The organism is Thermonema rossianum DSM 10300, assembly GCF_000426825.1.
Taxonomy (GTDB): Bacteria; Bacteroidota; Bacteroidia; order Cytophagales; family Thermonemataceae; genus Thermonema; species Thermonema rossianum.
This window is the reverse complement of record NZ_KE384579.1, coordinates 189,891-357,579: the sequence shown is the minus strand read 5'-3', so window position 1 is coordinate 357,579 and position 167,689 is coordinate 189,891. Positions and strand designations below refer to the sequence as shown.

The following is a 167,689-nucleotide window of genomic DNA, read 5'->3' as shown; positions in this document are numbered from 1 at the left end:
TGCTCCAATGGCTACGGTATTGGCATCCGGCATGCTCACAGAATAGCCTGAATTATCACCTGCCGCTTCGCCGTCTATGTCTGACCCTTTTTGTACAGGATTTTGGGAGAACACTACCCCATTTATACATAGCGCTATTAAACCTAAAAGTATTTTTTTCTTTTTCATGGTTATGCGTTTTAATAGTTTTTTTTCAACTGCAAAAAAAAAATATTTATTATTTTCAAAATTCTGGGATAAAATGCAAAATTCTGGGATAAAATACAAAATTTAGGGATGAAATGCAAAAAAAGAGATAAAAAAAGGCAGCCACAAAGGGCTGCCTTTTTTATTTATGAACATCCGGGCTTATTATTGCTTCATCACTTTGAAAATAGTTCTCTTATTATCCAACATCAACTCTAATAAATAAACCCCTGTTTCTCCTTTAACCTCTAAATCAATGCGATTGGCCTTTTGATAATTCTCTCTCATCACTTCTTGTCCTACTACATTTCTCAAAACTACACTTACATTTTTGTAAAATCCTCCCAAATCAATGGTTACTCTCCCTTGCGTTGGGTTGGGATAAACTTGTATTGTCGCGTTTGTTAACACATTTTCCATTTATCTTTGGTTAATGCTCTCAAAAATAGGTTTTATTTACAACAAAAAGCGTAAAAAAGTATATGCTATTTCTCTGTCTCACTTAGAAGTAACGGGATTTACTGTTACACCTGCACTTCATCCGGAAAGACAGATGAAAGGCTAAGCTAAAAAAAGACAGATGTTTGCCTCTTCTGCCTTTGCTGCTTGTGGCTTGGTGGGTTTGAGATTGAGATTTCTCACTCGCTTACGCCCGTTCGAAATGACAGGCTGCGCTTCATTCGGGATGGCAGACTGTGTTTGTGTAGTTGCTTCCTCTGATTTGTTATTGAGTGCATCTCCCTTGTTTTCGAGCACTTTCCCCTCTTGTCATTTCGAGCGCCCCTCTTTGTCATTTCAAGCGCAAGCGGGAAATCTCTGTTGCTGTTTGTGGCTTGGTGAGCTTGAGATTTCTCACCTCACTGCGTGAGGTTCGAAATGACAAGGCTATACTGCGCTCCGTTCGAAATGACAGATTACGCTTTGCTCCGTTTGGAATGCCAGGCTGCATGGAGTGAGCAAAAATAAGCACCACACTGTGCCGGCAGGCAGGATAGAGACACAAGGGGCGTGATAAAAAAAGCCCTTGTGGAAGTGCACAAGGGCTTAGAGGGCTTGTATTGTGGGCTGCTTACAGGTGAATCACCTCGCCATAGGCAGCGGCTACGGCTTCCATGATGGCTTCCGACATGGTGGGATGCGGATGCACCGATTTGATGATTTCGTGTCCGGTGGTCTCCAGATTGCGGGCAACCACCACTTCGGCTATCATTTCGGTAACGTTGGCACCAATCATGTGTGCCCCCAGCCATTCGCCGTATTTGGCATCGAAGATGACCTTCACAAAACCGTCTTTGGCACCGGCAGCACTGGCTTTGCCCGAAGCCGTATAGGGGAACTTGCCTACTTTGATTTCATAACCGGCTTCGCGTGCCTGCTGTTCGGTCATACCTACCGAGGCAATCTCGGGCTGGCAATAAGTACAGCCCGGAATGTTGCCGTAGTTGAGCGGATGCGGATTCAAGCCGGCAATTTTTTCCACGCATATGATGCCCTCGGCAGAAGCCACGTGTGCCAAAGCAGGACCGGGCGTCACATCGCCGATGGCATACACACCGGGCACATTGGTGCGGTAAAACTCATCTACGGCAATTTTGCCCTTTTCTACTTTCACGCCGGCTTCTTCCAAGCCTATGTTTTCGATGTTGGCAACCACGCCCACTGCCGACAGAAGCACGTCGCACTCAAGCACCTCTTCGCCGTTGGGCGTTTTTACGGTCACTTTGCAGCCTTTGCCTTTGGTATCGACGGCCGTTACTTCCGAAGAAGTGTAAATCTTAATACCTTTCTTCTTGTATATCTTTTCCAACTGCTTCGACACTTCCTCGTCTTCGTTGGGCACGATGCGCGGCAGGTATTCCACGATGGTTACTTCCGTGCCAATGGAATGATAGAAGTAGGCAAACTCCACGCCGATGGCGCCCGAGCCCATAATCACCATTTTCTTGGGCTGCTTTTCAAGCGTCATTGCCTTGCGGTAGCCAATGACCTTTTCGTTGTCTATCTTGATATGAGGCAGTTCACGGGCACGCCCGCCGGTGGCTATGATGACATGCTTGGCTTCATATACTTTCTTTTTCCCTTCCTTGTCGGTTACTTCCACCTTGCGGTCTTTGGTGAGCTTGCCCCATCCTTGAATCAGGTCGATTTTATTTTTTCTGAACAAGAACTGAATGCCCTTGCTCATGCCGTTGGCTACTTCACGGCTGCGCTTAATCATGGCTTCAAAGTCGTGCTTTGCCGAGCTTACTTTGATGCCATAGTCTTCGGCATGTTGAATGTATTCGAATACCTGGGCACTTTTAAGCAGCGCCTTGGTGGGAATACAACCCCAATTCAGGCAGATGCCTCCCAATTCGGCGGCTTCCACCACAGCTACTTTCATATTTAACTGAGCTGCACGGATGGCTGCTACATAACCACCGGGACCACTCCCTATTACAATCACGTCATAGTTTTGACTCATAGTCTTGATATTTTGGTTGAGTTTTGATACATTCACTAAGGCTTGGCACAAAAATAGTTGAAAAAGTGCAACAAAAAATATTTTTCACCATAAAATGCCATGCAAGAAGCGCTGCTACATCACATCTGGCATTATCGTTATTTTCGCACCCCCGGCTTGTTTTTGGTGGACGGCCGCCCTTTGATGATTGTACACCCCGGCACGCACAACACCCACCAAGGCGCTGATTTCAGCCAAGCGCAGCTGCAGATAGGCAACCAAAGCCTGCAAGGTGATGTAGAAATACACCTCCGCAGCTCTGACTGGTTTAAACATAAACACGACCGGCAGGCCCATTACCGGCAGGTAGTGCTTCATGTGGTGTGGCAGCACGACATGGACGCCCCCCATACCGAAGGCATCCCGGTGTTGGAGTTGCGCCATTATGTAAATCCGCAGGTGCTCAATACTTACCGGCAGCTGGTGCTGTCGCCCATTCACCGGCGCCCACTGTGTGCCCCGCAGTGGCAAGCAGTATTGCCGCTGCATAAGATAGACATGCTCGAAAAAGCCGTGATGCGACGCATGGAAGAAAAGGCACAACGCATACTGCAAGAGTATGAAAGCTGCACATTATGGGAAGAAACCGCCTACCGGGCGCTTGCCTATGCTTGGGGGCTTGCCCAAAATGCCACCGCCTTTTTGAAGCTTAGCCGTCAAACCCCACTTAAAGTACTGCGCAAACACCGAAACAACTCCATAGCCATAGAAGCCATGCTGTTTGGACAAAGTGGTTTGCTCCCCACGCCCCCACTCGATGATTACTGCCAACAACTGGCGCAAGAGTATGCTTTCTATAAGCATAAGTTCTCTTTGAAAGCGCTACCGGCAACAGAGTGGAAGTTCTTGCGCATGCGCCCCGGCAGCTTCCCTACCTTCCGGCTGGCACAATGGGCTGCTTTGCTTGTTCAACAAGATTTACTGCATAATCTGTTGCTTGAAAGCCCGGCGGAAACGCTTCAAAAAACATTTGCCTCGCTGCCGGTAAGCGACTATTGGCAATGGCGTTACCGCTTCGGAAAGAAAGGGGCACGCCCCACACCAAGCGGCATGGGCAAACAAATGATTTACACCCTGTTGATCAACGCCGTGGTGCCTTATCGTGTGGCTTATGGCTTGCATAGCGGCAAGAAATCGTATATTCAAAGCGCAATGGAATTGTTGCAGGCGCTGCCGCCCGAGCATAACCGCATCACCCGCCTGTGGGCAGGATTCGTAGAGCCTCAAAGTGCTTACGACTCGCAAGCGCTCATTGGGCAGTATAAGCAAGCCTGCTTAAAAAAAGAATGCCTTTCATGCGTCATTGGAAACCATTTGTTGCGCAAGAGCGCACGCTCTTCATCCTGAGTTGGGGCTGGCGTTATGCCGTAGCCATGGCAGTGATTGCCTACTACAAGCAGCTGCAAGAAGGCGATATTTTGGCCTACCTCCACGATTTACAAGTACTGCAAAGCGCCTTGCAAACGGGGCTTCTGCCATGGCAGGATTTACTGTCTTTTGCCCCCTTACCACAAGCCGTCAGTATTCAATTGTGGCTATACACCCAACCCCGGGCCTATGCCTTCGTATTATGTCTGCTGCCGCTGTGGTTACTCTCCGGGGGCATAGAGCCGCTGTTTGTGGCTGTGGTGGTGGGCATTGGCAATGTTTTGCTTTACCGTTGTTTTACAAGCATCAAATGCTATTACCCTCATTTGGCACTGCCTGCCTTTATTGCTTTGTTTTTGCTGCCTTCCATGGCCATATGGACAACACCGCCCTTAAAAGAAAGTCTTGTGATTCCGGCGATTTATTATGTCTATGCTTGCTTGCTACACTATTGCCATCGCAGGCGTTTGGCATTCGTTCACTTTTTGGGCACGGGCTTTGTGTTGTTTTTGCTTTGGAAAACAAAGTACTACTACTTTGCCACACTGGCCCCCTTGGTGGCGGCATGCTTCGTATTGTGCTGCCGCCGTTTGCCCAAAACGGCTCTGCTTATTCTTGCCGTGGTCATACCGGCCGTTTTTGTGTATCTGCTGCCTTTTATTCATCCCAACCTCTCGCTGCATGCTTTCATGGCAGCCCTGTGGCAAAACCATCGCGACATTGTGCGGTTGAGCAACCCGGCCAATGTGTACCCGCTGCCTTTCGACGGCCATCCCGGCTCGTTGATTCAAAGCGTGCTTCCGGCATTGTTCAATGCCTTGTTTCGCCCCTTCCCATGGGATGGTACGCTGTGGGCAGGACTCGTTTTGGGAACAGAATGTTTGTTGCCCGTCGCTGCCATGTTTTTTTTATTGAAAAAAAGAAAGCGCTTGTTTTCTGCCCTTCCTGCCTATTGGTGGCTCTTGCTGCTGTTTATTGCAGGCAATGCCGTGTTGTTGGGAATAGCAGCGCCCAATATTTCAGCCCTGAGTCGTTACAGGCTAATCTATTGGGCACTCTGGTGGTTGCTGTGCGCTTCGTTTATCATTCCGGGCAAAAAGGATTATAAATAAGGCTTTATGTTTTCAACATCAATAGCCAAATGAGAGCTATGATACACGCACTTGCCATCTTTAAATATCAACAGCTGCGGCGATTGGTGCTCCACTCCCGACAAGCGGGCAATGGCGTTGGACAAAGGGCGTTCTTCTATGACACGCACCAAATAAGGATGTAAAGCCTGCTGAAAGGTTTCGTTCCATGTGCGCTCCAGACGATTCAAGGCAGTGGCACTGATGGAACAGCGGGTGCTGTGTTTAAAGATAAGCACCGGCTTTTCGAATGATGTTTGTTCTATGGCATGCACCAAGGCTTCCTCATTGGGGAACTGTTGCCATGCCGGGCGAGTCTGCCCTTCTTTGTTTGCGCTTTCGCTGCCAAAGATTTTTTCAAAAAATCCCATGATTGTGCATTTAATAAAGGTTCAGGCTAAAAACAAAACCGTAGTGGTAAAGAGTTCGCTTTGCGAATGGTTTCCACCTGCCGCTTACCACTTCACCACCTTTTGTACAAGGGGGGGCAGGTCTTCAAAAATCACCTCTACAAAATAGACACCTTGCGGCCATGGCTGCATATCTATTGTTAGCGGCGTTGTGCTCCATGACTTACGGCTTGCCCACTCTCTGCCGGTTATATCATAGACGCGCAGCTGCTGTGCCGGACGTAGCAGCTCTATATACAGGCGCTCCATGGCAGGCACGGGAAAAACATGCGCCCAATGGGCACGCTCAACGCCCGTCGGTTGTTCGGTATATACAAACGCTTTAGGCGATGCATAAGGGGTTTCTACATTTGCCGCTGCATTCTTGGCTTTCACCCGAACGTAATACTGTGTTTCGGGCAACAAAGAGAAGGCAGTAAGCGACACGGTTGTGGGGTCATTAAGCGGATCGTTAGGTGCTGTAATAGCTTGTGGAGATTCAAAACCGGGCGTTTCGCTTATCTCTACCACATACTCCGTGGCGACATAATCACAGAGTGGAGTCGCCGTGTAAATATTGACTTCCGCTGCCGTTGCAGGGTTGACAATGTATACATCAAATGTGGGGGTCTCGAGCGGACATAAGGTCACCGGCTCATAGGTAATTTGATTGGAGGGGACGCTCGTCGTAAGCGTATTAAAGAAGTCTATATAAGGTGCAGGTCCTGTAACCGTATAATTGAACAACCCTGCAGGCAAAGGGAAAGTGGCTGTACCGCCGGCATCGGTGGGCATCGTTTCGGTTTCTATGATTACCTGCGCCCCACTGACCGGGTTTCCGGATACGCCATCATTTACAACAAAATCATAGCGTGCCAAAGGCTTTTGAAGATACACAAAGCCATCGGCTGCATTGACAGATGTGCGGTTGTCTATTCCGGAAAGGGTGGGATCAAAGTCAACCGTACTATAAAAGCCTCCGGCAAACACTACTTTATCGTTTTGTTGGGCAAGGGCTTTGCCTGTAATAAGTCCTCCTATGAAACCTCTTGCATATACCAAACGTAGCGTGCCACTGTCATTATAAAGTTTTGCAAGGAAGGTGCCATTCGTAAATGTTGACGGGTATTGAATATATCCAGGCGAAAAAGGGTCAAAAGAAACATTTCCCTGAAAATACCCTCTCAAATAAATCTCCCCTGAGGGCCCTAAAGCCACATTCGTAATTTCCTCATTATTACCGCCGTCTAAAAGGTAGTACAAAGGAGAGGGCAAATTTGCCAGTTTGCCCGTTGCAGGGTCTATATTAAATAAAATGCCGCCATCTTGCGTAGCAGAAACGGTATAGGTACCTGCCGGATCCGGATTTATATCTGCATTACCATTGATACGCCCGGCCACCCACAGTTTTCCCTGTGCATCAAAGGCAATGGCGTGTCCAAAGTTTCCCGCGGGGGTGGCACCAAAGCTGCCTGCCCAACTTACTGCTCCTGTGGCATCTATCTTGGCTACCCAAGCGTCCGGATTTCCCGGACCACCCACCGAAGACAGGTTGGTTCCCCCATTGGTTCCCCCAAAGTCAACGTTGGTCCCGTCAAAGAATCCTGTAGCATATACAGCCCCGCTCCCATCTACTGAGAGGTCTCTTAAACGAACATCACTACTGCTTGTCCCTCCTAACTCTTTTGCCCAAGAGAAAGACAAGTCTTGCCCTCCCTTTGCCACAAAACCGGCAGCTGAACCACTCGAGAACAAGTAGCTTCCTCCACTTTGCCAGTCAAAATCCACACTACTTCCTATAAACTCTCCCCCAATAAACAAATCCGTACCATACAACTCTATATCATTTACAAAGACTACATCTGAGGAAGATGTACCTTTCACATGCTTCACATCGTCAAACGAACCATCTGACTTCAACTTCAGTATGAACACGGCACGCCCAAACCCGGAAACATCAATAGTCACGGCATTAGCTGGCGGGTCAAAAGTAACTGCATTAAGGAAAGTACCTACCACAAATATACTTTCATCCGAAGCAATGGCCAGAGCTTTTGCTTCGTCGTTCCCTGTACCTCCTGAAATATACTCCCATATCAAACTGCCATCTACACCACTTAGCTTTTTCACAAAAATATCTGTATCTCCCGCACCAACTGTTTTCTTCCCCACCACGACCACATCACCTGCCGGCGTAAACGCTGCATCATATATGACTTCATCGCCGTTTGAGTTGGCAAATACCTGCAGCCATTCGCGCTCTTGTATTTGTGCTATAGCAATGGAAGTCATACCCAACCATAAGAGGGATACATGTATTATATTTTTCAACAGGTACTTCATAAAGCATTCAATTTATTAGTAACCGGGTAAATCAAATCATGGTTGCAGAAGCCTTAAGGCAAGGTACGGAAGCGTACCTCAGCACTTCGATACACAGAGTTGTCACTCATACGTACAAACAACGCCAAAGTGTATTCGGTAGCGGGCACTAATGCAGGTAAAGCATGAATGGCTTGCAAAGCCGTATAATCATCCTCCAGTGTAATAGGGTAGCTTACCCCTTGCGCAGATACCGGGTCTTCAAATGAGGCTGTGCTCCCTCCTGCGGGAGTAACCTCCAATCCAATGGCGGCAATATCTTTCCCATCGACCGGCGGACGTTCTACTACCGCAATGATATGGGCATTATTATCCGTAATATTGGAAACGGATTGAATGTATAAAGCCGGAGTTTTGTCGGGTTGGACCTCATAGGTTTGCACCTCAGCGACAAGCAGGCTACTGCCCCGGTCAACGGCAGCAGCATACTCAATACGCCCCCCCGGGGGCAATGCCACCCAGTGGCGATACTCGAAGCCGGCGCTCACCTCACCTACTTTTATGCTATCTACAATGGTGGTATCTTCCGAAAGGACTGTTCCCCCCGCATCCCATACAATGTAATAGAATCCGTAAGGGCGCCCCGCATCGTGTGCGCTCACATCTATAAACTGTGCCCTCAGGGCTACAGAGTCGGTTTCTTTTATCGGTTCGAGCGTTGTTATTTTGGTTAGCCGCTCGAAGGTATCGAAAAGCATGGGGTCACAAGAAAGCAAGCAGCCTGCTACAAAAAGTGCCCCCCAAAGACGAGATAGGCGTTTCATGGGCTGATATGTTTAAAGTCAGGACTTAAAATATCACGCTACAAAATCCATGCTTGATTAAACTACAATTTAATCAAAATTGAACCAAAGGCCAAAGCAAATAAAAAAAGCCGCGAGGTTTTTTCTTCCCTACGGCTTCACACTCTCTTCTATTGCTGCTTTAACTTACGGTAGCGCTCCGCATCCTCTGCCCTCAGTACTATGGTACGAGACAGTGAATCGTGCCAACCACGTGGATACTCAGACAGAAAACTAAGCGCATCAAAGGGTATCAAGCGTGCCAAAGTGCGCCCCAATGCCCTAAGGAAAGAGATGCGCCCGCCCGTGCGGGCATCTACCACCACTGTCCCCATCAGTTTTTTGCCTATGGTACGTTGAAAGAAATACTCGCTTAGCCATACGTAAATAAGACAGATGAGATGCACGAGCATGCTCCCCCCGCCGTGCCTTACAAAGTCATTTAATCCAAGCAATGGAGTGAGGAAAATGGCTAAAAAAAACGAAACCAAATAATCAATGATGCGTCCCAATAAACGGGCACGCCATGATGCAGGTTGCAGCGTAAGCAGATCGTTCGCAGTCTCTTGGTCAACAACGCTGACAGACTCGTGTGTGTGCTTTGTCGTCATGGCTATCATGCTTTTGCGTGAAACATAAAACTCAATCGCAATAAGCATAAACCGGGCATGCAAAAGGCTTTTTTACAAGCTTGTTGCCTGCTATCCAGGAATCTCATGCCACTTGTCATTTCAAACGGGCGAAGTGTAACTTGTCATTTCGAACCTCACGAAGTGAGGTGAGAAATCTCAATTTCATCACACCAAACCACAGAAAGCAAAAGAGATTTCCCGCTTACGCTCGAAATGACAAAGAGGAATTCTCGAAATGGCAAAAAGGAAGACGGAAAAACTAAAAGAAAGTGAAGCGAAAGACAACAAAAGCAAACAGGCAGTAAGGTGAATGGAAACAAAAAGCGAAATGAATAAAGCCCGTCCGGTCCGGAACGGGCTTGTGTTTCTACTCGCCACCATCCTGTGGCGCCGAGCGCTGTTCTTTGGGCTTGGACTCCGGCATGGGACGCGGTTTCGCCCATATTTTGTTCTCCTTGCGGTCGTAACGCAACTTAGGTGGTTTTTCGCGCTGCCAGTTGGGTAGCCCCTTGCGCTGCCAAGGCAACAACAGGCGCCCTTTGCGGGTGTAGCGCGGGTCGCGATAGCGGCTCAAACGTGCACTTTTGGGTGTACCGGTATAACGATCGGCATAGGACTTGGCACGCTTGCGCTTGACTTTGATGGTACCGCGGTAGCTGGCCATGGCCCGCCGGTTGCTTTGCCGGAAGCGCTCCAGCTTGCCGGACAGCTTGATAGTGCCTCGATAGGCAGCCATGCGGCGGTTGTTGCGCAGGCGGCTACGCTCAAAGGCATAGTTCCGTTTGATGGTACCCCGGTAGTTCGCTCTTGCCTTGCTTGATGCGGCGGCCCGTTGGCGTATTTTTTTCAACACACGATAAGGGATGCGCTGTGGGTATTTGGTGGTGAGGTCTTGTTCATCGCCTTCTTTGAGAATGACGCCCACCGGTCCACGGAATTGCGAAATCATGGCAGGAGGCGCCATGCGGTGCGGCTCCCGGTCGCCACGCCATTTGCTGCCCTTAAAAGGCCCATATTCTTGTTGCGTGCGTTTCTTGGGCTCTTTGTCTTTTTTCGACAACTTTTGAGCATGCAGCCCGGTGGCGGGCAAAAACAACAAGCAACAACAAACGTATAAAATGCTTAGCAATGACTTCATACTCTACTTTCTTCCTTGTGGACAGGGTGGGTCAACACAATCCTCCTCTTTGGTTTTCTTACTTTTTACTTTTTGCCGTTTTACATTCTTGTCTTTCTTATCGTAAAACAAGCTCGGATCTTTCTTAAAATCCTTATCCGTTTGCATTTGCCGGCTACGCTTGGCTTTCTTTTTTGACAGCTTTTTCTTTTTCACCAAGTTGGTAGCCGTGCTGCGCTTCACTCGTATGTAACCATTGGCAGTGGGGTCATAGTCGCCCTCAGCCACACTGACCGTCTCCACCTCACGATAGGTAGCGCACTGCAGGCGTTTGTTGCAGGCCATCAACAACAAGAGGCAGCAAAGACCTGCACATGCGCTCCATAAGTTTCGTATCAACCATTTCACAGGGACTGTCTTTTTTTTAGTAGGCAATCAGTTCTTGTATTTTTTCTTTCATACGGGAATAAGGCAGGAACTGTTGCTCTAAGGGTTTCACAAAGGGCACCGGTGTGTCGAGTGCTCCCACACGCATAACGGGGGCATCCAAAGACTCGAAACAGTGCTCGGTTATCCATGCTGCAATTTCTGCGCCAATTCCGCCGGTCAGGCAGTCTTCGTGGGCAACAAGCACCTTGCCGGTTTTGCGTACGGCAGCCGCCACCGCTTCTTTATCCCAAGGCAGCAGGGTACGCAAGTCAAGGATTTCGGCCGTGGCTCCTTCTATCTGCTGCATGATTTCCACCGCCCAGTGCACACACAAACCATAGGTAATAATGGTAATATCGTCGCCACTTTGCACGGTGCGCGCCTTGCCTATTTCCACGGTGTAGTAATCGTCGGGAATGTCTTCTGCCAACGAGCGGTAAAGATACTTATGCTCGAAGTACATGACGGGATTAGGGTCTTCGATGGCGGCATTCAGCAATCCTTTGGCATCATAAGGCGTTGAAGGATAAACGATTTTCAGGCCGGGGGTATGGAAAAACCATGCTTCGGTGGATTGCGAGTGGTAAGGACCTGCCTGCGTGTTGGCACCGGTAGGCATGCGCACCACCACGTCGGCGTTTTGTCCCCAGCGGTAGTGCAGTTTTGCCAGGTTGTTTACGATTTGGTTAAAGGCACAAGTAACAAAATCGCCAAATTGCATTTCCACCATGGCTTTGTAGCCCTTGATAGAAAGACCTAAGCCGGCGCCTACAATGGCCGACTCACAAAGGGGCGTATTGCGCACGCGTTCTTTGCCGAATTGCTCCACAAAACCTTCGGTGATTTTAAACACGCCCCCGTATTCGGCAATATCCTGCCCCATGAGCACGAGATTGGGATAACGCTCCATGCTTTGACGCAAGGCGTCGGAAATAGCATCTACAAAGCGGCGGCGGCTCTTGGCTTCGCTTCTTGGCTTTATTACTTCTTGTTGAAAAGGCGCATAAACATCTGCCAACTCACGCTCTACCGATGCTTCGGGGTAGGGTGCCGCATCGGCTTTTTTCCATGCGTCGTCTATTTCTTTCTTGATTGCTTTGCGGATAGCCTGCACTTCTTCTTGTGTGATGAGCTTTTCTTCGAGCAACCAAGCTTCATAGTTGAGCACGGGGTCGCGTTGCGCCCATGCTTCCATGAGCTCTTTGGGTACGTATTTGGTACCGGAAGCTTCTTCATGTCCCCGCATGCGGAAAGTCATGGCTTCTATGAGCACCGGGCGTGGGTTCTGGCGTATTTCTTCGGCATAGTGGCGTATGGTGCGGTACACTTCCAGTATATTGTTGCCTTCGATTTGCACGGCTTCCATACCGTAACCTATGCCGCGGTCGGCAAGGCGCTCGCAGCGGTATTGCTCGTTGACGGGCGTGGAAAGTCCATAGCCGTTGTTTTCAATGACGAAAATTACGGGCAGGTCCCACACGGCTGCCACATTGAGGGCTTCATGAAATTCGCCTTCGCTTGTAGCCCCTTCACCGGTAAAAGCAACCGTTACCTTGCCTTCCTTGCTCAATTTAGTTGCCAAAGCAATGCCATCTGCCACTGAGAGTTGCGGTCCCAGATGTGAAATCATGCCCACGATATGGTGCTCGATGCTTCCGAAGTGGAAAGAGCGGTCGCGCCCTTTGGTGAAGCCGCCCGCCTTGCCCTGAAACTGTTCAAACAAGCGTTGCAAAGGCACTTGACGGGTGGTAAATACGCCCAAATTGCGGTGCATGGGCAGTATGAACTCATCGTCGTGCAGCGCCGAAGCCACCCCCACGGCAATGGCTTCTTGCCCAATGCCCGAAAACCACTTTGACAATTTGCCCTGCCGCAGTAAAAGCAGCATTTTCTCCTCAATCATGCGGGGTTTCAGCAGGCGTTTGTACAACTCCACCAACAGCGGTTTATCGAAGCCTTCCTTTGAGTAATTCAATACGGGTGTTTGTATGTTTGCTTTTGCCATAAAACCGGTTTGTTGTTTGCTTTGAGGCTACAAAGCAACGGTAAATTTTGGAATTTTAGAATTTCATCGAGCGTTTTTTCGGCATTTGATTGCTGCCGGCCAATATCATCAACGCAGCAACACAATTTCCACACGGCGGTTTTCCGCTGCCTGCCATGGCTCTTTTTCTTCCTTCCACACGGGGTGTGCTTTGCCAAAGCCTTTGTACCGAATGCGTTCGGCTTGAATGCCTTTTTTCACAAGATAATCAAAAACGGCCTTGGCACGTTGCTCGCTTAGTTTAATTTGCTGCTCATCGTCGCCTTTCAGGTCGGTGTAGCCATACAACTCCGCAACCACCAACGGATCTTTTTTCATAAACTCCACATAACTGTCGAGTGCGGGCAGTGCCTGAGGCAACAATTTACTTGAATTGTAATCGAAATGCACGATGACTTGTGGCGGCACAATCACCTGCTTGCCATTAAACAAATGGGCAGTCTTCGATTCAGAGGGCACGAATTCTTGTTCCTGCGCCCGGAAGTCATCGAGTTTGGGCAGTTGGTCCAAGGGGATAGTAGCCACGCTGCGGCGTAGTTTTTGAGTATTCACTTGGTTCCACACCTCGAGCTGAAACTCGCGCCAGTCGTCTTTACGCAGTGGTTTGAAAGACACCAGGTAATAGCGGCGCAGCAGACGCGGCACGTTCCGGTACACCTCCTTCAGCTGTTCGTAGCGGTTCACGACGGGAAAAAACAAGCCATCCAGCAATTCGGCAAGGCGGGAAAGTGTAAAAAAGTTCACGCCCTCCCCAATCGGGAAAATCAGCAGCTTCACGCCTGCCTTCCCGGCATGAATAGCCAACTGCTTGAGGTCGAAAGCATGGGTGCGCCAATAAGCAAAAGAGCTGTTTTCGTAGCCGTCGGTTAAGAGTACGATGTATTTTTCGTACTTGTCTTTTCCGGGCATCTCTTCAAGCATCTTCACCGCTTCATCTATGGCTGCGTAAAGGGCGGTATTTCCGCCAAACTCTTTGAGTCCCGCAAAGCGGTAAGTACCGGCTATGGTGTCCCGGCTTTGCGTGATATGGGTCGTGCGTCGCAGACGATCGTCGAACTGCACAAAGCCAAGGTAGTCGGCATCCAGCTTGGCTTCTATAAAAGCCTTGATTGCCTGCTCTTGCACAATAATGGGCTGCCCATACATGGAACCGCTATAGTCGGCAACCGTTACGAACACTTTAGGGCGCAGCAGGTCTTCTTCTACTTCCTTTACCGACAGGATGCTGTACTCAGCCGGCTTGCCCTGCCATTCTTCTATTACCTTCTTGAAGTATTTTCCGGGCACGGCATCCAAACCGCTCACAAAGCGCCCTACGGAATCGGTTACTACTACTTTAAAAGAAATTTGTTCGGGATAGCGGCTTTTGTCGGTTTCTATAATTTGAAAATGCAGGCGGTGCTGCTTGGGCAGCTCTTCTATTTTCACCACACCACCGGTTGCCAATGGTTTTTGCACGCGCAACAGCGGGATTCCGGTAGCTTTTTTTTCTTCATCGTAAAAAACAAAATGATAAATGCCCGATTCGGTGGGAATGAAAGTATAGCGTCCTTTGGCGGGCATTTTAGGCTCTATGGCATTCCATCCGGGGTCAAAAAAGGCTGCCCGGACGTAGCCCTTCGACTGCCACTCAATGCGCACCACGTCGCCACTGAAGGCTTCTATGTTTGCCTTCTTTTCAACGGCCTGCCCATTGATCGATACCTTGAATGACCAAGCCTTGGTAGTGTCCTTGTAGGTCTGCACCACTTCGCCTTTGGCATACAGGTAATGGGCATACTGCATGGAAGGGATACGGGTTTCCAGCATGTAATAAATCACCTGGCGCTTCGAGGGGGTGTCGAGCGGAATGCTGCCCACCGCAGGCAAATGGCTTGCCAAGCGGGTAGTATCGTTGTGTGGCATGCCGGCACGCACATATCCATAGTTGAGCCGTTCGTTGACACGGTACAGGTTGACCTCCAAGCTGCTATCTACTTCCCAACGGGCAACATAAGGCCGGTTGAGCGAATCGAGCGGTGAATGTAAATACACGGGTTCTACGGAAAAAGAAGGTTCACGCAACACACGCACGAACACCGTACTCACCAGCTTATGATGAGGGTAGTCGTCGTTCCAGCACTCGAGGCGCAGTGCGTAAGCACCGGCCGGCAGTTTCAATTGGTTGCGGTAAGAGTTGGGCAGCTCGTTGGCAATCATCACGGAATCGCCCAAAAACAAGCGGCAGCGGCGAAAATAAGGCTGATACCATTGATAGCGCAATTCTTCGCCTTCTACCAATACTTGCTTTTCCACTTGCAAAGCTTGCTCGGTAGTGTCTATCAAACGCGGCTGAATACCGTAGCGCTTGAACACTTGTTTGCCGGCTCGCAATGCAATGTAGTACCCGTTTTTCCCATCGAAAAAAAGCTTTTTGGTGCCTTCGAGAGGCAAGTCTTCTATTTTCTGCCTGTTGGCATCTTCCAACCAGAGCTCTACTTTTTTCAGTTTTTCGCCCCGCGTAGTCCAGCTGATAATTTCTTCCGAAGGACGCACCAAGGCGCGGGGAGCTTCTACTCTCACGCCATAGCTCTGCGCCATGGCTTCTTCGCTACAAGTAATAAAAGCAAAAAATAGCAATAGTAGCAGAAAGGTATTTTTCATTTTGTTTCCATTTTAAGCTTTAAAAACAAGCGTTTATATAAAGTAAGCGGTCGTGAGGTGTAAATATACAAAAGGATTTTAATTGTAATAAAGTTTGGTTTTTTAATTTTTTTCACCAAACAAAGCCAAAACACTCCTCTACCGGAGGATGTTTTGATTGAAAAGCATTGCCAAGCGGGAATGTTCGTAAAACAAGCAGGCGTTTAGCCCATGGAAGCTTATTGCAGCGACTGCAAAAACGCCCAAAAAGCCTGTGTGTCGTAATTTGCCATTCCTTTTTTCCGGTAAACCACCTGTCCCGAAGGCGACAGCACAAAAGTGGCGGGGATGGCTTTTGAGTGCAACAAGGGTGGCTCGGGCGAAAGCGGGAAATAAGTAGCGGATGTTATGCCTTTCCGTGTGGCAAAGCGCAGCACCTTTTCACGCTCACCGGTGCCTTCCACATTGACCAGCAAAAGGCGGATATTGTCTTTGCCTTCTGCTTCGATGCGTGCCTGCAGATTGCGTAAACTTGGCAGCTCTGCCACACAGGGGGGGCACCAGGTAGCCCATAAGTTAATGACCACCACCTTGCCCCGCAGGTCTTGTATGTCGATGCGTTTGCCGTCAAGGTCTTCCAGTAGCCAATGCTCTTGCAAGCGGGGCGCCGAAGCTGCTGCTTGCGGACGGGCATTGAACAGTCCTGTCCATAAAAGCACCCGCTGCATGCTGCCCATCACTTCGGGGAACGCCCCGGTGAAGCGCAAAAGCAGAAAGACGAGCACAACAATCAGCCACAACGGAATTTTTTTGAAAATCTTTTTCATGCCCTTTTGTACGTTTTTTCGGCAAACTTCCTTCTGAACACCCACCCCAATGCCCGGCGTATCCACCCCTTGGGAAACAGATGGCGCAAACGTGCATACATCGCTACCCAGAAGCCCGGGACATGCTCGCTTTTGCCTTGCAACATAGCACGCACGGCGCTGCGCGCCACCTGCTGTGGCTCAAGTGAAAAGGCTGCCCCTAAGCGTCCCAGGCGTTCAATAGTCCGGCGCACGTCGGGGTTGGTAAGCACTCCGCCGGGGCAAACCACCGTGACCGATACGCCACTGCCCCGCAGCTCTTCGCGCAATGCCAAAGAGAAATGATAGACAAAAGCCTTGGAAGAGGAATAAAGTACTTTATAGGGCATTTGAAAATAAGCGGCCATGCTTGCCATGTTCAAAATGTAAGCGGGCGTATGGTCACGCAGCAAAGGCAGCAGCAAGCGCGTCAGGCGTGCCGTTGCCATCACATTCAAATGCAGCACCTTTTCGTAAAACTCATAACTGTAAGACTCATAGGGTCCGGTAAAGCCCATACTCGCATTGTTGATAAGATAACGCAAGCGCCACTGTTCCCGGTAACAGCGCTCTGCCACCGCTCTGATATCTTCCTCACGGGTAAGGTCAGCGGGCAAGGCTTGCACGTCTATGTGAGGATACTTGCGTTTCAGTTCGGCACAACTTTGTTCAAGATGCACATCGGGTAAGGCGACCAGCAGAAGCGATACGCCACGCGCTGCCAACTCATGGGCAATGGCAAGTCCTATTCCTTGGCTGGCACCTGTAATGAGAGCATAGCTTTTTTCCATTCTTGTTTCAATGCTTACCTTTGCCAAAGGTAAACAAAATTATCCGGTGAAACTGCACAGAAATCTCATCGAGGGCATCATAGAGGTGCTTCAAAAGGTATTTCAAGAGCATGCCTACAGCGACAAAGCTATAGAAAGTGTATTCAAGCAAAACAAGCGATGGGGCGCCCGCGACCGGGCTTTTGTAGCCGAACACAGCTACAATCTCATCAGGAATCACAAGCGTTTGCGCTACGCTTTGGGCATGCCCACCGAAGACGGCGCCCAAGAGCAACATACCGATGCCCTGCGTCGCCTGGCAGCAGGCTATTTTTTATTGCTTTTAAAAGAGTTGCCTTCGTGGGATTTGTTTACCGGCATTCCTGCTTATACTCAACTACAAGAGCGCTATGACCGCCCCCCTCACCCATCGATTGCCTACAGCGTTTCCGATTGGCTGTGGCAGTACGGCACCCGGCAAATGGGCGAAGGATGGCAGCGCGAACTGGCAGCCATGCATACTCAAGCCGATGTTTATTTGCGGGTCAATACGCTCAAAACCGACATACATGGCTTGCGGGAACGCCTGCTGCAGGAAGGCTTCGCCACTGAGCCCGTAGAAAAGGTGCCTTCGGCATTGAGGCTTACGGAGCGCGGCAATATATTCCGCACGAAAGCTTTTCAAGAAGGGCTTTTTGAGGTGCAAGATGCCGGCTCGCAGTTGATTGCGCCTTTTTTGGAAGTGAAAGCGGGCATGCGGGTCATTGATGCCTGCGCCGGTGCCGGCGGCAAAACACTTCACTTGGCTACGCTCATGCGCAACAAAGGGCACATCATTGCCATGGATGTGGAAGAGTGGAAGCTAAAAGAGCTGCGCAAGCGTGCCCGCCGCAATGAAGTGTTCAACATAGAAACACGCCTTATCGATAATCAAACCATCAAACGCCTGCGTGGCAGTGCCGACCGCCTGCTGCTGGACGTGCCCTGCACCGGCTCGGGGGTACTGCGGCGTAACCCGGATGCCAAATGGCGCATCACGCAAACATTTGCCGATGAGGTGAAAGCCAAACAACAAAAGATACTGGAACTGTATCCACAGATGCTCAAGACAGGCGGTAAGATGGTGTATGCTACCTGCAGTGTGTTTCCTGAGGAAAACCGCCGGCAAATAGAGCACTTTTTAGCGCTGAATCCGCATTTTGAACTGGAAGCCGAAGAGCTGCTCTTGCCTTCTTATCACGGCTGGGACGGATTTTATATGGCACGCCTGCGGAAAACAGCCCCATAGCAAGCCACTCCATCAACCGGTAACATTTTTCAAGATATCGGAAAGATGGCTTAACAGGGCTTTGTTTTCCTGCATTTTCTTCAACAAAACCATTTGCTGCTCCATATCTTGCGCCTTGGCTGCTTCTTTCATGGCATCGAGCAGCTTCTTTTCTTTCTTTTTCAAAAAACGGTGCTTCAAACGCAAAATGTTTTTGTAGGCGTTGTCGGTGAAAGTGTCTTCCGGTTTTTTTATAAATATTTCGTAGCGCTCCCACCCTTTCGAGGGCTCGCTCAAGGCAGTAAGCATATCTATGGCTGCCTGCTTGATTGTTTCTTGCGGGTGATGTAGAAAGTGGTCTAAGGTGAGCACTTCGCCTTGTTCCAAAGCAGCACAAAATTCGTCGAGCATGCTTTTGAAGGGCTCGTGTTCAATGTCTATGTCGGCGATTTCTTCGAGCACATATTCGGCAAAGAAGCGCTCGTCTTCGAGTTGCTCTTTGGCAAAAGACAGCAGCAGGAAAAGCAGGTCGCGCTCTTGTCGGTACTGCGCCGTATCGATAAGAGCAGAAGGAAGGGCTCCGGTAGCAGCGGGCTCTGCTGCTTCGGGCACTTGCTTGGCGGCTTCGCGCTGCAGGGGCAAGCCCCGTTTTTCGCGAAACAGAATGGTATTGACCTCATCGACTACCCACTCTTCTTCTATGTTCAGCTCCTGACTGAGCTGCCGTATGTACATACGCCTTTTGAGGCGGTCGCCAATGCGGGCGATGGAAGCAGCCAACTCGCGCACTGCTTTGGTTTTCGCCAAAGGGTCTTCGGTGCCGGGTGGCAGCAAATGGCGTGCTTTGAAATGCAGGAAGTCCTCTTCTTTTTGAGTGATGTAGTCCACAAAAGCAGCAGCGCCCACTTTCAGCAGGTAGCTGTCGGGGTCTTCGCCGGGGGGCATCAACACCAAACGCACATTTACGTTTTCTTCCAAGAGCAAGTCAATGCCCCGCAAAGCGGCTTTAATACCGGCTTCGTCACCATCGTACAAGATGGTGATGTTTTCGGTAAAGCGACGCAGCAAACGCACCTGCTCTGTGGTAAGCGAGGTGCCCGAGGTAGCCACTACATTTTCAATGCCTGCCTGATGCAGGCTCATCACGTCCATATAGCCTTCTACTATATAGCATTTGTCTTGCTGGCGTATGCTTTGCTTGGCAAGATGCAGCCCATAAAGCACCTTGCTTTTGTCATAAACCGGCGTATCGGACGAATTAATGTATTTGGCTGTTTTCTTGTCGGTGCTGAAGGTGCGTCCGGCAAAGGCAATTACCTTGCCGGAAAGGTCATGAATGGGGAACATCGCACGGTTGCGAAAGCGGTCATAAAGGTTTTGGTTTTTGTCGGAACGGTGCGTCAGGTCGGCCGCTTGCAGAATTGCCGCTTGATAGCCCGCTTTTAAGGCTGTTTGTGTAAAGGCATCCCAAGCATCGGGGGCGTAGCCCAATTCAAACTTGCGAATGGTGGCTTCGCGCAGCCCCCGCTGTTTAAAATAAGACAAGCCGACGGCCTGCCCTTCTTCTGTCTGCCAAAGGAAATGGCTGTAGGTCTGTTGCGCAAACCGCAGGGCAATCAGTATGCTTTCTTTATGGCGCCGCGCTTCTTCGGCAGCATCTATTTCTTCTTTGGTGGCTTTTTCTATCTCGGGCAGGGCTATTTTATAGCGTTCAGCCAAGCGTTTGACTGCTTCCACGAAGCTCAGCCCTTCTATTTCCATGACAAAAGAGATGGCATCGCCCCCTTTGCCACAGCCGAAGCACTTATAAATTTGTTTGGCAGGCGATACGGTAAAAGAAGGCGTTTTTTCGTGATGAAAAGGACACAAAGCCACGTAATCTTTGCCTTTTTTCTTGAGACTTAGATAGTCCTGTATGACTTCGACCACGTCGGCGGTTTCTTGTATCTGCTGTATGACGGCTTCGGGAATAGACATGCTGCCCTTTTGTTTGCGCTTTCTACAAAGATACGTCTGTTTTCGAAAACCAAACAGCCGGCGCGCGCTACCGGCTGCTGTTGCTTGTATCGTTCAATGTGGATGGTTACTCCAACCGCAACTTGCCATCTACATATTTAAGCGTGAAGGTCTGCTCCTTCGCCTCGCCTACACTAAATGGCATCGTAGTACGAAGCAAAGTATTTCTTGAAGAGCCCGGACCGTTTTTTTCATACAAAACAACGGACATCATATAATCTCCGGGCAGCAGGTCCATAGCCAGACTGCCTTTTTTGCCCTCTTTCTCGCTGTTGTAAATCCCACCTCCGCGAACAAACACTTCCAAATCATAGCCGGATATAATTGAAGGATGAATATTGATTTGCACATCCACTTTTTTCTTCCGGAGTGCTGCCCGGCTTACCTCTTCGATGACACGAACAATTTCATAAAATGGCTTTCTCCACTTATCTTTCAATACGTGCATCCCCGAATTGTCGAGAGTCGTATTTTTGCCGTTATGCTGAACGGATATGCTAATACCTCCACGATCGGTAACATTTTGTTCTTCGGATTCTATACGCTCAAAATCATTGTCTTGCAGGGTCTGCCAGATACGATTCAGCTGCTCCGGGCTTAATTTGAAGGGAGTGTGCCGTTCTATCTGATGGTCCTTTTCCTTGAAAAAACACGCTTCTGCCGAAAGAAAAAGGGTGGAATACACCGGCAACATGCCTTCGTCTTTGGTGAGTGTAATACTGAAATCCGGGGGTAAAGCAACATTCATGGAAGGGGAGCTGTTTTGGGGCACTTTTTCTTGCTCATGGGCATGCCCGTTATCTTGGCATGAAAGCAACACAGCAGCTGTAAGAATGAAACAAAAAGAAAGTGTATGTATCATCATTTTGTTGTTTCATAAAATACACTTAAATATCTCACAATCAACAAGCAACCTCAAAGGAAATAACGCTCAAAAACACCTCTGTTTCGACACATTTGCCCCTGTGCAAGGCAGGTGGTACAGCTCATGCATTCAACAACAAGCGGGAGCACAGCCCGTATGGGGACCCTGTGCCCGGAATACGGCCTCCGCCAAAAAGGAAAAGCCGGCACCTCGATACGGCACCGGCTGCACGGATTTTAATTACCGCTTCAAGTATTTAATTTACTCCACTACCAATTTACCTCCGGCATATTTCAGTGTAAAAGTTTGCGTTTCGCCCGGTTCCACCTTGAACTTAAGCATGGCATGAGCCACCGTTTTTCGCGCATAAGCAGGCTCGGTATTTTCCTGCAAGGTAGCCGAAAGGATGTGCTCGCCGGGCAACAGTTTCATTTCCAGCATTTCTTTTTTTCCCTCTTTTTCACTGTTGTAGTTCACGCCCCCTCGAACGAACACCCCCAACACATAAGGCGTAGTCGTGATGGAAGCATCTATGCGCAGCTTCACCGTCACCTTCTTTTCTTGCATGGCGGCGTCCGTCATCTCCTTAATCGTCGTTACAATCTCGTAGAATTGTTTGCGCCACTCCTCTTTCAAGATATAGCTTCCTACGTCGTAAAGCTTGGTTTTCTTGCCATTGTGCTGCACAAACACACTGACGCCGCCACGGTCGGCAATATTATGCTTTTCCGATTCGATGTGCTCGAAAGCGTTGTCCTGCAGCGTTTGCCAAAGGCGTTCCAGCTGTTCCGGGCTTAAGGTAAAGGATGTGCGGCGGTGCACCATGTACTCATATTCGTCGAAATAGCACTCTTTTGCAGAAATGAAGATGGTGGAATACACGGGCAACATGCCTTGGTTTTCGGTAAGTGTAATGCTGAAATCTTCCGGAACGGTGTTTTTCATATTCGGTTGGTTCAAGGCTTGACTCTGCCCTTTGGCGTGCCGGCTGCTTTGACACGACAATAAGGCTGCCAGCAAAAAGGTAAAACAAAAAGAAAGTGTGCGTATCATATCATTCTGATTTTAAGTAATAGCGAATCATTTATTCAGTTTTTCCATACGGTAAATGCCAGGAAAAGCCAGCCGGCCATGAAAAGCAATCCGCCCAAAGGCGCCACAGCCCCCCAGGTAGTCATGCCGGTGAAGCAGATGGCATACAGGGACCCACTAAACAAAAGAATGCCCAACGTAAAGCAAACAGCCACCCACTGCACGCGCCGCCATGGTAAATGGCGTTGTGCTACATATAACATGAATAATGCCAAAGCATGGTAGAACTGATAACGGACGGCTGTTTCATAGGTATCGAAACGGCCCGCCTGCAGCAGGCTTTCTTTCAGTGCATGAGCCCCAAAAGCTCCCAAGGCAACGGCAGTGCCTGCCAACAAAGCAGCCACTACCCCAATCCATTTTTTCATATCTTAGGCTTGTTTTTTGTATAGACCACAGCAATATATTAAAATTCGATTACTACTTCACAGCTTTTCGCTAAATTGAATGTTCTCTCGTAGATTGTAAGTGATGATGCATGTTTTTACACAAAAGATACGGTCTCGTGTCCTTTTATTATCTGCTGCCGGGCTATTGCTGTTGCTTTTGGCATGGCTGCTTTCTTTTGACACAGCCCATCGTTTTTTATCGCATGCAGGCATAGACAGCCAGATTCAAGAAAATGTGTTGCATGCTTTCGAAGAAGCGCAGGAAGAAGCAGACCGCGTGCGCCTGACCTTTCAGAACAACAACCAAGCGGCATTGGCGCAAATACTCGATGAGCAACCCTACCCTTTCTATGTTTTCAAAAACGGCTCACTCTTCTTTTGGTCAGATTTCAGCTTCGTGCCTCCGTATGAGCACCTCAAAGGCGCGTACCGTTACCGCCTGCTGAATTTGAGCCGTGGTCTTTTCCTTGCCTATCACGATGAGTTCTTAACCGGTGGCAAAGCCTACATAGAAACGTATGTGCTGATTCCCATTTACCGGCGCTACCCGGTGGAAAACAATTACCTGCAGTCGGGCTTCAATACCGCTATCATACCGGTAACACAACAGGAAGATATACGCATCAATCCGCCCTTAACCACCGACATAGTGGAAGTAAAAGCCCCCAACGGGCAGGTGGTGTTCAGTTACATGCTCATGCCCGATGCACGCAGAAGCTTGAATCAGGCGTTTGTGCAGCGTATTGTAATTGGCATTGCTTGCCTGGGCATGGTTTTGCTTGCCTGGGCAATATGGTTGAGCCGGTTTTATTGGATACAAAAGCAACTGTTCGAGTTCTTTTGGGCTGCCTTCTTTGTGTATTTGCTGCTCTGCCGCGGTGTGATGACCCACTATCGTTGGTTGAGCACCCTCACCCGGGCGGAGTTGTTCGATTCCAAACTCTACGCCTCTTCCATGCTGAGTCCGTCTCTGGGCGATTTGCTGGTGAATGCTTTGCTGCTCACCTGGCTGGTGTTTGCCTTGCGCGTGCATCTGCCTCATACCTTCTTTATCCACCGCCTGCACAAGGTCAACCGCATCTTTGGATTTGTATGGGCTACTTGTCTGGCGCTGCTGTCCTATGTGTCCATCGGATTGATTGTGTACTTTATCAGTACTCTGTACTTAGATGCCACCATATCACTGGACATAAGCACGCAAATCAACTTTTCTGCTGCACGCATTGTTGCCTTGTTTGTTTTCTTGCTTTTCTGTCTTGTTTATTTTCTGCTCACCAACTTATGCGTACGTCTCTTTCGTAAGCTGTTACGGCAGCACCCTCTATGGATGATGCTTTCGTTCAGCACCGCTACCTTATTTATTGTGATGCTGAGCTATCAAGCTCATTTTTATCATCCATGGATTGTTTTCATTCATGGTGTTTTCTTTTTGCTAAGCGCTTTTACCAAGCTGCCCAATTACTTGTTTCAGCTGCGCTACCGCACCACCCTCTACCTCTTTGCCGGCGCGGTGGTGTGTGCCTTCACAGGGGCTTACACCGTAGGCCTTTACAGCCAACAGCGCATATTGATAAACAAAGTGCGCTATGCCGAATCGTTGATGGCAGAACGGGATCTCTACACCGAGTTTCTGTTGAAAGAAGTACACGAGCAAATCAGAAAAGACTATAACATACAGGAGCATTTGCGCTCGCCTTTTCTTCCCAAGCAACTCATTAAGCAGCGAATACGGCGCATACATCTCAACAACCGGTTTGACAACTACCAAGTACGCATTCTGCTGTTTGATGCGCAAGGCAATTCACTTGATAAAAGCGATGCCGCCCACTTAGACACTTACCTGCACAAATACGCGAAAAAACAATTCCAAACCGAAGAGCCCTATTTGTATTTCATCAACGAACAGCAAGCCGTAGAGTATAAAATAAGTCCCAACCTGTTGCGCGCCTATATACTGAAAGTGCTCATCAAACATCAGGGCGTGCCGGTAGGCTATGTTTTGCTTGAGCTCAAGCAGAAAAAAGACCTGCCTTACAACGTTTATCCCGAGTTGATGGTCGATAGCCGTTTCCGGATGCCGTCGGAAGTGCAACATTACAGTTATTCGGTATGGCTGGGGCGGCGGCTGCTTTATAGCTACGGACAGTACAACTACGAAAAGGATTTCAATTCGCGCCTGCTCAACGAAGCTGCATTGTATCAAACAGGGATTGAAAGTAATGGTTTTCATCATGTAGCTGTTTTGGACAGGGCAAAGCGCACAAGCAACATACCGCCAAAGATAGTGGTCGTATCGTCGCCGGCTTACAAGCTTAGCCGCAGCTTTACCAACTTTTCTTTTCTGTTGTTGATATTGATTCTTTTTACCGGTGCCTTGTTCTTATTGCTTAGCAGGAACCGCCTGTCTTTCAACCGCCTGTCTTTCACTGCCAAAATACAGCTTTACCTTAATTTCGCCTTCTTTGTGCCGCTGCTTATCGTAAGTGCGTTCACCCTGAGTTTCATGAAGAACTCATACGAAGAAGACTTGCAGCGCTCTTTCTTGCAACAAGCCAATAATGCCATGTTGAGTTTGAGCGGCAGTCTGCAGCTGTTCGACAACGAAGACCTGCAGCTGGATGCGCTTCAGCAAGAGCTGGCCATCCTAAGCCGCTATGGGTAAGTAGATATCAACCTCTTTTCTGCCGAAGGCGACCTGATTGCCTCCAGCCAGCCCAATATTTTTGAAAACGGCTTGATTTCGACGCTCATCAACCCCAAGGCGCTGGTGGCCATACGCGACTTGCGATTTAAAAACATATTGCTGGAAGAACAAATCGGGAAGTTGCGCTATCAGTCGGTGTATGTGGCGGTGAAATCATTTGAAGACGGCAAGCTGCTGGGCATTTTAAGCATACCCTTCTTCGAAGCACAAGACGAGCAAGGCCAAAAACTCAGCGATTTGCTGGCTATCATCATCAATATTTTCACCATCACCTTCAGTGTGTTCTTGCTTTTGTCGCAAGTAGCCTCGCGCACCTTGACCGAACCCCTGCAGATGATTGCCCAAAAACTAAGAAAAACCACTTTCCAAGATTACAATGAACCGCTGGAGTGGGATTCAGATGATGAAATAGGGCTGCTGGTGAATGAATACAACCGTATGCTGCTCAATTTGGAAAGCAGTAAGAAAGCATTGGCACAGAGTGAAAAGGAATCGGCATGGCGCGAGATGGCCAAGCAGGTAGCCCATGAAATCAAAAACCCGCTGACCCCCATGAAACTCACCCTTCAACAACTCGAAAGACGCATGCAAAGTGACAACGTAAGCAAGGAAGACTTGCAACGCATGCTGCACCGCACCATTTCAAGCCTGGTACAACAAATAGATACACTCAGCGACATTGCCACCTCTTTCTCAACCTTTGCCAAGATGCCCTCGCCGCGCTTGGCACCTTTCGATATAGCCGATACCCTGCGCAACATTATAGAACTGCACCGCAGTCAAAATAAAACCGTTTTCTTTTTAACCAACATAGCGCCCGGCTCCTTCAAGGTCATGGGCGATGACCGGCTCACAGGGCGTATTTTAACCAACCTGATATTGAATGCCATTCAGGCGGTACCCGACGATCGCACCCCGCAAATCATGGTATCGCTTTACCGTACCGAAGAAAATATGATTCGCATAGAAGTGCGTGACAATGGCAGCGGTATCCCCGAACACATACAAAAGCGGATATTTACGCCCAGCTTCACCACCAAAGCCAGCGGCTCGGGCATTGGTCTGGCAGTAGCCAAGCGGGGAATCGAGCAAATGAATGGGCGCATATGGTTTGAAACCAAAGAAGGCGAAGGCACATGCTTTTTCATAGAATTGCCGCCACTCTCCTAAGCGGCTTATGCGTGCTTTTGGGCATCTTGTTCCCTGCTCACGCACAGGAACAGTGCCGGTGGATAGCCACGCACGACACCCTCCGGCTCGACAGCCTGCCTGTTCTGCCTCACAGCATACGTATTGCCTCACCTGCCGCCGGTGTCCCTTTTCGTTTCGATACACGCACCCAACAGCTGTATTTTCTTGCTACACCCGGCTTACCCGATTCGGTATTGGTGTGTTATCGTGTGGTGCTCCTACCCCTGCAAGACAGCTATGCCAAACGCAGCATGGCACTTATCGATTCAAGCAGTTTTTTCCGTCCGGTGGCCGGGCAAAATACTTTGCCTGCCAACAGCATGGCACTGCTTGGCAGCGACAGCCTGCACACTTCGGGCGTCATAGCCCGCGGCCTCAGTGTGGGCACCGGCAACACCGCACAGTTTAATTCTACGCTCAACCTGCAAATAGAAGGCAAACTAAGCGAGCAAGTGCAACTGCGTGCTTCCATCACCGACCGCCAACTGCCCTACGAGCCCGAAGGCAACACACAGCAGATACAGGACTTTGACAACATACTCATTGAGTTCATCCATCAAAACGGAAGCCTGCAGTTGGGCGACGTAGTACTTAGCGAAAACGATGATTATTTTTTGCGCTTCAGGCGGAACGTGCAAGGGGGCTACCTGCAAACCCACTATGCCGTAGGAAAACACAAAGCACAAAGCAAAGCCGGCTTTGCCATTGCCAAAGGCAAGTTTCATTCGGCGTTTATACAGCCTATCGAAGGCGTCTTGGGACCATACAGGCTGCGGGGGGGACAAAATGAGCGATTTATTCTGATATTGGCAGGCTCTGAAAAAGTCTATTTGGACGGCAAACTATTGGAAAGGGGCTTTGACCGCGACTACGTCATTGATTATAACCAAGCCGAAATCACCTTTAACCCGCATATTGTCATCACGCAGTTTAGCCGCATACGCGTCGATTACCAATATACTGACCGCACCTATAGCCGCTTGACCGGCTTTGTTCAACAGACGTGGGAAAGCCGGCGCAGCCATACCCGTTTGAGTTATTACATAGAAACCGACAACCCCAACCAACCGCTGTTGTTCAGCTTGCGCCCCGAAGACAAGCAACAATTGGCATTGGTGGGCGACCAAAGCGAACGCGCTTTTATTACGGCAGCCGATACCGTGAGTTTCTCTCCCGACTTGGTTTTATACAAAAAAATTGACACGCTGACCGCTTCCGGCTTGTATGAAGGTGTTTTTGTATATACGACCGAACCCGGTGCACCGGTTTATCAGGTGCGTTTTTCCGAAGTAGGTCCCAACAAAGGAAACTACGTGCTGAGTAGTTCCTTAGCCAACGGGCAAGTGTTTCAGTGGGTAGAGCCGCAAAACGGCATTCCACAAGGCAACTATGCCCCGGTTACGCCGGTGCGCCTGCCCGAAAAGCGTAGTATGTGGCATCTGCATCATAGCCGGCAACTAAGCTGGCGGCAGCGGATTACCATAGACCTTGCCCACTCACTCACAGACCGTAATCTCTACTCTCCTATTGACGACGGCGACAATGCAGGCTACGCCGGGCGCCTGCATTACCAAATAGAACACCCCACGCTCGACAGCCTTCGCCGGCGCGAAAGTGGTTTTATTTATGAGTACAACAGCCCTTCCTTTTCTTTTATCGACCGCTTTCGCCCCGTAGAGTTCAACCGCGATTGGTCGTTGCCCTACGACACCACCCGCCTCAACCAACAAAGCGAGCATATTGTAGGATGGTATAGCCATTTCGACGGGCACCATACCGGCTACCGGGCAGAAGTAAACTACCGCCGGCGCGATAAGCAACTGGAAGGATGGCAAAGCCGCATCCGCTGGAAAAGTGAGTTTGCCCGCTGGGTGTTCGAACAACAGTTTTTTGGCTTATATGCCCTGCTCTATGCTGACAGCCTGCAAAGCCAACGCCAAAGCCGTTGGTGGCGTAGTTACACACGCCTGCAGTATAAAGGGAAACATATACAACCTGCAGTCATTGCCGACCTCGACCACAACAAGATAATACAAAGCAGCAACGACAGCATCACCTTTTCAGCCATGCACTATCAGGCATTGAGCGGCATTTTGCAATCGCCCGACACGGCGCGTTTCCGCTGGCAGCTGATGCACACCTACCGGGAAGACTACCGCCCCAAGGAAGGCAGCATGCAGCTTTTTGCCTACGCAAACACCACCCAAGCCGACATAAACCGGCAAGGCGAGCAACAAAGCATAGAAGCGCGCCTTACATACCGTCATTTGCTTTATGCCGACAGCCTGCGTAATGAAGAGAACTGGGCAGCACGCCTGGCATGGGAAAGCCGCAGCCGCCGTAAACAGCTGCAACAGCGACTGATTTACCAACATGGCAGCGGGCGGGAACTCAAGCGCACTTTTGCCTTCATACAGGTGCCCGTAGGGCAAGGCACGCACACTTGGCGCGACGACAATGGCGACGGCGTAGCCCAACTCAATGAGTTTTACCTTGCCCTCAACCCCGACGAAAAAAATTACATTAAAGTATTCACACCCACCGATGAGTATGTGACTGCCTACAGCTCCGATTGGTACTATCGCTTGCAATGGCAGTTTCCGGGCAACGGTGCGTTCAAAGCCTTGTCGGGGCTTAGCAATTGGCAACTCAATCAGAAAGTCAACCGCAACGATGGGCTTGCCCGCTGGCTTCCTTTTTTCCGCCCCGCCGACGAAGCGCTGCTCTCACGCCGCGAACTGTTGCGCAATACGGTTTTTTGGAACCGCAGCCATCCGGTTTATGGCATTACCATCAATCAATGGCAAAGCAGCCAGCGGCAACTGCTCACACAGGGCTACGAGACCCGGCGCGAAGAGAACTACGAAATAAGTGTGCGGTGGCAGTGGCACAGCCAATGGCAATTGGTGGTGTCGGGGGCAATCAAAGACGTGGACAACCGCTCGGACGTGTTCCTCAATCGGAATTTTGCCTACCGGGTGCGGCGCACACAAGCAGAAAACACCTGGCAGCCCGGCAGGCGGTGGCGCCTGCGTCCAAGTTTGATTTACCAGCAGAAAGAAGGCAACGAAAACGTACAAGCCTGGTGGTATGAAGGCAGTATGGACATACAATGGTCCAACTACCCTCATTTCAATATACAAGGGCAGTTAAGCTTTATTCGCCTCACCTACACAGAAGGCGATTTGAACACGCCCTTGGCTTATGAATTGCTCGAGTCATTGGCGCCGGGAAACAACTGGCGCTGGCAATTGCAATGGCAGCAGAAGCTGAGCAGTGGCTTGCAGCTCACCTTTGGTTATCAAGGAAGAAAGCTGCCCGGCAGCCGTATCATTCATTTTGGCAATGTGCGGGCAGCTTTGCTGTTTTAGCCTTTTTGGTTTCAGGATGCTTTTGGCTGTTTGTCTTCACGTGTGGCGAAGGGGTCGTATTTTTTAGGTGCATAAAGAAAACCGAATGCTTCTGCCCCTTCTTTTTCCAAATATTTATGGTGTATTTTATGGGCGCGTATCATGCGTTGCAAATAACGGTTCTTTGCCATAAACTTAATCTTGATGCGCCGGTGCACAATGATATCGTGAAAGGCAATATAAAAGATGCCATAAGCCGTAATGCCTACACCAATGGCAGTGAGCCATGACCATTGCATGGCATAGCCGAAGTAAAAAGCAGCGATGGCCGGCACACTGAACAGTATGAAGAACAGGTCGTTTTTCTCCCAAAATCCTTGGTGTGGCTTATGGTGAGATTCATGCCAAGACCACAAGATGCCATGCATAATGTACTTGTGGGTAAACCAAGCCACACCTTCCATAAAGAAAAAGGTAGCAACAGCAATCAAAGCAAAGCTTAGGTATTCCATTTTTGACGGTCGATTTTTGTTTGTTTTTTAAATATAGCAGTTTAAAAAGATTCTATCTTCGCTTTTACTTCTTCCATCAGCCACATGGGCGTGGAAGTAGCACCGCAAATGCCTACGCGGTCGCCGGGCGCAAACCACTCAGGACGCACTTCACCGGGCTGCGATACGAAGTAAGTATGCGGATTTTGACTTTTGCATACTTCATACAACACTTTGCCATTCGATGATTTGGTACCTGCCACAAATACAATCTTATCAAAGCGGCGGGCAAATTCGCGCAACTCCTTGTCCCGGTTCGACACCTGCCGACAAATCGTATCGTTGGCGTTCACTTCATAGCCCATCTGCTCCAAAGCGGCTTTTATTTCGTAAAATTTATCCGTGCTTTTGGTTGTTTGGCTGTAAAGCGTAATATGCTTGGGCAGTGGTTTATCTTTCAACTCATCCAAAGACTGAAAAACGACGGCTTTGCCTTGGGTCTGCCCCAACAAGCCTACCACCTCGGCATGTCCGTGCTTGCCATAAATAAATATGTGTTCTCCCTTGTCAAAAGAATTTTTGATTCTGTGTTGCAACTTAAGCACTACCGGGCAAGAAGCATCTATCAGCTCAAGGTTGTTTTTAAGCGCTATTTCATAAGTAGAAGGCGGTTCGCCATGGGCACGTATCAATACTTTGGCATTGCGTATGCCTTTCAGCTCCTCGTGTGTGATGATAACCAAGCCTTTTTTCTGCAGGCGCTCCACCTCTGCGTCGTTGTGCACGATGTCGCCAAGGCAGTAGAGCAGCCCTTCTTCGTCTAAAATATCTTCTGCCATGGCTATGGCATACACCACACCAAAACAAAATCCCGACTCCTTGTCGATGGTTACTTGTACGTTTGGTATCATATATACGGGTGCATTGATAAAGTCATAAAATATAAACGCCGTACGCTCTGTTTTGTTTGCATAAAGCCGGGAATCTCTACCAAAAAGATAGTCAGTTTTTCAGGATATTACAAGCAAATAGCCGGTATTACTTTTGGGCATGAAAAAAGCACCGCCCTTCGCGAAGCGGTGCTTAACAAAAGAAGTATGAGACAGGCTATTACTTGTCAATTGCGTGCCCAAGCTTTGCCAAGCTTTCCTCGATGGCTGCTATTTTTGCCTCTGCATCTGCCAGCTTTTTACGCTCTTTTTCCACCACAGCTGCCGGTGCATTTTGTACAAAACGCTCGTTCGATAGTTTCTTTTCCACGCTCTGCTTGAAGCCACGATAATAGTCGAGCTCTTTGAGCAGGTCGGCTTTCAGCTGCTCCGTATCCACGCTTCCTTCTACCACCAGGAAGCACTCGTCTTCTTTCAAAACGAACGGAATGGCGTTTTGTCCTTCGGCAGGCTCTCCAAAGGCTATTTCCGCAAGGTTAGCCATCTTTTTCACTATCTCGGCATAGCGTTCGTACAGAGCTTGGCGGTTCGTCTTGATGAACAGAGGCAGGCTATCTTTGTTCGGTATTTGGCGCTCGGCACGCACATTGCGCACTTGTGCTATGAGCTCCATCATGCGCTCCATTTCTTCTATAAGCCCTGTGTCGGCTGCTGCCTGCACTTGCGGATAGGGTGCCTGGCAGATGGTTTCACCGTTCCGGCGCTCGCTCAAATGCTGCCACAACTCCTCCGTGATGAAAGGCATGAAAGGATGCAACAGGCGCAATATTTCATCGAAGAAAGCAGTTGTCTGCTCATAGGTAGGCGCATCGATGGGTTGCCCAAAGGCAGGCTTCACCATTTCGAGGTACCAAGAGCAGAAATCATCCCAAATGAACTTATACAGGGTCATGAGGGCTTCGGACAGGCGGTACTGTGCAAACTGCTCGTCCAGGGCTTGTTTCACGGTTTCGAGGCGTGCCCGCAGCCAGTCTGTAGCCAATCGGTTGCGTGCCGGCATGGCAGCGCCCGCCTCTACGGTCCAGCCCTTCACCAAACGGAAGGCATTCCATATTTTATTGGCAAAGTTGCGCCCTTGCTCACACAGTTTCTCGTCGAACAGCAGGTCATTGCCCGCAGGCGAAGAAAAGAGCATGCCCACGCGCACGCCGTCGGCACCATATTGAGCCATCAGCTCGAGTGGGTCGGGCGAGTTGCCCAAAGACTTCGACATTTTGCGCCCCAGCTTATCGCGCACAATGCCGGTAAGATACACATGCTCAAAAGGACGTTCGTCTAAGTATTCATAACCGGCAATGATCATACGAGCCACCCAGAAGAAAAGGATTTCGGGGGCGGTTACCAGCACTTTGGTAGGGTAAAAATAGTTCAGGTCCGCGTTCTTCTCTTTGTGTATTTTCCCTTTTTCTTTGTCGAAATACTCATCTTCAAAACCATCGAACACGGCAATGGGCCACAGCCATGACGACGCCCAGGTATCCAGCACGTCTTCATCTTGGCGCAGGTCGCTTGCTTGCAAGTGCGGGTTGCCGCTTTTTTCACGTGCCAGTGCCACCGCTTCTTCAATGGTTTCGGCTACCACGAAATCGTTTTCACCTTCACCGTAATAGTAAGCCGGGATGCGGTGTCCCCACCACAATTGGCGCGAAATGCACCAGTCACGCACGTTTTCCATCCAGTGGCGGTAAATGTTTTTGAACTTGGCAGGCACCAGCTGCACCTCGTCTTTTTCCACGGCTTCGAGTGCCCGTTTCGATATTTCCTTCATTTTGATGAACCACTGCAACGAAAGGCGCGGTTCTACCACTGCACCGGTGCGTTCCGAACGCCCTACCTTGTTCGTAATTTCTTCCACCTTCACCAACAAGCCTGCCTCTTCCAAGTCTTTGGCTATCATCTTACGCACTTCGAAGCGATCCTTGCCCACATATTTTTCCACGCCGCAAGCTTCGTTCAAGCTGCCATCTTCGTTAAGAATATCTATCACTTCCAATTGGTGGCGCAGTCCTATTTCATAGTCGTTGGGGTCATGTGCCGGCGTTACCTTCAAACAACCGGTACCAAAGGAAGTGTCCACATAGTCGTCGGCAATGATGGGGATGGGGCGGTTCACAAAGGGCACCAAGGCTTGCTTGCCCACCAAGGCGGCATAGCGCTCATCGTTGGGGTTGACGGCTATGGCGGTATCTGCCAAAATGGTCTCGGGGCGGGTTGTGGCAATCACCACATGTCCGGAACCGTCAGCCAAAGGATAGCGCACATGGTAGAGCTTCGATATTTCGCCTTCTTCTTTATAGATGACCTCTTCGTTTGAAAGTGCGGTTTTGGCTTCGGGGTCCCAGTTAATCATGCGCAAGCCGCGATAGATGTAGCCTTTTTTGTAGAGGTCCACAAACACACGGATGACCGCCTTGTAATACTTGTCATCCATGGTGAAGCGGGTGCGGTCCCAATCGCAAGAGGCGCCCAGCTTTTTCAGCTGCTCGAGGATGATGCCGCCATATTTTTCTTTCCACTCCCAAGCATATTTTAAAAACTCTTCACGGCTTAGTTCGTGCTTGCTGATGCCACGCTCGCGCAACATACGCACCACCTTGGCTTCGGTAGCAATGGATGCGTGGTCGGTACCGGGCACCCAACAGGCTTCTTTTCCCTGCATGCGTGCGCGCCGGATGAGCACATCCTGTATAGTGTTGTTGAGCATATGCCCCATATGCAACACACCGGTTACGTTGGGGGGCGGTATGACAATGCAGTAAGGTTCTTTTTCGGGATTGGGCTTGGCTGAAAACACTTTATTTTCAAGCCAGTACCGGTACCATTTGTCTTCTACTTCGGCCGGGTTATACTTCTTTGCTAATTCCATATGGCTGTATCATTTCTGCTTTTCGGGAAACAAGGAATCCTTTGGAAGCTTCAAAGTTATGAAAAATGCATGTTTTGACATGAGAAAAAAGCGAAGCAGATAGCAAGCAAGTTTACTCTTGCGGCAGGCGTTGCTTAAGTACTGCCAGCAGTTCGTACTCTTCCTGCTCAATCAAGGCTTCTTTCAGAGCCCGCAGGATAGTCTTCATCTGCATCCGCGGCGGCTCACCGGGGGCAAACTGAAAACGTGAATAGCGCAGAGGCTTGCCCTCCACGTCGGCCATCTCCACCACTATGCGCCCGTCTTCGAAAAGGTCGGCTTCTTCGAAGCGCACCCCCACGGCTTGCTCGTATTGTGCCACAAACTCGTCGGCACGGGTGGTTCCCACCCAGCGCAAGCCATTTACCAGCCCTTCGATGAGTGCGGGCAGAAAAGAATACTCTGCTTCTTCTGAAGTGGTATATACTTCCTGAAAAGCATCTACGACGCGGTGTTTGGGAATATTCAAGATGGCAACATAAACAGGCATAGGGATAGAACTTATGTTTTCAATGTTGATTGAGGATGCTCTCGCTTAGCAAGCGGTAAATGCGCTGCTTGTCCGGGTCGTGAGCCAAAAGACGCAAATGCTGCTCTATCAGCTCCACGTCGCCACGTGCCGCCGGTCCGGTTTGTGCTTGGCGTGCCCCTATTTGCATGGCTTTTTCGATGGTTTCGCCAACCAAAGGGCGCAGCATGTCAAAATCCAGGTCATATTGTTCGCACAAATCTTCTGCCAAAGCCAACAAGTGGTTGGTAAAATTACAGGCAAAAACAGCCGCCACATGCAAATAGCGCCGGCGTTCCGAGTTGACTTGATAGACACGAGTGCTCAACGCCCGCGCCAAGCGCAAAAGGCGGGCTTCCGTTTCAGGTGTGTTGCCCTCCACACAGATGGGCAGCCGGTGCCAGTCTAACGGTTTGGTTTTGGAAAAGGTTTGCAAAGGATAGAAAACACCATGCGGCACCTCCAACACACGCAACACTTCCAAGGGACGGCTGCCGGAGGTATGCACTACCATGAGGGGATGTTCCGGTAAAATCAGACGATCGACCACCACGGGCAGAGCGTCATCACTCACCGATAGCACAAAAAAGTTGGCAGCGGTCTCGGAAAAATCCAATGAATCTGTGGCTTCTGCCTCATACAGGCGCTCGCAAAGTGCTGCGGCATGGTGCAACCGCCGGCTGTAAACGGTAGTTACCAGATGCCCACACTGCTCCAAAGCGGGTGCCAAATGCCAAGCCACATTGCCGGCACCAATCATTGCAATCTTGTACATTGCTTTCTTCTGCTTATCTTGTTTGCGATTACAAGCAAAAAACAAAGATTTTCCATGATTCGCAAACTCATAATGCCCGGTGATGAACAACCACTTTGTTGGATAGACGTGCAGTCGCCCGGTGCCATCGAGTTCGAAGCGTTGCACCAAACTTATGATTTCAGCCTTGAACACATACAAGACTGCCTGGACCCGGAACACCTGCCCAAAGCCGAGCCCTTCGAGGAAGGGCATTTCGTTATTTTAAGAGCCTATCAACAAGATGCCCCTGCCGATGCCCATACGGTGCAAGACCTTAGTACCAAGATAGCCATTTACACCAAAGACCATTTGTTGATTACGATTCATCGCATGCCCCTGCCATTTATAGAAGAAATAGCCAAGCGCTTCGAACAGCGGCAAAAGGCATTTAGCACCCGGCAAATCATTGTGCATTTGATTCATGAGAGTTTGGAAAGTTACCGCCCCATAGTAGTAGAGCTCATCAAGCAGATAGACGAGTACGAAGCACGTTTGTTTCAAGAAGAAGAGCTGCAACCGCAAATGCAAAGGGCGTTGTACTTCCTAAAAAGGAAAGCAGGGGTTTTGCGCAATATCGTTTTTCTTATGCAAGAGGTATTGAGTGCCTTCCGCAGCGATAAAAAACACCAAAGCTTCTATTGGCAAGATACGCTCGATTTGGCGCAACACTTGCAAAACAGTTTCCGGCAAGCAGAAGAAGACGCCGGCAACCTGTTGAATTTTTATTTATCGTTGGCTGCCCACCAAACCAACGAGGTGATGCGCATACTCACTATTTTCTCGGTATTCTTTCTGCCCCTGACTTTCATCGTCGGGGTATATGGCATGAACTTCGAATACATGCCCGAGTTAAAGATGCATTATGGCTACTTTGGGGTATGGGGTGTCATGGTATTGCTTACGGTGGTCATCTATTTCATTTTCAAAAAGAAAAAATGGCTATAGGTTTTTTTAGCGCTGCTGCCGCACGTATTCCACAAATCCCCGTTGAATGCCCAACTCTTTGGCCACCTTCAACAAGGCGATGGCTTCTATTTCGGTTACGTAACCTTTCGCTTTGTTGGCATTCCATACCTGAATGACATATTCAAGGCGGCGGTCTTCGGACAGCTCGGCAAATACCTCTTTGATACGGGTGAGCGCAGCCTCAAAAACAGCCACCTCACTCTGATTGGTTTTTTGCAGAATATCATCTACAAAAGCATACACTTTCGCCAATTGGCTTTGGGCGTTCAGGGCAGCCGCATCGCTTTCAAGGCGTGCCCGCTCTTCGTCATCAAAACCATGATAGCGAAAGATGGCATACTCAAGCAGCAGCAGGGCTTCTTTTTCTTCTGGGGTCATAAAGACGGTCAGGTTATCAGCATACATACAAAAATAGTTTTTTTGGTGAAATCTCCTAAATCATACTTCAATTTCTTTCAGGGGAAAAAGCACAGGCGTTGAAGGCACTGCATCGGTTTCCCAAAAGGGTGCCATCAGTTGCAAGGCATATAAGCCATCGGGGAGCGCATCGGGCACGTAAATCAATTCGGTTACGGTAGCATGGCGCCGTATCGCCTGCGGGTACTGCCAAAAGGCTTTGTGTGCCAATAGCTTGCCGCCATCTTCTTCACGATCGAGCGAAGGCAAATCTACCAACAAATGCCGGATGCCTTGCCGGGCACACCATTCGGCAAGAGCAGGCTCCAGATAGGGCGGGTTGGTGTTGTTGTAGTTTTTGGTCATTTTTTCGGCTGTATTGGGCAGTGTGCGAATCACCAAAGCTTCAAAGTCAGTGAGTGGCAGTTTGTTTATTGATGCTTTTAATGCGCTCAAGGTAAGCACCCGGTCGCCGGATGCTTGTTTTTCGGGCTCGAGACTCACAAGCAATGCCACCCACCAGCCGGCTTGAAGGCAGCGGGCAATGGTAGCCTGCGGGTCATCGCATATATGTCCATAGCATTCGGTGTGTGTGCCATTGCCATGGGGTGTAAGGGTTACTTTTTGATAGTTGCAACTGCCTCCCTCTGCCACACTGCCCACAAAGTCGCCCACGCGTATGGTTTCGAAGCGTGGCGGCTCTGCCCAATAGCAGTTGGGGTTTTGACTGCCCGCACGCAATGGAATGCCAATGGGGGTTGCCTTGTCAAGCTCGAGGCAATAAGTTTTGCCTTGCCATTGTATGGTCATACTTTTAGGCATGCTTTTGTTGGTTTTGGTTTTAGTTTTGTTGCTCGTCAATAGCTCTTCATCTTTAGCAACAAAAAAAGCGCCAACAACAGGCGCTTTTTTCTTTTTTGTCTCCGCAAAGTGTTTTTAATCATCTGACGAAGCCGCCATAAACTGCAACACATAATAGAGCAGCATGGTAAGTGCACTCAAGGCAGCTACTACATAGGTGTAGGCAGCCCATTTAAGCGCATCACGCGCCATAGGGGCTTCGGCCGGACTCACCACGCCACGCGATTCTATCCAACGAATGGCACGGCGGCTTGCATCTATCTCCACAGGCAAGGTAACGAAGCTGAACAAAGTCATGACGCCATAGGCTGCAATGATGATAAGCAGCACTGTTTCGATAGGAATAAGCCGGAAGAACAGATAGCCCCCCACGAAACTCACCCACATAATAACATTGAGAATGGTGGCACTCACGTTTTGAACGGGCACCAAAGCAGAACGCAACTGCAGCATACTGTATGCTTCGGCATGCTGAATAGCGTGCCCGCATTCATGAGCTGCCACGGCGGCTGCGGCTGCCGAGCGCCCATAATACACATCTTCGCTCAGGTTGACGGTTTTGTCCATGGGGTTATAGTGGTCGGTCAATTGCCCGGGCACAGAGATAACTTCCACGTCATAGATACCGTGGTCGCGCAGCATCTGCCGTGCCACTTCTGCCCCGCTCATACCCGATGCCAAAGGAATGCGGCTATATTTGGCAAACTTGCTTCGCAAGCGCCATTGCACAATACCGCCTATAATCATCAAGGCAATAATCAGTACAAAATACATAGGCTACTTTTGTTTTTGACAGTGTAATTTTATGATTTTTTCGATAATCTTAGAAGTGGAAAAACCATCCAGGAAAGGAATCACTTCCACACGTCCGCCTTTGCTTTTTACAAAATCTGCACCAACGATGGTGTCCTCTGTATAATCGCCCCCCTTTACCAAAATGTCAGGACAAAGTGTCTGTATGAGCGCCAAAGGGGTGTCTTCTTCGAAAAACACCACCATATCCACTGCCTGCAAAGCAGCCAGCAAGCGTGCCCGCGCCTCTTGTGGCACAATAGGACGCGCCTCACCTTTCAAACGACGCACTGAAGCATCGGTATTCAACCCTATCACCAAGCGGTTGCCCAAAGAACGGGCTTGCTCCAAATAGGTTACATGTCCGGCATGCAAAATATCGAAGCAGCCGTTGGTAAACACCACTATTTCGCCGGCTTGCTTCCATTGCCTGCAAACGGCTTGTGCTTGTTGCCGGTCGTTAATGATTTTCGATACAGTATTCATTTTTTAACCGTTAAATAAAGACTATTCACTCTTTTTCAGTGCCTCATATAGAACTTCTGCCAGGTGCATGGCCTGCCGGCCGGTGCCGTCGGCTATTTGATGACGGCAGCTGGTGCCCGAGGCCAGCACTATGTCACCCGGGGCAGCCTGTCGTACAGCAGGAAAAAGCACCAACTCCCCTATTTTCATCGATAAGTCGTAATGCTCTTTTTCATAACCAAAAGAGCCTGCCATACCACAGCATCCCGAAGGTATAAAACGCACAGAAAGACCGGGAATCAACGATAGCGACTTGCGCGTATAGGTGAGCGAAGACAATGCTTTCTGGTGGCAGTGCCCATGCACCCATATTGTACGGTCCAGTGCCTTGAAAGCACTGTTTGAAATAGCCCCTGCTTCCATTTGCTGCGCCAAAAACTCATCGAGCAGCAGGGCTTTTTCTGCTACTGCCTTTGCTTTACTTTGCAAGGTGCCGGAAAGCAAATCGGGATATTCGTCACGAAAACTAAGAATGGCAGATGGTTCAACACCCAACAACACTGCCGGCTGCTCTATGAGCAAAGGGGCAAATATTTCCACGTTGCGTCGTGCATAGTTTTGTGCTTCTTTGAGCAAGCCTTTGGAAATATAGGCTCTGCCTGAAGGAAAGTGCTTTACCCGGCGCACTTCATAGCCCAATGCCAGCAGCAGTTCGGTCATGGCTATGCCGGCCGGCACATCGTGATAGTTGGTAAACTCATCTACAAAAAGATACACCACCGTGCGCTGCGAGGCAGTGGTTTGGCCCGCTGCCAAACGTTTGTTGAGATATTGCGCCCAAGTGCGGCGGTGCAGACGGGGCAAGCTACGCTGTGGTGCTATGCCCATCAGGCGTTTGACAAGCGCCCCACGCCCCAGCCTGTTGTAGAGCGATGGCAGCAAAGCAGCCCAACGCATGACTTTGTCTATGGAAGCAATCAGGCGGCTGCGCCATGGAATGCCTTTTTCGCAATAGTATTGATAAAGGAACTCCGCTTTCATCTTTGCCACATCCACATTCGAGGGGCATTCTGTCTTGCACCCTTTACACGAAAGGCAAAGGTCCATGACTTCGTGGATTTCATCATGTGCAAAGCGGTTGGACTTGGGCGAGTGGGTCAAAAACTCCCGTAAAATATTGGCTCGCGCCCGGGTGGTGTCTTTTTCGTCGAGTGTAGCCATATAGCTGGGACACATGGTGCCGCCCCGGTGGTGCGTACGCCGGCATTCGGCAGTACCATTGCACATTTCTGCCATACGCAGAATGCCCAGGCTACTATCGAAATTCAGCAGCGTGGGGATGTCAGGCGTGGGCTGCCCCGGCTCAAAACGCAAGGACGTGTTCATGGGGGGGGTGTCCACTATTTTGCCCGGGTTGAAAATATTCTGCGGGTCGAAGGCTTTTTTCACTTCTTTCAACCAGGCATATACCTGCTCGCCCAACATGAAGGGAATGAACTCGCCACGCAGGCGCCCATCGCCGTGTTCACCACTCAAAGAGCCGCGATAGCGCTTTACCAGTGCGGCAACTTCTTCCAAGATGGTCCGGAAAAGTGCATTTCCTTCTTTGGTTTTCAAATTGATGATGGGACGCAGATGCAATTCGCCATCACCGGCATGGGCGTAGTGTACCGAATACAAACCGTATTTTTTCAATATGTCGTTAAACTCGCGGATATAGTCGGGCAGGTCGCGCACATCTACAGCCGTGTCTTCTATGACGGGCACCGGCTTGGCATCGCCGGGCATGTTGGACAACAAGCCCAAGCCGGCTTTGCGCAGCGTCCACACTTTTTGAATATCATCGCCGGTCACGATAGGATGATGATAGCCGTAGCCCGCTTCTTTCAAATGGGCTACCAATTGTTTTGCCCGCTCGATGGCTTTGTGTTCGCTATGGTCCGAAATTTCCACCATTAGAATGGCAGCCGGGTCGCCTTTTACAAAGAAGCGGTTCTGCTGCTGTTCTATGTTGTTTTTTGTACACTCAAGCACATAGTGGTCCATCAGTTCCGAAGCGGTGGGCCGGTGCTCCAAAGCCAACAGATTGGCACGCAGCGATTCGTCAATACTTTCACAGTGAATACAAACCAGTGCTTTGTGAGGAGGCGGCAAAGGCTCCAGGTTCAATTCCAGCTCTGTCATGAGCATCAAGGTCCCTTCCGAGCCGGCAAGCAAGGTGCACAGGTTAAAAGGTGTGCCGTCTTCTTGGAAAGGGCGATGCCGCAACAGCAAATCCAAGGCATAGCCGGTATTGCGGCGCCGGATGCTGCTTTTGGGATATTGACGCTCGATTTCCCGCCGGTTTGCCGGTTCTATCAATATGTTGTAAAGCGTGCGGTATATCTGCCCTTCCGGGTCGCCGGCTTGCAGCTTGGCATAAAACGCCTCGTCTGACAAAGCATGGACATGACGGTAATGCCCATCGCCCATGAATCCTTTGACAGACAGCAGGTGGTCACGGGTGCTGCCATATACCAACGAATTGGCACCACACGAGTTGTTGCCCACCATGCCCCCAATCATTGCCCGGTTGGCGGTAGAAGTCTCCGGAGCAAAAAACAATCCATATTCTTTGAGCGCCATGTTCAAGTTATCGCGAATCACACCGGGTTGTACACGCACACGCCTGCGCGCCGGGTCTATATTCAGAATTTGCCGCATATGACGCGACACATCCACCACCACGCCATTGCCTACTACCTGCCCTGCCAATGAAGTGCCGGCGGTGCGCGGAATCAAAGCAAAACCATACTCAAGCGCTGCCCGCACCAACAGAGCCACTTCTTCTTCGTTGCGCGGGCAAGCCACCGCCGCCGGCAGCTCCCTGTAAGCCGAAGCGTCGGTTGCATATAACCGGCGCATGGTCTCATCAGTAAAAAAGCCGCCTTTTATCTCTGATTGTAAAGCACGAAAGACACTAAGAATTGAAGCACTCATGGGGCTGTAGCTTATGTTTTGTTCTTTACGGCAAGGTACATTTTTCTAATAAAAATGTAGTACTGCCTTTCAACAATCCTTTTAACTTTGCTTTCTTTACGAATGCCGCACCGGGCATCAAATATTGACGTCCTTCACTCTTACACAAAATCTTAGCATCTTTGTAAGATAAAAAGTGACTTTCCTGACACCATGCGCCATCTGCTTGTTTTTCGTTTTCTGCTTACCGGCTGTCTGTCATTGCTTGCCATATCTTGGGGGCATGCCCAAACGCTTTTCGTTCAACGCTCTGCGCAAGGGCTTTACGGCTACAGCCCCACGCCCGGCCATGATGGCTTTGTTATTCCGCCACGCTTTCAAAAAGCATTTCCTTTCATGCGCAGCGGCTATGCCAAAGTCATGGAAGCAGGCCGGTGGGGGCTTATCGACAGCAAGGGGAAGTTTGTGCTTCCGCCACAGTATGACTACATCGGCTGGGCAGACGACTACTACTGGATAGACTACCGGCGCCATGGCAATGTAGCCGACGGCTCTCTTCAGCAAGACAGCTACAATCAGCTCATAGGATTCGTGCAAAACGGGCTGTGGGGTTTGGTGCATATCCCTACGGGCAAAGTGGTGCTTCCGGCTCAATATGATGCCATTCGCTATCCACAAGCCGGCCTGCTGGCAATAGGCAAACGGCAAGGCAAAGACACCTTGTGGGGATTGCACACTTTAAAAAACAAGGTAGTGCTGCCCCTTCAATACCACTTCATGCAGAGTGTGGAAAGAGGCAAGTACTGGATTGTGGGCAAGCGTCAGGCAGGCGGGAAGTGGTTGTTTGGTGCTATTGACTTCAAGGGGAAAGTCATATGGGATATCGCCTTCCAAGGGCTGCGTTTTGAACAGGGCTTTTGGCTTGTGCGCCGTCAAAGCCGCTGGCAAGCCTATCAAGAGCAGACATTGACACCTCACTTTGGCGGACGTGCATGGGACGCCCTGCATATCGTAGATGCTGCCCACGCCATCGTGCAAGAAAGTGGGCGCTGGGGCGTATGCGATGCCCAAGGCCGGCTGCTGCTGCCACTTCAATACCGCGCCATTTATGCCATCCACGACAAACGCTACCGGGTGGCACCTTTCCCCGAATGGCAGTTCTATGATGAAAGGGGCGAACAACAGGCAGTGCTCCGCCTGGCAGACATCTTCCCGGTCGATGCTCAACTATTGGCATACAGCTTAGACGGCCGCAGTGGCTTTCTGTCGCCCGGCGGCAAGCTCCTGACACCGCCACAATACGAATACATTCAGCCGGTAGGCGACGGCCTTTGTCTTGTACGCGACAGCAGCGGCTGCTATGTGCTGAACCGGGCATTTGAGCGCATCACCCCTCCTGCTGACAGTGTGCGCACCGATCTGCCGGGCTTTTTCAGCGTTTACAAAGAAGGCCAATGGGCGCTTTACGATGCAAACAAAAAGCAACTTATTCCCTTTGGCGCCTATGAAGATATTCGCCCGTTTCACTTTGAGCGCTTTGCCGTGAAGCAAAAGGGGCAATGGGGCATCATGGACCGCCTGAGCCGCTGGGTGGTTGCGCCGCGCTTCGATAGCCTGCTTGCCTATGTTCCCCCTTACTGGATAGTGCAAGTAGAACAAAAGCAAGGGCTTTATTCCGAAGCTGCACAACAGTGGATGGTAGAGCCTGCTGCCGATTCCCTGCTACTGCTCAGCCGTTATGCCTGCTTAATCAAGCAAAACCATGACTGGCAGCTGCTGCGCTTGCCACAGGGTGAGCTGGGGGGGAAAGTTCATGAATGGAAGCAACTCAATCAAGACCTTTACCTTGTGCGCTATGGGGGACATGAAGGTGTTTTCAATCGATTGGGACAATGGATCATAGAACCACTTTACGACCGCATCCTCGGGCTTTCGCAAGACGGCATTTTTACTGTATATCATGAAGGAAAATATGGTCTGGTAAGCAACACAGGCGAATGGCTGCTGCCACTGCGTCCTTTTGGCGCCTTGGGACTGGCACAGCAAGGCTTGGTGCCGGTGCGCGAAGGCAGCAGCTGGGGTTTTGTGAGCACACGCGGCAACAAGCGCATCAGCACGCGCTATGGCGATGTAAAGCCCTTTTCAGAAGGGCTGGCTGCCGTGCAAATAGCCGGAAAGTGGGGCTTCATAGATACATGGGAAACACTACGCATACAGCCGCGCTATGCAGAAGCCGAAAGTTTTCAAGCAGGTACGGCCATTGTAAAATACCAAGACAAGTGGGGCGTTATCAATAAGGAAGGTAAAACCGTAGTGCCTTTCGAATATGACAGCATTGAGCGCCTGCCCGGCGGCTGGTGGTTGGTAAGCAAAGCAAATCAACAGGGCATTGTGGACCCCCAAGGTATTGAGCGCTTGCATACGGATTATGAGCAGGTTGTGCTGCTGAATGAACAAATAGTGGTGGTCAAACAGCAAGGGCACTGGGGCTTATTACGTATGGATGGCTTCATGCTGGCAGCGCCTGTATTTGACAGTTATAAACATGATACCGCCAGTGGCCTGTTGAGTTTCAAACGGGAACTGCCATGGCAAACTATAGACTTGACAGATTAAACGCATACGGTTCTCTACAAAAAATTGATTATTTTAGGCGAAGTTTATAGATTAAAAACGAAGGTACACATCAACGGTTTCTCATGAAAAAGTATGTTTTTTGGCTTTCTGCGTTGTTTGGTTTATGGGCACAGGCACTATGGGCTCAAATGCAAGCCCCGGAGGTTTATTGGGCAGACCAAGTGCTGGAGTATTCCTCTTATTACACACGCCTCGATGACCCCAAACAGTATGCCCCCGAACAGGTGCTGGGACCGCCCAACGGCTTTTTAAGCAACGGCAGTGGCGAAAGTCCGGTCATGTGGGCGCCCTCTACCCCCAACGCCAGTGAAGAGTTCATCAAAGTAGGGTTTTCCAAGCCGGTCAAAGGGGTGCGGCAGGTGGTAGTAGCCGAATGCAGCCGCCCGGGCGCTATCCGTGAAATATATTTCTACGATACCGACGACAACCCCTATTTGGTTTATCGAAACACCAACCTGGGACCATTACGCGAAAAAAGCCGCCTTTTCAGCGTAAGTGTTTCGCCCACCCCCTATGCGGTCAAAAGTGTAAAGGTCATTCTTTCACCGGTGAAGGTGCCCGGCTATAATTGCATCGACGCCATCGGCATTTCTACGGGTACTGCCCCCGTAAAACCACATATTCCCGTTGCCGACGACGTATTTGAATGGGAAGCCACCGCCGAAAAACTCAGCGAAACCATCAATAGCCCTTATATCGAAATAGCACCCAACATATCACCTGACGGCACAATACTCTATTTTACCCGCGAAAACCACCCGCAAAACATACCACTTGTCAATGAGCGGGGCGAAAAAGAATATCGCCAGGATATATGGTACAGCAAAATCAACCCGGACCTGTCGTTTAGCGAGCCGGTCAATTTGGGTCCTCCCATCAACAACCCATCACACAACTCCTCTTTTTCCATTTCTGCCGATGGCACCACCATGCTCATCAACAATGTGTATCTTCCCGACGGCAGCATGAAAAAAGGGGTGTCTATTGCCAAAAAAATTGACGGCAAGTGGACACAGCCCGAAGAGCTCATCATAGAAGGGTTTGAAAACAGCAGTCAGTTCTCGGAATACTGCCTTTCTGCCGACGGGCAAGTGTTGCTCATGGCCATCAAGATGGCAGACACCCATGGGGGCAAAGATTTATACGTATCTTTTAAGAAAGGCGAAAAACGCTTTTCCAAGCCCCGTAATTTAGGCCCGGTCATCAATACCGCCGCCAACGAAATGTCGCCTTTCCTTGCTGCCGATGGCAAAACCCTTTACTTTGCCAGCACCGGGCATCCCGGCTACGGCTCGTCGGATATATTCATGAGCCGCCGCCTCGATGACAGCTGGACCAACTGGACCCCTCCCAAAAACTTGGGACCGGCAGTCAACACCAAAGGCTGGGAAGCCTATTTTAGTATTTCAGCCTCCGGCGAATATGCTTATTTCGTATCCAACGAAGACATTTACCGCATACAAGTCAGTATAAAAAGCCGCCCAAAGGTAGTGATTATGCTCACCGGGCAGGTGCGCAATGAGCGTACCAAAGCCCCCATTGCTGCCGAAGTGAAAATAAGCTCCGATGACACCACCTTCACCATCGAAAGCGATGCACAGGGCATGTATCAAGCATCGCTGGAGCCACAGAAAAAATATGTAGTGCATGCAAGTGCCAAAGGGTTCTTTCCTGCCGAGGTGACCATTGACCTTTCAGACAAAAAAGAATACACAGAGGTGGTCAAAGATATTGAGCTGACACCCCTCGAAAAAGGCAATAAAATCCGTCTTGAAAACATATATTTTGCCCGGGGGCGTGCCGACCTGCTGCCCGAGTCCTACCCTACCTTGGATGCCCTGGCTGAAACCCTCAAAGAAAACCCCAACACAGTCATTCTGTTGGAAGGGCACACCGAGCCATATGGCAACAAAAAGTCGCTCATCAAACTTTCCGAAGACCGGGTAAAGGCTGTAGGCAGCTACCTGATTCGCAAGGGCATAGACCCCAAACGCATCAAATACAAAGCCTATGGCGGCACACGTCCCTTGACCATGAAAGATGACGAAGCAAGCCGTGCTTTGAACCGGCGGGTAGAGGTGAAAGTACTCAAATAAGAAGCCAAAGGCAGCCCTTCCCGGGCAGCCTTCTTTTTTTTATACACTCAAAGAAATACCTGCCGCTGCAAAATGTAACCTGTCATTTCGAACCAAACGCAGTGAGGTAAGAAATCTCAAAGCCCACCAAGCAAAAAGAAGTAAAAGAGATTTCTCGCTTGCGCTCGAAATGACAGGAGGGAAACCACCAAATGGCTGCGAGGGAAAAGCACAAATAAGCAAAGGGGGACGCTTGAAGCGCCAAAAGCAATCGAAATGAGAAAGACAAAATGAAAAAGCTTTCTCGATGGCATTACTCTACCACCGCTATCACCTTCAACTCTACCGCAATGGGTGTAGGCAGCGCCCCCACTTCCACGGTGGTGCGTGTGGGCTGTACTTCGCCGAAATACTCTTTGTACACTTGGTTGAAGGCGGCAAAGTCGCGCTTCATATTGGTAAGAAACACCGTCACATCCACAATGTCTTCCCAACGGGCACCTGCCTCTTCCAGCACAAGGCGAATATTTTCAAAAACGGCCTTTGCCTGTTCCACTATGTCGTAATCCACTATTTCGCCTTGTTCGTTGTAAATAGCCCCGGGGATTTCTTTCTGCCCCCGGCGGCGCGGTCCCATACCACACAAAAAAAGCAGGTTGCCTACCCGTTTGGCATGCGGGTAGGGACCAACCGGCTCGGCAGCCCGTTGGCTGTAGATGGTTTCTATTTGTGGTTTACTCATAGCGTATGCACACGTTTTTAGGTTCTGTAAAGAAACGCAGGGCATCGAAGCCCCCCTCGCGCCCCACGCCCGACGCCTTCATGCCGCCGAAGGGGGTGCGCAGGTCGCGCAGCATCCAACTATTCACCCACACGATGCCCGCTTCTATGGCTGCCGCCACGCGGTGGGCACGTGCCAGGTTTTGCGTCCAAACCGAAGCCGAAAGACCATAGGGTGTGGCATTGGCAAGATGAACGGCTTCTTCTTCAGTCTCGAAAGGGATGAGCGTAACCACCGGACCAAAGATTTCTTCCTGATTGGTGCGGCAATGGGCATCCAGCCCCTCAATGACAGTGGGTGCCATAAAATACCCATTGGCACAACGCCCCGCCGGCTGCAGGGCAACACCGCCGGTCAATACCGTGCCTCCCTCCTCTTTTGCCAAGTCAATATAAGACAGCACCTTTTGGCGGTGCGCTTCGGAAATCAAAGCGCCCAAGTCTGTGGCGGGGTCCAGCGGGTCGCCTATGCGCAAGCGCTGTGTTCTTTCTACAAAATCTTTTTTAAATCGCTCATACAAAGAGGCTTCAATCAGCACGCGCGAACCACACAAGCATATTTCGCCTTGGTTGCGGAAGGCTGCCCGCACGCTGGTCTCGAGTGCCTGCTCGTAGTCGGCATCAGCAAAAACGATGGTGGGGTTCTTGCCGCCCAACTCCAAAGACAACTTTTTGAAGCGAGGGGCTGCCAACTCTGCAATGCGTGCACCGGTGCGTGTGCCGCCGGTAAAAGAAACCGCCTTCACTTGTGGATGCAACACCATGGGTTCGCCTACCTCTGTCCCCACCCCATGCACGATATTCAGCACACCGGGCGGCAGGCCTGCCTCTTGGCACAACCCGGCCAAGAGGGTGGCAGTTACGGGCGTAAGTTCCGAAGGCTTGGCTACTACACAGTTGCCGGCTGCCAGCGCCGGTGCTATTTTCCAAGTGAACAAATACAGTGGCAGGTTCCAGGGGGAAATGCAGGCAACCACCCCTAAGGGTTGCCGCAACACATAATTGATAGCGTGTGTGTCGGTTTGGTAGCTTTCCGATGCCATCTGCATGATGGCAGTGGCAAAAAACTCGAAATTCAGGGCTGCCCGCGGAATATCTACCTGCTGTGCCAAAGACAGAGGCTTGCCCGTATCGCGGCTTTCTGCTTCTGCCCACATGGCCAAACGCGCTTCTATGCCTTCGGCTATACGCATCAGATAGTGGGCGCGTTGCCGCACCGGCATGGAAGCCCAAGCGGGAAAAGCAGCCCGGGCTGCCTGCACGGCCGCTTCTACATCGGCAGCAGTACCCGCCGCCACTTCGGCATATACCTGCCCGGTGGCCGGCTCCACCACGGACAGGAAGTCACCCGAGGCAGGCGGGCACCATTGCCCATTGATATAATGCATGAGGCGTTGCATAGTAAGCTTCGTTTGATGCTTTCGTAATCGACGACTTTAAGCAAAGCCCATCACCCGGCGCACCCGCTGCAGGGTTTTGTGTGCTATCTCCCTTGCTTTTTCTTCACCTTCACGCAAGATAGCGTCCAGCTCTTGGGGGTTACTCATATAATGATTGAACAGCTCCCGCTCTTTTTCAAACTTCTTTTCAATCAATTCATACAGTGCCTGCTTGGCATGCCCATAACCATAGCCTCCTTTCAGGTAGTTTTGGCGCATGGCTTCCACCTCTTCGGGGCTTGCCAGCAGACTGTACAGCTTAAACACATTGCAGGTGTCGGGGTTTTTGGGTTCTTCAAGGGGGGTGCTGTCGGTGACTATCGACATGATTTGCTTGCGCAGGGGCTTGCCACTCAAAAACACATCAATGGTGTTGCCGTAGGATTTACTCATCTTCTGCCCATCGGTGCCGGGCACGGTCATTACCTGCTCCTGAATGCGTGCTTCGGGCAACACAAACACTTCTTCGCCATAGTGGTGGTTGATGCGCTCGGCAATGTCGCGCGTGATTTCGAGGTGCTGTTGTTGGTCTTTACCTACCGGTACAATATTGGCATCGTAAAGCAAAATATCGGCAGCCATCAATACCGGATAGGTAAACAAGCCGGTGCTTACAAACTCCTCGCCCAGCTTTTCGGACTTGTCTTTAAACGAATGAGCCAGTTTCAAGCGCGAGTAAGGCATAAAGCAAGACAGGTACCAAGTAAGCTCGGTTACTTCGGGCACGCGCGACTGGCGATAAAAATAGTTTTTCTTGGTATCGAAGCCAAAAGCCAACCATGCGGCAGCCACGGCATTGGTGTTTTCTATGCGCTGAGCCGCATCCCGGATGGTGGTCAGCGAGTGAAGGTCCGCAATAAAAAAGAAAGATTCGGTGTCCGGGTTTTTCGACAACTCAATAGCCGGCAAAATGGCACCCAGGATATTGCCTAAATGGGGGCGCCCTGAACTTTGAATACCCGTCAATACGCGTGTCATAAGGTTTTTGAAGGTTTTATATTTGGCATTTAAACATACTGAAAATCAAAACACTACAAATAATCGGGGAAGCGATAGCCAAAGCGCTTTTCTATTTTCTTCCGGCTCATTTTTTTCACTTTCATGCGCATACGCACATCTTGTTTGGGGCGATCGTTGGCATCGGTTTCTACGGCAGCAATTTTATCGACCACTTCCATGCCGGCAATCACTTCCCCAAAGACGGTATAGTTTTGGTCCAGATGGGGAATGCCGCCTACCGTCTTATAGGTTTCTATCTGTTCGGGCGTAAATTGCACACCGGTACGCTTAGAAATGGCAGCAATTTGTTCGTCGGTCAGTTTTTTGCCCTGCACAATATAGAATTGACAACCGGAAGAAGCTTTTTCGGGGTTGTTGTCGCGGGCAGCCCCCACAGCCCCCCGCTTGTGATAGAGACGTGCATCAAATTCGGCATCGATACGATAGCCCACATCGCCATCGCCCAAAAGCTGTCCTGCTTTTGCATTGCGCGAGTCAGGGTCGCCCCCCTGAATCACGAAGTGCTCAATGACGCGGTGAAAAAGCAAGCCGTCATAAAATCCTTGTTTGGCGAGCTTCAAAAAGTTTTCCTTGTGTTTGGGCGTCAGATCATATAAAAGCAATACTATCTGCCCGTAGTCGGTATCGATGAAAACCAAAGGCTCTTTTCCTTTCTTGTGTGGCTTTTGTGATGCCTTGTCTTGCGCCCGGGCAGCTACTCCCGTAAACAGAAAAACAAGCATCAGGGCGAGAATGCCGTATGGTCTTTTCATAAAAACAGTTCATTTAAAAGGTTGAACAAAAGCGAAGCGGTGCAAAAGCTAATAAATTCCCGGGAATAATGCTTAGCGAGGCACTATCAAATGCAAGGCACGGGGCTCTATTTCCACATGCAAGCGGTTGCCTTCATACACATTTTCGCCATCGAGATGGCTCACTGCCGCCCGTTTCCGGTAAAATGTAACTTGTTTCACGCGCCGGTGCTCATAAAAACTAAAGGCAGGCAGTTTTTTAACAAACAAGGCACCACCTACAAGGGGCATTTTCCATTTGGGAAAAGGTTTCAGCAGGCACAAATCCAAATATCCGTCGTCGGCAGTTGCCTGCGGGGCAATATAGGCATTGTTCCCATACTGTGATATATTGGCTACCGTAGCCGAAAAAATGGAATAAGCATGCCGCCCTTCGCCCCAGTCTATTTCTACCTCTTCGGGGCGATAAGTGGCGAACACCTCCAAGGTGCTGCGCACATAGGTCATAAAACCACGGGCTTGGTAGGAAGCAAAGCGTTCAGACACCGCCGCATCGAAACCAATGCCGGTTGTGCATAAAAACACCTTGCCGTTGATGCGCCCCACATCCATGCAAATGGTTTTGCCCTGTTTCAACAATGCCAAGGCTTTTTTGGGGCGTAAAGGAATGCCAAAATGCCGGGCCAGGCCGTTGCCCGAACCGAAAGGCACCACCCCCAAAGGCACCGGTGTGCCCAACAATGCCTGTGCCACTTCATTGATGGTGCCATCGCCCCCGACGGCCACCACCGCCCGGCAAGGCTGCTCAATGGCCCGGCGGCTAAGCTCCGTAGCATCGCCCGGCGCCTGCGTATAGTGAATGTCTATCTGCCATGCTTCTTTCGAAAAGAAATCACGTATCCACCCGGCAAAGGCCTCTTTGTTTTTGCCCCCGGCAATTGGATTGACAATAAAAACCAAGCGTTGTGCGTTCATGAGAATATGCGAGTATCTGAAGCGTAAAAATACAATCCTTTCACAAACGGCAAGCATTATAAAAAGGTGGACATGCTATTTTCAAAGTGATTGCCGCAAAACATAAAACTCATTGTTTTCACAAACAATATTGTAAAAAAGTAGTTTTTATATTTAAGGACTTATGCTTATATTACTCAATGCTTCGCGCACTACACAGCCCACCTTTTGCCTTCCTTCATGTTCTTATCGTGTTTTATGTTTAACTTTCGCTGTTAAGATAAGCAGCAAATACACAAAAACAAACATGTGTTTATATGAATAAAAGTATGCAAAAAGAGAAGCGCTCCATTGGACTGTTTTTCTATTTACTTGACAAAATGTATAACCGGACCCTTGCTTACGAATTACATTTTGCCCCTGTCGATAGGCATTTTCATACGCTTTGGTTAATTCATGAACACCAAAACCAGATCAGTCAGCAACAGCTGGCCGACCTATTGAAGGTAGATAAAGCAGCCATGACCCGCATCGTGCGTGATTTGGAAAGAAAGGGCGTGATTATACGACGCGAAAACCCCCATGACGGGCGCTCCTACTGGCTAAGCCTTACACGTAAAGGCGAAAAGACTGTACAAGATGCACTGGAAGCCATCGACGAGCTTCATGCAGAAGTGTTCATGGGATTCAGCAAAGAAGAAGAAGAGCAATTTCTGCATATGCTCAAACGGATATACCAAAATTTAAGCATGCAGCCCAACAGTGACGTATTCTTAGAGTTTCTGGAAAAACAAGAACAAGAAAAAGAAAGCGCATAACTCCCCCGTTCAACCCCCTTCTCTTTTAAAAGCAGCCGGCAACATTCGTAGCGGCTGCGTTTTTATTTAGCAAGCGAAGGAAGTAAAACAAATGGTCTTCAACTAAGAAACTTTCCCATAAAAACCCTATCTTTGCAGCCGCTTTGTGTTTTCTTATTGCATAATCACCGTTCGCATGATTTTATTTGATTGATCACTTCCCCTTTCTCCCTTCTTCCCTCCCTCGCTTCTATTGATTGCTTTTAAACGCCTTTTCATTTTATCATTCATCCATTTTCTGATTTTATTTCATGAAAAAGTATCTTCACTCCTTACAGCTTCCACGAGAGACCAATTACAAGACAGAGGTACTCTCGGGCATTACCGTAGCATTGGCCTTGGTGCCGGAAGCCGTTGCATTTGCTTTTATTGCCGGCTTGTCGCCCCTTACCGGTTTATATGCCGCTTTTGTGATGGGGCTTATCACAGCTCTCTTTGGGGGGCGTCCCGGTATGATATCCGGTGCTACCGGGGCGGTAGCCGTTGTTATTGTGACTTTAGCCAAGAGTCATGGTGTAGAGTATGTATTGGCAACGGTTGTACTGGCCGGTATTTTGCAAATGGCAGCCGGCTTTTTCAAGCTGGGCAAGCTCATTCGTCTGGTACCGCACCCTGTCATTTTTGGCTTTGTCAACGGCTTGGCCATTATCATTTTCATGTCACAGTTGGACCAATTCAAAGATGCCAACGGGAATTGGCTGCACGGCCCCACCCTTTATGTGTTCTTGGGCCTGGTGCTTTTGACCATGCTGGTCATTTGGGGGCTTCCTAAAATAACGAAGGCAGTCCCTGCATCCCTAAGCGCCATTTTACTGGTTTTTGGTATCGTATCTGTTTTTAAGCTTGATACAAAAACAGTTGGCGACCTGGCATCCATCAAGGGAAGCTTCCCGCCCTTCCACCTGCCGGCCGTACCTCTTCGCTGGGAAACACTTTCCATTATTTTCCCTTATGCAGCCATTGTAGCAGCCGTTGGTTTAATAGAAAGTCTCTTGACGCTTAATATCGTAGATGAAGCCACCGACAGCCGGGGCAATGGCAACCGGGAAGCTGTTGCCCAGGGGGCTGCCAACGTGCTTTCCGGACTATTTTCGGGCATGGGTGGCTGTGCCATGATTGGCCAAAGCCTTATCAATATATCAAACGGGGCGCGTGCCCGCCTCTCAGGTATTGTTGCTGCCTTGATGCTGCTTGTTTTCATCATGTTTGGCTCTTCACTCATAGAACAGGTACCGATGGCGGCGCTCACCGGCTTGATGATCATGGTTGCCATTGGCACCTTTGAGTGGGCCAGTTTAAAGACATTTACCAAGTTTCCCCAGTCCGATATTCTTGTAATGGTATTGGTCACGATAGTTACGGTGGTGTTGCACAACCTGGCACTGGCAGTTATCATAGGCGTCATCATTGCAGCCCTGGTTTTTGCATGGGACAACGCCAAACGCATACGGGCAAGAAAGCGTATCGACGAGCAGGGCGTAAAACATTATGAAATCTACGGTCCTCTTTTTTTCGGTTCTGTCACTGCTTTCAATGAAAAGTTTGACGTACACAACGACCCCAACGAAGTCATCATCGACTTTGCCGAAAGCCGTGTTGCTGACATGTCTGCCATAGAAGCTTTAAACAAAGTGACGGAACGCTACCGGAAAGCCGGCAAAAAAGTGCATCTCAAACATCTGAGTCCGGACTGCCGCCGTTTGCTACAAAGGGCAGATGCGGTAATTGAAGTCAATGTAATGGAAGACCCAACCTACAAGGTCATGAGCGATGCCTAATGCCTTCCCAAAAAAGCAGCCCGGCAACGCACCGGGCTGTCTGCTTTTATAGGCAATAAAAGGTTTTCATTTTACAGAATCCACTTCACCAGCTTTTTCACCATATTCAACTTGCCTTCATAAGGCGCATAGCGCAAGGGTACATCCAGCCAAGTGGCATGTTTTACAATGCCTTTGTAATGAGTGAAGGCATCAAACCCATATTTGCCGTGATAGTTGCCCATGCCGCTGGGTCCAATGCCGCCAAACGGCAGATGATGGTTAGCCAGGTGCACTACCACATCATTTACACATCCGCCCCCAAAAGGCACCCGCTCAATCAAAAGCTGCTCGGTCTTTTTGTCATTGGTAAAAATATACATGGACAAGGGGTGCGGCATGCGCTGGAGGCGGTGCATCACCTCGTAAATATCGGTAAAGGTAAGCACCGGCAAAATAGGTCCGAACAATTCCTCTTCCATCAAAGAATCATCCCAATCTACTCCATCTACGATGGTGGGCGCAATATACAGCTGCGTGGCATCGAGCTGCCCGCCATGCACGACGCGCCCCTTGGTGCGCTCCAGCAGTTTCGACAGGCGCTCGAAATGGCGGCTGTTCACTATACGCGGGAAGTCGGGACTCAATTCAGGCTCTTCGCCGTAAAATTCTTTTATATACTTCACGGCATGGTGCAAAAACAACTCTTTTACTTCTTCATGCACCAGTACAAAGTCGGGCGCCACACAGGTTTGCCCGGCATTGACCATCTTGCCCCAGATGATGCGTTTGGCGGCTGTCTCTATGTTGGCGGAAGCATCTATAACCGCCGGGCTCTTGCCACCCAGCTCCAAGACAACCGGGGTAAGATGCTTGGCGGCTGCCTCCATCACTATCTTGCCTACGCGGGTGCTGCCCGTAAAAAATATTTTATCCCATGCTTGTTCAAGCAGCTTTTGGCTTACCTCCACGCCGCCTTCTACGGTAGCCATAAAGCGGGGGTCGAAATAGCGGTCGGTCAGTTGCTTGATGAGCGCCGAGGTATGTGGCGACAGCTCCGAAGGCTTCAATACCACACAGTTGCCCGCAGCAATGGCCGGTATGGCCGGTGCTATGGTTAAATGAAGCGGGTAATTCCAAGCGCCTATGATCAGACAAACGCCAAAAGGCTGCGGATAGACGTAGTCAGAAGAAGGGAAGTTCAACAAAGAAGAAGCCACTCGTTTGGGAGCAGCCCAATCATCTATGTGTTTCAGCACAAAGTCAATTTCAGAAACCAGTACTGCTATTTCGGTCACAAAAGTTTCGAACGGTGACTTTTGGAAGTCTTTTTTGAGGGCTTCATAAATAGCCGCTTCATTTTCTTGCAAGGCTTTTTTCAATTGCACCAGCTGTTTCTTACGGAAACTCAGGGGCAATGTCTGTCCACTGTAAAAAAACGCTCTTTGCTCTTGCAGCAGCTTGTCTATGGAGACCGCTTCGGGAGGTGTTTGTGACAGGGTGGAAGTCTTCATGGCTTTTTAAGTTGATTCTCAACGAATTTAACATTTTCCTGCAAATAATTGTTCTGCCTGCAGTCAATCAAACAGGATACTGCTCTACTTCGCCTCACTGCCCGGTTCTGCTATGTAAAAGAGGGTGCTGCAATTGTTGGGGTTAAGTACTTCGGCAGCTACACGGTTTATGTCGCCAAGGCTTACGGCACGAATACGCTCAAGCTCATGCTCTATGTTTGCTGCATCGCCCAACAGCTCAAAATAAGCCAAATGAAGCGCACGGTTCATCAACTCTACGTTACCCATAGCCCAATCGGTAGCGGCTTGGTTTTTTACTTTCTCCAGTTCCCGCGCTTGCACGCCTTCTTGCAGCAGCTGCTCCACCACTTGCTCTATGGCGCGGTTGGCAGCTTCTATGGAGACCCCTTCGTTCAGTTTGCCCTGAATCACCAATAAGCCGGGGTCCAAGTGCCCCATGATGTAAGCATATATTTCATGAAACAGGCGTTGTTCTTGTACCAGGGCTTTGTGCAAGCGCGACGACTCGCCGGCGCCCAATGCGTTGCTCAAAATGTCGGTGGCATAATAATCCGGATGGGTACGCCCTACCATATGATACGCCTTGTAAATAGCAGACAAGGGCACGGCAGCCTTCACTTCTTGAAAGCGGGCCTGAGTTTGAGGGGGCTCTTGAGGCAATTGTCTGTGGTATGGTTCGCCGGCAGGGATATCGCCATACCATTTTTCGACCAGCTGCCGTGCATGCGATGCCTTGATGTCGCCTGCAATTACCAGAATGGCCTGCTGCGGACGATAAAAACGGAAAAAGAAGTCCTTCACGTCGTCCATCGTTGCGCGCTCGATATGCGAAATATCTTTTCCTATGGTATTCCAGCGGTAAGGGTGCACCTTATATGCCAAGGGGCGCAGGTGCAGCCACACATCGCCATAGGGCTGATTCAAGTAGCGCTGTTTGAACTCTTCAATCACCACCTTTTTTTGCACATCCAGCACTTCTTGCTTAAAAGAAAGAGAAAGCATGCGGTCAGACTCAAGCCACAGGGCTGTTTCAATGTTGGCAGCCGGCAAAATATCGTAATAGTTGGTGAGGTCATTGCTGGTGAAAGCATTGGAGCTGCCTCCGGCTTTTTGCAGGGGTTCGTCAAAACTTTCGGCATGCGCAGAACCACCAAACATCAAATGTTCGAACAGATGAGCAAAGCCGGTTTTTTCGGGGTGCTCGTCGCGGGCGCCCACATCATATAAAGTATTGACCACCACCATGGGGGTTGTGTGGTCTTCGTGTACTATTACACGCAAACCATTCGGTAAAGTAAATTTCTCAAAGTGAATCATAGAGCCATTTCAATTTAGAATAAAGGAAGCACTGCCCAACTAAGAAAAAGCAGGAAATCTGTTTTTCAAAAGGTGAAATTAATCAATAAAGCGGGAATATCCCCACTGCCGCTGCCCGGGCAGCCCCCCTGTTGGCAAGGCTGCATCGGATTTAAAAAAACGAAAAATAACAATTGAACTCTTCAAAGATATTACATTATTTTGTTAAGAAAGTAAGGCATTCGTAACTTTGCCCGCCATGTCAAACCAAAAAGCAAACGCATGCCTTACGCAAAAATTACGGGATTGGGGTTCTATGTACCGGAAAATGTAGTGACCAATCATGACCTTACCCGGTATATGGACACCAGTGACGAATGGATTCGGGAACGTACCGGAATAGAGCAACGCCGTTTCTTTACCGAAGGCAAAGACACCACCGCCAAGATGGGGGCGCGCGCAGCCGCACAAGCCTTGGAACGTGCCGGCATCACTGCCGAAGAAATAGACTTCATCGTATTTGCTACCCTTAGCCCCGACTATTTCTTTCCCGGTGCGGGGGTTATTTTGCAACGCTTGCTGCCCTTCCGCCAAATAGGTGCCTTGGATGTGCGGGCACAGTGCTCCGGTTTTATTTATGCACTATCGGTAGCCGACCAGTACATACGCAGCGGCATGTATAAAAAAATTCTGGTCATAGGTGCAGAAATACAGTCCAATATTATGGAACTGAGCGACCGGGGGCGTGCCGTAGCCGTGCTTTTCGGCGATGGTGCCGGTGCCGCCGTGGTAGAAGCTACCGACGATCCGGCGCATCGCATCTTATCTACCCACCTGCACTCAGACGGCAACTTTGCCGAGGATCTGTTTTTGGAGCACCCGGGGGCTGTGCTAAAACAACGCCTCACCCCACAAATGATTGAAGAAGGCAAGCACCTGCCCTTCATGCGTGGTAATGCCGTATTCAAACATGCCGTTACCCGCTTTCCGGAGGTCATACTTGAAGCGCTCGAAGCCAACGGTTACACGCCCGCAGACCTTGACCTGCTGGTGCCTCACCAAGCCAACTTGCGCATTGCCCAGCATGTGCAAAAAACCTTGAATCTGCGCGATGACCAAGTGTTTAACAACATACAAAAGTATGGCAACACTACTGCCGCCTCCATTCCCATTGCCCTGACGGAAGCATGGGAAGCCGGCAAGGTAAAACCCGGACACTTGGTTTGCCTGGCTGCCTTTGGCAGCGGCTTCACTTGGGCTTCGGCACTCATTCGCTGGTAACAAAGGGAAACCCATACGCTCATGCATAAAAAAACGCTCATATTAGGCGCCACGCCCAATCTCTCCCGTTATGCCTATATTGCGGCAAGCATGCTGTCGCAATATGGGCACCCTTTTGTGCCGGTAGGCATCAAAAAAGGCGAAGTGTTTGGGCAGAAAATTCTCTCCAAAGCGGAAGCTGAAGCCATGCTCAAGCCCCGGGACATCCACACCATCACCCTTTATGTGAACCCGCTGCGCCAACAAGAATGGTATGATTTTTTACTGAACTTGCAACCCCAACGCATCATTTTCAACCCGGGCACCGAAAACCCTGCCTTGGCAGAGCGGGCACAGGCACAAGGCATTGAAACGGTCGAGGCCTGCACCCTGGTGATGTTGCGCACGGGGCAATATTAGCCTGCCTGCCTAAAAGGGCAAAGGTTGTTGTGCAGGCGAGGGGCGTTCTCTTTGCTTTTGCTCCAGCAAGTGTCGCTCCTCTTCCGGCAGCTTCAAAGTAAACTCTTGTAATACTTTTTTATTGTAGGCTTTCCAGCCACCCCGAAAATCACGGCTTGACACTGCAATGAAGTCCGCCATGCGCCGGGAATTCAACTCGCGCAACAAGAAGTCGTAATTGCCGGCATACTTGATGCAGTAGCCTGAATAAAAGGTAGTATCTTCGTTTTCCACTAATATAAAGCGGGGCACCTTGTTCATGGGCGAAAACAATATCTTCTTACCGAAGCTTGTATCCAACCCTTGGCTTCTGCCGAAAGCATACCACGCCACCGGGTTGGGCTTGCCATTGTCCCTTTTGTCCAGCCATTCCTTCACGCTCAATAAATAATCATATGCCAAGGGGTAGTCTCGCTTTAGCCGTTCCTCGGCAATGATTTGATGCTTCCCGTTGATTTTTTCATAAGGAAACAGAACAAATTCGCGCACCGGCTCGTGGGGATCTTTCAATTTCGATGCTTTAATAATGGGCTTAAGAATGGCTTTTTCCATTTTCACCTTTCCGCGGTAGTACGTATGGGCAATCACATAATCCGGCTCGCCCTCTATGGGTTCAACTTGGAAAATATAAGCTTTGTCGCATAAGGTGGTAATGCCCACATGAATATGGCAGATGTCGCCCAGGCGTACACCTTCGTTCATGCCGTGGGCCGCAGCCCGCACGCTCAACTGCCAAAAGGGCTTCCCTTTCAGCTCTTCACAGCTTACTTTTCGCTGTTCAAAAGAGCGGGCGGTCTTTGCCTGTTCAAAAATAAAATGGTCTTGCCGCTTCCTGCCAAAAATAGTAATGGCACTGTAAGTAGTGGCATTGTCAAATAGTTGTATGCTGCCGTAATTGGTGAGTTTGCGCAAAAGGCCGTATTCCAGAAAGTAGTTGCGCATGATACGGGCAGTTTCGCTGCTCAAAAAAGAGTTGGGCGTAATGAGTCCGCAAACGCCCCCGTCGGCCAACAGATGGTAACACAGTTCAAAGAAGGCTATGTAAATATCGGTTGAGCCGCTACGGCAAAAGGCATAGTGCTGTTGTATGAAACGGCGGTCTTCTTCGCGCAGGTGCTGAATGCGTATATAAGGCGGATTGCCCACAATAAAATCAAAAGGTTTGGCTTTCCGGTGCCGGCCTTCGCGTAATGCATCACATACTTTTATATTCCACCGTGGCTTCACGCCCAAAGGACGAACTAGCGCATCCAAGCGGGCAAGACAGTCTTGCACTGCCTGCGGGTCTATGTCCCAGCCGTGTACACATTCAAGGTTTTTTTCCAGCTGTTCCGCAGGCGAATAGCGGATGATGCGCTCAATGGCCACTTCCAAAAAGCGACCGTCACCACAGGCAGGGTCCAAGATGCTTTTTCCCAATATGTGGGGACCGTCATAGCCCGTTTCGTTCAAAATCTTCTCCACCACAAAACGCGGGGTATATACTTGCCCCAGCAGTTTTTGACGGTCATATGTTTTGTTTAAAGACGCCATTTAGTTTTACTATCAGGTGTTTAGTGTGCATGAACGCCGGTTTATTTTATCTTTATCTACAAAAAACAAAAATCATAAGAATATGAAAACGATTTCCCGCCTTTTGTTGCTGTTCATTTTGTTGAGCAGCTTTCAGAGTGCTTGCCAACATGATCCTCACAAGGAAAACCACACCTCCGACAAGCACAACGATGCCAATGCACACATGCACCAACGTCCGGTGGCCGAACTCATCCGCAACTTCGAATCACCGGAGCGGGATGCCTACCAGCAGCCCGGTAAGGTCATTGCCTATTTGGGCGACTTGCAGGGCAAAACCGTGATGGATTTGGGCGCAGGCAGTGGCTACTTCTCTGTGCGGCTGGCAAAGCAAGCCCAAAAGGTTATTGCTGCCGATGTCAACGATGAGTTTTTGAAGTACCTGAAAGAGCGAGTGGCAAAAGAAGGGCTGTCAAACGTAGAAGTGCGCAAGGTGCCATATGACGATTGCGGGCTAAAAGCACAAGAAGCTGACCTGCTCTTGGTGGTAAATACCTATCACCACATAGAAAACCGCCCGGAGTATTTTGCCAAAGCGGCACAAGGCATTAAGTCCAACGGGCGTCTCGTTATCATTGACTTTTTTAAAACAGAGCTTCCGGTAGGTCCCCCTGTGCCTCACAAACTGTCTATTGATGAAGTAGTGCAAGAGCTCAAACAAGCAGGCTATCACTCTATAAAGGTAGAAGTAAACCTGCTTCCTTACCAGTACATTATAGAGGCGACACCCCGCCGCCCATAAATTAAGTTTCCCCCATACGTATGTTTGCTTCCCCTTCCTGCGCTGCTTGCTTGGGCACAAGCGCCTATTTTTGTAATTTGCGGTGTTATTCTCAAATTAGCTGCAAATTATGACCTTAATAGCATCTATATCCGGAATTAGAGGAACCATTGGCGGCCGGCCTGTAGATAACCTGACCCCTCCTGACATTATTCGTTTTGTTTCGGCATACGGCAGCTTTCTTCGCGAAAGCAACCGGCACCCCAAAGTAGTAATTGGGCGCGATGCCCGCCTGTCGGGCGATATGTTGAGCCGGCTGGTAACCGGTACCTTGCAGGCCCTGGGCCTCGATGTCGTCGATTTGGGGCTGGCTACCACGCCCACCGTAGCCATGGCAGTACCTCACCTCAAAGCCCAAGGGGGAATCATCCTCACGGCCAGTCATAATCCCATTCAGTGGAACGCCCTTAAGTTGTTGAACGCAGAAGGCGAATTCATAGACGCAGCCACCGGCGAAGCCGTTCTTCAAAAAGCCAACAGCGGTGATTTTCATTATGCCGAAGTGCATCAATTGGGGAGCTACAGCACCTATGAGCAGGCTTTAGAGTACCACATAGAAGCCATCAAAGCACTTGATTTGGTGGACGTGGCGGCTATCCGCGCAGCCGGCTTCCGTGTCGTTGTTGATGCCGTGCATTCAGTGGGTGGCATTGCCGTGCCGCGCCTTCTGGAAGCCTTGGGTGTAAAAGAAATCAAAGTGTTGTATGGCGAACCTACCGGGCACTTCCCCCACAACCCGGAGCCGCTTCCCGAGCACTTGAGTGAATTGAGCCACACCCTTGCCAAAGGCAATTACGACATAGGCATTGCCGTTGACCCCGATGTGGACCGGTTGGCGCTCTTTTGCGAAGACGGCAGCCCCTTTGGTGAAGAATACACACTTGTGGCTGTTGCCGACTATGTGCTGCAGCACGAGCCCGGTCCGGCAGTATCGAACCTTTCTTCCACACAGGCATTAAAAGTTGTTTGCGCACGCAAACAGCTGCCCTATTATGCCTCGGCTGTGGGTGAGGTAAATGTTGTTGCCAAAATGAAGGAAACAGGTGCCACCATTGGCGGCGAAGGCAACGGCGGCGTCATCTATCCCAAACTGCATTACGGGCGTGACGCCCTGGTGGGCATAGCGCTGTTTTTGTCTTACTTGGCAAAATCAGGAAAAAAGGCATCTGCCTTGCGGGCACAATACCCCAATTTCTTCATGATAAAGAACAAAATAGAATTAAGTGAAGATTTGCATCCGGAATCTGTATTGCAGGCACTGCAAGAAAAGTATGCCCGCCAACCACACAGCACCATCGATGGGCTGAAAATACACTTCGACGATGCCTGGGTGCATCTGCGCCGTTCCAATACCGAGCCTATCATACGTATTTACGCGGAGGCACCCACACAAAGCATTGCGGAGAATCTTGTGGAAAAATTCATGGCAGACATCAAGGAACTCCGGCAAATCAGCAGAGAATAGGAAAACGAAAGAACTCCATGAAACGTATTTATTTAGATAACGCAGCCACCACCCCTGTTGCTCCCGAGGTAATAGATGCCATGTTGCCTTTTCTGCGGGACACCTTCGGCAACCCATCTTCCACCCATTGGCACGGGCGGCAAGCCCGGGCGGCCATCGAGCGTGTGCGCAAACAAATAGCCGGATACCTGGGCGCTTCGCCTGCCGAAATCATATTCACCTCCGGCGGCACCGAAGCCGATAACTGCGCCATCCGCAGTGCCGTGCGCACCCACGGTTTGCAGCACGTTATTACTTCTCCTACCGAACATCATGCCGTGCTGCATACCGTAGAAGACTTGGCAGCGCAAGGAGTAGTAAAAATGCATCTGCTGCAGGTAGACGAACAGGGGCGTATCTCGTTGCATGAGTTAAAACAACTCTTAGAGAAGCACCCCAAGGCACTGGTATCGCTCATGCATGGCAACAATGAAATAGGCACCCTGAACCCCATTGAAGAGATTGCCGACATATGCAAGCATTACGGCGCCTTTTATCATTGCGATACCGTGCAGACCATGGCACATTACCCCATCGATGTGTCTAAAATACCAATAGACTACCTTGCAGGCTCCGGCCACAAATTCCATGCGCCTAAGGGCATCGGTTTCATGTATATGCGCAAAAAATCTAAAGTGCACCCGCTCATTACCGGCGGTGCACAGGAGCGCAACATGCGCGGTGGAACGGAAAACGTAGCGGGCATTGTAGCCTTAGGCAAAGCCATGGAGCTGGCACAGGAGCACATGCAGGCACATGCCCGGCATATCCGAAGCGTCAAGCAGCACATGATAGAACTGCTGCGCGCCAAGATTCCGGGCGTCTCGTTCAATGGTACCAGCGCCGACATCGACAACAGCCTTTACACGGTATTGAGCATTTCGCTTCCCCCTTCCCCGCACAACGACATGTTGCTGTTTCATTTAGACCTGCAGGGCATCTCCGCTTCGGGCGGTAGTGCCTGCTCCAGCGGTGCAGTGAAGGGCTCTCATGTGCTGGCTGCCATCAAGCATCCCGCCGAACGTGGGGCTATCCGTTTCTCTTTCAGCCGGTACACCACCCGCGAAGAAGTAGAACATGCAGTGAACGTGTTGCAACTACTGCTCAGCACCGATAACCCCGTGGAGTTGGTGCGAAAAAACATGTAAATTCGTAGCCACAAGTACAAAAAAAGGGCCGTTCTCCGCGCGGGGAACAGCCCTTTTTTTATATCCTGAACCTTAGGCTCAACTTCTGCCCAACTGCTTCAAAGTGCGGAAGTGAGAGCTGACAGCACGCGCAAATGTAGGCGCTTCATGATAGGGCACCCCAAACTCTTGTGCACATTGCTTTACTATCTTTGCCAGGCGCGGATAGTGCACATGACTGATATTAGGGAACAAATGGTGTTCTACTTGATAATTCAAGCCACCGGAGAACCAGTTCCAAAAGCGGCTTCTCGTTGCAAAATTGGCAGTCGTGCGCAGCTGATGCACCATCCACTCTTCTTCTATCTGTCCTTCGGTAGGCATTGGCTTGTCGGTTTCTTCCACTACATGTGCCGATTGAAATATCAGTGCCAGCAACAGACCGGCTACGAAATGCATGGTCAAGTAACCAATCAACCATTGCCACCACGCCATATCCAGCACCCACAGGGGAAGTACCACCATGTAGCCATAGTAAAAGAGCTTAATCAAGATATTGTTCACCAGCTCTTTGGCAAAAGTGGTGCGCTGCCTGTGCAGCAAACCCATGCGATGGTAATTTACCAATTGGCGGAAGTCCTTATGCACAGTCCATGCCAAGGTCATCAAAGCATAGAAGAAAGGAGCATATAAATGTTGATAGCGATGAAACCAGCGTGTTTTTTCCGAAGGCGTAAACTTAAACAGCCCCCCTACTGATATATCCTCGTCTTTATGAGGAATATTGGTAAAGGTGTGGTGTAAAATATTGTGCTGAATGCGCCAATTGAGTGGACTCCCCCCAAAAAGAGCAAGTGTTGCCCCCGCCCACTTATTAAGGCGATTGCTTTTGGCAAAGGTTTGATGATTGGCATCATGCATCGTATTGAGACCGACAGCCGCCATGGAAATTCCCATGACTACGGTCAATAGCCATGCTGTCCACAAAGGCATATCCACGGTAAGAATCAAGAAATAGGGAACCAAATAGGCAGAAAGCCAGAGAATGGCTTTAAAATGCACAGGCCAGCTACCTTGCTTAGGCAGTTGGTTCTCCTGAAAGTACTGCTTCACCCGTTTGCGAAGCTCCGTACTGAATCCGTTGGCTTGGTTGCGTGCAAAAGCAACCGGAGTGAATTGACTCATAAAACAAATAATTGATGATGATAATTGAATAAATATAAATTGAAAATGGGGTAAAAATACTTGCAGATGATATTGGTCAATGGTGAAATGAAGATATAAATCGAAAATTGCAGTTGTGTATTATGCAAGGTACGAAAATTTGTCATTACCGCCAAAGCAAAAACTGAAATTTTGACAAAAAAACCTTTTGCTTAATGACAAGATAACACAGCCGTTCGCCTGTGCACACTTTTTGAAGTAGCATAAGGCAGATTGTATCTTAAACCAAACATGTTCAACTAAAAAAAAGGAGGAATTACTATGACTTCTGTAAGTAACAAACGACTCACCAAGTTGTTGAAAGAATTAATGCAAGTGCGTGAGGTCCCTTGTGTAACCATTACCATGCCCACGCACCGCACACACCCCGACAACGCTCAAGACCCTGTTTTGCTCAAAGACCTCATGAAGGAGGTGAAAGAGCGTCTTTTAAAAGAGATGGATAAAAAAGAAGCAGAAGCGCTTTACAATAAGCTGGAAGCCTTGGCAGCTCAAATTGACCATCAATACAACACTGAGGGCTTGGCTTTGTTTGTAAGCCCTTCGGTAAGCGAGTATCTACGACTGCCCGTAAGCCCGGAAGCCCGCACGGTGGTAGATGGCTCTTTTGAAATACGCGACATCCTGCGTGCGCTGCATAAAACCGATTACTATTATGCCATGGTGCTAAGCAAAACCAAAGTGCGCCTCTTTGCAGGTATAGGCACCCATTTGCAAGAAGTAACCGAAGGCGGTTTCCCGATGGAGCCCGAGTTTAATGAGAAGAAAATAATTGATAGCGGCAACGCACATGAAGTAGAAAACAAAATCAAGGAATTCTTCAATCGTGCCGATAAACTGTTCTGGGAAATCTACAAAGAAAACAAAAGCGGGCATTTGGTACTTTTCGGCGATGCCAAAAATATAGGTTATTACAAAGAAGTAGCCGATCATCCACAGCTTATTATTGGCAGCGTGGAAGGCAATTATGACGATGCCAAAGCTCATGAAATAGCTCCCAAAGCCCAAGCCATCGTAGAGCAGTTTTTAAAAGAGCGTCGTCAGGAAATGCTTGGCGAACTGGAAAAAGCCTTCAAAGACAAGTTAGCAGCTGCCGGCATCAATGAAGTGTATCGCACCGCTCAAGAAGGGCGCGGGCGCTTGCTGTTTGTGGAAGAAAATTACCAACAAGCTGCCAAAATAGAAAACAACCAACTGTTTTTCGATGTGGACCCCAAAGCACCGGGCGTTATCGACGACCTGGTAGATGACATAGTGGAAACAGTATTGCAGTTTGGCGGGCAAGTAATTTTTGTGCCGGACGGCACGCTGGACAAATATGACCGCATAGCCATGGTACTCAGATACTAAGCACTTACATATCCGGAAAGAGGCACCTGCAGGTGCCTCTTTTGGTTTAAAAAATTATCAAAACTGCTTGCACGATTAGCAAAATCATTATACCTTTGCCATCGCAAAAGGCCACCAAAGAAAGCTCGTGTGGTGGAATTGGTAGACACGCCATCTTGAGGGGGTGGTGCCCGTTAGGGCGTGGGGGTTCGAATCCCCCCGCGAGCACAAAATCAAATAGGCTTCCCTGTTGAAATGGGGAAGTCTATTTTTATTTTACATCAAACATATTTACCAGCTAATTCATATAATCCATGGGGCGTCCGTTGTTGTCTTGGGGCAAGCGGGCATGATAACGCATGCTTAGCAGCTCGCGGCGGGCACGGCTCAGCTCCTCCCGCATGCGGCAAATAATTTCAATACCTTCTTTATTGACGCCCAAATCTAAAGCCAAGCGCAACACCCGTTCCACATGCCCCAACATATCCTCTTCTACAAAATCGCCTTCTTCGGTATGTACCAATGGTATCAAGCCAAAATCAACCAACTCGTCCCACACAGAAGCGGGCACTTCATAATATTCTATAATGCGTTGAATATGAATACGTGCCATAGGTTTATGCTTTTTGTTTTCTTAACTCAGCCAATCGACGGAACAGCTCCTTTTCTTCCTCGCTCAACCCCTGCGGCAACCGAGCCTGTAAAGTCACATAAAGGTCGCCTTTCTGCTCCTCTTGCTTGTATTTGGGCAATCCTTTGCCCTTCAATCTAATTTTGGTGTTGTTTTGTGTTTCAGGTTTTATTTTAGCCCGCACACGCCCGTAAAGGGTATCTATTTCGGTTTCACCGCCCAGAATCAAGGTGTACAAATCCACTTCATGCGTCATGTGCAGGTCTTCGCCCTCTATGCGGAAACGAGGATCCGGTATAATATGGAAGGTAATGTAAAGGTCACCATTGGGACCTCCATTCACCCCTGCTCCGCCTTGTCCTTTAATACGGATGGTCTGCCCGTCTTTAATACCGGCAGGGACAGTAATGCGCAATTTCTTTCCGTTGAACTCTATGACGCGCTTGTGCGTGCTTAGTGTTTCGCTCAGCGGCAACGAAACCGTTGCCCGCACATCCTCGCCTTTCATAGACATGCGCGTGCGGCGGCGCCCACCGCCTCCCGTGAACATATCACCGAAAATGGTCTTAAAGAAGTCTGAAAAGTCGGAATATTCGCCAAAGTCCGAGTCTCCAAAATTGGTATAAGTGTAGTATCCGCCCTGTCCGCCATATTGCTGATTGAACTGGTCTGCATGCTTCCACTGTGCCCCAAATTGATCGTATTTTTTACGTTTTTCGGGGTCACTAAGCACTTCGTAAGCTTCATTGATTTGCTTAAACTTGGCTTCTGCCTCCAGATTGTCGGGGTTTACGTCCGGGTGGTACTTGCGCGCCAGTTTCCGGTACGCTTTTTTAATTTCGTCGGCTGATGCGTTTTTATCTACCCCCAACACTTTATAGTAATCGATAAATTCCATATCCTGTTCCTCCTTTTTGGTATTTTATTTTCAAGTAAACAAAAGGCAGCCAATAGTTAAAGAAAAGCCTGCCTTTTGTAAATAAACAACTTCAAAGATTATACCCGCTTACAAAAAGGCATAAAAACTGCCATTTTGTCTTTTTATTTTTTTATCAACAGCACAAAAGTGCCCTTTGCACCTTCTTAAAAAAAGAAAAGCGGCTTGCCCGAAGACAAGCCGCCATTTTATGGTTTGCAACTTTTTTATTTTCCTTCTGCCAGTTCTTCGAGAGGCTTGTCCACCTCTTCAATAAACTTGGCACGCAGGAACTCGCGGTTCAGACGCGCGATATTTTTCACTGAAATGCCTTTGGGGCACTCCGCTTCGCAAGCGCCGGTGTTGGTGCAGGCTCCGAAGCCTTCGGCATCCATTTGGGCTACCATTTTCGATACCCGGATGGCCCGCTCGGGGTCCCCTTGCGGCAGCAATGCCAAGTGAGATACTTTGGCAGCCACAAACAGCATAGCCGAGGCGTTCTTACAAGCTGCCACACAAGCACCACAACCGATGCAGGTAGCGGCGTCGAAAGCCTCGCTGGCTTTGTCTTTCGGAATAGGAATATTGTTGGCATCTTGTGCCGAGCCTGTGTTTACAGAAATGTAACCACCTGCTTGAATGATTCGGTCAAAAGCGCTGCGGTCCACCACCAGGTCTTTTACCACAGGGAAGGGCTTGGCACGCCAAGGCTCAATCACAATGGTATCGCCATCTTTGAAGCTACGCATGTGCAGCTGGCAGGTGGTGGTTTGCTCAGGCCCGTGCGGCTTACCGTTGATGAAGAGGCTACACATACCACATATACCCTCGCGGCAATCGTGGTCGAAAGCTACCGGGTCCTCGCCTTTATGAATCAAGCTTTCATTGAGCACATCCAGCATTTCGAGGAAAGACATATCGGGCGACACGTCGTCCACCTGATAGGTAACGAAACGCCCTTTATCGTTTGCATCTTTTTGACGCCATATTTTGAGAGTCAGTTTCATAGCTCTTGGGGGTTTGTTATTTGTAACTTCTTTGGGTTAGCTTCACGTTTTCGAACACCAGCGGTTCTTTGTGCAAGACGGGCTCGTTGCCGTCACCGGTATACTGCCATGCTGCCACGTAGGCATATTCTTCGTCGTTACGCAAGGCTTCGCCGTCAGGCGTTTGATATTCTTCACGGAAGTGACCGCCACAAGATTCATTGCGATGCAGGGCGTCGATAATCATAAGCTCTGCCAATTCGAAGAAGTCAGCCACGCGCAAGGCTTTTTCCAGGGTTTGGTTGAACTCTTCGTTCACGCCTACCATCTTGAGGTCAGACCAGAACTCTTCGCGCAGCTTCACTACCATTTCACGGGCTTTGGTCAAGCCTTCGGCATTACGCGACATGCCGCAGTAATCCCACATGATTTTGCCCAACTCGCGGTGGAACTCATCTACCGTGCGCTTACCGTTGATGCTCAACAGCTTCTTGATGCGGTTTTCCACCTCACGCTCGGCATCCTTGAAAGCAGGATGAGTAGTCGGCACTTTGTCGTAAGGCATGCGTGCCAAATAGTCGCCAATAGTGTAGGGCAAGATGAAGTAACCATCTGCCAAGCCTTGCATCAAAGCGCTGGCTCCCAATCGGTTGGCACCGTGGTCAGAGAAGTTACATTCACCTATGGCATACAAGCCGGGAATGGTGGTCATCAGGTTGTAATCTACCCACAAGCCGCCCATGGTGTAGTGCACGGCCGGGTAAATCTTCATGGGCACTTCGTAGGGGTTTTCCCCAGTAATGCGCATGTACATGTCGAAAAGGTTGCCGTACTTGGCTTCAATCACTGCTCTGCCGTCGCGCTTGATGGCATCGCGGAAGTCGAGGAATACAGCCAAACCCGTAGGACCAACACCACGCCCTTCATCGCACACATATTTGGCGTTGCGCGAAGCCACATCACGCGGTACCAAGTTACCAAACGAAGGATATTTGCGCTCGAGATAATAATCGCGGCGATCTTCGGGCAGATCGTTGGGATTCAGTTCACCCCGGCGAATTTTTTCGGCGTCTTCTACTGTTTTGGGCACCCATACCCGTCCGTCGTTACGCAACGATTCGGACATGAGGGTCAGTTTCGACTGGTAGTGCCCCGACACAGGAATACAGGTGGGGTGAATCTGAGTGAAGCAGGGGTTTGCAAACAAAGCCCCTTTCTTATAGGCACGCCATGCAGCCGAACCATTAGACCCCATGGCGTTGGTTGACAAATAGAAGACGTTGCCGTATCCACCGGTTGCCAGCACCACGGCATGTGCCGAGTGAGACTCTATCTTACCGGTAATCAGGTTACGGGCAACGATACCGCGGGCCTTTCCATCGACCAACACCACATCCAGCAGCTCGGTGCGGGGGAAGAGCTGCACCTTGCCGGCAGCTACCTGACGCATCAAGGCAGAATAGGCACCCAACAGCAGCTGTTGCCCGGTTTGCCCTTTGGCGTAGAAAGTACGGGACACCTGTGCACCACCAAATGAGCGGTTGGCAAGCAAGCCACCATATTCACGGGCGAAGGGCACACCTTGTGCCACGGCTTGGTCGATGATATTAACACTTACTTGCGCCAAGCGATACACGTTGGCTTCGCGGGAACGATAGTCACCCCCTTTGATGGTATCATAGAACAAACGGAAGATGCTGTCGCCGTCGCCTTGGTAATTCTTAGCGGCGTTGATACCCCCTTGTGCCGCAATACTGTGAGCACGGCGCGGGCTGTCTTGAAAACAGAATGCCTTTACATTGTAGCCCAGCTCTGCCAATGTGGCGGCAGCCGAAGCACCGGCAAGCCCGGTACCCACTACAATGATATCGTATTTACGTTTATTGGCAGGGTTTACCAGCTTAATGTTGAACTTGTGTTTTTCCCATTTTTCGGCTAAGGGTCCTTCGGGGATCTTAGCGTCCAGTTTTATATCAGTTGCTACAGTGCTCATAGTCTGCTTGTTTTAATCGTTTGGTTAGTATCTGAAATAGATGATAACAGGGATGATGGCATAGCCGATGGCTACGGCAATAGAGAAAGCAATACCCAGTCCTTTGATAAAACCGTTGTACTTACGGTGATGTAAACCGAAAGTACGGAAAGCGCTCATAAAACCGTGAGAGAGGTGATAGCCCAAAGCTACCATTGCCACCACGTAAACAATGACTATCCACTCTTGTTGGAAGGCTTCTTTCACTACAGTGAACAGATCCTTATACTGCACTCCGTCATATTCCACCATGGGTACCCCACCAAACTTCATTTTGAACCAGAAGTTGGCGAGATGCACTACCAGGAAGATGAAAATAATAGAGCCCAGAAAGCCCATATTGCGCGAAGCCCAAGTACTGCTGTTCTGCATGCGCGACACATGGTACTTCACCGGGCGCGCCTCGCTGTTGCGACGCGTCAAGATGATAGATGTAATCACGTGCAGAAGAATGAAGGTGAAGTTCAGAATGGAAACTGTTTGAATCAGAGGGTTGTGCCCCATGAAGTGTGCGTACTTGTTGAACTGCTCTCCGCCATCGTTCAAAAGCAGCTGCAGGTTACCCGACAGGTGCACAATGATGAAGAGAATCAAAAAAAAGCCGGTAAGCGCCATGATTACTTTGCGCCCCACCGAACTCGTGAGCGTTTCAGCTATCCAACTCATAGTTTTTTTTTTGTTTAGCTTTTTTAAAGTATAAATGAACCGTTTAGGAAAGTTGTTTTAATTGTTCGCTCCAAATTTACACTACTGCCCGATAGAAAGCAAAAGCATGGTTTTATTTTGAATGTATCTAAACAAACTCCTTTTTCGTTTCCGAATATGGCAACATATTGTAAATTTGTTTTGTTTTGGTTTTACCCTTCCATTGGGCAGCGTATTAACTATCGACTATGAAACAGCAGCATACCATCTTTCGCCATCTTCTTCTCACAGGGTTTGTATTGCTTGGGGCTTTGGGCACCTTGCATGCCACCCACCTGCGTGCGGGCCAAATCACTGCCTCACAACTGGACCCTAACTCACTTACCTACCGCATCACCCTGATTGTATATAGAGACACGCGCGGGGTACCCGCCGACCCCGAAGCCACTTTGGTAATACAACCCGGGGGGGTGTCGCTGACGGCCCCACTCTTGGATGAAGTGCAGGTGGCACCGCTCATCACCCGTGTACGCTACGTGTTTACTTATACCTTCCCCGGTGCAGGCACCTACCGCTTGGGTTACCGCGAGCAGTTCCGCAACGGCTGTACCGTCAATATGAGCAATGCCTTGGAAACCGATTTGTTTGTTGAGTCCGAACTGGTTATTCAACCATTTGTGGGGCTTAACAGCAGCCCCGTCTTGCTGGCTCCTCCGGTAGATCAGGCTGCCTTGGGACAAAAATTCCTGCACAACCCCGCAGCCTATGACCCCGACGGTGACAGCCTTTCATTCAAGCTGATTACTCCCAAAAAAGACTTTGATACAGAAGTTTCCAACTATGTTTCGTTGGACAACTACCTCAGCAGCATCTCCGAATCGGGCGGCACGCCTTTTTACGGCATAGACCCTGTAACCGGCACCGTCACATGGGATGCACCCGGCGGCCTTGCCAACGGCTCTTGTGTCAATATTGCCATTAAGGTTGAAGAATGGCGTAAGGTGGTCAACTCTCAAGGGCAGGTCAGCTATGTGTTTTTGGGCTATGTGGTGCGTGACATGCAAATTGTGGTCACCGAAACACAGAACCGCCGTCCGTTATTACAAGTCCCCGGGGATGCGTGCGTGGCTGCCACACAAGAAACCCTCAACGAGACCATCACAGCCACCGACCCCGACGGCCACAGTGTGCAAATCACGGCTACGGGACAGGTATTCGACAGCAACTTTCCCACGCCACAAGCCTCCTTCGATGGTAGCACCTTTCAGTGGGCACCTTCCTGCGACCATATCCGCGCACAACCCTATCAAATAGTGTTCAAAGCTCAAGACAACCCGCCCCCCAGCTTGGGCGACCCACTTGTGGACATCAAAGTATGGAACATAAAAGTGGTAGGTCCCAAGCCTGTGAACCTTCAAGCCAATGTGGACAATGCCAACGATGAAATTACCCTTACATGGGACCCCTATGTGTGTGCTGCTAAAGCACAAAAGCTCATTGTATGGCGTAAAGACGGTTGCTCTACGGGCAACCCCATGAACTGCGACACCGGTGCGCCCGATGGGCAAGGTTATGTGGCTATTGCCGAGCTGCCTCCTACCGCCACTTCTTACACCGATAAAAGCGTGAAGGTAGGACGCCGCTACAGCTACCGTATTTCTGCGGTCTTTCCGCCACCGGCCGGCGGTGAAAGCTATGCTTCCGATGAAGTGTGTGTAGCCTTAGCCATTGATGTACCTTTGTTTACCAAAGTAGATGTGCTCAATACAGATGCTACCAACGGCAGCATAGAAGTAAACTTCATTCAGCCGTTTCAGTTTCCCAATGGTACCCCTCCTGCTCCTTTTGGCTATGTGGTTTACCGGGGCGAGGGCTTGGATGGCAATACAGATACGCCGGTATTCAGCCTGTACAATGTCAATCCGGCTGACCGTAATATTATCTCTTTTACTGACAACGGGCTGAACACAGCCGAAAAAAGCTATCATTACCGCATTGCTTTTTTCGGCAACGCCACCGATGCAAACAGTGCCGTGTTCGTCGATTCATCGGATGTGGCTTCTACCGTGTGGCTTAGTTTAACCCCCAAAAGCAACTGTATCGACTTGCGCTGGGACTACAATACCCCATGGAGCAATGCCTTGCAAAACCATGATATTTTTCGCAGCCTGAACACAAGCGGTAGTTTTAGCCTGCTGGCGCAGTTTATGCCTAGCGTTACGGAATATGGCATTTATACCGATACCGATGCCGGACAAGACAACACGACCTATTTTTATTATGTGCTTACGCGCGGTTCTTATTACAACGACGATATCACCAATGAGTATCCCTCATTAAGTGTTCCCCTGCTGAATCGCTCGCAGGTAAACAACGGGCAACCCGACGACCAAATACCGCCCTGCCCGCCTGTGCTCACTATTCAAAACATAGATTGTGAAACCTTTGACTTTTCTGCCGGTCCTCCCTTCAGCAATCAACTGCAATGGACACTCGACAATGGCAACAACGGCGGCGGCACCTGTGGTGAAACCTTCAACGGCTGCGAATATGAGCCTTCCAATATTTCGGCTTTCCGCATTTACTATAAACCAACCATCGATGCCGATTATGGCACGCCCATAGCCGAGGTAAACGGCACACAGTTTACCTTCACCCATGGGGGGCTCAGCTCTCTGGCCGGCTGCTACGTGGTGACAGCCGTTGACCAATCAGGCAATGAAAGCGATTTCAGCAATGAAGTATGTATAGATAACTGTATTCAGTTTCAGCTGCCCAATGTATTCACGCCCAATGGCGACGGCATTAACGATGTGTTCACGCCCCTCGAGCCCCTGTTGTTTGTGGAAAGTATAGAATTTGAGGTGGTCAACCGCTGGGGAAAACGCGTTTTCTACTCTCCTTCCGACCCGGCTATCAACTGGGACGGCCGCTATAATCCGGATGGCAACAGCGACGGCGGCAATGAGCTGCCTTCCGGCGTGTATTACTACAGTGCCAAGGTGCGCTTCTTGCGCGTGGACCCCCAAAACTCTGAAAAAACCTATAGAGGATGGATTCACCTGCTCAGATAAAAGAACAACTGCGTATCTTATGGCAAGCGGACAAACGGCTGGTGCTTTTCGATGGCGTATGCAACTTTTGCAATAGCAGTGTCAATTTCATCATACGCCATGACAAAAAAAAGCGGTATTTGTTTGTGCCCTTGCAGGAAGCATTGGGCAAACAGCTGCTCAAGGCTTATCACCTGCCGGACGATTACCTGGATAGTTTGGTATTGCTAAGCAACGACAAGATATATTCCCACTCAACAGCTGCCTTGCGCATAGGCGAAGGACTGGGCGGCCGGTGGAAAGCACTGGGCATCTTGCGCCTGATTCCTGCACCCCTGCGCGATGTGGTTTACAAACTCATTGCACGCAACCGCTATAGATGGTTTGGCAAAAAAGACAGCTGTATGATTCCTTCCCCGGAAGTCAGGAAACGTTTCTTACTGCAAGAGAAAGACATTGAACAGTTTACAAATACCGTTTCTCATTAACGAAGAAGTTTTCATTTACCCACATAATGGCTTGCTGCTCCGTGTTGAATTTGCGGATGAATTTCAAGCCTTTTTCTTGCAGTCGCTTTTTGTTTTTGGAGATGAAAGCAATAAAAGTGGAGTTTTCTTCTTTGGTTCCTACGTAAATCATGATTCTGAAAATATTTTGATAGTCGACACTCCATAATATATACAAAAATCTTTCCACTTTTCCAAGAAATTAAAAGCAAAACAAGTATTCACAATGGATTTCATACCAAAAGCCATTCAAGAGTATGCAGAAAGGCATAGCTCTGCCGAGCCGGAAGTGCTCTATGACCTCAACCGGCAAACACACCTAAAAGTGCTTAAGCCACGTATGCTTTCAGGACACCTGCAAGGGCGCCTGTTAAGCCTGATTTCGCACATGATAAAACCTCAATTGATAGTAGAAATTGGCACTTACACCGGTTATTCGGCGCTGTGCCTTGCCGAAGGACTGGCAGAGAACGGCCGGCTCATCACCATTGATGTCAATGAGGAACTCAAAGGTTTTGCCGAATCTTTTTTTCAAAAAGCCGATATGCAAGACCGCATACAAATGCTTATCGGGCATGCCGCTGATATTATTCCCACACTGCCCGGCTCCATCGATTTGGCTTTTATAGATGCCGACAAAAAAAATTACCGTCTTTACTATGACCTTTTACTCCCCAAGATGCGTCCGGGTGGCTTCCTGCTTGCCGATAATGTGTTGTGGAGTGGCAAGGTGGTGGATGCCTCACAAGCCAAAGATCCGGCCACCCGCAGCATCATGGAGTTCAACGAATATGTAAGTCGCGATCCGCGTGTAGAGAAGGTACTTCTTCCTATACGGGACGGCATTTATCTCATACGCAAAAAATAGCCCTTGCCTCAAACGGCCGCTTGTAGCCAACGGAGCGTTTCGGCGATGGCTGTTTCCAAGGGCGTTACTTCATAGCCCAGCTCACGACGCGCTTTCTCTATGCTTACCCGCCAATCGTAGTGGTATTTCCGCACGAAAGGCGGGGTTATCAAGGGGGGGCGCCCCCAGGTATCGGCTTTCCACTGCTCAAAGCGTGCAATGCCCATCATCAAAGACAGAGGCAAGGGAAACATACGATAGCGCTTGCCTAACACTTCTGCCACCTTGTCGAAGAACTCACGGTAAGACACATTGTGCCCGCCCAATATGTAACGCTCGCCGATGCGCCCTTTTTCCATGGCAAGCAAATGCCCTTGCACCACGTCTTCCACATAAACATAATTGCCCGACTGATGCCCACTACCGGGATAAAAACGGAACTTGCCTTTGCTGTAAAGAGCAATCAACTTGGTGACGGCGTTGCTGTCGTTCAGTTGCCCCGGTCCAAAAACGCGCGTTGGGTTTACGATGACAATCTCCAAACCTTTATCCAAATAATGCTGTGCGATGCGCTCGGCTTCTGCTTTGGTACGCTCATATTCAGTAGATAACACCACAGGCTTTTGCGATTCATCCACGGCTTTGCCATCGGGCGACGGTCCCAACACACCTGCAGTGGAAGTAAACACCACACGCCGCACGCCACAGGCCAAAGCCGTTTGCAGCACACGCTCTGCCCCTTCCACATTCACACGATAAAAAGCCTGCGGGTCCTTATCCCATACTTTGGCATAAGCGGCCAAATGATACACTTCCTCGCAGCCATCCATGGCTTTTTGCAGGGCAGCGGGGGCATCCAAGTCGCCTTCAACAATGGAAACCTCCGGTGGCAACAACATACGTGCTTTTTTGGGATTCCGGCATAGCGCCCGCACTTCCATGCCTTGTTGCAACAGGCGGCGTGTCAGACGTTCGCCAATAAAACCGGTGGCTCCGGTAAGCATGATTTTTTTACTCATGGTCAATCAATAAAATTTAGCGCTTGATTTTTTTTTTTGCCTTTCAATTTAAAAAGATGGCAGAAAGTTCGTCATTTTTTTGCACCTGCCCTTGGTTACTCATTCAAAGAAGCCAATAAAAATGATACATAGTCTTGAAAATCAGCATCGCTGTATAGAAGCGGCGTACCATAACGGCAGATGTTTTTAACTCCTGCCGCATCGGCATACTTCTTTATTTCACGGGCATGAAACGGATGATGATACAAGGCACTTTGATTCGCCGGCGGTCCATTGGGCGTGCCCGTGCTGTAAATCCACAAGGGCGGGTCATCGGCAGACAAAAAAGCAAGCATGTCAACTTGTGTGCGATACAAAGCGGTTTCCGTTGATTGGTACTCTTCCCACGAGCCTACGCCATACACTTGAAAAAATTTGGAAGTCCCCAAAAGCATGGTCAAATCTGTCATAGAGAAATTAAAGTCGGCAAACACTTCATGTATCCAACGCCCTTCAATGTCATAACTTGCTTGGGTAGCATACAAAGCAGCGGCCTTTACACGGCTACTCTCGCGCAAAACAGGATCAGAATGGTTGACTTCTTGCAAATCGTCGTTTGTTGCCAGCCAAAGAGCAATGCCCCCACCTGCCGAGCTGCCACAAAGCACGAACTTTTCTTTGTCTAAGTTCAAAGCCCGGTGATGATAACGCATGAACTGCAGAGCACGCTTGGCATCATTTAAGCATTTGCGCACTCCTTCTTTTTCATTCGACTCGAGTAAACGGTAGTTGATGGTAGCCACGGCTACCCCCGCCCTCAAAAATGCACGTACATCTTCACGCAGCTCTTCACTTTCATAAATCCAGCTTTTATCGCCCGACGAAAACCCACCACCGTGTATATACACAACGCATGCCGTGGGGGCGTTGCTTTCGGGCAGAAAAATGTCGAAAGTAGTCAGCCGGTGCGTATCGTATGGAATATCTTCAGCAAAACAAGCTTCTATACCTTGCAGGTCCATGGGCGGCGCCACACACTGCAAATCAAGCGCCGGCAAAGGCGTTGTCCTCTTTTTTGCGCAAGCACACAACAAAAAAGCGAGACCCCAAGTGTAAAATGCAGGCTTGACAAGGGCTCTTGTTAAACTCATTTTTTCATTTATGATACAAAAAGAAAAGCATAAGGGCAACTTATGCCCTCAAAACGTTTTTCGCCAAACGACGCACTTTCACCGTTTAAGGCGCATGTCCGGCTGATAATACAAAGACAGATAAGAGTTACTCAATGCCAGCACCACATGTATGCCCCAGGCAATCCACAGGGTGTGTGTTTGCAACGTAAGGTAGCCCAAGAGCACGCCCAGGGGCATTGCCCCCACCGTTTCTTTGAGTCCTTTGGGAATATGAGCGATGGCATACAAAGAAGTGGTAAGCAAAATGGCCGTCCACATGGGCAATACTGCGGCAGCACTCATCAAGAAAAGCCCGCGAAACAGCCACTCATAAGCAAGCAGATAAGCAGCCCAGCTCATGGCATTATGCAACACGACCGCCCAACTCCACTCTTTGAGTCTGATTTGAGGGTACATAGCCAAATTATCGGGCTTGCGAGCATTGAAGTAATTGATGGGCAAAATAAGCAAGGCAGTGCCGCCAATCCACATGAAGTCATAGGCTGTCATGCCCGATTGAAAACCATAGTCCAGCGGGCTCTTGTTCAGAAACCACAAGCCTGCTGCCGGCAGCACCCCCAAACACAGCACGCCCATATAGCGCTGATACAACACCAAATAATAGGCATATGCCCTTTCGCCTCTTGCACGCCAGCGCTCAAGCACAGCAGGCGAAAAACTAAGGAAAAAATAAGCAATAAAACCCAAGGTCAAGACGGCTATAGCATAATCAAAAACAGGCATAAGTATTCATCTTTTAGACAGCTGCCAAAGTTACGAAGGCGGAACTTAGCCGGCAAACTTTTGTTTCCGGCAGGCTGTTTTGAATAAAAAAGCAAAAAAATGATGCCTTTCAACAAAAAACCGATTCTACTTTATTTTTTATCTTTGATTATAGGGGCTGCCTGCGGGCAAACCCCTGCACAAAAACAAAACACTTCAACTATGAGCCGGGAAAACACACATTTGGAAATAGCCACCTTTGGCGGTGGATGCTTTTGGTGTATAGAAGCTGTCTTTCAGCGCATCAAAGGTGTCGAAAAAGTGGTATCGGGCTATGCAGGCGGACACAAGCCCAACCCCACTTACAAGGAGGTATGCAGCGGCACTACCGGTCATGCCGAAGTGTGTCAGATATATTACGACCCCCGGCAGATTTCTTATCAGGAATTGCTGGAAGTGTTTTTCACAGCCCACGACCCCACCACACTTAACCGTCAAGGCGCTGACGTAGGCACTCAGTATCGATCCATTATTCTGTATCACAACGAAGAGCAAAAGAAAATAGCGGAGCATTTCATACAAAGGTTGGAAGAAAGCAAAATATTCAATGACCCAATCGTGACAGAGCTCAAACCTTTTACTACCTTTTATCCTGCAGAAGACTATCACCAAAACTACTACAACAACAATGCGGCACAACCTTATTGCACCTTTGTGGTAAAACCCAAAGTAGAAAAAATCAAAAAAATATTTTCCGAAAAAATCAAATACTAAAGCTACCCTATCCATTTGAAAACCAACAAAAAGAACATTTAAACCCCACCGGTTATGGCATCAGGAAAAGAAATTAAACGTGACCGCTTGATTCCTTCCAAACGGAAAAACAACACGCCGCCTGCAGGCGAACAAGCCGATTGCAGCTTATGGCAACTCATTGCAGAGAATTCGTTGGAAGGTATTCTTGTCTTCGACCAAGAAGGAAAGCTTGTTTTTAAAAATGCTACAATAGATGATTTTTTACAAGGGAAAAATATTAGCGCCGAACAATTCTTACAATTGCTGGGGGGCAATTACAGTTCCATCGCCGACTTCTACCAGAAATTTCAAGCCCCACTACGCACCGGTATGGAGTATGACCTGCACCTTGGCAACACACTTCACAGCGTAATCCTGCGCGGTTCCTATCTGGAAAGCCAAGGCAGCTATATTTTTCATATCCGTGATGCCCAAGAGCGCAAACAGCTTGAAGAAAGCTTATTGAAGCTGCGCGAAGATATGCGGGCAGCCTTCAAGGTTGCCAAAATGGCTACCTGGTTTTTCGATACGGAAAAACAAGAAATGCAGCTGAGCGACGGTGTTTTCGACATGCTGCGCACCGACGCACGCGAACAACAAGGATACCGGCTGCCCCTTCAACAGTGGCTGGATAAGTTCGTACACACAGACTACCACCAAGCCTTCCGGGAGCATATAGAGGATGCCATAGCCAAAAAATCAAAAAAGAAATCCAGCACCCTCACTTTCAAAGCCATACGGCAAGGGGGCGACAACATGTATCTGAGTTCTACGCTTTCCCCTTCTCAAACCAAGCAAGGCAAGGTAATACAACTGCGCGGCGTCTTTCAGGATGTTACGGCACGCGAGCGCATGAACAGTGCCCTGCGCGAAAAGAACAAAGAGCTGCAGCAACGCGAAGAGCAGTTGCAGCAAAACATAGAAGAACTCAAGACCACACAAGAAGTGCTGGCAAGCAAGCAGCTGGAACTGGAGAGGCAAAACGACTTGCTCAAGCAAAAGGAGGAAGTGCTCAAGAAAGCCCTTGCCAAAGCCAAAGAACAAGAGAAAGAGTTGGCACGTCAGCGTGCCCACTTCGAAGCCCTCTTTAACAGCACCGATGACTCTATTACACTATTAGACAGGGAGTACCGTGTAATTTTGATGAATGATGCAATAAAAAAACGCTACAGAGGAACCCCTTACGAAGGCATGCAAGAAGGCGCTTGTGTACTTGACTTCTTGGGCGAACATAAAGACGAATGGAAAAACTACTACGACCGTGCCCTGCAAGGCGAGCGCCTGCAGTTCATCATGGAAAGTATTGTAGAGGGGAACAAGCACTACCGTGAGTATCACATCAACCCCATTTACCAGGACAAAGAAATCATCGGTGTGTCTGTCTTTTCGCGCGATGTAACCGACCGCTTCCGCCAAGAGGCTGAAATCAAGCGGCTGCTGCAAGAAAGCCAGGAAAAAGCAGAACTACTACAAGCCCAAGAAGAAGAGCTGCGCCAAAACATAGAGGAACTTACGGCTGTGCGCGAGAAAGAGGCTGAGCTGTACAAAGAGCTGGAACGCTCGCAGTCCGAAATGCAATCACAGCTGAATGCCATCAACCAAAGCAATATTTTCGTTACTTTCGATTTGAATGGAAAAATCGTAGATGCCAACCCGCTGTTTCTTCGCATCACCGGCTATACCATAGAAGAGCTGCGCCACACCTCCTACTTCGATTTGATTCCCTTCGAGGAAGAGAAAAAAGCCTTTATGGAGCTGTGGCAGCAGGTAAAGTCGGGGCGTGCCATATCCAAAAAAGTAAAGCGGCAAGCTAAAAACGGCAAAGTTCTGTGGATTGATGCCAGCTATGCGCCTGTGTATGACGAAAAAGGCGAAATAGCCAAAATCATCAAAATAGGCAAGGACATCACCGGCTTCCAAGAAGCATTGCTTGCCACACAAAACTTCCTCACGGCCATCAGCCATGGCAATCTGAACGTCAACTTCGAGCTGAATATTGGTGAATTGGACGATGAGCTGCAGAAAATGGCACAAGCCAACCTCAATCTGCAGCGCACGCTTTCCAATATATTGGCTGAGGTAGGACGCGTGATGCGTCTTGCCGGCCACGAAGGCAAACTGGATGAGCGCCTTCAAACAGAAACTTTACAAGGCGTATGGCTTGAATTGGCCAATAACATCAATTACCTGCTCGACAGCATCAGCCGGCCGGTAATAGAAATCAAAGAGGTGCTCAAGCAAGTTGCAGAAGGGAAGCTCAATGTGCGGTATGAAGGCAATGCCAAGGGTGTATTGGCCGAAATGGCGGCCTCGCTCAATGCGGCTATTCAAAACACCTATGACCTCATCAAAAATATTCAAATGCACACCTTGGTCATCGAGGGCTCTTCTATAGACATGCTCGACAAAGCCACCCGCATGAAACAACAACTGGAGTCAACGACCAGTGCCATCACCCAGATGTCTGAGGGGGCCGAAGACCAGGTACGCCGTACCGATGAGGTATCGAAGCTCATAGAAAGCATTTTATCTTCTGCCAACCAAATGCGCAGCAAAGCAGAGTTTATCAACCGGGTAGCCCAAACAGGCCAAGACAACTGCAACCAAGGGATTGCCGTCATCAATACCTTGGTCAAAAATATGGAAGCCATCAACACCTCGGCAGACCAAACGGCCATGACCATAGAAACACTCACCCAACGCTCCGAAGAGATATCAAAGACGCTGCGTGTCATCACCGATATCGCTTTTCAAACCAACCTGCTGGCGCTCAATGCGGCCATTGAAGCGGCGCGTGCCGGCGAAGCAGGACGTGGATTCGCCGTAGTGGCAGAGGAAATACGCAAGCTGGCCGAGCAGTCCAAGCAGTCAGCCGATGACATAGAAGACGTCGTACGCAAAGTGCAAAAAGATACTGTGGCTGCCACCGAAGCCATAGAAAGCATGCGCGACAACGTGAAAGCAGGGATAAAGTCCACGGAAGAAGCCTCACATGCCTTTAGCCAAATCAATGAATCGAGCCGCGAAACACTTGGCCTTGCCGCCGAGATAGTAGAGGCTACCCGCCGGCAAGAAGAAGACCTGCATGTAGTGGTGCGCAACATCGAAAAAATAGTGGTCGTATCGGAAGAAACAGCCGCAGGCACCCAAGAGGTAGCCCGTGCCAGCTTGCAACTCAACCGTCAAATGGAAGAGGTAGCCAAAACCGGGGATCGCTTACAAACCATTTCTATTAAGTTGAAAGAGAATGCACAAAAGTTTCAACTATAAATACTTTTAGCAGAAAAAATGCATAAAAACAGGGATGTTTCTTCGAGGCCTCCCTGTTTTTTCTTAGCTTAAGACAAACAAAGCCGCTTGACTTTTTACACCTAAATATTACACGAAACCCGGCCGCCATAACATATTTTATAAATTGTAGTTCAAACCTAAAATATCCGGCTCTTATGAAACGCACTACTTCTAACAGCTCCACCACCATCGACTTAAAGGCACACTGCGAAGCCATCTTTGATGCCCTGCCTGCTCCTGTTCTTATTACTACCCCCCAAGGACATATTATACACAAAAACAGCGCAGCCGAATCCCTGCTCAAAGGAATCAAGCAAGAGAACATAGAGTCGCTGCTTCCTTTCTTTGAAGAAGGCGAAAAAAGCATCCGGGAACTTAGTGAAGCACTCCAAAACAAGCAATTGCGCCTGCCCGGGCAAGGTTCGCCCCTGCCCTTTCGCATACAAATAAAATCAATAGACATTGAAAATCAAGGCTATAAGCTGGTTATCCTTTACGATATTACACCCGAAATTAAAGCACAGCAAGAGCTGGAAGAGCGTAATTTAGCCCTGACTGCCCAAGAGGAAGAGTTGCGGCAAAACCTGGAAGAACTGCAAGCAACTCAAGACATACTGGTGCAGAAGCAAAAAGAGCTGGAGGCTGCCAAAAAACGTATGGAAGCCAATGAAAAAGTGCTTTTAAAAGCTTTAGAAAAAAGCAAAAGACAAGCCGAAGAGCTAAAAGTCAAAAATCAGGAGCTGCAAGCCCGGGACGAAGAAATGCGGCAAGCCATGGAGGAGCTGCAAACCCTGCGCGAGCAGGAAATACAACTGCGTGAAGCACTGGAAGTATCACAAGCCGAGTTGGAAGCACAATTACGCGCCATCAATGCAGGTAATGTATTTGTGGAATTCGACCTGCAAGGCAATATTTTGTTTGTAAACGAGGTGTATCAACAGCTCAGCGGCTACAGTGCCGACGAGCTGCAAGGGGGCAAGTACCAAGAGCAGTTGTCGGAAGAAGAGCGTGCCGCCATCATGCAAAACCTGCAAAGAGTCATCCGGGGCGAATCGGTTCGTTTGAAAGCCCGCCGCCGCCGCAAAGACGGCAGCCACTTCTGGGTAGAAGCCGTTTACTCACCGGTATATAATAAAAACGGGGAAATTATTCGCATCATAGCCATCGGGCGGGATATTACGGCCTTCCAGGAGGCGCTCATGGAAACCAGCCGCTTCTTGTCTGAGTTGAGTGCCGGTAACTTGGATGCTCAATTCAAACTCGACGTAAGCGACATAGAGGCGGAGCTGCGCGATATGGTGGAAGCCAACCTGCACCTGCAGCGAACCCTGCGCAACATACTGGCAAACATTACCGAAGTAGTCACACAAGCCGGCGAGGCAGGTAATCTGCAAGCCCGCCTGTCACTGAACGGACTGCAAGGCGTATGGCACACCCTTGCCCAGAGCATCAACCAATTGCTTGATAATATCAGCAACCCCATTTTACAGATTAAAGAGCTGCTTCATAGTGTGGCTGAAGGCAAACTGAGCATACGCTACGAAGAAAACCTGCGCGGCACCATGCAAGAGATGACCCAAGCACTGAATACCGCCATACAAAACATAGCCCACCTCATTCGCAACATACAAAAGCAGGCAGGTAATATAGACCAGGCAGCGGCTGACATGCTGCTGAAAGCCGAGCGCACACAACAAGCCCTGACAGCTACGGTTAGCGCCATAGCGCAAATGTCAGAAGGTGCCGAAGACCAAGTGCGCCGTACAGACGAGGCATCCAAACTGCTGGAACAAACCTATAACGACTCCAATGAAATAGGCAAAAAAGCCGAACTCATTCACGAATCTGCCAAAAAAGGCGAACAAGATTGTGTCAATGGTATTAAAACCATCGGTCGCCTGACCCAAAGCATGGAAGCCATCAATAATTCGGCAGACCAGACTGCTCAAACCATCGATATTCTGAACAACAGCTCGGAAGAAATCACCAAGACCCTGCGCGTCATTACCGATATAGCGTCACAAACCAACCTGTTGGCGCTCAATGCAGCCATTGAAGCTGCACGTGCCGGTGACGCAGGGCGTGGCTTCGCCGTCGTAGCAGAAGAAATACGCAAGCTGGCCGAACAATCCAAGCAGTCAGCCGATGATATTGAGAGTGTAATCAAAAAAGTACAAAAAGATACCCAGGCAGCTACCAAAGCCATCTCACAAATGAAAGGGAATGTACAAAGCGGTATAGCTTCCACCCAAGAAGTGGAGTAAGTCTTTCATGAGATTAAGGAATCGAGTAGCCGCACCCTCGCCTTGGCAGGTGCTATTTTGGAAGATACCCGTAAGCAAAGACAAAGCCTCGACTCTGTGGTGCGCAACATCGAAAAAATAGTGGTGGTATCGGAAGAAACAGCCGCAGGCACCAAAGAAATAGCGCATTCATCTACTACCTTGCGCGAACAGATGAGCGAAATTGCCGAAACAGGCAATAAACTCAAGCAAGTGGCACAAGAACTAAAAGAGAATGTAGGCTTGTTCCGCATTTAAAAACAATACAAACATCATTTATCCGGACTTTAATCATCATGCACTATGGAAAACCAACAGCCACTCCAAGCAGACGCCGGCATGCCCGAAGAGAACCACCAACGGTTACAACTCATTTGTTTGCAGGTGGGCAAAGAGTATTATGCCCTTCCCATCGAGCAAGTCAAAGAGATAGTGCCGCTTAGTCATATTACACCGGTTCCGCTGACCCGCCCTTTCGTTCTGGGCGTCACCAATATACGTGGCAATATCATACCGGTTATTCAGGCGGAACTATTATTTGATACGCCCCCGGCTGAGCGTAGTGATGCAGACCAACACAAACAGTTTGTTATAGTCATCGATGGCAAAAACTACCTTTTGGGCGTTTTGGTACACCGCCTGCCGGAAACATTAAATGTCAAAGAAAAAGATGTTGACCGCTCACCGCATATCATACAAAGCGAAGTGGGCGAGCAAAGCTATATTAAAGGCATCATACGCCAGCCCAAGCGCATGATTGTTTTACTCGACTTCTACCAGCTCGTAGAATCCGAACTGATGGACCAAATGGTCATTGACTAAGTCTTTTAAAGTTTTTTATATTTGAAAAGAATACTAACTCATTTAAACTGCATACACTTATGAGCAAAAAAGTATTGGTCGTAGATGACTCTTTGTACATGCGCACATTGATAAAAGATGCGCTCACCAGCATAGGCTATGAAGTACTGGGCATGGCTGCCAATGGCGAGTCGGCAATAGATATGGCATTTGAACTACAGCCCGACCTCATCACGCTCGACAACATATTACCTGACATGTTGGGGCTTGATGTGCTCAAAACTTTGCGTTCCGAAGGACTCACAGCCAAAATCATCATGATTAGTGCCGTAGGGCAAGAAGCCGTCGTGGAGGAAGCCATGAAAAACGGTGCCAACGAATATATCATCAAGCCATTTACCACCGAACAACTGGTAGAAGTAGTGCAAAAAGTAATGTAAAAAGCTAAACCAACCCTCAATGCCTCCTGTCAAGGTATTAGTAGCAGACGACTCCGGTTTCATGCGCCTTATTTTGCAAGACATACTGCAGCAAAACAACCAAATAGAGGTTGTTGGCACTGCCCACCATGGCAAGGAGGCATTTGAGAAAACTTGTGCGCTTAAGCCGGATGTAGTGTTGCTGGATTTGATGATGCCCGAGTATGATGGTTTATATGCCATAGAGCATATCAACGCCCACTGCCCCACCCCCATTGTTGTGCTAAGTGGCGCAAGTAGCGAGCAGATGGAGCATATTATCTTGGCACTTGAAAAGGGCGCTTATGATTTCATACTAAAACCCAATGCCGGCATCAACGCCAAAATACGCCAATTGGCACCTGAAATCACCCGTAAGATTATACAGGCAACCCAAGCCAAGCGTTCGGTGCTTGGCGGCTTGCCCGTTAAACGAAAGAATACTCATCCGCACACCTTCGACCACGTAAACTACGAAATAGTATTGATTGGGGCATCTACGGGCGGCACTACTGCCATAGAGCAAATATTGCTTCAACTGCCCTCCAACTTCCCCGTGCCGGTCATCATTGCTCAACACATGCCCCATTCTTTTATAGAATCTTTTGCACGCAGGCTGCAGCAGCTCACCGAGCTGAAAGTAACCATGGCCGCCGAAGGCATGGCACTGCTTCCACAAAGCATCTATATCTTACCGGGCAATTGTAATATGGTACTCATGCAAGACAGCCTCAAGCAGATACGCTTCAAAAAAAGCGAACAGCAGTTTGAGGCATACAATCACCCTTCCATCGATGCACTTTTCTTCAGCGCCGCTTCACTCTATCATCACAAAGCCATTGCGGTGCTGTTGAGCGGCATGGGGCGCGATGGTGCCGCCGGCATGGAAGCGCTCATGAAACAAGGCGCCTATACCATCGCACAAGACGAGCAAACGGCCACTATTTTTGGCATGCCAAAAGAAGCCATCGAGCGCGGCGCCGTGAAAAAGATATTGCCCATTTATGAAATAGCTCCCTTTATAGTGAGCTGTCTGTAATCTATAAAACCAAACTTTGCATGCTACCATGAAAGATGATGAACTAAGAGAAATATTTTTCACCGAAGCGCAGGAGCAATACGATGAACTAAACCGCTTGTTTGTTGAACTGGAACAAAACAAACAAGACAAACAGATTATTGACAGCTTATTTCGCCTGCTGCATACACTCAAGGCAAATGCCGGCGGCATGGGCTTTGAACAGCTTGCCCAATTTGCCCATATTCTCGAGGACGTATTCGGTGAAATAAAAAAAGGACACCTCCACATCAACAGTGAGCTATTCAATACGCTCTTCCGCGCCAACGACGTGCTGGGGGCTATGATTCAGCACCTCAAGGACCCGGAACACCACGAAGCACCTAAATATAGAGGCATCAAAACCAAACTGGAAGTACTGGTGCGCAAAACCCGGGCACAGGCAACGCCCCCGGCAGAAGAAACGCCTGCAAGCGACGAAACGCAACCGGCGCGGGAAGCAGCCCCCCCGGCTACCGGTATCCCTTCAAAAGAAAAAAAGAGCCGCAGACCTTTGAAAATAGAAGATGAAGCGACTACCGTTGCTGCCGAAGAACAGCTGCATTTGTCTGACAGCATACACGTGCCTGTAAAAAAGCTTGATAACCTATTGAACTTGGTAGGCGAGCTTATCATAGAAAAAGACCGCATCATCAACCTCTATGAACAGTTGACTGCCCAGCGCAAAGGCTACAACACCGAAATGACCCACATTCAGCGGCTGACCAATGAGCTTCAGCATGCAGTCATGAGCATCCGTCTGGTGCAGGTGGGGACACTGTTCAAGAAGTTTCACCGTATTGTGCGGGATGTAGCCAACGAAGAAGGCAAGCATGTGCGGCTTGTGCTCAAAGGCATGGAAAACGAAATAGACCGCAACATTCTACAAATCATCAGCGAGTCGCTGGTGCATTTGGTCAGAAATGCCATCAGCCATGGCATTGAAACCGAAGATGAGCGCGTCAAGCAGCGCAAACCGGGGCAAGGCATCATCACGCTCTCTGCCGAAACGGTCAAAGAAGAGGTGCGCATACAAGTAAGCGACGACGGCAGGGGCATAGATGTAGAGAAAATCAAGCAAAAAGCCTTGCAAAAGGGGCTTATCTCGCCCGAAGAGGCCAAGCGCATGCCGCCCGAGCAGCTCATTCAACTTATTTTCCTGCCCGGTTTCTCCAGCGCCGATACCGTCACTAAAATATCGGGGCGTGGTGTGGGCATGGACGTGGTCAAGCGTGCCATTGAGCGCGTGGGCGGACAAATAGATATTGAATCCACCTTAGGCAAAGGCACTACTTTCACCCTCATACTTCCCTTATCTATGGCAGTAAAAAGCACCCTTCTGTTTCAACTCGACGATATCACCTATGCCATTCCTTTGGCTTATACTTCCGCCGTAAGCACTTTCCGCAAAAGTGACATTCACTATGTGCGCAACGGACTGGCAGCCAACTTTTTGGGCAAGAGTATTTCCGTTGTTTTTCTCAAAGACATCTTCTCTCTGAAATCCATTCAAAACCCGGACAAGCAGTTTATTGTCAAAAGCTTTGAAGAAACCCCGGATGACGCTCTTTTCCCCACCATTATCATCAACTACGACCAAAAAGAAATAGGTATCATTGTTGACCGGCTGCTTCAACAAAAAGAAATTGTGGAAAAACCCTTGGGCACTTTGTTGAAAGATGCCCACTTTGTAAGCGGTGCTACCATCTTAGGCACCGGCGAAGTATGTTTGGTGCTGGACGTGCCCGGCATCATGCATTTTTTGTTCAAACAAATCCGCTCTTATCAAAACTCAAACGCTTAAAACTATGGTACAACTCACACCTTATGAATTCGATATTACCCGCGAACTGTTCAGCATTGCTTTAGCCAATGCCGCCGATGCCTTCTCGAAATACGCGGGCGAAAAGGTCATGATAAAAGATTATAGCATCGAAATATTCGATAAAGAACAACAAGACGAAACCATCAAGCGCCTGCAAGACGAACATTTTTATACGCTCACTACAGAAATCAAAGGCGCCCTTCACGGAAAAACATATTTGCTCTTTCAACATGAAGAAATAAAAAAAGTATTTCAAATTTTTGCCCAACCGCCGGTAAGCATCGTAGAAAAAGAAGGCGAAATCACAGATATTCAAAAAGACATTTTACTGGAGCTGGACAACATCATATCGGCCGCCGTGGTTACGCAAGTGGCCAATTTCACCGACCTGTTTATTTATGGCGATATTCCGCGCTTCAGCTACCTGCCTGCCCAACAACTGAGCGAGCAGTTCAAGGCAGACTTTGCCACCTTCGGCCATGTGCTCAACATACGCACCCAATTGCAAAGCTACAATACCAACCTCAACCCTCTATTTATTTGCTTCATGGACGACGACTTTCTCAATACCATGAAGCAGATGATCAAGGCCAAGGGAAACAACATTTTACAGAAACGGCTCAAACGGCGCTAAAAAACCAAATATTTGCATAGCCGCCATAAAAACTCTATCTTTCAATAAAAGAAAGCGACGATATCAACACCTATGAGCCAGAGAAATACCTCCTCGCTAAGTAGCATCATCCTGATAGGGCTGGCAACTACAGCCCTATTGCTTATCCTGTATGTGTGGCTTAGCCCTTCTTGGTCCGTGTGGCTGCTTACCGCCCTTCTTGCTTTCATGGCATTGGCGGGGCTTGCTTTACACCAAACGTTGCGTCAAAAAGTTTTTAAGCCACTAAAAAAAATCAAACTATTCTTCTCTGCCAACAGCATCGATACCGAAATACCTGTTGAAGAGTTTGACGACAGCGACATACAGGTAAAGGAGCTGGTGAAGGAGCTGCAAAAAATTTCGGAATCCAGAAAAGAAGCGGCCCGTTTTATAGAAGCCATCGGTCAAGGCAACTATGACGTATCCATGGAAGGGCTGCAGGTATCCGAAGGGATTGGGCAGGCGTTGATTCGCATGCGTGACCAGCTGAAACAACTCAACGAAGAGCGCGAACGCCGAACCTGGGCTGTCAGTGGCTTGGCTGAGTTCAACAACCTGTTACGTGAGCATCAAAACGATAAGATTGAAGACCTCGCCTTCGCTTTCTTACATAAACTGGTAGAGTATGTGCAGGCGCATCAAGGGGCTGTACATCTCATACAAGAAGAAGCCGACCCGCCTTATATCAGCACCGTAGCTGCTTATGCCTTTCAAAGAAGAAAGTATTTGCAAAAGCGCTTCGAGCTCAAAGAAGGGCTGGTGGGGCGCTGTGTACTCGAAAACGATTTGATTTACATAGACGACATCCCCGAAAACTATCCCAAAATCGTTTCCGGATTAAGCGAGGGCAAGCCCAAATGCATTGTTCTTTCGCCCATTCGTCATAATGATCGTGTATATGGCGTAGTTGAAATTGCCTCTTTGCGCCCCCTCCCACCCCATGTGCGGCAGTTCATAGAGGATGTAAGCCAAACCTTTGGCTCCAGCGTTGCCAATGCACTCAATAAAGCACGTACTGAACGGCTACTGCGGCAATATGAGCAAACAGCCAAGGAACTGCAAGAGAAAGAAGCTACTTTGATGCGCAATACGGCAGAGTTGGAACGTACCAAGCGCATTCTTGAAGAAAAGATGCAAGAAGTGGAGCGTGAATCCATGCTCACGAACTCTATTCTAAATGCGGTAAACAAAACCAACTCCATGTTGGAGCTGGACCTCGAAGGTAGAATTACCGACGTCAACGATATTTATACCAGCCTTACGGGCTATAGCAAAGAAGAGCTTATAGGCAAGGCCGAAAGCATGCTGTTGCCGCCTGACGAGCGCGACAGCTTGCGTTATACCATGATGTGGGAAGCCGTAAAAGCCGGCTCTTATATATCAGGCGAATTCCGGCGAATTGCCAAAAATGGCAAGGAACTATGGCTTTCTGCCACTTACAGCCCTATCTTTGACGTAAACAACCAAGTATATAAGATTGTGCAATTCGGGCAGTTTACCACCGAGCAAAAAGAGCGAGAGCAAGAGTATGACAGTAAAATCAAAGCTATAGACGAGGCAGTGGCACTTGTTGAAATAGGAAAAGACGGCGTGCTGCTGCGTGCCAATCCCCGTTTTATGCAGGAGTTTGGCTTCCAAAGTCGCATGGAAGTGCGCCGCACCCGCTTTGCCGGCCTCTTGGACTTACAAGACGTGGACGACTTCAATGAGATATGGCAACAAATACTGCAAGGCACCCCCGCTCATTATATTTATCGGTTGTATACACGCACCGGTGACTTGCGTTATTACCGGTGTAGTTTTAGCCCTGTAAAAAACCTGAATGGCGAGGTTTACAAAGTGGTTGCCATCCTGGCAGACGTAACCGAACTGCAAAAGCTGCGCCAACAACTGCAACAAAACCTCAAAGAAGAGCGCCGGCAAAATGTGTTGATGAACATGCAAATGACTACCACAGAAGACTTCGCAGAGCAGTTGGCGCAAATGCTGCTCGAAAACAGCAACAACATAGAAAAAGAGTTCAGCAACAAGAGTGTGCCGGTGGTGCGTATCAACCGCCTGGGCGAAATACTCTCTGCCAACATCATGGCTACACGTCTGTTGGGCTACGACGCACGGCAGCTGCAACACAAACCCATTCAGAAATTCCTGCAGTTTCACTCGCAAGTAGAGCAAGATTACTTCCGGGCAAAAATAAACATGCCGGAAATGGCACAGTTGAAGCTCTCGGTGCGGCTCGATGAATATAATGCGCCCACTTTCAATGTGATATTGGTGCCGCAATATCCGCACCCCAACAACCCACAAGAGTTTGACATGGTCATGCTATTCGTAGCTATAGAACCGGTAGATATGCTTTAAAAACAAGGCTTGCATGCTGAAAGAAGAAGAAGTAGAGGCCATCATAGAAGCTATTTATCAGCGTTACCGGCTGGACTTCAGCAACTACGAGCGCAGTTCGCTGAGGCGGCGTTTAAGCAAGGCCATGCATACGTTCAAGCTGAACGGTGCCGTGGACCTGTGGCGTAAGATGCTTTACGAGCCGCATTTCATCCACGACCTCATCGATGCCATCGCCGTCAACTTGACTGAACCTTTTCGTAACGCTGACCTGTGGAAGTTTTTACGGCGCAAAATCCTTCCTTTGCTTTTCGACAAGCAACAAATTCATATCTGGCATGCCGGATGCGCCACAGGCGAAGAAGTGTATTCTTTCATGATTCTGCTTAAAGAAATGAATCTCTTGCAGAAATCCCATATCCTTGCTACCGACATCAACCCCAAAGCGCTTGAAATAGCCCAGCAGGGCAAATACAGCATCAAAGCATCGGAACAGTTTCAGCAAAACTATTTTATTGCCGGGGGCATTCATGATATTCGCCGCTACTGTAGCCTGTCAGAAAAACATATTGTTTTCGACAAGATACAACAGGAAGCAGCCCGTTTGGAATTTCGCCAACATAATCTCATACAAGACCCTGTCGAAGGCCAGTTCGATATTATCTTTTGCCGTAACGTATTCATTTACTTCGACCCGGTACTCAAGATGCGCGTGTTAAAAACATTTTACGAGCACAGCAGCCCCGAAGGTCTGCTTATCATGGGCTACTACGACAGTCTGCCCCAAAACCATGAGGACTACTTCGAATTGCTCTACCCCAAGCATAAAATTTATATTCGAAAGGAATAATATTTGCGAAAAAGCAAGATAAGCGAAAACTTAAAATCAAAACTGAAAACGCTATGCCTACAATTCGTCGCTATGTTTTACGCAGCACCTTATTGCTTTTGGTGCTTTTCAGCTTCAACAGCTGTAAAAAAGGGAACCCCATTTTATTCTCTCTTCAGGATGAAATACAGCTGGGGCAGCAAGTGCGGGATGAGGTACTCAGTAACCCGCAGGAATACGGCGAAGTGCTTGACCGCTCGCAATACCCGCAAGCCTATGCCTATCTCGACAATCTGGTAAACAGCATTCTGGCTTCGCCCGATGTGCGCTACAAAGACGAGTTTGCCTGGGAAGTGCGCATCATACACAAGCCGGGTGTATTGAATGCCTTTGCCACGCCGGGCGGCTATATCTTTGTTTATGTGGACCTTATTAAATATTTGGATTCTGCCGACCAACTGGCCGGTGTCTTGGGACACGAAATTGCTCACTCCGACCGGCGCCACAGTGCCCGCAACCTCGAACGTGTTTATGGCGTAGCCATCTTATTGGATATCGTATTGGGAAGCGGCGGTTCACAACTCACACAAATTACCAAACAGCTGGCGTTGGGCTTGGCAGGGCTAAGCTTCAGCCGCGATATGGAACGCGAAGCCGATGAGTATTCGGTTATCTACCTCAACAGCACCTCCTACCAGTGTGATGGCGCTGCTGGCTTCTTTGAAAAACTTCAGGCAGAGGGCAAATGCGGCGGTCTTACCTGGACCAGCACCCACCCTGACCCCTGCGAGCGTGTGCAAAATATCAATGATAAGGCGGCTGCTTTATCTTGCGACAACCGTCCGGCAACCATCTCTTCTTATCAGGATTTCAAAAATTCACTGCCATAGGTATTGTAAGTTCAAAAGGCATCTATTACCTTTGCAGGTGGAGACGTGCCGGAGTGGTCGAACGGGCTTGACTCGAAATCAAGTGTACCCTCTAACGGGTACCGAGGGTTCGAATCCCTCCGTCTCCGCTCATGTAAGCCGTGGCGCACGCTACGGCTTTTTTCCTTTTTGAGGTCTATAAAAAGCCTCTATCGTAGCTATGATATAGTCTTGCTGGGTGTGAGTCAACTCATAAAACAGCGGCAGGCGCAATAAACAATCGGCAAAACGGCGGCAATTGGGCAAGGGGCGCCCGTCGTGCTTCTCTCTATAAAAAGGCGAGTCGTGCAACGGTTGATAATGAAAAACAGCCAGGATACCGTGCCGTTTCAGGTAATCTATTAGCCGGCTACGTTCTTCCAAACTACGGCAAACAATGTAAAACATATGGGCATTGTTGGTGGCATAGGCCGGTATCGTGGGTAAATCTATAAAGCCGGCTTCTGCCAATGGTTTCAGCCCTTGGTAGTAGTAGTTCCACAAGTTCAGACGGCGCTGCTGTATGGCCTCCAAATGTTCGAGCTGTGCATACAAAAAGGCGGCTATGATTTCGGAAGGCAAAAAAGACGAACCTACATCTACCCAATTGTATTTATCCACCTCGCCTCTGAAGAAAGCACTGCGGTTGGTTCCTTTCTCCCAAAGTATTTCGGCACGTGCTTCCATGGAAGGGGCGTTTATTACCAGCATTCCCCCCTCTCCGGCAATGATGTTTTTGGTTTCATGAAAAGAAAAAGCAGCCAAATGCCCCAAACTGCCCAAAGGCAAGCGGCGGTTCCCTTCCTTATGATAGCTGTCAATGGCTTGTGCGGCATCTTCTACCACATATAAACCATGACGTCCGGCTATTTGTAAGATTGTTTTCATGTCGTTGGCCATGCCTGCATAATGCACCACCACAATGGCTTTAGTTCGTGGTGTTATCAGCGCTTCTATGCTGTGCGCATCCATATTAGGATGCCAAGGCTGGCTGTCGACAAATATGATTTTGGCGCCACGCAGTACAAAAGCATTGGCTGTGCTCACAAAAGTATAGGAAGGCATAATCACCTCGTCGCCGGGCTGAATGTTTAGCAACAGGGCAGCCATTTCGAGCGCATCCGTGCAAGAAGTGGTCAGCAGGCAGCGGCGAAAGCCATAGCGCTCCTCAAAAAAGCGCTGACACAGGCGCGTGTATTTGCCATTACCGGAAAGATGCCCCCACCTTTTTGCCGCTTGCTCAATATAAAGGGCTTCCTTACCTGTAAGGTAAGGCTTGTTAAATACAACATGATAGTCTTCCGGATTGATACGCATGGATTTACCGCTCTACCTTTTTCAACTGTTCTTTAAGCGCCAACAGCTCATCGCGCAGGGCGGCCGCTTGTATAAAATCCAAGTCTTTGGCAGCTGCCTCCATGGCTGCTTGCACTTCTTTGATACGCGCCTTAAGCGCCGCAGCATCCATGCTGTGGTAGGCTTGTGCCGGCTCGGCTACCTGCTTGTGACCTCCCCGCTTATCTGTTTTGTAGCCCTGCTTTTCTTTGCTCTCTTGCCCGGTCAGGCGGCTGCGCTCCAAAATAGCCTCTTTTGACTTGAGCACCGTCTTGGGCACAATGCCCCGCTCACGGTTATATGCTTCCTGCTTGGCACGCCGCCGGTTGGTTTCCTCAATTGCTTTTTGCATCGACTTCGTGATGCGATCGGCATACATCAACACCCGCCCGTTGGCATTGCGGGCAGCCCGCCCGATGGTCTGAATCAAAGAACGCTCATCGCGCAAAAAGCCCTCCTTGTCGGCATCCATGATGGCTACCAAAGACACTTCGGGCAAGTCCAAGCCTTCGCGCAGCAGGTTCACCCCTACCAGCACATCGAACTCGCCCAGGCGCAAATCGCGCAGTACCTCTACCCGCTCCAGGGCATCCAACTCCGAGTGAATATAACGCGCCCGGATGCCTATCCTGTCCAAATAGCGACTAAGCTCTTCGGCCATGCGCTTGGTGAGCGTCGTAATCATCACACGTTCCCCCCGCTCAATGGTCATCGATATTTCATCCAGCAGGTCGTCGATTTGGTTCAGCGTAGGACGCACTTCAATCAGCGGGTCCAGCAAGCCGGTCGGGCGCACCACCTGCTCTACTACTGCTCCCCCCGACTGCTCCAGCTCATAAGCAGCCGGCGTAGCACTCATAAAAATCACCTGATGAATCAACGACTCAAACTCTTCAAAACGCAAGGGGCGGTTATCTAATGCCGCCGGTAAACGAAACCCATGCTCTACCAATGACAACTTACGCGCCCGGTCACCGTTGTACATGCCCCGTATTTGAGGAATGGTCACGTGGCTTTCATCTATCACCATTAAATAATCATCGGGGAAGTAATCGAGCAGACAGAAGGGGCGTTGTCCCGGTTGCCGGCGGTCGAAATAGCGCGAGTAGTTCTCTATGCCTGAACAATAGCCCAGCTCAGCCATCATCTCCAGGTCAAAGAGGGTACGTTCCTTCAGACGGCGGGCTTCCTCGCTTTTCCCTTCTTTTTCTAAAAAAGCCACCTGCTTTTCCAAATCTTCCTCTATTTCGCGCATTGCCATATCCAGCACCTCTTTGCCCGTAATAAACAAGTTGGCAGGAAAAATGCGGATATATTCTTCCGTGCTGATCTTTTTTCCTGATTCAGGTTCTATGCGGCTGATTTCGTCGATTTCATCATCGAAGAAGCTGATACGGTACGCCCAGTCGGCATAGGCAGGGAACACATCCACCGTGTCGCCCTTCACACGAAAGCTGCCCCGCACAAAATCGCCTTCAGTGCGGTGATACATGATATCAACCAAAGAGAAGAGAAAGTCGCGCATGTCGCACGTCTGCCCCCTTTTGAGGTGAATGGTGCTGCGGGCAAACTCATCGGGATTACCCATACCATAAATACACGACACCGAAGCCACGACTATCACATCGTTGCGCCCCGACAGCAAAGCAGAAGTTGCCCGCAAGCGCAACTTCTCGATCTCCTCATTGATGGCAAGCTCTTTTTCTATGTAGGTATCGGTGGTGGCAATATAAGCCTCCGGCTGATAATAATCGTAGTAGGAAATGAAATATTCTACGGCATTGTTCGGAAAAAACTGCTTGAATTCGCCATACAATTGGGCTGCCAAGGTTTTATTATGGCTGATGATAAGCGTAGGTTTGTTGAGCTGCGCAATCACATTGGCGATGGTAAAAGTCTTGCCCGAGCCGGTTACGCCCAACAATGTTTGCGCCTTTTCGCCCCGGCGTATGCCCTCCACCAATTGACGGATGGCCTCCGGTTGGTCGCCCGTAGGCTGAAAAGGTGCTACCAATTCAAATTTGCTCATAATTGCGTCTCCTGTCTATCTGCTTTTACCCAATGTGTAAAACTTAAAAATAACCATTTGGTTCCTTAATAAAAAAGAAGCCCCTCCTTAAACCGGAAGGGGCTTTGTGTTTTATTGCTTTCCATTATTCATGTTTACACATCAATATTGGCATACTTGGCATTGCGCTCAATGAATTCGCGGCGCGGTGCCACGTCATCGCCCATCAAAATAGAGAAGAGGTGATCGGCTTCGGCAGCCGACTCGATGGTTACTTTCTTCAACTTGCGGGTTTCGGGATTCATGGTAGTATCCCAGAGCTGTTCGGGGTTCATTTCCCCCAAACCTTTGTAGCGCTGCACACTCACCGAATCATCCTTCCCGGCGCCCAGTTTTTGCACTGCCTGCTTCCGCTCCTCTTCGGTCCAGCAATATACGGCTTCCTTCCCTTTTTTCACCAGATACAAAGGCGGCTGTGCAATATATACATAACCTTTCTCTATGAGTTCACGCATATAGCGGAAGAAAAGAGTCAATATAAGGGTGCGTATGTGGCTACCATCCACGTCGGCGTCAGTCATAATGATGATTTTATGATAGCGCAGCTTGCTTAAATCCAAAGCCTTGGAATCTTCTTCCCCTTCTTCGTTGCGCACGCCCCAGCTTACGCCCAAGGCACGCAGGATATGCTGAATTTCTTCATTGGCATAAATCTTATATTCCTGTGCCTTTTCTACATTCAATATTTTACCTTTCAGGGGCAAAATGGCTTGGAAATTACGGTCGCGCGCCTGCTTGGCAGAGCCGCCCGCCGAATCGCCCTCTACCAGATAAATTTCGCAAAGCGCAGGGTCTTTTTCTGAGCAGTCGGCCAGCTTGCCGGGAAGCGAGTTGCTGCCCAAGACGCTTTTGCGTTGCACCTGCTCACGGGCTTTGCGCGCGGCATGACGCGCCTGTGCTGCCAGTATCACCTTATCGATGATGGTGCGCGCTACTTTAGGGTTCTCTTCCAGGTAGTATCCCAGTGCCTCACTCACACAAGTATCCACGGCGCCACGCACCTCCGAGTTCCCCAATTTGGTTTTGGTCTGTCCTTCGAAAAGAGGCTCTGCCACCTTTACCGAAATCACGGCAGTAAGCCCTTCACGAAAGTCATCCCCTGTGATTTCCACCTTTGCTTTTTCAAGCAATCCTTCTTTTTCGGCATAAGCCTTTAGCGTACGTGTAAGTGCACTACGAAAACCTGCCACATGGGTCCCCCCCTCTATGGTATTGATATTGTTCACATAAGAGAACACATTCTCTTGGTAAGAGTTATTGTAAATAAGCGCCACTTCTACCGGTACGCCATTCTTTTCGCCTTCTACGTAAATCGCTTCCGGGATGATAGGCTCACGTGTAGCGTCCAGGTATTCCACAAACTCAACCAAACCACCTTCCGAGAAAAACTCCTCCTTCACAGGCTGCCCATCCTCTTCTTTTTGGCGCAGGTCGGTAAGCGTCAATCGAATTCCTTTGTTCAAGAAAGACAACTCACGCAAGCGATCGGCAATTGTCTCGTATTTGTACTCGGTAGATGGAAATATTTGGGGGTCCGGCTTGAAATGCACGGTAGTGCCCGTGCGATCGGTGGTGCCCACGACCTCTACCGGGTGTTGCGGCACGCCCCTCTCGTAGCGTTGTTTGAATATTTTGCCATCACGATGCACGGTTACCTCCAGCCATTCCGACAAGGCATTCACACAAGACACCCCCACACCATGCAAGCCACCCGACACTTTGTATGAGTCTTTGTTGAATTTACCGCCGGCATGCAAAACGGTCATGACAATCTCCAGAGCGGAACGCCCTTCCTTGGGGTGAATGTCGGTGGGGATACCGCGCCCATTATCGGACACTTCCACCGAGTTGTCTTCATGCACTACCACATCAATTTGCGTACAGTAGCCGGCCAAAGCCTCATCGATAGAGTTATCGACTACTTCCCAAATAAGGTGGTGCAAGCCTTTGACGCCCACGTCACCGATATACATACCGGGGCGCTTGCGCACGGCCTCCAGACCTTCCAATACTTGAATACTTGCTGCTGAGTAATCAGATGAAGCGACTTTTTTGGTCTGTTCTTGATTCATATTCTCTCTTGTCTAAAAAACACAAAATCCACAATAGAAACCTGCCCTGCAGGCAAGGTTTTGAAACATGTAAAGATAGCAAAAAAACAGGGATTTTGAAAGCTTTTTCAGCTGTTTAAGGCATCATGCAGAGCCCGCAGCTGCCGGCTGTCGTTTTGTATTTTTTCATGAAGCAGACGCATCTTGTTGCCCATCTCCGCAAACTCTTCGGTCTTTGCCAACCAGTCGTCACAGGTGCGCCGGGCAATGCCTGCCAAGCGTGCCAGTTGCACCTGGCTTACGTGGGCTTGTATTGTCTCCATCTCTATTTGCTGAAGCAGGTCTTCTACAAACTCACCGATTTCATCGCCCAGCACATACAGATGCTCCTGCTTCGATACTGCCCGCACACAGGTATTCAACAAGCTGAAGGTGCGGCTAAGCACGGCGTAGTCATGACGCCCAAAGTGATAAATTTGGTCAAAAGCCTGACTCACTATCTGATCGAAAGTAACGGTGCGCACATAAAGCGGTTCGTTGCGATAACGGTTCACGCGCCCCGTGGGCATGCGATATTCGGTAAGCGAAAGCACCAACTGACCCAAATAATCCAAGCAGTTGATGGCAGTGGTAGGATCATTGACTGCCGGCGATATTGCCCGGATGGCAATATCGACAATCTGGCGAATGCCAAAGTGCACATCTTGGCGAAAGCTGCGGAATTGCCCTACCGAATAGCAGCGCTGCAAAAAATGCCCGGTTTTTTGCATCAATTGATGGCGTTGCGCTTCAGCAAGCGTAGCGGATAAACGAAAACGAAAAATAGGCGCACCGGCTGTTAAAAAAGCGCCTACACTACGGCTTTGCTCCACAAATAAAACCCCGGGATGCCGGCGCAACCAATGACGTATGGCTTCATAGTCGATTTCTTGTATATACCCAAAGCGCTTACTTTTCACATAACAATCATTTTCCGATGCCGCGGGCGCCTCTGCCTTTTCCATTTGTTCCCATGCTTGCGCCTCTTCTGCCACTACGTCCAATGTATGCAAAGCGATTTTACGAATAATATGAGCGGCATTGATATTTTGCGCAATGGTCAAAATAAAATGGGGCAAAAGAACTGCCAAGAGAAAAAAGGCACCGTAAATAGCCGCGTTTATCCATAAAATAGCGGTGTAGCCCGGCGGGGCATCAAATGGCAAAGGGGATAAAATCCAGAACTTAATAATCAAACAAAAGATTATCCAGCTTAGAAAGCTGCCCAAGGTAATTTGTGTGTACAAGTCTTGCGAAAGCAAATGGCGTATGACCCGTGGCGAGAACTGTGTTGAGGTAAGCTGCAGTGCCACTATCGTGATGGAATAGGTGGTAACCACAATACCCGCCAACAAACCTATAAGCAGATTCATCATGTCGTGAAACACCTGCACGGTAGCATAAATCAAAAAAGTGCCGCGCATTGTATAAACTACCGCTGCTGCTATGCTTGTCAATAAAAAAATCATTACAAAAGAAGGCCCACGCAACAAGTGCAAGGCTTCTCTTTTCAATTCCCTGTATTTCAAAGACATAAAGCAGATATTTTTTACATTCCAAATACAGCTTGCAAAGCACAAAGAATAATTTAGGCAAAAGCATGCATATACCGGTAAAAAGCACCCGCCGGATACATAAAAAACCTTCTCTTTCGGAAAGAGAAGGTTTTTGCACTTAAAAACGACTGTTAAAGAAGTCATGCCACAAAGCCACGTAAGCCAGTGCCCGGCGCCGTAGCTGTTCGTGTTCGGGCCGGGGCTCGCCGGCTTGCCACTTGCCCGTAGGCTGCCTGTGCAGGTACAACGTTTTTTGTTGCCGGATATCGGCAATGCCATATTGGCTGTCAAAGGCAGTAGTGCCGGCATTCAAGGCAAAAAAGCGTCCGGGCTGTGAAGCATCAAACAGGTTTTCGCCTAAGCTCCAGTAGTCAGCCCCAGACAAAGCCAGTGGAAATATAGTGGCAAAAATATCTTTGTGAGAAGCAGGCACGCCCGTATCCACCGGCTGTTTGGGGCGGTATGCCTCCGGTATGTAAAACAAGATAGGCACGCTGCGCTTCGCCATCAGACGGCTGTCATCATAAGGAATCACCATCAAGTTATTGTGGTCGCCCGTGATGACCACGATGGTGCGCTTCCCTTCCTCACTTTCTTTCAGGCGCTTCAAAAACAAACCCAACTGATGCGCTGCATATTGGTAGTTGTAAAAACTACGCTGTGCCATATCCGGCTCGGTCAACATCGCACGGCGAATAGAGTCGGGAATGCTTACCGGCAAAGGTTCATAAGTGGAAGGCAGGCGGAAAGGTGTGTGGTTGGTCGTGGTCAGCAGGAAAAAGAACTTGGGCTTGCCGGGCGACTCCTGCAGTTTTTCAAGCGTGTAATCGAATAAAAACTCATCATATACCCCCCAATCGTTTTCTTCGGCTTGCGGATAGCGCTTGCGCAACAAAGAACGTCCCACCTGAAAATCGAAATATTGGTAAGGTAAAAACTCTTCCAGGTTTTGCCATGCCAGCTTGCCGCTTGTCAAAAAGCCCGTCAAATACCCTTTCTGCTTGAAAGGATAAGCCACCGAACTTTCGAAAGAAGTACGACGGTGGCGCGACTGCGTGATGGGATGCAAGGGCGTATTCAGCAGCAACTCTTCTACTGTTGGTATGGTACCATTTTGTGCCGAGGTGGTGTTCAGAAAAACATACATTTCCGGCAACAAAGCAGCAAGGCTTCCCAAGGTGTTGCATGTTTCGCTGTGCAGCCGCAGGTAATCGGTGCCCATGCTTTCCATGATAATAAACACCACATTGGGCGGATTTTTTGCCAGAAAGTCATTAACAGGTGTTTTTTTGTGCAGGTCCTCATGCCCCAGTACCTTCAGGGCTTCTTCCCTGCCCGAAAACCCATACTGTTCCCATATGGAAGCCTTGGGCTCAAACAAGTCATTTCTTTCCTTAAATGCCTCTTTGAAAGTAAAAAAACCGTTTGGCGTAAGGTAGTTTACAAAACCATTGTCAGAAATAGAAGCGTCATCGATGAGCAGGGGAAACTCGGTAAATGAACCGCGCAAGGCTACAAAATATAAACCATGCCACAAAAGCAGACACAAGGCCGTTGCCCCCTTGGACATCTGCCAACTGACCACCCAAGGACGGGCAAACCAACGCCGCATCAGATAAGCCAAGCCCATGGTAATGAGCAGCCACAAACTCAAAAAGAGACCCGGTGAGTGGTCAGACCATACCGAACGCAAAATATTCACCGTGTCATCTTCAAGAAAAGCAAACACAAAAACATTCAGATGGCTTTGAAAGTAGGTATAATACTCTTGGTCGATAAGCAAGCCCAGGACTGCTGCGGACAGTATGAAGGTTGCATAATAGCGCTGAAAGCGGCGAATAGCAGCTTCTGCCTTGCCGCCACGAAACCAATAAAGCCACGAGCTAAGCAGCAGAGGCAAAAACATGTAAGCAATCACCAACAGGTCATAGCGCGCCCCCACTACAAAAGCCCACACGACATCCTGCTCATAGCCTTCCAGGTTTTGCCCGAAGCGCCAAAGCAGTGCCAAACGAGCTACCGCAAATATGCCCAATGCCAGCGCAAAAAGCAGCAACAAACGCTTTTGACTGCCCCAAAAGAGCGCCGGCGCATTGCTTTTTTGTTCTTTTTCCTGCGTAAACACTTCCGTTTTCATAAAACTGACCTTTCTTATTATCAAAGAAAAAGGGCATACTCATACACATGAGTGCCCTTATGGTTCACTGTAATGCCTGCCGGCAATAAGGCTTGAACTAATAGCGATGGTCTTCAATGTGCACATCAATAGGCACTACATGGTCGTCGTGCCCAATAAAAAAGCGTGTTTCTATGCTGTTACGCAAGCGCATATACTCCCGGAACTTATCCGAGTAATCAAAACGTTCTTCGATGGCCTGCTCAAACACCCCACGAATACCCAATACCAGCTCACTGATTTCACGCACTGCATTATCCTTCCCTTCGTGACCGGTAATGTACTCGCAGTAGTTGTTTTTTCTTACGTAGTCGTTAAATAAGACAGCAGCCGTGCAGCGCACCAGAAAACGCACGCCGACCCGTTTTGCCACGGTGATATCGGCAATGTCGTCGAAAGTCATGGCCACTTCGTAGTCCTGAATGCCATACGCTGCTTCGAGGTGCTCCAATGCCAGGGCTTTATGACGAAACTTATAATAGACCACATCGAAGTGTTCGCGTGTAGCCAGCTGAAAGGCGGAATGGTTTTCCTGCCCGGTGATGATGCCCATTTTAGGGATTTCACCGGTTTGCAGATAGTAGCCAAAGCGCAGCATGTTCAAGCCCATAGAGTCCACCTCGGCATAGAGGCTTGTGGCACCCTTTCCTTTTTCGCCGGCATTGAACACACCGTCCCAATCGAAAAGGAAGATGCGGGTGTTATCGAGCCGCTCCCGCAGCTCTTGAGGCGAAACACAAAACTCTCCTCCTATGCTACGGAAGCGGTCGGTAATTTGACTTGTCAACATGTTTATACAAAAATATTTAGTTGCAACAGGTCCTGCACGTCCAGCATGCCCACAAGCTTGCCGTTTTCAGTTACCACCAAATTATCTACCGACTTTTGGCGCAACATCTCCACGGCTTCATGCAGCAGCGCCCCGGCTTCAATGGTCAGCGGCTTGTGCCATTCAAACTCGCTCATTTTCTTTTGCAAGATATCCTTGCCGTTCTCACGCAAGCGGCGGCGCAAGTCTCCGTCGGTAAAGATACCCACGATGTCGCCTTTGTCGTCCACCACGGTCACGGCGCCAAAGCCCGACTCCGTCATTTGAATGGTTGCATCCAGCACGGTTTGGTCCAAACGCACCACCGGGTTGTAAGGCTTCATCACCTCTTTCACATGCATGGTCATGAGCTTGGTATGCTCAAAGAACTGCTGCGTACCCAGTGTGGTAAAGTTGTTTTCGGTGAGCATCTTCATTACTTTCCAAGGCACCGTACAGGTATGCACACCTATGTTGATGGCGTTGCGCACATGCTCGGGATGACGCACCGACGAAAACATGATTTTCGAAGGATAGCCATAGTAGTTCACTGCCTTCACACACTGCTCTACCAGCGCCAATGCGTCATGTCCTTGGTCTTGCAGGCGTCCTACCAAGGGGCAAACATAAGTAGCCCCGGCAGCCATGGCCATATAGGCTTGCTGCAAGGTATATACCAAGTGGATATTCACCTTATAGCCTTGGTCCGTCAGGCGCTTACAAGCTTTGACCCCTTCCAAAGAAACGGGGATTTTAAAGACCGTCTTTTCTTTGTCCAAGCCCAGCCCAATGAGGCGTTCGGCTTCTTTTACTATTTCATCGGCGGTTTCGCCCAGTGCCTCTATCTGCAAAATAGGCACCATCTTCGACAGCTTGATAATGGTGGCATCGATATCGCGGATGCCCTCACGATGCATAAAGGTAGGCGTGGTGGTAAGACCGGTCAGGAAACCTAACTTGAAGGCTTCCTCGATTTCCTGCATATTGGCAGAGTCAAGATACAATTCCATAGGCTTTATTTGCTTTGTTTCTGTTTATTCGGTAAAGACAGGTCGGTATTTTACTTCTAAATTGTGAATTTCAATCAAGGGTTTTAAAAACTCTTCAAGGTCGAAAACGCACATTTGACTGGCCGCATCACAAAGAGCTTCGGCGGGGTTGGGGTGTGTTTCAATGAAGACACCATCCACGCCGGCTGCCACGCCGGCACGCGCAATCGTAGGCAAGAACTCACGGGCGCCCCCGCGCGGGTCGGCACTCGGAATACCGTATTTGCGAATAGAGTGGGTAATGTCGAACACCACCGGATAGCCGGTCTGATTCAGATGGTAGAAGCTACGCGGGTCCACAATCAAGTCGTTGTAGCCAAAGGTATAACCGCGCTCGGTCAATATGATTTGGTCATTGCCGGCATCTACTGCCTTCTGCACGGGCTTAATCATATTTTCGGGTGCCAAAAACTGCCCATGCTTAATGTTGATTACCTTGCCGGTCTTTGCAGCCGTCACCATCAGGTCGGTTTGCATGCACAAGTAAGCCGGTATTTGTATGACGTCCAACACTTCGGCTGCAGGGGCTACCTGCGAGGGGTAGTGCACATCTGAAAGCACCGGAAAGCCGAATGTGTCTTTTATCTTTTGTAAGATACGCAAACCTTCTTCCAAGCCGGGACCGGTGTAGTATTTCAAAGAACTGCGGTTGTCTTTCTGAAAAGAAGACTTATAAATAACAGGAATACCGAGGCGCTCAGACACTTCTTTCAGCTTCTCGGCTGTTTGCATCATAATGCTTTCATCTTCAATCACACAAGGACCGGAGATGAGGAATAGTTGCTCGCTGCCACAAGCAATATCGCCTACTTGAACAATTCGTTTTTTCATTGTTTACAGAGCCGTTAAAATCGCTGCAATTTAGAAATTTTTCATTAAACCGAAGGGGTGCACGTACCTATTCGCCTGTTTTTTCTACAGATATGATGCGAAACTCGATGCGTCGGTTTTGTGCCCGGTTCGCGTCTGAGGTGTTGGGCACTGCCGGTTGTGTTTCGCCATAGCCTTTATAGCTTAGGCGGCGGGGCTCAATGCCTGCCGCTATCAGGTAATCATATACCGCTTTTGCCCGCTGAAGCGACAGCTCCATGTTCGCTTTCTCGTCGCCGATGTCATCGGTGTGCCCGGCTATTTCGGCGGTTACTGCAGGGTTTTGTTGCATGAACTCCACCACTTTGCGCAGCTCGGCTTTCGATTCTTCCCGGAGCGTGTATTTTCCATAATCGAAAAAGATATTCGACAGAACAAACTTACTGCCTGCCGTAATGGGCTCCAGCTCTATGTCCAGTATCACCGGGCGCAGAGTATCATTCGTTTCTTTAAGACGGAAAGAAAGGCTTTTCATCAAATAACCGGCTTTGTTTACTTCCAGTGCATAATCTGCTCCTTGATTCAGTACGATAAGGTATTCGCCGGTGAGTGTATCGGACCAAACCTGTGCTATCAGGCTGTCTTCATTCACATTGAACAACTCTATTTCTGCTTTCAGAGGCTTGCCGGTTCGGGCATCCCGCACTACGCCTTTCACATAGGCTGTTTGTTCGGCGGGTATGAGCTGCGGGGGCATGTCGAAGTACATCAAAATAGCCGAGAGCTGACGGCGCCCCTCCCATTGCTCTTGTGCATAATATCCTTTCTTGCCATCGGCAGTAACAAACAAGGACACTTGCGACTGATGATCGTTCAAAGGATAGCCCAAGTTTACCGGCTCACTCCAGCGCCCGCGATGCCAATCGCTATAATACAGGTCGAAGTCGCCCATGCCTACATGCCCATTCGAGGCAAAAAACAAACGTTTGCCGTTGGCATATAAGAAAGGCGATACTTCATCGGCATAAGTATTAATGGGGGCGCCCACATTGACAGCCGGCAGCCAGCGGCCGTCTTCATCGCGCATGGTCATGTAAATATCCCGCTCGCCCATGCCACCGGGGCGGTCAGAAACAAAGAAGAGCACGCGTCCATCGGGCGACAGCGTAGGCTGCGACTCCCAAGAAGAACTATTCACGTTGGCGCCCAAGTTAACGGGGGTGCTCCATTCATTGCCATAACGGTAAGAAACAAAGAGGTCGCAACTGCCATAGCCGCGCCGCGACTGGCAAGAGGTAAATACCAGCACGGTGCCGTCGGCCGAGATGGCACAAGTGCCTTCACTGGCAGCCGTATTGATGACCGGTGACAAAGGTTGCGGCTCGCCCCAAGAGCCATCTTCCTGCCGGTAGCTTACAAATATATCTTCATCGCGCCCTTGCTCTTTCCGCCTTGCCGTAAAAATAAGCATCTCTTCATCGGCAGTAAGCACAGGGAAATACTGCAGGTAGTCTTCGCGATTCACCTTGCCGGGCAGGGGTTTCGGCTCAAAAGGCAGTGGTTGCTGCATGGCTTCCAAGGCAAATTCTGCCGAAGCCACTACCCGCTCAATGTCGTTGGTGAAATTGTTCGGTTCAGGGTGAAAACTCAAAAAGCGCAGTGCATACTCTTTCGCTTCCCGGTAACGCCCCTGTTTTAAGTATTCGGTAGCCAAAGTATAATAAGCGCCCACTACCTTGGGGCTTTTCGGATCTGCCTTTACGGCCGCTTCGTAGTGCTCCAAAGCCTTGGGCAAGTAACCAAACAGTTGAAAGTTATGCGCCAAGGACATATGAGCCTCCACAAAGGCGGGGTCTTTTTGTACGGCTTGTAACAGCAGGTTCATGCCCGTTTCGTAGTCGCGTAAACGGAAGCTGGCACTTGCCTGCTCATACAACTTAATGGCTTTTTTGTTTTTGGTTGAATACTGCTGGGCATGTCCTCCAAAAGGAACCATCAACAGCAAAAAAAACAGAATCAGGACGAATCGACGCATAAGGCTGTCTTTATGGAATGTTCATGTATTTATGTGTTTGTAACGAAATACGCCAACGCGGGTTGGCTTTTACGTATTCTATAATGAGTGGCAAAAGCTGTTCGGCGCGGCTCCACTCGGGCTGCAAAAACAGCAGGCAGCCTTCCGGTACTTTGGCAGCATATTCTTCTGCCCAAGCAAAATCGCTTTTATGATACACCACCACTTTCAACTCATGAGCTTGGCGGCACACACTTTCATGGGGACGCTTGAATTTTTTAGGTGAAAGACAAATCCAGTCCCATGTACCGGAAAGCGGATAGGCGCCCGAAGTTTCGAGGTGCAAACGGAAGCCCGCCTCACGCCACTGTTGGCACCATGCATCCAGGCGATACATCAAAGGCTCGCCGCCGGTGGTCACCAGCAAGCGGGCAGGGTGGGCGCGTGCCGCTTCTATGAGTGTATCTACCGGCAAGGACGGGTAGCCGTCCGTATGCCATGATTCTTTCACGTCGCACCACACACAGCCCACATCGCAGCCGGCAAGGCGTACAAAATAGGCAGCATGCCCTTGATAAGCCCCTTCGCCCTGCAAGGTGTAGAAATGCTCCATCACCGGGAACACAAGCGGATGCGCCTGTTCCCTTTCCATCTTTTTGTTTTGTTGGGTATCTATCATAAGTCCATCTCCAAATGCCAAGCCCGCAAAGATACGGCAGTTTTATTATCTGCTACCCTTAAAACGATACTTTTTCCTTAATACTCAACAAGTGCAGCTTTTGTCCTTCGGCTTCAAAGGCAGCCCGTGCCTGCTGTTTGTCTATACGAATAGGCTCAAAAGTATCGTAGTGCATGCCTATTACATGCTTGGCTTTCAGCCAGCGGGCAGCAATGGCCGCATCGGCCGCATCCATGGTATAGTGCCCCCCTACCGGCAGAAAAGCCACGTCTATGTCGTAACGCTCGCCGAAGTACTGCATATCGACAAACAAACCGGTATCGCCGGCAAAATAAAGGGTACCTTCCGGGGTTTGCAGAACGAAACCGGCAGCACCCCCCCCATAAGAGCCATCGGGCATGCTGCTGCTATGGGCGGCGGGCACCAAAGTAAGTTTACCGAAATCGAACTGTGCGCTGCCTCCTATGTTCATGGAAGTCACGCGCTTCACGCCTTTCTGGGCAAACCAGCGGCTCACTTCAAAGACAGCCACCAGCTCTGCCTCGCAATGCTGGTACACACTCATGACCTCGGCCACATGGTCTTGGTGCCCGTGCGATGCCAACATGTAGTCGCAACGCATGTCTTCCAAAGATACTTTATCGGCAGCCAAGGGGTTACCCGACACAAAAGGGTCAAAAAGAATTTTGCAGTTGTTTACTTCTACCAAAAAACAAGCGTGTCCTAAGTATTGTATAGTCATGGCTTTTTTGAAAGGTTTAATGACAAAGCTTTCTGTAATTGTTTGGCTTGCAAAACTACTTGCTCAGCCTCCTCCCCAAGATAATAGAATTCTTGATAATAGAGAATATCGAGCAAGGTATTGGGGCTCTCTTCCACTTGTATGTCCATCGCTTTTTCCACGAGGCTGTTCAGGGGGAAATAACGCATGGCGGCAATATGGTACAGTTGTTTCAGCGGGTCATAGGCAGCCATCCAAAAATTACCGTCTTCGTCGGCGCCTAAGTAAAAGAGGGCGAAGTCCCGTACAAAATTAAGCGACTGAAACAAAACAGCCTCTCCACTCAAAGGCATTTCCAAGTAACCCAAATAAGCCAAAGGATAGGTATAAAGCTCATGTCCTACGCCTGCACGCGTGAAGTGCTCTTTGAGCAGCTGCAGCCTTGAACGAATGTTTGCAGCCAACGTATGTTCGCGCATAAGCGGGTGAAAAGGCACCCAACGGTTATTCCAGTCATACACTTCGGCTTTGCCCAGGCGCAGCTTGTAATCGAAGAGGGGGTGCGCATCCAGAATATAACCGGGGTAATAATAATGCATTTGGCGTTGTTGCGCCCACTCTATTTCCAAAAGCATGGTATATATGCCTAAGCTATAACGGCTATAATCCGGGTCAAAAAAGCCCAGAATGCTGGCCAGGCTGTGCATCCCCACGTCGAAATAGCTGACGGCCACGATGCGCCGCCCGTCATAGACGGTCACTTCCATAGTATTAAAAGGGCTGTGCTCATGAAAGCTGCCCAGCATAAAAGCATCGAGCGTAGGCACCACCATGCCCTTAAACCGCTTGATATGCGCTTTATACATTTGCCGGCGCCGCTTCGTAATTCTTGCCGGACGCACTTCATGGCGAAAGCGCTTGCGATTGCGGCGCATCAGCTTGCGCAGCCGCTTAGGGTATTCATAGTCACGCAGGTCGTAGCGTATGTTGATTGTTTCGAGCAATTCCCCTTCCACACACAATACATTCGAGCGCAGCATCATATGACTACTACGAAACCACCCCTCCGCCAAATAGTTGTCAAGCCACAGACTGTCGGCAAATTCCGGCACTTCAATATCAAAAAATATATTTTGAATCATACTTCATTTTCAAAGGTTTGCACACGATTTTAACTACAAACAACAGGACAAAGTTAAAAATTTCATGCGCAACGCTTGCATAGAAAATAAGCTTGTATTAAATTTGCATCAGCAAAACGGGGAATTAGCTCAGCTGGCTAGAGCGCTACGCTGGCAGCGTAGAGGTCACCGGTTCGAATCCGGTATTCTCCACCAAAGGCACCTTTCAAAAAGGTGCCTTTTTTGTTTTTGGTGGTTAAATCACAGGCAAGAAGCACACCGAGCGGCTTCTTAGTTTTTTCCTTCTTCTGCTCCGGCAGACTTGTTTCGTTCCAACTTCTTCCGCAGAGCGGCTACCAACTCCTCAATAGCCTTTTCCTTAACCGGCTGCTCCACTTCTTCGGGTATGCCTTCTGCTTGTACGATGGGCGATATTTCGCTGTCGTACAACTCATTGGCTTCTTCGTTCAGTGCTTCTTCCAGTTCGTTGCCTGCTTTGCCTTTCAATTCAGCCGTGGCTTGTGGGTCGCCTTCCACTTTTTGAATAAGCACTTTCACCTTGCTGCCTATGTAGGCTGCCTTCACGGCAGGCCCTACCAGTGGCAAGTTCTTAAGAAAAGAATACATTGTTTCATTCATGACATTAGGGTATTTAGGGTTAAACATAGAAACACATACCTACCTCAAGGTAGGCATTCACAACAAAATAAATGTGTACGGCTTTGGTTTTTACACAAAAATTTTTGCATTCACTCCCCAAAGAACTTTTTCGCCGCTTGCCAAATGATACAAAAGCTTAAAAAGCGAATAAGCGCTTCATCAAATCATGACATGCAGGGCACCGGCTTTAAAAGAAAGAAGCGCCGGGGGCATGGCTTTGGGAATAAGCGGCAAGCAACTCTTTGTAGAAAAGCGGAAGCGAACGAATGCGCTCGTAACGCCTACAGTGTGTGCAAGGCACATCTTGGCGTGGCGGGGCGCTGCCCAACACCATCTTCTGCGCATAGCGGTAGCGCTCGCTTTGCAATATGGCTTCCAACCCCTCTTTAAAGGCATTGCCAAAGCTTGCATAATGATTGACACAGCAGCCCAATACTTCGCCATCATAGTTGATTTGCGGCGACACCCACAGCTGCATGCAAGCCGGCGATTGCAAGCGCCCATAATGCTGCTCGTATTCATCTATGGAAGCCACCCCCAAGCCACTATCTTGCCGCACCTTGGCAGGGTTACGCACCGGTGCATAGGATGGCTCGTAATTAAACTTCACCTTAAAGCCCATGCCCAGCTCTTTTGCCATTTGGCGTGCTTTCACTATCTCGTGCTCGTTATGCCCAAATACAATAAACTGCCATTTCAGCTTGGGGTATTTACTGCCATATTGCTGTTTATAAGCGTTCAGCTTGCGTATGTTTTCCATCACACGTTCAAAATTACCGCCACGCCTGTAAACGGCATAGGTTTGCGGGCTTGCACCATCAATAGAGACTTTTAACTTGCCAAAACCATAACGCACCATGGCTTCGAGCACTGCATCAGGGGCATGGTTGAGGTTCACCCCATTCAGGGCACTAAGGGTTACAGCACGCTCATGTGCAATCCGCATTATGTCGATAAGCTGCGGGTTGAGCAGTATTTCACCATAATTCGACAGCTCCACATGGCGCACCTGCGGGTGTTTGTCAAGGAAGGCTTCAAAATCGAGAGCTTTCAGATGCCCCCACCCCACCGCGCTGTGCTTGCGGTGATAGCCTTGGGCAGTCAAACACAAAGGACACTTCAGCTGGCATTTAGAAGACGCTTCTATGCGCACCATCCCCCGGCGCCAACGCAGACGCGCCAAACGCCGGCGCCGCCCGTATGCCTGCAAGCCCGCAAGCAGCCTTCGAATCATGCCTTTTCCCATCGTTTCAACATTTGTTGTAACAAGCTCCAGCGTGCTTTCCAATCTGCCGGGCAGTTTTCTGCCGTCTTCACCTCTATAGCCAAACAAAGCAGCTGCCACTGCAACAGCTTTGGCAGCACATCAGAAGCCTCTTTGCCTGCCGGCAATTGCTTTTCGACTGCCTCCCGCATGAGTTGCAAGCTGTCGAGGGACGGCAGTGCAGCCAGCCATGCCTCCGGGCTTTCCTGGGGGGCGGTTAAGTCTATGCTTTCCTGCTCAATGGTCTCTGCTTTGTCGCACACACGGAAGTCGTCGCCCAAGGTTTGTGCAATTAGTTGTTCCACTTCTTTCCCATGCCATTGAGCTTCTTTTATAAAGGCAGTAATGCGCTCATCCACACGTATGCTGTGGGCGGGAATGTCGCTTTTCAGCCGCAAGCCTTCCAACGAGCGGCAACGGCTCAATGCCACATAGACCTGCCCATGGGCAAAGGCACGATGCAACTCGGCATATACTTTTTCAAAAGTCATGCCTTGGCTTTTGTGCACCGTAATAGCCCAAGCCAAGCGTAAGGGGAACTGCACAAAGCGCCCCACCACCTCTGTTTCCACACTCAAAGGCATGTTTTGCACCCGGTGGGTACGGTAGCGTATGTTTTCCCACTCTTCACGCTCCACGATAATTTCTTTGTCTTTGCCGGTAATTTCCACCAGTATTTCGTCTTCATCAATGGCGCGCACAATGCCCACCTCGCCGTTGTAGTAACCTTTGCTCCAGTTGTTTTTGGTGAACATGACCTGAGCCCCCACTTTAAGATGCAGTTCTTTTTCTACCGGATACATAGAAGGGGGGAAATCGCCTTCCACGATGGCTTCGAAAGTATGCTGCTTTCCTTTAAGACGATGCAGGTTGCTACGGTTGATGGCTTCGGCTTGGCGGTTGTGTGTGCAAATGGTTACAAAACCACTATTGGGGGGTGGTTGAAACTCCACATCCACACGCGAACGCAGCAGTGCACGGTCTTCTTTGGTGAGTGCATTTTCACGCAAACGATTGAGCAAGCTCAGGAAACGGTGGTCTGCCTGCCGGTACACCTTCTGCAGCTCTATACACACCGGGCGGTAGTCTTGGCGAAAGACCCGTGCTTGAAAAAAGTAAAAGTTGGGCTCATAGTAGTTTTTCAGCAAGGCGCGTTCTTCTTCGCGCACCACCGGCGGCAACTGATAGAGGTCGCCAATCCATAAGACAGGCAAGCCGCCAAAGGGCATCAGGGGCATGCCCCGTGCCACACGCAAAATGCGGTCTATGACGTCCACCAGATCGCAGCGCAGCATCGACACTTCGTCAATGACCAGCAACTCCAACCCCTGCACCAGCTGTATGAAATCGTCTTCTATGCGAAAGGTCTCTTCTATCTTCGCAAAAGCAAGGCGGGGGTCATCGGGCAAAAACAGTTCTTTGTAGTCTATCTTAAAAAACGAATGAATGGTTTGCCCGCCGGCACGCACAGCCGCAATGCCTGTGGGGGCAAGCACCACCATTTTTTTCGGCAGGTGTTGGCGCAGATAGTGCAAAAAGGTTGTTTTGCCCGAACCCGCTTTGCCTGTCAAAAACAGCGAATGCGTGGTATTTTTCAGCAGGTCAAATGCCAGCCGGAACTCTTTGTTTTGTTCAATTGCCGGTGGAAGAAGCGAAGCCATAGCGCTTTAGGTTTTATTTTGCGCCACACCATCGACAATCAAAAAATCGTCGGCATCCAGATGCACGGGGAATTTTTCGCGAAATCTTTGCAATGCTTGCTTGTCGAGCTTTACACAGAGTGTTTCTTCTGTGTTGCCTGCTTGTGCCAAAGGCTGCCCCTTAAAGTCGAAGACTGCCGAATGCCCCGGATAAACCATGCCTTCAGTGTCTGTTCCCGTGCGATTGACCCCCGCCACATAAGCCACGTTTTCTATGGCACGGGCTGCCAGCAGTGCATCCCAGGCAGTAATGCGCGGTGCAGGCCAATTGGCAACATAAATAGCCAGGTCATACATGAAAGCGCGGTTGTAAGACCACACGGGAAAGCGCAGGTCATAACAAATAAAGGGGGCAATGCGCCAGCCTTTGTATTGAAAAACAGGCAGATGACTGCCCGGTGTATATACCTTGTGCTCACCTGCCATGCGAAACAGATGGCGTTTGTCATAATATTGCACATCGCCTTCGGGCGTTACCCACAGCAAGCGGTTGTAGTAGTGCCCGTTTTCTTTGACGATAATGCTGCCGGCAATGACCGCACCGCTATGGGCTGCCATCAGGCGCATCCAGCGGCAAGTATGAAAATTCATGGGTTCGGCATAAGCAGCCGCTTCCATGGTGAAACCGGTAGTAAACATTTCGGGCAACAGCACGATATCTATTTCTTCGAGCTGACGCAGACGCTCTTCTATGTGTGCCCGGTTGGCGTCGGGCGAGTGCCAGTGCAAGTCAAGCTGTAGCAAGGCAAGGTGCAGTGTGTCAGACATGGTATTGTGGTTTCGTAAAGAAGAAAGGTAATCAATTCCGGCAAAAGAAGAAAGCCTCAAAGCAAATAAACGCCCTCTGCATGCAAGGGCGTTTGTGTTGTCATCTTCAAGGGCGGCAAGCATGCGCCATTGCCGAAGCGGTCATTCTTGCGGATTACCGGATACAGCCGCGCGGCTTTCTACCTTCAACACCTCTTTGATGTAGCGGATATTGGCTTGCAGGCTGTCCGGGTCATCATCAATCAAGGTCACATGCCCCATCTTGCGCCCGGGTTTGGTTTCTGCCTTTCCATAGAGGTGCACATACACGCCCTTACGGGCAAGTGCACGTTTCAATCCACGGTAATACACTGCGCCGTAGTGGCCGGCTTCGCCCAATAGGTTCACCATGGCTGCGGCACAGCGGCTGTCGGTGCAGCCCAAAGGCATGTTGGTGATGGCACGCAAATGTTGTTCGTATTGGGAAGTATAGTTGGCTTCGATGGTGTGGTGCCCGCTGTTGTGGGGGCGCGGAGCTACTTCGTTGACCCACAAACTGCCATCACGATTTAAAAACATTTCTACTGCCAATATACCGACCATGTCCAGCGCCTCTATTAAACGGCAAGCAATGCTTTGTGCCTCTGCTGCTTGCTCTTCGGTGAGCTGTGCCGGTGACAGCAGGTAGTCCACCAAGTTTAGTTGTGGGTCGAATACCATTTCCACCGGGGGGAAAGCACGCACTTCGCCTGCCTCATTACGCGCCACAATCACCGATATTTCTTTGTGTATATCGGCCGCTTTTTCAAGTAAAGAAGGCGCCTGAAAAGCCTGTGCAAAGTCAGCGGGGCTGTGCAAAGGCAAGACCCCACGCCCGTCGTAACCGCCCTTGCCCACTTTCATAAATGCCGGCAGGAAGTTAGCATGCTTGTGCAAGTCCGAGGGGTGGTCAATCAAGACGAAGGGGGCAGTCGGTATTTGATGCTGCACAAAAAACTGCTTTTGAAGCCGCTTATCCTGAATAGTTTCAATCACGTGGGGTTGAGGGTACACCTTCACGCCTTCGGCCTGCAAGCGCTTGAGTGCCGCTACATTGACGTTTTCTATTTCAATGGTAAGCACTTCCACTTGCTTGCCAAAAGCATAGACCGTGGCTTCGTCTTGCAAACTGCCCGTTTTAAAATATGGTGTAGCCGCTGCGCAAGGGGCTTGCGGGTCGGGGTCAAGCACGTGCAGCTCTACCGGATAGTTGAAAGCTGCCTGCAACAGCATGCGCCCGAGCTGTCCACCGCCTAAGATGCCTATTTTCATGGTTTTATACTTGATTTGCGTTTTTACGGAAGGTAAAAAAGAAAGCGCCCTTGAGGGCGCTTCGCACATCTATAAGACACTATGCCTTCGTTTTGGCAAAATAGCGTTTGAGCCAGGTGTCCACGGCGGGCACGCACCCCCACTCTGCCTTCGTGGCAGCCTCTTGCTTATAAACCGGCGTTTCGGCGGTAAGGCGCCCTTCGGTGACCGCCTCTTTCACAGCCCCTAAAGGCAGGTAATCGATGCCGCCGGTAGCACGGAAATACACGCGCCCACGCTCAAGAAAAGCCAAGTCGTAGCGTTGTGCCAGCTGACGGATAAAACCCACCTGAGCATCTATAGAGCAGCCGGAAGGCGGCTCGGCATGGGGGTCGGCAGCTACCAGCAGAAAGTAATCTTCCACCACCGTAGCCGCTGCCCGCAATGGTTTGCCGTGTGCACGCCAGTTCTGCAAGAAGGTGTGCACCTCTTGCAAGAGGCTTTGTTGTTCTGTGCTGCTTAGGGGGCGCCCTGCCGGATACACCCACAGGCGGGCATCGGCAGGCATTTGCTCAAACGAAGTGTTCATTGTGTCTTTCATTTAGGCTTTTTGCAGTGCTTTGGTGCTCTCAACGGCAATGGCGTTTTTTTCAAACACCACCTTGGTGCCTTTGCCATCGATGTCGATGGTCACAGTATTGTCGCCCACTTCCACTATTTTGCCATGGATGCCACCAATGGTAACCACCTGCATGCCCTTTTGCAGACTTGCCAAGAAGTTTTTTTGCTCTTTGGCACGCTTCTGCTGCGGGCGAATCATAAAGAAGTAGAAAATAAGGATGATGGTTCCGAAGAAAATCAGGTTAAACATCATGCCACCACCCTGTGGTTGGGCAGCTTTTTGCTGAAGGAATACGAATAAAATGGTTTGCAACATAGCGTTTGGTTTGTTTTTTTAAATTACTGTTTACGAGGGCCTTCGGCATCGATGAGCATCTTTCCGGTACCCTCCACAAAAGTTTTGATGGTTACTTGCGAAACTTCGGGTTTGGTATTGGCAGTAATGGTTACTTGCTTGATTTGTTGCCCTGCTTTGCCCTTGCTGTTGAACTGTACTACAATTTCGCCGGTGCCCCCGGGTGGAATAGGCTCCTTGGTCCAGGTAGGCACGGTACAGCCGCAAGGCGCCGTGGCGTTTTGAATTTTCAAGGGGGCATTGCCTGTGTTTTTAAACTTAAACACATGCTCTACCACATCGCCTTCTTTAATGGTACCGAAATCATATTCGGTTTCTTCGAAGGCAATGACCGGCACGCCTTCGGTTGATTCTTCGGTTGCCTGGTTTGCCACGCTCTCGTCTTGTGGGCTTACCTGTGTTTGAGCGCTCTCGGTAGAGGCTTCATTGCAAGCCCACAGCCCTACCATCAAGCACAACAATAAGCATACTTTTTTCATGGCATTCTTTGGTTTGATATTTTACTTTTCAATCAATTCCATTTGTTTTACAACGTTCCGGGCAAACTCCATAGTATTGGCTTTACCGCCTAAATCGGCAGTGCACAGTTCTTTTTGTGCCAAGGTGCGGTCTATGGCAGTGCCCAACTTTTTAGCCAAATCTTCTTCGCCAATGTGTTCAAGCATCATGACCGACGAGCGCAAAATGGCCGTGGGGTTGGCTATGCCTTTGCCTGCGATGTCAGGGGCTGTGCCGTGTACTGCTTCAAAGATGGCTATTTCATCGCCAATGTTGGCACCGGCCACTACGCCCAAGCCACCAACCAAGCCGGCGCAGAGGTCGGAAAGAATATCGCCAAAAAGGTTGGAAGTAACAATCACATCGAACTGCTCGGGGCGCAGCACCAGCTGCATAGCCATGTTATCAATGATTTTGTCGTTCCATTCGATACCCGGGTATTCTTTGCTGATGGTTTCGGCAGCTTCGAGCATCAAGGCGCCCGACTTCTTCAATATGTTGGCTTTGTGCACCACTGTCACCAGCTTGCGCCCGCGTTGTTTGGCATATTCAAAAGCGGCACGCACAATGCGCATGCATCCTTTTTTGGTAATGCGGCTTACAGAATCGGCTATTTCAAGGCGTTCATCGTAGTAGTTCAAGCCGGCATACAGCCCTTCGGTGTTTTCGCGGAAAATCACCAAGTCCACATTGTCGAACTTGCTGCTCAAGCCCGGGGTGCTTTTGCAAGGGCGTACGTTGGCATACAAGTCGAACATCTGACGCAAGGTGACGTTGATGCTGCGAAAGCCTTTGCCGACGGGGGTTGTGATAGGTCCTTTCAAAGCCACTTTGTTGCGTTGAATAGACTCCACCAAAGCAGGGGGAATCAGTTCGCCGGTTTCTTTCAAAGCTGTTTCGCCGGCAGGATACTCTTCCCATTCTACGGGGGCACCCATTTCGCGGAAAACAAACTTAACGGCTTCAATGATTTCAGGACCGATGCCGTCGCCGGGAATTAAGGTGATGGTTTTCATAAGACAAGACAGTTTTTAAATAAGGGACAGGGACAGGTTTTGTTTATTTTATTGGGCTTTTTGAATTTGCTCGATGAGTGCTTCCACCTCGCCTAATAGCTTTTCGGCTTTTTCTTTGGTTTCGTTCACCACTTTCTCATTCTTAATCTTGGCTTGGCTTACGATGCCTTCGCCATGTTTGATGCGGTGAAGCAGCTGCTCCAGGCTTTCTTTTGCTTTGTGCAGCTTATAGGAAAGCATGCGGCGCACTTCCTTGCCTTCGGCGGGCGCATAAAGCAGGGCAACCGTGGCACCGGCCACGGCGCCAAGAATCAGCCCCAATAAAAACTCATGACTCGATTTGTGCTCTTGTTCGGGATACATAGGCATATGGTGTTTTAATTATTGGTTATCGATAAGTCCGCGGCCGCTCTTGCGTATTTGCCCTTCGGCTTGCAGGGTGGTAGCAATACTATCGAGCAGCCCGTTTACGAAGTTACGACTTTTAGGTGAACTGTAATGTTTGGCCAATTCCACAAACTCGTTGATGGTTACCTTCACAGGAATTTGCGGACAATATTTCATTTCCACGATGGCCATCTGTAAAAGGGTTTTATCTACCAGCAAAAGGCGCTCTATTTCCCAGCCTTTCAGATGCTGTTTAATTGTCCGCAGGTTTTCTTCTTCCTCTTCTATGGTTTTATTGTACAGGGTCAGAATGAAATTTTCATCGTCTTCCCAATTGAGCGACAAATCTAAGAGCCGGAAGTCTTCGGGGCGGGCAGGATTTACCGACTTCAGCGTTTTTATGACCATGCTGCGCAGAGCCGAGCGGTTTTCTACCCATTTCAAATCGCGCTCTTCAAAGAAGGTGTACATAAAAGGCTCTTCTTCTATCACCTGCCCCTCCTCTTCTTCCCACACGTGTTGTGCCCGTGGGAAAATGTGATGCCGCACGATGTGATCCAAAATATTGTAATCGTCTTCAAGAGAAGCCTGTGGCAAGTCGCGGTAAGCTATATAAGTGGGGTCTTTGCGCAGATGGTCACGGTAAAGAGTTTTGACGGTTTCTTCTTCATCCTGCCAAGAGATATAGTAGCGCTTCAGCGCTTCCTGCAGCTCTTGGTTTTCTTGTAAGAAACGGATAATTTGGTTATCGGCCAGTTTGTAATGGGCTGCCACTTTCACCTTGGTGGGGTCAAGGGGTTTGCGTTCCCGTTCGGCAGCCACCAGCTTGGCCAGTTCTATCAAAAGAGCCAACACAGAAAGGTAGCGCTCATACAAGCCCTCTATTTCTTCTATAAGCAAACGGCGAAAATGGCGTTTGTCGCGCTCTATGTTTTGTTCATAAAGCCGGATGGCCTGCTGCACTGCCACTTGCACTTCGGCAGATACGCCCTCTTCTATCATTTTGGTTTTATGTGCCTGCTCGAAAGCGCGCAGTGCTATTTGTGTGTTGCGTTTAAGTGCCTCGTAATCGGGCGGTGTCATCGAGTTCAGGTCGGGTTGAAAATAGTTGCGTATGTGCTCCTCTGCCACATAGTAATCGGAAGAGCGGCTTTGGGAATAGGCATACAGCGCCTGCATGACCTTCACTCGAAGTAAGCGTCTATTCAGCATAAAAGTCGGGTTTCACTCATTATTGTTGATGGCAATGCAAAACTACATAAAAAAAGCAAAAAGGGGCTTGTTTCAGTAAGTATATCGCTTGGTTTTCCGGCGTTATGACGGCTTCTATTTCAAGCGCTCGGTAAGCAGCAGGCTCAAGCGGTTTTTTTCCAAGCGCAGCACCCATAGGTAGCGTTCGCCCCCTTCTTTGATTTTCAGTTTCTTTTTTACCTGCTCCACACTCAAAGGCACGTGGCGCAATAAGATGTGTGCTTTGCCTTCGGGTAAAAGCTTTGCGAGTGCCTTGCGGTCGAAGGGCAGCTGTGCCAGCACGCGGAAAGCACGCCCGGGGAAATCTTCTTGGTAGTGTGGCGAAGTAAACAGGTGGATACCGGGGTGGATTTGCTTGCATTCATAACGCTGCGACAAATACTGCCATGCCATGCACTTCATCAATGCCGGTGCCGGCTCATACAGAAAAGCTTGGGGGGCTGCAACGGCAGCTGCGTATTTAGTTTCATGGCGCACTTCATGCACCTCATGCCCTGTTGCGTGCAATGTAACTGCATGCCTCCGGGGCGTGAGCGGGGCACCGGCAGCCATATCGAGCCATGCCAGCACTTCTTTACACTCTTGCGCAGTACCCACCACCCATATGTCTTGCAAATAAGGCGAAAGCCGTTGCTCCAGCAGGCTCAAATCCAGCATAGGCGATAGCTTCACCAAGAGAAAACGCGCCTTTTGCCCCAGCAGGGGCATCAGTTCAAGTATGTTGGGGCTGCAGTCTTCCAATGCCCATACTTTGCGATGCGCTGCCCGGCGCGCCGGGTCCAAATAAATGAGCGTATATTGGTGTGGCGTCTGTCGTAAAAAGGTGGCGGCATCGGCATGAACCGCCTGTATGTTGTGTTGCCCGAGCTCACGAAAATTATGGGCTGCCAAAGTGCAAAGCGATGCTTGTTGCTCTACGTAGTGCCATTGCTCAAAAGCGCGCGCAAGGTAAAAAGAGTCCACCCCAAGCCCTCCGGTAAGGTCGCAGCCGTACCCGCCTTGCAGCCCATAGTATTTTTCCAGCAAATGGTGTTTGAAAGCAGCTGTCTGTTCCGAAGAAGCCTGTTCCAAGCTAAGCAGGGCAGGCAACAGCACACGTGTTGAAGCCGCCCAGGTGGGCAGTTTATCCGCTACACGCCGGTGCCGTTCTATTTGTTGCGCCACCGCCTGCACGGGCAAGGCAGGATAATGCGCCGCCCGGCTGCTTAAAGCAAACGGGTCTTCACCGGCATGCGCTTGCCAAAAAGCTTGCGTGTCGGGATGCAGCAAGCTGTTGATGAGTGCTTGTGTTTCGCTCATGCCTGCTGTGGTATGTAACGTAAAAAACTCAAGCTTTGGGGTTGAAATATCTGTTGCGCCACGGCTTGAAGCTGCCCGGCAGTGATGGCATCTATTTCTTCAAACAACTTGGGCAAGGGGTCAATGTAACCGTAATCCAGTATGGTTTTGCCCATCATCAACATGAAATTCAGATTGTTTTCTTCTGCCATAGCCAACTGCCCCTTCAGTTGGTTTTTGGCTTGTTTGAGTTGGCGCACGCCCAAAGGCTGCTCACACAAGCGTTGCATTTCTTGTAAAATCAACTTTTCGGCTTTGCTCAAGTGTTTGGCATCGATGGCAAAGAAGATACCCCACAAGCCCGTGTCGCTCAAAGGCGTATAGGAAGACTCGATGCCATACACATAGCCGTAGCGCTCGCGCAGCAACATATTCAGCCGGGAACTCATGGCCGGTCCGCCCAGCAGGTTGTTCAACAAAAAGAAAGACAGGCGGTCCGGGTGATGCATGGAATAGGCCGGGCGTCCCAAGGCGCAGTGCGCTTGGCTGATGGGCAAATGCTTTTCTTCTTGACGCGGGCAATACAACTGCCCGGAAAAAGGCAAGCGCCGTTTGGGCTGATAACGCGGGGCAATCCCTTCTATCAGACGTTCCACCTTGGGCAACACTTTTTCAAAGGGCAGCCCACTCACCGAAGCTATCACGATGCGGTCGGTGCTCAGGTGCGTATCGATAAACTCCCGGAAGTCGTGGCGGCTGAAGCTGCGCACGCTCTCTTCGGTGCCCAAGATGTTGTATCCGAGCGGATGGTCGCCAAACACCAGCGCGTCGAACTCGTCTTGTATGGCTTCTTCGGGCGAGTCTTTGTACATGGCAATTTCTTCCAAGATAACGCCCTTTTCCCGCTCAATTTGTTTTTCGGGGAATACCGAATCGAAGGTGATGTCGGTCAGTAAATCAACGGCTTGCAGGTAGTAGTCGTTCAGCACAGAAGCATAAAAACATATTTTTTCCTTGGTGGTATAGGCATTCAGCTCGCCCCCCACGGCTTCCAGGCGGTTAAGAATATGATAAGCGCGGCGCCGGCGCGTGCCTTTAAACGCCATGTGTTCCCAAAAGTGCGCCAGCCCCTGCTGATGCGGTGCTTCGTCGCGGCTGCCTATGTCCAGCACATAACCTATGTGCGACACCTGACTAAAAGGCAAGTATTTATGAATGAAGCGGATGCCGTTGGCAAAAGTATGCATCTGATACTGTGTGTCCATCCCTGCTTCCCGTGACATAACTTTCCGTAGTTGCATAGTGTTTTCTATGGCTTTTTCTCTATTAACAAAGAAAGCCATACAAAGGTCGCAAGTTTTTTCTTCCCACAAAAGCAAGGTGTTGCCTGCGTGTGTTGCAAGCGGATAAAATCCCGGGCAAGCCTGCCGCACCTAATGATACGAAGCAAAAAGCTGCACAAAATAAATATAGCCGTGCAGGCGGTACACGGCTATGGCAGTATGGGTAAAATCCCCCTCCATATTTTTCCGGTGTCCGGGGCTTTCCAGCCATGCCTTGACGGCTTCTTGTGCCAAATTGGGGGTGCCGTCTTCCAGCAAAGCCACATTTTCTGCCATCGCCTTAATTGTGCGCGTGCGTGCAACCATGCGTACGCGGTGCTCAAAGCCCTCATGTCCGAAAGCTGTTTTACCTTCTGCCATATTCTTGGCATGCGCAAGGGCTTGCGCGTATAAGACCGCATCGTATTGAAGCGGCTGTTTGTTCAAATCGCTGCGGTATGCATTCACCAGGTGCAGTATCTCCTGCTCTATGTTTTTTTGTGCAGGAAAGCCGTCTTGTGCCTGCATGGTCAAAGCGGGTAAGATGAGAAAAGAAAAAAGAAGCATCTTCATGGTTCGCACTTTTTGTAAGTTGAAATAAAGGTTAAGCCTGTGCTAACTGCCACAAAGAGTGCGCCAGGATGCTTCTTGGGGAATAGAAAAAACCAATATTTATGGACTTACTTTTACAAAAATATGGGTAAAATAATAGCGGCCATCGCCGGACTTGGCCACAGCCAGCCCACAATGCGTGTAGTCGCCCAACATATTTTTATTGTGTCCGCTGCTGTTGCGCCATTGTTCAAATGCAGTTTGAGCGGGGTCAGGTCCATAGTTGTAAGCTACATTTTCAGCAGCAGGACCGGCATTCAACTCGGCACGGATGCGCTCGACACGCGCACTGAATCCATCATGCCCAAAAGGCACTTTGCCTTCTGCCATATTGGAACTGTGCTGATAGGCTTCTGCATAAATGGCCGGATGCGTCTGAAGGGGCTCTTTGCCGTTTTGTATGCGGTATTCGTTGATAAGCTGCAGGGTTTGTTGCTCTATGCCGGCATAGGGGCTTTGGGGCAATGCCGCTTCATTTGAATTCTTACAAGCAGAGAACAGCCACACGCTTGTCAGGCATAGCGCCATCCATTGCATTGTCTTTTTCACCTTCATTTAATCTATCGTTTTGAGTTTTTATTTGTCTTCCTACGAAGAACGCGCCCGGAAAGATGCCACAACACTACACGCCGCTTATAGGCTAATTCATTATTTTCAGGGACATAAAGATGCGAACTTTTTTTGTAAGGCTACGGTATCTTTCAATGAAACAAGTACAACATAAATCACCGGCTTATTATGAAAAAATGGCTATTCGTTTGGGTTGTCGTCGCGGGGTTTGCTTTGCCGTCGCAGGCGCAATACTTCGGAAAAAACAAAGTGCGCTATACGCCCTTCCATTTCCGGGTATTGCAGTCCCCACATTTTGAGTTGTATCATTACCTGCAAGACAGCAGCAGGGCAGCAGACTTCCTGCAGTCTGCCGAGCAGTGGTATGCCATTCATCAAATGGTATTTGCCGACACTTTTCACACGCCCAATCCCGTGATTCTTTATAGCCACCACGGCGACTTTCAACAAACCGGTGCCATCTCGGGCTTAATAGACGTAGGCACCGGTGGGGTGACCGAAGGGCTCAAAAACCGGGTGGTCATGCCGCTGATGTTCACGCGGCAAGAAACCGAACATGTATTGGGGCACGAATTGGTGCATGCCTTTCAATATCATATCCTAAAAAACGAAGACAGTCTGTCGCTGCAAAGCATTCAAAATTTGCCCCTTTGGATGGTAGAAGGCTTGGCAGAGTATTTGTCTCTTGGGCGCATCGATCCGCACACCGCCCTTTGGATGCGTGATACCTATATACACGATTATTTCCCAACACTGGACGACCTGGACCGCAAACCGCACATTTATTTCCCCTACCGCTATGGGCAAAGCTTCTGGGCGCTCATTGCCGGCTTATGGGGCGACGAAATCATACGTCCGTTTTTTGTATATACGGCACGCTACGGCCTGGATGCTGCCCTGCAGGATTTGTTAAGCACCGACCGGCAGGCATTCAGCAAGTTGTGGAAAGAGTATTATCATGAATATTACGCAAGCATCCGCTTGAAAGAGATGCATGGCGCCATGGGTGACAGTGTCTTACGCGATAAGCGACCGGGTAGAATGCAGCTGTCGCCCTCGCTCAGCCCGGACGGGCGCTATATGGCTTATCTGTCGGAACGCGATTTGTTTAGCATCGATTTGTTTTTGGTCGATATGCAAAGCGGCAAGGTAATACGGCGCCTGCTTTCCACTGATAAAGAAGGGCATATCGATGCGTTGAGCTATTTGGAAACGGCCGGCAGCTGGTCGCCCGACGGCCGCCTGCTGGCTTTCGTGGTGTATGTCAAAGGCAAGCCGCAACCGGTCATCATCGACGTGCAAAGCGGTAAGATAAAAGAACAACTCTTCCTGAAAGATGTAGAAGCAGTTAACCATCCGGCCTGGTCGCCCGACGGCCGCCTGCTGGCTTTCTCGGGCTTGCGGCAAGGGCAAAGCGACTTATATGTATATGATTTTCAAACCAAGGAAGTGCGCCGCCTCACCAACGACCGTGCCGCACAAATACAGCCCGCCTGGTCACCGGATGGGCGGCAGCTCGTGTTTGCCACCGATGCGGTGGCTTTGTCGAAAGGTTATGCCCATGCCGGTTTGAACATAGGCATTTACGATATGGGCAGCGGCAGCATCCGCCTGCTTGACTTCTTTCCGGGTGCAGACAATGTCAATCCGCTATTCAGCCCCGACGGGCAAAGCATCTTGTTCCTTTCCAACCGGGACGGGTTTCGCAACTTATACTGTTACGAAATCGTCAGCGGCAACTTAGAGCAGCTCACACAGCTGCCCACAGGCATCACAGGCGTTACCGCCCTGTCGCCGGCCATCACCATAGACCGGCAGGGGCAGGTAGTGTATGTATATTATGAAAACAAAGGCTACCGCCTGTACCGTGCCTCACTGGATGACTTCCCCCGCAAGGCGGTCAATCCGGAAGCAGTGGACTTCACGGCTGCCACCTTAGCCCCCGTGTTTGTAAACAAAAGCCGGGTGGTGAGCCGCCTTATCGCACGACACGCGGTGCAGCTGCCTGCAGACAGCCTGCACGCCAAGCCTCTGCAACGCCGCTTTCAACTGAGCTACATAGGCAATACCGGCATAGGCATCAGCACGAGCCGCTGGGGCACGGGCGTTGCCGGTGGTGTGGTCATGTTGTTTAGCGACATATTGGGCGACCATCATGTTTTTGCATCGCTCGGCTTGAATGGTGACATTCTGGATGCAGGCGGCTCGGTGTTTTATCTCAACCAAAGCCGGCGGCTCAACTGGGGCATACAGCTGTCGCACATCCCCTACCGCTTTGGCAGTGTGGGCATCTTTGGCGATACGCTTGCCGTAAGTGTCAACGGACAAAACAGCCTGTTGCCTGTCGATGTGGTGCAGTATGATTTGGGGCGCCTGTTCGAAGAAAAAATAGGCGGTCTGTTGGCTTATCCGCTCTCACGCAGCTTGCGTTGGGAAGCAGGGCTCAGCTATGCCCGCTATCATTACAACATTCAGCGATTCAGGACCTACTACTATTTTGGGCAGCCCATTGCGCAGTCTAAAGAAAACATAGACGCGCCGCCGGGCTTCAATCTATACAGCGGCTATCTGGCTTATGTGGGCGACAATAGTTTTTATGGCTTGGCATCGCCGGCACGCGGATGGCGCTACCGTTTCGAATGGGGCTTCAATGCCGGTGAGTTTGAGTATCAGAGTGCCTTGCTGGACTACAGGCGCTACTGGTTTGTGCGTCCTTTTACCTTCGCCTTGCGCGCCTACCATCTGGGACGCTATGGGGGCGACAGCGAACGCATCACACCACTTTATCTGGGCTTTCCGGGCTTGGTGCATGGTTATGACAACATAGCCTACCAAAACTATTTGCAGGGCAGTAGCAACTATGCAGCCTCTGTTGAAAACTTGTACGGCAGTCGCTTGGCTGTAGTCAATGCCGAGTGGCGCATTCCTTTACTGGGTCCCCGCTCCTTTGCTTTGATTGGCTCGAACTTCCTGCCTGCCGAGCTGAACCTTTTCTTCGATGGCGGCATAGCATGGAACGAAGGCAACCGCTGGGTGGGCAAAGAAGAAGAAGTACAACAAGCCGGTGACCGCGTACCTGTATGGAGCACGGGGATTAGCATACGCTTTGCCCTCTTCGGGCAGATTGTGCTGGAGCCCTACTATGCCTTTGCCCTTCAACGCAGTGACATAACGGGCACCTTTGGTTTTAATTTGCTTCCTGCGTGGTAGATACCATTTGCTTTGCGTACCTTTGTAGGTCCTGAAAACGCTGAGGAAATTCATGAGCATGGAATTGATTAACAAGTACCCTTTTTCGGTGGTGTATGAAGACAACCACCTGATTATTGTAAACAAACCCGCCGGCATGCTGGTGCAAGGCGACCGCACCGGCGACACCCCGCTTTCTGAACACGTAAAGGCTTATATCAAAGAGAAATATGAGAAGCCGGGCAATGTGTTTTTAGGCACCATTCACCGCATAGACCGCCCGGTGAGCGGCTTGGTGATGTTTGCCCGCACTTCCAAAGCCTTGGAGCGCATGAACGAGATGCTGCGCAAGCACAAGATTCAAAAGAAATACTGGGCTGTAGTGCGCAACCGCCCGCCTAAAAAATACGGACGACTGGTCAACTGGTTGGTAAAAGACAGCGAAAAGAACCAGGTGACGGTTTATGACTATCCGCGCGGCGACGCCCAAAAAGCCGAAACAAGCTACCGCATCGTGGGCAAGCTGAATCACTATTATTTGTTGGAAGTAGAGCCACACACCGGGCGTCCGCATCAAATACGCGCGCAGTTGGCCCATATGGGATGCCCCATTCGCGGCGACGTAAAATATGGCTATCCCAAGCCCAACGACGATCAGTGCATCAACCTGCATGCGCGCCGGCTGTACTTTACCCATCCCGTGCGTAAAACGCCCTTGGTGTGCGTGGCAGCCGTTCCGCCTCAAGCGTTTTGGGAAGAATTTCTTACCTTGGATGACGAAAAAGTAAAGCCGGAACATTTGGATTTTCGCTATGAAGGATAACAACGGCAGGCAGGATTCGTGGCTCCGGCGCCTGCAAAGGCGCTGGGGCTTGCAAAGCAGTGCCCAAGTGTGGGTGATATTGCTGGTGTTTGCCTGCACAGGCACCACGGCAGTGTATATCAAAAAGCCGCTTTTTTCCTTGCTGGGCATCGATGCCGGTACGCCTTGGTATTGGCGCACCTTCTGGTGGCTGCTTACCATACTGCCTGCCTATCAAGTGCTGCTGCTGTTCTATGGCTTTCTTTTCGGGCAGTTTCGTTTTTTTTATAACTTCGAGAAGCGTCTCTTTGCCCGCCTGCTGGGCTGCAAACGCAAGCCCCCGGCTAAGTCTGACGAAAACGAGCCTTACACATGAGCGAAGCCAAACCGCCTCTTGTCAGCATCATCACCGTGTGCTACAATGCCGCCGATGCCCTCACGCATACGCTGGAGAGTGTAGCACAGCAAACATATCCACACATTCAACACGTCATCGTAGATGGCGCCTCTACCGACCATACCGCCGAGGTAGTGAAGCGCTTTCCCCATGCCTGTTTTTACAGCGAACCGGACGAGGGCATTTACGACGCCATGAACAAAGGGCTAAGCTATGCCTATGGCGACTATGTGCTGTTTCTGAACGCAGGCGATACGCTTCATGCCCCCGATACCCTGCAAAAGGTATTTGAGCACTTGCCGGATGCCGATGTTTATTACGGCGACGTGATGATGGTAGATGCGTGGTATCGTCCGTTGGGGCTGCGCAGCGAAACCACCCCCCATAAGTTGCCCGCAGACCTTCACTGGAAGAGCCTGCGCTTTGGCATGGTTGTCTCGCATCAAGCTTTTATTGTGCGCCGCAGCATTGCCCCGCATTATGACCTCCGCCATCCCTACAGCAGCGACATAGACTGGGTGATTCGCTGCCTCAAGCGGGCACGCAAAGTGGTGCATACCCGACAGGTGATTGCTCACTTCCAAACCGGCGGCTTTTCCTACAAAAACCGCCTGCCCTCGCTTATCGACCGCTTCAAGGTGTTTCGCAAACACTATGGTTTGCTGCCCACCATAGGCGCCCACTTGTATATTGCCCTGCGGGCTGCCTTGTTCAGACTGCGAAAAGGGAAGTATTGAGTAAGCATTATCATTTTTTGCACTCATTTACTATTTTTTTAATATAACTGAGTACCCCATCACTTAAAGTGACTTCGTAACAGTCCGCCTCCTTTTTGCTTAATTTAGTCATATTTTTCTCGAGCCCGGCATGGGCTACAAAATTGCGGGGGTCGAATCGTGGGTTCTTTTGGTAGGAAGTGTTATCCACCTCTTTAATAAGCTTTTGAAGCTCACTTTTAAAAGAGCCGAACACATCCTTTAAATGACAATCATCAAAGGCACTCTTCCATCTCTCTTCCTCTTCAATACCGGAAATTTCCACTTTTTCGCCTTGCCTTTCCACCCTGACAACTAACTTATCCGGGAAGCCTTTGAACTTTTCATAAAAGCCCTTGTACATGGCAAAGCAAAAGAAGAAGGCATAAACCATCGAATAACGTTTCTTCTTGTCTATGCTTTTTGAAAAAGTCTGTTGAATCAATAAATCATCCGGACGAATCTTTAACTCTTCTTCTATGTGCTTTATCAGCTTGGGAATAAGCAACACAAACCCCTGCTTGATTGAGAAAAACAAAGCGGGAAAATACTCTAAGTAAAAGCTCTCCATTCTCCTTTTATCCTTACCCCAAAGAGTACTCACTAACGATTTAATTTGATTTGGGTCAACATTTCTAAGCGGCAGCTCCATGAAGCCACGTGCACGGAAAGGCGACACATAGAGATTTACCTTGTCTATCCCCGGCACTATGGGGTCAGAATAAAGCACCATGGCTTTTAATTGTTTTTTAAAGCCGTGCATCAGCTCGTAAATGGGAATAAATCGCATGACAGCACTTAGCATAGCCGTAACATAAAGGTTATGCCCGGCGGTAATGTCCACGTATAGTTCCTCGATGTCGCTATATTCGTTTACCAGGCAGGACAATATCTCAAGAGTAATGTCATCGATGGTTCTGTCTTTGAACTCTTCGAACTCATACAGGTGACTGCCCACTTTGTATTTACCGATGCAGGAAAGCATCAGAAACGATTCATTTTCAATAAATGGATGTTTGCGTGCCACCTCTTGTGCATACGCTTCGTCGGAGGGGCGATAGCGTGCTTGGTCTATTTGGCTGCAATACTGTAAATATTCGTCTGTACACCCGCTGAAATCTTGCAAAGGCAAAGAGAACGGAAACAAGAAAAGTATCCGGCTGTTTTCTTTGAGTACTTCATTCTTCCAAAACAGAGCGCTGACCGGTGCTTTGCCTTCATAGGTGTATTGTTCATCTTCTGCAAAAAAGGAAAAGTGAACTTCCTTTTTATAGTTTCTGTCAAGGCGTGCAACTTGAAGGATTAAGCGTTTGGTTTCCATTGCATTGATAGTTATCGTTATTTTCCGTTTTGTTTAAGATATAAAAAAGGCAAAACACCACACGGTATTTTGCCTTGGTTGTATGCTTGAAGCAAGCGTATTTACTTAAAAATCCACTACCACGCCGATGCTGGGCAGGGTCACACCCGATTCGTTCTTAAGCAATTGGTATTGATAAGCCTGTGGATTGTTGGGGTCGGTAAGGGGTTGCCCTTGGTCGTCGCGCAGCACGTCGAAGTTGTCGCGCAGGCGCACTTTGTAGCCATAGAGGTTTTGTATGTCGAGGTAAAGCTCCAAGCTCCATCGGTTGAAGTAGAACTGCTTGGTCAGCCGCACATCCAACTGGTGGAAATCGGAAGTGCGCTCGCTATTCAAGCGGCTGTAGTCAGGCACGCCCTGTTTGTTGGCATCCCAATTGGCTTTCAGGGCACTGGCTTCCAAGTCGTAGGGGGTATAAGGGGCTCCGCCCGAAAACAGAAAACGCCCCGACAGCTCCCACGCTTTGCCAAAGCGCCATCCTGCGGTCAGGCTGAGAGAGTGGCGGAAATCCCAAGCCGAGGGCTGATAAACACCCTGTGCATCGGTGAACTCGCTGCGGAAGAAAGTATATGCCAACAAGCCATACACTCCTTTAAATAGGCGCTGCTGGTAAAGAAACTCCACGCCATAGGCTCTGCCTTCCGAAGTGGGCGTTACTTCTTCGTTGCCCACCACATTAAAGTCAGAGCCTAAGTTTGCCAAAGATACGCCTTGCGCTACAGAGAAAGGATAGCGGTCATAGCGTTTGTAGAAAGCCTCGAGTGTGATACGCGCCTTGCGTTCAGGCAACAGAAAGGCAAAGCCTGTGGCTGCCTGGTCAGAACGTATGTAAGTCAAGCCGTTGTCACGGTTCACCAAGCGACCATCCGGCGCGCGGTAGCCCATCACCGTATAAGCCGGCAGCTGGTAGTAGCGCCCTACCGAAGCACTCCACTGCCAACGCGGGGCAAAACTGTAAGCCACCGCCAAACGGGGCGAAAGCTGCTCCAAGGGGCGGTTCATATCGCGGCTGTAATCGTTGAAGTCGGTGCGCAACCCTGCCGACACGCTCCACTTTTCGCCAAAAGTGCGCGTTACCTGCGAAAAAATAGCCACTTTATTCATTTTCAATTCGCTGTTCACGTCAACAGGCACCTGCCCATTGGCAGTAGCCAAGGTATAGCGGCTGCGGTTATTGTATTTGGCAAGCTCATAGCCTGCACCGTAACGGATGGTCCAAGCGCCACGATAGCGCACATCTTCAAAGCGCAGTTTATTTTCAATCTCTTGCGACACATAGTCGATGCTTTTGGGCTTCGACTCGTCGTTATCCGGATATTTGTAAAAGGCATTCTCGCGCATGCTGCGGCTCACCACCAGAGTATAGTTGCCATCCTTGCGGAAGTGCTCATATTTGCCGCCAATGGTGTAGTTCCACTGCCCATATACGGGCAAATTATCGAGCAAATAGCGTTGTTCGGGCGTTTCGTTGGCATCTAAGTTCAAACGGAAGCGATCAAGTGCGCCCACACTGATAAGCGTGAAGCGGTCTTTTGGTGAGAAGTCATGCTGCAACTTCAGCTGATAGTCGTTGTAAGTAGGCAGGAAAGGCAGCTCCAAGGCATCGAACAGAAACTGCAGATAAGAACGCCGGACAGACAATGAAATGCCGGTACGCTCGCCTAAAGGTCCTTCTGCCACCAAGCCGGCATCCGTAGCACTGACAATGCCGGTAAATGCCCACTCATCGAGGCGGGGCTGCTTTTGCTCCAGCTCCAACAAGCCACTGAGCAGGTTGCCGCGGGTAGCCGGGAAAGCTCCGGAATAAAAGTTCACTCCATCAATCAAATTGATGTTGATAAGCCCCACCGGACCGCCATTGGCGCCTTGCGTGGCAAAGTGATTGATATTGGGAATTTCAATGCCATCTAAGTAAAAGCGTGTTTCATTGGGTGCTCCACCGCGAATGATTAAGTCATTACGGAACGAAGGGGTGCTTGCCACGCCGGGTAAAGCACGCATCACACGCGAAATGTCGCGGTTGGCGCCCGGGAAACGTCCCACTTCGGTACTCGAGATACGTTTGAGCGAGAGCGGCGCTTCTTCGTTGGTTTCCAAAGCACGGTCCACCGTCACGGTTACTTCGTCCAATCCGATGGTCTCGGGCTCCAATGCCACATTCAGCACGGCAGGTGCTGCCGAAGTGAAGCGCACATCTTCAATGCGCTGCTCTTGGTACCCTACGAAAGAAAACACCACCGTATGCAAGCCGGGCGGAATACCTGTCACCTCAAAACGCCCGTTTTCATCGGATGCCGAACCTATGTTTAAATCAGGCAAAAAAACAGACACGCCGGGCAAGGGCGCATTGCTCCGGGCGTCGGTCACCGTACCGCGCAAAACAGAAGTCTGTGCAGGCTGCTGTGCCTCCGCGGCATAAGCGCTTAAAAACAAAAGCAATACGCTAAAAAATACATTTAATCGCATCATTCAAGCAATTTTTTTATAAATTCATTCGAGCATATAAACCCTTAAAAGTACCAATTGTTTACTTCAAAAGCTGTTTTTTTATGAACAACCCCCGCAAACCACTGACCATCTTGAATGCCTCTGCCGGTTCAGGCAAGACCTACAACCTGGCTCTTTACTTCTTGCGTTTTGTTTTAAAGAAAGAAAACTACAAAGATGCGCGCTACTTCCGTCATATATTGGCCATCACCTTCACCAACAAAGCCACCCATGAGATTCGCGAGCGTGTACTGAAGTTCTTGCGCATTTTGGTGCATCCACGTTCCGAAGACGAGTATAAAGACGCCGAAAAGCTCAGAGAGCAGCTGCGCAACACGCCCGGCATCGACTGCTCGCCTCAATATGTAAGCCGGGTATATCATGAACTGCTGCACCACTTGGACGAGCTGCACATAAGCACCATCGACAGTTTCATCAACCGTTTGGGTAAAGCCGCCGCTTTCGACCTGATGCTGCCGACACGCTATGAGCTGACCACCGGCGTAAGAGAATCCCTCGATCAGGTGGTTGATTTTCTTATGTTGCATGTGCGCGACCTGCCGCAGGAAGAGCAGCAAGGCGGCAGTCAACAGTGGATGCCCATCATAGAAGAGTTAAAGAACTTTGTTAAAGAAGAAGCACTTGCCGGCGATGAAAGCTGGGAAAAACTGCTGCAAGGTGAAAAGTTAAAAGAAGCGGGCAAACAACTGTTCGACAGCACCGTTCTCGACATCGTGGAAGAAAGCCGCCATGCACTCATCAAAGACAAGCAGTCTGCTTCGCTCAGCGAGCTGTTTCAAGCCTTGAAGGAAAAGAAAAAACAAGCCTATGAAGCCCTGAAAAGGGACGTAGAACCCCTCCTTCAAGATTTGAAGGAACGATGGGAAGATATAGAAAGCCTGCTGCAAAAAGAAGGCATCGACCGCCATCAAGACCTTTCTAACCAAAACAGAGCCCCCCGTATTAACGCCGCCAAAGGGTTCAAGACCTTAAGCGAATTAATAGAAAAAGTCACTCAACTAAAGGAGACACTCACAAGCGAACAACCGGACAGCAAGCAGCTGAATGAATACGTTAAAAGCATGACGGCACTATCCGGTATCGGTTCACAGCTTCCCCCCGACAAAGAATGGATAAAAAAGAGTGCTAAGAAGAGTCTGCGGCCCGAAGTGCAGCAAGAGATAAGCCGCCTTGCAAAAGAGATGGAAAATGTGCACACCGAAGTTTGCATGCATGTGCTTTTTCAGCTTACCGTCATACAGAGTGTACAAAAGCTCTTTATTTATTTTCTCATGCACCACTTGCTGGAAAACACCCTTTCACGCAACAGCAAGCTGTATCTGGGCTGGCTTTCGTTGAAGTTAGCCCGCTATTTGACCGACAACCCCATGAGCCCTCCGCAAATCTACCAGCAGTTGGGCAATATTTACAAACACTTCCTTATCGACGAGTTTCAAGACACCTCCATTACACAGTGGCGCATTCTCTATCCTTTCTTGAAGGAAAGCACCTCGCAAGGGCTGGAGAGTCTGATTGTAGGCGACCCCAAACAGTCGATTTATGAATGGCGCGGCGGCGAATCGCAACTATTGGTCAACTTGACACAGGCCGGTCCCAATGCCAATTCGGCAGATTTGGCTGCTGAAATGCTCGACTTTTTAGGGCTCGACGCCACCCAACGCCCCGAAGTAGAAGCTTTTTTGCAGAGTGTGCAAAGCCACACACTGGATAAAAACTTCCGCAGCGCTTCCCGTATCGTGAAATTCAACAATGAGCTGTTCAAAGCCATCAAAAAAAAGGAAGCGACCAACCCCTTCATTATGAAGGCGTACACTTCCGTGGAGCAAGAACCCCAACAGGAGACCGAGTCAGGCGAAGTGGTCGTAACGTTTGTTCCGGGCAGGAACAATCAGCAAATACTTTCCAACATGGTGCACATCATCCACCAATACATCCAAGACAAAGGCTTCAACTATGACGACGTCACCATTTTGTGCCGCAAGAATGACGAGGTGAACCAAATCGTACAGCAACTGAACAGCCTATCTAAGGACAAGCAAGACGAGCACGGCAAGGACTTGCAGGCTTATGCGCCCGGCTCCCTGACCATAGACCGCGCCCATGCCGTGAATTTCTTGGTGGCTTTCTTGAAAAGCCTGGCGCAACCCGCCAACCGCTTGGCTAAAGCCGAAGCACGCTTTTTTTACTGCCTGTATTGTCAAGCTCTTGAAAACGAAGGTAAGCCACCGGCGTCTGAAAGCCCCATCGAACACAATACATTACAAGAAATATTTGGTGAAGTGCCCGAAGGTGCCGACTGGGATTATTACCGCGAAAAATATGCCTACCTTAAAACTTTCGGATTCGAGCAGTTGAATGGTAAAAACGTTTACGATATTGTACTGGAAGTAATTGAACACTTCCGTTTGCTGAAGCTGAAAGACGAGCAAGCCTATGTATTTCGCTTCTTGGAAGTGGTGCATGAATTTGTGCACACCGAAGGGCAACAGCTTCATGCTTTCGTAAAATACTGGGACACCCTCAGCGAAATGCCCGCCTTGCAAGACGTCCGCCAAAACGCCGTGCAAGTGATGACCCTTCACAAGTCCAAAGGACTTGAATTTCCGGTAACCATCATCCTGCTCAACTGGTCCATTACGGATAGTAACCGGCAACACACACTTTACGTACGCTTGTCCGATACCGATACGGCTTCGCCTCTTCCCTATTTGTTTGTTACTCAAAACCATAGTTTCCTTGAAAAGATTAAGGAATGTGGGGATGCTGCCATTCAGGGAACGCTGTACAAAATATTCATAAGCCGCATCATTCAAGAATTCACCAAAACCACTCAAAAAGAAGATTTGGCAGCTCTCAACCTTTTTTACGTTGCCTGCACCCGTCCCAAATCGTCCATGAACTGGCTAATACCGTCGAAGAGTTCGAATAGTTCGAATAGTTCAAAGCGTTCAAGCAGTAAATCGATTGGAGACCTTATCCCCGAGCAATATAACGAGCAATGTAAAAAGAGCGATCAAGCAGGAAAAATACCGAAACAAAGCGAAGACGCTTCACAAGAAAACGGACAAGCAGCAGCTTATGATGAGTACTCTTTCGTCTATTTGTGTGGCACGCCCGATGAAAAAAACCAATACGCAAACAATAAAAAGAAACAGGAAAGCGAAGTCATCACGATAAACTATCTGCCACAAGATTAAAGGAAAGCATCTACCGGCACATCTTTCCATACAAAACGCCATGGCAGCAGGGCATCTTCACCGGCATAATCAATGCCTATGCGTGGGGTTGCCTGTATTGCCCCCGGCGGGGGCTTTATGCCACGGTCTTCAAGCCACAGCAGCTGCCCAAGCGTCAGGTCGTGGCGGTTATGCAACAGTTCTATACCCAATGCTTGGGTAAGGGTGCCCGGTCCGGCACTCAAACGGGGCGTCAGCCGTTGGTGCTTGCGGCGCTGCAGCATGTGTGCCAAGCCTTCGAGCGGTACACCGGCACGAATCAAGACGGCATCGGCCTTTTCAGCCCGGTTGGTTACCACATTGAACAAACGATGAATGCCATAACACAAATAAACATAAGCATGGCCGCCGGCTGCATACATCACCTCAGTACGTGGGGTACGCCGGTTGCCAAAGGCATGACAGGCGCGGTCAGTAGCACCGCAATAGGCTTCTGCTTCGGTAATAACCAAAGCCGTTCGTTTTCCGTCAATTTCCGATACTATCACCTTGCCTATCAGGTCGTGGGCAATGCCCACTACATCTTCCCGTTCATAAAAGGCTCTGTCCAGCAACATGGGCTATGCGCGTTTTGTGGCAAATATAAAAGATAATGGCATGGCATACTTTGCGCCGGCAGGCTTCCTCAAAGACTTCTGCTTTTTTCGAGCATGGAAAAGAAACCTTTTTGTTTTGGGGCTATGTGCAGCGCCAAGTGCCCTTTCTTCCAAACGGCACAAAAAGCCAAGTCATAATAAAACCGGCACTGCAAGGTGCTTTAAAACCTGCAATGCCGGGAGGCTGCTCAACGTAAAATGGCAAGCCGTTATTCAGGCGTTTCGCCAAAAGCTTCCATCAAGCGCAGCTTGGTTTCTTCGAGCTTCTGCCGGCTGCTTTCCGATAGGGCAGGGTTTTGGCTGTGCCGGTTCAGATATTCCATGGCTGCTTCATAGCTCACATAACGGTAATCTTGCTCTGCTTCGGCTTGTACCGGATAGGCTTTCTTTACCCGCTCCAAGTCCTCGTCCTTATAGACCACTACCTGAATCCGGTAGCTTTTATTTTCGTCTTCACTTTCTTCCCACTGATACCATTCATTGCCCAAAAGCGTATAGGCAAGGTATTTGGGACCAAAGTCTTCATAGCTGAGCACAAAGACACGCAGTGCTTGCTTGTTTTGTTTCTGACAGGCGCCCAAGCAGGCAAACAGCCAAATAAGCAATAACAGACGGTTATGTTTCATAGGCTTTTTTGTTGAATTTGTGCAAAAAAGTTCAAACAAGCAAGTGTGTATCTCTTACTGCCCACGCAATGGGATATTGATACCCAGACTAAAAAACAACACATCGGAGCGTGAGTTTTTCTTATTGGCTTTGGTGCGCACTTCGCCTATGTCTTCCGAAGACACATTGCCCGGGTCATAGTTGGAAGGACTGTTTTTAAACTCTACCGTCCACCCCTTGGTATCTTCCGAGTCGTAATAGCTCACTTCGCCGCTCATCAGGTAGAGCGCCCGCAATTCGAGATTGGTGCCGCCCAGCGTAATCAACAAACCGGCTCCCCCGCCGTAGCTCCATGCAAAATCGCTGGCTTGGTTCTTGGCAGTAATCAGACGGTCGTTGTTGTTATTGCCCGAGTTATTACCACCTGAATAGCGCCCATCGTCCGACTCGTCATAAATTTTGGTGCGTGTGTAAATGTACTTAAAGCCGCCCATGAAGTCTATGTAAGGGCGCACATAAGGGATAGGTGCAATGAAGCGGCTAATCAAATGGGTGTGAAAAATGTTGTTGTTGACCACAATACGCAACGGCATGTTGATTTGGTCAATAAGTATCTGGTTGCCGTTGTTGTCATAAGCGACCAGTTCGGCTGTCAAGGTTTCTCGCTGTTCGTTTCGCCCATAGAGCGAATACCCTACATCCAAACCTATTTGCACGGATTCGTTGCCGCCAATGCCTCCCATGCCGTAGATGTTGAAACCGATGCCTACGGCGTCGGTATTTTCTGCAAATTCACCGGTAGGCACAGCCACCTGAAAGCCGCCTCCGAAGTATTGGGCATAGGTGCCGGCAACAGGCAGCAAAAGCATGAAGTAGAAGAAGAAAGTCGTACGCATGATTTTTTCTGTTTAGCTGCTCAATTACGCATGATTTTTTCTGTTTAGCTGCTCAATTACGCATGATTTTTTCTGTTTAGCTGCTCAATAAAAATGCCATAGCAGCCAATGCCGCATACTTTCTTCGAAATTTTTCTTTAAACCACACGATACAGCCCGCTCATCAAGAAGCCACTTCTTTTTGCTGCCTTTTTTTCAAAGCCGGTGTAAGCACCACATTCAGTATTACCCCTGCCAAAACAAGCAGCATGCCTGCCAGCGTTTGCCATGTGAAAGTTTCGCCGAAGAACACATAGCCCAAGCCCAAGGCATAAACGATGCCGATATAACTGGCAGCTGCTACTTTCGCCGCTGATTCTGCCTGATAGGCTTTGGTCATGAGCACCTGCGCCCATTGGGTAAGCACCCCTATCGCCAACAGCCAAAGCCAATCGTAACCTTGCGGCATCACCCAATCAAAAAACATCCAAAGGGCAGCCAAGGGCGCCGTTACCAAAGGGAAGTAAAGGACGATGACCACGGGATGCTCGCGCCCTTTCAAGTAGCGGATACAGTTGTAAGCACAGCCGGCACAAAAAGCAGACAATACGCCCATGCTCACATCGAGCCAGCCAATACGCCAGTCAAACGATTTCATGACAAGGATACCGGCAAATGAAAGCAGCATAAAAATAAACTGTAAGGGCAAAAGGCGCTCTTTGAGCACCAGCGCTGCAATCAGGGCGGTAAATATAGGGGCAATGAAATGCAAGACGGCGGCACTTGCCAAAGGGATACGTTGCAAAAGCATGAAAAACAAAGCCAAGGCAATGGCACCAAACAGACCGCGAAGCACCAGCACTTTGCGGTTGTTGCCCAACATAGGCACGCCGGCACGCCGCAACACCCACACGCTCATCAGCAAAGTAACCAAAGAACGGAAAAAGACAATTTCAATGGCAGGAATGTGAGGCACCATCTTTACGCATATGTTCATCAGCGCAAACAGGAAGCTGGCAGCAAACATCAATTTTACTCCTCTACTTATTATTGGCATCATTCATGAGGTTAAAGGTACCCCGGACTGCCCGCCTACGATTGTTTCAACAGGCGCAGACGGTCCAGCAGCTGGTCTATGTACAAACGGAAGTCGGCGTTTTTGTCACGTAGCTCACTGATGTTTTGCACGGCATGGATAACCGTACTATGGTCGCGCCCCCCAAAGTGGTAACCGATGGACTTCAATGAAAAGTTGGTGTATTCTTTACACAAATACATGGCTATTTGGCGGGGCACCACGATTTCTTTCTTTCGGGATTTCGATTTCAGGGCTTCCACACTTAAGCCAAAATAGCGTGCCACCTCTTCCATGATGGTGTCTATGCCCACTTCTATGTCTTCATGCGGCAGCTCATCCTGCTTTTGCACCACATGTTGCACCACTTCTTTTGCCAGCGCCATGTCTATGGGGCGGCGATTCAAAGAAGAATGCGCCATCAAAGACACGATGACCCCTTCCAGCTCGCGTATGTTGCTGTCTATGGTGTTGGCTAAATATTCAATCACTTCCGGGTCCAGGCTAATGCCTTCGTTTTGCAGTTTGCGCTGGATGATGGCAAGGCGTGTTTCAAAGTCGGGCTGCTGCAAATCGGCAGTAAGTCCCCACTTAAACCGCGACAACAAGCGGTCTTGTAAGCCTTTCAGCTCGCGTGGGGGGCGGTCACTGGTCATCACTATCTGTTTGCCCTTCTGATGCAAATGGTTGAACACATGGAAAAACAGCTCTTGTGTCTTTTCCTTGCCCGACAAAAACTGCACATCATCAATAATCAATACATCGATGAGCAAGTAAAAGTTGGTCAAGAACTGCAAGTTGTTGTTTTTGAGCTCTTCTATAAACTGGCTGGTAAACTTTTCGGAAGAGACATACACCACAATCTTCTCCTCCTGTGTCTTGCGTATATGATTGCCTATAGCCTGCACCAGATGGGTTTTACCCAGCCCTACGCCCCCGTATATCATCAAGGGGTTGAAAGAGGTAACCCCCGGCTTTTGCGCTACGGCAAAAGCGGCCGAGCGCGCCAAACGGTTACAGTCGCCTTCTATGAAGTTATCGAAAGTATAGTGTGGATTCAGTTCGGTTTCTTCGAGCAGGGGCTTATACTCCTCCGGTATTTTCTTACCTTTTCGCTTGGGACGCAAAGAAGTAGCCACTTGGCGCTGCCCCGGGGGCACACTCTCCGGTTGTTTTTGCCGGGGCGTGTTGCCATTTCCGTTGCCGGTTTTGGCGGTGGGAATATTCATTGCCAACGGATGGTGGGAAGCATCGCCCCTATCGACCACCACCGAGTAATCGAGGCGCCCCCCTTTGCCCAGCACTTGCACAATGGCCTTGCGCAAGGCATGCACATAGTGCTCTTCTATCCACTCATAGAAAAAAAGGCTGGGGACCTGAATGGTTAAGGTATTGCCCTCCAGATGCAATGGCACGATAGGCGAGAACCATGTCTTAAATTGCTCTTCATCCACCTCTTGGCGAATGACCTTAAGACACTGGTTCCATATCGTTGTTGCATCACGAACACTCATATAATCATAAGGGCTATGCTTAGTACCTGGAATAACCATAAACAGAACTCAAAAAGGGCTGCAAAGTTGTTAAAAAAAGGGCAAATCCCCAACCACTACATTATACACGGCCGGCGCTGATGGGCAGGGCGCGTGCCGACACCATCCGTTTTTTTCCGTTTTCAATCACCAGGTCGATACGCCCCAAGCGCACCCCTGCCCATCCTACTTGATGAATGATGGTGTAGTTTCCGTCGGCATGGCGCATTTTATATGGCTCTTGCATAAAGGTATGCGTGTGCCCGCCCAAGATAATGTCAATGCCCGGCACTTTGCTTGCCAGCAGCACATCCGATATCTTTCCATTAGAATAAAGAAAGCCCAAATGCGAAAGGCAAATCACCAAATCGCACTTTTCATCTTTGCGCAGGGTTTTGACCATCTCGCGTGCCACGCCCACAGGGTCCAAATAACGTGTTTTGCCATACAAACGCTCATTGACCAAGCCTTTCAGCTCAATGCCTATGCCAAACACGCCGATGCGAATGCCGCCCCTTTCAAACACCTGATAGGGCTTGGTTTTGCCATGCAGCGGGGTGCGGCTAAAGTCATAGTTGGCGGTCAAGAAAGGAAAGCGGGCATGAGGTAGCATCTTCAACAGGCCTTCCAAGCCATTGTCGAAGTCGTGATTTCCGAGCGTGGCGGCATCATAGCCCATTTCGCTCATGAGCTTAAATTCCAATTCGCCCCCAAAGAAGTTGAAATAAGGTGTACCTTGGAAAATATCGCCGCTGTCAAGCAGAAGCACATGCGGGTTTTCGCTGCGTATTTGCTTGATAAGAGCTGCCCGGCGTGCCATACCTCCTTCGCCGGCGTGCTGTGGTGCCGACAAAGGAAAGGGCTCGATGCGCGAATGCATATCGTTGGTATGCAGGATGGTAAGGCGGGTAGCCTGTGGGCGCCCTGCCAACAGTTCAAAAGGAGCCACTGCCGCCACACCGCCGGCAATGAGCGCTTGCTTCAGGAATGTTCTTCTGTTCATCGTACTACACTCTTCTTGCTGATGGTCAATACCTTTTTTGCCTGTACGCTCAAGCGCTGCTTGAGGTTAAGGGGTACAAAGATAATGAACTCCATGCTTATTGCCGCGCCTTATTGCTCTATCAACACAAAAGCAGCCCAGAAGTAAGGGTGCCGGTACTTTTCCCGCAGCTCTATCTGAGCTTGTTTAAAAGCAGCCGGCGGCTCTTTCCCTTCTACCAAATAATGGTAAAAACGACTCATGAGTTGCTGCGTGGCGGCATCATCGACCCGCCAAAGGCTCATCACCAAATAGTTGGCCCCCGAAAGCAAGAAAGCACGTTGTAGTCCGTATACGCCCTCGCCGTTTTGCACTTTACCCAAACCGGTTTCACAGGCTGATAATACAACCAATTGCGTTTGCGACAAATCCAAGTGAGCTGCCTCATAGGCTGTCAACACACCATCATCACGTCGCCCTTCGCGGCGTCCGTTAAAATAGTCGGTAACACCGGCAAGCACCAAACCGGAGCGCAGCATAGGATCCACAGGGTCTTCTTCAAAAGCTTCGCGGCTGATGAAACGTCCGGGCTGCACCTCGTCCTTGGACGAAGGAATAAAAAAGCCGTGGGTGGCAATATGCAGGATTCCCGGCTTATCGATGGTTTTGATGTATTCTTCACGCGCCTCTGCCCCTTTAAATACTTCTACATCCCAAGAAGCCTTCTTCAATAAATCTGCAATTTGATTTACTTCTACTTCCGTGCCGGGCAAGGGTGTGAAACGCGCCCCGGCAAGCCAATAGCTCTCTTGATTATCCAAGTCAACGGCCGAAGCTTCTATTCCCAGCGATGGGTCTATCTGATAAGTAGGGTTGCCTACCAACACTGCCTTTCTCTTTACTGCTCTGTCTTCGCTCATGTTGATGAGATATTTGGTATTGGACACCAATACAATCTCTACCTCATCAATCACGTAACGGTCTTGTGCCGCATCATACAGGGCGTAGGGGTTGATTTGGTAGTAAGCCCCGTCGGCAGAGAAATACAGACGGCGCACTCCCTGCAAATGGGGTTTGATGGGTGCCCACATAACGGCATAACTCCGGCGGTCGGCGAGTTTAAACTTCACGGCATTCCGGTGGTAATTCACATGCCGTTCTATATTACTCCCTTCGGTAAGTATGAACCAGTCCGGGACAGTTGCTTGCGGGCGGGCAATCAAGCCGATATAGTACACGCTATCCGGCTGCGGTTCAATACGAATCAGCTCCATAGCCGCCTCCCCCGGCTTTAAGGAAGCTGCCAAAGCACGGAAATTATATTGCTGCCGCTGATTAGTGGTAACGAATTCAGAAGAGCGTTGAGAAAGGATCTTTTCCAAACGGTTGGCCTCCTGTTCGAGCTCCTCTATGTTGACGCCCCTTTCCCGGGCAGCCTGAAGCCCTTCCGTGTATATATTGGCAATCAGCTCGCGCAACGCTTGCCATTGGCGGTAGGTTTGTTTAAGCGCTTCGTCCGTCGTGTTTTCCATCAACAGGCGCAGGCGTCCGGTAGTGCTCAATAAAATACCTTTGAGCTGCATCTGCAGATTGTAGGCTTTCAGCAGCAAACGTTGGCTCAATGCGGCTTCCGGTTTTTCGGTAGCATGCTTCACGACAAAGAAGAAGAAATTCTCATAAAATGGGCGATACTTGTAATAGAAAGAGCGTTTTTCCTTTTCACTCAAACCGGGGAATATCTCCTCTATGAAGTTGCCCAAGACATCCACGCTTCGTTCGTAGTATTGAGCAGCTTGTGCATAGTTCTTTTGCTCGTCATGCAGGATAGCCAAGTTGTTGAGCGTCGTGATGTAATCGGGGTGTTGTGTACCTACTGTCTGCTCAAACGCTTGTAGTGCCTCTGTATAGTAGTTCAAGGCCTCGGCCGGCTTGCCTGCACTTTCGAGCAAAATGGCCAGGTTATTAGCAGAGGCAGCCGTTGCCGGATGCACCTTCCCGTAGAGCGTCAAGCGGGCATCATATGCTTTTTTCAGCAGGTCGATAGCTTCTTGCAGCTTTCGCTGCTTTTTGTAGAGATTGGCCAAGCGCTCCGACACCCCGATGTATTCGGGGTTATACTCTCCTTTGGCCCGGAGGATATCCAATGCCCAGCGGTATAGCTCTTGCGCTTCGGTATAGTTGCCCACTTGCTCATGATAAGCAGCCAAGGCATTTAGTGCCAGGGCATAGTCGGGGTGTTCCGGCCCCACGATACGCTCCCTCAGTGCCAAACACTGCTGCAGAGCTTCGATGGCCTCTTTGGTACGCCCCATCTTATTGAGGGTTTTCGCCAAAAAGTAAAGAACATCCGTGTACTCTGCTATCTCTTTGGCATTTTGGCGCTCATAAAGCGTGCGTGCCTTGTTAAGCACCTCTTCGGCTTCTACATAGCTTCCCATCAGGTAGTTGAGCGCCCCCAAGTGAAGATATGTTTCGGCCACTGCCAAGTGTTCTTCACCCAAAAGACGGCGGCGAATGCTCAGGTTCTGTGTCAGCATTTGCTCCGCCGTGTCATAATAACCTATGCTTTGCAAAAGTAGTGCGTAGGCTTCCCGCAAGTCCAAATAAAAGGGGTGCTCTTCACCCAAACTCATGGCAGCCTCGGTCATGGCTTCCACGTAGAGAGCTTCGGCAAGTCCATATAGACCACGGTTGGCGTAAACAGCAGCCAAGTTGCGCACCACCGCAATGTAGGCGGGGTCTCCGGCAGCAAAGTTCTTCTTGTAAATCTCTATTGCCTGCTGATAGTATTCCTCTGCCTTATTGTAGTCGCCGGTTTCATAAAGCACATTGGCATAGTTCGAAAGCACTTCTGCGTAGGCTTGCGCTTCCGGGCCCAGCAGCTCTTCTAAACCGGGCAATAGGCGCTCGTACTCATCTATTGCTTTACGGTATTGCCCGGAGAGCATCAAAGCCCGTGCGTAGTCCGCAGCAGTCAGCCAATACGAGAGTGTCTTGGCTCCATGAATCCGCTCCCAGCTCTCCATCGCCAATCGGTATTTCTCGGCGGCGGCTTCGTAGTCCGAAAGGCCTTCTTCCAGTATTTCGCCCCACAGAAGATATGCTCGCGCGTATAAAGGCGATTGCCGCTTATTATTTGTTTCCATCAGGCGGATGAACTCTTCCAAGTGTTGCATGGCATCTACCCAGCGCGCCAAGGCCCGCTCTATCTGTATCCGGTTATACAGTAAAGTCAGGCGTTCTTGTACCGGGGCATCTTCTTTTGAAACGCTTTCTATTTTGCTCAAAAAAGTAAGTGCTTGGGTGTATTCTTGCCGGGCAGCTGCCAACATGGCCCATGCTTGGTAATAATCGGGTAACAACGTGGGTAGCGCTTCTATAGCTCCCTGCACATTACGCAGCTGTGTTTCTGCTTGCTCATAATTGCCGGTTTTTACATAAAGGCGTCCTAAAGCTACAGAAGACGCTATTGCCTCTACAGTATTCCGGGTTGTCATGCGCTGCAATGCTTCCAGCTGTTCAATTGCTTGTGCAGTTTGCCCTTCTTCTTCGGCTATCAAAGCCAAATCTAAGAGCGCCTGACGCTGCAAGTCTGCCACCTTGCCTGCCTGCGCCAGCTGCAAGCCTGCTTGTAGCAGCGGCTTGGCTTCCGTGTAATTGCCCTGTTCTACCAACAAATGCCCCTTGCCTACCAATACATAGGCATATTCAGGGCGGTTGGTAAGCTGTGCCTGTTGAAACAGGCTATCTGCCTTGGCAAGGTAAGCATTTGCCTCCTGCCATGCTGCTTTTCGTATGGCCAGCTGCCCCAAATAAGCCAGTGCCACCGGATAATACAAGGTCAACTGTTCCTGTTGTTCACTCAGCGCCACTACTCCGGCATAAAGCTGCTCTGCTTCGGCATGCTTGCCTTGTGCCACGTAAAGTGCCGCCAGTTGAAAGGCAGTAGAAAAATAAGATGGCAGGTCTTGGGTCTTTCGCAGCTCCATAGAAGCTTGATACATCGTCTCGGCATCAGGCAAGCGTTGCGCCCGTGTATAAATCACAGCCATATTCTGATAAAGCGCCGCCAGTTGTTCCGGCTTGTTTTGCAGCGCTTGTGGCGCTATGGCACGCAAGCTGTCTGCCAATGAAGCTGCCCGCTGTGTGTCGCCGGCATTGTAGGCGGCAAGCATCGACTCATAGAGCCGGGGAAAATCTTGCTGTGCTTTTACAAGCTGTGCAAAACATAAAAAGCTAAAAAGCAATATCCATCCTTGCCGTTTCATAAAGAAAGTGCGCATAAAACGTACACCGTCCATCATCATTCAGTTGCATTTTGTTAAATTTATGCTTGAATTTAGTATATATTTTTCAACTTATTTTCATCGTGACTTATGAAAACGCTCATACAACTGTCATTTCCGGTACTCTTATGCCTGCCATATGTGCTGCTTGGGCAAAAGCTGGATTTACGGGATGAACAAATTGTAGTGAACCGTAAGGAGGGGAAGGTGATTTTGCCTTACACCTTGGAAGACGGCAGCATTCGCTATGAATTTCACACCGAATTATACTACTCTAACGACAGCGGTAGAACATTTCAAGGACCATTGAAAGAGGTGCGCGGGCATATCGGGCGACGCGTGCTTGCCGGCGATAAGCGCATCATATGGTATTATGAAAAAGAAGCCCCCGACTTCGATGGCAAGAACATACAGTTTAAAATAAAAGCCCGCTACGAACCCAGCGTACTGAATCTGAAAAACGAAGGGGCAGCGCTTTATTCGCTGGTAGTACCCGGCTTGGGCAACCCCAAAGTGCGCTATTACAAGTGGTGGAAATGGAAATACCGCTGGGTGGTTACCACGCTTTTAGCCTACGGAGCAGCCGGTGCTGCCATCTGGCAATATAACGCAGCCAAGGCTTCTTATGACGATTATTTGCAAGCTACCCGCCCGGACCAAGCCGCCTCGCTCTACGACCAAGCCAACCAGCAGTTGCTGCTTGCCAGTGGGTTGGCAGTCGTAAGTGCCGCGATTTGGGGCGGCGATGTGGCGCGTGTCTTCTTTCGTGGGCTACGCAACCGTGTGGACAAGCACCATCTCAAAAAACTTAATGAAAAAATGGATATAGAAGCGGGCATTGTGCCACAGGCTACCTATCAGCGACAATTTGTGCCGGCACTACGCCTCACCTTTCGGTTTTAACTCCCGGTATTGAACAAATCATGCAGAAAATGAAAAAGCTTTCGTATATTTTTCTTTGTGCAAGCATCAGCCTCATGAGTATGAAAAGCCATGCCCAAGTGCTTGAAGATACTTCTCCGGTGATTCCGGATTTGGGCATCAGCACCTTCTCTACCGAGTTTATCATTCAAGACAAAGAGCTGGGTTCGCCCGTAGAGGCTCGCGTGGAAGTACGCGACGTGCTGGCAAGCCAAACGATTGCAAGCCAAAAAGCCACCGGGGGACGCCTGTCACTGGACCTCCCTGTCAAGAAGCTATACAACATACGCATTTCCGAACCTCAGTTCGAAGACACCACCATTACCATTGACGCCAACCGCCTCGACACCTTCAACTTGGTTTACCGTATTCCGCTTACACCAAAGAAAGTAGAGTACGAAATCAATATTCAAGATATTGCCTCGGGCGAAGCCCTTGACTTCGGCGTGGTGCTTACCAACCGTAACCGGGATGAGGTCATAGAGCTTAGCCCCGAAGACGCTCAAAATGGCCGCTACCTGGTCAAATTACGTGAAGGCGACGAGTATGAAATAGAAGTAAAAAACCCCAACAACTACCTTTTCTATGCGCGCAAGTTTGTGGCTTCGGCTGCCAAGGATTTGCCACAGGCAGAAGCCAAGCCCAAACTGGATGTAAAGATGACAGGCTTAAAAGTAGGCGCCAAAATACCGCTTAGCAACATCACTTTTGAGTATAACAGCTGGGAGTTGAACGAAGATGCAAAGCGTGAAATAGACCGCATTTACAAGCTGCTGAAAGAGAACCCCACCGTTATCGTTGAAATTGCCGGTCATACCGACGACCGCGGTTCGGCAGCTTATAACCTTGAGTTGTCGCGCAAGCGTGCCAATGCCGTAAAAGAATATCTGCTTCAGAAAGGCATGTCGCCTGACCGCTTTGTTACCAAAGGGTACGGTGAGTCGCAGCCCATAGCCGACAATAAAACCGAGGAAGGGCGTGCCAAAAACCGGCGCTTTGAGTTGATAGTGCTTAGCATGTGATGCGGTCAAGCACTCACAAACCACAAGCCGTATAGCAATAGGTTGCCCACATAGCCACCATGCCTGTCCCGTACCCACCCATAAGCTGCATGTGCGAATGGGCATCGAGTTCCAAACGGGCGGCATAAACCCAGCCGCTTGCCCAAATGGAAGCAATCAAGGGGAATAGCCATGCCGTACGGTGTGTGTGATAAGCCAAAGCAGCAAAAAAAGCGGTAGCGCCGCCCAATGCCAAAGTATGCAGGCTTATCTTGGATAACTCGTTGAGCAAGAAAGCCAAGAGCAAACCAAGCGCTACTCCTGCCGGCAAGGCTTGCAGACGGGCATCCAGCTCCCAGAAGTGCATAGCCCAAGCCGAAAGAATATATACCGCCAACAAACAAAGCAGGGGCAAGCGCCGTTCGCGGGCTTGTTCCATCTCCCATGTTTTGATGATGCGCGCTTGTTTAAAGAGAAACAATAAAACGGCAGGCAACAGGAGCCAGCAGATGGCTGACAGCCTCAGAAGCAGTGCCGGCAGCTGTTTGCTCCATAAAAAAAACGAGGAAGCATAAAAATGCAGCACTACGAAAAGCATCAGCCACGGCACCCACAAGGGATGAAAAAGCACTGACAGTATCCAAGCCCAGCGGGGTCGTTTCATGCAAACTACAGTTCTTTGCGCAAGCGTGCCACAGGAATCCCCAATTGCTCGCGGTACTTGGCTACCGTACGGCGTGCTATCTTATAACCTCGCTCTTTGAGCAGTTGCTCAAGTTTCTCGTCGGAGTAAGGGGCGCTTTTGTCTTCGTTGTCCACCAACTCTTTCAACACATGCTTGACCTCACGGCTGCTGGCTTCGCCCCCATCTTTGGTTTCTATGCCTTCCGAGAAGAAGTATTTCAGAGGGTAAATGCCGAAGTCGGTTTGCACGGTTTTGCTGCTTGCCACGCGCGAGACCGTCGATATATCCATGCCTATTTTATCGGCAATATCTTTCAAAATCATGGGTTTTAGCTTCGACTCGTCGCCTTCTAAAAAGAACTCCTTTTGATGCTCTACAATAGCATTCATGGTGCGCAACAGGGTATCTTGCCGCTGTTTGATGGCATCGATGAACCACTTGGCAGAGTCAAGCTTTTGTTTCACAAACGAAATGGTTTCTTTCAGCTTTTTGTCTTTTTTGTCGCTGTTGTCGTATTGCTGCAGCATCTCGGCATACACCCGGTTGATGCGCAGTTCCGGGGCATTTTTTGAGTTCAGGCTTACTTCGAGCTGTCCGTTGCGGTTTTTTACAATAAAATCCGGAATGATGTATTGGTTGCGTACGAAAGAATTACCCGACACCTCACCCGGCTTGGGGTTCAGTTTGGTAATCAAATGGACGGCTTCGCGCAACGCTTCATCGCTAAGGTTCAGCTTGCTTTGTATCTTATCGTAGTGTTTCTTTTTGAATTCGTTGAAACATTTGCGCAATATTAACAGCGCGTTATGTACGTGTTGTTGTTCTTCTTCGGTAAGAAACTCTTCCTCCAGCTTGCGCTCCAGTTGAATCATCAGGCACTCTTTCAAGTCACGGGCAGCGATGCCGGGCGGGTCGCAACGCTGCACCTTTTTGAGCACCTCTTCTATCTCTTGTTCCGTCACTGCCACGTTTTGCGTAAGCATCAGGTCATAGCGCAGCCCTTTCAAGTCACGCCGCAAGTAGCCGTCGCTATCGAGGCTGCCTATGATTTGCCGGGCTATGATTTGTTGTTTTTCGTCCAAATCCAAGAAGCCTATTTGACGCTCGAGGCTTTCGAGCAAAGAGGCGCTGCTGACGATGGGCACCTCTTTGTCATCGTCATCATCCGGTGAATAGTTCGAGTAATCCGAACTGTAGCCATTCTTTACGTCTTCGTGCTCGAGATACTCTTCTATGCTGATTTCTTCCTGCACATCTTCCAGCTCTTCGGATTCATAATTTTCTTCTTCCGCCTCGAAATTGTAAGGGTCTTCTTCCGGGCTGCCCTCTTCAAGCAGTGGATTGGATGCCAATTCTTCCTGTACTCTTGCCTCCAGTTCCACACTGGGGATTTGCAACAGCTTGATGTATTGTATCTGTTGAGGCGAAAGCTTTTGCGTCTGTATCTGTTTCAGGTCTAATTTTTGCATAACCCCTGCTTCACTTTAAGATTGAAGTAGTTAAAGTTAAAAAAAAATGCGGATACTTCCAGCGGGAAGCTCCACATTTTTCAATCAAAGGCACATTTTTTGCTTGTCTTATTCCACCAACAACAGGTCTATGGTACGGGCTGCCAAGCTGGTGGCTTTCACCTTTACTTTCACCTTGTCGCCAAAGGCTATGATGCGTTTGGTTTTACGCCCTACCAGACGGTAGTTTTCGTGGTCCAACTCGTAATAGTCTCCTTGCAGGTCGCTCATTGCCACCCGTCCTTCGCACTTGGTTTGCACAATTTCCACATACACCCCGTGTTCGGTTACTCCCGTCACAATGCCGTCAAAGACCTCGTCGGTACGGTTCTGCATAAATTCCACCTGCTTGTATTTAATGGAAGCACGCTCTGCCTCTTCGGCACGACGCTCCATTTCGGAAGCATGCTCGCAATACGACTCGTATTCTTCTTTATTGACCGATTGCCCCTTGTGCAAATAGTGCCACAGCAGGCGGTGTACCATCATGTCGGGGTAGCGGCGAATGGGTGAAGTAAAATGGGTGTAATGGTCGAAAGCCAAGCCAAAGTGACCCAAAGGCTCAGTGGTATATCTGGCTTTCGACATGGTGCGAATAGCCAGCGATTCAATAAAGTTTTGCTCCGGTTTGCCTTCTACGGCTTCGGTCAGGGCATTGTAGGATTGCGCCAAACGCCGCGGGTCGCTGGTGTCGAGCTTATATCCGAATTTGGCAATAAACTTGGCAAAGGTTTCGAGACGGTCTTCGACCGGCGGTTCGTGTACCCGGTACACCATAGTCAAACGCGGCTCTTTCTTTTTCAGATTATAGACAAACTCTGCCACTTTGCGGTTGGCAAGCAGCATCCATTCTTCTATCATCTTGTGCGCGTCTTTGCGTATTTTGGGTACCACCTCCAGCGGGGTGCCGTCTTGTGCCAGGCGGAAGCGCACCTCTACGGTCTCGAAGCTGATGGCGCCATGCTCAAAACGGCGTTTGCGCAGTATTTTTGCCAGGCGGTTGAGTGTGCGTATCTTTCCGGCAAAGTCGCCTTTGCCCGTTTCTATGCGCTCTTGTGCTTCTTCGTAGGTGAAGCGGCGCTGCGAATGGATGATGGTTCTGCCAAACCAGCTGTTGAGCACACGGGCGTTCTTGTCCACTTCAAAAACTGCCGAAAAAGTGAGACGGTCTTCATGTGGGCGTAAAGAACACAGGTCATTGGAAAGGCGTTCGGGCAGCATGGGCACCACCCGGTCCACCAAATACACGGAAGTGGCGCGCTGAAAAGCTTCTTTGTCCAAAACAGAACCCGGCTTCACATAGTAGGTGACGTCGGCAATGTGTACGCCCACTTCCCAGTTTCCATTCTCCAGCTTGCGAATAGAAAGGGCATCGTCAAAGTCTTTGGCATCTTCGGGGTCTATGGTAAAAGTAGGGATGCCACGGAAATCGCGCCGCCGGGCAATTTCGGCTTTCGGTATTTTGGCAGATATCTTTTCGGCTGCCTGTTCTACCCTCTTAGGAAACTCATAAGGCAAATTATACTCTGCCATGATGGCATGCATTTCGGTATTGTGGTCACCGGCTTTGCCCAATATGCTCACGACCTTTCCCACGGGTTTTTTGCCGTTCTTGGGCCATTTCACTATCTCCACAATCACCTTGTCGTCGGTTTGAGCCCCGTGCAACGATTCTTTCGGCACAAAGATGTCCATGTAATAACGGCGGCTGTCGGGCTCCACAAAACCAAACTCACCGGAACGGTCTATGGTCAAGCGCCCGACGATGCGGTTGTGCTTCCGTTCCAGGATTTCCAGTACTTTGCCTTCGGGGTTCAGCCCCTTCTCCGAATCGAAATAAGCGACTTTCACCACATCGCCATCGAAGGCGGTATTCAGGTCTTCGACCGATACCCACACGTCGGGCAGTGCCGGGTCTTTGGGTACTACAAAAGCGTAGTAAGGGCTGGATTGGTCCACCACCCCCACGAGCACATTCTGGCGCTCCAGCGCCGAACGCATGCGCCCGTCGGATGTAAAATACAGATGTCCTTCATCGAGCAGTTCTTCGACTGCCTGCATCACTGCCCGTTTGCTTTTTTTGCCTTCGGCATGCAGCTTACGCATGATGGTACGTATGGAATAGCCATGTTTCAAAGGCTCTTCCATCACTTTTAATATCTGTTCTTTCAGTTGCTTTATGTCAACTGTGGCTTTGTTTTTTCTTTTGCGCTTGGTAACAAGCTTTGCTTTTATTTTTTTCTTCTTTCTTGTCATAGTCATTGATTTCATTCATTTAAAACACAAAGTAAAAAAGATGGGTACTCCCCGGCGCAATAAGAGCCTGCCGGGCAGTTCGCTTTTTCTTTGTTTAGGTGGGAAGTGGATTGTTTATTTTACTCATCCTGCGTCGTTTTCATGGGGTGCTGTGGGTACGGCTGCCGCGAATCGAAGTTCTTTCTTCAATATTCTTCCTGATGGCAATAATATCACCTTTGGGTATGGCATCCAAAAGTGCCCGGGTATAAGGATGCGAGGGGTTTTCAAAAATCTGTCGATTATCTCCTGTCTCAATAATCTTGCCATCCTTCATGACCATCACCCGGTCGGCAATAAAACGAATGACGGCAAGGTCGTGGGAAATAAAGATAGACGAAAAATGATATTGTTCTTTCAGTTCGTTGATAAGATTCAGCACTTCGGCTTGTACCGACACATCCAAGGCAGACACCGATTCGTCAAAGATAATAAATTGAGGGTCGGTAGCCAAAGCCCGTGCAATGCAAATGCGCTGGCGCTGTCCTCCCGAAAACTCGTGAGGGTAGCGGTGAAAGACATGGCGGGGGTCCAAGCCCACGTCTTCCAAGAGTTTAAAGGCACGCTCTTTTTGCTCTTTGGCGCTTCCATATAGTTTAAACAGGCGCATGGGCTCGGTCAATATCTCGCCTATACTCATGCGCGGATTGAGCGAAGCAAAGGGGTCTTGGAAAACAATCTGCATATAACGCCGCAGGGGACGCATGGCGCGCTCACTCAACGCAAAAAGGTCATGATAGTGCATGCTTCCGTCTCCGGTACGCACTCCAAACTCCACACGCCCACCATCGGCTTCCAGAAGGCGTAGAATCAGGCGGCTCAAAGTAGATTTGCCACATCCCGACTCGCCCACCAAACCGACGGTCTCTCCCTTGAAGACTTCGAAACTCACATTGTCAACGGCAACGAAGCGTTCCTTGCCCCTTTTGTCTTTCTTTTTCACCCAGAAGGTCTTGGTCAGCCCTTCCACTTTAAGCACAGGCAAGGGCGGCTCGGGCTGTTCGCTTTGCGATAACTCTTCTTCAATGTCTATCATCGAAAAGATGGTTTCGCCAATACCTATGTTATCCACCTTTTTGGCTTTCACATTGCCTTGGGCATCCACCTCAATGAAATCTGCAATGGTGGGCAGGCGCGTCAGGCGTGTAACGGAGGTATCCAGGAAACTCAAATCCACCCGTGGGCGGCAAGAGAAAAGACCTCGCGTATAAGGGTCTTTCGGGTTGTCGAAGATAGTGAGCACATCTTCCAGTTCGCGCTGCTTGCCTCGATACATCACCATCACGCGGTCCGACACTTCGGCAACCACCCCCAAGTCATGGCTGATGAACAAAACCGATATATCTTCCCGGCAGGTCAACTCTTGAAAAATATCGAGAATGGCTCGCTGGGTACTCACATCTAAGGCGGTGGTAGGCTCATCGGCGATAATAAGCTCCGGGTCGCAAGCCAAAGCCATGGCAATCATGACTCTTTGTTTCTGCCCCCCGGACAGTTGATGCGGAAAAGAGTGATAGATTTTTTCGAGTTGCGCCATGGCAGCTTCGTCGCTGTCGCCTTCATCGCGACTATCCAGATGCACATCGCGGAACTTACGAAACACCAGCTGGCGCGCCTCCTCCTTGCTCAAGTCGGGGCGATGCAGGCGGATGGCTTCCATCACCTGGTCCCCGCAGGTCATCACGGGGTTGAGCGAAGTCATGGGCTCCTGAAAGACCATGGCTATTTCCCCCCCTCGAATCGAGCGCATTTGTTTTGGGGACAGGCTCAGCAAATCCACCCACCCCAAGCTATTGGAATTGAACCATATCTCACCACTCACCTTGGCATTGGATGCCAGCAAGCCCATAATAGCCAATGAGGTCACTGACTTGCCGGAACCCGACTCTCCCACGATACTCAAGGTGCTTCCCTTCTCCAAATCGAACGACACATTGTCAACCGCCAGAAAACTCCCTTTCTCGGAAGTAAACTCAACACGAAGGTTTTTTACCGAAAGCAAAAGATTTGACTCTTTATCCATAATACGCGCAAAATATATACAAGGTATGTAGCGTAAATTTCAGAATTTATATTCAAATCATCAAAACAAGTAGCCACAGCGGCAGTTTTGCCTGTATGATTGGATTGGGAAAATAGAAAAACAAGTGCAAAAGCGCACCTACTTCTCTGTTTTTTTCTTCTTGGGTCTGCCACGTTTTCCCAGAGGCTCACGCACAAGGTCCATGGTCATGGCGTCCCACAACACCTGATAAGGAATGATTTCCCACTCGCCGAAGTAGTCTTCTCCCGGCTCGCCTTGCCATTCTGAAAGCTGTTTTTGGGTGTATCTTCCTTTATTGCGGCTGCTTTTCTGTTTGAAGTCGTTGTCAAGCATGATTTTAAGCGCCCGGAAAAAAAGACGGGTACGCGGCGAAATGTTGGCGCGCAGGTTACGGTTGGTGTATTTTTGCAACAGGGCAACCCGCTCCTGCACCGCTTCGTAGTCTTGCATACGCACCGCGTAGGCTATTTGCAAGATTAAAAGCGGCACGTGAAAGGTCAACTGGTGACGGTCATAATCAGGCAAGCGTTTATAGTAGGTCTCCACATCAAAGAGATGATGCAGACGTTTGTCGCCGGTGATATACGCCAGATAAGCAGCCATCAGTTCCCACATACGCCTGCTTTCTTGGGGCAGCTGTTGCATATATTCATTATTGAAAGCGGCATAAATCAGCTTTTCAGCCCCTTCGTAATCGCCGGCAAAGCAAGCCAATCGCACATAAACCGCATGAAAATCGAACCAGCTTTCAGATGCTTGCGGAAACAGGGGGGCATAACGCTTGGCAAGGTTTAAGCCCTCCTCTATACGGAAGGTATTCAGGCAAGCTTCCAATTCCAAAGTGCGGTGATACCATAGGTCGAAACGGTACGAAAAGATGATGTGTTCACTCTGTATGGCATCCACCTCTTTCAGAAACTCAAGCATGCTTTCATACTCCCCTTTGTAACGGTAGATAGCCACTTGCAGTCCATAGTAAAGCTCAAATACATTGTAATTGCCCGTTTGCTCCCATATGCTGCGCAAGGAAGCGGCAATCCCCCGGGCTTCCTCCATGAAACGTGTACGTGAGAAATAAGACTTGCGCAAAGTAGCCATTGCCAGACGATAAGCATCTTGCGCCTCTTCTTCTATGTTTCGTTGCTCCCGTAAACGCTCAATCAAAGATTGCATCTGGCGGTAAGCAGGAAAGTTATGCTCCTGTATATAATAGTCTATCAAAAAGTTGGCAATCAGATAGGCTATCTGCGTAAAGGCATTTTCTTCTGCATGCAACAGTGCCTTGCGCAACACCTTCTCTCCCATCTTTGCATAGCCCTCTTCCATGAGTATGCGGGCTTTGAGAAGGGTTTCCCACAATGAAAGCTCATTCTTCCAACGGGGCTTCACGCCTATCCTCTCCAAATCGATGAAATATAGATGATTAAGCAATTTCTGCTTAAGTCTGTATTTCAAAGATTTGTACCTGACGTCTTTACCGTCGGTGCCATACATCCCGGCGGCTGCTTCGTCGTCGGTACGAAAGTCGCCCTGCTTAATATGCAAAAGAAGTTCTTCTTCTTTATTTTTCTTTTCAAAATTCAACACCGGCAGATTCTGCAGGGTTTTATTTTCCACGATTTCATAAAGCTTTATAATGTCTTTCATATTCAATTGTTTTGTAAAGAAAAACAAAATCTGTTCAACAAAGATATAAGGATGCTTTTAATTGTAACAATTAAGATGCTTTTTTTATTTCTATTTTTATTTTTTTCTTTTTCACTTTCATGGCTGCCCCACAGAAGCTTGGCTTCATATATCAATATATATTTTGTAATATTGCAGCGTCGTACCGAGAGTACAACACCATAAGTTTCACTTATCAAACCTAAGCGTTGCCATGTCAAATAAACTAAAAGTAGCCATCAACGGCTTTGGGCGCATCGGGCGTCTGTCGTTCCGTGCCATGCTGCAAAAAGAGAACGTAGAGGTTGTAGCCATCAACGACCTTACGGATAGCGCAACCCTGGCGCATCTGCTGAAATATGATTCTGTGCACGGGCAGTTCCCCGGCACGGTAGAAGCCCACGCCGAAGGTATCGTTGTCAACGGCACCCTTATTAAAGTATATGCCGAGAAAGAACCTGCCAAGCTGCCTTGGGGCGAGCTGGGCATAGACGTAGTGCTGGAATCTACCGGCCGCTTCTTGGATTACGACAGCGCACATGGTCACATTGCTGCCGGTGCCAAGCGCGTGATTCTTTCAGCACCCACCAAGTCGCCCGACAAAGTGCCTACTGTCGTGCTGGGCGTAAATGACGATATCCTGACCGGCGAGGAACTCATCGTATCCAATGCATCTTGCACCACCAACTGCCTGGCACCCATGGCCAAGGTACTCGACGAAGTGTTCGGCATCGAAAGCGGTTACATGACCACCGTACACGCCTATACTGCCGACCAGCGCCTGCAAGATGCGCCGCACAAAGACCTGCGCCGTGCACGTGCTGCTGCTTACTCTATAGTACCTACCAGCACCGGTGCCGCCAAAGCCGTAGGCTTGGTATTGCCTCAGCTGAAAGGCAAGCTGGATGGCATCGCCATGCGGGTGCCCATTCCTGATGGCTCGGTAACCGACCTGACCGTAGTATTGAAAAAAGATGCCGACAAAGAAAGCATCAATAAAGCGATGAAAGAGGCAGCCGAAGGTGCACTGAAAGGCATCTTGGCATATACCGAAGACCCCATCGTGTCTATCGACATTGTAGGCAACCCGCACTCCTGCATCTTCGATGCCGGTTTGACCAGCGTAAACGGACGCCTGGTAAAGGTTGTAGGTTGGTATGATAATGAGTTCGGTTACTCCAACCGCATTGCTGACCTCATCGAGAAAGTAGGCATTCTGATGCGCAACAAAGTCAACGCCTAAGCAAAACAAACATATAGTCACCATGCAAAAGCCCTCTTGCAACACTGCAGGGGGGCTTCTTGTTTTTTTCAGAAGATCCTTTTTTAAAGGCTGCCCACTTAAACACAACACTCTCTCTATCAACAATATTTGCTAAAACGAATAAGGGTTTTTCATATTAAACACAAAGCCTTACCTTTGTATTTAGTAAACCAAACCTCATTAGAGAACCCCATGGAGACTTTTTCTTATGTAGCCAATGCACACGGCAACTACATCGAGTCTTTGTATCAAGCATACAAGCAAGACCCGCAGTCGGTTGATACCAGCTGGCAGCGCTTTTTCGAGGGCTTCGAGTTTGCCCTGCAATATCATAGCAACGGCATGGCAAGCACCGACACCGAAAGCGTGCTTAGCAGCAAAGAGCTCAACGTATATCAGCTGATTCATGCCTACCGGAGCCGGGGACACCTCAAAGCCAAAACCAACCCGGTGAGGGAACGCAAAGACCGGCGCGCCATCCTGGAACTCGAATACTTCAACCTTAGCGAAGAAGATCTGGACAAAGAGTTCAACATAGGCGCGGAAATAGGCATCGGGCGTGCCAAGCTGCGTGACATCATCGCCGCCCTGCAGAAAATCTATACATCAAGCATCGGCTTTGAATACATGTACATCCGCGAGCCGGAAATTCTGCAGTGGTTCAAAGAAAAAGTAGAATACGAATCCATTCATTTCAACCCGGACATAGAATACAAAAAGCGCATCCTTCAAAAGCTGAACGAAGCCGTCGTATTCGAAAACTTCTTACATACAAAATACCTCGGACAAAAACGCTTCTCGCTGGAAGGTGGCGAAACCACCATCCCCGCACTCGATGCCATCATTAACCGCCTGGCTGACTTAGAAGCCAAGGAAATCATCATTGGCATGGCACACCGTGGGCGCCTCAACGTGCTTGCCAACATCATGGGCAAGACCTATGAGCAAATATTCAGCGAGTTCGAAGGCGCGGTTATCCCTGACTCTACCATGGGCGACGGCGACGTAAAATACCACATGGGCTTTGCCAGCCAAATCAAAACGCCCGCCGGCAAAGAAGTAAACCTGCGCTTGGCACCCAACCCTTCGCACCTCGAAGCCGTGGACCCCGTCGTTGAAGGGTATGCGCGTGCACAAATCGATGAGGAGTTTTTTGATAAAAAGTATGTTGTGCCGGTGCTCATTCATGGTGACGCTGCTATAGCAGGGCAAGGCATTGTTTACGAAGTGGCGCAGATGTCGCAGCTGGAGGGCTTCACTACCGGGGGTACCATCCACTTCGTCATCAACAACCAAGTGGGCTTTACCACTGACTTCGACGATGCCCGCTCAAGTATTTACTGTACCGACGTAGCCAAGGTAATCGACGCCCCTGTGTTGCACGTCAACGGCGACGACCCCGAAGCCGTGGTATTCTGTGCCCAAATTGCCGCCGAATTCCGCCAGAAGTTCCACCGCGATATCTTCATCGACATGGTGTGCTACCGCCGCCATGGGCACAACGAAACCGATGAACCCAAATTCACCCAACCCAAGCTTTACAATCTCATTGCCAAGCACCCCAACCCCCGCGAGGTGTATATAGAAAAACTCAAGCAGCAGGGCAGCTTGGATGCCAAGCTGGCAGAGCAGATGGAGCAAGAGTTCAAAAAGCTGCTCAATGACCGCTTCAATGAAGTGAAACAAAAACCGCTGCCTTACACTTACCTCCAGCTCGAAAAAGACTGGATGAAGCTGCGCAAAGCCACCGAAAAAGACTTTGAGCAGTCGCCCGAAACCGGCGTATCGCCCGAAGTCATCGAAAAGGTAGGCAAAGCACTTTGCACGGTGCCCGAAGGATTTAAACCTTTAAAGCAAATCAAAAAACTGCTTGCCGAGCGCGAGCGCATGTTCTTCCAAGACAAAGTGCTTGACTGGGCTTCTGCCGAACTGTTGGCCTACGGTTCTATTCTGTTGGAAGAAAAGATTGTGCGCCTTACCGGGCAAGACGTGCGACGCGGCACTTTCTCGCACCGTCATGCCGTTCTCCACGATTCGGAAACCAACGAACCTTACTTCAGCCTCAACCATATTGTACCTGACCAAAAGCAGCAGCTGCGTATTTACAACTCCTTGTTGTCGGAATACGGCGTGCTGGGCTTTGAGTTTGGCTATTCCATGGCCAATCCCAATGCTTTGGTGCTTTGGGAAGCCCAATTTGGCGACTTTGCCAACGGCGCCCAAGTGATGATAGACCAGTTCATATCTGCCACCGAAAGCAAATGGCAGCAAATGAACGGACTGGTGATGCTGCTGCCTCATGGTTACGAAGGGCAAGGACCTGAACACTCTTCTGCCCGTCTCGAGCGTTTCTTGCAGCTCTGTGCCGAGCTGAATATGGTGGTATGCAACATTACCAAAGCAGCCAACTTCTTCCATGTGTTGCGCCGTCAGCTGGCTTGGGAATTCCGCAAGCCATTGATTATCATGACACCCAAATCACTCTTGCGTCGTCAAGAGGTAGCCTCACCGGTGGAAGACTTTGTAAACGGCCGCTTCCTTGAAGTACTTGATGACCCCTATGCCGATCCCAAAAAGGTAACAACCGTATTGTTGTGTAGTGGCAAAATAGCCCTCGACTTGCAAGCCTATCAGCAGGAACACGAGCGCAAAGACGTAGCCATTGTGCGACTGGAGCAGCTCTACCCCTTCCCGCACAAACAGCTGGAGGCCGTGCTTGCCAAGTATCCCAAAGCGCATTTGCGCTGGGTGCAAGAAGAACCCCGCAACATGGGCGCCTACACCTACATTGTTACCAACTACAAACCTGTGGAAGGCATCAGCCGTAAAGCCAGCGCCTCACCGGCGACCGGCTACTACAAAGTGCACGTGAAAGAACAACAAGAAATTGTAGAAAAGGCTTTTGCCCCCGTGAAGTAGCATATCCGGCTGCCTGTGCCATCAAACACAGGCAGTCTTCCATTCAACTGTCAAACAGCATATACACAATAAAAACAACAGAAAACCATGAGCATGATTGAGCAAAAAGTCCCCACTCTTGGTGAATCCATCACAGAAGTAACCATTGGACAATGGCATAAAAAAGATGGCGACTACGTAGAAGCCGACGAGCTCATTTGCGAGCTTGAGTCAGACAAAGCGTCTTTTGAAGTAGTGGCAGAAGCCTCCGGCATCCTGCATATCGTAGCCCAAGAAGGCGAAACGGTACCCATCGGCGGCGTTATTTGTAAAATAGACACCCAAGCCGCCGGCAGCAGCGACAAACCCGCCGGTGATGCCAAGCAAGAAAGCGCAGCCAAAGAAAGTGCAGCCGATGCCCCCAAACCCACCGGGCAGGTAGTGGAAATGAAAGTACAACCCCTGGGCGAATCCATCAATGAAGTGGTACTGGGCAGCTGGCTCAAAGAAGACGGCGCCTTTGTGCAAACTGATGAAATTATTGCTGAAATAGAGTCCGACAAAGCCACTTTCGAACTGCCGGCCGAAGCTACCGGTATCCTGCGCCATGTGGCCAAGGCAGGTGACACCTTGAAGGTAGGCGACCTGATTTGCAAAATAGAGGTGATGGAGGGCGCCCCGCAAAGCGAAGAAAAAACTTCAGCACCGGCACAAGAGACCGCCGGACAAGGCAACGATTATGCTAAAGGCCACCCCTCGCCCGCAGCCAAAAAGATATTGGATGAAAAAGGAATCCCCTACGATCAGGTGAAAGGGACCGGACCGGGCGGACGCATCACCAAAGAAGACGCGCTTAAGGCAGAGAAAAAGACAGAAAGCAAACCCACTGCCGCCAACAAAGCACAAGAGGAAGCTCCTGCCAAGCCGGCAGCCGGCAGCCGCAACGAACGCCGCCAGCGCATGTCTTCGCTGCGCAAAACCATTGCCCGCCGCTTGGTGGCTGTGAAAAACGAAACAGCCATGCTCACCACCTTCAATGAGGTGAACATGCAGCCTATCATGGACTTGCGCAAGCAATACAAAGACAAGTTTAAAGAAAAGTACGGCGTAGGCTTGGGCTTCATGTCCTTCTTTACCAAGGCTTGCTGCATTGCCCTTCAAGAGTGGCCCGCCGTGAATGCCCGCATCGACGGCGACGAAATCGTATATCACGACTATTGCGACATCTCCATTGCCGTTTCTACCGACCGTGGCTTGGTGGTGCCTGTCATACGGAATGCCGAACAAATGACTTTTGATGAAATTGAAAAAGAAATCATACGTTTGGCAACAAAAGCCCGCGAAGGCAAATTGAGCATAGAAGAAATGCAAGGGGGCACCTTTACCATCACCAATGGCGGCGTGTTTGGCTCTATGCTGTCCACACCCATCATCAATGCACCACAGTCGGCCATTTTGGGAATGCACAATATCGTAGAACGTCCTATTGCAGTAAACGGAGAAGTCAAAATAGCACCGGTTATGTACGTGGCTCTGTCTTATGACCACCGTATCATCGACGGCCGCGAATCGGTAAGCTTCTTGTATAGAGTAAAAGAGTTGCTTGAAGACCCCGCACGTATGCTTATTGGTGTATAAGTGCAGCATACAAAGCTACTTTTAAGCAAAAAATTACATCTTACAAAGCTGTTTTTTTAAATTTTTATAGTTTCGTGATTCCTAAGAGAGAAGCAGTCAACTGCTTCTCTTCTTTTTGTTTATCTTTGTAATAAGGACTTATTAAACGGATAGATGGGACTATGTCGGTAGGACAGAAAAACACTCAGCTGAAAAGCAAACTCAAGGAAATTTTTGGTTATAATCAATTCCGCGGCAACCAAGAGCAAATCATCGAAAACCTCCTGGCAGGCAAGCATACTTTCGTAATTATGCCCACAGGTGCCGGTAAATCGCTCTGTTATCAGCTGCCTGCGGTTATCATGGAGGGCACGGCCCTGGTTATTTCACCGCTCATTGCACTCATGAAAAACCAAGTGGACCAGCTCAATGCGGTAGGCGTAGAAGCTCATTTCTTAAACTCAACCCTTTCCAAATCGGAAGTACAACAAGTAAGAGAAAGCGTATTGGCCGGCACTACCAAGCTGTTGTACGTAGCGCCTGAGTCCTTAGGTAAGGAAGAAAACCTGGAGCTTTTCAAGCAAGCCAAAATATCCTTTATTGCAGTAGATGAAGCGCACTGTATCTCAGAATGGGGGCATGATTTCCGCCCCGAATACCGCAAGATAAGAAGCGTGATAGACCAGATTGGCGAACTGCCCATTATTGCACTGACTGCCACTGCTACCCCTAAAGTACAGCAAGACATTATCAAAAACCTGGGCATTGAAGATGCCACCGTATTTAAGTCATCATTCAACCGCCCCAACCTTTATTACGAAGTACGCCCCAAAATAGAAAGCGAAAAGCAACTGATTCGCTTCATCAAAAAACACAAAGGCAAATCCGGCATTGTGTATTGCCTGAGCCGCAAGACCGTAGAAGAAATAGCCGAGCTGCTCAATGTAAACGACATTAAAGCGCTGCCTTACCATGCCGGCCTCGACTCCGAAGTGCGCATGCGCAACCAAGATGCCTTCCTCAACGAAGAAGTAGATGTCATCGTAGCCACCATTGCCTTTGGCATGGGCATCGATAAACCCGACGTGCGCTTTGTCGTTCATTACGATGCACCCAAGTCTCTGGAAGGCTACTATCAAGAAACCGGACGCGCCGGGCGGGACGGCTTGGAAGGGCACTGCCTGCTGCTTTATAGCTACGACGATATTCAAAAGCTCGACAAGTTCAATAAAGACAAGCCTGTCACTGAACGCGACAATGCCAAATACCTGCTTTCCGAAATGGCCGATTATGCCGAATCGGGCGTTTGCCGCCGCCGGCAGTTGCTTCATTATTTCGGCGAGTACTACGAAGAGGAGAATTGCGAAATGTGTGACAACTGCACCAATCCTACTCCACAATTCAAAGTAGATAAAGAGATTCAGTGGGCATTAGAGGCAGTAGAAGCAACCGGCGAGCGCTTTGGTGTGGACCACCTCATCGATGTGCTCATGGGCGAACCCAACGACTACATCAAAAGCTACGAACACAACAAACTGCCGGTATATGGTAAAGGCAAAAAGCGCGATGCCAAGTTCTGGCGCTCTTTGTATCGTCAAATTCTTATCATGGGCTTCTTGTCAAAAGAAGTAGAACAACAGGTCATCTATAAACTCACGGAAAAAGGCAAGAAGTTCATAGCACACCCCTACATGGTGACCCTGCACGAAGACCACGATTATTCTAAAGCAACGCTCGAGGAGCTTGAAAAACAAGAAAACAGCGTGGCTACCCAAGCCAAAGCCTACGACGAAGTGCTTTATGACCTCCTGCGCAACCTGCGCAAGCGCATAGCCAAAGAAAAAGGCTTGCCACCTTATGTAATCTTTCAAGACATTTCGCTGGAAGAAATGGCTACCACCTACCCTACGACCGAACAAGAGCTCGAGCAAATCAACGGCGTAGGACGCGGCAAGGTAGTGAAGTTTGGGCGCCCCTTCCTCGAAGCCATACGCAACTACGTAGAAGAGCACGACATAGAAACGGCCAGCGAGGTTGTTGTCAAATCCACCCCTTCGCGCTCTAAAACAAAAATTTATATCATACAACAGATAGACCGCAAGATGGACCTTGAAGAGATAGCCGACAATCTGGATATGGAGTTCAGCGAACTGCTCGACGAAATAGAAAGCATTTGCTACTCCGGCGTGCGGCTCAATCTCGACTACTACATCAACCAGCTGCTGGAACCCGAGCGCCAAGAAGAGATTTACGATTTCTTCCGCAGCAGCGAAACCGACAACATAGACGAAGCCTTTGAAGATGCCCTGGCCGAATTTGAAGATGAATACACCGAAGAGGAGCTGCGACTCATGCGTATCAAGTTCATTTCGGAATTAGGCAACTAATTTTATCATAAAGGAGCGCCTTGTTGCGCTCTTTTGTTTTTATTATAAACCAAACCTCATAAGACCTTTTATTCCTATGTGTGGAATTGCATTTGTTCGCCTCAGAAAGCCTTACGAGTACTACATCGAGAAGTATGGCACCCCCCTTTATGGCTTGAACAAGCTTTATTGGATGATGGAGAAGCAGCGCAACCGTGGGCAAGACGGCGCCGGTGTGGCTGTGGTGAAACTCGATGTACCCCCCGGTTATCGATATATTAGCCGGTACCGCTCCATAGACCCGAACCCCACGGAAAAAATATTCAAGAAAATACATAAGCGTATTAAAAAAGCGCTGGAAGGCTACGAAGATTACGCACTCAATGCCCAATGGCTCAAGCAATACGTTCCTTTTACCGGTGAAATACTGCTCGGCCACCTGCGCTATGGTACGCATGGTGTCAATGCGCTGGAAAACTGCCACCCCCAATTGCGGCAAAACAACTGGCGCAGCCGCAACCTGATTCTTGCCGGCAACTTCAACATGACCAATGTGGAGGAGTTGTTCAATAAACTAATTTCACTGGGGCAGCACCCCAAAGAAAAAATAGATACGGTCACGGTGCTCGAAAAAATAGGGCACTTCCTCGACGAAGAAAACGAACGCATTTACCGGCTATACAAGGGGCAGTGCAGCAAGCAAGAAATGAGTCATATCATAGAGGAAAACATTGACCTGCAACGCGTACTGCAGCGTGCTTGCAAAGACTTCGACGGCGGCTATGCCATTGCAGGCATTACGGGCTACGGTGCCTCTTTCATAGCCCGCGACCCCAACGGCATACGCCCCGCCTATTTTTATGCCAACGATGAAGTAATAGCGGTTGCTTCGGAACGCCCCGCCATTCAACAAGCCTTCGGTATCGGCTATGACGAAATAGAAGAAATCAAGCCGGCTCATGCCCTTATCATCACAAAAGATGGGCGCTTTGAACAAAAGCCATTTATTGAGCCACAACCCTTGACCGCCTGCAGCTTCGAACGTATTTATTTCTCACGCGGCAACGACCCCGACATCTACCGCGAACGCAAACAATTGGGCACGCAACTGGTGCCTAAAATACTGGAAAAAATAAACTACAACTTGGAAGATACCATCTTTTCCTATGTGCCCAACAGTGCCGAAAGCGCATTTTTGGGCATGATAGAAGGCATTGAACGCCGTTTGTCACAAGAGCGCATCGAAGCTGTCAAACAGCAGGATATAGCGCGTCTTCAAAAGCTGGAGTCGCAGTATGCCCGTGTAGAAAAACTGGTGATAAAAGACGCCAAATTGCGCACTTTCATTGTGGATGACCATAGTCGTAACGAATTTGTAAGCAGTGCTTACGACACCACTTTCGGTATTGTTCGCCCGGGCGTGGATACCCTCGTGATTATGGACGACTCCATAGTGCGTGGCACCACCTTGGAACAAAGCCTGCTGCGCATGCTCGATAAGCACGCCCCCAAACACATCATTATCGTTTCATCGGCACCACAAATACGTTTTCCCGACTGCTATGGCATCGATATGTCCCGCTTTGGTGAATTTGTGGCTTTCCGTGCCGTGTGGGCTTTGTTACATGAGCGCAATATGGAGGACCTTCTCGAAGAAGTTTACCGGCAGTGCAAAGAAGCCATTGCCCAAGGCGGCGTACATGAGAACTATGTAAAACGTCTTTACGAGCCGTTTAGTGATGAAGAAATTTCAGAGAAGATAGCCGAAATTGTACGGCCGGCATCCATGAAAGCCCGGCTGTCAGTGGTGTATCAAAGCGTGGAAGGGCTGCACAAAGCCTGCCCCAACCATCAAGGCGACTGGTACTTCACAGGTAACTACCCCACCCCGGGCGGCAATATGGTAGCCAACCGGGCACTGGTCAACTACATGGAAGGCAAGTTGGAAAGAGCGTACTGACAGGCACTTTTGTCGAAGTATAATAGCAAAAAAGGGATGCTATCAAGCATCCCTTTTTCATGTTGTATGAAGTAGCGTTCTGTCTTTCCTGCTTCCCTTCTTTGTCGTTTCGAGCATTTTCCTCCTTGTCACTTCAAGTATCCCTCTCGTCCTTTCGAGCGTTAGCGAAAAATCTCTTTGGGGACTAAAGGCTTGGCTTGTTGAGATTTCTCACTGCGCTGCGCTCCGTTCGAAATGGCAAGCTACAGCCCGCTCATTCGAGATGACAGCCGGCATCTATATGATTTTGTCAAGAAATCTAATCTGCCTTTTTAAGCAGAGCTATCCTTTACTTTTGCGCACTTTCTCTCATAATGGCTTTTTGATGGCGCTCTACAAAGTCCATCTTGGCTGCTTGGAAAGCTTCCACTTCGGGCGCCAGCTCAATGGCTTTGTTATAGCAACGAAGCGCATCGGCAAACAAGCCTTTTTCTTCAAAGTAGGCCGCCTTCAGTATATAGTCGATGGCGGTTTCAGCCGGCTCGTCGCCCAGTTCTTGGCTTACCTCTTGATATTTCCCGTCACCGGGAGTTAACAAACGAAGCGAATACATGGAAGCGCCCCCCATATTCACACTTGCTTCTTCATTATTGTCTTCTATAGGCGTAATCACCATCATGAAGGGCTCGTCTTCATACAATCCCAGCTTTTCACGCAAGCCAGCATCTTGCAAGAAAGAAAGATCGATTTCGCCTTTATCACCTTCTATCACAAATGTTTTGAGCGCATTTCCCCCTTCTGCTTCTGCATCAAAAAGAGTTTTAATTTCTACCTTGTAACCTTTGTACTTGGTATCCGGATTGGTGGCAAAAAGTTCTAAATAGAGCTTGGGCTCGTAGAGTACCACCTCTTCGGGAAGCAGGGCAGCTACTTTACCCAGCAAAGCGCGCTGTACCGACCCGGTAATTGCCATATAGCGGCGGTGGTTGGTATTGATGTCCTGCTTTTCAGCTTTTGCCATTTCGCCTACTACATAGTTCA

General features: G+C 49.5%; 130 protein-coding genes and 3 tRNA genes (1 of these 133 running past the window's edge). 47 read left to right on the top strand and 86 right to left on the bottom strand.

Going from position 1 to position 167,689, the window contains the following annotated elements:
* Window positions 1-351: 351 nt before the first annotated feature.
* Together K384_RS13130 and lpdA are read right to left on the bottom strand one after the other, a co-directional pair.
* Window positions 352-606 (bottom strand): T9SS type A sorting domain-containing protein, encoded by a 255-nt coding sequence (locus tag K384_RS13130; protein WP_038032966.1) that lies wholly within the window; start codon window positions 604-606, stop codon window positions 352-354.
* A gap of 649 nt (window positions 607-1,255) precedes the next feature.
* Entirely contained in the window at window positions 1,256-2,650 is a 1,395-nt protein-coding gene (gene lpdA, locus K384_RS13120) for a dihydrolipoyl dehydrogenase (RefSeq protein WP_038032961.1), read from the bottom strand.
* 99 nt (window positions 2,651-2,749) lie between these two features.
* Here lpdA and K384_RS13115 point away from each other — a divergent pair, with 99 nt between their 5' ends.
* Both K384_RS13115 and K384_RS13110 read left to right on the top strand, forming a co-directional pair.
* Window positions 2,750-4,036, top strand: coding sequence for a DUF2851 family protein (locus K384_RS13115; RefSeq protein ID WP_038032959.1), 1,287 nt, complete (start codon window positions 2,750-2,752; stop codon window positions 4,034-4,036).
* Window positions 3,985-5,169, top strand: a complete 1,185-nt coding sequence (locus K384_RS13110) for a hypothetical protein (RefSeq protein ID WP_157630176.1) — start codon at window positions 3,985-3,987, stop codon at window positions 5,167-5,169. Before K384_RS13115 ends, K384_RS13110 begins: the two co-directional genes overlap by 52 nt.
* Here K384_RS13110 and ytxJ read toward each other — a convergent pair.
* The 10 genes from ytxJ to K384_RS13060 all read right to left on the bottom strand — a co-directional run bounded on the left by ytxJ (window position 5,160) and on the right by K384_RS13060 (window position 17,220).
* Window positions 5,160-5,558 carry a bacillithiol system redox-active protein YtxJ gene (ytxJ, locus tag K384_RS13105; protein WP_084147242.1) on the bottom strand — a complete coding sequence of 133 codons (399 nt, stop codon included), beginning with the start codon at window positions 5,556-5,558 and terminating at the stop codon, window positions 5,160-5,162. The two genes, K384_RS13110 and ytxJ, sit on opposite strands and share 10 nt — an antisense overlap.
* 84 nt (window positions 5,559-5,642) lie before the next feature.
* Window positions 5,643-7,919 carry a T9SS type A sorting domain-containing protein gene (locus tag K384_RS13100; RefSeq protein WP_157630175.1) on the bottom strand — a complete coding sequence of 759 codons (2,277 nt, stop codon included), beginning with the start codon at window positions 7,917-7,919 and terminating at the stop codon, window positions 5,643-5,645.
* 53 nt (window positions 7,920-7,972) lie between these two features.
* Window positions 7,973-8,722, bottom strand: a complete 750-nt coding sequence (locus K384_RS13095; RefSeq protein WP_038032956.1) for a hypothetical protein — start codon at window positions 8,720-8,722, stop codon at window positions 7,973-7,975.
* A 149-nt stretch (window positions 8,723-8,871) separates the two neighbouring features.
* A complete protein-coding gene (locus K384_RS13090; RefSeq protein ID WP_169737662.1) occupies window positions 8,872-9,351 on the bottom strand; it encodes an RDD family protein in 480 nt (159 codons plus the stop codon).
* 388 nt (window positions 9,352-9,739) lie between these two features.
* Window positions 9,740-10,510 carry a hypothetical protein gene (locus K384_RS13085; RefSeq protein ID WP_157630174.1) on the bottom strand — a complete coding sequence of 257 codons (771 nt, stop codon included), beginning with the start codon at window positions 10,508-10,510 and terminating at the stop codon, window positions 9,740-9,742.
* Between the two features lie 3 nt (window positions 10,511-10,513).
* Window positions 10,514-10,897 (bottom strand): DUF3221 domain-containing protein, encoded by a 384-nt coding sequence (locus K384_RS13080; RefSeq protein WP_157630173.1) that lies wholly within the window; start codon window positions 10,895-10,897, stop codon window positions 10,514-10,516.
* Window positions 10,898-10,913: 16 nt separating this feature from the next.
* Window positions 10,914-12,923, bottom strand: coding sequence for an alpha-ketoacid dehydrogenase subunit alpha/beta (locus K384_RS13075; protein WP_084147241.1), 2,010 nt, complete (start codon window positions 12,921-12,923; stop codon window positions 10,914-10,916).
* Between the two features lie 108 nt (window positions 12,924-13,031).
* Entirely contained in the window at window positions 13,032-15,605 is a 2,574-nt protein-coding gene (locus K384_RS13535) for an OmpA family protein (RefSeq protein ID WP_051633413.1), read from the bottom strand.
* A gap of 218 nt (window positions 15,606-15,823) precedes the next feature.
* On the bottom strand, window positions 15,824-16,411 hold the full coding sequence (locus K384_RS13065; RefSeq protein ID WP_038032951.1) for a TlpA family protein disulfide reductase: 588 nt from the start codon (window positions 16,409-16,411) through the stop codon (window positions 15,824-15,826).
* The gene (locus K384_RS13060; protein WP_051633412.1) at window positions 16,408-17,220 is read right to left on the bottom strand and encodes an SDR family NAD(P)-dependent oxidoreductase; all 813 of its coding nucleotides are present in this window, start codon (window positions 17,218-17,220) and stop codon (window positions 16,408-16,410) included. Before K384_RS13060 ends, K384_RS13065 begins: the two co-directional genes overlap by 4 nt.
* Before the next feature lie 46 nt (window positions 17,221-17,266).
* Here K384_RS13060 and K384_RS13055 point away from each other — a divergent pair, with 46 nt between their 5' ends.
* Complete coding sequence (locus K384_RS13055; protein WP_038033052.1) at window positions 17,267-18,487, top strand: RsmB/NOP family class I SAM-dependent RNA methyltransferase; 1,221 nt, start codon at window positions 17,267-17,269, stop codon at window positions 18,485-18,487.
* Between the two features lie 12 nt (window positions 18,488-18,499).
* On the opposite strand, the gene dnaG is transcribed toward K384_RS13055, so the two are convergent.
* The 4 genes from dnaG to K384_RS13035 form a co-directional block, all read right to left on the bottom strand.
* Complete coding sequence (dnaG, locus tag K384_RS13050; RefSeq protein WP_038032950.1) at window positions 18,500-20,443, bottom strand: DNA primase; 1,944 nt, start codon at window positions 20,441-20,443, stop codon at window positions 18,500-18,502.
* A 106-nt stretch (window positions 20,444-20,549) separates the two neighbouring features.
* Window positions 20,550-21,230 carry a hypothetical protein gene (locus K384_RS13045; protein ID WP_157630172.1) on the bottom strand — a complete coding sequence of 227 codons (681 nt, stop codon included), beginning with the start codon at window positions 21,228-21,230 and terminating at the stop codon, window positions 20,550-20,552.
* 378 nt (window positions 21,231-21,608) lie between these two features.
* Complete coding sequence (locus K384_RS13040) at window positions 21,609-22,400, bottom strand: hypothetical protein (protein ID WP_038032948.1); 792 nt, start codon at window positions 22,398-22,400, stop codon at window positions 21,609-21,611.
* 35 nt (window positions 22,401-22,435) lie between these two features.
* On the bottom strand, window positions 22,436-22,807 hold the full coding sequence (locus K384_RS13035; protein ID WP_038032947.1) for a DUF423 domain-containing protein: 372 nt from the start codon (window positions 22,805-22,807) through the stop codon (window positions 22,436-22,438).
* A gap of 103 nt (window positions 22,808-22,910) precedes the next feature.
* Here K384_RS13035 and K384_RS13030 point away from each other — a divergent pair, with 103 nt between their 5' ends.
* From K384_RS13030 to K384_RS13020, 3 genes are all read left to right on the top strand, one after another.
* Window positions 22,911-25,490, top strand: coding sequence for a hypothetical protein (locus tag K384_RS13030; RefSeq protein WP_157630171.1), 2,580 nt, complete (start codon window positions 22,911-22,913; stop codon window positions 25,488-25,490).
* 72 nt (window positions 25,491-25,562) lie between these two features.
* Window positions 25,563-26,702: a sensor histidine kinase gene (locus K384_RS13025; RefSeq protein WP_038032941.1), complete on the top strand. Its 1,140-nt coding sequence runs from the start codon at window positions 25,563-25,565 to the stop codon at window positions 26,700-26,702.
* A complete protein-coding gene (locus K384_RS13020; RefSeq protein ID WP_038032939.1) occupies window positions 26,669-30,094 on the top strand; it encodes a hypothetical protein in 3,426 nt (1,141 codons plus the stop codon). Before K384_RS13025 ends, K384_RS13020 begins: the two co-directional genes overlap by 34 nt.
* An 11-nt stretch (window positions 30,095-30,105) precedes the next feature.
* On the opposite strand, the gene K384_RS13015 is transcribed toward K384_RS13020, so the two are convergent.
* The 5 genes from K384_RS13015 to K384_RS12995 form a co-directional block, all read right to left on the bottom strand.
* Window positions 30,106-30,585, bottom strand: coding sequence for a sterol desaturase family protein (locus tag K384_RS13015; protein WP_038032938.1), 480 nt, complete (start codon window positions 30,583-30,585; stop codon window positions 30,106-30,108).
* 41 nt (window positions 30,586-30,626) lie between these two features.
* The gene (locus K384_RS13010; protein WP_038032936.1) at window positions 30,627-31,475 is read right to left on the bottom strand and encodes a 4-hydroxy-3-methylbut-2-enyl diphosphate reductase; all 849 of its coding nucleotides are present in this window, start codon (window positions 31,473-31,475) and stop codon (window positions 30,627-30,629) included.
* 199 nt (window positions 31,476-31,674) lie between these two features.
* The gene (locus K384_RS13005; protein WP_038032934.1) at window positions 31,675-34,380 is read right to left on the bottom strand and encodes a valine--tRNA ligase; all 2,706 of its coding nucleotides are present in this window, start codon (window positions 34,378-34,380) and stop codon (window positions 31,675-31,677) included.
* Between the two features lie 112 nt (window positions 34,381-34,492).
* Window positions 34,493-34,909: a hypothetical protein gene (locus K384_RS13000; protein ID WP_038032933.1), complete on the bottom strand. Its 417-nt coding sequence runs from the start codon at window positions 34,907-34,909 to the stop codon at window positions 34,493-34,495.
* Window positions 34,910-34,928: 19 nt separating this feature from the next.
* Complete coding sequence (locus K384_RS12995; protein WP_262509249.1) at window positions 34,929-35,849, bottom strand: Rossmann-like and DUF2520 domain-containing protein; 921 nt, start codon at window positions 35,847-35,849, stop codon at window positions 34,929-34,931.
* Between K384_RS12995 and K384_RS12990 the strand changes: the two genes are divergently transcribed.
* Window positions 35,757-36,668: a CorA family divalent cation transporter gene (locus tag K384_RS12990; RefSeq protein WP_051633411.1), complete on the top strand. Its 912-nt coding sequence runs from the start codon at window positions 35,757-35,759 to the stop codon at window positions 36,666-36,668. The two genes, K384_RS12995 and K384_RS12990, sit on opposite strands and share 93 nt — an antisense overlap.
* Before the next feature lie 6 nt (window positions 36,669-36,674).
* On the opposite strand, the gene K384_RS12985 is transcribed toward K384_RS12990, so the two are convergent.
* The 5 genes from K384_RS12985 to K384_RS12965 form a co-directional block, all read right to left on the bottom strand.
* Complete coding sequence (locus K384_RS12985; protein ID WP_051633410.1) at window positions 36,675-37,094, bottom strand: hypothetical protein; 420 nt, start codon at window positions 37,092-37,094, stop codon at window positions 36,675-36,677.
* A 33-nt stretch (window positions 37,095-37,127) separates the two neighbouring features.
* A complete protein-coding gene (locus K384_RS12980) occupies window positions 37,128-37,907 on the bottom strand; it encodes a cyclase family protein (RefSeq protein ID WP_051633418.1) in 780 nt (259 codons plus the stop codon).
* 114 nt (window positions 37,908-38,021) lie between these two features.
* On the bottom strand, window positions 38,022-38,720 hold the full coding sequence (locus K384_RS12975; RefSeq protein ID WP_038032930.1) for a zinc metallopeptidase: 699 nt from the start codon (window positions 38,718-38,720) through the stop codon (window positions 38,022-38,024).
* Window positions 38,721-38,723: 3 nt separating this feature from the next.
* On the bottom strand, window positions 38,724-39,224 hold the full coding sequence (rfaE2, locus tag K384_RS12970; RefSeq protein ID WP_038032929.1) for a D-glycero-beta-D-manno-heptose 1-phosphate adenylyltransferase: 501 nt from the start codon (window positions 39,222-39,224) through the stop codon (window positions 38,724-38,726).
* A 21-nt stretch (window positions 39,225-39,245) separates the two neighbouring features.
* Window positions 39,246-42,182 carry an FAD-binding and (Fe-S)-binding domain-containing protein gene (locus K384_RS12965; RefSeq protein WP_038032926.1) on the bottom strand — a complete coding sequence of 979 codons (2,937 nt, stop codon included), beginning with the start codon at window positions 42,180-42,182 and terminating at the stop codon, window positions 39,246-39,248.
* A 192-nt stretch (window positions 42,183-42,374) separates the two neighbouring features.
* On the opposite strand from K384_RS12965, the gene K384_RS12960 reads away from it, so the two are divergent.
* Window positions 42,375-44,777, top strand: a complete 2,403-nt coding sequence (locus K384_RS12960) for a WG repeat-containing protein (protein WP_038032925.1) — start codon at window positions 42,375-42,377, stop codon at window positions 44,775-44,777.
* Between the two features lie 83 nt (window positions 44,778-44,860).
* Window positions 44,861-46,894 carry an OmpA family protein gene (locus K384_RS12955; RefSeq protein ID WP_051633409.1) on the top strand — a complete coding sequence of 678 codons (2,034 nt, stop codon included), beginning with the start codon at window positions 44,861-44,863 and terminating at the stop codon, window positions 46,892-46,894.
* 292 nt (window positions 46,895-47,186) lie between these two features.
* Here K384_RS12955 and K384_RS12950 read toward each other — a convergent pair whose 3' ends face one another.
* The 5 genes from K384_RS12950 to K384_RS12930 all read right to left on the bottom strand — a co-directional run bounded on the left by K384_RS12950 (window position 47,187) and on the right by K384_RS12930 (window position 51,818).
* Complete coding sequence (locus K384_RS12950) at window positions 47,187-47,615, bottom strand: RidA family protein (protein ID WP_038032923.1); 429 nt, start codon at window positions 47,613-47,615, stop codon at window positions 47,187-47,189.
* Complete coding sequence (locus K384_RS12945; protein WP_038032922.1) at window positions 47,608-49,053, bottom strand: aldehyde dehydrogenase; 1,446 nt, start codon at window positions 49,051-49,053, stop codon at window positions 47,608-47,610. Before K384_RS12945 ends, K384_RS12950 begins: the two co-directional genes overlap by 8 nt.
* A gap of 36 nt (window positions 49,054-49,089) precedes the next feature.
* On the bottom strand, window positions 49,090-50,070 hold the full coding sequence (gene trpS, locus K384_RS12940; RefSeq protein WP_038032921.1) for a tryptophan--tRNA ligase: 981 nt from the start codon (window positions 50,068-50,070) through the stop codon (window positions 49,090-49,092).
* A gap of 53 nt (window positions 50,071-50,123) precedes the next feature.
* Complete coding sequence (locus K384_RS12935) at window positions 50,124-50,864, bottom strand: peptidylprolyl isomerase (RefSeq protein WP_038032920.1); 741 nt, start codon at window positions 50,862-50,864, stop codon at window positions 50,124-50,126.
* A 72-nt stretch (window positions 50,865-50,936) separates the two neighbouring features.
* Window positions 50,937-51,818: a diacylglycerol/lipid kinase family protein gene (locus K384_RS12930; protein ID WP_038033047.1), complete on the bottom strand. Its 882-nt coding sequence runs from the start codon at window positions 51,816-51,818 to the stop codon at window positions 50,937-50,939.
* A 296-nt stretch (window positions 51,819-52,114) separates the two neighbouring features.
* Between K384_RS12930 and K384_RS12925 the strand changes: the two genes are divergently transcribed.
* Together K384_RS12925 and K384_RS12920 are read left to right on the top strand one after the other, a co-directional pair.
* Window positions 52,115-52,615: a MarR family winged helix-turn-helix transcriptional regulator gene (locus K384_RS12925; protein ID WP_038032918.1), complete on the top strand. Its 501-nt coding sequence runs from the start codon at window positions 52,115-52,117 to the stop codon at window positions 52,613-52,615.
* Window positions 52,616-52,905: 290 nt separating this feature from the next.
* Complete coding sequence (locus K384_RS12920; RefSeq protein ID WP_038032916.1) at window positions 52,906-54,432, top strand: SulP family inorganic anion transporter; 1,527 nt, start codon at window positions 52,906-52,908, stop codon at window positions 54,430-54,432.
* 71 nt (window positions 54,433-54,503) lie between these two features.
* Here the strand turns inward: K384_RS12920 and K384_RS12915 are convergent, their stop codons facing one another.
* Together K384_RS12915 and K384_RS12910 are read right to left on the bottom strand one after the other, a co-directional pair.
* Window positions 54,504-55,925 carry an aldehyde dehydrogenase gene (locus K384_RS12915; RefSeq protein ID WP_051633406.1) on the bottom strand — a complete coding sequence of 474 codons (1,422 nt, stop codon included), beginning with the start codon at window positions 55,923-55,925 and terminating at the stop codon, window positions 54,504-54,506.
* An 84-nt stretch (window positions 55,926-56,009) separates the two neighbouring features.
* A complete protein-coding gene (locus K384_RS12910) occupies window positions 56,010-57,263 on the bottom strand; it encodes a M16 family metallopeptidase (RefSeq protein WP_038032915.1) in 1,254 nt (417 codons plus the stop codon).
* A 261-nt stretch (window positions 57,264-57,524) separates the two neighbouring features.
* Here K384_RS12910 and K384_RS12905 point away from each other — a divergent pair, with 261 nt between their 5' ends.
* Both K384_RS12905 and K384_RS12900 read left to right on the top strand, forming a co-directional pair.
* Complete coding sequence (locus tag K384_RS12905; RefSeq protein ID WP_038032912.1) at window positions 57,525-58,523, top strand: beta-ketoacyl-ACP synthase III; 999 nt, start codon at window positions 57,525-57,527, stop codon at window positions 58,521-58,523.
* Window positions 58,524-58,544: 21 nt separating this feature from the next.
* The gene (locus tag K384_RS12900; RefSeq protein WP_038032910.1) at window positions 58,545-58,922 is read left to right on the top strand and encodes a CoA-binding protein; all 378 of its coding nucleotides are present in this window, start codon (window positions 58,545-58,547) and stop codon (window positions 58,920-58,922) included.
* Between the two features lie 9 nt (window positions 58,923-58,931).
* Here the strand turns inward: K384_RS12900 and K384_RS12895 are convergent, their stop codons facing one another.
* Entirely contained in the window at window positions 58,932-60,494 is a 1,563-nt protein-coding gene (locus K384_RS12895; protein WP_071837502.1) for an HsdM family class I SAM-dependent methyltransferase, read from the bottom strand.
* Window positions 60,495-60,576: 82 nt separating this feature from the next.
* Here K384_RS12895 and K384_RS12890 point away from each other — a divergent pair, with 82 nt between their 5' ends.
* The 3 genes from K384_RS12890 to K384_RS12880 all read left to right on the top strand — a co-directional run bounded on the left by K384_RS12890 (window position 60,577) and on the right by K384_RS12880 (window position 63,966).
* Window positions 60,577-61,275 (top strand): class I SAM-dependent methyltransferase, encoded by a 699-nt coding sequence (locus tag K384_RS12890; protein ID WP_038032909.1) that lies wholly within the window; start codon window positions 60,577-60,579, stop codon window positions 61,273-61,275.
* Window positions 61,276-61,384: 109 nt separating this feature from the next.
* Window positions 61,385-62,779, top strand: a complete 1,395-nt coding sequence (gene glmM, locus K384_RS12885) for a phosphoglucosamine mutase (protein WP_038032908.1) — start codon at window positions 61,385-61,387, stop codon at window positions 62,777-62,779.
* Between the two features lie 17 nt (window positions 62,780-62,796).
* Window positions 62,797-63,966, top strand: coding sequence for a cysteine desulfurase family protein (locus K384_RS12880; protein ID WP_038032907.1), 1,170 nt, complete (start codon window positions 62,797-62,799; stop codon window positions 63,964-63,966).
* A 78-nt stretch (window positions 63,967-64,044) separates the two neighbouring features.
* On the opposite strand, the gene K384_RS12875 is transcribed toward K384_RS12880, so the two are convergent.
* On the bottom strand, window positions 64,045-65,130 hold the full coding sequence (locus K384_RS12875) for a fatty acid desaturase family protein (protein ID WP_038032906.1): 1,086 nt from the start codon (window positions 65,128-65,130) through the stop codon (window positions 64,045-64,047).
* A gap of 300 nt (window positions 65,131-65,430) precedes the next feature.
* On the opposite strand from K384_RS12875, the gene K384_RS12870 reads away from it, so the two are divergent.
* Together K384_RS12870 and K384_RS12865 are read left to right on the top strand one after the other, a co-directional pair.
* Window positions 65,431-66,519: an AOC03_06830 family ribosome hibernation factor gene (locus tag K384_RS12870; RefSeq protein WP_038032904.1), complete on the top strand. Its 1,089-nt coding sequence runs from the start codon at window positions 65,431-65,433 to the stop codon at window positions 66,517-66,519.
* A gap of 123 nt (window positions 66,520-66,642) precedes the next feature.
* Window positions 66,643-66,726, top strand: a tRNA-Leu gene (locus K384_RS12865).
* Window positions 66,727-66,796: 70 nt separating this feature from the next.
* On the opposite strand, the gene K384_RS12860 is transcribed toward K384_RS12865, so the two are convergent.
* The 5 genes from K384_RS12860 to K384_RS12840 form a co-directional block, all read right to left on the bottom strand.
* Entirely contained in the window at window positions 66,797-67,111 is a 315-nt protein-coding gene (locus K384_RS12860; RefSeq protein WP_038032903.1) for a chaperone modulator CbpM, read from the bottom strand.
* Window positions 67,112-67,115: 4 nt separating this feature from the next.
* Window positions 67,116-68,027, bottom strand: a complete 912-nt coding sequence (locus K384_RS12855) for a DnaJ C-terminal domain-containing protein (protein ID WP_038032901.1) — start codon at window positions 68,025-68,027, stop codon at window positions 67,116-67,118.
* Between the two features lie 245 nt (window positions 68,028-68,272).
* Window positions 68,273-69,052: a succinate dehydrogenase/fumarate reductase iron-sulfur subunit gene (locus K384_RS12850; RefSeq protein WP_038032900.1), complete on the bottom strand. Its 780-nt coding sequence runs from the start codon at window positions 69,050-69,052 to the stop codon at window positions 68,273-68,275.
* Between the two features lie 16 nt (window positions 69,053-69,068).
* Complete coding sequence (locus K384_RS12845) at window positions 69,069-71,003, bottom strand: fumarate reductase/succinate dehydrogenase flavoprotein subunit (protein ID WP_038033044.1); 1,935 nt, start codon at window positions 71,001-71,003, stop codon at window positions 69,069-69,071.
* A gap of 45 nt (window positions 71,004-71,048) precedes the next feature.
* A complete protein-coding gene (locus K384_RS12840) occupies window positions 71,049-71,729 on the bottom strand; it encodes a succinate dehydrogenase cytochrome b subunit (RefSeq protein ID WP_038032899.1) in 681 nt (226 codons plus the stop codon).
* Between the two features lie 227 nt (window positions 71,730-71,956).
* Between K384_RS12840 and K384_RS12835 the strand changes: the two genes are divergently transcribed.
* Together K384_RS12835 and K384_RS12830 are read left to right on the top strand one after the other, a co-directional pair.
* On the top strand, window positions 71,957-74,782 hold the full coding sequence (locus tag K384_RS12835) for a T9SS C-terminal target domain-containing protein (protein WP_038032898.1): 2,826 nt from the start codon (window positions 71,957-71,959) through the stop codon (window positions 74,780-74,782).
* Complete coding sequence (locus tag K384_RS12830; protein ID WP_051633405.1) at window positions 74,761-75,249, top strand: thiol-disulfide oxidoreductase DCC family protein; 489 nt, start codon at window positions 74,761-74,763, stop codon at window positions 75,247-75,249. Before K384_RS12835 ends, K384_RS12830 begins: the two co-directional genes overlap by 22 nt.
* On the opposite strand, the gene K384_RS13880 is transcribed toward K384_RS12830, so the two are convergent.
* Window positions 75,227-75,400 carry a hypothetical protein gene (locus K384_RS13880; RefSeq protein ID WP_169737661.1) on the bottom strand — a complete coding sequence of 58 codons (174 nt, stop codon included), beginning with the start codon at window positions 75,398-75,400 and terminating at the stop codon, window positions 75,227-75,229. The genes K384_RS12830 and K384_RS13880 overlap by 23 nt on opposite strands.
* Window positions 75,401-75,439: 39 nt before the next feature.
* Between K384_RS13880 and K384_RS12825 the strand changes: the two genes are divergently transcribed.
* Entirely contained in the window at window positions 75,440-76,135 is a 696-nt protein-coding gene (locus K384_RS12825) for an O-methyltransferase (protein ID WP_262509250.1), read from the top strand.
* An 8-nt stretch (window positions 76,136-76,143) separates the two neighbouring features.
* Here the strand turns inward: K384_RS12825 and K384_RS12820 are convergent, their stop codons facing one another.
* From K384_RS12820 to K384_RS12810, 3 genes are all read right to left on the bottom strand, one after another.
* Window positions 76,144-77,133, bottom strand: a complete 990-nt coding sequence (locus tag K384_RS12820) for an SDR family oxidoreductase (protein WP_038032896.1) — start codon at window positions 77,131-77,133, stop codon at window positions 76,144-76,146.
* A gap of 95 nt (window positions 77,134-77,228) precedes the next feature.
* Complete coding sequence (locus tag K384_RS13530; protein ID WP_051633404.1) at window positions 77,229-78,170, bottom strand: alpha/beta hydrolase; 942 nt, start codon at window positions 78,168-78,170, stop codon at window positions 77,229-77,231.
* 171 nt (window positions 78,171-78,341) lie between these two features.
* Entirely contained in the window at window positions 78,342-79,028 is a 687-nt protein-coding gene (locus K384_RS12810; protein ID WP_038032895.1) for a CPBP family intramembrane glutamic endopeptidase, read from the bottom strand.
* A gap of 99 nt (window positions 79,029-79,127) precedes the next feature.
* On the opposite strand from K384_RS12810, the gene msrA reads away from it, so the two are divergent.
* From msrA to K384_RS12745, 13 genes are all read left to right on the top strand, one after another.
* Complete coding sequence (gene msrA / locus K384_RS12805; RefSeq protein WP_084147238.1) at window positions 79,128-79,781, top strand: peptide-methionine (S)-S-oxide reductase MsrA; 654 nt, start codon at window positions 79,128-79,130, stop codon at window positions 79,779-79,781.
* A gap of 54 nt (window positions 79,782-79,835) precedes the next feature.
* Window positions 79,836-83,072, top strand: a complete 3,237-nt coding sequence (locus K384_RS13525; RefSeq protein ID WP_051633403.1) for a methyl-accepting chemotaxis protein — start codon at window positions 79,836-79,838, stop codon at window positions 83,070-83,072.
* A gap of 176 nt (window positions 83,073-83,248) precedes the next feature.
* The gene (locus K384_RS12795; RefSeq protein ID WP_038032894.1) at window positions 83,249-85,357 is read left to right on the top strand and encodes a methyl-accepting chemotaxis protein; all 2,109 of its coding nucleotides are present in this window, start codon (window positions 83,249-83,251) and stop codon (window positions 85,355-85,357) included.
* A 42-nt stretch (window positions 85,358-85,399) separates the two neighbouring features.
* Entirely contained in the window at window positions 85,400-85,633 is a 234-nt protein-coding gene (locus K384_RS12790) for a hypothetical protein (RefSeq protein ID WP_038032891.1), read from the top strand.
* Window positions 85,634-85,678: 45 nt separating this feature from the next.
* Window positions 85,679-86,197, top strand: a complete 519-nt coding sequence (locus K384_RS12785; RefSeq protein ID WP_038032890.1) for a chemotaxis protein CheW — start codon at window positions 85,679-85,681, stop codon at window positions 86,195-86,197.
* Between the two features lie 59 nt (window positions 86,198-86,256).
* Window positions 86,257-86,616, top strand: coding sequence for a response regulator (locus K384_RS12780; protein WP_038032889.1), 360 nt, complete (start codon window positions 86,257-86,259; stop codon window positions 86,614-86,616).
* A 19-nt stretch (window positions 86,617-86,635) separates the two neighbouring features.
* The gene (cheB, locus tag K384_RS12775; RefSeq protein ID WP_038032888.1) at window positions 86,636-87,673 is read left to right on the top strand and encodes a chemotaxis-specific protein-glutamate methyltransferase CheB; all 1,038 of its coding nucleotides are present in this window, start codon (window positions 86,636-86,638) and stop codon (window positions 87,671-87,673) included.
* 28 nt (window positions 87,674-87,701) lie between these two features.
* Window positions 87,702-89,495, top strand: a complete 1,794-nt coding sequence (locus K384_RS12770) for a chemotaxis protein CheA (protein WP_038032886.1) — start codon at window positions 87,702-87,704, stop codon at window positions 89,493-89,495.
* A gap of 4 nt (window positions 89,496-89,499) precedes the next feature.
* Complete coding sequence (locus K384_RS12765) at window positions 89,500-90,150, top strand: chemotaxis protein CheC (protein WP_038032885.1); 651 nt, start codon at window positions 89,500-89,502, stop codon at window positions 90,148-90,150.
* Window positions 90,151-90,222: 72 nt separating this feature from the next.
* Complete coding sequence (locus K384_RS12760; RefSeq protein ID WP_038032884.1) at window positions 90,223-92,532, top strand: PAS domain S-box protein; 2,310 nt, start codon at window positions 90,223-90,225, stop codon at window positions 92,530-92,532.
* 13 nt (window positions 92,533-92,545) lie between these two features.
* The gene (locus K384_RS12755; protein WP_038032883.1) at window positions 92,546-93,361 is read left to right on the top strand and encodes a CheR family methyltransferase; all 816 of its coding nucleotides are present in this window, start codon (window positions 92,546-92,548) and stop codon (window positions 93,359-93,361) included.
* 53 nt (window positions 93,362-93,414) lie between these two features.
* On the top strand, window positions 93,415-94,230 hold the full coding sequence (locus K384_RS12750; RefSeq protein WP_038032882.1) for a M48 family metalloprotease: 816 nt from the start codon (window positions 93,415-93,417) through the stop codon (window positions 94,228-94,230).
* 39 nt (window positions 94,231-94,269) lie between these two features.
* Window positions 94,270-94,358: transfer RNA gene (locus tag K384_RS12745), tRNA-Ser, on the top strand.
* A 22-nt stretch (window positions 94,359-94,380) separates the two neighbouring features.
* Here K384_RS12745 and rffA read toward each other — a convergent pair.
* From rffA to K384_RS12685, 12 genes are all read right to left on the bottom strand, one after another.
* Window positions 94,381-95,565 (bottom strand): dTDP-4-amino-4,6-dideoxygalactose transaminase, encoded by a 1,185-nt coding sequence (rffA, locus tag K384_RS12740; RefSeq protein WP_038032881.1) that lies wholly within the window; start codon window positions 95,563-95,565, stop codon window positions 94,381-94,383.
* A gap of 4 nt (window positions 95,566-95,569) precedes the next feature.
* Window positions 95,570-97,612, bottom strand: coding sequence for an excinuclease ABC subunit UvrB (gene uvrB / locus K384_RS12735; protein WP_038032880.1), 2,043 nt, complete (start codon window positions 97,610-97,612; stop codon window positions 95,570-95,572).
* Window positions 97,613-97,746: 134 nt separating this feature from the next.
* Entirely contained in the window at window positions 97,747-99,723 is a 1,977-nt protein-coding gene (gyrB, locus tag K384_RS12730) for a DNA topoisomerase (ATP-hydrolyzing) subunit B (protein WP_038032879.1), read from the bottom strand.
* A 107-nt stretch (window positions 99,724-99,830) separates the two neighbouring features.
* On the bottom strand, window positions 99,831-101,276 hold the full coding sequence (locus K384_RS12725; RefSeq protein ID WP_169737660.1) for a DUF2254 domain-containing protein: 1,446 nt from the start codon (window positions 101,274-101,276) through the stop codon (window positions 99,831-99,833).
* A gap of 139 nt (window positions 101,277-101,415) precedes the next feature.
* Window positions 101,416-103,434, bottom strand: coding sequence for an LTA synthase family protein (locus tag K384_RS12720; protein WP_051633402.1), 2,019 nt, complete (start codon window positions 103,432-103,434; stop codon window positions 101,416-101,418).
* 97 nt (window positions 103,435-103,531) lie between these two features.
* Window positions 103,532-104,263 carry a hypothetical protein gene (locus tag K384_RS12715; RefSeq protein WP_051633401.1) on the bottom strand — a complete coding sequence of 244 codons (732 nt, stop codon included), beginning with the start codon at window positions 104,261-104,263 and terminating at the stop codon, window positions 103,532-103,534.
* Window positions 104,264-104,265: 2 nt separating this feature from the next.
* Window positions 104,266-105,291 (bottom strand): transaldolase family protein, encoded by a 1,026-nt coding sequence (locus K384_RS12710; RefSeq protein ID WP_038032876.1) that lies wholly within the window; start codon window positions 105,289-105,291, stop codon window positions 104,266-104,268.
* A 24-nt stretch (window positions 105,292-105,315) separates the two neighbouring features.
* Window positions 105,316-106,161 carry a 3-deoxy-8-phosphooctulonate synthase gene (gene kdsA, locus K384_RS12705; RefSeq protein WP_038032874.1) on the bottom strand — a complete coding sequence of 282 codons (846 nt, stop codon included), beginning with the start codon at window positions 106,159-106,161 and terminating at the stop codon, window positions 105,316-105,318.
* Window positions 106,162-106,228: 67 nt separating this feature from the next.
* Window positions 106,229-108,175 carry an OmpA family protein gene (locus tag K384_RS12700; protein ID WP_038032873.1) on the bottom strand — a complete coding sequence of 649 codons (1,947 nt, stop codon included), beginning with the start codon at window positions 108,173-108,175 and terminating at the stop codon, window positions 106,229-106,231.
* Window positions 108,176-108,185: 10 nt separating this feature from the next.
* Entirely contained in the window at window positions 108,186-108,806 is a 621-nt protein-coding gene (locus K384_RS12695) for a 7-carboxy-7-deazaguanine synthase QueE (protein WP_038032871.1), read from the bottom strand.
* A gap of 85 nt (window positions 108,807-108,891) precedes the next feature.
* On the bottom strand, window positions 108,892-109,575 hold the full coding sequence (locus K384_RS12690) for a metal-dependent hydrolase (protein ID WP_038032870.1): 684 nt from the start codon (window positions 109,573-109,575) through the stop codon (window positions 108,892-108,894).
* Window positions 109,572-110,696: a GNAT family N-acetyltransferase gene (locus K384_RS12685; RefSeq protein WP_038032868.1), complete on the bottom strand. Its 1,125-nt coding sequence runs from the start codon at window positions 110,694-110,696 to the stop codon at window positions 109,572-109,574. The genes K384_RS12690 and K384_RS12685 overlap by 4 nt, the downstream gene beginning before the upstream one ends.
* Before the next feature lie 118 nt (window positions 110,697-110,814).
* Here K384_RS12685 and K384_RS12680 point away from each other — a divergent pair.
* Window positions 110,815-110,891 (top strand) — tRNA-Ala (locus K384_RS12680).
* A 75-nt stretch (window positions 110,892-110,966) separates the two neighbouring features.
* Here K384_RS12680 and K384_RS12675 read toward each other — a convergent pair.
* The 15 genes from K384_RS12675 to K384_RS12605 all read right to left on the bottom strand — a co-directional run bounded on the left by K384_RS12675 (window position 110,967) and on the right by K384_RS12605 (window position 124,231).
* Window positions 110,967-111,314: a hypothetical protein gene (locus K384_RS12675; RefSeq protein ID WP_157630170.1), complete on the bottom strand. Its 348-nt coding sequence runs from the start codon at window positions 111,312-111,314 to the stop codon at window positions 110,967-110,969.
* 208 nt (window positions 111,315-111,522) lie between these two features.
* Window positions 111,523-112,569: a radical SAM protein gene (locus tag K384_RS12670; protein WP_169737658.1), complete on the bottom strand. Its 1,047-nt coding sequence runs from the start codon at window positions 112,567-112,569 to the stop codon at window positions 111,523-111,525.
* Window positions 112,566-114,260 (bottom strand): ATP-dependent DNA helicase, encoded by a 1,695-nt coding sequence (locus tag K384_RS12665; protein ID WP_051633399.1) that lies wholly within the window; start codon window positions 114,258-114,260, stop codon window positions 112,566-112,568. The genes K384_RS12670 and K384_RS12665 overlap by 4 nt, the downstream gene beginning before the upstream one ends.
* A gap of 6 nt (window positions 114,261-114,266) precedes the next feature.
* Window positions 114,267-115,067, bottom strand: coding sequence for an amidohydrolase (locus K384_RS12660; RefSeq protein ID WP_038033032.1), 801 nt, complete (start codon window positions 115,065-115,067; stop codon window positions 114,267-114,269).
* Between the two features lie 141 nt (window positions 115,068-115,208).
* The gene (locus K384_RS12655; protein ID WP_038033030.1) at window positions 115,209-116,357 is read right to left on the bottom strand and encodes a 5-(carboxyamino)imidazole ribonucleotide synthase; all 1,149 of its coding nucleotides are present in this window, start codon (window positions 116,355-116,357) and stop codon (window positions 115,209-115,211) included.
* Window positions 116,358-116,436: 79 nt separating this feature from the next.
* Complete coding sequence (locus tag K384_RS12650; RefSeq protein ID WP_051633398.1) at window positions 116,437-116,937, bottom strand: hypothetical protein; 501 nt, start codon at window positions 116,935-116,937, stop codon at window positions 116,437-116,439.
* Window positions 116,938-117,273, bottom strand: a complete 336-nt coding sequence (gene yajC, locus K384_RS12645) for a preprotein translocase subunit YajC (protein WP_038032866.1) — start codon at window positions 117,271-117,273, stop codon at window positions 116,938-116,940.
* 23 nt (window positions 117,274-117,296) lie between these two features.
* Window positions 117,297-117,791: a DUF1573 domain-containing protein gene (locus tag K384_RS12640; protein ID WP_038032865.1), complete on the bottom strand. Its 495-nt coding sequence runs from the start codon at window positions 117,789-117,791 to the stop codon at window positions 117,297-117,299.
* Window positions 117,792-117,812: 21 nt separating this feature from the next.
* Window positions 117,813-118,826, bottom strand: coding sequence for an isocitrate/isopropylmalate dehydrogenase family protein (locus K384_RS12635; RefSeq protein WP_038032864.1), 1,014 nt, complete (start codon window positions 118,824-118,826; stop codon window positions 117,813-117,815).
* Between the two features lie 48 nt (window positions 118,827-118,874).
* The gene (locus K384_RS12630) at window positions 118,875-119,189 is read right to left on the bottom strand and encodes a YtxH domain-containing protein (protein WP_051633397.1); all 315 of its coding nucleotides are present in this window, start codon (window positions 119,187-119,189) and stop codon (window positions 118,875-118,877) included.
* Window positions 119,190-119,207: 18 nt separating this feature from the next.
* Entirely contained in the window at window positions 119,208-120,425 is a 1,218-nt protein-coding gene (nusB, locus tag K384_RS13520) for a transcription antitermination factor NusB (RefSeq protein ID WP_084147235.1), read from the bottom strand.
* Between the two features lie 114 nt (window positions 120,426-120,539).
* A complete protein-coding gene (locus tag K384_RS12620; protein ID WP_051633395.1) occupies window positions 120,540-121,763 on the bottom strand; it encodes a class I SAM-dependent methyltransferase in 1,224 nt (407 codons plus the stop codon).
* Window positions 121,760-123,025, bottom strand: a complete 1,266-nt coding sequence (locus tag K384_RS12615) for an insulinase family protein (RefSeq protein ID WP_038033024.1) — start codon at window positions 123,023-123,025, stop codon at window positions 121,760-121,762. The genes K384_RS12620 and K384_RS12615 overlap by 4 nt, the downstream gene beginning before the upstream one ends.
* A gap of 150 nt (window positions 123,026-123,175) precedes the next feature.
* On the bottom strand, window positions 123,176-123,637 hold the full coding sequence (locus tag K384_RS12610; protein WP_051633394.1) for a CAP domain-containing protein: 462 nt from the start codon (window positions 123,635-123,637) through the stop codon (window positions 123,176-123,178).
* A gap of 99 nt (window positions 123,638-123,736) precedes the next feature.
* A complete protein-coding gene (locus K384_RS12605) occupies window positions 123,737-124,231 on the bottom strand; it encodes a CAP domain-containing protein (RefSeq protein WP_051633393.1) in 495 nt (164 codons plus the stop codon).
* Between the two features lie 183 nt (window positions 124,232-124,414).
* On the opposite strand from K384_RS12605, the gene K384_RS12600 reads away from it, so the two are divergent.
* From K384_RS12600 to K384_RS12585, 4 genes are all read left to right on the top strand, one after another.
* A complete protein-coding gene (locus tag K384_RS12600) occupies window positions 124,415-127,456 on the top strand; it encodes an eIF2A-related protein (RefSeq protein ID WP_038032863.1) in 3,042 nt (1,013 codons plus the stop codon).
* Window positions 127,457-127,523: 67 nt separating this feature from the next.
* Window positions 127,524-128,258, top strand: coding sequence for an RluA family pseudouridine synthase (locus K384_RS12595; protein ID WP_038033021.1), 735 nt, complete (start codon window positions 127,524-127,526; stop codon window positions 128,256-128,258).
* Window positions 128,248-128,613 carry a DUF6787 family protein gene (locus K384_RS12590; protein WP_051633392.1) on the top strand — a complete coding sequence of 122 codons (366 nt, stop codon included), beginning with the start codon at window positions 128,248-128,250 and terminating at the stop codon, window positions 128,611-128,613. Before K384_RS12595 ends, K384_RS12590 begins: the two co-directional genes overlap by 11 nt.
* Entirely contained in the window at window positions 128,610-129,371 is a 762-nt protein-coding gene (locus tag K384_RS12585; RefSeq protein ID WP_038032862.1) for a glycosyltransferase family 2 protein, read from the top strand. Before K384_RS12590 ends, K384_RS12585 begins: the two co-directional genes overlap by 4 nt.
* 10 nt (window positions 129,372-129,381) lie before the next feature.
* On the opposite strand, the gene K384_RS12580 is transcribed toward K384_RS12585, so the two are convergent.
* Together K384_RS12580 and K384_RS12575 are read right to left on the bottom strand one after the other, a co-directional pair.
* Window positions 129,382-130,710, bottom strand: coding sequence for a TM1812 family CRISPR-associated protein (locus tag K384_RS12580; protein WP_038032861.1), 1,329 nt, complete (start codon window positions 130,708-130,710; stop codon window positions 129,382-129,384).
* A gap of 105 nt (window positions 130,711-130,815) precedes the next feature.
* A complete protein-coding gene (locus K384_RS12575; protein WP_157630169.1) occupies window positions 130,816-133,218 on the bottom strand; it encodes a TonB-dependent receptor in 2,403 nt (800 codons plus the stop codon).
* An 80-nt stretch (window positions 133,219-133,298) separates the two neighbouring features.
* Here K384_RS12575 and K384_RS12570 point away from each other — a divergent pair, with 80 nt between their 5' ends.
* Window positions 133,299-136,454 carry a UvrD-helicase domain-containing protein gene (locus K384_RS12570; protein ID WP_038032860.1) on the top strand — a complete coding sequence of 1,052 codons (3,156 nt, stop codon included), beginning with the start codon at window positions 133,299-133,301 and terminating at the stop codon, window positions 136,452-136,454.
* Here K384_RS12570 and K384_RS12565 read toward each other — a convergent pair.
* The 7 genes from K384_RS12565 to K384_RS12530 form a co-directional block, all read right to left on the bottom strand.
* Entirely contained in the window at window positions 136,451-137,050 is a 600-nt protein-coding gene (locus K384_RS12565) for a DNA-3-methyladenine glycosylase (protein WP_038032859.1), read from the bottom strand. The genes K384_RS12570 and K384_RS12565 overlap by 4 nt on opposite strands.
* 248 nt (window positions 137,051-137,298) lie before the next feature.
* Window positions 137,299-137,715 (bottom strand): hypothetical protein, encoded by a 417-nt coding sequence (locus tag K384_RS12555; protein ID WP_038032856.1) that lies wholly within the window; start codon window positions 137,713-137,715, stop codon window positions 137,299-137,301.
* A 54-nt stretch (window positions 137,716-137,769) separates the two neighbouring features.
* Window positions 137,770-138,591, bottom strand: a complete 822-nt coding sequence (locus tag K384_RS12550) for a hypothetical protein (protein WP_038032854.1) — start codon at window positions 138,589-138,591, stop codon at window positions 137,770-137,772.
* Window positions 138,592-138,754: 163 nt separating this feature from the next.
* On the bottom strand, window positions 138,755-139,630 hold the full coding sequence (locus tag K384_RS12545; RefSeq protein ID WP_245605311.1) for a DMT family transporter: 876 nt from the start codon (window positions 139,628-139,630) through the stop codon (window positions 138,755-138,757).
* A gap of 32 nt (window positions 139,631-139,662) precedes the next feature.
* The gene (gene dnaA, locus K384_RS12540; RefSeq protein WP_038032851.1) at window positions 139,663-141,159 is read right to left on the bottom strand and encodes a chromosomal replication initiator protein DnaA; all 1,497 of its coding nucleotides are present in this window, start codon (window positions 141,157-141,159) and stop codon (window positions 139,663-139,665) included.
* Window positions 141,160-141,259: 100 nt separating this feature from the next.
* Complete coding sequence (locus K384_RS12535; RefSeq protein WP_038032850.1) at window positions 141,260-142,180, bottom strand: bifunctional metallophosphatase/5'-nucleotidase; 921 nt, start codon at window positions 142,178-142,180, stop codon at window positions 141,260-141,262.
* 110 nt (window positions 142,181-142,290) lie between these two features.
* Window positions 142,291-146,466 (bottom strand): CHAT domain-containing tetratricopeptide repeat protein, encoded by a 4,176-nt coding sequence (locus K384_RS12530; RefSeq protein ID WP_084147234.1) that lies wholly within the window; start codon window positions 146,464-146,466, stop codon window positions 142,291-142,293.
* A gap of 69 nt (window positions 146,467-146,535) precedes the next feature.
* Between K384_RS12530 and K384_RS12525 the strand changes: the two genes are divergently transcribed.
* Both K384_RS12525 and K384_RS12520 read left to right on the top strand, forming a co-directional pair.
* Window positions 146,536-147,348, top strand: a complete 813-nt coding sequence (locus tag K384_RS12525) for a hypothetical protein (protein WP_038032846.1) — start codon at window positions 146,536-146,538, stop codon at window positions 147,346-147,348.
* Window positions 147,349-147,422: 74 nt separating this feature from the next.
* Window positions 147,423-148,388: an OmpA family protein gene (locus K384_RS12520; RefSeq protein ID WP_169737657.1), complete on the top strand. Its 966-nt coding sequence runs from the start codon at window positions 147,423-147,425 to the stop codon at window positions 148,386-148,388.
* A gap of 13 nt (window positions 148,389-148,401) precedes the next feature.
* On the opposite strand, the gene K384_RS12515 is transcribed toward K384_RS12520, so the two are convergent.
* From K384_RS12515 to K384_RS12495, 5 genes are all read right to left on the bottom strand, one after another.
* The gene (locus K384_RS12515; RefSeq protein ID WP_038032842.1) at window positions 148,402-149,031 is read right to left on the bottom strand and encodes a hypothetical protein; all 630 of its coding nucleotides are present in this window, start codon (window positions 149,029-149,031) and stop codon (window positions 148,402-148,404) included.
* Window positions 149,032-149,036: 5 nt separating this feature from the next.
* Window positions 149,037-150,521, bottom strand: a complete 1,485-nt coding sequence (gene rpoN / locus K384_RS12510; protein WP_038032841.1) for an RNA polymerase factor sigma-54 — start codon at window positions 150,519-150,521, stop codon at window positions 149,037-149,039.
* Between the two features lie 108 nt (window positions 150,522-150,629).
* Window positions 150,630-152,822, bottom strand: coding sequence for a ribonuclease R (gene rnr, locus K384_RS12505; protein WP_245605310.1), 2,193 nt, complete (start codon window positions 152,820-152,822; stop codon window positions 150,630-150,632).
* Between the two features lie 133 nt (window positions 152,823-152,955).
* Window positions 152,956-154,857 carry an ABC transporter ATP-binding protein gene (locus K384_RS12500; protein WP_456243269.1) on the bottom strand — a complete coding sequence of 634 codons (1,902 nt, stop codon included), beginning with the start codon at window positions 154,855-154,857 and terminating at the stop codon, window positions 152,956-152,958.
* Window positions 154,858-155,016: 159 nt separating this feature from the next.
* Window positions 155,017-156,546: a hypothetical protein gene (locus tag K384_RS12495; RefSeq protein ID WP_038032838.1), complete on the bottom strand. Its 1,530-nt coding sequence runs from the start codon at window positions 156,544-156,546 to the stop codon at window positions 155,017-155,019.
* Window positions 156,547-156,778: 232 nt separating this feature from the next.
* On the opposite strand from K384_RS12495, the gene gap reads away from it, so the two are divergent.
* From gap to K384_RS12470, 5 genes are all read left to right on the top strand, one after another.
* Window positions 156,779-157,807, top strand: a complete 1,029-nt coding sequence (gene gap / locus K384_RS12490) for a type I glyceraldehyde-3-phosphate dehydrogenase (protein WP_038032837.1) — start codon at window positions 156,779-156,781, stop codon at window positions 157,805-157,807.
* Window positions 157,808-158,020: 213 nt separating this feature from the next.
* Window positions 158,021-160,747 (top strand): 2-oxoglutarate dehydrogenase E1 component, encoded by a 2,727-nt coding sequence (locus tag K384_RS12485; RefSeq protein WP_038032835.1) that lies wholly within the window; start codon window positions 158,021-158,023, stop codon window positions 160,745-160,747.
* 87 nt (window positions 160,748-160,834) lie between these two features.
* Window positions 160,835-162,364: a 2-oxoglutarate dehydrogenase complex dihydrolipoyllysine-residue succinyltransferase gene (odhB, locus tag K384_RS12480; RefSeq protein WP_038032833.1), complete on the top strand. Its 1,530-nt coding sequence runs from the start codon at window positions 160,835-160,837 to the stop codon at window positions 162,362-162,364.
* Between the two features lie 161 nt (window positions 162,365-162,525).
* Window positions 162,526-164,730, top strand: a complete 2,205-nt coding sequence (gene recQ, locus K384_RS12475) for a DNA helicase RecQ (protein WP_038032831.1) — start codon at window positions 162,526-162,528, stop codon at window positions 164,728-164,730.
* Between the two features lie 76 nt (window positions 164,731-164,806).
* Window positions 164,807-166,669, top strand: coding sequence for an amidophosphoribosyltransferase (locus K384_RS12470; protein WP_038032829.1), 1,863 nt, complete (start codon window positions 164,807-164,809; stop codon window positions 166,667-166,669).
* Window positions 166,670-166,997: 328 nt separating this feature from the next.
* On the opposite strand, the gene K384_RS12465 is transcribed toward K384_RS12470, so the two are convergent.
* A protein-coding gene (locus K384_RS12465) for a tetratricopeptide repeat protein (RefSeq protein ID WP_038032828.1) crosses the window boundary here: on the bottom strand, window positions 166,998-167,689 show its 3' portion. Its footprint extends 310 nt past the window's final position; the window shows 692 of its 1,002 coding nt (coding positions 311-1,002); the start codon falls outside the window, past its right edge; the stop codon is at window positions 166,998-167,000.

What these genes read in the sequence shown, in the direction of transcription:
- K384_RS13130 (WP_038032966.1), bottom strand. Translation starts at nt 606, where the DNA reads ATGGAAAATGTGTTAACAAACGCGACAATACAAGTTTATCCCAACCCA.
- lpdA (WP_038032961.1), bottom strand. Translation starts at nt 2,650, where the DNA reads ATGAGTCAAAACTATGACGTGATTGTAATAGGGAGTGGTCCCGGTGGT.
- K384_RS13115 (WP_038032959.1), top strand. Translation starts at nt 2,750, where the DNA reads ATGCAAGAAGCGCTGCTACATCACATCTGGCATTATCGTTATTTTCGC.
- K384_RS13110 (WP_157630176.1), top strand. Translation starts at nt 3,985, where the DNA reads ATGCGTCATTGGAAACCATTTGTTGCGCAAGAGCGCACGCTCTTCATC.
- ytxJ (WP_084147242.1), bottom strand. Translation starts at nt 5,558, where the DNA reads ATGGGATTTTTTGAAAAAATCTTTGGCAGCGAAAGCGCAAACAAAGAA.
- K384_RS13100 (WP_157630175.1), bottom strand. Translation starts at nt 7,919, where the DNA reads ATGAAGTACCTGTTGAAAAATATAATACATGTATCCCTCTTATGGTTG.
- K384_RS13095 (WP_038032956.1), bottom strand. Translation starts at nt 8,722, where the DNA reads ATGAAACGCCTATCTCGTCTTTGGGGGGCACTTTTTGTAGCAGGCTGC.
- K384_RS13090 (WP_169737662.1), bottom strand. Translation starts at nt 9,351, where the DNA reads ATGACGACAAAGCACACACACGAGTCTGTCAGCGTTGTTGACCAAGAG.
- K384_RS13085 (WP_157630174.1), bottom strand. Translation starts at nt 10,510, where the DNA reads ATGAAGTCATTGCTAAGCATTTTATACGTTTGTTGTTGCTTGTTGTTT.
- K384_RS13075 (WP_084147241.1), bottom strand. Translation starts at nt 12,923, where the DNA reads ATGGCAAAAGCAAACATACAAACACCCGTATTGAATTACTCAAAGGAA.
- K384_RS13535 (WP_051633413.1), bottom strand. Translation starts at nt 15,605, where the DNA reads ATGAAAAATACCTTTCTGCTACTATTGCTATTTTTTGCTTTTATTACT.
- K384_RS13065 (WP_038032951.1), bottom strand. Translation starts at nt 16,411, where the DNA reads ATGAAAAAGATTTTCAAAAAAATTCCGTTGTGGCTGATTGTTGTGCTC.
- K384_RS13060 (WP_051633412.1), bottom strand. Translation starts at nt 17,220, where the DNA reads ATGGAAAAAAGCTATGCTCTCATTACAGGTGCCAGCCAAGGAATAGGA.
- dnaG (WP_038032950.1), bottom strand. Translation starts at nt 20,443, where the DNA reads ATGTCTATTCCCGAAGCCGTCATACAGCAGATACAAGAAACCGCCGAC.
- K384_RS13045 (WP_157630172.1), bottom strand. Translation starts at nt 21,230, where the DNA reads ATGAATGTTGCTTTACCCCCGGATTTCAGTATTACACTCACCAAAGAC.
- K384_RS13040 (WP_038032948.1), bottom strand. Translation starts at nt 22,400, where the DNA reads ATGATACGCACACTTTCTTTTTGTTTTACCTTTTTGCTGGCAGCCTTA.
- K384_RS13035 (WP_038032947.1), bottom strand. Translation starts at nt 22,807, where the DNA reads ATGAAAAAATGGATTGGGGTAGTGGCTGCTTTGTTGGCAGGCACTGCC.
- K384_RS13030 (WP_157630171.1), top strand. Translation starts at nt 22,911, where the DNA reads ATGATGCATGTTTTTACACAAAAGATACGGTCTCGTGTCCTTTTATTA.
- K384_RS13020 (WP_038032939.1), top strand. Translation starts at nt 26,669, where the DNA reads ATGCTTTTTCATAGAATTGCCGCCACTCTCCTAAGCGGCTTATGCGTG.
- K384_RS13015 (WP_038032938.1), bottom strand. Translation starts at nt 30,585, where the DNA reads ATGGAATACCTAAGCTTTGCTTTGATTGCTGTTGCTACCTTTTTCTTT.
- K384_RS13010 (WP_038032936.1), bottom strand. Translation starts at nt 31,475, where the DNA reads ATGATACCAAACGTACAAGTAACCATCGACAAGGAGTCGGGATTTTGT.
- K384_RS13005 (WP_038032934.1), bottom strand. Translation starts at nt 34,380, where the DNA reads ATGGAATTAGCAAAGAAGTATAACCCGGCCGAAGTAGAAGACAAATGG.
- K384_RS13000 (WP_038032933.1), bottom strand. Translation starts at nt 34,909, where the DNA reads ATGCCTGTTTATGTTGCCATCTTGAATATTCCCAAACACCGCGTCGTA.
- K384_RS12990 (WP_051633411.1), top strand. Translation starts at nt 35,757, where the DNA reads ATGATTCGCAAACTCATAATGCCCGGTGATGAACAACCACTTTGTTGG.
- K384_RS12985 (WP_051633410.1), bottom strand. Translation starts at nt 37,094, where the DNA reads ATGTATGCTGATAACCTGACCGTCTTTATGACCCCAGAAGAAAAAGAA.
- K384_RS12980 (WP_051633418.1), bottom strand. Translation starts at nt 37,907, where the DNA reads ATGCCTAAAAGTATGACCATACAATGGCAAGGCAAAACTTATTGCCTC.
- K384_RS12975 (WP_038032930.1), bottom strand. Translation starts at nt 38,720, where the DNA reads ATGTATTTTGTACTGATTATTGCCTTGATGATTATAGGCGGTATTGTG.
- rfaE2 (WP_038032929.1), bottom strand. Translation starts at nt 39,224, where the DNA reads ATGAATACTGTATCGAAAATCATTAACGACCGGCAACAAGCACAAGCC.
- K384_RS12965 (WP_038032926.1), bottom strand. Translation starts at nt 42,182, where the DNA reads ATGAGTGCTTCAATTCTTAGTGTCTTTCGTGCTTTACAATCAGAGATA.
- K384_RS12960 (WP_038032925.1), top strand. Translation starts at nt 42,375, where the DNA reads ATGCGCCATCTGCTTGTTTTTCGTTTTCTGCTTACCGGCTGTCTGTCA.
- K384_RS12955 (WP_051633409.1), top strand. Translation starts at nt 44,861, where the DNA reads ATGAAAAAGTATGTTTTTTGGCTTTCTGCGTTGTTTGGTTTATGGGCA.
- K384_RS12950 (WP_038032923.1), bottom strand. Translation starts at nt 47,615, where the DNA reads ATGAGTAAACCACAAATAGAAACCATCTACAGCCAACGGGCTGCCGAG.
- K384_RS12945 (WP_038032922.1), bottom strand. Translation starts at nt 49,053, where the DNA reads ATGCAACGCCTCATGCATTATATCAATGGGCAATGGTGCCCGCCTGCC.
- trpS (WP_038032921.1), bottom strand. Translation starts at nt 50,070, where the DNA reads ATGACACGCGTATTGACGGGTATTCAAAGTTCAGGGCGCCCCCATTTA.
- K384_RS12935 (WP_038032920.1), bottom strand. Translation starts at nt 50,864, where the DNA reads ATGAAAAGACCATACGGCATTCTCGCCCTGATGCTTGTTTTTCTGTTT.
- K384_RS12930 (WP_038033047.1), bottom strand. Translation starts at nt 51,818, where the DNA reads ATGAACGCACAACGCTTGGTTTTTATTGTCAATCCAATTGCCGGGGGC.
- K384_RS12925 (WP_038032918.1), top strand. Translation starts at nt 52,115, where the DNA reads ATGAATAAAAGTATGCAAAAAGAGAAGCGCTCCATTGGACTGTTTTTC.
- K384_RS12920 (WP_038032916.1), top strand. Translation starts at nt 52,906, where the DNA reads ATGAAAAAGTATCTTCACTCCTTACAGCTTCCACGAGAGACCAATTAC.
- K384_RS12915 (WP_051633406.1), bottom strand. Translation starts at nt 55,925, where the DNA reads ATGAAGACTTCCACCCTGTCACAAACACCTCCCGAAGCGGTCTCCATA.
- K384_RS12910 (WP_038032915.1), bottom strand. Translation starts at nt 57,263, where the DNA reads ATGATTCACTTTGAGAAATTTACTTTACCGAATGGTTTGCGTGTAATA.
- K384_RS12905 (WP_038032912.1), top strand. Translation starts at nt 57,525, where the DNA reads ATGCCTTACGCAAAAATTACGGGATTGGGGTTCTATGTACCGGAAAAT.
- K384_RS12900 (WP_038032910.1), top strand. Translation starts at nt 58,545, where the DNA reads ATGCATAAAAAAACGCTCATATTAGGCGCCACGCCCAATCTCTCCCGT.
- K384_RS12895 (WP_071837502.1), bottom strand. Translation starts at nt 60,494, where the DNA reads ATGGCGTCTTTAAACAAAACATATGACCGTCAAAAACTGCTGGGGCAA.
- K384_RS12890 (WP_038032909.1), top strand. Translation starts at nt 60,577, where the DNA reads ATGAAAACGATTTCCCGCCTTTTGTTGCTGTTCATTTTGTTGAGCAGC.
- glmM (WP_038032908.1), top strand. Translation starts at nt 61,385, where the DNA reads ATGACCTTAATAGCATCTATATCCGGAATTAGAGGAACCATTGGCGGC.
- K384_RS12880 (WP_038032907.1), top strand. Translation starts at nt 62,797, where the DNA reads ATGAAACGTATTTATTTAGATAACGCAGCCACCACCCCTGTTGCTCCC.
- K384_RS12875 (WP_038032906.1), bottom strand. Translation starts at nt 65,130, where the DNA reads ATGAGTCAATTCACTCCGGTTGCTTTTGCACGCAACCAAGCCAACGGA.
- K384_RS12870 (WP_038032904.1), top strand. Translation starts at nt 65,431, where the DNA reads ATGACTTCTGTAAGTAACAAACGACTCACCAAGTTGTTGAAAGAATTA.
- K384_RS12860 (WP_038032903.1), bottom strand. Translation starts at nt 67,111, where the DNA reads ATGGCACGTATTCATATTCAACGCATTATAGAATATTATGAAGTGCCC.
- K384_RS12855 (WP_038032901.1), bottom strand. Translation starts at nt 68,027, where the DNA reads ATGGAATTTATCGATTACTATAAAGTGTTGGGGGTAGATAAAAACGCA.
- K384_RS12850 (WP_038032900.1), bottom strand. Translation starts at nt 69,052, where the DNA reads ATGAAACTGACTCTCAAAATATGGCGTCAAAAAGATGCAAACGATAAA.
- K384_RS12840 (WP_038032899.1), bottom strand. Translation starts at nt 71,729, where the DNA reads ATGAGTTGGATAGCTGAAACGCTCACGAGTTCGGTGGGGCGCAAAGTA.
- K384_RS12835 (WP_038032898.1), top strand. Translation starts at nt 71,957, where the DNA reads ATGAAACAGCAGCATACCATCTTTCGCCATCTTCTTCTCACAGGGTTT.
- K384_RS12830 (WP_051633405.1), top strand. Translation starts at nt 74,761, where the DNA reads ATGGATTCACCTGCTCAGATAAAAGAACAACTGCGTATCTTATGGCAA.
- K384_RS13880 (WP_169737661.1), bottom strand. Translation starts at nt 75,400, where the DNA reads ATGATTTACGTAGGAACCAAAGAAGAAAACTCCACTTTTATTGCTTTC.
- K384_RS12820 (WP_038032896.1), bottom strand. Translation starts at nt 77,133, where the DNA reads ATGAGTAAAAAAATCATGCTTACCGGAGCCACCGGTTTTATTGGCGAA.
- K384_RS12810 (WP_038032895.1), bottom strand. Translation starts at nt 79,028, where the DNA reads ATGCCTGTTTTTGATTATGCTATAGCCGTCTTGACCTTGGGTTTTATT.
- msrA (WP_084147238.1), top strand. Translation starts at nt 79,128, where the DNA reads ATGATGCCTTTCAACAAAAAACCGATTCTACTTTATTTTTTATCTTTG.
- K384_RS13525 (WP_051633403.1), top strand. Translation starts at nt 79,836, where the DNA reads ATGGCATCAGGAAAAGAAATTAAACGTGACCGCTTGATTCCTTCCAAA.
- K384_RS12795 (WP_038032894.1), top strand. Translation starts at nt 83,249, where the DNA reads ATGAAACGCACTACTTCTAACAGCTCCACCACCATCGACTTAAAGGCA.
- K384_RS12785 (WP_038032890.1), top strand. Translation starts at nt 85,679, where the DNA reads ATGGAAAACCAACAGCCACTCCAAGCAGACGCCGGCATGCCCGAAGAG.
- K384_RS12780 (WP_038032889.1), top strand. Translation starts at nt 86,257, where the DNA reads ATGAGCAAAAAAGTATTGGTCGTAGATGACTCTTTGTACATGCGCACA.
- cheB (WP_038032888.1), top strand. Translation starts at nt 86,636, where the DNA reads ATGCCTCCTGTCAAGGTATTAGTAGCAGACGACTCCGGTTTCATGCGC.
- K384_RS12770 (WP_038032886.1), top strand. Translation starts at nt 87,702, where the DNA reads ATGAAAGATGATGAACTAAGAGAAATATTTTTCACCGAAGCGCAGGAG.
- K384_RS12765 (WP_038032885.1), top strand. Translation starts at nt 89,500, where the DNA reads ATGGTACAACTCACACCTTATGAATTCGATATTACCCGCGAACTGTTC.
- K384_RS12760 (WP_038032884.1), top strand. Translation starts at nt 90,223, where the DNA reads ATGAGCCAGAGAAATACCTCCTCGCTAAGTAGCATCATCCTGATAGGG.
- K384_RS12755 (WP_038032883.1), top strand. Translation starts at nt 92,546, where the DNA reads ATGCTGAAAGAAGAAGAAGTAGAGGCCATCATAGAAGCTATTTATCAG.
- K384_RS12750 (WP_038032882.1), top strand. Translation starts at nt 93,415, where the DNA reads ATGCCTACAATTCGTCGCTATGTTTTACGCAGCACCTTATTGCTTTTG.
- rffA (WP_038032881.1), bottom strand. Translation starts at nt 95,565, where the DNA reads ATGCGTATCAATCCGGAAGACTATCATGTTGTATTTAACAAGCCTTAC.
- uvrB (WP_038032880.1), bottom strand. Translation starts at nt 97,612, where the DNA reads ATGAGCAAATTTGAATTGGTAGCACCTTTTCAGCCTACGGGCGACCAA.
- gyrB (WP_038032879.1), bottom strand. Translation starts at nt 99,723, where the DNA reads ATGAATCAAGAACAGACCAAAAAAGTCGCTTCATCTGATTACTCAGCA.
- K384_RS12725 (WP_169737660.1), bottom strand. Translation starts at nt 101,276, where the DNA reads ATGTCTTTGAAATACAGGGAATTGAAAAGAGAAGCCTTGCACTTGTTG.
- K384_RS12720 (WP_051633402.1), bottom strand. Translation starts at nt 103,434, where the DNA reads ATGAAAACGGAAGTGTTTACGCAGGAAAAAGAACAAAAAAGCAATGCG.
- K384_RS12715 (WP_051633401.1), bottom strand. Translation starts at nt 104,263, where the DNA reads ATGTTGACAAGTCAAATTACCGACCGCTTCCGTAGCATAGGAGGAGAG.
- K384_RS12710 (WP_038032876.1), bottom strand. Translation starts at nt 105,291, where the DNA reads ATGGAATTGTATCTTGACTCTGCCAATATGCAGGAAATCGAGGAAGCC.
- kdsA (WP_038032874.1), bottom strand. Translation starts at nt 106,161, where the DNA reads ATGAAAAAACGAATTGTTCAAGTAGGCGATATTGCTTGTGGCAGCGAG.
- K384_RS12700 (WP_038032873.1), bottom strand. Translation starts at nt 108,175, where the DNA reads ATGCGTCGATTCGTCCTGATTCTGTTTTTTTTGCTGTTGATGGTTCCT.
- K384_RS12695 (WP_038032871.1), bottom strand. Translation starts at nt 108,806, where the DNA reads ATGGAAAGGGAACAGGCGCATCCGCTTGTGTTCCCGGTGATGGAGCAT.
- K384_RS12690 (WP_038032870.1), bottom strand. Translation starts at nt 109,575, where the DNA reads ATGACTATACAATACTTAGGACACGCTTGTTTTTTGGTAGAAGTAAAC.
- K384_RS12685 (WP_038032868.1), bottom strand. Translation starts at nt 110,696, where the DNA reads ATGATTCAAAATATATTTTTTGATATTGAAGTGCCGGAATTTGCCGAC.
- K384_RS12675 (WP_157630170.1), bottom strand. Translation starts at nt 111,314, where the DNA reads ATGAATGAAACAATGTATTCTTTTCTTAAGAACTTGCCACTGGTAGGG.
- K384_RS12670 (WP_169737658.1), bottom strand. Translation starts at nt 112,569, where the DNA reads ATGATTCGAAGGCTGCTTGCGGGCTTGCAGGCATACGGGCGGCGCCGG.
- K384_RS12665 (WP_051633399.1), bottom strand. Translation starts at nt 114,260, where the DNA reads ATGGCTTCGCTTCTTCCACCGGCAATTGAACAAAACAAAGAGTTCCGG.
- K384_RS12660 (WP_038033032.1), bottom strand. Translation starts at nt 115,067, where the DNA reads ATGTCTGACACACTGCACCTTGCCTTGCTACAGCTTGACTTGCACTGG.
- K384_RS12655 (WP_038033030.1), bottom strand. Translation starts at nt 116,357, where the DNA reads ATGAAAATAGGCATCTTAGGCGGTGGACAGCTCGGGCGCATGCTGTTG.
- K384_RS12650 (WP_051633398.1), bottom strand. Translation starts at nt 116,937, where the DNA reads ATGAAAGACACAATGAACACTTCGTTTGAGCAAATGCCTGCCGATGCC.
- yajC (WP_038032866.1), bottom strand. Translation starts at nt 117,273, where the DNA reads ATGTTGCAAACCATTTTATTCGTATTCCTTCAGCAAAAAGCTGCCCAA.
- K384_RS12640 (WP_038032865.1), bottom strand. Translation starts at nt 117,791, where the DNA reads ATGAAAAAAGTATGCTTATTGTTGTGCTTGATGGTAGGGCTGTGGGCT.
- K384_RS12635 (WP_038032864.1), bottom strand. Translation starts at nt 118,826, where the DNA reads ATGAAAACCATCACCTTAATTCCCGGCGACGGCATCGGTCCTGAAATC.
- K384_RS12630 (WP_051633397.1), bottom strand. Translation starts at nt 119,189, where the DNA reads ATGTATCCCGAACAAGAGCACAAATCGAGTCATGAGTTTTTATTGGGG.
- nusB (WP_084147235.1), bottom strand. Translation starts at nt 120,425, where the DNA reads ATGCTGAATAGACGCTTACTTCGAGTGAAGGTCATGCAGGCGCTGTAT.
- K384_RS12620 (WP_051633395.1), bottom strand. Translation starts at nt 121,763, where the DNA reads ATGAGCGAAACACAAGCACTCATCAACAGCTTGCTGCATCCCGACACG.
- K384_RS12615 (WP_038033024.1), bottom strand. Translation starts at nt 123,025, where the DNA reads ATGTCACGGGAAGCAGGGATGGACACACAGTATCAGATGCATACTTTT.
- K384_RS12610 (WP_051633394.1), bottom strand. Translation starts at nt 123,637, where the DNA reads ATGAAGATGCTTCTTTTTTCTTTTCTCATCTTACCCGCTTTGACCATG.
- K384_RS12605 (WP_051633393.1), bottom strand. Translation starts at nt 124,231, where the DNA reads ATGAAGGTGAAAAAGACAATGCAATGGATGGCGCTATGCCTGACAAGC.
- K384_RS12600 (WP_038032863.1), top strand. Translation starts at nt 124,415, where the DNA reads ATGAAAAAATGGCTATTCGTTTGGGTTGTCGTCGCGGGGTTTGCTTTG.
- K384_RS12590 (WP_051633392.1), top strand. Translation starts at nt 128,248, where the DNA reads ATGAAGGATAACAACGGCAGGCAGGATTCGTGGCTCCGGCGCCTGCAA.
- K384_RS12585 (WP_038032862.1), top strand. Translation starts at nt 128,610, where the DNA reads ATGAGCGAAGCCAAACCGCCTCTTGTCAGCATCATCACCGTGTGCTAC.
- K384_RS12580 (WP_038032861.1), bottom strand. Translation starts at nt 130,710, where the DNA reads ATGGAAACCAAACGCTTAATCCTTCAAGTTGCACGCCTTGACAGAAAC.
- K384_RS12575 (WP_157630169.1), bottom strand. Translation starts at nt 133,218, where the DNA reads ATGATGCGATTAAATGTATTTTTTAGCGTATTGCTTTTGTTTTTAAGC.
- K384_RS12570 (WP_038032860.1), top strand. Translation starts at nt 133,299, where the DNA reads ATGAACAACCCCCGCAAACCACTGACCATCTTGAATGCCTCTGCCGGT.
- K384_RS12565 (WP_038032859.1), bottom strand. Translation starts at nt 137,050, where the DNA reads ATGTTGCTGGACAGAGCCTTTTATGAACGGGAAGATGTAGTGGGCATT.
- K384_RS12555 (WP_038032856.1), bottom strand. Translation starts at nt 137,715, where the DNA reads ATGAAACATAACCGTCTGTTATTGCTTATTTGGCTGTTTGCCTGCTTG.
- K384_RS12550 (WP_038032854.1), bottom strand. Translation starts at nt 138,591, where the DNA reads ATGCGTACGACTTTCTTCTTCTACTTCATGCTTTTGCTGCCTGTTGCC.
- K384_RS12545 (WP_245605311.1), bottom strand. Translation starts at nt 139,630, where the DNA reads ATGATGCCAATAATAAGTAGAGGAGTAAAATTGATGTTTGCTGCCAGC.
- dnaA (WP_038032851.1), bottom strand. Translation starts at nt 141,159, where the DNA reads ATGAGTGTTCGTGATGCAACAACGATATGGAACCAGTGTCTTAAGGTC.
- K384_RS12535 (WP_038032850.1), bottom strand. Translation starts at nt 142,180, where the DNA reads ATGAACAGAAGAACATTCCTGAAGCAAGCGCTCATTGCCGGCGGTGTG.
- K384_RS12530 (WP_084147234.1), bottom strand. Translation starts at nt 146,466, where the DNA reads ATGATGATGGACGGTGTACGTTTTATGCGCACTTTCTTTATGAAACGG.
- K384_RS12525 (WP_038032846.1), top strand. Translation starts at nt 146,536, where the DNA reads ATGAAAACGCTCATACAACTGTCATTTCCGGTACTCTTATGCCTGCCA.
- K384_RS12520 (WP_169737657.1), top strand. Translation starts at nt 147,423, where the DNA reads ATGAGTATGAAAAGCCATGCCCAAGTGCTTGAAGATACTTCTCCGGTG.
- K384_RS12515 (WP_038032842.1), bottom strand. Translation starts at nt 149,031, where the DNA reads ATGAAACGACCCCGCTGGGCTTGGATACTGTCAGTGCTTTTTCATCCC.
- rpoN (WP_038032841.1), bottom strand. Translation starts at nt 150,521, where the DNA reads ATGCAAAAATTAGACCTGAAACAGATACAGACGCAAAAGCTTTCGCCT.
- rnr (WP_245605310.1), bottom strand. Translation starts at nt 152,822, where the DNA reads ATGACTATGACAAGAAAGAAGAAAAAAATAAAAGCAAAGCTTGTTACC.
- K384_RS12495 (WP_038032838.1), bottom strand. Translation starts at nt 156,546, where the DNA reads ATGAAAGACATTATAAAGCTTTATGAAATCGTGGAAAATAAAACCCTG.
- gap (WP_038032837.1), top strand. Translation starts at nt 156,779, where the DNA reads ATGTCAAATAAACTAAAAGTAGCCATCAACGGCTTTGGGCGCATCGGG.
- K384_RS12485 (WP_038032835.1), top strand. Translation starts at nt 158,021, where the DNA reads ATGGAGACTTTTTCTTATGTAGCCAATGCACACGGCAACTACATCGAG.
- odhB (WP_038032833.1), top strand. Translation starts at nt 160,835, where the DNA reads ATGAGCATGATTGAGCAAAAAGTCCCCACTCTTGGTGAATCCATCACA.
- recQ (WP_038032831.1), top strand. Translation starts at nt 162,526, where the DNA reads ATGTCGGTAGGACAGAAAAACACTCAGCTGAAAAGCAAACTCAAGGAA.
- K384_RS12470 (WP_038032829.1), top strand. Translation starts at nt 164,807, where the DNA reads ATGTGTGGAATTGCATTTGTTCGCCTCAGAAAGCCTTACGAGTACTAC.